A 226,554-nucleotide genomic window follows, 5' to 3' on the forward strand; every position below is an offset into this window, starting at 1 on the left:
CGCGGGACTTGGAGCCGTCCTTGAGGCCGATGCGCACATCGACGCCCGAATCGCGCAGGCTCAGCGAGTGCGCGTGGCCCTGGCTGCCGTAACCGATCACAGCGACCTTGCGGCCCTGGATGATCGACAGGTCGGCGTCATCGTCGTAGAACATCTCGACTGCCACTGGTATTACCTCTCCTCGGTGATCTTTGAAAAGCTCTGAAAAAATTTGGACGGTTCGGGTACTGAAGGTACTAGCGGGCCGCCGTGATCGACTTCGGCCCGCGTCCGACCGCGACAACGCCGGACTGCACGATCTCACGGATCCCGTACGGGTCCAGCATCCGCAGCAACGCGTCGAGCTTGGAGCGGGTGCCGGTCGCCTCGATGGTCAGCGACTCGGTCGAGACGTCGATCACCTTGGCGCGGAACAGGTTCACGGTCTCGAGAACCTGAGTACGGACGTTCGCATCGGCACGGACCTTGATCAGCACCAGCTCGCGGGCGACGGAGGCGTCGCCCTCCTGCTCGACGATCTTGAGCACGTTGACGAGCTTGTTGAGCTGCTTGGTGACCTGCTCGAGCGGGAACTCGTCGACGGTGACGACGATGGTCATCCGCGAGACCTCGGGGAGCTCGGTCGCCCCGACGGCGAGGGACTCGATGTTGAAGCCCCGCCGCGAGAACAGTGCGGCCACGCGGGCCAGCACTCCCGGCTTGTCCTCGACGAGAACGCTGAGGGTGTGGCTCGTGCTCACTTGGTGTCCTCGCTGTCCGTGGCGGCGGCCGACGCGCCGGCCTGCTGCTCGCGTTCCATGGCCTCGTTGATGACGGTCGGCTCGGCGGTCAACTCGTCGTCGTCGAAGAGCGGCCGGATGCCCCGGGCCGCCATGATCTCGTCGTTGCTGGTGCCCGCGGCGACCATCGGCCACACCTGGGCGTCGTCGCTGACGATGAAGTCGATGACCACCGGCTTGTCGTTGATCGACTGCGCCTCGCGGATCGCGGCCTCGACGTCCTCTTCACGCTCGACACGGATGCCGTGGCAGCCCAGGGCCTCCGCCAGCTTGACGAAGTCCGGGATGCGGACCGCACCGTGCGTGCCGAGGTTGGTGTTGGAGTAGCGCTCCTCGTAGAAGAGCGTCTGCCACTGCCGGACCATGCCGAGGTTGCCGTTGTTGACCAGGGCGACCTTGATCGGCACGCCCTCGATCGCGCAGGTGGCCAGCTCCTGGTTGGTCATCTGGAAGCAGCCGTCGCCGTCGATCGCCCACACCTCGGCGTCGGGCCGGCCCATCTTGGCGCCCATCGCGGCGGGCACGGCATAGCCCATGGTGCCCAGGCCGCCGGAGTTCAGCCAGGTGCGCGGCTTCTCGTAGTTCACGAACTGCGCGGCCCACATCTGGTGCTGACCGACGCCTGCGCAGTAGATCGCGTCCGGGCCGGCCAGCCGGCCGACCGCCTCGATCACGAACTCGGGCGAGAGCCTGCCGTCCGACGGGCGGTCGTAGGCCAGCGGGTAGGTCTGCCGCAGGTCGTCGAGGTACGCCCACCACTTCGTCAGGTCCATCGTGGTGCCGGTGGCCTTGTCGGCCCGGATCGCCTCGATGAGCTCGACGATGACCTCCTTGCAGTCACCGACGATCGGCACGTCCGCGTACCGGTTCTTGCCGATCTCGGCCGGGTCGATGTCGGCGTGGATCACCTTGGCGTCGGGCGCGAACGAGTCCAGCTTGCCGGTGACCCGGTCGTCGAAGCGGGCACCGAGGGTGATCAGCAGGTCGCTCTTCTGCAGCGCCGCGACCGCCGAGACCTTGCCGTGCATGCCGGGCATGCCGCAGTGCAGGGGGTGGCTGTCGGGGAAGACGCCGCGGGCCATCAGCGTGGTGACGACGGGGATCCCGGTCAGCTCCGCGAGCTCGAGCAGCTCCTCGGCCGCGTTCGCCTTGAGCACGCCGCCGCCGACGTAGAACACCGGCGACTTGGAGTCGGCGATCAGCCGGGCCGCCTCGCGGACCTGCTTGCCGTGCGGCTTGGACACCGGACGGTAGCCGGGCAGCCGCATCTCCGGCGGCCACGAGAAGGTGGTCTGCGCCTGCAGGATGTCCTTCGGGATGTCGACCAGGACCGCACCCGGGCGCCCGCTGGCCGCCAGGTAGAAGGCCTCCGCCATGATCCGCGGGATGTCGAGGGCGTCGGTGATCAGGAAGTTGTGCTTGGTGATCGGCATGGTGATGCCGGAGATGTCCGCTTCCTGGAAGCCGTCGGTGCCGATCAGGCTGCGCGCGACCTGGCCGGTGATCGCGACGACCGGGACGGAGTCCATCTGCGCGTCCGCGAGCGGGGTCACCAGGTTCGTCGCACCGGGCCCGGAGGTGGCCATGCAGACGCCGACCTTCCCGGTGGCCTGCGCGTAGCCGGTCGCGGCGTGGCCGCCGCCCTGCTCGTGCCGGACCAGGACGTGGCGGACCTTCTTCGAGTCGAAGAGCGGGTCGTAGACAGGCAGCACGGCACCACCGGGAATGCCGAACACCGTGTCGACCTCGAGCTCCTCGAGCGCTCGGACCACCGACTGCGCGCCGGTGACCCGCTCGGGGGCGACCTGGCGGCGGGCGACGGGGTGTGCTGCGGATGCCGCGGGGACGGGCTGACCCGTCGTCCCCGACTTGCGCGGCGAGGGCTGCGGCCGTGCTGTTGGTGCGCTCACTCGTAATCCTCTGGTCTTGACGTTTCCAGCTAGCTCCGGGCAATAAAAAACCCCCGTCAGCATTGAATGCTGTACGAGGGTGGCGCGTCGTGCTGACGAGTTGACGTATCGACTCAGGCGTTGACGCGCCGGCCGATTACTACGAGCAACTCATTCTGCTTCACGCGCTCGAAGGTAGGCGCATCAAGGATAAACAGTCAACCTGGTGAGTTTTCTGTCCCAGAATGTGAGAGCCCTGGCGGCGATGCGAGGATGTAGCTGTGTCATCCTCATCGCAGCCCGTGCCACCGCGTCCATCCTCCCACACCGACGAAACCGTGGAGCAGTCCATCCACATCTCGAGACTGGCGATCCTGCCGCTCCTGATGCTCGCGTTCGGCTTCACCTTCGTCATCTTCGCCAGCCCACTCTGGGTCTCCGTCCTGTGGCTGATCCCGATCGCCGTCGCGGTCTGGACGCTGCGGGTGCGCACCCTGGTCACCGCCGACGGCCTGCAGCTGCGTCGGATGTTCTCCAGCCGGAGCCTCGAGTGGAGCCAGCTCAAGGGCTTCCGCTTCCCCAAGCACGGCTGGGCCCGGGCCGAACTGACCGACGGCAGCGAGGTCTCGCTGCCCGTCGTCACCTTCGGCCGCCTGCCGCAGCTGGCCGCCGCCAGCGGCGGCCGGGTCACCGATCCGTACGCCGCGGCCGACCGCGCCGCCCGGGAGGCCGCGCAGGCCGAGCGCGACGCCCGGGACGCCGAGCAGGCCGAGCAGTCCGACCGCCCCGAGCCGGAGAACGGCCCGGCCTGACCCGCGAGTACGTTGGTCGCGGAGGCTCCACCGAAGACAGTGACGGCCCAAGACAGCGCCCAGATTGTGAAGGACATCCCATGCCCCCGTTGAGGTCACGCACCACCACCATCGGCCGCAATGCTGCCGGAGCCCGATCCCTGTGGCGCGCCACGGGAATGACGGACTCCGACTTCGGCAAGCCGATCGTCGCGATCGCGAACTCCTACACCCAGTTCGTCCCCGGCCACGTGCACCTCAAGGACGTCGGTGACATCGTCGCCGAGGCCGTGTGGGCCGCGGGCGGCGTGCCCCGCGAGTTCCACACCATCGCCGTCGACGACGGCATCGCGATGGGTCACGGCGGCATGCTGTACTCGCTGCCGAGCCGCGAGATCATCGCCGACTCGGTCGAGTACATGGCCAACGCGCACACCGCCGACGCGCTGGTGTGCATCTCCAACTGCGACAAGATCACCCCCGGAATGCTCAATGCCGCGATGCGACTGAACATCCCGACCGTGTTCGTCTCGGGCGGCCCGATGGAGGCAGGCAAGGCGGTGGTCGTCGGCGGCGTCGCGCAGGCCCCCACCGACCTGATCACCGCGATCTCCGCCTCCGCGAACGCGGCGGTCTCCGACGAGGGCCTCGACGAGGTCGAGCGGTCCGCCTGCCCCACCTGCGGCTCCTGCTCCGGCATGTTCACCGCCAACTCGATGAACTGCCTGACCGAGGCGCTCGGCCTGGCACTGCCCGGCAACGGTTCCACCCTGGCCACCCACGAGGCCCGGCGCGCCCTGTTCACCCGCGCAGGCACCGTCGTCGTCGAGGCCGCGCTGCGCTACTACCGCGACGAGGACGACTCGGTGCTGCCGCGCAGCATCGCCACCCCGGCGGCGTTCCGCAACGCGATGGCACTGGACGTCGCGATGGGCGGGTCCACCAACACCATCCTGCACACCCTGGCCGCCGCGCAGGAGGGCGAGGTCGACTTCGACCTCGACACCATCGACGCGATCAGCCGCAAGGTGCCGTGCCTGGCGAAGGTCTCCCCCAACTCCGACTACCACATGGAGGACGTGCACCGGGCCGGCGGAATCCCCGCGCTGCTCGGCGAGCTGCGTCGCGGCGGACTGCTCGAGACCGACGTCTCGACGGTGCACACCAAGAGCTTCGACGAGTGGCTCGACACCTGGGACGTCCGCTCCGGCAAGGCATCCGAGGAGGCGCTCGAGCTCTTCCACGCGGCGCCGGGCGGGGTGCGCACCACCGAGCCGTTCTCCACGGCCAACCGTTGGAGCTCGCTCGACACCGACGCCGCGGGCGGCTGCATCCGCGACCTCGAGCACGCGTACACCGTCGAGGGCGGCCTGGTGGTGCTGCGCGGCAACATCGCCGTCGACGGCGCGATCCTCAAGACCGCGGGCATCGACGAGGACCTGTTCTCCTTCCAGGGCCCGGCCGTGGTGGTCGAGTCGCAGGAGGAGGCCGTCTCGGTGATCCTGCAGAAGAAGATCAAGGCCGGCGACGTCATCGTGGTCCGCTACGAGGGCCCCAAGGGCGGGCCCGGCATGCAGGAGATGCTGCACCCGACCGCCTTCCTCAAGGGCTCCGGCCTCGGCAAGGAGTGCGCGCTGATCACCGACGGCCGCTTCTCCGGCGGCACCTCGGGCCTGTCGATCGGGCACATCTCCCCCGAGGCCGCGGCGGGCGGCGTCATCGGCCTGGTCGAGAACGGCGACCAGGTGCGCATCGACGTCGCCACCCGCACCCTCGAGATCCTCGTCGACGACGCGGTGCTCGCGGAGCGCCGGGCGAAGATGGAGGCCTCCGAGCGGCCGTGGCAGCCGGTGGACCGCCAGCGCACCGTCACCACCGCGCTGCGCGCCTACGCCGCGCTGGCCACCTCGGCGGACAAGGGCGCGGTCCGCTACGTGCCCTGATCACCCCGCCGCACCGACAGCCCCTCGGCCCCGTCACCCACCCGTCCCGTTCGGACGCGGTGGGTGGCGGGGCCGAGTCGTGCGCCCGGGGCGCGGGCCCGCCGCTCAGGCCGCGGCGAACTCCGCGATTCGCGTGCGCGCGAGCGTGACCGCGGCCGTGTCGCTGTCCACCCCGGCCGCGCGGGCGTAGTCGAGGATCTCGAGCACCACCTCTCCGATCCGGTCGACCCGGTCGACGAAGTCGCTCACCCCGTTCACCTCCGCCTCGCACGAGATCAGCCCGCCGGAGTTGGACACGAAGTCGGGCACGTACACCACGCCACGAGCGGCGAGCGCCGCGCTGACCTCCGGTTCGGACAACATGTTGTTCGCCGCGCCCACCACCGCGACCGCGGAGAGCCGGGCCGCGACGGCGTGGTCGACCACCTGCCCGGGTCCCGCCGGGCAGATCACGTCCACCTCCGCGTGCAGGATGCCGGAAAGCGGACTCGGCTGCGCGCCAAAGCTTTCCACCGCCAACTCCACCCGTCTCGGATCCGGGTCGGCGACCAGGACGCTGGCCCCGCGGGCGGTCAGTTGCTCGACGATACCCAGTCCCACGTTGCCCGCGCCCTGCACCGCCACCCGCAGCCCCTCGACGTCGCGGCCCAGGTGCGAGGCCACCGCCGCGATCGAGGCCACGACACCGCGGGCGGTGTACGGCGACGGGTCACGCCCCGCGCTCGAGACCCGCGGCACGTACCGGCCGATCACCTCGAGATCGGCACTGCCCGTGCCCATGTCGGCCCCGGGGATGTACCGGCCGCCGAACATGCCGATGTGCCGGCCGTGTGCCTCGAGCAGCTCCCGGGTCTTGTCGCCGAACGGGTCCGCGTTGACGACACTCTTGCCGCCACCGAGCGGGAGGCCGGCGAGGGCGGCCTTGAAGGTCATCGCGCGCGCCAGCCGCATGGCGTCGGCGGCCGCCAGTTCGTCGTTGGCGTACTTGCGGATCCGAACCCCGCCGAGCGCCGGACCCAGCGTGGTGTCGTGCACCGCGACGATGCTCGCGAATCCGCCCTCCGTCCGCCGGATCGACAGCTGCTCGAAGTCCTGATCGGCCAGCGAATTCACGACGCTCATGACGCTCTCCTGTGATGCTCCGCCCACGACAAGTCCACCCTCGTGGGGTTGGCTCGTTGTGGGGCAATGATTTACGGCACTTGTGGCACGTTCCGGCGGGACCCCGCCGGGAAGAAACTGTAAGCCACGTCACACGGTTGTCAACCCCGCCGTGCCCCACGCCGCACAAGCCCCGATCCGGCTGCGCACGGAGCGCAGCTCGGCCACGGGAAGACTCGCGGAGATGAGCACGCTGCTCAACTTGGCCGCCGGGTATTGCCGCCGCGGACCCCCGGATGATTCCCTTCACCTCGCCACTGAGACCTGGATCACAGTCCACTACGAGCGCCTTCGGTGACACCGCCCATATCCCGGCCCACGAGGCCGCAGGCTGCACAGCAAGGAGTCCACCCATGCCCGGAGCAGGCATCTGGCGCACGAAGTCAGTCGAACAGTCGATAGCGGACACGGACGAGCCCGGCACCCGCCTTCGGCGCGACCTCACCGCCTGGGACCTGACGGTCTTCGGCGTCGCCGTGGTCGTCGGGGCGGGGATCTTCACGCTGACCGCGCGCACCGCGGGCAACCTGGCCGGACCGTCGATCTCGCTGGCCTTCGTGCTGGCCGCCGCGGCGTGCGGGCTGGCCGCGCTGTGCTACGCCGAGTTCGCGTCCGCCGTGCCGGTGGCCGGCAGCGCCTACACCTTCTCCTACGCAACCTTCGGCGAGTTCGTCGCCTGGATCATCGGCTGGGACCTGATCCTCGAGTTCGCTCTGGCCTCGGCGGTGGTCGCGAAGGGCTGGTCCCTGTACCTCGGCAACGTCCTCGGCGCCGCCGGGTCCACGACCGCGCACCTCGGACCGATCGCCTTCGACTGGGGCGCCCTGGTGATCATCGGGGTGATCACGCTCGTCCTCGCCGTGGGCACCAAGGTGTCCTCACGGGTGTCGGCAGTCATCACCGCCGTCAAGATCGTCGTGGTCCTGCTCGTCATCGTGGTCGGCGCGTTCTACGTCAAGAAGGAGAACTACTCGCCGTACGTCCCGCCTGCCGAGGACACCGCCGACACCGCCAGCGGCGTGCACCAGACACTGTTCTCGTTCTTCACCGGCGCCGACGGCAGCACCTACGGCTGGTACGGCCTACTCGCGGCCGCCAGCATGGTGTTCTTCGCGTTCATCGGAATCGACGTCGTGGCCACCACCGCGGAGGAGACCAAGAACCCGCAGAAGGCCCTGCCACGAGGCATTCTCGGTTCCCTCGCCATCGTCACCGTGCTCTACGTCGGCGTCACCCTGGTACTGACCGGGATGGTCAAGTACACCGACCTGCGCACCGGCAGCCCGCTCGTCGGCGACAGCAGCGCGACCCTCGCCACCGCCTTCGAGGCGCACGGCATCACCTGGGCGCAGTGGGTGATCAACTTCGGCGGACTGGCCGGCCTGACCACGGTCGTGATGGTGATGATGCTCGGCCAGACCCGGGTGCTGTTCGCGATGTCGCGGGACGGCCTGATGCCCCGGGGCCTGGCGAGGACGGGCAAGAAGGGCACGCCGGTGCGGATCACCCTCGTCGTCGGCGGCGTCGTCGCCCTGCTGGCCGGTTTCTTCCCGATGGGCACCCTCGAGGAGATGGTGAACATCGGCACCCTGTTCGCCTTCGTCCTGGTCTGCGTCGGGGTGATGGTGCTGCGCCGCACCCGACCGGACCTCCCGCGCGGCTTCCGGGTCCCGCTGATGCCGGTGGTCCCGATCGTCGCGGTGCTGGCGTGCCTGTGGCTGATGCTCAACCTGTCGGTGGAGACCTGGATCCGGTTCGTCGTCTGGATGGCGCTCGGCGTCGCCGTCTACTTCGCCTACGGGTACCGCAAGTCGGTCCTCGGCCGACGCCTGGGCGCCCCGGTCGAGCCGGCACTGTAGTCCGAGCGGGAAAGCCTGCCCGTCTGACCCCGCTCCCCGGCCCCGGCCCCGGCCCCGGTCAGATCAGCGGGTTGGCACCGTCGAGGTAGACCCACACCGCCACCCCGACGCCGATGCCGAGGACCAGCGCCAGCGCGGAACCGGTGCGCGGGCGGGTGGCCCAGCGCCGGGTGCTGTCGAGCGAGATGCGGCCGGGGCCGCAGAGGATCACCGCGACCAGCGCGGCCGCCAGCAGCGTCTCGTACTCGACACCCGCGGGCGCGAAGAACTGCAGGCCGGGCTCGGCGACCTGACGCACGCACCAGGCGTTGATCAGCACCACCAGCACCGAGGCGGCGGCCAGCGGGGTCAGCAGCCCGACGATCAGGAAGGCGCCGCCGGCCACCTCCGCGACGGCGCCGAGGATGGCGAGCGGCCTGGCGTAGTCGAAGCCGGCGTCGACAAGGACGGTCTCGAAGCCGTCCAGGCCGGGCCCGCCCCACCAGCCGAACAACTTCTGCAGGCCGTGCCCGAGCGCGAGCGCACCGACGGCCACCCGCAGCACCAGCAGTCCCAGGTCGAGGGTCCCGCGCGGCGCACTGACCACGGCAGGCGTCGCGGTGTCCGCCGTCGTGACCAGACGCGCGGGCGACGGGGCGACGACCTGGGGCTGCACCTCGATCGGATCCCCGAGTTCGAAGTTGCCCACCCCGTCGAACGAATCCGTGTCGAACTCGCCCGTGTTGGCGAAAGAGGCTGCGCCGTCGTAGGAATCCGCGCCGTCGAAGGAGTCCAGGGTCGGCAGCACCTCGGTGACGCGGGTCGGCGAGGAGAAATCGCGGGCCGGCAGCGCGGGGCCACCGTAGGTGGGGATCTGTTCCGTGGGAAGCAGACCCAGATCGTCGTCCGTCGTCGGGATCCACTCCGTCGGATGGTCGAACGGACTGGAGACGTCGCGGGGATCAGGTGTCACGGTGACAGGGTAGAACGCGCGGACTCGGCTGCGGCGCCGCTGAGGGTCGGCGCGCCGAACCGGCCCGGGATTGACGTACCTTCGGGGCATGGGAGTCTCACTGCGCCGGACGGCGACGCTGGCGCTGGTCGGACTGGCCGTCGCCGGCTGCGCCCGGTTCGACGACACCGCGTCCAGCCCGTTCACCCCGGTGCCGACCTTCGCGCCCGGCGACAACGGCGCCCCCGCCCGGCCGGGACCACCCGCCCCCAGCCCCGCCCCGAGCACCTCCCCCGAGCCCCTCGCGCCGTGCCAGGACGCCGATCCCGCCGTGCTGGCGACCTGCCTCGACACCACCGGTTCGCTGACCATGCTGCCCGGCGGGGAGTCCGCGCTGGTCACCGAACGCCGCACCGGCCGGATCCTGCGCGTCGCCCCCGGCCAGCCCCCGGTCCAGGTGGCGCAGGTCGACGTCGACGGCTCCACCGACGGCGGCCTGCTCGACGTGGCCCTGTCCCCCACCTACGGCGAGGACAACCTGCTCTACGCCTACGTCACCACGGCCTCCGACAACCGAGTGGTGCGGATCGCACCCGGCGACACACCCAAGGACGTGCTGACCGGCATCCCCCGCGGCCAGTCGGGCAACTCCGGCGCCCTCGAGTTCTCGTCCCCGGGCGAGTTGCTGGTGCTCACCGGTGACGCCGGAAACCCCGCGGCGGCAACCGATCCCGGATCGCTCGCAGGCAAGCTGCTCCGGGTCACCGCACTCACCCCGAACCCGGCAGGCGGACAGCCGTTCCCGACGGTGGCGCTCGCCGGCATCGGCACCGCCGGCGACGTCTGCACCAGCCCGCACGGCGACACCGTGTGGGTCACCGACCGGACCACCCTCGAGGACCGGCTGCAGCGGGTCCCCACCGCCGGGGCCGCCGCCGGCGTACCGGTGTGGACCTGGCCGGACCGTCCCGCGGTCGCGGGCTGCACGGCCGCCGGGTCCGCAGTCGCGGTGTCGCTGAGCGGGGGCAAGGCGCTCGCGGTGCTGACCCTCGACGCCGACACCGGCGCGGTGACCGCGGCCCCGGCAATGCTCTCCCAGGACCGGTACGGCCGACTGCGCGGCGCCGCCCAAGGCGCCAACAACCAGATCTGGGTGTCCACCGAGAACAAGACCGACGGCCCGTCCGGACCCACCGACGACCGGGTCGTCCGGATCGACGTCCCGGCGGGCGGCGGCGGCTTCGACTAGCGCGGGTCGAGTGTGACTTCCGGGTGCACCGCCCGAGGGCGCGTGCCGAGAACTGCACGCTCGGCTAGACCACCCGCTCGACCGGCGGGGTCGTCGACATCGGTTTCGGGGCGAGCAGGGACGCCGTCAACGGCAGCACCAGCACGGTGATCGCGCCCGCCGCGACCAGGATCGAGGCGTTGGACTCGGTCATCTGACCGGCGTTGACGGCGACCTCTGTCACCGCGACGATCAGCGGCAGCCCGGTCGCTGCGTACAACGCCACCTGACCCCGCTCGCGCACGGTCGGCGGCGGGTCCTTCTGGTCCGGTCCCCGGTCGAAGCGTTCGGCGAAGAACACCGGCAGCCCGCGCACCAGCAGGATCAGCACCAGGAACGCGAGCAGGATGCCCGGCGCCGCCGCCACGGCCTTGACGTCGATCGCCATGCCCGAGGTGACGAAGAAGATCGGGATGAGCAGGCCGAAGGCCAGTCCGTCCAGCTTCGCCTCCAGCTTCTCGTCCCCCGCAGGCCGCGCGCGGCGCAGGATGAAGCCTGCGGCGAAGGCGCCGAGGATGATGTCGAGGTCGAAGATGGTCGCGACCGCGATCAGGGTGACCAGCAGCAGCATCGTCAGCCGCACGGTCGTCTGCGCCGTGGTCTCGGAGCCGAGCCGGATGATCGAGGCCAGTTTCGAGCCCTCGCGGCGCAGGCCCGCCGGGATGAACGCGACTGCGACCGCAGCCGCCGCGAACGCCGCCAGCACGACCAGCGATGCGCCCGCGCCCCGTGAGCTCAGCAGGATCGCCATCGCGACCACCGGGCCGAGCTCGCCGAAGGCGCCGTGGTTGAGCACGGTTCGGCCCAGGCGGGTGCCGAGCATGCCGCTGTCCTTGAGGATCGGCAGCAGGGTGCCGAGTGCGGTGGAGGTCAGGGCGATGGCCACCGCGATCTCGGCGTCGATCGCACCGGTCAGGCCGAGCAGCCCGACCACCACGAAGGCCAGCACCAGGCAGGACAGCCAGGTGACGAGCGCCCGCCGCCCGCCACGACCGGTCAGCTCGCTGGTGTTGATCTCGTAGCCGGCGAGCAGGAACAGCATGCCGAGACCGAGCTCGCGGAGCAGGTCGATCTCGCTGCCCACGACGGCGAGGTCGAGGACGTGGGGACCGACGACGACGCCCGCGATCAGCAGCAGCACCACCTCGGGCACCAGCTTGCGCGGTACCAGCCCCGCCAGCAGCGGCGCGAGGACCGCGCACAGGGTTATCCAGAACAGTGAGGCGCTGACCGAGGGCATCCGCTGATTCTGCGGTGCGGATCGCCCGTTGCGCGCGAAGGCCCGCGCCGTGTCGGCGCGGGCCTTCGGTCAGATCCCCTGCGGGCTGGGCCTAGGAGCAGGCCGCGATCACCATGTCCTTGACCTGAGCCGGGTCGGCCTGGCCGCGGGTGGCCTTCATCACGTCGCCGACGATCTTGCCTGCCGCGGCGACCTTGCCTGCGCGGATCTTCTCGGCGATGTCCGGGTTCGCGGCGAGCGCGGCGTCGACCGCGGCCTGCAGCGCCGAGTCGTCACGCATCACGGCGAGCTCGCGCGTGGCGACGACCTCGTCCGGCTCACCCTCGCCGGCGAGCACGCCGTCGACGGCCTGCCGGGCCTGCTTGTTCGCCAGGGTGCCGTCGGCGACCAGCGCGATGACCCGGGCCAACTGGGCCGGGGTGATCGGCAGCTCGGCCAGCTCGACGCCTCGGGTGTTCGCCTGCTGCGAGAGGTAGGCGACCCACCAGGACCGGGCCGCGTCCGCGGGGGCGCCTGCCTCGGTGGTGGCGATGACCAGTTCCAGCGCGCCGGAGTTCACCAGGTCGCGCATCTCCTCGTCCGACAGACCCCAGTCCGCCTGGATGCGGGCCCGACGGATCCACGGCAGCTCGGGCAGCGTGCCGCGCAGCTCCTCGACCCACTCCGCGCTCGGGGCGACCGGCTCGAGGTCGGGCTCCGGGAAGTAGCGGTAGTCCTCGGCGGTCTCCTTGCGACGGCCGGCGGAGGTGGTGCCGTCGGCCTCCTGGAAGTGCCGGGTCTCCTGGATGACCTCGCCGCCCGCGCTGAGCACCGCGCCCTGGCGACGCATCTCGTAGTGCACCGCCACCTCGACGGACTTGAGCGAGTTCACGTTCTTGGTCTCGGTGCGGGTGCCGAGCTCGGTGGCGCCGATCGGCATCAGCGAGATGTTGGCGTCGCAGCGCATCGAGCCCTGGTCCATCCGGACGTCGGAGACGTCGAGCGCCTTGAGCAGGTCACGCAGCGCGGTCACGTAGGCGCGGGCCACCTCGGGTGCGCGGGCCCCGGCGCCGGAGATGGTCTTGGTGACGATCTCGACCAGCGGCACGCCGGCGCGGTTGTAGTCGAGCAGCGAGTGGCTGGCGCCGTGGATCCGGCCGGTGGCGCCGCCGACGTGCAGCGACTTCCCGGTGTCCTCCTCCATGTGCGCGCGCTCGATCTCGACCCGCCAGGTGGTGCCGTCGTCGAGGACGACGTCGAGGTAGCCCTCGGTGGCGATCGGCTCGTCGTACTGCGAGATCTGGTAGTTCTTCGGCTGGTCCGGGTAGAAGTAGTTCTTCCGCGCGAAGCGGCCCCACGGGGTGATCGAGCAGTTCAGCGCCAGGCCGATCCGGATCGCGGACTCGACCGCGGCCTCGTTGACGACCGGCATCGAGCCGGGCAGGCCCAGGCACACCGGGCACACCTGGGTGTTCGGCTCGGCACCGAAGGTGGTCGGGCAGCCGCAGAACATCTTGGTCGCGGTGTGCAGTTCGACGTGCACCTCCATGCCCATGACCGGCTCGAATCGAGCGAGCACCTCGTCGTAGTCGAGAAGTTCTGTCGTGGTCGCCAACTGGCCGGCAGCAGTCATGGCGACAAGTTTATGCGTCGCGTCTCGGCAGCAGGAGGTCGGCCAGGTTGTCGATCTGATCGTGCGCGTCCGGCCACCGGTCCGGGGACGTTCCGGCCGGCGGTCGACGGGTCCGCCCCAGGCGCAGCACCACCATGCCGTGGGTCGCGCTCCACAGCTGCATCCCGAGCATCATCGTCTCCGGCGCGGTCGCAGGCAGGCCGAGGTAGCCGCCCACCTCGGCGGTGAACAGCCGCAACGACCGCCGCGCATTCTCGTCCGCCAGCCGCTCCCCGTCGGCCCCGGCGAGGTTGGCGTCGAACAGCACCCGGTAGTGACCGCCGTGGTCGAGCGCGTAGGTGACGTAGGCGTGGCCCATCGCCCGCAACCGGGCGGCGGGGTCGGTGTCGGCGGCCTCCGCGGCGCAGGCCAGCGCCCCGGCGAACTCCTCGAAGTGCAGCTGCTTGACGGCCCGGCGCAGCTCGTCGCGGTCCGCGAAGTGCAGATAGATCGAGGTCGGTGTGACGCCCACCCGCCGCGCGACACCGCGCAGCGAGACCGCGTCGACGTCGCCGGTCTCGCCGAGCATCTCCGCGGCCGCGGCCAGGATGTCGGTTCGCAACGAATCGCCGGCCCCGCGGCGCGAGGGGGTACGCCGGGTCTTCCTCGTCGAGGTCACACCGCCACCATATCCATCGCCGCCTCCGGCCCGGGTTGCGGCTGGACAGCCTTTAGGGCTACGGTTGTCGCTTTACACCCGTTTCCCAAATTGCGTGCCGATGGCCCCAGCGGCCGCACCGGCGATGTGCGCGGATCGGCCCTCAGCCGAAGATGATGCGCATCTCCTGGTAGCGATGCTCGGGGACGGTCTTGTGGTCGACCAGTGCCTCGTCGAACCCGACCTGGACGATCTCGGTGCCGTGCAGCGCCACCATGTGCCCCCACCGTTCCTCGGCCACCAGGTCGGTCGAGGCCATCCCGAGCCGGGTGGCCAGCACCCGGTCGAAGGCAGTCGGCACGCCGCCGCGCTGGATGTGACCGAGCACCGTCGCCCGCGTCTCGATGCCGGTGCGCTCCTGGATCATCGGGGCGAGCAGCTCGGCGATCCCCCCGAGCCGCGGCCGGTCGAACCCGTCGAGCCCCTTGGTCGAGTGGGCGCGGGCCATGCCGGGCAGGGTGAAGCCCTCCGCGACCACGACCATCGGGGACCGGCCGCGGTCCCGGACGCTGGTCACCCACTCGCAGATCTGCTCGATGGACTCGGGATGCTCGGGGATCAGGATGGCGTGCGCGCCGCCGGCCGTTCCCGAGTGCAGCGCGATCCACCCGGCGTTGCGGCCCATCACCTCGAGGACCATGCAGCGCTTGTGCGAGTTCCCGGTGGTGCGCAGCCGGTCGATCGCCTCGGTGGCGATCTCGACGGCGGTGTCGAAGCCGAAGGTGTAGTCGGTCTGGTCGAGGTCGTTGTCGATGGTCTTCGGCACCCCGACGATGCGGATGCCCTCCTCGAACAGGAGCTGGGACGCGGCCGCGGTGCCCTCGCCGCCGATCGCGATCACCGCGTCGACACCGAGTCGGTCGAGGGTCCGGGCGATGTTCGCCGCTCCCCCGTCCGGCCCCTGGAACGGACCGAACCGGCTGGTCCCGAGGATGGTGCCGCCCTCGTGCGAGAGACCGCGGACCCGCGGACGGTCCAGCGGGATCGCGTCGCCCTCGACCAGCCCGCGCCAGCCGTCGAGGAACCCGACGAACTCCTGCCCGTGCACGGTGGCGCCCTTGAGGACGGCCCCGCGGATCACCGCGTTGAGGCCCGGGCAGTCGCCGCCGCTGGTGAGAATGCCGATCGTCGTCATCTTCGGTCCCCGTTCCCCGGGTGCGCGTGGATGTCCCTCCACCGCCATACTGCCCGCGCCGCGGCGCTCGGGCATCCCGGGACGCGTCGTCAACCGGGCGTGACCAGTCCGCTCTCGTACGCCAGCACCACCGCCTGGGCCCGATCCCGCAGGTGCAGCTTGCCGAGCACCTTGCCGACGTGGGTCTTGACGGTCTGCTCGGCCACGAACAGCGACTCGGCGATCTCGCCGTTGGACAGCCCGCGCGCGATCAGCTCGAGGACCTCGCGCTCGCGCGGGGTCAGCGCGGCCAGCTTCGCCGGCTCGGGGCGCGGGGCGGCGCGCCTGCTGGTGACGTCGGCGATCAGCCGCCGGGTGACGGTCGGCGCGAGCAGCGCCTCGCCCGCGGCCACCACCCGGACCGCCCGCACCAGCTCCTCGGCGGGCGCGTCCTTGAGCATGAAGCCGCTCGCCCCCGCCCGCAGCGCCTGGTAGACGTAGTCGTCGATGTCGAAGGTGGTGAGCATCAGCACCCGGACCGGCGGGTCGAGCCGCGCCGACAGGATCCGCTCCGCGGCCTCGAGCCCGTTCATCTCCGGCATCCGCACGTCCATCAGCACCACGTCGGGCCGCAGCCGCAGCACCTCCTCGACGGCGACCTTCCCGTCCGGTGCGTCACCGACGACGGTGAGGTCGGGTTGCGCGGCGAGCAGGGCGCCGAAACCCTGCCGCACCATCGCCTGGTCGTCCGCAATGAACACCGTGATTGCCACCCGGCCAGCCTATGTCGGCAGGACGGGTCCGCCCGACGGAGCCACCACGGGGGCGGTCGGGATCCTCGCCCGGACCGCGAACCCGCCGTCCGCGTCGACTCCCGCGCTGACGATGCCGCCGACGGAGAGGGCCCGCTCCCGCATCCCGGCGATTCCGTGCCCCCCGGTCGAATGCGCCGAGGCACCATCGGAACTCGCGGCCCGGTCGTTGCGCACGTCGAGCACGGCCAGGTCGCCGTCGCACCCCAGGGTGACGCGGACCTCGGCGCCAGGCGCGTGCCGGGCCGCGTTCGACAGCGACTCCTGCAGGATCCGGTAGAGCGCCAGGGAGACGGAGTCCGGCATCCTCGCGGGCAGGCCGCCGTCGTCGACGGTGACGACGATGCCCGCCCGCCTGCTGCCCTCGACCAGCTCGCCGATGCGGTGGACGCCGGGCACCGGCGCGTGCTCGGCGAGTTGGCCGTCGCTGCGCAGCACCCCGAGCATGCCGCGGATCTCGTTGAGCGCCTCGCGCGCGGTGGCGCCGATCGACTCGAACTCCGCGCGCGCCTCCGGCGAGACCCCCTCGATCCGGTACGGCGCGCTCTGCGCCTGCACCACCACCAGCGACATGTGGTGCGCGACCACGTCGTGCAGGTCCCTGGCGATCCGGGCCTTCTCCTCCAGGACGGCCCGGCGGGCCCGTTCGACCTCGTTGGCCTCCTCCTGCCGCGCCAGTTCGCGCCGCGAGAGCACCAGCCAGCGGATCAGCAGCCCGAACACCACCAACCCGGTGAGCCCGACCGCCCAGCCCCGGCCGTCCTGGCCGGGGGCGTGCGCCAGGAACAACAGCACCGTGGACACCCACGCCACGGCCACCACCGGCACCGGCGACCGCATGCTCACCGCCACCAGCAGGGCCGTCAGCACCATCACGTGCACCACCTGCCACGGGAAGCCGTAGTCCGGGACCGGTTCGAACACGATCGGGATCACCAGCGCGGAACCCGCCGAGATTGCCCACCCGAGAGCCGGATTCGCCCGGATCAGCAGGAACGGCAGCGCGGCCAGACCACCGATCACCGGCTGCACGCCCGCCGGCACGTGATGGGTCACCTGCAGCGTCGGCCAGGCGATCGCGAACAGCACGAGGCCGACTGCCGCGACGAGTGCGTCCAGCCACTGGCTCGGGTCGAGCCCGCCCAGCCGAGCCCGGCCCGCCAGCTGCCGCGACGCCTCGGCGTCGCCGCCCTTCCTGTCCTTTTTCTTGCCCACGCCCAGAACCCTAGGAAGCCCGGCCCCGGAAGTCCTCACCCCACGGAGTGAGATCGGCCTGGCTCCGCGGTACGAGACGGGGCCGCCGATCGTCCCGGGGCGGGAGCCTGAGAACCGCGCCACGGGGTGATGTGGCAGCGTACGGCCGATTTCTAGCGTTCTCGGCATGCGGAAAACCACCTGGACAGTGCTGGCGGCGGCGGCCGTCTCGACCCTGATCTCCGGCGTCCCCCTCACCGCCAACGCGGACTCCACCCGCGAGGACTCTGCGGCCGCGCGGGCCGTGCTCGCGGTGACGACGCAGGCACCCGACGCGGCCGTGGCCGCGATCCCGGCCGGCTTCGCGGCGGCGGCAGGCTACCGACCGGTGGCGGTCGGCTCGATGCTGGTGAACCCCAACGGGAACTGCTCCTCCCCGGTCCCGTTGCCCGTCGAGTTCGACGCCGCCTGCCAGGCCCACGACCTGGGCTACGACCTGCTGCGCTACGCGGACGGCGCGGGCGCCCAGCTCGGACCGTGGGCACGCAGAAGCCTTGACGCCCAGCTGGACCGGCGGATGCACGAGTCCTGCGCGACGCGGACCGACGAGACCGCTCGGAGGTCGTGCCTGGTGATGGCCAACGTCGCGACCACCGCGGTGACGTCGAACTCGTGGCGCCAGGGCTACGTGGCGCCGCGTCCGGAGCCGGTCACCGGCTACCTGCTGGCCGCGGGTGGCGGGCTCGCGGTGCTCGGCGGCGTGGTGGCGGCGGGCCGGCGGACCCGGCGACTCGGCGCGGCGGCGGTGACGCCGTGCGCGCCGTCCTCGACCACCGTTCCCGCGGTTGGGATCTCGTCCGGGCGCCGGCGCTGCCGTCCGTGGCGACCAGCCTGTGCGTCGGTGCCGCGGTGGTGCTGTCCCTGGCGCCGTCGTTGCTGCCGCGGTCGGCGACCGTGCAGGCGGTGGCGACCGGGCTGCTGGCCGCGCTGGGGTGGGCGGTGGCCGCGGCCTGGCGCCACCGACCGTGGCGGGGCGCCGGCGACGACGGCCGTGGGCGGCTGCCCGCGGCGGCGGTCGGCACGGCGGCGTCGGCCGCCGCACTGATCGGCGCCGACCGCTGGCAGGGCGCGCTGCGCGCGGCGATGGACCGGCCTGCGATCGGTCCGGGCTACTGGCTCGAGGTGTGCTCCGGGGCGGGCGCGCTGACCCTGGCCACGGCCCTGACGGCGGCCGCCGCGGCGGCGGTGTGCCGGCGGCTCGGTCGGCTGCGCGTCGCCGCGGTGGCGCTGACCCTCACGCTGGCGACGGTGACGTGGCTGGTCCCGGCGGCCGCGGGCGCGCTGGACCGCTCGTTCACGGCGGCCAACGCGGCCGTGGACGACGCTCTGCTGCAACCGGTCTCGACCGCTCTGTCGGGCAGCGCGGACTCGCTCAGCGGGTGGCAAACGCTCGGCGCCAACGGCCGAAAGTTCGTGGCCGGCCGGGCCGCACCGGGCGCGGTACGCGCCTACGTCGGTCTCGACGCGGCCGCCGGACTCGACGCCCGGGTGGCCCTGGCGGTGCGGGAGCTCGAACGCGCCGGGGGCCTGCGCCGAGCCGCCGTGGTGGTCGCGGTGCCGACGGGGTCCGGCTGGATCGACGGCGGCGCCGTCGCCGGTTTCGAGCGGCGCTTCGGCGGCGACGTCGCGACGGTCGGCGTGCAGTACTCGAAGGCCCCGAGCGCGCTGACGTTCCTGTTCGGCAGGCGGGACGCCGAACTGTCGGCGCGGGCACTGTTCGACGCGGTGTCCGCGCGGATCGGGCAGCTGCCGGTCGGCGACCGCCCGAAGCTCTACGTGTACGGCCAGAGCCTCGGGGCGGTGGGCGCGAGCGCGATCTTCCGCGACGGCGACGACCTGCGGGCCCGGTCCTGCGGCGCCCTCTACGCCGGCCCGCCCGCCGGGGCCGTGAACACCGACGGCGCGGTGGTGCTGGCCAACGCGTCGGACCCCGTGGTGTCGTGGTCGCCAGCCCTGCTGGTGCGCCCGCCCGACCTGCCACGGGTGCGGGCGGACGCCCCGGTGCCGCCGTGGCTGCCGGTGGCAGGCTTCGTCGCGACCACCGTCGACCTGCTCACCGCCCTCGACGCCGCCCCCGGACACGGGCACCGGTACGGCGCCGACCAGGGCACCGCACTGCCCGACTGCGCGGCTCCCCCGACCGGTGGGACCCTCACCGCGCCCGCATCGCGAGGTTGAGCAGAGCGCAACGCGACCCGACGCCTGCTGCAATGCCGACGACACACCGGCTCTCCAGACTGTGACCGTTCCCGTACCTGGAGGTTTGCCGTGTCCTACGTTCCACCCGCCGAACTGGCACGCTCGATGGTCGATGCCGGCCAGAGCAAGGTCCTGTTGTCCACCCGCGACACCCTCATCCGGGGCTTCATGGGTGGCGCACTGCTCACCCTCGCCGCCGCCTTCGCCGTCACGGTCACCGTCCAGACGGGCAACGCACTGCTCGGGGCGGTCCTGTTCCCGGTCGGCTTCTGCCTGCTCTACCTGCTCGGGTTCGACCTGCTCACCGGGGTCTTCACGCTGACGCCGATGGCCTACCTCGACAAGCGGCCCGGCGTCACCGTCAGGGCGATCCTGCGCAACTGGGCGCTGGTCTTCGTCGGCAACTTCGCCGGTGCGTTCACCGTGGCGGTGCTGATCACGTTCATCCTGACCTACGGGTACTCCATCCCACCGAACGAGGTGGCGGAGAAGATCATGCACATCGGCGAGGCCCGCACCGTCGGCTACGCCGAGCACGGCGCCGCGGGCATGACGACCCTGTTCCTGCGGGGCGTCCTGTGCAACTGGATGGTCTCGACCGGTGTCGTGGCGGCGATGATGTCGAAGAGCGTGCCGGGCAAGGTGCTGGTGATGTGGATGCCCGTCATGCTGTTCTTCTACATGGGCTTCGAGCACTCCGTGGTCAACATGTTCCTGTTCCCGTCGGGCCTGCTGCTCGGCGCCGACTTCTCCCTCGCCGACTACCTGATCTGGAACGAGATCCCGACGGTCCTCGGCAATCTGGTCGGCGGCGTGGTCTTCGTCGGGCTGGCGATCTACACCACGCACGTGCGCACCCAGCCGAAGCGCGGCGTCACCGAGACCGCGGTCGCCGCGACCGCACCGGCCGCGCAGCGGGAGGTCGAGACGGTCTGAGCCGACCGGCCCTCAAACGAGTTCGACCCCGGTGCGTCACCGACGCGCCGGGGTCGAACCTGCTCGGGTACCGAGCGTCAGGCCCGGACGATCGGCCCGCGGGCCGCCTCGTAGGCCGCGCCCACGCGGTAGAGCCGCTCGTCGGCCATCGCCGGCGCCATGATCTGCAGGCCCACCGGCAGCCCGTCGTCGGCCGACAGTCCGGACGGCACCGACATCGCGCAGTGCCCGGCCAGGTTGGTCGGCAGCGTGCACAGGTCGGAGAGGTACATCGCCAGCGGGTCGTCGACCTTCTCGCCGATCTTCCACGGGGTGAACGGGCTGGTCGGCGAGACCAGCACGTCGACGGACTCGTAGGCCCTGTCGAAGTCGCGGGCGATGAGCGTGCGGACCTTCAGCGCCGAGCCGTAGTAGGCGTCGTAGTAGCCGGAGGACAGCGCGTAGGTGCCGATCATGATGCGGCGCTTGACCTCCTTGCCGAATCCGGCGGCCCGGGTCGCGGCCATCACCTGGTCCGCGCTCATGTTGCCGTCGTCGACCCGCATGCCGTAACGCATCGCGTCGAAGCGGGCCAGGTTCGAGGACACCTCGCTGGGCAGGATCAGGTAGTAGGCGGCGAGCGCGTGCAGGAAATTCGGGCAGGACACCTCCACCACCTCGGCGCCGAGCTCCTGCAGCTGCGCGACCGCGGCGTCGAAGGACGCGATGACGCCGGGCTGGTAGCTCTCGGAGTGCAGTTCCTTGACGATGCCGACCCGCACGCCCGTGAGGTCGCCGGTGGCGCCCTGGCGGGCCGCCTCGACGACCGGCCGGACCGGCGCGTTGACCGAGGTGGAGTCACGGGGGTCGTACCCGGCGATGACCTCGTGCAGCAGCGCCGTGTCGAGGACGGTACGGCCGCAGGGGCCGCCCTGGTCCAGCGAGGACGCGCAGGCGACGAGGCCGAACCGCGAGACCGTGCCGTAGGTCGGCTTGGTGCCGACGGTCGCGGTGACCGCGGCGGGCTGGCGGATCGAGCCGCCGGTGTCGGTGCCGATGGCGAGCGGGGCCTGGTACGAGGCCAGCGCGGCCGCGGAGCCGCCGCCCGAGCCGCCGGGGATCCGGGTGGTGTCCCACGGGTTGAGCGTCGGGCCGTAGGCGGAGTTCTCGGTGGACGAACCCATCGCGAACTCGTCCATGTTGGTCTTGCCCAGGACCGGGATGCCTGCCTCGCGCAGCCGCGTGGTCAGCGTCGCGTCGTACGGCGAGACCCAGCCCTCGAGGATCTTCGACCCGCAGGTGGTCGGCATGTCGGTGGTGGTGAACACGTCCTTGAGCGCCAGCGGCACACCGGCCAGTGCGGACGCGGGCGCGTTCCCGGCCGCCAGCGAGTCGTCGACGGCCTGGGCCGCGGTGAGCGCCTGCTCGCCTGCGACGTGCAGGAAGGCGTTGAGTTCGCCGTCGACGGCGGCGATCCGGTCCAGGTGCGCCTGGGTCACCTCGACCGAGGACACCTCGCGGGCGTGGATCTTCGACGCGAGGACGGAGGCGTCCAACGCGGTGAGGTCGGCGGTCACTGCTCTTCTCCCAGGATCTGCGGCACTGCGAAACGGTCCAGCTCGACGGCCGGGGCGCCCGAGAGCGCCTGCTCCGGGGTCAGGCCGGGCACGATGACGTCCGGTCGCGTCACGTTGGTGATCGGGTTCGGGCTCGCGGTGGGGGGCACATCGTCCGCGGCGACCTCCGCGACGGCCTTGACGTGGCTGAGAATCGAGTCGAGCTGGCCGGCGAACTCGTCGAGTTCGGCGTCGGACAGCGCGAGCCGGGACAGCCGGGCGAGGTGGGCGACCTCGTCACGGGAGATGGCAGGCACCGCGTGGGCCCCTTTCAGGTCGGAGACAACGATCGTCCCCAAGCCTAGAGCGTGCGCCGGATCCGGTCGCGGGCGGCGGCAGTGTTTCCCCCCTGGAACATGTTGGTGTCGCCCCGGTGACCGGTCGGCGGCCAACTGGGACTTCTCGACACCGCCGTCGATTCCGGCCGACGTTGCCCAACATCGACGATCGCAAATGGGGAAGGATGAGCGGCGCGGGGGCATCGACGATCCCGGCGCTGCCCATCCGAAGGAATACCGTGTCCTATCTTCTGCGCGTCCAGTTGCCCGATCGACCCGGCAGCCTGGGCGCGCTGGCCGTGGCGCTGGGATCGGTTGGCGCCGACATCCTCTCGCTGGACGTCGTCGAGCGCGGAACGGACTTCGCCGTGGACGACCTCGTCGTCGACGTACCGCAGGGCGCGCTGCCGGACACCCTGATCACCGCGGCCGAGCGGATCGACGGGGTCCGGGTGGACTCGATCCGCCCCTACAGCGGGATCCTCGACACCCATCGCGAGCTGGAACTGATCGACCAGGTCGCCACCGCCCGCGACGACCGGCTGCAGGTACTGGTCGAGGGCGCCGCGCGGGTCCTGCGGGTGAGCTGGGCGACCGTGGTCGGCACCGGTCCGCACGGGACGTTCCGGGTGGTCGGCAGCATGGGCGCCCCGGAGACCCAGGCAGGCGAGTTGCCGTGGATGCCGCTGGAGAAGCCGACCGTCCTCGACCCCGACGCCGACTGGGTCCCGGCGATCTGGAAGGACATGGACACCACGCTCGCGGCCGCGCCGCTCGGCCACTCCGGGCGCGCGTTGCTGCTCGGCCGCGCCGGCGGCCCGGAGTTCCGGCCGTCGGAGATCGCGCGGATGGGTTACCTCGCCGGCATCGTCGCGACCGTGCTCACCTGACGGCTCGCGGGGTCAGGCGAACTCGCGCACCAGCACGGTCAGCTCCGTGCCCGCCACCGGCTCCCAGTTGCGCTCGGGGGCGGGCACGAACTGGTTGCGGTCGTAGATCCGTCGGGCGTCGACCATGCCCGGCTCGGTGGAGATGACCACGGCGTGCTTGCCCCGGTCGTAGGCGGCGTCGAGCGCGTACCGCACCAGCGCCGAGCCGACGCCCTTGCCCCGGGCGGTGGGCGCGACGGCCAGCATCCGGAACTCGAGCTCGCCCGGACCGGCGACGTCCGCGAACGGGGACTCCGGTTCGGCGACCGTCACCGAGCCGACGACCTCGCCGTTCGCGACCGCGACGACCACCTCGGCGTGCTCGGCGCGCGCGGGCGTGTCCTGCAGCTTCACCACGTAGTCACTGCCCGGGGCGACGAATCCGCCGGCCACGTAGGCGTCCACGGTGAGGGCCGCGACGGCCTCGAAGTCTGCGGGTGCTGCGGGTCGAATCTCGATCATGGGCTCACTATCGCAGCAAGAATCCGCCGCCCCAACTCAATCCGAACGTCCCGAATGACCGATTTGGGCGGCTGTGGTCCGGTCGGGCACCACCGCGGGCCGTCGCCGGGCCCGGCCGGTTCGTCGCGCCGGGTCGGCCGGGCGCCCACCCGCCGACCCGGCATCGACGCCGACCGCCGAGGGCGCGGCGCAGCGGTCGGGATCCACCGAACGGGACCACCCCGGCATCGACGGTCGACAAGTGCCCGCCGCACCGACGGGCCTCCCGGGAATCGCCGGACATGCTGCACGCGAACCGCTTTCGCACTCCGAGCCGTTCGGGCACGCGATCGGACCGGCGCGCACGGGGCGAGCGCGGCCGGGTCCGGTCCCTCCGCGGCGCGGCCACCGCGGCCACCACCGGCCCTCGGGAGCGGCGCGTACCGCTGGAACCCGTGTGGCACACCGCGACACGGCCACCTCGGCCGCCGGAATCCGGGCGACCCTGGCCGGCGCCCGGCCCCCGCATTGTGACCTGAGCCGCCCGGAACGCCTCGGGTGACCTTCGCCACCGCTACCCGCGCCGCGGCCCTCACCTGGCGTTTCGCCACGGGCACCGGCCTCGCGGTCAGTCGCCCGCGACGGCCCCGCCGACCGGCGCCACCGCGTCCGGTCCGCCGTCGAGCAGCGCCCGGAAGCCGTCCTCGTCGAGGATCGGCACGCCCAGCTGCTCGGCCTTGTCGGCCTTGGACCCCGGGGCCTCCCCCACCACCACGAACGCCGTCTTCTTCGACACCGACGCGGCGGCCTTGCCGCCGCGAACCAGGATCGCCTCCTTCGCGCCGTCGCGGGTGAAGCCGACCAGCGAGCCGGTCACCACGATCGACAGGCCCTCGAGGTTCCGCTCGATCGACTCGTCGCGGGTGTCCTCCATGGAGACCCCGGCCGCGCGCCACTTCGCCACGATCTCGCGGTGCCAGTCCACCGCGAACCACTCGACGACGGCCGCGGCGATGGTGCCGCCGACCCCGTCCACCGCCGCGAGTTCCTCCACGGAGGCGTTCTCGATCCGCTCCAGGCTGGCGAACTCCGAGGCCAGCGCGCGGGCCGCGGTGGGTCCGACGTGCCGGATCGACAGCGCCACCAGCACCCGCCACAGCGGCTGCACCTTCGCGGAGTCCAGGTTGGCGAGCAGTCGCTTCCCGTTCGCGGACAGCGCGCCCGCCTTGGTGGTGAACAGCGCCGTCTTCATCAGGTCGTCGGCGGTGAGCGAGAACAGGTCACCCTCGTCGGTGATCACGCCCGCCCTGAGCAGTTCCGTGGCTGCCTCGTAGCCGAGCACCTCGATGTCGAACGCCCCGCGGCCGGAGACGTGGAAGACCCGCTCGCGCAGCTGCGCCGGGCAGGACCGCTGGTTGGGGCAGCGGATGTCGGCGTCACCCTCCTTGGCCGGCGCGAGCGCGGTCCCGCACTCGGGGCAGTGCGTGGGCATCTCGAACTCGCGCTCGTCGCCGGTGCGCAGGTCCACGACCGGGCCGAGCACCTCCGGGATCACCTCGCCTGCCTTGCGGATGACCACCATGTCGCCGATCAGCACGCCCTTGCGCTTGACCTCGGAGCCGTTGTGCAGGGTGGCGAGCGAGACCGTCGACCCGGCGACGGTCACCGGCTCCATGTACGCGAACGGGGTGACGCGGCCGGTGCGGCCGACGCTCACCCGGATGTCGAGCAGCCGGGTGGTGGCCTCCTCCGGCGGGTACTTGTAGGCGATCGCCCAGCGCGGGGCCCGGGAGGTGGACCCGAGCCGGCGGTGCAGCGACATCTCGTCGACCTTGACCACCAGGCCGTCGATCTCGTGTTCCACGTCGTGACGGTGCTCGTCCCAGTACCGGACCTTCTCGACCACCGCGTCCACACCGCGCACCCGGGCGGTGTGGGTGGAGACGGGCAGTCCCCAGGCCGCCAGCGCGGTGTAGGCGTCGTGCTGGCTGGCCGGCTCCCAGCCCTCCACCCGGCCCAGCCCGTGGCAGATCATCCCGAGCTTGCGCCTGGCGGTGACCGCCGGGTTCTTCTGCCGCAGCGAGCCCGCCGAGGAGTTGCGCGGGTTGGCGAACGGCGCCTTGCCCTCGGCCACCAGCGACGCGTTCAGCGCCGCGAAGTCCTCGAGCCGGAAGAACACCTCGCCGCGGACCTCGAGCAGCGTCGGGATCGGGAACTGAGCGGACGGGGTGAGCGTGTGCGGGATCTCGTCGATGGTCCGGGCGTTGAGGGTCACGTCCTCGCCGGTGCGTCCGTCGCCGCGGGTGGCGCCGCGCACCAGCCTGCCGTTCTCGTACACCAGGTTCAGCGCGACGCCGTCGATCTTGACCTCGCAGAGGTAGTGCAGGTCCGGTCCGGTCTCGGCCTCGACCCGGGCGACCCAGGCGCGCAGCTCGTCCTCGTCGAAGACGTTGTCCAGGCTGAGCATTCGCTCCAGGTGGTCGACCGAGGTGAAGTCGGTGGAGAATCCGCCGCCGACCGACTGGGTCGGCGAGTCCGGCGTGCGCAGGTCCGGCCGGCGCTCCTCGAGCGCCTGCAACCGGCCCAGCAGTGCGTCGAACTCCCCGTCGCTGACGACGGGCGAGTCCTTGACGTAGTAACGGAACTGGTGCTCGCGCACCTCCTCCGCGAGGCGCTGCCACTCGTCACGTTCCTCGGCGGTCGCTGCCACGTTCTCGGTCACGCGAGAAAGGCTATCGCAGCCCACCGACAGCTCCGGACCTCTCAGGTGCCCGCGCCGTCCTCTCGGGCGCGCGGGCCGTAGGTGCCCGCGGTGAGCGCGGCGTACGAACGCGCGACGAGTTCGGTGAGCACGCGGAGGTCGATGTCCGCTAGGTCCTTGAGGTAGAGGCAGCCGACGCCGGCGGTGTGCGGGCCGAGACGCTCGACCAGGTCGGGATGCGCCCCGACGCCGTCCGACAGGTAGATCACCGAGGCCGCCTTGCGGGGCGCGAAGCCTGCCGCGGGCGCGTCGCCCTCCCGGCCGCTCGCGTACCGGTAGTGGTAGCTGCCGAAGCCGACGATCGACGGGCCCCACATCGCGGCGCGCTCACCGGTCGCGGTCTCCATCAGCGCGAGCAGGGTGTCGGCGTCCCGCCGGCGCACCCGATGACCGACCCGGTCCAGGAAGGCGCGGACCGCGGGGTCGAGCTCCACCGGTGTCGTGTCCCCGCCCGCCGTGTCCCCGCCCGCCATGTCCCCGTCCCTACCGGTCGAACTCGGCGCCGTCGGCGAACGCCCGGGCCACCTCGGCGGCGCCGCGCAGCGCGGACCGCGCCCAGTCCTCGCCCGCGCCTGCCAGCCCGCACGCGGGGGTGACCAGCACCTGGGTCGCGAGCACCGTGCGCGGGAAGCCGAGCCGGTCCACAAGCCGCACCGCGGGCTCGGCCAGCTCACGCCAGGTCGGCGCCCGGTCGGGCTTGACGGTCGGCACCAGACCGAGCGCCAACGGCAGCCCGTCCTGGAGGATCTCGCCGACGCCGTCGAGGTCCGCGGACCGCAGCAGCGCGACGTCGAGGCCGATCATCGCGGCCCCGCTGCGGCGCAGCAGTGCCAGCGGGGCGCCTGCGGCGCAGCAGTGCACCAGCACCGGCCGGTCGAGCCGGGCGATCAGCGTCTGCAGGACGTCGAGCGCCTCTGGCTCGGGCATCGCACGCGGGGTCTGCAGGATCGAGACCCCGGGCAGCGTCCCGTCCAGCACCGCAGGCAGCCCGGGCTCGTCGAGCTGGACCACCACCGGCGAACCCAGCCGACGGGTGACGTCGCCGACGTGCGCCGCGATGCCCTCCGCCAGCGACTCGGCGAGGTCGCGGACCGCGCCGGCGTCGGTGAGCGCGCGATGGCCGCCGAACAGCTCGAGCTGTGACGCCAAGGTCAACGGGCCGACCACCTGCACCTTCACCGGCTGGTCGGTGCCGCGCAGGCCGGCGACCTCCCAGGCCTCCTCCATCGCGTCGAGGTCACGGGAGAGCAGGTCGCGGGCGCGCCGGGTCACCTTTCCGGGTCGCTGCGCGACCCGGTACCCGGTGGTGGAGGTGTCCAACGGCAGGTCCACCAGCACCGCGGCGGCCCGGCCGATCAGGTCGGCGCCGAGCCCGCGGGCGGGCAGCTCCACCAGGTGCGGCAGCGCGGACAGCTCGCCGACGGCCACGGCCGCGGCCTCGCGCGGATCCTCGCCAGGCCAGGAGCCGACGCCGGTCGCCACACCGACCGGGATCGAGGGCGGTGTCACCTCTGGTCCGAGCCGGTGCCGGCGATGGTGGCGCTGCCGAGCACGATGTCGCCTGCGGGGTCGGGACGGTAGAGCACCACGGCCTGTCCGCGGGCGACGCCGGTCAGCGGCTCCCGCAGCTGCACGTCCAGCCCGCCGTCGACCGCGGTGACCACGGCCTGCGCCAGCCCGCCGTGCGCCCGGACCTGCACCACGCACTCCACGGGTTCGGTCGGGGCGACCCCGGAGGTCCAGATCGCGCGGTCCGCGGCGATCGAGAACACCTGCAGCCGTTCGGCGGATCCGACGCGCACCGTCCCGGACTCGGGCTCGATGGCGGTGACGTACCGGGGCCTGCCGTCGGCGGCGGGACCGTCCACGCCGAGACCCTTGCGCTGGCCGATGGTGAACCCGTGCACGCCGTCGTGGTCGGCGAGTTCCTCGCCGGAGTCGGCGTCGACGACCTTGCCGGGCCGGATGCCGATCTTCGCGCCCAGGAACGCCCGGGTGTCCCCCGACGGGATGAAGCAGATGTCGTGGCTGTCCGGCTTGTCCGCGACCGCGAGCCCGCGGGCGGCGGCCTCGTCACGGATCTGTGGCTTCGGGGTGTCCCCGACCGGGAACATCGCCCGCGACAACTGCTCCGCGGTGAGCACCCCGAGCACGTAGGACTGGTCCTTGTCCGCGTCGACGGCGCGGCGCAGCACGCCGTCCTCGAGCCGCGCGTAGTGCCCGGTGGCGACGGCGTCGAAACCGAGCGCGAAGGCCCGGTCGGCCAGCGCCGTGAACTTGATCTTCTCGTTGCAGCGCAGGCACGGGTTCGGGGTCTCGCCCGCCGCGTAGGACTCGACGAAGTCCTCGATCACGTCTTCCTTGAAGCGGTCCGCGAAGTCCCAGACGTAGAACGGGATGCCGAGCACGTCCGCGGCCCGCCGCGCGTCGCCTGCGTCCTCCTTGGAGCAGCAGCCCCGGGACCCGGTGCGCAGCGCGCCGGGCGCGGTGGACAGCGCCAGGTGCACGCCGACCACGTCGTGCCCGGCCGCCACCGCGCGCGCCGCCGCCACCGCGGAGTCGACTCCGCCACTCATTGCTGCGAGAACCCGCATCAGCGTGCTCCTCCCCTGGCTCCGACGCTGGCCAGGCCTGCGGCCCGGGCGCGCTGCACCACCGCGGGCAGCGCCGCGACCAGCGCGTCGACATCGTTGTCGGTCGAGGTGTGGCCGAGCGAGAACCGCAGCGACCCACGGGCCACCCGGGAATCGACCCCCATGGCGAGCAGCACGTGGCTGGCGCTGGCCACCCCGGCGGTGCACGCCGATCCGGTCGAGCACTCGATGCCGGCCGCGTCGAGCAGCATCAGCAGCGAGTCGCCCTCGCAGCCGGGGAAGGTGAAGTGCGCGTTCCCGGGTAGGCGGTCGGCCGGGTCCGCGCCGTTGAGCACCGCGTCGGGCACCGCCGCGCGCACCCCGTCGATCAGCCGGTCCCGCAGCCGGGTGAGCTCGGCGCGCCGGGTCGCCATGTCGGTGACCGTCGACCGCAGCGCCGCCGCCATCGCCACCGTGCCCGCGGTGTCGAGGGTGCCTGCGCGCAGGTCGCGCTCGTGCCCACCACCGTGCAGCAGCGGCACGCAGGGCACCTGGCGGCCGAGCAGCAGCGCCCCCGCGCCCTGCGGTCCGCCGAACTTGTGCGCCGCGACGCTCAACGCCGACAGGCCGCTGGCCGCGAAGTCCACCGGCGCCTGGGCCGCGAACTGCACCGCGTCGCTGTGCATCGGTACACCGAATTCGGCTGCGATGGAAGCGAGTTCGACGATCGGCAGGATCGACCCGACCTCGTTGTTGGCCCACATCACGGTGACCAGCGCGGTCTCGTCGCCGTGCGCGGCGAGCTCGTCGCGCAGCCACTGCGGGTCGACCCGGCACTGCGAGTCAACCGGCAGCCAGCTCACCTCGGCGCCCTCGTGCTCGACAAGCCACTGCACCGCGTCGAGCACGGCGTGGTGCTCGACGGTGCTGGCGACGATCCGTCGACGACGCGGGTCGCCGTCGCGTCGGGCCCAGTAGATGCCCTTGACCGCCAGGTTGTCACTCTCGGTGCCACCCGAGGTGAACAGCACCTCCGAGGGCCGGGCGCCGAGGTCGGCGGCGATCGACTCGCGGGACTCCTCGACCCGACGGCGCGCCGCCCGGCCGGAACCGTGCAGCGAGGACGCGTTGCCGACGGTCGCGAGCACCGCCGTCATCGCGGCCACGGACTCCGGCAACATCGGGGTGGTCGCGGCGTGATCGAGGTAGACCGGGGTCGCCGGAGAAACCTCGGCGGACTGGCTGGGCGCTGGCGAAATCATGGTTCGACCAGGATAGCCCGTGCGCTGGGCCACACCCGCCGGTGGACAGCTCGCCGCGGACCTCGCGATCGCAGCGTGCCGCCAGCTCCCGGCGGTCGGTGCCCGGTTCCTGCAGCGGCGCCAGGCGGACCTCGACGGTGAGCCTGCGCGCGCCGAGGATCCGCCGCAGCGACCCGAGCAGCGTCTGCTCGCCGACGAAGCAGACCGTGGTGTCCACCTCGCCGGCGCGGTCGCGGTACCGCAGCCCCACCGGCTGCACCAGCGCACCGGCGTCGACCGCGGACTGGAACATCGCCGGACGCAGCGAGCCGGAGGCCCGTCCGCACCAGGTGGTCGCCTCCGGGAAGGCCACCACCCGGGCTCCGCCGCGCAGCCGTTCGGCGGCCTCGTCGACCGCGCCGACGAGCTCGCGCAGCCGGTCCCGCTCGATCGGGATGACCCGCAGCCGCGCCGCCACCCGGCCCAGCAGCGGCCACGCCAGCAGGTCGGCCCGGGCCACGAAGTCGGCAGGCCCCAGCGCGGTGAGCACCAGCACGTCGGTCCACGAGACGTGCGCGGCGACCACCAGCACGCCCCGACCCGGTCCGACGACCGGACCGACGCGGTCGTCGCGCACCCGCATCCGGATGCCGAGCCCGCGCGTCACCGCCCGCGCGTAGCCGCGCTGCAGCCGCTGCCGGGGCCGCTCCGGCGCCGCGGCGGCGGCCACCAGGACCGGCGGCAGCGCGAGCAGCAGCAACGCCAGCACGGCGCATCGGGCGCCTGTCCACACCCACCCGGCCCGCTCGGTGCGCCCCGGCAGGCAACCGTCGCCGCACGGGCTGACCGGCAGCCAGGCGTGACTCACGGGGTGCCCATCCCGACGGCCGCGGCAACGCCGCGCAGCCGGCCCAGGTACCGCTCGTCGGCCTCGGCCATGCCGAGCAGCGCGACGAAGTCAGCGACGCCGAAGTCCGGGTCGTGCGCGGGTTCCCCGCAGATCGACGCGCCCAGGCGCAGGTACCCGCGCAGCAACGGCGGCAGCACCACCCGGGCCGGCGGGGTGAGCGCGTCGAGTCCGGGCACCGGCCGCAGCGGCCGAACCCGCCGGTCGAGCGCGCTGGCGTGGTCGGCCAGCACCCGGTCCCGCACCCCGCGGACGTCCGCGCCAGGGACGGCGTCGGGCCGCGGCCGCATCGGCACCGACACGCAGCCCATCCCCCAGCGGTAGCCGGTGAGCTCGAGGTAGTTGAGGATGCCGGCCCACATCAGGCCGACCACCGAGCCGGAACGGTGGTCCGGGCGCACGCAGGCCCGTCCCATCTCGACCAGCCCGGGGCGCAGCGGCGCGAGCGCGGCGAGGTCGAACTCGGTCTCGGTGTACAGCCCGCCCGCGGCGACGGCCCCGTCCGGCGTCAGCATCCGGTAGCAGCCGACCACCTCGTCGGCGGCCGCGTCCAGCACCAGCAGGTGGTCGCAGTGCTCGTCGAACCGGTCGGCGTCGAGTCCGCCGGACAGGCCGTGGACGGCCGACTCGAAGCCGGGCTCGGCGGCGAACACGTCGTACCGGAGGCGCTGCGCCGCCACCCGGTGCTCGGCGTCCGAGGACAACAGCAGGCGGTACCGGGGGGCGCTCGGGTCGGTGGCGTCGGGATGGGTGAGGACCTGCGTAGTCGTCATGCCGCCAGGTCTAACGAGCCGCGACGGCGACCCGGCGACGGTGCGGTGTCGGGTCGGCGGCGACCCGGTGAAATGTCTGCCCGCTGCGGCCCGGTCAGGGTGTCGTCAGCGACTCGAGGATCTCGCGGGCGCGGGTCACGCCGATCAGGTGGCCGACGCCGGGGTAGATCGTGACGGTCGCGTCCGGGATGCGGCGGCCGAGCGCGTCGGCCCACGCCACCGGGGCCAGCCGGTCCTCGGTGCCGTGGTGGATCACGACCGGGACCGCGACGTCCTCGGGCTCGAAGCCCCAGGGCGCACCGAAGGCGCGGTAGTCGTCGACCTGGCCGGCGGGGTCGTGGGAACCCTCGGCCATGGCCTTGCCGAACCACGCCGTGTGCTCGGCGAGGGCACCCGTCTCGTCTCCCTCGAGCTCCGCCGCGCTCGTCTTCACGAGGTACCTCGGTGCGCGCGAGGCCAGCAGCCGGGTGAACCGGAAGAACGCCTTGGCCAGGCCCACCGAGTCCTCCGACCACCGGAGCAGGCGTTGGTCGAGCGCGCTGAGCTCGGCCCGGCGGCGGGGGTCGTCGACGGGCAGGCAGCCCGCGACCACCGCCACGCGTTCGACGCGGTCGCCGAGCACGTGCGCGGCCGCGAGGGCGCGCTGGCCCCCGGCCGACCACCCCATGGCGCAGACCCGGTCGAGCTCGAGCGCGTCCATCAGATCGGTGAGGTCGGTGCGGACCCAGCCGACGATGTCGTGGCCGGGCAGCCGATCGGTCAGGCCGATCCCCGGGCGGTCCGGGGAGATGATGCGCAGGCCGAGCTCGCGGGCGGCGGCGGCGGCGAGGGCGATGTCGTTGCGGCTCATCAGCCCGCCGTGGCAGTTGACCACCGGCCTGCCGTCGGGATCGCCGAACGTGGCGTAGCCGAGGCGCCGTCCGTTCCGCACGTCGATCACCGTGTCGTCGGGCCCCGCCGCCGCGCTCGCCATGGGTCGACGCTACCGGGTCCGGCCTGCGGCGACCGGGTGAACTGTCCGCCCGCACAACGACGGCGGCCCCGCTCCCTTCGAAGGGAACGGGGCCGCCGTGCGGTGCGAGGTGATCAGCCCTTGTGAGCCTTGACCGCCTCGGTCAGCTGCGGTGCGACGTTGAACAGGTCGCCCACGACGCCGTAGTCCGCGATCTCGAAGATCGGGGCCTCTTCGTCCTTGTTGACCGCGACGATGGTCTTCGAGGTCTGCATGCCGGCCCGGTGCTGGATGGCACCGGAGATGCCGAGCGCGATGTACAGCTGCGGCGAGACCGTCTTGCCGGTCTGGCCGACCTGGAACTGGCCCGGGTAGTAGCCCGAGTCCACCGCGGCACGCGAGGCGCCGACGGCGGCACCGAGCGAGTCGGCGAGCTCCTCGACGACCGAGAACTTGTCGGCGCTGCCGACGCCACGGCCACCGGAGACGACGACCGACGCCTCGGTGAGCTCGGGGCGGTCGCCACCGACGATCGGGTTGCGCGAGGTGACCTTGACGGCGCTCTCGTCCTGCGCGGGCACCTCGACGGCGACCTGCTCGCCTGCGGCGGCCTGCGGCTGGGCCTCGATGGCACCCGGGCGGACCGAGATGACCGGGACCTCGCCGTTGGCCTTCGCGTCGACGGTGAACGCGCCACCGAAGATCGAGTGCACGGCGCTGCCGTCGGCCTTGACGTCGATGACGTCGACGAGCAGACCGGAGCCGATGCGCGCGGCCAGGCGACCGGACACCTCCTTGCCCTCCGTGGTGGCGGCGGTGATGACGGCGGCGGGGCCGACCGACTCGACGAGGGCCGCGAGCACGTCCACCTTGGGCGTGATCAGGTAGCCGTCGACGTCGTCGGACTCGGCGACGTAGATCTTGGCCGCACCGGCCGCGGCGAGCGCGTCGGCGAGCTTGGCCGCGGTGCCGGCGGGGCCGGCGACGACGGCGGCCGGCTCACCCAGCGTGCGGGCGGCGGTGATGAGCTCGAGGCTGACCTTCTTGAGCGCACCCTCGGCGTGCTCGACGAGCACGAGTACTTCTGCCATGGCTTACTTCTCTCCTACGTGTGTGACTGCTGGTCTGAGGGGCGCGGGTCAGATGATCTTCTGGCCGACGAGGTAGGCGGCGATCTTGGTGCCACCGTCGCCCTCGTCTGCGACACGCTCGCCAGCGGAACGCGCGGGCTTCGGGGTGGAGGCGGTGACGGTGGTGCCCGCGTTCGCGACGCCCACGGTCTCCGGGTCGACACCCAGGTCGGCGAGGGTGTAGACGAGAACTTCCTTCTTCTTCGCGGCCATGATGCCCTTGAAGGAGGGGAAGCGCGGCTCGTTGATCTTCTCGGTGACCGAGACGATGGCCGGGAGGCTGGCCTCGAGGCCGAAGATGCCCTCGTCGGTCTCGCGCTCGCCGGTGACGGTGCCGTCGGCGACGACCATCTTGCGCAGCTGGGTCAGCTGCGGGATGCCCAGGTACTCGGCGATGATGGCCGGAACCGCGCCGACGCGACCGTCGGTGGCCTCGTTGCCTGCGATGATCAGGTCCGCCGGCTCCTCGTTCTCGAAGCCGATCTGGCCCAGCGCGGCGGCCAGGGTCCAGCCGGTCTGGATGGCGTCGGAACCGTGCAGCGCCGGGTCGTTGATGTGGACGGCCTTGTCGGCACCCATGGACAGCGCCTTGCGGATGGCGTCGGTCGCGCGATCGGGACCTGCCGACAGCAGGGTCACCTCGCCGCCCTGCGCCTCCTTGATGAGCAGTGCCTCTTCGACGGCGCGCTCGTTGATCTCGTCGAGCACGGCGTCCGCTGCCTCGCGGTCGAGCGTGAAGTCGCCATCGGTGAGCTTGCGCTCGGACCAGGTATCGGGGACCTGCTTGATCAAAACGACGATGTTCGTCATGGGTCTACGTCGACCTCCTGTGCGTGTCTGCCGGGCGCGGGCGGATGCCGCGCCGGCTGAGCTCTCGGTTACTCACCATCTCTCGCGCGATGGTCCGTGCGAGAGATTACCCCACCGCAAGTTACCCGTGGGTAACTTGCGGGAAAATGTCCACTCACCATAACGGCAGGGCGATCACCGGCAGCTGTGATGTGGCCCACCTGGCAACTCGGGGGGCCGGTGGCACTAACCTCGCAGCAGTGAGCGACTCATCTGTGACGGCCCCCGCTGCGAGCGGCGCCCCGGCAACCGACCCCCAGGTCGGCGAAGCGACCCTGCCCCTCACCGGCGAGCGAACCGTCCCGGGCATTCCGGAGGAGAACTACTGGTTCCGTCGGCACGAGGTGGTCTACCGGCAGCTGCTGACGCGCTGCTCCGGCCGCGTCGTGCTCGAGGCCGGATCCGGGGAAGGCTACGGCGCCAACATGATTGCGGATGTCGCCGCGAAGGTCATCGGCCTCGACTACGACACCTCCGCGGTCGAGCACGTGCGCGGCCGGTACCCCCGGATCGACATGCGTCAGGGCAACCTCGCGGACCTGCCGCTGCCCGACGCGTCCGTCGGCACCGTCGTCAACTTCCAGGTGATCGAGCACCTCTGGGACCAGGCGCAGTTCCTGGCCGAGTGCTTCCGGGTGCTCGAGCCGGGCGGCGAACTGATGATCAGCACCCCGAACCGGATCACCTTCTCCCCCGGCCGGGACACCCCGCTCAACCCGTACCACACCCGTGAGCTCAACGCCGCCGAGCTCACCGAGCTGCTCGTCGAGGCCGGCTTCGACGTCGAGCTGATGACCGGCGTGCACCACGGACCGACGCTGAAGGCGCTCGACGCCAAGCACGGCGGCTCGTTCATCGACGCCCAGATCGAACGCGCGCTGGCAGGCGAGCCGTGGCCGGCCGACCTGGTCCGCGACGTCGAGGCGATCACCGTCGACGACTTCGCCATGGTCGAGGCCGACATCGACGCCAGCCTCGACCTCGTCGCGCTCGCCCGCAAGCCCGCGGTGGCCCGGTGACCGACGTCTCCGGCGGACCGGACCAGGGCATGTTCTGCCTGGTCCTGCACTCCCACCTGCCCTGGCTCGCGAACCACGGCCGGTGGCCGGTTGGCGAGGAGTGGCTCTACCAGTCGTGGGCGGCGACCTACCTGCCCGTGACCCGGGTGCTGCGCACCCTCGCCGCCGAGGGCCGCACCGACCTGCTCACGCTCGGCATCACCCCGGTCCTGGCGGCCCAGCTCGACGACCCGCACTGCCTGGCCGGGATGCACCACTGGCTCGGCAACTGGCAGCTGCGCGCCCACGAGGCAGCCGGCATGGACGACCAGCCGCGCCGCGACCTCGGCGCCCGCGAGCACCGCCTCGCCGCGGCGGCACTGACCGAGTTCGAGGAGCGCTGGGCGCACGGCGGTTCGCCGGTGCTGCGCGAGCTGGTCGACGCCGACACCATCGAGCTGCTCGGCGGGCCGCTGGCCCACCCGTTCCAGCCGCTGCTCAACCCGCGACTGCGTCAGTTCGAGCTGAACGAGGGCCTGGCCGACGCCCAGTCACGTTGGGGCACAAGGCCGTCCGGAATCTGGGCGCCGGAGTGCGGGTACACCCCCGGCATGGAGCTCGAGTACGCCGACGCCGGTGTCCGACACTTCATGGTCGACGGCCCCGCGCTGCGCGGCGACACCTCGCTCGGCCGCCCGGTCCGCGACTCCGACGTCGTCGCGTTCGGCCGGGACCTGCAGGTCAGCTACCGGGTGTGGTCGCCGAAGTCCGGGTACCCCGGGCACGCCGCGTACCGCGACTTCCACACCTACGACCACGAGACCGGGCTCAAGCCGTCCCGCGTCACCGGTCGCACCGTCGACTCCAAGGACAAGGCCCCGTACGACCCGGAGCTCGCGGCCGCCGCGATCGACCGGCACGTCGAGGACTTTGTGCAGGCGGTCAAGGAGCGGATCCGCGACGAGAACGCCCGCACCGGGCACCGCTCGCTGGTGGTCGCCGCGTTCGACACCGAGCTGTTCGGGCACTGGTGGTTCGAGGGCCCGCAGTGGCTCGAGAAGGTGCTGCGGGCGCTGCCGGAGGCAGGCGTCGAGGTCGGCACCCTGCGTCAGGCCCGGGAGAAGGGCTACGTGGGCGAGCCGGTCGAGCTGGCCGACTCCTCCTGGGGCAGCGGCAAGGACTGGCGGGTGTGGGCAGGCGACCAGGTCCAGGACCTGGTCACGCTCAACGACGAGGTGGTCCAGACCGCGCTCGACGCCGTCGACAAGGCCCGCGCCGCCGCGCGCAGGCCCGGCGGTCCGGAGCTGCGCGACCGCGTCAACGACCAGATCCTGCGCGAGGCCATCATGGCGGTGCAGAGCGACTGGGCGTTCATGGTGAGCAAGGACTCCGCGGCCGGCTACGCCCGCGACCGCGCCCACCTCCACGCGCACGCCACCCGCGAGATCGCCGAGGCGCAGGCGTCCGGGCACCGGGAGCGGGCCGAGCGCCTGGCCGCCGGCTGGAACCACGCCGACGGGCTCTTCCCCGACCTCGACGCGCGCCGACTGCGCGAGAACTGGACCGGAGGTCCGGCATGAAGGTTCTGATGGTGTCCTGGGAGTACCCGCCGGTGGTCGTCGGCGGGCTCGGGCGGCACGTGCACCACCTGGCCACCGAGCTGGTCCAGGCCGGTCACGAGGTGGTCGTCCTCTCCCGTAGGCCCACCGGGACCGACTCCGCCACCCACCCGACCATCACCCACGTCTCGGAGGGCGTGCTGGTGGTCGCGGTGGCCGAGGACCCGCCGCACTTCGTGTTCGGCGAGGACATGCTCGCCTGGACGCTGGCGATGGGGCACGCGATGGTGCGGGCAGGCGTCGGCCTGGCCAAGCCGGGTCTGGGCGAGGGCTGGTACCCCGACGTCGTGCACGCGCACGACTGGCTGGTCGCGCACCCGGCCATCGCGCTCGCGGAGTTCTTCGACGTGCCGCTGGTCTCGACGCTGCACGCCACCGAGGCCGGCAGGCACAGCGGCTGGATCTCCGGCACCATCAACCGGCAGGTGCACTCGGTGGAGTGGTGGCTCGCCAACGAGTCCGACTCGATCATCACCTGCTCGGCGTCGATGGAGGACGAGGTCACCGAGCTCTACGGTCCACAACTGGCGCCGATCACGGTGATCCGCAACGGGATCGACGTGACCACCTGGAACTACCGCGACCGCGCGCCGCGGTCGGGCCCGGCGCGGCTGCTCTACGTCGGCCGGCTCGAGTACGAGAAGGGCGTGCAGGACATCATCGCCGCGCTGCCCCGGATCCGGCGCAGCCATCCCGGCACCACACTCGCCGTCGCAGGCGAGGGCACCCAGTACGAGTGGCTGCAGGAGCAGGCCCGCACGCACCGGGTGCTCCGGTCGGTGACCTTCCTGGGCAGCCTCGACCACGCCGAGCTGCTCGGCTGGCTGCACGGCGCCGACGCGATCGTGCTGCCGAGCCGCTACGAGCCGTTCGGCATCATCGCGCTCGAGGCGGCCGCGTCGGGCACCCCGCTGGTCGCCTCGCGGGCAGGCGGTCTCGGCGAGGCCGTGGTCGACGGCGTCACCGGAATGTCGTTCCAGCCGGCCGACGTCGAGGGCCTGACGTCCGCGGTCCGCGAGGTGCTCGACGACCCGGCGGCGGCCCAGACCCGTGCGAAGGCCGCCCGGGACCGGCTCACCGCCGACTTCGACTGGCACCAGGTGGCGCAGGACACCGCGCAGGTGTACCTCAGCGCCAAGCGCCGGGTCCGGCACCCGCTCGCCCGCCCGGACATCCCGCTGCGGCCGCTCCCGGGCCGGTAGCCGGCTGCGCCGCCCGTGCGTCCTTCCGGTCCCCCACGGGACCGGAGGGACGCACGGGCGCGGGAGCGACTACGCGTTGGCGGTCTCGGCGGCCGCCTTCTTGCGGGCGATGTCCTCGAGCGCGGCGACGTACTTGGCGCGGTCGGCGGCGCCCGCCTCCCACGCCTCCTTGCGGTTCTTCACGACCTTCGACGGCGCGCCGACGGCGATGCTGTAGTCCGGCACCTCGCCCTTGACCACCGCGTGCGCGCCGAGCACGCAGCCGCGGCCGATCGCGGTGTTGCGCAGCACGGTGACCTTGGCAGCGATCCAGGTGTCCGGACCGATCCGCACCGGGCCCTTGACGATGCCCTGGTCCTTGATCGGGACGTTGACGTCGTCCATCCGGTGGTCGAAGTCGCAGATGTAGCACCAGTCGGCCACCAGGGTGGAGGCGCCGATCTCGATGTCGAGGTAGGTGTTGACGACGTTGTCCTTGCCGAAGACGACCTTGTCGCCGATCCGCAGCGAACCCTCGTGGCAGCGGATCGCGTTGCCGTCGCCGATGTGCACCCACTTGCCGATCTCGAGCCGGGAGAGCCCGGGAGTCGAGTGGATCTCCACGTTCTTGCCGAGGAAGACCATGCCGCGCAGCACCACGTGCGGGTTGGCCAGCTTGAACTTCGCCAGCCGGTAGTAGCGAACGAGGTACCACGGCGTGTAGGCCTTGTTCGCGAGAACCCAGTTCAACGAATCACGGGTCAGGAACCGCGCCTGGTCACTGTCGGTCCGCCGGGATCCTCGCCACCTCGTGCGCAACGGTGCGCCCCACATGCTGGTCATGGCTTGCAGCCTACGGCCCGTCGCGGTGAGCTCCGCCACTACCCGGCGTCACCGGTCCGGACCGTCACCGGACCTCGGTCTCACCCACCCGGCAGGCCCGGCACAGCATCATCGCCGCGGCCGCGGCGCAGAGCCCGGCGACCAGCCCGACGGACACCGACCCCGTCGTCGCGCCGACCAGAACGGCTCCCCCGACGATGAGGGCGACCACGACCACCACCCCGGCACCGCGACACCCGAGCAGGTGATCGACCTCCGTCGCGAGCGGCTCCCCCGACACTGCCGAACTGTCCGTGACACTCATCCGACCCGATCCCTTCAGCCGGCACACCGTTTCCGTCTGGTCTCGGATCAGCTCAGGCTCTCGATCCGGACACTGCGATCCGTCCCGATTCGGGTTTCGTCCATAATCAGGATTCGAATTGCTGATTACGATCAGACCTTCCTGTCCGATTTAATCACGCGCCCATCACAATGACTACAGATCCGACGACACCGACGAACACTCTCCGGGCGCCCAAGGGCGGGTGTCGGCCGTCGGTCACCGGGACCGATAGTCTTCCCTCGAGCGAAATCCACACGAGGAGTGACGAATGCGGCGTGTCCTACGGTCGACGGCGGTCTCCCTGACGGCGGTTGCCGCGCTGGCCCTCGCAGCCTGCGGCGGTGGCGCACCGGTGCAGGACGTCTTCTCGGCGGGCGGTTGGCCCGGCGCCCACGCCGACGCCCGCAGCAGCAACACCTCGCCGGCCGACGGCCCCCGCACCCCGTCGTTCGCCTGGTCGCGGCCGCTCCTCGCACCGACCACCAGCGGCCCGTCCGTCTCCGCGGGCGGGCAGGTCTTCGTCACCACCCGGGCCGAGCACGGCTGCAACCTGTACTCCTTCGAGCTCGACAGCGGCCGCAAGCGGTGGTGCAACCGCCTCGCGCCTGCAGTCGCCGCCGCCACCCCGGTCGTCGACCGCGCCACCAACATCTACGTCGGCGAGGACGGCGCGATGAACTCGTTCACCGAGCTCGGGCAGCTGCGCTGGCGCACGATCGTGAGCGGCACGCCGCTGTCGGCCCAGTTCACCGGCGACGGCAACCTCCTGTTCGTCACCCAGTTCGGCGTGGTGTCCGTGCTGAACCCGCAGAACGGCCGCGAAGTGGTCCCCTCGCACCAGTTGATCCCGGCACCGACCGCGGCCGAGGGGCAGAACCTGCCGCTGCCGCCTGCCGACCTCGGCCTGGACCAGTGCGCCTTCGGTGGCCCCGAGTGCCCGGTGCCTGCCGGACCCGCGATCGACCTCGCCAGCGGTAACTTCTACCTCACGCTGCGCCTGCCCGACCGCGACCGGGCGTCCGTGGTCGCGATGCGGTACGCCGACGGCGCCCTCACCGGCCTGTGGTCCGCGGACGTCCTCGACGGCGGCACCTCGGCGAGCCCCAGCCTCTCCGCCGACGGTACGACGGTCTACGCCGGGGACAACAAGGGCACGCTCTGGGCGCTCGACGCCGCCACCGGTCAGCTCCGGTGGAGCCGGCCGCTCGGCTACCCCGCCGCGGGCACGCCGTCGGTGTCGTCGGACGGGCTGATCATCCCGGCCCCCGGCCAGGGCGGGCACCTGCTGGCGCTGCGCGACCGGGGCGACCACGCCGAGGTGGCGTGGGAACGCAGGGACCTCGCCCCGGTCGGCGGCCCCGCGCAGGCCGGCGGCGCCGTCGGCTACACCGAGGTCCGGGAGGGTCCCGACGCGTCGGCCCCCACCTCGCTGCTGACCTTCGACACCGGTACCGGCGAGACGCTCGACCAGGACACCCTGCCCGGCGGCGGCGGTCCCACGACGGGCACCGCGATCGGGCCCGACGGCGAGGTGCTCACCGCCACCGCGCTCGGCGAGCTGTTCGTCCTGCGCTGACGCCCCGGCTCAGTCGCGGGCGCCGGCCGCACAGACGAACGCGACCGGGCCGCGACCGATCCGGGTCAGCACCACCGACAGCGACACCGAGCCACGGAGCTTGAGCCGCGGCCGCAGCAGCGCGGGGTCCACGTCGAGACCGCGGACCAGGATCTCCACCACGCCGCAGTCGAGCCGCGCCAGCTCCTGCCGCAGCGCCTTCTCGGTGTACTTGAACTGACCGAGGATCCGGAACCCGCGCATCCCGGCGGGCACCGTGTCCCCGGTCAGGTAGGCGATCCGCGGGTCCAGCTGCCACAGGCCGTGCCGGGCCGCGTAGTGCCGGACCAGGCCGGCCCGGACCACCGCGCCGTCCGGGTCGACGATCCAGTCGCCGGGCTCGCGTTCGGGGATGTCGTCGGGTTCGGCGTCGGTGAGCTCCCAGCCGGTGCCGTCCGCGGCCAGCACGGTCGCGCGCCGCCGGACCCCGGGCCCGGCCAGGCCCGGCGACCACAGGCAGGCCTCGCGCACCCCGCCCGCGAGCGAGACGACCTCCACCTCGCCGTCCCAGTCCAGTGCGTCGTAGTCCAGGCCCGGCGCGCACTTGACCGACAGGTCGCGGCCGCGGTACGCGTCGAGCAGGTCCGGCAGCGGCGGCTGCAGCGCGGACGGGTCGTGCCGCCGCTTGCCGCCCGCCCGCCGCGCCGGGTCCGCCAGCACGACGGTGTCGCGGCTGACGGGGACGAGGGCGTCGGCCCGCAGCACCGTCGCGGCGGGCACGTTGCGCGCGGCCATGGCCAGGCGCACCGGGTCGAGGTCGCTGCCGAGGACCTCGCTCGCGACGCCGACCAGCGCGGACAGCTCGGCGCCGACCGAACAGGTCACGTCGTGCACCGCCCGGCCCGCGACCCGGCCGGCCCGACGGCGGGCGACCACCGTCGGGGTGGCCTGCTGCAGGGCGTCGTCGGTGAGCAGCCAGCGCGCGGGTTCGTCGAGCTTGCCCACCGCCCGGCGGCGCAGCAGCGCCGTCTCCACCAGCGAGCCGGAGCGGTCGCCGAAACGCGCACGCACCCGGCCGATGTCGGCCAGGTGCGTGCGCGTGGACAGTTCGAGCTGATCGACCTCCGCGAGGGCGGCGGCACCGTCGGATGACCTCAGGTACGCGACGTCCTCGGTGGTGAAGTCATAGCCCACAGAGAATCTTCGCTCCTACTTCTTAGGTTCCGGCTTCACGCCGGTGATCATCACGTTGTAGAAGAAGTTGCGCGGGACGATGTGCTTGAGCAGCTTCTCGTCGACCCAGCTCAGCGTCTTGAACCCGCCGAACGCGAACTTGGCCCAGGCCCAGCCGAGCTTCTCCGGGGGAACCGCCGCCTCGAAGGTGCGGACCGGCCAGCCGAGCAGCGCCGCGGCGAACTCCTCGGTGATGGCCCGAACCTCGGTGCCGCCTGCCGAGACCGCCATGTTCTCGAGGTCGGTGGGGTCGAAGGTGTGGATGTCGACGACGGCCTCGAGCGCGGCGGCGCGGGAGGACTCGTCGAGCTCCTCCTGCGGACGACGCCAGTCGGCCAGGAACGGCAGCTTGGTGACCGTGGTGGTGGCCTCCCAGGTGGCGCGGCCGAGCCAGCGGGCGTAGAAGTTGCCGACCGTGGAGGGCTCGCCTGCGAAGACGAAACGGCCGCCCGGCTTGAGCACCCGCAGGACCTCGCGCAGCGACTGCTCGACGTCCGGGATGTGGTGCAGCACCGCGTGGCCGACGACGAGGTCGAAGGTGTTGTCGTCGTACGGGATCCGCTCGGCGTCGGCGACGCGACCGTCGACCTCCAGGCCGAGGTTCTCGGCGTTGCGGAGCGCGACCTTGACCATGCCCGGCGAGAGGTCGGTGACCGAGCCGGTCTTGGCGACCCCACCCTGCATCAGGTTGAGCAGGAAGAAGCCGGTGCCGCAACCGAGCTCGAGCGCCCGCTCGTACGGCAGCGGCAGGTCCCCGGCGACGGCGTCGAACCGGCCCTTGGCGTAGTCGATGCAGCGCTCGTCGTACGAGATCGACCACTTGTCGTCGTAGGTCTCCGCTTCCCAGTCGTGGTAGAGCACCTGGGCGAGCTTCGTGTCCTTGCGCGCCGCCTCGACCTCTTCGGCGGTGGCGTGCGGGCGCGGCGCAGGGTCCACCACGTCACCGGAGGCGGACGGGGCGACGGACGTGTCGTCAGTGGGGCTTGCAGTCATGCGTCGATCCTACTCGCTGGTACGTGATGAACAAGTTCTAGTTTTACACGTGAAGATGCGGTATTAGGCGCCCGTGAACTGGGCCTTGCCCGGCCCGTTCTCGACGAAGGAGGCCATGCCGATGGTCCGGTCCGCGGTCGCGAACAGGGCCGCGAACTGCTGCGCCTCGATCTTCAGGCCGGTGTTCAGGTCGGTGTCCAGGCCCTGGTCGATGGACGCCTTCGCGGCGGCCAGCGCCCGGCTCGCGCCGCCGACGAACTTCGACGCCCAGGCGCGGGCGGCGTTGTACACCTCGTCAGGGGCGACCATCTCGTCGATCAGGCCGATCGCGAGGGCCTCCTCCGCGCCGACGAAGCGGCCGGTGAACACCATGTCCTTGGCCTTGCTCGGGCCGATCAGCCGCGCGAGGCGCTGGGTGCCGCCGCCACCGGGGATCACGCCGAGCAGCACCTCGGGGACGCCGAGCTTGGCGTTGTCGCCTGCGATGCGACGGTCCGCACCGAGCACGATCTCGAGTCCGCCGCCGAGCGCGTAGCCGGTGATCGCGGCGACCGTCGGCTTCGGGATCTCGGCGATGCAGCCCAGCGCGGACTGCAGCTCGCCCGCGATCGGCGCCATCTCGGCGAAGGACATCTCCGCCATCTCCTTGATGTCCGCGCCTGCCGCGAAGACCTTCTCGCCGCCGTAGACGATGACCGCCTTGACCTCCGAGTTGACGGTGGCCTCGCGGGCCGCGGCCCGGAGCTCCTCCTGCAACTGACGGTTCAACGCGTTCATCGGGGGACGGGCCAGCCGGATGGTGCCGATGCCGTCAGAAACCTCGAGAGTCACAAACTCAGCCATGTCGCGAAGGCTACCGCTTGCCCCAGGGGTGGGCTCCGGCGGCGTAGTACGGCTCCTGGTTGGGGAACCGGACCCGCAGCTGGCCGTCCTCCTGGTACAGCGTCGGCAGGATCACCGGGATCTCCGGCTCGGCCGCCAGCACGTCGGCCACGGCGGCGAACTCGCCGATCGCGGTCAGCTGCGACCAGGTCGGCGGCAGCAGCATCGTGTGCCCCCGCGTCCAGTCCGCGACCGCCGCGGCCGGCGTCTGCCAGTCCGCCTCGGCGGCCTCGGAGGTGGCGCCGTCGGCGATCTGCCCGGCGGGCGCGGCGGCGACGAAGAACCGGGTGTCGTAGCGGCGGTGCTCGCCGACGGGGGTGACCCAGTTGGCCCAGGGCCGCAACAGGTCCGCGCGCAGCACCAGGTTCTCGCGGGCCAGGAACTCGCTGAACGAGAACTCCCGCGCCTCCAGCTGCTTGCGGGCCTGCGCGTAGCCGGAGGTGTCGGCGACGACGGTGTCCGCGGTCGGGCCGGCCAGCAGCACCCCGCACTCTTCGAAGGTCTCCCGGACCGCGGCGCACACCAGCGCCTTCGCCTTGCCCTCGTCGACACCGAACCGCTCGGCCCACCAGGAGACCGGCTGTCCCGCCCAGGCCACCTCGGCCACGGCGTCCTGCGGGTCGACGCCGCCGCCCGGGAACACCGTCATGCCGCCGGCGAAGGCCATCCCGGCGACCCGGCGCTGCAGGAACACCTCCGGCCCGGCGTCGGAGTCACGGAGCAGGATGACGGTGGACGCGTCCTTGGCCGGCACCTCGGCGGCAAGTGTGAAATCGGTCATGCCAGGCAACCTACGCGCCGGACGAGCCACCCCGGCGGTGGCGTCCCGGTACCCGGGCCCGGCGCGCGAAGTAGCGGCCGTCGACGTGGTCGAGGGCGATCTCCTGGCAGAACGCCTCGGAGAGGTTCGCCGAGGTGATCACGTCCTCGATCAGTCCCTGCGCGACGACGCCGCCCTCCTTGAGCAGCATCGCGTGCGTGAAGCCCGGCGGGATCTCCTCGACGTGGTGGGTGATGAGCACGATCGCCGGGGCGTCCGGATCCAGGGCCAGGTCGGTCAGCCGGGCCACCAGGTCCTCCCGGCCACCGAGGTCCAGCCCGGCGGCCGGCTCGTCGAGCAGCAGCAGTTCCGGGTCGGTCATCAGCGCTCGGGCGATCAGCACCCGCTTGCGCTCCCCCTCGGACAGGGTGCCGTAGGTGCGGTCCACGAGGTGCTCGGCGCCGAGGCTCTCGAGCATCTCGACGGCCCGGTCGGTGTCCATCGCGTCGTACTGCTCGCGCCAGCGCCCGAGCACCGCGTAGCCGGCCGAGACCACCAGGTCGCTGACGATCTCGTCCCCCGGCACCCGGCTGGCGACGGCCGAGGAGGACATGCCGATCCGCGGCTTGAGTTCGCTGATGTCCACCCGGCCGAGCGTCTCGCCCAGCAGGTGCGCCGTCCCGGACGTCGGGTACACCTCGGCGGAGGCGATCCGCATCAGCGAGGTCTTGCCGGCCCCGTTGGGGCCCAGCACAACCCAGCGCTCGTCGAGCTCGACGTTCCAGCTGACGGGCCCCACCAGGGTGTTGCCGCCGCGCCGGATGAGCACGTCCTCGAATTGGATCAACAGGTCGGGATCAGGTTCGGACACGACGCCCATCCTTGCGCACCTGCGCGCGGCGCGTGCGACAGGTCCCCGGCGCGTGTCGCCCCGCATCGAATGAACGGAAGCGTTCACTCGGCGGCGGCAGGGCGGACCGGACGGCCGGCGGGCGTCGCTCGACGGCGGACGACGCGATCCGGGGCGCCCGGACCGGTCGGTCAGACCAGCGCGTCCCAGAACTGCACCTCGAAGCCTGCGACCCGGCCGAACGCGACGCGCTGCGGCGCGGTCGGCGCACCGTCCCCGAGCAGTTCGCCGAGATCGGCCACGTACTCCGCGAACGGAGCCGCCGCCCAGTTGTCGATGAACTCGCGGTAGCGCGAGTCCGCCGCCGCCGCCCGCTCGCGCACCGTGGTCCACGCGTCGAGGTACGCCTTCTCCACCCCGTAGAGCACCGCCGAGGCCACCTCGTAGCCGTCGTGCAGGCTCGCCAGCATGAAGCCCGTGTACGACGCGCAACCCAGGCTCGGGGTGTAGGCGGCCGGGTCCAGGCCGCGCCGGGCCAGCTCCGCCCGGAACAGCGTCAACTCCGGTGTCAGCGCGGCGATCCCGCCCGCCAGCACGTCCCGGGCCGCCTCGTCGGGCGCCAGGGTCAGCACCCCGGCCAGGAACCGCCGGAACTCGACGACGAAGGCGTGGTCCTCGAGCAGCCAGCGTTCGAAGGCCGCCTCGGGCAACGTCCCGTCGGCGGTGGCCAGCACGAACGGGTGCTCCGCCAGAGTCGGCCACACCCGCGCCTGCTCGGCGAGCAGCGCATCGGCCCGACTCACCGGGCGTCCCAGAAGGCCAGCTCGTGACGCATCGCGGTCATGAACGCCTCCTCGGCGACGGCCTCGTCGGGGGCGGCCTCGTCGAGCATGTCGGCGCAGCGCTGCGCGAGCGCGGCGAAGCCCGGGTCGGCGTAGGTGTCCACCCAGCGCCGGTACCGCGGGTCGGCGGGCGGGTTCACCGCGAGCGCCTGACCCAGCTGCGCGTACCCCCACGTGCACGGCAGCAGCGCGGCCAGCCCGCGACCATAGTCGGCGGCGGCGTCGATCAGGAAGTCGGTGTAGGCGATGCACTGCGGACTCTTGACGGCCGAGTCGAACTGCGCACCAAAGGGTTCCGACAGTCCGCGGTGCAGGTCCAGCTCCTCGCGGTAGGTCGCGTGGGCCAGGTCGACCAGGGTGCCCAGATGACCGTCGGGCGCCTGCCAGGCCAGCCGCGTGAACATCCGCGTGTAGTCCAGCAGGTACAGGTAGTCCTGCTCGAGCCACTTGGCGAACTCGGCCGGGTCGAGGTCACCGCGGCCGATGCCGGCCACCGTCGGATGCGCCAACTGTTCGGCCACCAGGGGCCGTCCGAGTTCCTGCAGCCGCTGCGAGAGGCTCATGCCGACACCGCCTTTCGGGGCCGCGCCAGGCCGATCAGGGCGGTCACGCCCGCCGCGACCGCCAGCGAGACCAGCGACGCGGACCAGCCGGCCGCCGGAATGCCCAGCCCCGCCTGCAGATCCGTCCACCACTGGGTCCAGCCGGCGCCGAAGCCGGTGAAATAGGTGGGGGTGACGAGCTGGTACACCACGAACCCGATCACCCAGGGCACCAGCATCTCCCACCGGGCCGGCGACGACGCCGACACGTCCCAGCCCGCGCCGGAGCGCCGGCGCAGCAGGTAGAACGACACCAGGAAGGTACCGGTCAGCGGCACGAACACCGCTCCGATCAGGAACAGGAACGGCTCGTAGCTGTATGCGTCGACGGTCAGCGCCAGCAGGGTCGCGACCACGCCGACCCCGACCACCAGGTAGCGGCGGTCCAGGCTGGGCCGCAGGTTCTGCGCACTGATGGCCGTCGAGTAGATGTTCGCGAAGGCCTCGTCGACCTCGTCGATCAGCAGGATCAGCAGCGCCACCCCGGCCAGCGGCAGCACCAGCAGGCTGCCGATGACGTCGAAGCCGGGCTCGAGCCCGAACGCGACGAAGGCCAGCACGCCGAGGGTGAAGAACGCGACGGTCGCACCGCCGTACCCGACGGCGGCGCCGAGGAACGCCGCCCGCGGCGACTTGGAGTGCCGGGCGTAGTCCGCGGCCAGCGGCACCCAGGAGATCGGCATCGCGATCACCAGGTCCACGCTGGACCAGAACCCGGCGAAGCTGCCGTCCGTGAGTGACGGCAGGTCCTTCATCAGCACGTTCACCAACAGGTAGACCGTGGACGCCAGCGCCGCCCACACCGCGTACCGCGCCAGGATGTGCACCACCTTCAGCGGCCACAGCGCCATCGCGGTGGCCACCACGCCACCGAGCAGGACGAACGGCCAGCGCTGCCAGCCGGTGAGCCGGGCGGCGGCCTCCGCGATCACGAACACCTCGAAGGTGGCCCAACCGACGCACTGCACCAGGTTGACGATCGTCGGCAGGGCCGAGAGCCGGGCGCCCAGCAGCCCGCGCATCATCACCATCGCGGGAGCGCCGACGGTGGCGCCTGCGGCGGCGCACAGGCCGAGCAGCGTCGAACCGATCACCGCGCCGACCACCACGGCCAGCAGGGTCGCCAGCAGCGACTGTCCCTGCAGCACGGCGAAGGTCGCGGCCACCGGCAGCAGCAGCGAAATCCCGAGGTTGCCCCACAGACCGATCTGGGACGCCAGGCCCAGCGTCCGGACGGGGGCCTCGTCGAGGGTGAAGGACGGTTCCGACGGCTGGGCTGGGCCTGCCACCTCGGACGGACGTGACGGTACGACGGACATCGCGCTGCTCCCTACGCCGGAATGACCCGGATCAGGTGAAACGGTCGGAGCAGCCGTGCTCCCTCTCAGCCCTACGTTGCCTGGGCTCCCGTGCTGGACGGGCCAACCATAGGCCGAACGGGCCCGGTGGTCCAAGCCGAACCCAGGTCCGCAGTCCGGCACATCAGCTCGCGCTGATTTCAACCCTTCCCAGTGGGAAGGCGCCCGCGCAGGATGACGCAACGGTCCCGCCGGTCGGGTCGGACCGGCCCGAAACGGAGGAACCCGATGTCCGTGACCACCGCGTCCGCGACGGCACGCGACCGGCCGCCCGCCGCGTCCGTGCCGCTGTACCGGCGTCGCGGCTTCCTGCGGGCACTGGCGCCGCTGACCCTGCTGCTGGCCTGGCAGATCGGCAGCGGTTCCGGCCTGCTCTCGGGGAAGGTCCTGCCCGCGCCCTCGGTGATCGCCGCCGCGGGTCTCGAGGTGTACCGGTCCGGGGCGCTCGCCGACGCCCTCGCGGTCTCGGGCCAGCGGGTGCTCCTCGGCTTCGCGCTGGGCGCGTTGTTGGGCGTGGTGTGCGGCACCGTCGCCGGTCTGGGCTCGTTCGGCGAGTACCTGCTGGACCCGCCGCTGCAGATGCTCCGCACCGTGCCGCTGTTCGGACTGATCCCGCTGTTCATCATCTGGTTCGGCATCGGCGAGGAACCGAAGGTCTACCTCATCGCGCTCGGGGTCGCATTCCCGCTGTACCTCAACACCTATTCGGGAATCCGCCAACTCGACCCGAAGCTGCTCGAACTCGGCCGGGTGCTGCGGCTGACCCGCCTCGAACGCCTGCGACGACTGGTTCTCCCCGGCGCGCTGCCGAACATCCTGGTCGGATTGCGGCAGAGCCTGGGCATCGCGTGGCTCTCGCTGATCGTGGCCGAGCAGATCAACGCCGGTCAGGGCCTGGGCTACCTCGTGAACAACGCCCGCGAGTTCCTTCGGACCGACATCGTCATCTTCGGCCTGCTCGTCTACGGACTGCTCGGGCTGGTCACCGACTCGATCGTGCGCTGGTTCGAGTTGCGGGCACTGCGCTGGCAACCGGCCGCCTCCCGCTGACAAGGAGCACCCGTCATGACTTCCACCCTCACTCTCCCCGCCTCCCCCACCACCCCTGCCGCTCGAATCACCGGTCTGCGCAAGAGTTTCGACGGTCGTGCCGTCCTCGACGGGGTCGACCTCGAGATCCCGCGCGGCGAGATCGTGGCGCTGCTCGGCCGCAGCGGCTCGGGCAAGTCGACCCTGCTGCGGGTGCTCGCCGGACTGTCGGGTGAGCACACCGGGCAGGTGGTCACCGACGGCCGACCCACCGTCGCCTTCCAGGAACCACGACTGGTGCCCTGGCTGGACGTGGCGACCAACGTCGAACTCGGTGTGCCCGACCGCAGGCGCGGGGCCGGCCGACACGCCAAGGCCGTCCGGGCACTCGACGAGGTGGGGCTCGGTCACCGCCGGGACGCCTGGCCGCTCACCCTGTCCGGTGGCGAGGCCCAGCGCGCGGCAATCGCCCGGGCGCTGGTCGCCGAGCCGACGCTGCTGCTGCTCGACGAACCGTTCGGGGCGCTGGACGCGCTGACCCGGCTGTCCATGCACCAGCTGCTGCTGCGCCTGTTCGGCGAGCACGGCTTCGGGGTCCTGCTGGTCACCCACGACGTGACCGAGGCGGTCGCGCTCGCCGACCGGGCGCTGGTACTCGACGGCGGCCGCATCGCGCACGAGGTGTCGATCGACCTGCCCCGCCCCCGCAGGCACGCGACCGCCGCTGCCGCCGAGCACGCCGCCCGACTGCTCGACCTGCTCGGGGTGCACACCTGACCGGTCGGCACCCGCCACCCCTCCCAGACATCGTCCGTCCGCACACCGAAACAGGAAGCACCACAGTGAAACTCCACACATCCCGTCGCGCCGCACGGCTACGAATCGCGGTCCTGGCCACCGTCGCCGCCGCATCCCTCGTCCTGACCGCCTGCAGCGGCGGCGACACCGCCGCGGAGGCCGCCGCGCCGACCGGTCCGGTGGACCTGTCGGCCGTGACGCTGAAGGTCGGCGACCAGAAGGCGATCTCCATCGAGGTCCTGCTGCGCGCCGCCGGTCAGCTCGAGAACCTGCCCTACAAGCTGGAGTTCTCCACATTCACCGCGGGGCTGCCGCTGATCGAGGCGGCCAGCGCAGGCGGCATCGACCTCGCGCAGACCGGCAACACCCCGGTGATCTTCGGGGCCGCCTCGAAGGCGGACATCAAGGTTGTCGGCGCCCTCGAGGCCACCGGCAAGGGCGACGCCATCCTCGTCGGCAAGGATTCGACGATCCAGTCGGTCGCGGACCTGAAGGGCAAGCGGATCGCCACCTTCAAGGGCAGCTCCGCGCACGCAAACCTGTTGCTGCAACTGAAGAAGGCCGACCTGTCGCGCAGCGACGTGGAGACGGTGTTCGTCTCGCCCGCCGACGGGTACACCTCCCTGACCAAGGGCGACGTGGACGCCTGGGCGACCTGGGACCCGTACAGCGCGATCGCCGAGAACGAGTCCGGTGCGCGGGCGATCGCGACCGCCGACCAGGCGGCCAACGGGTACAACTTCTGGGCCGCGGGGTCCGCCGCCCTCGCCGACCCGGGCAAGACCGCGGCGATCGAGGACTTCCTCGGCCGCTACGCGGCCGCGACCGCCTGGTCGCGGGACAACCTCGACGAGTGGTCCACCAGGTACGCCGAACTCACCTCGATCAGTCCCGCCGCCTCGCGCACCACCTGGACCCGGTCGATCAAGCAGCCGATCGCGTTGAGCGAGAAGGTGATCGCCTCCGAGCAGCAGATCGCGGACGCCTTCACCGCGTCCGGGGACATACCGGGCACGGTCGACTTCGCCGGCGCTGTGGACGCGCGGTTCGACTAGCGCGCCCCGGCGCTCACGCGAGCGGTGCGGGCTGCGCGATCACCGTCATCGAACCCGGCGCCACCTCGGTGAACCCGGCGTCGCGGACGGCGACCGCCTGCCCCGCGGCCACCCGGGCGGTCAGCACGGCCCAGCGGTCCGGGTCGGCGTCGCGCACGGAGCAGCGGAACCCGCTGCCCGCCCACTGCGCCGCCTGCGTGAGCGTCATCGCACCGGCAAGCAGCATGGCCGCGTGCCCCACCTGCGCGGCGGTCTTGCCGACCGTCATGTCGAGGGACCGGTTCAGCCACAGCACCGGAAGGCCGGGTTCCGGGTCCCCCGGCGCGTCGTGCTCGAGGTCGGTCCCACCGATCTGCAGCTTCCGGATCCGCGGGTCGAGCTCGCCCACGGGCCCCGGCACGAAGGCCCGGGCCGCGGCGCCGTCGACCTCGACGGTGACGCCGTCGACGTCCTGGGCCGCGAACCACTGGGCGCCCCGGGCCCGCCGGGCCACCTTGCGGATCCGGGCGCCGGTCCACGCCAGGTAGTCCCGTTGCCACGGACCGGGCTCGCCCTCGGGATCGGTCCCGACGCGCGGGTCCAGGCACAGCGCGGCCGTCGCGGCGGCCGCAGCCGCGAGCACCGCGCTGCGGGCAGGCGGATCCGCCTTCGGCAGGTGCAGCACCAGCGGCATCGCCAGCACCTGGGCCGGGTCCGCCGGGTCCGGCCGGTGACCGTACCCGGCGGCGAGCACCGCGTGCCGGGCCGCGAAACCCTCGTCGAGCACCCCGAGTGGCCCCGGCTCCGTCACAGCCGAACCCGACGCACCAGACCGTCCGCGGCGTCGGCCGCCTCGACCTCTTCGCGGGTGACGCCGAGGATGAACAGCACCGCGTCCAGGAAGGGATGCGAGAGGGCCGCGTCGGCGACCTCACGCAGCGCAGGCTTCGCGTTGAACGCGACGCCCAGCCCGGCGGCGTTGAGCATGTCGATGTCGTTGGCGCCGTCGCCGACCGCGACCGTCTGCTCCATCGGCACCCCGGCCTGCGCGGCGAACTTGCGCAGCGCGACGGCCTTCGCGGCGCGGTCCACCACGTCGCCGATGACCCGGCCGGTGAGCTTGCCGTCCACCACCTCGAGGGTGTTGGCCTCGACGAAGTCGAGCTCGAGCTCCTCCGCGAGGCCCGCGATGACCTGCCGGAAACCGCCGGAGACGACGCCGCAGTGGAAGCCGAGCCGACGCAGGGTCCGAATGGTGGTGCGGGCGCCCGGCGTCAGCGCGATGGACGCACCGACCTCGTCGATGACCGACTCGTCCAGACCGGCGAGCACCGCGACCCGCTGGTGCAGCGACTCGGTGAAGTCGATCTCGCCGCGCATCGCCGCCTCGGTGACGGCCCGGACCTCGTCCTCCTTGCCTGCACGGGCGGCCAGCATCTCGATGACCTCGCCCTGCACCAGCGTGGAGTCCACGTCGAAGACGATGAGCCGCTTGGCGCGGCGGGCCAGCCCGGCCCGCTCGACCGCGACGTCGAGGTCCAGTTCCGCGGCGGTCTCCGCGAGCCCGGTACGCAGGGCGGCGTCCGCCTCCGCGGTGGTCGCCGGTGCGGTGACCATCAGCTCCAGCCCGGTGACCGGGTAGTCCGCGACGCCCCGGATCGAGTCGATGTTCGCGCCCTGGCGGGCGAGTTCGCGGGCCAGCTTGCTGAACGAGCGGGCGGTGACCGGGCTGCCGAGCACCACCACCGCGTGGGTGGACGGCGCAGGCCGCGCGGCCCGGTCGCCGCCGACGGCGACGTCGGCGTGCATGCCGACGGTCGCCATTGCGTCCTCGACCGACTCCTGCAGCGCCTCGGGGTCCCGCGGGCAGGACACCAGCACGCCGAGCGTCAGCCGGCCCCTGATGACCACCTGCTCGACGTCGAGCAGGCTCACGTCGTGACGCGAGAGCGCCGCGAGCAGCACCGAGGTGACGCCGGGACGGTCGGGCCCCGTCACCGTGACCAGGACCGTGGTGTCAGAAGCCACCGAGAAATCTCCCTCCATCCCGCGTTCACGGACGCGGGGTTGCGAAACCATTGTGCCAACCACAAGGGTGCAAAACACAAGGGCCCCGCCCGATGCTCGGGCGGGGCCTTGTGGTCGTTCGGTGTTACCTAGTGCGCGTTCTCGAGCTCGGAAGCGTGCTTGCCACCGTGGCCGCCGCCGATGTGCGCCTCGGCGCGCATCCGCTCGACCATGTGCGGGTAGTGCAGCTCGAAGGCCGGGCGCTCGCTGCGGATCCGGGGCAGCTCGGTGAAGTTGTGCCGCGGCGGCGGGCAGGTGGTCGCCCACTCCAGCGAGTTGCCGTAGCCCCACGGGTCGTCGACCGTGACGACCTCGCCGTACCGGTAGCTCTTGAAGACGTTCCAGATGAACGGCAGCGTGGAGGCACCGAGGATGAACGAGCCGATCGTGGAGATGGTGTTCAGCGTGGTGAAGCCGTCGCTGGGCAGGTAGTCCGCGTAGCGACGCGGCATGCCCTCGTTGCCGAGCCAGTGCTGGACCAGGAACGTGGTGTGGAAACCGATGAAGGTGGTCCAGAAGTGCCACTTGCCCAGGCGCTCGTCCATCATCCGGCCCGTCATCTTCGGGAACCAGAAGTAGATGCCGGCGTAGGTGGCGAACACGATGGTGCCGAAGAGCACGTAGTGGAAGTGCGCGACCACGAAGTAGCTGTCGGTGACGTGGAAGTCGATCGGCGGGCTGGCGAGCAGCACGCCGGACAGGCCACCGAAGAGGAAGGTGACGAGGAAGCCGACCGAGAAGAGCATCGGCGTCTCGAAGGTCACCTGGCCCTTCCACATGGTGCCGATCCAGTTGAAGAACTTCACACCGGTCGGGACCGCGATGAGGAACGTCATGAAGGAGAAGAACGGCAGCAGCACGGCGCCGGTGGCGTACATGTGGTGCGCCCACACGGCGATCGACAGGGCGGCGATACCCAGCGTGGCGTACACCAGGCCGCTGTAGCCGAAGAGCGGCTTACGGCTGAAGACCGGGAAGATCTCCGAGACGATGCCGAAGAACGGCAGCGCGATGATGTAGACCTCGGGGTGACCGAAGAACCAGAACAGGTGCTGCCAGAGCAGGACGCCGCCGTTGGCCGGGTCGAAGATGTGTGCACCGAAGTGTCTGTCCACGAACACGCCCAGCAGCGCCGCGGTGAGCAGCGGGAAGGCGAGCAGGATCAGGATGCTGGTCACCAGGATGTTCCAGGTGAAGATCGGCATCCGGAACATGGTCATGCCGGGGGCACGCAGGCAGATCACCGTGGTGATCATGTTGACGCCACCGAGGATGGTGCCGAGGCCACCGATGGCCAGGCCCATGATCCACAGGTCCGCGCCGACACCGGGCGAGTGCGTCGCGTCGGTCAGCGGGCTGTATGCGGTCCAGCCGAAGTCGGCCGCGCCGCCGGGGGTCACGAAACCCGCGGTCGCGATGATCGCGCCGAACAGGTACAGCCAGTAGCTGAACGCGTTCAGTCGCGGGAACGCCACGTCGGGCGCGCCGATCTGCAGCGGCAGGATGTAGTTCGCGAATCCGAACACGATCGGCGTCGCGTACAGCAGCAGCATGATCGTGCCGTGCATGGTGAACAGCTGGTTGAACTGCTCGTTCGACAGGAACTGCATCCCGGGAACCGCGAGCTCGGTCCGCATCAGCAGGGCCATCAGGCCGCCGATGAGGAAGAAGGCGAACGAGGTGACCATGTACATGATCCCGAGGGTCTTCGGGTCAGTGGTGGTCACCATTTTGTAAATGAACGAGCCCTTGGGTCCCAGTCGCGCCGGGTATGGCCGGGCGGCCGTTATCTCGGGGACTGGCTGGGGCGCTACGGCAGTCACTAATCCTCCTGAATGCGCGTCCTACCCCGCTGCGAGGCGAACGTCCTCTGGCTTGCGCTCTGTGAATCGTAGACCGTCCCCCCGCGATCCGCGGAGCCGGTCCTACTCACTGTCGTACTTCGTGTCGCGTACAGCGTCCAGAAGTGCCGTGAACAGGGCGTTTCCGCCCCCGGGGCGGGTCGGGGTTCCACCGACCCGAACCGGCGCCCGTCACCGAACTCGACGGAACCGGCAATTCGTGGACAATCCCGGCGCGCGCCCCGGCGACGCGACGCGACGACCGTCCCCCGCCGCGCCGGCCCGGGCGCCGGAGCTGTCGCCGGGACGGCCTCGACCCGGCCCACGCGATACCGGCTAACGATATTGATAAGGTTTCCCTCACCTAAGTTCGATGGGAGTCCTTGTGAAGTTCAAGTCCAATGCCCTGGTCGCGCTCGTGAGCTGCGCCGCGGTCGCCCTGATCGGCGCCACCGCCGGCTGCTCCAGCGCCACCGACGCCCCCGCGGCGCCTGCCGCGGACGGCGGGTCCACGGGATCCTTCCCCCGCACCGTCACCCACGCACTCGGCGCCGCCGAGATCCCCGCCGCGCCCAAGCGGGTCGTCGCGCTCGACACCAGCTACTCCGACGCGACCCTGCTGCTGGAGACCGAGCTCGTCGGCTACGTCACCTACCGCAGCGCCGGACTGCCCGACTACCTCGGCGAGTCCCGCGGCGAGTTCGCACCGAATGCCGTCGCGGTCGGCGAGCTGACCACCCCGAGCCTCGAGAAGATCGCCGAGCTGCAGCCCGACCTGATCGTCTCCGCGAAGGTCCGGCACGGCGACATCTACGACCAGCTGTCGAAGATCGCCCCGACGGTGATGTCCGAGACCACCGGCCCGACCTGGAAGGACAACATCCGGCTGCTCGGGCAGGCCCTGGGCAAGGAGGACCTGGCGGAGCAGAAGATCGGCGCCTACGAGACCCGCGCGGCCGAGGTGGGCGCGGACATCAACGCGAAGGCGGACAACCCGACGGTCACGGTGGTCCGCTTCGCGGGCGAGCCGACGGCCCGGCTCTACCGCACCACGTCCTTCAGCGGGATCGTCCTCGCCGACGCCGGCATCAACCGCCCGGCCAGCGCCGGACCGGACCCGGCCAAGCCGGCGAGCATCTCCAACGACATCAGCCCCGAACTGATCACCGAGGCCGAGGCCGACCTGATCGTGGTGAGCACGTACCACTCCGGCGACGGGAAGAGCGAGGCCGCCGCCCAGCCGTTCGTGACCAACCCGCTGTGGGCCGGCCTGCGGGGCCAGAAGGTCGACGTCGACGACGCACTGTGGATGTCCGCGGTCAGCGTCCAGGGCGCAGGCGGCATCCTCGACGACCTGGCCACGCACTTCGGCGTCGACGGACGCCGCGACTAGTCTCGACTCGCCCGAGCTTCAGGAGGAAGACCTCACCATGCGCAAGCCCGCACTCATCCGCCGCGCCGTGCCCGCGGCCCTGCTCGCCGCGACCGCCGTCGTGCTCACCGCGTGCGGCGGCGGCGACGCAACCGACGACGCCGCCAGCACCATCGTCCGCAGCACCACCAGCGTGGCCGGGGCGGGCGTGCTCGGCAACGGTCGCAGCACCGAGAACGTCTGCGGGCCGACCGCTCCCGTCGACCCGGCCGGCGTCGAGGGCGCCACCCGCAGGGTCGCCCATGCGGCCGGCGAGTCGGCCGTGCCCGCCGACCCGCAGCGCATCGTCGTCCTCGACACCGACAAGCTCGACACCGTCTGCGCCCTCGGCCTGCAGGACCGCCTCGTCGGCGCCGCGGTGGCCGGCGCGGTCGGCGAGCAGCCGACGTACCTCGGCACCACCATCGCAGGCGTGGAGCCGGTCGGCACCCTCGCGGAGCCGAGCATCGAGAAGATCGCGGCGCTCAAGCCCGACCTGATCCTGGGCTCGAAGTTCCGCACCCCGGAGCTGTACGCCCAGCTCAACGCCGTCGCCCCCACCACGTTCACCGAGAAGGTCGGCACCACGTGGAAGGAGAACCTGGTGCTCGACGGCACCGCGCTCGGCCGCGGGGCCAGCGCCCGGGCGGCGCTCGACGCCTACGAGTCCCGGGCAACCGAGACCGGCAAGGGCCTGGACTCCGCGCAGACCCAGGCGTCGGTGGTCCGGTTCATGCCCGGGTCGGTCCGGATCTACGGCCCGGACAGCTTCTCCGGCCAGGTGCTCGCCGATGCCGGCGTGCAGCGCCCGCCGTTCCAGCGCCTCGAGGGCGCCAAGGACCGGCGGTTCGCGGAGCTCAGCACCGAGGAACTGTCCAAGGCCGACGGCGACATCATCTACGTCAGCTTCTACGGCGACGAGGCCCGGGAACAAGGCACCGACGTCATGGAGGGCGGTCTGTGGGCGGCCCTCGGCGCCGTCAAGGACCACCGCGTGTTTGCGGTGGACGACGAGATCTGGATGACCGGGATCGGCGTCATCGCGGCGGGCGGCATCCTCGACGACCTGAAGGGATCGCTCAATGGGTACACGAACTAGAGCCGTCGCCCTCGTCGGGGCACTGCTCGGCGCGCTCGCCGTGGCACCCACAGCCGCGGCCGCACCGGCCGCGACGGCGCCGCGGATCGAGCTGTTCGCGGCCGACGGCAGCACTCCCCTTGGCGACACCGCCGTCCACGAGGGCGACCGAATCGTGGTGCGCGGCACCGGATTCGACCCGAACGCCAACACCGACGGCCTGCCCGTCCCGGTGCCGCCGGGGGTCCCGCACGGCACCTTCGTCACCTTCGGCGCATTCGCCCCGCAGTGGCGGCCGTCGCAGGACGCGGCGGCGCAGGCCCGCGTCGGCCAGCAGCGCTCGGCCACCGCGTGGGTGATGTCCGAGGACGCACTCAACCGGGTTCCGGACGCGCCCTTCGACTTCCGGCGCACCATCCGTCAGCAGTGGGTGCCGCTGGCAGGCGACGGATCCTTCACGGCCGAGCTGACCGTGACCAAGCCCACGAAGTCCGCCGCCGACGCCGCCTACGGGGTGTACACCTACGCCGCGGCGGACGCCGTCAACGCACGCGAGGAACTGGCCGTCCCGGTCAACTTCGACCCCGCGCCCGGACCCAACGCCCCGGTGCCGCCTGCGCAGGACCTGCTGTGGGGACTCGCGCCCGGCTACACCGACCTGGTGAAGAACGCCACGCAGGGCTCGGTGGTGGGCAGCGACGGCGCCACCGTCCGTGGCGACGGTCGGCTGACCTTCGAACTGGACTCCGCGGACCTCGACCCGGCGACCGGGCTGGGCACCGTCCGGTACCACGGCACGGTGGTCTCCTTCACCCGCTTCCACCTGGCGGAGATCGCACTGGCGAACCCGTGGGTCGAGTTCACCCCCGAGGGCACCTTCCTGACGGCCGAGACCTCGGACGGCAACATGGTCGGTACCGATGCGATGAACCGAATCCGGTTCGCGCAGTTGGAAACCGCGCCGCGGCCCGGCGGCGCCGAGCTCACCGACGTGCCGGCCAGGTTCGCCGTGCCGCTGGCGCCGAGCATCCTGCTGCCGTACTCCGGCCAGCAGGCCGCGCCGGTCACCTTCCGGTACTGACGGGCGAAAAGCCGTTGCCGGTACCCGAATTCGTCGCCGACCTCCGCGCTCACGTCGGACACGCCCCGTTGTGGCTGTCCGGGGTGAGCGCGGTCGTCGTGGACGACGACGGCCGAATCCTGTTGACCCGCCGGGCCGACAACGGCCTCTGGGCGGTGGTCTCGGGGATCCTCGAGCCGGGCGAGGAACCCGGACCGGCGGCGCTGCGGGAGATCCGCGAGGAGACCGGCGTCGAGGCGGAGCTGGTGCGGATCACCAGCGTCGACACCGCCGGCCCGATCACCTACCCGAACGGCGACGTCGCCAGCTACCTCGACGTGTGCTTCCTGGCCCGGGCGCTCTCCGGCGAGGCCCGCGTCGCCGACGAGGAGAACCTCGAGGTCGCCTGGTTCGCGCCGGACGCGTTGCCCGCCGAGCTCACCGAGAGCTCCGGCCCGCGCATCGTCAGGGCCCTGCGCGGCGAGCCCGAGGCCTGGTTCAGCCGGCGTTCTCCCACAGGCCCATGACGTTCCCCTCGGGGTCCCTGAAGTAGGCCGCGAACCCCATCTCGCCGACCGGCTGCTTCTCCCCGACCGTGGCGCCGCCCAGCTCGCCGATCCGGACCAGGGCGTCGTCGATGCTGGGCACCTCGACGGTGATCACCGGCCCCGTCGGATACTCCGGGACGCGCTCGAACATGCCGCCGCCGATGTACCCGGGCTCTGCGGGCATCCCCGACTCCGCGACGGGCCCAGTCGACACGATCGTGTAGCTCATCTCGGGCATCTCGACGGTGTTCCAGCCGAAAACCTGCTGGTAGAACGTCCTCGCGCGGTCCCCGTCGTCGAACGGGACCTCGAAGTGCACAACCTTGCCGCTCATCGTCTCTCCTCACCTTCAAGTGAACATCCGACGGTGCCGACGCTAGCCCGATCCCCCGGACACGTGAAGGGCCCCCGCACGTGTGCGGGGGCCCTTCATCGGAGTTGTGCAGACCGGGAGACTAGAAGTCCCAGTCCTCGTCCTCGGTGTTGACGGCCTTGCCGATCACGTAGCTCGAGCCCGACCCGGAGAAGAAGTCGTGGTTCTCGTCCGCGTTCGGGGACAGCGCCGACAGGATCGCCGGGTTGACGTCGGTCTCGTCCTTGGGGAACAGACCCTCGTAGCCGAGGTTCATCAGCGCCTTGTTGGCGTTGTAGCGCAGGAACTTCTTGACGTCCTCGGTGAGCCCGACCTCGTCGTAGAGGTCCTGGGTGTACTCGACCTCGTTGTCGTAGAGCTCGAAGAGCAGCTCGAAGGTGTAGTTCTTGAGCTCGTCGCGCTCGGCCTGGCTGAGCTGCTCGAGGCCCTTCTGGTACTTGTAGCCGATGTAGTACCCGTGCACGGCCTCGTCACGGATGATCAGCCGGATCAGGTCCGCGGTGTTGGTGAGCTTGGCCCGCGAGGACCAGTACATCGGCAGGTAGAAGCCCGAGTAGAACAGGAACGACTCGAGCAGCGTCGAGGCGACCTTGCGCTTGAGCGCCGACTCTCCGTTGTAGTAGTCGAGGATGATCCGCGCCTTGCGCTGCAGGTTCGGGTTCTCCTCCGACCAGCGGAACGCGTCGTCGATGTCCCGGGTGCTGCACAGCGTCGAGAAGATCGAGCTGTAGCTCTTGGCGTGCACCGACTCCATGAACGCGATGTTGGTGTACACCGCCTCCTCGTGGGGGGTGATCGCGTCCGGGATCAGCGAGACCGCGCCGACGGTGCCCTGGATGGTGTCGAGCAGCGTCAGGCCGGTGAAGACCCGCATGGTCAGCTGCTTCTCGTTCGCGGTCAGTGTGTTCCACGACGGGATGTCGTTGGACACCGGCACCTTCTCCGGCAGCCAGAAGTTGCCGGTCAGACGCTCCCACACCTCCGCATCCTTCTCGTCGGGGACGCGGTTCCAGTTGATCGCCGAAACGCGATCGATCAGCTTGAGATGCGTGCCCCCAGCGGGGGTGTGTGCGGATGTCATGGTGGTCCCTTGCCTGGTCTTGGATGCTCAGTCGAGTCTATTCGGTCGCGCCGGCCTACAGCATGCAGGAAACGCAGCCCTCGACCTCGGTGCCCTCGAGCGCCATCTGTCGCAACCGGATGTAGTACAGCGTCTTGATGCCCTTGCGCCAGGCGTAGATCTGCGCCTTGTTGATGTCGCGGGTGGTGGCGGTGTCCTTGAAGAACAGCGTCAGCGACAGGCCCTGGTCGACGTGCTGGGTGGCCTCGGCGTACGTGTCGATGATCTTCTCGAAGCCGATCTCGTACGCGTCCTGGTAGTACTCCAGGTTGTCGTTGGTCAGGTAGGGCGCCGGGTAGTAGACGCGCCCGATCTTGCCCTCCTTGCGGATCTCGATCCTCGACGCCACCGGGTGGATGGAGCTGGTGGAGTTGTTGATGTAGGAGATCGACCCGGTCGGCGGCACGGCCTGCAGGTTCTGGTTGTAGATGCCGTGTGCCTGCACGGACGCCTTGAGCTCACGCCAGTCGTCCTGCGTCGGGATGTGCACGCCGGAGTCCGCGAACAGCTGCCGGACCTTCTCGGTCTTCGGCTCCCACGCCCGGTCGGTGTACTTGTCGAAGTACTCGCCCGAGGCGTACTTGGACTCGGGGAAGCCCTTGAAGTAGGTGCCCCGCTCCTTCGCGATCTCGTTCGACGCCCGGACCGCGTGGAACACCACCGTGTAGAAGTAGATGTTCGTGAAGTCCAGGCCCTCGTCGGAGCCGTAGTGGATCCGCTCGCGCGCCAGGTAGCCGTGCAGGTTCATCTGCCCGAGGCCGATGGCGTGGGAGTCGTTGTTGCCCTGCTCGATCGACGGCACCGAGTAGATGTGCGTCTGGTCCGAGACCGCGGTCAGCGCGCGGATCGAGGTCTCGATGGTGCGGGCGAAGTCCGGCGAGTCCATCGTCTTGGCGATGTTGAGCGAGCCGAGGTTGCAGGAGATGTCCTTGCCGACGTGGCTGTAGGACAGGTCCTCGTTGAACGTCGACGGCGTCGAGACCTGCAGGATCTCCGAGCACAGGTTCGAGTGGGTGATCTTGCCTGCGATCGGGTTCGCCCGGTTCACCGTGTCCTCGTACATGATGTACGGGTAGCCGGACTCGAACTGCAGCTCGGCGACCGTCTGGAAGAACTCGCGGGCCTTGATCTTCGTCTTGCGGATCCGCTTGTCGTCGACCATCTCGTAGTACTTCTCGGTGACGTCGATGTCCGCGAACGGCACGCCGTAGATGCGCTCCACGTCGTACGGCGAGAAGAGGTACATGTCCTCGTTCTTCTTCGCCAGCTCGAAGGTGATGTCCGGGATCACCACGCCGAGCGAGAGCGTCTTGATCCGGATCTTCTCGTCGGCGTTCTCCCGCTTGGTGTCGAGGAAGCGGTAGATGTCCGGGTGGTGCGCGTGCAGGTACACCGCGCCCGCACCCTGACGCGCACCGAGCTGGTTCGCGTAGGAGAAGGAGTCCTCGAGCAGCTTCATGATCGGGATGACGCCCGACGACTGGTTCTCGATCCGCTTGATCGGGGCGCCGTGCTCACGAACGTTGCTGAGCAGCAACGCAACTCCGCCGCCGCGCTTGGACAGCTGCAGGGCCGAGTTGATGGAGCGACCGATGGACTCCATGTTGTCCTCGATGCGCAGCAGGAAGCAGGACACGGGCTCGCCGCGCTGCTTCTTGCCGGAGTTGAGGAACGTCGGGGTGGCCGGCTGGAAGCGGCCGGCGATGATCTCGTCGACGAGCTCCTCGGCGAGGGTCTCGTTGCCTGCCGCCAGCGTCAGCGCGACCATGCAGACCCGGTCCTCGAACCGCTCCAGGTAACGCTTGCCGTCGAACGTCTTGAGCGTGTACGAGGTGTAGTACTTGAACGCGCCGAGGAAGGTCGGGAAGCGGAACTTCTTGGCGTACGCCCGGTCGATCAGCGACTTCACGAACTCACGGGAGTACTGGTCGAGCACCTCGGGCTCGTAGTAGTTCTCCTTGACCAGGTAGTCCAGCTTCTCGTCCAGGTTGTGGAAGAAGACGGTGTTCTGGTTGACGTGCTGGAGGAAGTACTGGTTGGCGGCCTCGCGGTCCTTGTCGAACTGGATCTCGCCGTCGGGTCCGTACAGGTTCAGCATCGCGTTCAGCGCGTGGTAGTCGAGCTGGTCCGCCGAGGAGTCGGGTCGTGCCGCAGCGCGCTCTACACTCCCAGCCGGGGCTGCGTCTGTGATTGTCGGTGCCACTGTTCACTCTCCATGAATTGTCCAAGACCCTCGCGGACGCGAATGACGTCCTCGGCGGTGCCCATGAGTTCGAAGCGGTACAGGTACGGGACCTGACACTTCCTTGAAATGACGTCTCCGGCGAAGCAGAACGAATCGCCGAAGTTGGTGTTGCCCGCCGCGATGACCCCACGGATCAGCGACCTGTTGTGTTCGTTGTTCAGGAATCGGATGACCTGCTTGGGCACGTAGCTCGTGTCCCGTCCGGTCGCGGTGACCCCGCCACCGTAGGTGGGCAGGATCAGGACGTACGGTTCATCGACCTCGAAGGTGCCGTCGCGGTCGTGCAGGGGAATTCGCGTGGCCGGCACACCCAGCTTCTGCACGAAGCGGTGGGTGTTCTCCGACACGCTGGAGAAGTAGACCAGCGATGTCATGGCCACTCATCTCCGTAGGTTTCTTCAGGCGGCGTTGACCGTGAGCGACTTGATCCGGTCCGGACGGAAGCCCGACCAGTGGTCGTCGCCGGCCACCACCACGGGCGCCTGCAGGTAGCCCAGCGCCATCACGTAGTCGCGGGCCTCGGCGTCCTCGCTGATGTCGATGATCGAGTACTCGATACCGGCCTTGTCGAGCGCCCGGTAGGTCGCATTGCACTGAACGCACGCCGGCTTGGTGTAGACGGTGATGCTCATGTAAGTCCCTCTTTCTGTGGCTTACGGAACTGATGGTCAGTGACGCGAAGATCGGTGTGGATCTCACCTACTGGAACAGTGGTCCGGCCTTGACAAGTGATGGTCGAGCCCTCGGACTTCGGATGCGTCCGGCCTGCTCTCTTGGCGCTCCTGACACTACACCTTGTGTCTGACAAACCATAGAACCCGAGATGTTGTGAACAACAAAGATGAAATTCCCTGGTCGCACGCCCCGGAGAGCGGCCCCACACGGCGTGTCGCCTGGTGTTGCGCGTCACATTATGGGCGGTGTCGCCGGTCACATTCGATTGGTGTGCATGGACTCCTTTCCCGCCCCTAGGGTCGGTGACGTGCACACCGACGACGATCCCCGGTTCGACGCCCAGGTGGCGTCGGCGGAGCAGCTCTCCCCCGGCCTGCGCCGGGTCCGCTTCACCGGGCCCGGGCTCGCCGGCTTCGCCTCCAGCGGCGACCCCGACGAACGCCTGCTCGTCGAGTTCGACGGGCACCGGCGCAGCTACACCGTCCGGCGCTGGGACCCGCTCGCCCGCGCCCTCGACATCGACTTCGCGGTGCACGGCGGCGGCGCGGCCGCGGCCTGGGCCCGCGCCGCGGCGCCGGGCCTGCCGGTGCGCCTGTCCCGGCCCAGGGGTTGGTACCGCCCGCCCGCCGACGCTCGCTGGCAACTGCTGCTGGCCGACCTGAGCGCGCTGCCCGCGGCGGGACGGATCGTCGAGACGCTGCCCGCGGGCACCCGCGCCCACCTGATCGCCGAGGTGCCCACGGCCGCGGACGAGCAGACCTGGGACACCCCGGCGGAGCTGACGGTCGACTGGCTGCACGGCACCGGCAACGGGGCGTCCCCCAGCGCGCTGCCGGACGCGCTGACCGCGCGGGAGCTGCCGAGCGGACCCGGCTACCTCTGGTCGGCCTGCGAGACGAGCGCCTCCCGGTCCATCCGGGCGCACGTGCGCCACTGGCTGGGCTGGTCGGCGGAACGGTTCCACGTCATGGGCTACTGGCAGGCCGACAAGGAACGGTGGCTGGCCCGCTACGCGGAGGTCGAGTCCCGGATCGAGGAGCTGACCGTGCGGGAGCTCTCGTCGGGTCGGAGCCTGGACGAGGTGCGCGACGCCGTCGACGCCGCCCTCGCCGAGGCCGGGCTCTGACTCCGTACTACGTCCGCGGCGCCAGCCGCCCGAACCCGACCACCGCCGAGTCGCTCGCCCAGTCCACGGTGTGCACCCGGATGCGGCCGAGCTCGTTGCCGCCGACCGTGGTCACGGTGTCACCGTCGACCGCGACCACGAAGTTGGTGTGCTGGCCGACCCAGCTGCTGTTGTCGTAGAGCACCACGTCGCCGACGGCCGGGACGTAGCCGCCACCGGCCGCCTCGAAGCGGCCCTGCGACTGGTAGTACTCCTGCAGCGTGTAGACGCCCGGGATGCGCCAGTGCCCGGAGTTCGGGTTGGCCAGCGGCAGGCCGGCCTCGCGCATCACCCAGCTCACGAAGTCCGCGCACCACGGCTCCTCGACGCCCTCGGCGTAGAAGGTGCCCGGCCGCTGGTCCCGGTGTTCGGCCTCGAGCAGCTCGACGATCCGCGCCTGGTCGGCCGAGAGCAGGGAGGTGTCGACGTCGGGGAATGCGGCGGTGTCCCACGGCAGGTACCGACTGGGCACCAGGAACGCGAGTCCCGCGGCGACGACGGCGAGCACGGCGACCGCGGCGGCGATCCACAGCGCCGTGCGGCGGCGACGGGTGGGCGCGGTGGCGCTCGGGGCAATGGTGCTCATGGGAGTCGAATGTAGCGAAACGCCCGCCGGGGGCGGTGGGATCACCGCTCCGGCGGGCGTTCGGCCCACTTCGTTGCTCAGCCGTTGCCGGCGTGCCTGCCGCGGCCGGCACCGTCCGGGCCGCCTGCGAGTGCGGGCTCGACCTCGTCGATCTCCGCGACCAGTTCGGCGTCGACCACGGGGCCGTCGACCACCTGGCCGTCGGTCCCCCGGCCGTCCGCCCCGGCCGCGTTCGCCGCCCGCTCCTGGTCGAGCTGTTCGAGTCCGGTGGTGGTCTTGAGCGCCACCTCCTTCATGAACGCGATCGCGACCAGACCCAGCAGCGCGAGGATGCCGGAGACGAGGAACACCCGGGCGGTGGCGTCCCCGTAGGCCGCCCGGACGATGTCGCCGACGGCGGCAGGCAGTTCCTTCAGGTTCGACAGGCCTGCGCCCGACCCGCCCGCCGGACCGGGATCGATGCCCGCGCCGACGAGGCCCTGGGCGGTCAGCGTCGCCACGTGCGAGGAGAGCACCGCGCCGAGCACCGACACGCCGGCCGCGCCGCCGAGCGAGCGGAAGAACGTGATCGCCGCGGTGGCCGCGCCCAGGTCCGACGGGGCGGCGTTGTTCTGCACCGGCAGCACCAGGTTCTGCATGGCCATGCCCATGCCTGCGCCGAGGACGAACAGGTAGACCCCGATCAACGCCATGTCGGTGGTGTGGTCGGTCGTCGCGAGCAGCAGGAACCCGGCGGCCATGGCGGTGGCGCCGATCAGCAGGAAGCGCTTCCACTTGCCGTACTTGGTGATCAGCTGGCCGGAGACGGTCGAGGACAGCATCGACCCGAACACCATCGGCAGGGTGAGCAGGCCGGCGACGGTCGGCGAGTAGCCGCGGGCGATCTGGAAGTACTGCCCCAGGAACACCGCGCCGCCGAACATGGCGACGCCGACCGCCACGCTGGCGAGCGTGGCCAGCGTCATGGTGCGGTCCCGGAACAGGCGCAGCGGCACGACCGGGTCGCTGGCCTTGGTCTCGGTGAAGATCGCCAGCGCGAGCAGGACGACGCCGAGCGCGACCAGCCCGAACGACATCCCGGACGCCCAGTCGAAGTTCTTGCCCGCCAGGGTGACCCAGATCAGCAGGACGCTGACGCCGCCTGCGATCAGCGTGGCGCCGAGGTAGTCCACCTTCACCTCGCGGCGGACGACGGGCAGGTTCAGGGTTCGCTGGATGACCACCAGCGCGACGACGGCCAGCGGGACGCCGACGTAGAAGGTCCAGCGCCAGCCGAGCCAGCTGGTGTCGACGATGACGCCGCCGATCAGCGGGCCCGCGACCGTGGCGAGGGACATGACCGCCGCCAGCGGGCCCTGGTAGCGGCCGCGCTCGCGGGGGCTGAACATCGCGGCGATGACGATCATCACCAGCGCCTGCAGGCCGCCGAGGCCCAGGCCCTGGATCGCGCGGAACCCGATCAGCATCGGCACCGAGGTGGACAGGCCGGAGAGCACCGAACCGAGGGTGAACACCAGCAACGACAACTGCACCAGCATCTTCTTGCTGACCAGGTCGGCGAACTTGCCCCAGATCGGGGTGGTCGCGGTGGAGGCCAGCAGGGTGGCGGTGACCACCCAGGTGTACTGGTCCTGGGTGCCGTGCAGGTCGGTGATGATGGTCGGCAGGGCATTCGAGACGATCGTCGACGACAGCAGCGCGACGAACATGCCCATCATGAGGCCGATCAGGGCCTCGATGCGCTGACGGTGGGTCATCCGGCCGTCACCGGACGACCCTGCAGTTACGGGCGGAGCGTCCTGGGACGCGGGGCTACTCACGATGCGACTCCTCGGATCGGGGTGGGTGAATGGATGAGCTGGGTCAGCGGCGGGCGGGCGCCGCTGACCTGTGGGCGTCGATCGCGGAGCTGAACCGGTCGAGCCGGTCGGCCAGCTCGCGTGCCTCGTCCTCCGACCAGTCCGCGAGGGCGTCGTGGACCCAGCGCGCCTGCGCGTCGCGATGCCGCTGCAGCGCCTCGTTCCCCGCCGCGGTCAGTGACAGCAACGCCGCCCGGCCGTCGAGGGGGTCCGGGTGCCGCTGGACGTAGCCGAGCGACTCGGCCTGCGCGACCTGCCGGCTCAGCGCCGACTGGGTGACCCGGAGCTCCTCGGCGACCATGCTGGGCCGATGCCCCTCGGTGCGGGCGATGTGGCCGAGCAGCATGGCGAGGGCGGACGGCAGGGCGCCTGCGAATTGTTGTCGGACCGACTCGGCACGGGCGCGCACGACAAGTCCGCGCAGTGTGTCGATCAAGTCCGACGCCGTGTCCTGGCTGACCATGCCCACTCCCTTTAGTTGATAGTTGCAACCTTAACAGCAGTTGGTTGCGTACTGCAACTATCTGGGGTGTGACGTCAGTCGGACGAACCGAGGCGACGCAGCAGCGCCGTCAGGGTGCGGACGTCGTCCGGATCCCACTGCGAGAGCTGCCGGCGCCACTGCGCGACGCCCTCCGCGCGCTCTGCTCCCAGCCGCGCGCGGCCCTCGTCGGTGAGCGCGACCAGCTTCGCCCGCGCGTCGTCGGGGTCCGGTATGCGCTGCGCGAGACCGAGCCGGGTCACCGCGTCGACCTGCCGGCTGAGCGTCGACTTCTCCACCCCGAGATTCGCGATCAGTTCCGAGACCGGCACCGCGTCCTCCCGCCGGATCAACAGCATCAGCAACGGGTAGCAGGACGGGTCCAGCCTGGGATGGACCCTTTGCGCACGCTCGCGGGTACGGATGCTGCCCCGCCGCCACATGTCCACCAGTTCGACCTCGAGGTCGGTGATCGGATCCGATGCCACGCGGGTGTCCCTTCGGGTCGAGGTGCGCGACCATCAAATCAGCAACGGCCCGCGCGCCCGGAGGGGCCTCCGCCGACGACCCCCGCGGGGGCGCGAATGCACGAGGGCCCGGGTCGGTGCGTACTGCACCGACCCGGGCCCTGTGGACGGGTATACGTCAGGCGTCGACGAGATCCTTGGTGGCCGCGACGAGGTGCGCGACGGCCTTGACGACCTCGGCGGTGACCTCCGCGTTCTCGCTCGGGTGCTTGTCACCGAACTTCTCGTGCGAGGCCCCGATGGAGAGGGCGACGTCCTCGACGACCTTGCCGCCCGCGATGCCCACGGCCTTGCTGGCCTCGGCGTGCGCCCACTTCGCACCGTTCGCGCTGGGCGAGACGCTGATCACGGCGACCGGCTTGCCGGCGACCGCACCCGCACCGTAGGGCCGCGAGATCCAGTCGATGGCGTTCTTGAGCACGGCCGGCATGGTGCCGTTGTACTCGGGGGTCACCAGCAGCAGCGCGTCCGCGGCGGCGGCAGCGGCCCGCAGCTCGTCGGCGCCGCCGACGGCTGCGCCCGGCAGGTCCAGGTCCTCGTTGTAGAAGGGCACCGCGCCCAGCCCGTCGAACACCGTCAGCTCGACGCCGGCCGGGGCGTTGGCGACGGCGGTCTCGGCGACCTGCCGGTTGACGGATCCGGCACGCAGGCTGCCGACGAGGACGAGGACGCGGGTGTCAGTCATGTATCGATTCCTTCGGGAGTTCGGGGGTCACCCTCGGTACGGGTTCACGCCTGACAACGCCACGCAAAGCCGCCGATGTTCCGGCGACACACCGGCTGTGGGATAGCCCACACCGGCCCCGAGACACACGGGTTCGCTTCGGGGGCGCAACCCCGAGCGCTGGTTAAGCTCCGCTCATGCAACCCAGCCGCCTCATCGGACTCGCCCTGCTCGCCGCCGCCACCCTGACGGCCTGCTCGACGTCGGCCGAGGCCAGCGACGAGTCCGCGAACTCCGACCTGGTCGGCCGCACCTTCGTCTCCACCAGCGTCGAGGGCACCGCGATCCCCGGCGGCGGCCCGCTGACCGTGACGTTCCCCGAGGCCGACCGGATCGCGCTGCACGCCGGGTGCAACCGGGCGTCGGGCACCGCCGACCTGTCCGGCGGCGTCATCACCACCGGCCCGCTGGCGACGACGATGATGGCCTGCGTCGGCGACGCCGGGATGTCCGACCAGTGGATGACCGGCTTCTTCGCCGCGAGCCCGCAGTGGACCCTCGACGGCGACGCCCTGGAACTGCGCAACGGCGAGGCCACCGTGAGCATGCTCGACAAAAAGGTCGCGCAGCCGGACCGGCCGCTGACCGACACCGTCTGGGTGGTCGACACCCTGATCACCCCCAGCGCCGTCACCACCTCCCGGGCGCTCGAGACCTCGCAGCCGTCACTGCAGATCGGCGCCGACGGCGCCGTCACCGGGTTCACCGGCTGCAACCGGATGACCGGAACCGCCGAGGTCGCAGGCGAGACGGTGACCTTCGGCCCGCTCGGTGTCACCCGGATGGCGTGCACCGAGGAGACCGCCGAGATCGAGCAGGCCGTTCTGGCCGCGCTCTCCGGCGAGACCACCGCGACCGTCGACGCCGACCGCCTGCGGATCATGAACGCCGAGGGCCACGGACTGGGCCTGCGCGCGCAGTAGCGGTCGCGCGGGCGACGGCAGTTCCGGTGCGTCAGTAGTTCTGGCTGAGCCAGTGCGCGAGGACGCGCGCGCTGGCATCCACCTGGGCGGGCCAGTCCATTGCGCTGTCGTCCGCCCGGTCGCTGACGTGCTTGACCAGCCGGCACTGCGCGCCCACCCGCGCGCACGCCGCCGCCACCGCGAAGCCCTCCATGTCGACCAGGTCCGCGCGGGCCGCGAGGGCGTCCCGGACCAGCGGGTCGGAGACGAACGCGTCGCCGGTCGCCAGCACGCAGCCGTCGCCGCCGTCGAGGGAGATCCGGTCCTGCACCGGGTGTCCGAGCGACCGCAGCACCTCGGCGCTGATGTCGTGGTTGAGCACCGTCGAGGGCAGGTACAGCCCGGCGTGCCGGTCGTGCAGCGCACCGGCGGTGCCGATGTTGACCACCAGCGGGAGTGGGCCGGGACCGCGACCGGCCAGCGCGTGGGCGACCGCGACCGCGGAGTTCACCTTGCCGATCCCGGTGACCAGCACCTCGAATCCGCTCGGGACGTGGGCGGCCTCGGCCGCGGTGGCGGAGACGACGAGGATCGGTTGCGTGGTCACGACGGCACTCTATTCGACAGCGCCGCCGCTAGAGTTGCACGCATGGACAACCTCCGTGCGCAGATCCTCAAGGAACTCGGCGTGCAGCCGACGATCAGTCCGGCCGGCGAGGTCCGGGCCCGGGTCGACTTCCTCAAGAACTACCTGCTGTCCACGCCCGCAAAGGGATTCGTACTGGGCATCAGCGGCGGGCAGGACAGCACCCTGTCCGGTCGGCTCGCCCAGCTGGCCGTCACCGAACTCCGGGAGCAGGGCCACGCGGCCGAGTTCGTCGCGGTCCGGCTGCCCTACGGCGTCCAGGCCGACGAGCACGACGCCCAGGTCGCGCTCGGCTTCATCGGGCCGGACCGGTCGGTGACGGTGAACGTCAAGCCGAGTGTCGACGCGGTCGCCGCCGAGAGCGCCGCCGGCATCGCCGAGATCATCGGCGACGGCGGCGAGCTGCGGGACTTCGTGCGGGGCAACATCAAGGCGCGCGAGCGGATGGTGGTGCAGTACGCGATCGCCGGCCAGCTCGGCTACCTGGTGATCGGCACCGACCACGCCGCCGAGGCGGTCACCGGCTTCTACACCAAGTTCGGTGACGGCGGCGTGGACCTGACCCCGCTGACCGGGCTGACCAAGCGGCAGGGCGCGGCACTGCTCGCCCACCTCGGCGCCCCCGAGAGCACCTGGCGCAAGGTCCCCACCGCCGACCTCGAGGACGACCGCCCGGCCCTGCCCGACGAGGAGGCCCTGGGCGTGCGGTACAGCGAGATCGACGACTACCTGGAGGGCCGCGACGTCACCGACGCGGTCGCCGCGAAGCTCGAGTCCATGTACCTGGCCACCCGACACAAGAGGACGATCCCGGTCACACCGCTCGACGACTGGTGGAAGTGACGACGTGACCACCGTCCTGGTCGCGGGCGGGACCGGCACCGCCGGATCGGCGGTGGTCGACGAGCTCCACGCGCGGGGACACCGGGTGCGGGTGCTCAGCCGCCACGCACCGGCCACCGCACGCGACGGGGTCGAGCACGTGCCCGGCGACCTGCTCACCGGCAGCGGTCTGGCATCCGCGCTCGCGGGCGTCGAGGTGCTGGTCAGTGCGGTCAACGGCGTCGACCGCACGAGCCGCCCGGTGTTCACCGACGGCGCCCGAAACCTGCTGCGCGCGGCGGAGTCCGCGGGCGTCCGGCGGGCCGTGCTGCTGTCCATCGTCGGTGTCGACCGGGTCCGGTTCTCCTACTACCGGGCGCTGACCGAGCAGGAGAAGATCTACACGTCGTCTGCGCTGGAGACCACCGTGGTGCGCTCGACGCAGTTCCACCAGCTGCTGCGGTCGATCTTCGCCGCGTCCGCGCGGGTCGGGCTGGTTCCCGCGGTCCGCGGCGCCCGGTTCCAGCCGATCGACCCGACCGACCTGGCACGGGCACTGGCCGACGCGGCGCTGAACGACGGCGCCGGAGCCCGATTCGAGGTCGGCGGCCCCGAGATCGCCACCATGCGTGAGCTGGCGGAGGCCTGGAAGCGGGCCACCGGCAGCCGGGCGGTGGTGCTCGGCCTGCCGGTACCAGGACCGCCCGGCCGATTCCTTCGACGGGGCCTCAACCTCACCCCCGGGAACCGTTACGGCAGTATCACTTTCGCGCAGTTCCTGGCGGACAGGGGCTGATCAGCCGCCGGCGAAGGGCGGCAGCACGTCCACCCGCGACGCCGCCGGACGGCTGAGGTCCCGCGTCAGCTCGTCGTCCTGCAGGAACGCCGCCACCGACAGCACCCGCTCCATTTGTGGACCGTGGCGGTCCGCCAACACCGCGCGCAGCTCGCCCAGGCTGGCGCGCTCGCCCAGCGGCACCGTCTCCTGCGTGCACCCCGCGGCGTCCGCGGCCGCCGCGAAGTACCGCACCGTCACCGAACCGTCAGCCACCGATGGCCCCCATGCTTCGTCGCGGCGGCTCGAAGCCCGCCGAGTCCATGCCGTGCCCGGCCCACTTCTCCCACATCGCGCCGCGCCAGAGGGCGGCCAGTTCCGCGTCGTCGGCACCGGCGCGCAGCCGGGCACGCAGGTCCACCTCCTCGTCGCTGAACAGGCACGAGCGCACCGTGCCCTCCGCGGTCAGCCGGGTCCGGTCGCAGGCGTCGCAGAAGTTCCGCGTCACCGAGGCGATGATGCCGACGGTGCCCGGGCCCTCGTCGACCACCCACTCCTCGGCCGGCGACGCCGGATCCTCCCGACCGACCTCGGTCAGCGTGAACCGCTCGCCGAGCACCTCGAGCAGCCCGGCCGCGTCGACCATCGTCCGCCGGTCCCAGGCGTGGTCCGCGTCCAGCGCCATCTCCTCGATGAAGCGCAGCCGGCAGCCCTCGTCGAGACACCAGCGCAGCAGATCCGCCGCGCCCGCAAGGGTTTCCGGCATCAGCACCGCGTTCACCTTCAACGGGGTCAGCCCGGCCCGGGCGGCCGCCCGGATGCCCGCCAGCACCGACGGCAGCCGGTCCCGCCGGGTGAGTTCGGCGAAGTGCGCGCGGTCGACCGAGTCGAGCGAGACGTTGACCCGGCTCAGCCCGGCCGCGGCCAGCGCCTGGGCGCGGTGCTCGAGCCCGACGGCGTTGGTGGTCATGGTCAGCGGCACCCCGGGCACCGCGGCCGCGCAGCCGGCGACGATCTCCTCGAGGTCACGGCGCATCAGCGGTTCGCCGCCGGTGAAGCGGACCTCCTGCACGCCGAGGTCGGTGACCGCGATGCGGACGAGCCGGACGATCTCCGCGGGGCTGAGCAGCCGCTCGGTCGGGATCTGCGGCAGGCCCTCGGCCGGCATGCAGTAGGTGCAGCGCAGCGAACACTTCTCGGTGATCGACACCCGCAGGTCGCGGGCGACCCGACCGAACCGGTCCACCAGGTCCGGCACCTCGGGGCGCTCGCCTGCGGTCGGGCTCGTGCGGACGCGCGGCAACCCCATCCGCACCGGTCGCTGCGTCGCTGTCATCGGGTCACCCCCTCGTCTGGGCCCCAGTATGCCGCCAGGGTGCGGCGCCCGGCGCCCTGCCTAGGATGTGAAGCCATGCCGGAGGGATCGTCGATGACCCGTAGATCTGTCGAGGACCATGCCCGCGAGGTGGCGGCCCTGCTCGAGCCGGCACTGACGCCGCGGACCGAGGCGGTCGCGGTGACCGCCGCGCTCGGGCGGGTCCTCGCGGCCGACGTGTGGTCCCCCCTCGACCTTCCGCCGTTCCGCAACTCGCAGATGGACGGCTTCGCGGTCGCCGCGGAGACGGTGCGCACGGTGCCCGTCACCCTGCCCGTCAGCACCACCGTCGCGGCCGGCTCCGCGGGCCCGGACCGGCTCGAACCCGGCACCGCGGTGCGGATCATGACCGGCGCCCCGCTGCCCGACGGGGCGGACGCCGTGGTGCCGGTCGAGGACACCTCGCCCGGCGACGGCGCCGACGCCGTGACCGTGCACCGGGGTCGAGTGTCCGGGGAGTTCGTCCGGGACCGCGGTGACGACGTCCACGCCGGGGACCTGCTGCTCGCGGCCGGCGCCCGGCTCACCGCCCGGCACCTGTCGATGTTCGCGGCGGTCGGCATGAGCGAGCTACCGGTGCGCCGTCGACCCCGGGTCGCGGTGCTCACCACCGGCACCGAACTGGTCGCCGCCGGAAACCCGTTGCGGCCCGGGCAGATCTACGAGTCCAACGGCATCGCGCTGGCCGCCAGCTGCGAGTCCAACTCCGCCGAGGTGGTCCTGCTCGACCGCAGCCCCGACGACTCGGACCGGTTCCGAGAGCTGCTGCGGCGGGCCACCGCCGCGGCCGACGTGGTGCTCACCTCGGGCGGGGTGTCGATGGGCGACTTCGAGGTGGTCCGCGAGGTACTGACCCCGCTCGGCGGCTGGTTCGGGCACGTGGGGATGCAGCCCGGCGGTCCGCAGGGCCTGACCGTGGTCGACGGCGTCCCGGTGCTCAGCTTTCCCGGGAACCCGGTGAGCACCCTGGTCTCGTTCGAGGTGTTCGCGCGGCCGCTGCTGCGACGGGCGGCCGGGTTGGCGCCGGTGGCGGCGGACTCCGTCACCCTGCTCGGCCCGCTGACCTCGCCCGCCGGTAGGCGTCAGTTCCTGCGCGGCCGACTCGTCGACGGCGGTGTGAGACTGGAGTCGGGTCCGGGCTCGCACCTGATTGCGGCACTGGCCAGGGCGGATGTCCTGATCGACGTCCCCGAGGACGTCACGACAATGGAAGCGGGAGAGAACGTGCAGGTGTGGCCGCTATGAGTGAACTGACCCATCTCGACGGCGAGGGCCGGGCCCGGATGGTCGACGTGAGTGCCAAGGCCAGCACCGCGCGCATCGCGGTCGCGGGCGGCGAGCTGCAGACCACGGCCGAGGTGATCACCATGGTCCGGGCGGACGGCATGCCCAAGGCGGACGTGCTGGCCACCGCGCGGATCGCCGGCATCGCCGGCGCCAAGCGGACCTCCGAGCTGATCCCGCTGTGCCATCAGATCGCGCTGTCGTCGGTGAAGGTGGAGTTCGCCTTCACCGACACCACCATCGTCATCGAGGCCACCGCGAAGACCGCCGGGCAGACCGGGGTGGAGATGGAGGCGTTGACCGCGGTCGCGGTCGCCGGCCTGACGCTGCACGACATGGTCAAGGCCGTGGACCCGGCCGCGAGCCTGAACGCGGTGCGGCTGCTCACCAAGGACGGCGGCAAGCGCGGGCACTGGGTGCGCGACGCCGCGCCGGCCGAGGAGCAGGCCCTCGCGCCGCGGTCGGCGGTGGTGCTGGTCGCGTCGACCGGCGGTGCGGACGGCACCCGAACCGACACCACGGGACCGGAGTTGGTGAGTTGGCTTGCCGAGCAGGGCTTCTCGGTGCGCGGTCCGCTGGTCTACCCGGACGCGGACATCGCGTCGGGACTGGCCGACGCCCTCACCGGCGGTCCGGCGTTGGTGCTCAGCACCGGCGGTACCGGCGCCTCCCCCACCGACCGGACGCCGGAGGCCACCGCCGCCCTGCTCGACCGGGAGCTCCCGGGCCTCGCGGAGGCCATGCGCCGCAAGGGAACCGAGAAGACCGCGCACGCCAGCCTGAGCCGCGGCCTGGCCGGGCTGGTCGGCCGCACCGTGGTGGTGAACCTGCCGGGCTCCCCCGGTGGTGTGCGCGACGGCATCTCGGTGCTCGAACCGATCCTCGACCACCTGCTCGCGCAGGTCGCCGGCGGCGGTGCGCACGATGCCTGAGTTGCTCGCCGCCGTCTCCGCGGAGCCGATCGACCCGGCCGCGGTGGACGCGGCGGTGGCCGGTCCCGAGCACGGCGCGGTGGTGCTGTTCAGTGGCGTGGTCCGCAATCACGATGGTGGGCAGCAGGTTTCCGCGCTCGAGTACCAGGCCCACCCGGACGCCCGGCGGTTCCTGCGGGCCTGCTGCGAGCGGGTCTCGGCCGAGACGGGCCTGCCGGTCGCGGCCGTGCACCGCGTCGGACCACTGGAGATCGGGGACCTGGCGCTGGTCGCCGCGGCCGCCGCCCCGCACCGGGCCGAGGCCTTCGCCGCGTGCGCACTGCTGGTGGAGCGGATCAAGACCGAGGTGCCGATCTGGAAGCGTCAGCACTTCGCCGACGGGGTCACGGAGTGGGTAGGCCTGTAGTAGTTCGACGCGCGAGCAGGCCCGCTCGCACTCTCGCGGCAGGCGAAATTTCGCGCGAGACCCGATAGAATCACACTCGAAGTGCGGCAAGCCGTGGCGGCCGCGCACGGCTCCCGCCACGCTCTCACCAGCACCGACGCCGGGGTGATGCATCTGTTGCAATCGGGCTCGCCGAATTCGTCCAATTTTGCGGGGCCGTGGTTCGCGACGCAGTCGCCGGTGTCCTGCCCGCCTGTCGAGCTCGCTCACCAGTCGAGTCCTGCCCGCCGACCGGAGTCTCGCGTGCTGATTCCGCCCACCCTGGGCACGTCAGCTCTGCCGAGAGGGGCAGTCATGTCACTGCAGTTCGAGGGCAAGGTCGCGTTTGTCACCGGCGCCGCGCGGGGGCAGGGCCGTTCGCACGCGGTGCGGTTCGCCGAAGAGGGCGCCGACATCATCGCCGTGGACCTCTGCGATCAGATCGACAGCGTGGCCTACCCGCTGGCCACCCGCGAGGACCTCGACGAAACCGTCAACCTCGTCGAGAAGACCGGTCGCCGCATCGTCGCCGAACAGGCAGACGTCCGTGACTTCCAGCGGCTCGAGTCGGTGGTCGAGGTGGGCGTGGCCGAGCTCGGCCGCGTGGACTTCGTTCTCGCCAACGCCGGGATCATGCCGGTCATGGGCAGTCGGAGTCACGACATGTCCGCCTTCGTCGACACCGTCGAGGTCATGCTCAACGGGGTCTACTACACGATCGAGGCGGCCCTACCCGCCCTGCTGGAGCACGGTGACGGCGGCGCCGTCGTGATCACCAGTTCGACGGCCGGCCTCAAATCCGTGAATCAGGCCTTCAGCGTCCGCAGCCACGGAACGGCCGGCTACCACGCCGCAAAGCACGGAGTGATCGGCCTGATGCGGTACTACGCAATGACCCTGGCGGAGAAGAACATCCGGGTCAACACCGTCCACCCGACCGGCGTCGCCACCCCGATGATCCTCAACCGAGAGTTCGGGCAGTACCTTGAGGATCACCCGGGAAGCCTTGCCGCACTGCAGAACCCGCTGCCGGTCAAGCTTCTCGAGCCCGCCGACATCAGCGAGGCGATGGTCTACCTCTGCGGCCGCGGCGGCCGCTACGTCACCGGCGTCACCCTGCCGGTCGACGCCGGGTACACCCTCAAGTAGCACTCGCCACGAACAGGTGACCACGACGCCCGGGGTCGGGTGTGACGCAACCGACCCCGGACCATCCGGGCCCGTCGGCTATGCTGGGTCTCACTTGGCGCCGATCCTTTGGCCGCCATACGTCGTGGAACGCTTCCTCAACGCATGACCGTGGGTTTGACCCACTCGATCCGTTGATTGGTGCCATCCAGCACGAGCTCTTCTTGCGGCGATCGATTTTGCCCACCGGCAATCTCGCCAAACTTGTGCTGACAGATGCGCGGAACGAGCAGTTCCCCCGTGCGGTCACCAGCGCAACCCGATGCCTGAAAGGCCTCGACCCACACATGACGAAATCATTCTCCGAACTCGGCGTGCGCGAGCCCCTCGTGAAGGCGCTTGCCGCCAACGGAATCACCGCGCCGTTCCCGATCCAGGTCGACACCCTCCCCGACACCCTGTCCGGGCGCGACGTGCTCGGCCGCGGCAAGACGGGCAGCGGCAAGACGCTGGCCTTCTCCATCCCGATGGTCGCCCGCCTCGCCGGCGACCTGGCAGGCAAGCGCCGTCCGGGCCACCCGACCGGCCTGATCCTGGCCCCGACCCGCGAGCTGGCCACCCAGATCTCCGCGGCCCTCGAGCCGCTGGCAGGCGCCTACAACCTGAAGGTCACCACGATCTTCGGCGGCGTCTCGCAGCACCGCCAGGTCCAGGCCCTCAAGGCCGGCGTCGACATCGTCGTCGCCTGCCCGGGGCGCCTCGAGGACCTGATGAAGCAGAAGTTCGTCTCCCTCGACGCCGTCGAGATCACCGTCCTCGACGAGGCCGACCACATGGCCGACCTCGGCTTCCTGCCGGTCGTCACCCGGATCCTGTCCGCGACCCCGCAGAACGGCCAGCGACTGCTGTTCTCGGCGACCCTGGACAACGGCGTCGACAAGCTCGTCAAGCGCTTCCTGCACAACGAGGTGCTGCACTCGGTCGACGAGGCGAACTCGCCGGTCGCCGCGATGACGCATCACGTGTTCGACGTCGCCGGCGTCGACGCCAAGAAGGTGCTCGTGCACAAGCTCGCGTCCGGCACCGGCCGCCGAATCCTGTTCATGCGCACCAAGCACCAGGCCCGCAAGCTGGCCCGGCAGCTCACCGAGGCGGGCATCCCGTCGGTGGACCTGCACGGCAACCTCTCGCAGGCCGCCCGCGACCGCAACCTGGCCGCGTTCTCGGCGGGCACGGCCCGCGTGCTGGTGGCCACCGACGTCGCCGCCCGCGGCGTGCACGTCGACGACGTGGAGCTGGTCGTGCACGTGGACCCGCCCGCCGAGCACAAGGCGTACCTGCACCGCTCGGGCCGTACGGCCCGCGCAGGCAGCGCCGGTGACGTGGTCACCGTCGTGCTGCCCGAGCAGCGCAAGGACCTCGCCATCCTGATGCGCAAGGCCGCCATCAAGGTGACCTCGCAGCAGGTGACGGCCGATTCCGATCCGGTCACCGCGCTGGTCGGCGAGATCGCCCCGCACGTGGTGCCGGTCCCCGTGGCTGCACCCCAGCCGGCGGGCAACGGCGGCGGTGCCCGTCGTGGTGGCGGCGGTGGCGGTCAGCGCCGCGGCGGCGGCCAGGCCGGCGGCGGACGCGGCGGTCAGGGCGGCGGCCAGGGCGGTGGACGTGGCGGCGCGCAGGGCGGCGGACGCGGCGGCCAGGGCGCCACTGCAGGTGGCGGCCGGAGCTCCGGCGGACGCGGACGGGGCCAGGGCTCGGCCCAGCCCACCGTGATGTACAGCAGCGAGTCCCCGCGGTCCGGTGGCTCGCAGGGCAGCGGCACCGGCAACGGCCAGCGCCGTCGCGCCACTCGCCCCTAGTTCGACCCCTTAGTTCGACACCACGTAGCGGTGCACGCCAGTCATGGCCTCTGCACCGCTTTCGTGTCCCTGCACCGCGGTGCACGCCTCCAGCCGCCGCTCGACGGCGTCGGTGTCGATGCCCCACCCGATCAGCACCAGCGTCGTCGTCCGCGGCTCCCCGCGCGCCCAGCCGACCCGTTCGAACCGGATGTGCGGGCCGACGGCCTGCAGCAGGTACTTCTGCCGGTGCCCCGCCGCCGCGAAGTGGACGAAACCCTTGACCCGGTACAGGCCCGGCGGGCGGTTCTCCAGGAACGCGATCAGCGCCCGCGGGTCCATCGGCCGCTCACCGACGTAGCTGACGCTGTCGTAGCCGTCGTGCAGGTGCGCGTGGTCGGCGCAGTCGTGGTCGTGGTCGTGGCAGTCGCCGTCCGTTGTCTCCGTGAGCAACTCGTCGAGGCTCAGCTGCCGCGGGCCGTCGTCGGCGCGGACCGCCTCGTCGAAGAGCAGCCGCGGGTCGATCCGGCCGTGCTCGGTGCACAGCACGGGCGCCCGGTCGTTCAGCCCCGCCACCACCGCGACCACGCGGTCGCGTTCGGCGTCGGAGACCCGGTCGATCTTGTTCAGCACCACCAGGTCCGCCATCCGCACGTGCAGGTCGAGCTCCGGGTGCCGGGCGCGGCTGTCCTCGAACTCGGCGGCGTCGACGGTCACGACCAGTCCGCCGTAGCCGATGTGCGGGTTCTCGCTGCCCAGGATCATCCGGACCATGTTCCGCGGCTCGGCGAGCCCGCTGGCCTCCACGACGATCACGTCGATGTTCGAGCGCGGGTGCGCAAGCCGGTCGAGCATCTCGTCCATCTCGCTGACGTCGACGGCGCAGCACAGGCACCCGTTGCTCAGCGAGACCATGGAGTCGACCTGGCCTGCCACCATCATCGAGTCGATGTTCACCGAGCCGAAGTCGTTGACCACCACGCCGATCCGCACGCCGCGGTTGTTGCGGAGCAGGTGGTTGAGCAGGGTGGTCTTGCCTGAGCCGAGGAAGCCTGCGACGAGGATGACCGGTATCAGCCGCCGCTTCGCCACTCGCCGTCCCTCCGTTCGATTGCCGCACCAATCCTAGGCGGGGCGGTTCGGGGGCGGCGGACACGTCCCCCAGTCGATGGCGATACCCTCTGCGGCCGACAGCAGCGCACGCGTGAGCCGGTGTGGGGTGAAGCGGGCGCCCGGACGCCCGAGAATTCCGACGCTGGCGACGACCTCCCCGTTCCCGCCCAGGATCGGTGCGCCCACGCAACACCATCCCTCCATCGTCTGCTCGTACTCCAGCGAGAAGCCGCGATCGCGGACTGCGGCCAGGTCGTCGCGGATCCGCTCCGGACTGGTGACGGTGTACCGGGTGCGTCGCGGGACCGGCACGCGGAGCGCGGCCTCGGCGAGGTCGGACCGGTGGGCCAGCAGGCAGCGGCCCATCGCGGTGGTGACCACGTCCGCGGCGGGCCTGCGGACCAGTGGCCGGCCAGCGACGTCCGCCCGGTTGTGGCCGTACACACGCTCGAGCTCGGCGAGCTCGTCGCCGCACAGCATCGCCAGGGAGACCACCTCACCGGTCCTGGCGAGCAGTTCCTGCAGGTGCGGCATCGCGGCGTCGCGCATGCCGTGGTGCCGGGTCGCGACGGAACCGAGGTCGATCAGTCTCTCGCCCAGTCGGTATCCGCCCGGGTCCCGGCGCAGCACGCCCCTGGCGGCCAGGTCGTTGGCGACACGCATGACCGTGGGCTTGGGAATTCCGGTGGACTCGGTCAGCGCGGCCAGGGACGCCGGACCCTCGAGGTCGGCGACCGCGTCGATGATGGTGAGCAGGCGTCCCGCGAGTGTGTGGTCGTCCATGACCGTGGCCCCAACGTATAGGCAAGAAGACCGAATGGTCCCGACGTGTCACTGAGCGACACGTCGGCCTTCTGCCCGCACGCCGAACGGAGAAGCCTGGAGGGGAAGGCCTTGTTCGATCCAACCACCTTCGAAGGGATGATCGCCATGCCCGTCATCGAACAGTCCGTCGTCATCAACCGCCCGGCGGCCGAGGTGTGGGACTACCTCACCGTCGCGGAGAACTGGCCGTCGTGGGACTCCGCAACCACCGATTGCGCACAGGTCACCGACGGCCAACTCGGGGTGGGCAGCAGGTGGCGCGGGGTGAACCGAACCCTCGGCAGGCGGGTGAACTGGACGGCGGAGTTCACCGACTACGACCCCCCGAACTCGACCGCGGCCAAGTCCGTCGACAGCGATGTCGGTTTCACCACCGCGACGAGGCTCGAGGAGGTCGACGGCGGCACCCGGTTCACGTATCGGATCGACACCGAGACCGGCCTCGGTGGCGTCTTCGGCAAGCTCGCCGACCCGTTCGTCGCCAAGGCCGCCACCCGCACGATGCGGTCGAGCCTGGACAACCTCGCCGACCTGCTCACCGAAGGCAGCTGACGGTCCGTTCGGGCGTCAGCCCTGGCCGGCCCCGGCGTTGAGGATCCCCAGCAGCTTGCCGATCAGCCCGGACAACACGCCCACGTTCTCGGCGGTGACGAAGTCCTGGAGCCCGCCCAGACCCACCACGTCCAGCAGCTTGCCGAGGGTGGCCAGTCCGCCGACCAGGTCGCCGGACTCGGGGGTCGCAGGCTTGGTGGTCGGCGGGGTCGTCGGCTTCGTGGTCGACGGAGTCACAGACTTCGCGGTCGGCGGGGTCGCGGGCTCGGCCGTCGACGGCTCCGTGGCGGCCACCGGGGTGTCCATCAGGTAGTTCACCGCGCCGGTGATGATCGCGATGGCGTGCTTGAGCTGACCGTCCTGGGTGTCGAGCACCGCGGCGTCGTCGGGATTGGAGCCGTTGCCCATCTCCACGAACACCAGCGGCACGGTGGTCAGCGCGGGCCCGGCGATGTCGGCGCGGCTCTGCAGTCCGTCGACGACGCCGGCGTAGTTCGCCGGGGTGAAGCCGTTCTTGACGTAGGCGTCGCGCATCAGCTTCGACGCCTCGAGGCCCGACGTCGACTGGACGGCGTCGACCGTGGAGTCCGGCACCGGAAGCGTCGGCACGATCATGTGGAAGCCATGGTCGGCGGCGTCGGCACCGGCCGCGGTCGAGTCGGCGTGCACGCTGACCGCGAGGTCCGCGCCGGACGCGTTCGCCGCCTTGGCCCGCTCGTCGACGCAGCCGCCCCAGCCGGTGTCGTCGGCCCGGCTCAGGACCACCTTGGCGCCGAGCGTCTCGAGGCTCGACTTCACCAGCTCGGAGACGTTCCAGGTGATGGTGTGCTCGGGCACGCCCCCGAGGCTCGTCATGCCGGTGGTCTGGCAGTCCTTGGTGCCACCGCGGCCGTCGTCGACCTGCCTGGCCAGGTTCTCGCTGTGGCCGGCGCCCTGGTGGCCGGGGTCGAGGAAGACCGTCTTCCCGGTCAGTGGGGTGGGCTGCTCCGCCTCGGGTGCGGCCACGGCCACGGCGGGCACCAGCATCGCGGTGAGTGCGGTCGCGGCCAGCGCGGCGGTCAGGGTCGACTTCTTCATCGGCTGGTAGTCCTCACAACATCAGTAACACCGGTCACATGTGCACCGAGTGAAACAGAGGACTCACCCGCTTCGCGGACAAGATCCCAGTTCGCGCCCGAACCGTTGGGTTTCCGTGACCTTGCCCGACGGGCTCCCGAACCCCGGCGAACTCCGTCGTCCCGCCCGGTCCGACGTCACCGCCGCCCAACGGTGACGTCGACTCTGTCGGCCGTCGGATCGGCGGTGATGTCGAGGACGTCGAAGGTCCCGTTCGGGGTGACGGTGTAGGCCCCGCCGTCGAGGTCCACGTCGTAACCGTTCGGGTAGGCCGCCTTCGGCACGACCATCACGGTGGGCGCCTCGCCGCGGGGTCGGAAGCTCAGGGTCGCACCGGCCGCCGGGTCGGTCGCCAGCGAGATCGGCTCCCCCGCGATCCGTTGCGGATACGCGCCAACCGTCTGCGCCATCGCGGCACCGGGCACGCCGTCCTCGCCGAGGTTGCACCACCCCGAGAGCCCCGTGCACCACGCGAAGGACATCGAGCCCGCCGCGTGCGCATCGATGCCCGCCATCACCTCGCGCACGTAGCGGTCGGCGTTCGGGGTCTTCGGGTTCTGCGGGCCCCACTCCCAGATCAACAGGGGCAACCGGTACCGCTGGGCGTAGCCGACCACCGCATCCCAGTAGTCGGCGACGAACCCACCGGCCGGGTCGTAGTCGCCCCCGGCCTCCATCGCCAGGCTGTAGATGTGCGGCGCGTAGGCGACCTTCTGTGCACTGTCGCGGATTTCGCCGAGGCGGGTGGGCAGCGCGAGGCTCCCCACGCCGGCCCAGAAGGGCTCGACGAGCAGCCAGTGCGTGGCGTCGACGGTGCGGATCCGGTCGGCGATGTCCTGGTAGAGCGAGGTGAGCCGGTCGGCCTCGCCGGCAAAGGGATCGAGCAGGCTCGAGCCCGTGGCCAGCGGGTCGAACCACGGTTCGTTGAAGAGGTCGTATCCGAACAGCGACGGCTCGTCGTGGAACCGACCCGCGAGCAGCTCCCAGAGATCGAGGACGCGGCCGCGAACCTCGGCGTCGTCGTAGACCAGCCCCCAGGCGGCGAGGAACTCGAGGTCGCCGTGCTTGCCGAGGACGGAGGCGCCCACGTCCGTGGAGCCGAGCGTCGCGGAGCCCAGCTCCGCGGAACTCGTTGCGGGCCGGTCTCCCGCGCGCTCGAGCACCCAGCCAGGGAAGTGGTCGTTGAGGACCGGCGTCACCACCAACTCGGCGGCCTCGGCCGCCCGGAAGACCGTCGTGTAGGCGGTGAGGTACGCCTCGTCGTAGTTGCCCTCGGTGGGCTCCGCGCACTCCCAGTTGAACGGCACCCGGATCGCGTTGTAGCCGAGGTCCGCCATCTGCCGGAACTTCTCCGGTGTCTCGGCGAAGGCCTCGGGGCCGCACGACTCGTCGGCGAATTCCCATCCCCGCAACAGCAACGCGCGGCCCTGCGGATCGGTCGGGTAGACGACGCCGTTCTCGCCGGTCACCGTGGGCGGCGGGGCCGCCGAACTCACCGAGGTGCCCACCGAAGGGCCACCGACCGCCACGATCGCCGACACGGCCACGACACTGAGCCACCTCATCAGATTGCGTCCCTACTGTCCTGTGCCCGGAGAACTGCGACTCTCGCGCGGGACAGTACCGAGATTCGCGCCCCTTCTGTGTCATATGTCACAGACACTCCGTGGGGTACACCGAACGGATGACGAGCCGCCCCGAGTTGGGCAAGGGAAACAGAAAAAGAGCGGTTCAGACATTTCTGTCTGAACCGCTCTTCTCGGTGGAGCTAAGGGGACTCGAACCCCTGACCCCCACACTGCCAGTGTGGTGCGCTACCAGCTGCGCCATAGCCCCGTGTTCAGTTGTTCTCCGCGAGCAGCTCGTGCTCTCTGCTTGCCTGGACGAAGTTACACCATGGCTGACTCAGCCAACAAATTGGCTGGTCACAGGCCTGGAAGCCGGATGGGCGCCAAACGGGCGCCCATCCGTGCAACCGTCAGTTGAGCTCGGAAACCCAGTCCCGGTTGCCGAGCGCGTCGACCAGGGTGCCGTTGTGGACCACGGTCGGCGTGCCGCGCGCACCGGCGGCCGCCAGGGCCTCGCTGCCCTTCTGCGCCGCGGCGGCCGCGGCCTCGACGTTGGCTCCGTCGGCGACGCAGGCGACCGCGGCGTCGTTCGCGCCGGCCTCCTTGGCCAGGTCCGCCAGGTCCGCGTTGGAGTGGTCGGACTGACCGTTCTCCGGCGGCTGGTTGGCCGGGTCGAAGAGCGAACCGTGGAACGCCGAGAAGGCGACCGCGTCCCCGGACTGCGCGACGCACATCAACGCGGACGCCGCCCGGGTGGAGTAGTCGCCGCTGGCCGAGAGCCGGTTGAGGAAGTCCAGCGTGTGGTAGCGAACCGCGAGCGCACCCTCGTCGATCTTCTGCGCGACCTCCTGCCCGTTGGTGTTCTCGAGCTGCGCGCAGTACGGGCACATCGGGTCCTCGAAGACGTCGATGCTGGTCTTCGCGTCCGGAAGGCCGACCAGGATCGCGCCGTCCTCGCCGACCGACACCTGGACCGCTGAGTTCGAGACGCCGCCGTAGCCCTCGTTTCGGGGCTTGCTGCGGCTGTTCGTCCACAGCACGCCACCGATCACGACGGCCGCAATCACCACGATCGCGAGCGCACCGAGGATGTACGTCGTCCGACTCGAGGACGGTTGGGGTGAGTACTTGCCGGACTTGGGCTTGTTCGAGCTCACTGATCTGTCCTTCACGTCAGGATTGCAAAAGTGTCTTTTACTCTGTCACTGCAGACTCTGTCACCCGAGGCTGAGTCACCCCTGAGAACGGCGCCCGCGAGCGTGGGCCGAGCGCGAACGGGCTGCGCGGGAACACCGTCAGCCAGGCCGCGAGCGAGAGAAAGCCGACGTCGCGGGCGATCTCGCGGGCGTAGTCCCAGCCGTCGACGTCCGCCGCGCCGCCACCGCCGAAGCAGCCGCAGTCGATGGACAGCCCGCGCGCCCACACCGAGACGATGACGCCGATCAGCACCACCAGCACCGCGGCGGACACCACCGCCGCGACCCGCACCCCGAGGCCGATCAGCAGCAGCAGGCCCAGCGCGATCTCCAGCATCGGCAGGGTGCTGGCCACCGGCTGGATCAGCGACTCGGGCAGCAACTGGTAGGCCCGCACCGCGACCTCGGTCTGCGTCGGGTCGACGAACTTGATGGCGCCCGAGACAAGCCAGACGGCGGCGAGCCCTATCCGGGCGACGAGGCTGACGATACGAATCCACACCGCACTCACGCTACCGACTGCCGTCGCGGAGGCCGCGTAGATTCACGGGCATGAGCGACTCGACGCCGGCGGGCTCCGGTGCGCTGCCTCACGAGTTCGACCACACCCACCCCGACGTCGCGGGGGGCTGGCTCCGCGCCGCGACCTTCGGCGCGATGGACGGACTGGTCACCAACACCTCGCTGATCGCGGGCGTCGGCGGCGCGGGGCTGGAACCGCGCACCATCGTCCTGAGTGGCGTCGCGGGCCTGGTCGCGGGTGCCTTCTCGATGGCGCTCGGCGAGTACACCTCCGTCTCGACCGCCAACGAGCAGATCGACGCGCAGGTGCGGGTGGAGGCACGTGCCCAGGCCCGGCACCCGGAGGCCGAGCAGGCCGAGCTCGTCGAGATGTTCGTCGACATGGGCATGAGCACCCCGACCGCGACGGCCGCCGCGGCCGAGGTGCACAACGACTCCGAGCGCGCCGTGACCATCCACCTCACCCACGAACTCGGCGTCGACCCGACGGAGCAGCCGTCGGCCGCGGTGGCCGCGGTCTCGTCGTTCCTGATGTTCTCGATCGGCGGCGTCATCCCGCTGATCCCCTACCTGCTGGGCTTCGCCTCGCTGACCGCGGGCCTGGCCGCCGGCGCCGCCGGACTGCTGGTGGTCGGCGTGCTGGCCGCCGGGTTCACCTCGCAGCCCCGCGTCCGGGGCGCCCTGCGACTACTTGTCTTCGGGATGACCGCGGTCGGGGCCACCTACGCCGTCGGCACCCTGATCGGCGGCGTCCCCGGCTGACGGCTGCGGGATGCTGCTGGGTGCCACCAGCCAGAACGCGACCGGCAGCAGCATCAGCGAACCCGTCACCGCGAACGCCACCCCGTACGAGAGGTACTGGGCCAGCACCCCGGCGATCAGCGGTCCGGCCACCACCCCGACGTCCGAGGCCATCTGGAAGGTCGCCAGGACCGGACCGCCCCTGGCCTTGGAGCCGATCACGTCTGCGACGGCCGCCTGCTGGGCCGGGTTCATCAGCCCGGAACCCATCCCGGCGACCAGCGACAGGGCCAGGAACACCAGCAGGTTGTCACTGAACCCGAGCACCGCGGTCGCGCTCCCGCTGACCACCAGCCCGGCCAGCACGAAGGGACGCCGTCCGCGCAGGTCCGACGCCCGGCCCGCCGGGATCTGCACCAGCGCGTTGCCGACGGCGTACACGGTGAGCGCGACACCGGCCAGCGCCGTGCCCTCGTCCAGCGCCTCGACCACGAACAGCGGCACCATCGCGACCCGGACACCGAACGACACCCAGCCGTTGGCGAAGTTCGAGACCAGCGCCGCCCGGTAGGTCGCCGACGCCAACGCCTGACGCAGCGTCATGGTGACCGGCGAGCCCGCGGCGTCGGGCGAGGCGAGCGCCGATCCCTTCAGGCTCACGTACACCACCGCCGCCGCGACGAGCAGCGCCACCGCGTAGATGAGGAAGGGCGCACGCAGGCCGAAGCCCGCCAGCGCGCCGCCGACCAGCGGGCCACCGATGGTGCCGAACAGGAACGACGTCGCGTACAGCCCGGACACCCGACCGCGGATGCCGGGCGGGGTGATCCGGATCAGCAGCCCCAGCGCGGACACGGTGAACATCGTCGAGCCGATGCCGCCGACCGCCCGGAACAGCAGCAGCTGCCAGTAGTCGCCGGCGAAGGCGACCGCGCCGGACGACACCGCAACGATCAGCAGCCCGGTCAGGTACGTGGGCCGCTCCCCCAGCCGCTGCACCAGCGCCCCGCTCATCGGCGCGAACAGCAGCCGCATCAGCGCGAACACGCTGATCACCGCGCTCGCCGCGATGTATCCGACGTCGAAGCTCCGCGCGAACTGGGGCAGGGCCGGCGCGACGATGCCGAACCCGAGGGCGATGACGAAGCTCGCCGAGACGAGAACCCAGATCTCGCTCGGCAGCGCCGAGTCAGCCGGGCGCGGCGGGGTGGACTGGGCCGGGCCGGGCGGTTGCGCCCTTCCCGGGCCGGTGGCTGTCGACTTCGGGAAGATGCGCATGATTACCGGTCATCGTAGCCAAGACGGGCCGGTCACCCCGACGCGCCCAGCACCCGCGAAACCAGCTCGCGCGCCTCGCGCTGGACCTGCGCGAGGTGCTCGGCGCCGCGGAACGACTCAGCGTAGATCTTGTACTTGTCCTCGGTGCCGGACGGCCGCGCGGCGAACCAGGCGTCGGCGGTGCACACCTTCAGTCCGCCGAGCGCGGCGCCGTTGCCCGACGCCCGGGTCAGCGTCGCGGTGATCGGGTCACCCGCCAGCTCGGTGGCCGTCACCCGGTCCGGGGTCAGCCCCGCCAGCGCCGCCTTCTGTGCCCGGTCCGCGGGCGCGTCGACCCGCGCGTAGACCGGAGCGCCGTGCCGCTCGGTGAGGTCCCGGTACCGCGCCGACGGGGACGCCCCGGTCACGGCGAGGATCTCCGAGGCCAGCAGCGCGAGCACGATGCCGTCCTTGTCGGTGGTCCAGACCCGGCCGTCGGTGCGCAGGAACGACGCGCCGGCGCTCTCCTCCCCGCCGAACCCCAACTCGCCGCCGAGCAGGCCGGGCACGAACCACTTGAACCCGACCGGCACCTCCACCAGGTCGCGGCCCAGCCCGGCGACGACCCGGTCGATCATCGACGAGCTGACCAGCGTCTTGCCGACCTTCGCGCCCGGCGCCCAGCCGGGCCGGTGCGCGTAGAGGTAGTCGATGGCCACGGCCAGGTAGTGGTTGGGGTTCATCAGCCCGCCGTCGGGGGTGACGATGCCGTGCCGGTCCGAGTCCGCGTCGTTGCCGGTGGCGATGTCGAACCGGTCGCGGGCGCCGATCAGCGAGGCCATCGCGTCCGGGGACGAGCAGTCCATCCGGATCTTGCCGTCGGTGTCCAGCGTCATGAACCGCCAGGTCGCGTCGACCAACGGGTTCACCACGGTCAGGTCGAGGCGGTGCCGCTCCGCGATCTCGCCCCAGTAGTCGACACTCGCCCCGCCCATCGGGTCAGCGCCGATCCGGATGCCCGCGGCGCGGACGGCGTCGAGGTCCACCACCGCGGGCAGGTCGTCGACGTAGGTGCCGAGGTAGTCGTACTGCCGCGCCGCGCCGGACAGCGCCCGCGCCGCCGAGATCCGGCGGACCCCGGCCTGTCCGGCCGCCAGGAGTTCGTTGGCGCGCGCCTCGATGGCGCCGGTCGCGTCGGAGTCGGCGGGCCCGCCGTGCGGCGGGTTGTACTTGAAGCCGCCGTCGCGAGGCGGGTTGTGCGACGGCGTCACCACGATGCCGTCGGCCCGGGCCGCCGCACCGGACGCGTTGTGCCGCAGGATCGCGTGGCTGACCGCCGGGGTCGGGGTGTAGCGACCGGCCGAGTCGACCAGCACCGTGACGTCGTTCGCGGCCAGTACCTCCAACGCCGACGTCCAGGCCGGCTCGGACAGCGCGTGGGTGTCCCGGCCCAGGAACAGCGGCCCGTCGATGCCGTTGGCCGCGCGGTACTCGACGATGGCCTGCGTGGTGGCCAGGATGTGCGCCTCGTTGAACGCGCCGTCCAGGCTGGACCCACGGTGCCCCGACGTCCCGAAAGCCACCCGCTCGTCGGGATTCTCGGGGTCGGGGGTGCGGCTGTAGTAGGCCGTCACCAGCTGGGCGAGGTCCTCGAGGTCCCCCGGCTGCGCGGGCTGACCTGCTCGATCGTGTGCCATGGCGTCCATTCGACCACGCCCACCTGCCGGATGCGCTACTGCGCCAACCGGAACCGGGCCGCCGCGAGCACGTCGTCCAACGCCTCCGCCAGCGCCTCGAGTCGCTCGCCCGGACCCGGCGCGGACAGCACCCTGCGCCGGTCGGCGGCACCGAGCGGCAACCGCGCGGCCAACGCGTAGGTCTGCTCCCCCGCGTCACCGGGCAGGTCCGCGAGCATCGGGAGCACCGGCGCGGGGCGGCCCACCCGCCCGGCGAGTGCACCGAGCACCTCGCCGAGCGAGGTGACCCGGTCGGTGACCGCGTCGAGCACGCCGTCGCCGACCGCGCCCGGCTCGTCCGGCCAGTCCCGCACTCGCGCACGCGGGTACGGGTCGTCGGCGAGCCAGTCCAGGATCCGGATCCGCCCGGCGCCCCGGCATTCCAGCAGCACCCGACCGCCGGCGACCGGGCGTGCGCTGACGATGCGGGCGACGGTCCCGACGTCGGTCCGCTCGTCACCGCCGCCGACCTCGTGGCCGCGCGAGATCAGCACGACGCCGAACCGCATCCGGTCCGGCGACGAGGTGCACTCGTCGACCATCGTCAGGTAACGCGGCTCGAAAACCTGCAGGGACAACGGTTCACCGGGCAGCAGCACCGCACCCAGCGGAAACATCGGGAAGGCATCCACGCCGGACAGCATGCCCCACGCGACCGACCTGCCCGGAGCCCCGGCCCCGCCCCGCCGACTGTGGTTCACTTGTGAGGTTGATCACCCAGCCAACTGGGAGGGTTCACGATGATCGTCCGACACACCCGCCGCGCAGACGGCCCCGCCCGCGCAGTCTCCCGACTCGCCGCAGCCGTATTCGCCGTCCTGGCAGTGACGCTCACCTTCCTGCCGGTCGCGCAGGCGCAGCCGACGGTGCCGCGGCCGGACCCCGACCCGTTCTACGCGGCGCCGGCGGACCTGGGCGCCCGAGCCAACGGCGACGTGCTGCGGTTCCGTCCGGTGGACGTCTCCCGGTACGGCAACGCCGACGGCTGGCAGATCCTCTACCGCTCCACCAACTCGACCGGCGGACCCATCGCGGCCGTCACCACCGTGCTGGTGCCGCGCGGGGGCGTGGACCGGCCGCTGGTGTCCTACCAGGCGATCATCAATGCCCTCGGCACCGACTGCGGGCCGTCGCACACGCTGTTCACCGGCGGGCTCCAGGAGGCCCCGGTGCTGCCGCTGCTGCTGACCCGCGGCTGGGCCGTCGCGCTGCCCGACCATCTCGGGCCCAACAGCGCGTACGGCGCCGCGCGGCTCGGCGGCCAGGTGACGCTCGACGGGATTCGCGCGGCGACGCGGTTGCCACAGGCCGGTCTCGGCCGCAGCCCCGTCGGGCTGGTCGGCTACTCCGGCGGCGGGATGGCGTCGGCATGGGCAGGCGCACTCGCCCCGACCTACGCGCCGGAACTGCCGATCGTCGGCGTCGCCGCGGGTGGGGTCCCGGCGAACCTCAACGAGCTCGCCAACGGCCTGGGGACGGCGCCGCACCCGCTGTTCGGCCTCGCCTTCGCCGCCACCCTCGGCCTGGAGCGGGAGTACCCGAACAGGATTCCGGTCAGTGCCGACCTGAGCCCCGAGGGCATCGCGCTCCGGGACCAGATCGCGAACGACTGCTCACAGGAGATCATCGACGCGGGCGCCAACCGCAGCGCCCTGCAGGTCGCGAAGAATCCGGCGCAGGTCGAGTCGGCAGCGGCCCGGTCGGTGTTCAACGAGAACAGCGTCGAGTTCTACCCCGGCGCCCCGAGCGCCCCGGTGCACCTGTGGCAGGGCGGCGCCGACGTGCTCGCCCCGGCCGAGTCGGTGGCGGCGACCGCGCGCAAGTGGTGCGACGCCGGCACCCGGGTGGACCTGGTCGTGCTGCCCGGCGACCACGGCCCCGCCTCGATCGAGGGGGTGCCGGGCACCCTGGCCTGGCTGGACGGCCGGTTCGCCGGGGTGCCGGCACCGACCAACTGCTGACCGGCCGACTCGGCAGCAGGACCGGATCAGCCTCTGCGCCGGGTCAGTTGGTGGGCCAGGGCGGCAGCGGCGGCTTGACCCACATGATCTTCTCGTCGGCGTGGCCGGGCGTCGCCTGCGGATGGTCCGGGTGCGCGCTCGCCCACCGCGACTTCTCGTCCAGCAGCGCGGCGACCACCTTCCAGGTCTCCCCCGTGCTCGGCGGGTTCACCCCGGCCGCTCGCGCCAGCTTGCGCAGCCGGTCGTCGGGCAGGTCGAGCAGTTCGGCGCCGGTGACGGCGCGGTCCCACACGTAGCGCGCCAGGCCGACGGCCTTGTCCCGCCGCATCCGGTCCGCCAGGTCGGTGTGCGCAAAGTCGACATCGTCGGGCTCCACCAGTGACCACCTCCTTCTGCGACGCCGAGCCTATCGTGACGCGAAACGGCGAAGGCCCCGGACCGTGTGGTCCGGGGCCTTCGCCGTGAAGTGGAGCTGCCGGGAATTGAACCCGGGTCCTCTGTCGGATCGCTAGGGCTTCTCCGTGTGCAGTTCGCTAAGTCTCTACTTGGATCTCTCGGTCTCGCGAACAAGCCGTGATGACGATCCCAGTCGCTGTTTGATGTCCCATTCGACTCCGCGACCGAGCCGAGCAGTAAAGCCCTCTAGCTGATGCCAGGATCCGGGTCGAGGGCAACCCCGGGCTGACAGACACGCAGTCGCTACTTAGGCAGCGAGGGCGTAGTCGCGCTGATTGGAATCGGCGCTTATAGGTTTGCAGCGACGCTTACGGTGGTCTCTTGCCTGCACCGACACGCTTCCCCTAACTCAACGTACAAAGTCGAAACCGTTCAGCCCCGTACGTCCCCGGCACTGTGCCGGGACTACACACTGTAACGCCCCTCGCCGGGAAAATCATCCTCATTTACCGGGCCGGGTCTTTCGGGGTCGCCAAACCACCTGGACGAGCGTCCAAAGTGCACTACTCTTCAGGGAATTCGTCGCCCCGAGCACCGAGGACACGCACACCCATGACACGTCTTGCCGCGGGCCATCCCCGCCGGTTGGTCCAGGCCCTGACTGCCGCGCTCGCGCTGGCCGTCGCGGGCGCCACCATGGCCGGTGCCGCACCGGCTCCCGCACCGGTCGGCCCCGACGACAACCCCGTCTTCGGCCTGGCCAACGGTTGCTACGCGCTGCAGTCCGAGCCGACCGGCCAGTTCGTCCAGCGCACCGCGGACGGCTACCGCGCCGACGCAGGCGAGCTCGGTGCCGCGGCGCCGTTCCGTGCGCACGCCGCTCAGCTCGGACGCTTCATGTTCTACGGCCCCGGCGGCGACATGCTCGCCCACGACGGCGGCAAGAAGGTGGTCGCGACCCGCGACGCGCTGCCGACCACCGACTGGACGCTGACCCACACCGACGGCGGCTACACCGTCACGGCCACGTCCAACGGCAGCCAGCTGGTCGCGGACGGGCCCAACCTGCTCCTCGCCGACCCCGGCGTGAACCCGGCCGGCGGGCGCTTCTCCCTGGTGCCCACCGAAGGCTGTGGCGAGTTCCCCGACTCCGAGGTCAACGCCACCGGCACGCCCCTGGCCGGCACCGGCCCCAACGGCGAGGTGCAGGGCTTCATCGACGCGCACGTCCACATGACCGCGAACCTGTTCATGGGTGGCGACGTGCACTGCGGCAAGCCCTTCGACCCGCAGGGCATCACCGCCGCGCTGAAGGACTGCGCGGACCACGGGACGGACGGGACGCCCGCACTGCTCGAGAACATCATCTCGCAGGGCAGCCCGTTCGAGCAGCACGACACCACCGGCTGGCCGACCTTCGCGGACTGGCCCGCCCAGGACTCGCTGACCCACGAACAGACCTACTACAAGTGGGTCGAGCGGGCCTGGCGCGGCGGCCTGCGGATCTTCACCAACCTGTTGGTGAACAACCGGGTGCTGTGCGACCTGTACCCGCTCAAGTCCAAGTCGTGCAACGACATGGACACCATTCGCCTGCAGGCCACGCAGGTGCACGAGATGCAGGACTACATCGACGCCCAGTACGGCGGCCCCGGCCGGGGCTGGTTCCGGATCGCCAGCTCCCCCGAGCAGGTCCGTCAGATCGCGGCGCAGGGCAAGCTGGCCGTCACCCTCGGCATCGAGACCTCCGAACCGTTCGGCTGCAAGATCGTCAACGACGTCCCGCAGTGCACCGCCGAGGACATCGACCGCGGCCTCGACGAGGTGTACGCGATGGGGGTGCGGCAGATGGTCGTCACCCACAAGTTCGACAACGCATTCGGCGGGGTGCGGTTCGACCCGGCCGTGCAGGGCGTCGCCGTCAACGTCGGCAACTTCCTGAGCACCGGCAAGTTCTGGCAGGCCGAGAAGTGCACCGGGGCGGCGAAGGACAACCCACTGCTCAGCCTCGGCGAGGGCCCCGCGGCGGCCGTCGCCGCACTGCCCCCGGGCGTCACCACGCCGGTCTACCCCGAAGGCCCGGTGTGCAACACCCGCAGCCTGACACCGCTGGGCGAGCACATGATCCGCGGCATGATGAGCCGCGGCATGATCGTCGACATCGACCACATGGGCGTCAAGACGGCCGACGCGACGATGAAGATCCTCGAGGACGCGAAGTACTCGGGTGTGGTGTCGAGCCACAGTTGGTCCGACACGTCGATGTACCCGCGCATCTACGCGCTCGGCGGGTTCGTCGCGCTGTACGCCAGCCAGCTCGACCCCCAGAAGGCCGAGCCGGGTCAGGACCCGAAGGCCGATCGCGAGCCCGGTTTCGTCGAGGCCTGGCGCAAGGCCCGTGAGGCCCGCAGCGACAAGTACTACTTCGGCTTCGGGTACGGCGCGGACACCAACGGCTTCGGGCCGCAGGCCGCCCCGCGCACGACCGCCGAGACCGACCCGCTCCAGTACCCGTACACGACCTTCGACGGCGGCACCGTGATGGACCGTCAGCGCACCGGCGAGCGGGTGTTCGACGTCAACACCGACGGCGTCGCGCAGTACGGGCTGATCCCCGACTGGATCGCGGACATGCGCAACGCGGCGGGTGCGGACGGCGACCAGCTCATCGAGGACATGAGTCGCGGCGCCGAGGCGTACCTGCAGATGTGGGAACGCGTCGCCAAGTAGGCCATTACCTCCTTGGCGACGGGCCGCCGCGCCTAGAATCGGGGCAGCCCGTCGCTGAGGAGTCCTCCATGGCCGACCGCAATCCGGTTCGAGCGGGACAACTGCCGCCCGTCGACAAGCCCGAGCAACTGCGCAACGTCGTGCTCGTCGGCTGCAGCGGGACGGGCAAGACCACCCTCGCCGAGTCGCTGGCCCTGGCGTCCGGCGCGATCGGGCGGGCCGGCCGGGTGGCCGACGGGAACACCGTCTCCGACTACGAGGACGTCGAACACCAGCAGCACCGCTCGGTTCAGTTGGCGGTGCTGCCGCTCGCCTGGAACGGCGTCAAGATCAACCTGCTCGACACCCCCGGTCACCCCGACTTCGACGCGGAGGTGCGGGCCGGGCTGCACGCCGCCGACGCCGCGGTCTTCGTGGTCTCGGCGACCGACCCGGTCACCGCGCCGACCCGGGCGATGTGGCGCGAGTGCGCCGACGAGGGCATCCCACGGGCCATCGTGGTCTCCAAGCTCGACGTCGCCCGCAGCGGGTTCGACGAGATGCTCACCGCATGCCACGACGCCTTCGACCTCGGCCCGGACTCGGTGCGTCCGATGTTCCTGCCCGTCTACCGCGACGGACACCCGTGCGGTTCACTCGATCTGCTCACCGGCCGCACCTACGGCGAACCCGGGCCGCACCCCGACTCCGCGGCCGCCCGGGAGTCCCTGGTGGAGGCCATCTCCGGCCAGGACGACTCCTTGATGGAACGGTTCCTGGCGGGTGAGGAACTCGACGCCGATGCCCTCGCCGACGGGCTGCGCCGCGAGTTCGTCGACTGCGCGCTGCACCCCGCGCTGGCCGTCACCGACAACGGACTCGGGGCCGCCGAACTGCTGGACCTGGTGACCACCGCCTTCCCCGACCCCACCCGTCGGCGCGGCGACGGACCCGCGTGCGACCCCGACGGGCCGCTGTCCGCCCAGGTGCTCCGCATCACCGGCGATGCATACGTCGGCCGGATCAGCCTGGTCCGGGTATTCGGCGGCACGCTGCGTCAGGACACCCACGTGCAGGTGGAAGGCGCCGGGGCGCCGGACAGCGGGACGCCTGCGCAGGAGCGGATCACCACGTTGAGCGGACAGTTCGGCAAGCTGCAGCGGCCGGTGTCCGAGGGCCTGGCCGGCGACCTGGTCTGCGTCCCGAAGCTGACCGTGGCCCGCATCGGCGACACCCTCTGCGACGAGGAGCATCCCGTCGTGCTGCCGACCTGGCCGCTCCCGGACGCGCTGCTGCCGGTCGCCGTCGAGGCGCACACCAAGGCGGACGAGGACAAGCTGTCCCAGGCGCTGGCGCGGCTCACCGTCGAGGACCCGGCGCTGCGGCTGGAACACAACCCCGACACCCATCAGCTGGTCTTGTGGTGCACCGGCGAGGCGCACGCCGAGGTGAGCCTGGACCGGCTGCGCAACCGGCACGGCGTGCACGTCGACACCGTCGACTACCGGGTGGCGCTGCGGGAGACCTTCGCCGGCGCCGCCACCGGGCACGGACGGCTGGTCAAGCAGTCCGGCGGGCACGGCCAGTTCGCCGTCTGCGACCTGGAGGTGGAACCGCTGCCGACGGGCACCGGAGTCGAGTTCGCGGTGCGGGTGGTGGGCGGCGCGGTGCCCAAGCAGTTCGTCTCGTCGGTCGAGAAGGGGGTGCGCGCCCAGCTCGCCGTCGGGGTCGGCACCGGTCACCCGATGGTCGACGTGCGGGTCACCCTGGTCGACGGCAAGGCCCACTCGGTGGACTCGTCGGACTCCGCCTTCCAGACCGCGGCCGGCCTGGCCCTGCGGGACGCGGCCACCCACACCGACGTCCGGCTGCTCGAACCGGTCGCCGCGGTCCGGGTGATCCTGCCCGACGACTACCTCGGCGCGGTCCTGAGCGACCTGTCCACCCGGCGCGGCCGGGTCCTCGGTACCGAGTCGACCGAACCCGGGGTGGCACTGCTGCGCGCGGAGGTACCGGAACTCGAGCTGTCCCGGTACCCGATCGACCTGCGCTCACTGACCCACGGCACCGCCGAGTTCGCCCGCGCCCACCTGCGCTACGAGCTGATGCCTGCGGCGGTGGCGGCGCAGTTCACCGGCACCGGCCACTCGCAGAGCTGAGTCAGCGGCTCATGCCCTTCACCCGACGACCCATCTCACGGGTCACCTCGCGCTCGGCGGTGCGTCGGGCCAGGTCCTGACGCTTGTCGTAGTCCTGCTTGCCCTTGGCCAGGGCCAGTTCGACCTTCACCTTGCCGTCGTTGAAGTACATCGACAGCGGCACCAGCGTCTGGTTGCCCTCGCGGGTCTTGCCCACCAGGTGTTCGATCTCGCGCTTGTGCAGCAACAGCTTCCGGGTCCGCCGAGGCGAATGGTTGGTCCAGGTGCCCTGGGTGTACTCCGGGATGTGCAGTCCCCGCAGCCACACCTCGCCGTCGTCGACGGTGGCGAACGCGTCCACCAGCGACGCCTTGCCCTCACGCAGGCTCTTGACCTCGGTGCCGACCAGCGCGATACCCGCCTCGTAGACGTCGATGATCGTGTAGTTGTGCCGAGCCTTGCGGTTGCTCGCGATGACCTTGCGGCCCTTTTCCTTCACGTCTGGGCCCCTTCAGTCCACTGTGTTCTCAACGTGCCTGTCTCCACCAGGATAGGTCGAACTGGCAAGCGCTTATTCCCGCACGTACAGCCGGAGGGTGACGTAGGCGGTGACCGCGGCCATCCCCACCCCCACCAGCACCAGGAACGGCGAGACCAGCAGCACGTCGCTGTTGGAGATCCGGGCGACGATGTTGGCGTCGTAGACGTCGGTGAGCATGTCGTCGACGAACAGGTTCTTGGCGGTGAACAGCCCGACCACCGCGAGCACGGCGCCGACGAGGGCGGCGGCGACGGCCTCGAGCAGGAACGGCAGCTGGGTGTACCAGCGGGTCGCGCCGACCAGTCGCATGATGCCCACCTCCGCCCGGCGGGTGAAGGCGGCGATCTGAACCATGTTCGCGATCAACAGGATAGCCGCGAGGGCCTGGACGACGGCGATCGCGAACGCGGCGTTGCGGATGCCGCCGAGCACGCTGAACAACCGCTCGACCAGGTCCTTCTGGTTCAGCACGCTCTCCACGCCGGGCCTGCTGGCGAAGGTGTCGTTGACGACCCCGAACCGGTCGGGATCGGACAGCTTGACCTTGAACGAGGCAGGCAGCGCGTCGGGGCTGACCATCGACGCCAGCTCGGGCTGGTCCTTGAACACCCGCTCCTTGGCGTCGGTGACCGCGTCGTCGCGGTTGAGGAACTGCACGGACACCACCGAGTCGGTGTTCTCCAGGTCGGCGCGCAGGTTCTTGCAGATCTCCTGGGTGCAGCCGGGGTCCGAGACGGACACGTCGTCGGTGAGGAAGATCTGCACCTCCACCCGGTCCAGGAAGATCTGCTGGGTCTTGCCTGCCATCTGGACGACCAGCAGGCCGCTGCCGAAGAGGGCGAGCGAGATCGCGGTGGTGAGGATCATCGCCACCGTCATGGTGATGTTGCGACGCAGGCCGGTGAGGACCTCGCCGAAGATGAAGCTGGCACGCATAGGAGTTGACTGTCCTTCGTGTGGTCGGGGTGGGACGGCGCGGAGTCGGCGGGCGGCTAGCGCCCCACCCCGTAGACACCGCGGGCCTCGTCGCGCACCACGCGTCCGAGATCGAGTTCGACCACCCGGCGCCGCATCGAGTCGACGATGTGGTTGTCGTGAGTGGCCATCAGCACCGTGGTTCCGGTGCGGTTGATCCGTTCGAGCAGCAGCATGATGTCGCCGCTGGTGTCCGGGTCCAGGTTTCCGGTCGGCTCGTCCGCGAGCAGGACCAGCGGCCGGTTGACGAAGGCGCGGGCAATCGCGACCCGCTGCTGCTCACCGCCGGAGAGTTCGGTGGGCAGCCGGTCCGCCTTGCCGGACAGACCCACCAGGTCCAGCACCTCGGGCACCGTCCGCTCGATCATCGCGCGCGGCTTGCCGATCACCTCGAGCGCGAACGCGACATTCTGGGTGACCGTCTTCTGCTGCAGCAGCCGGAAGTCCTGGAACACGCAGCCGATGGACTGCCGGAGCTTGGGCACCCTGCGGGCCGCGAGCCGGTTGACGTGGAAGTCACCGACGTGGATGTCGCCCGAGGTGGGCGTGTCCTCCTTGAGCAGCAGGCGCATGAAGGTCGACTTCCCCGAGCCCGACGGGCCGATGACGAAGACGAACTCGCCCTTGTCCACGGAGACGCTCACCTTGTCCAGGGCAGGCCGCGACGAGGTCTTGTAGGACTTGGACACATTCTCCACGCTGATCACGAGGAGCCAGTTTAGCCATGATCACCTTCCGGCGATCCGGGTAACGACGACGTGCAGGCCAGCGTGGTGTCAGGGTGTCGGCGGGGCCGAAGTCGGCGTCACTTCCGTCACCGGCGCCTCACCGATCACGCCGGGTGGCAGGTCCACGCCCGACGGGATGGGCACGCCCGGCGGCAGCACGATCAGCGGCGGCTTCGACGGCGTCGTCGATGCTCCCGCGGGCGGTGACGGCGGCGGGGTGGTGCTCGACGACGGGGTGGTGGTGGTGGGAGTGGTGGAGGCCGACGACCGGCTCGTCGACGGCTGCTGCGACGCCGGTGCGGGCTCGGTGCTGGTCTGCGCCGGCACGGACGGCCCCGATTCAGTCGACGGCGGCGGGTTGTAGTGGTCGTGCAGCATCGCCGCGGCCAGGAAGCCGACGATCATGAGCACGGTCGAGGTCCGGATGTGCCCCCAGAACAGCCGCTCGGGCACCCTCCGGTACCAGGCAACTGCGGGCTGCGTTTCGGCGCGCGCTTCCGTGGTCACGAGGGTTCGCCCGTCTGGTCGGTGGCCAGTTCGGGACCGACGAGGATCCCCTCGCGGCGCAGCCGCTCCGCGACCCGGGCCCGCAGCTCGCGTCCCACCTGGAACTGCTTGCCGGGCAGGGTGCGGGCCACCATCCGGACGTTCACGGTGTCCAGTTCGATGCTCTCGACTCCCATCACCGTCGGCTCGTCGAGCAGCAGCGGCGCGAGGACCGGATCCTCGTGCGCCTCTCGGCCGACGCTGTGCAGCACGTCGTTGACGTGGTTGATGTCCACCGCCGCGGGAATCGGCACGTCGACCACCGCGCGTGCCCAGTCCTTGGAAAGATTGACCACCTTGACGATCTGGCCGTTCGGGATGGTGAGCACCTCGCCGTCGGAGGAGCGCAGCCGGGTCACCCGCAGGGTCACGTCCTCGACCGTGCCGTAGGCGTCGTCACCGGCCCCGGTGATCGCGATCCGGACCACGTCACCGAAGCCGTACTGCCGTTCGGCGATGATGAAGAACCCGGCCAGGATGTCCTGCACCACCCGCTGCGCGCCGAAGCCGAGCGCGGCACCGAGGACGGTGGCGGGCGCGACCAGGCTCGACACCGCGAAGCCGAGGCGTTGCAGCACCTCGATCGTGACCAGCACGTAGACGATGGTGATCAGCACCCAGGTGATCACCTGCGCCAGCGCGTGCCGGTGCTTGGTGGCCTCGGATCGCACCAGGGCGTCGCCCTGGCTGTAGTTCAGGTCGATCCGGTCGGTGATGCGATTGCCGGCCCAGCTGAGGAAGCGCCCCGCGATGAGACCGCCGAGCACGTACATCACGATCTCGAGCCCACTGGTGGTCAGCCAGGCCTCGAAAGGCCTGGCCTCGTCCCGCCACCCGAGTGCGGTGATCAACAACTAGCCCTGCTCCCCGCGCATCCGCCAGCGGATCCCGGACTCGAGGAAGCCGTCGATGTCGCCGTCGAGCACCGCGGACGGGTTGTTGACCTCGTACTCGGTGCGCAGGTCCTTGACCATCTGGTACGGGTGCAGCACGTAGGAGCGCATCTGGTTGCCCCAGGAGCTGCCGCCGTCGCCCTTGAGGGCGTCCATCTCGGCCCGCTCCTCGCGGCGCTTGACCTCGAGCAGCTTGGCCTGCAGCACCCGCATGGCCGAGACCTTGTTCTGCAGCTGCGACTTCTCGTTCTGACAGGTCACCACGATGCCGGTGGGGATGTGCGTCAGCCGCACCGCGGAGTCGGTGGTGTTGACCGACTGGCCGCCCGGGCCCGACGAGCGGTAGACGTCGACGCGCACGTCGTTCTCGTTGACCTCGATGTGGTCGGTGGTCTCGACCACGGGCAGCACCTCGACCTCGGCGAAGGAGGTCTGCCTGCGGCCCTGGTTGTCGAACGGGCTGATCCGCACCAGGCGGTGGGTGCCCATCTCCACGGAGAGGGTGCCGTACGTGTACGGCGCCTTGACCGCGAAGGTCGCGCTCTTGATGCCGGCCTCTTCGGCGTAGGAGACGTCGTAGACCTCGACGCCGTAGCCGTGCTTCTCCGCCCACCGGACGTACATGCGCATGAGCATCTCGGCCCAGTCCGCGGCGTCGATGCCGCCCGCGCCGGAGCGGATGTTGACCAGGGCGTCGCGCTCGTCGTACTCGCCGGAGAGCATGGTCTTGACCTCGATCGCCGCGATGTCCTCGCGCAGGCTGGCGCGCTCGGCGTCGGCCTCGGCAACCGCGTCGCCACCCTCGTCCTCCGCGAGCTCGTAGAGGATCGGCATCTCGTCGAGTCGCTGCCGCAGGCCCTGCACGCGGCGCAGTTCGGCCTGCGCATGCGAGAGCTGGCTGGTCACCTGCTGCGCGTGATCCTGGTTGTTCCACAGGTCGGGGTCGGCCGCCTGATGCTCGAGCTCGTCGATGCGTCGGCTCAGTTCTTCAACGTCCAGCACCCTCTCGACGGTGGTGAGGGTGGTGTCGAGCTCGGCGAGGTCTGCGGAAACGTCGGGATGCACGGTTCCCAAGGCTACCGGTGACCACTGACGGTCGGCGCCCGCGGTTCGAATTCGCCACCGGCAGGTCGAGTACGTTCATCGGGTGACCGATCTCGAACTCGCCCTGAGCATCGCCGACGATGCCGACGCCCTCACCCGCACCCGGTTCGGGGCGCTCGATCTCGAGGTGGACGACAAGCCGGATCTGACCCCGGTTTCCGACGCCGACCTGGCCGTCGAGCGGACCGCGCGGGCGCGGCTGACCGCCGAACGCCCCGACGACGCGGTGCTCGGCGAGGAGTTCGGCGGCGACGCGGTGTTCGAGGGCAGGCAGTGGGTGATCGACCCGATCGACGGCACCAAGAACTTCGTCCGCGGCGTCCCGGTGTGGGCCACGCTGATCGCCCTGCTGCAGGACGGCGTCCCGGTGGTCGGCGTCGTCAGCGCCCCCGCGCTGAACCGGCGGTGGTGGGCGTCGGCCGGCGACGGCGCGTTCGCCAGCTTCGACGGCGGTGCGCCCGCACGGCTCTCGGTGTCCGCGGTCGACCGCCTGGGCGCGGCGAGCCTGAGCTTCTCGAGCCTGAGCGGATGGCGTGACCGCGGCATCCGGGACCAGTTCATCGACCTGACCGACGAGGTGTGGCGGGTCCGCGGGTACGGCGACTTCCTGTCCTACTGCCTGCTCGCCGAGGGCGCACTCGAAGTCGCGGCCGAGCCCGAGGTGTCGCTGTGGGACCTCGCGCCGCTCGACCTGCTGGTCCGCGAGGCCGGTGGACGCTTCACCGCTCTCGACGGCAGCGCAGGCCCGCACGGCGGCAGCGCGGTCGCCAGCAACGGGCTGCTGCACGACGCGGTGCTCGAACGACTTCGCGGCTGACCGCGGGAGTACGCAGTGACGACGACCATTCCCCACCCGCCGCGGCGGGTGCCGTTCGTGGGCGACGTGCTGGGCCTGGACACGGTCACGCCGAACCAGACGACGCTCAAACGGTTCACCGAGCTCGGACCGATCTACCGCCGCTCGATCCTGGGCACCGACCTGACCTTCGTCGGGTCCGCGGAGCTGGCCGCGCAGGTCTACGACGAGGCCCGCTGGGAGAAGTTCGTCGGCCGCCCGCTCGAGCGGCTGCGGCCGGTCGTGGGCGACGCGCTGTTCACTGCCTACAACTGGGAGTCGAACTGGGCGAAGGCCCACGAGGTGCTGCTGCCGGCCTTTGCCAAGGAGGCGATGATCTCCTATCACGGCACGATGACCGAGGTCGTCGACGAGCTGTGCACGAGCCTGGACACCCACGCCGGCGAGTTCGTGCCCGTCGTCGAGCAGATGGGCAAGCTCACCCTCGAGGTCATCGGCCGCTGCGGATTCGGGTACAGCTTCGACTCGTTCGGTGGCGCCGAGCACCCGTTGGTCGGGGCGATGAGCCGCACCCTGACCCACGCGCAGCGGTCCGCCGTCCCGCTGGCGTTCGTCGGGAAGCTGCTGCGCCGCAAGGCGGAGCGGCAGAACGAGCTGGACCAGGAACTGCTGGTCCGGACGGTCGACGGGGTGATCGAGGAGCGGCGGACCACCGGCGAGCGACGGTCCGACCTGCTCGACCGCATGCTGCACCCGGACGGTGACATCGAGCTCGACGCCGAGAACATCCGCAACCAGGTGCTGACCTTCCTGGTGGCCGGCCACGAGACCTCGGTGAACGCCCTCGCGTTCGCACTGCACTTCATCGCGCGCAGTCCCGAGATCGCGGCGCGGATGCGCGCCGAGGCCCGTGCGGTCGTCTCGAGCGGCGAGGTGACCTACGACGATGTCCCGCGTCTGCGTTACACCCGCCAGGTGATCTCCGAGACGCTGCGCCTGTGGCCGACCGCGCCCGGCTTCTTCCGTTCGGCGAAGCGGGACACCACCCTCGGCGGTCACGAGATCTCGGCCGGCGAATGGGTCTTCGTGCTCCTGCTCGCCGTCCAACGCGACGCGGCCTGGGGACCCGACGCGGACGAGTTCAACCCGGATCGGTTCACGCCGGAGAACAGTCGCGGCCGTGCGCCGGAGCTGTTCAAGCCGTTCGGCACCGGAATCCGGTCGTGCATCGGTCGCCAGTTCGCGCTGCACGAGATGACGCTGGCCCTGGCCACCCTGCTCGTGCGCTTCGACGTCGAGCCCGAACCCGGGTACGAGCTCGCGGTGGAGGAGACGTTGACATTGCGTCCGAAGGGGCTGCGGCTCAAGTTCACTCGCGTCGAGGTGTGAAGTCGGCTGGCGGGATTCTTCGTTGATGGCCACCGGAACTGCCGCCGGTCTCGTCGTAACGAGCGCCTCGGGATTCGACGCAGCCTTGGCGACAGTCCGGGTCGCACGACGGGCCCTCGATGTCCTGAGACATCACCCATCCCTTCACCACCTGATGCCGAACCCGGTTGGGGCACAGACTCAGATCCACCCGGAGGGGGGTGACATGAGTCACCTTCGGGCGTAAACTAGTACACATGTTCGATCATGGGGATTCGGGAGGCGACGCCGATACGGCAAGTTGCCCGGATGCCTGCGACTGCTGCCGGACCGCCGAGTACGTCGTCGACTACGACACCGGACCCCAGGCGCTGGATGCACTGCGCGGGTTCGCGACGGCCGAGAACATCGCCGCCGCCCACAAGATCCTCACCCTCGCCGCGTTTGCCCGCCGCGGCATCGAGGACGACATCGACCGCCTCGGCGAGTACGCCGCCGCCGAACGGGGCGGCCGCGGAGCTGAAACCGAAGCCGCCCTCTCACTGGCCATGTCTGCGACCACCATCCGCCGCTACCTCGCCGTCGGAGACCAGCTCGACCACCACCTCCCACTGACTCGGGCGGCGTTCCTCGCGGGGAAACTGGACTACCCGCGGGTGCGGATGATCTGCCAGTGCACCGACCAGATCAGCGACGCCACCCTGACCGCTGTCGAACCGTTGGTGGTCGACGCCGCCCTGCAGGCCGCGCCCGGCCGACTGGCTCGGGAGATCATGCGACTGCTGATCCGCGTCAACCCCGACGAGGCCGAACAGGCACGTAGACGCAGGGAGCGGCATGGCCGCCGGATCTCGGTCACCCCCGACGCCCACGGCATGGCGACCCTGTACGCGACGCTCACCGCCGCCGAGGGCCTGGTCGTGGAAGGACTGATCGAGCAGATCGCCGCGACAGTCTGCCCACGGGATCCGCGGACGCGGGCGAACCTGCTGGTCGACGGATTCGTGGCGTTGATCCACGGCGAACAGCACCTGGCGTGTCGGTGCGACGACCCCGGATGCCGGACGAAACTGCTGCCGGTCCACGTACGTGAGCACGGACACGTCGACGTGCAGGTCCATGTCGACCTGGAGACACTGTTGGGGTTGGTGGACGATCCGGCCTTCCTGTCCGGACACGGCCCGATCGATCCGGAGATGGCGCGGCGGATGGCCGAGGACGCGACATGGCAGGCGATCATCTCCGACGCGAGGGACATCAAGGCAGGCAAGGGCCGGGGCAGCAACGGTTCCGGCGGCGGGATGAGAAGCACCACGTTGATAGTCGGTGGTGACGGCGGGTGCGAGGCCGGGGAACCAGGCCGGACCGCCGAGCCTGTCGATGTAGACATGACTGCGCAACCCAGTGACACGGCAGACGCCGACGCAGACATCGACCCGACTTGCGTCCCGTGCGGGCCGGGCGCCACCGACGCCAAGGGGTCCGGCAGCGCCAGCGACAGCAGTTGCGAGGAAACAACATTCGGCGACAACACCGCCACCGACGAGTACGCACCCGGCGCCCCCACCCGGACCCGCGGCCGCCGCAGACCCGCCGGCGCGACCCCACCCGGCCCTGACGAACCACCGCCGACCTGGCACGAACCACCGCCGCGCACCGATCTCACCCCCGAACGCACCGTCGGCGACATCCTCGACTCGATCGCCGCGAACCCCGACCTGCTCGCCGGTGAATTCAGCGACGGCCACGGCGGATACGAGCACCCACCCGACGGGGCCCTGACCTACCGCCCCTCCGCCGCGGTCCGGCGGGCAGTGTTCGCGAAGTACTCCACCTGCACGTTCCCGGGCTGCACCGTGCCGACCCGCCGGTGCCAGTTCGACCACATCGTCGAGTTCGACCACCCGCACCCCGCGCGCGGCGGCTGGACCGTCGAGACCAACGGTGAACCGGCCTGCACGCTGCACCACCAGGCCAAGACCGACCGGCACTTCCGCGTCATCCGCCTCCCCGGCGACGTGATCGTCTGGATAAGCCGCAACGGCGCCATCGGAGTCACGCTGCCGGACCGCTATGCCCCGGCACCACCGCCGCGTCCGGCATCACGACCGGCGGTGCCCGAGCCCCCACCACCGGACCGGGCGCCCGCCGACCACGAGGCCGGCGCCCCTCCGGACCTGGCGATCTACGAACCGACCTGGTGGGAAATCCACATGCATCCCGGCGACCTGCCCCCGACATTGGACGAGCTGACGACCGTCACCGACCCCGAGCATCTGGCGCACTGCCGACGACTCCGTGCCCATCACGCCGAGCACCTCGGCATCGTCCACGCCCGGTACCTGCTCGCGCCCCCGCCCTTCTAGGCGTCCGCGCCGACTAGAACACAGCGAGCGCGAGCAGCGCGAGTACGGGAAAGATGCCCTGCAGGACCGCCGCCCGCAGGTAGGCCGTACCGGTCGAACCCAGCACGACGGCGGCACCGATGATGCTCACCAGGCAGAACACGACGATCGCGTGCCCGCCGACTCCCCCGATGACCAGACCGACCACGATGCCGATCGCGAGGAAGAGGTTGTAGTAGCCCTGGTTGTAGGCCAGCGGCCGGGTCACCTCGGCGTCCTGCTGGCTGGTCAACCCGAACCGTTTCCACACCTGCGGCCGCGTCCACAGCAGGCTCTCCATCGCGAAGATCGCGACGTGCAGAGCAGCGGCGAGTGCGGCGAAGACCTGCGCGATGACCGGCATGAGGCAACGATCCCACAATCCCCGGCCGACCTCGCGGCGTAGCACACCACCCCTCGCCCGACAAGGTCCCGGGGCAGGACTCCCGCGCCCGAATCCCCGGCCTCCGGACGGAGGTCACGCCCCTCCCGAACCCGAAGACTCGAGTGGACCGATTCACCACCTACCCGAGGAGCACGGTGCGAAACATTTCCAGGCGGGCGTTCCTGACGGGACTGACAGCCGCGCCGATCGCGTTGTCCGTCGGATGCGCTCTCGGACAGTCCGGTACCACCGCGGCACCCGCCTCCCTCTTGGGCCGGTCCGGGCGTCCGCTGCCGATCCCGCCGTTGGCGCCCTCCACCGTGGATGCGGCCGGCACCCGGCACTTCGCCCTCTCCGCGGGCACCGGCAGCTCCGAACTGATCGCCGGGAAGCGCACGGCCACCTGGGGTTACAACGGCTCCGTCCTCGGCCCGACCATCCGGGCCCGTCGCGGCGAGGCCGTCGCGTTCACCGTCGACAACGCGCTGCCCGAACCCACCACGGTGCACTGGCACGGCATGCACCTACCGTCCCGCTTCGACGGCGGCCCGCACCAGACGATCGAGCCCGGGGGCACCTGGGCACCCGCGTGGACCGTGAACCAACCCGGTGCGACGCTCTGGTACCACCCGCACCCGCACGGCTCCACCGAGAAGCACGTCTACCGGGGCCTCGCCGGGCTGTTCCTGATCGACGACGACGTCACCGACTCCGCGGGCCTGCCCAACACCTATGGGGTGGACGACATCCCCCTGATCATCCAGGACCGGCGCCTGACCGCCGACGGCGCGCTCGACGAATCCGATGCCACCGACGTGGGCCTGCTCGGCGACACGATCGTCACCAACGGCATCGCGGGTGCGTACCTGCCGGTGGCCCACGACCGGGTCCGGCTGCGCGTGCTCAACGGGTCTTCGGGCCGGCTCTACAACCTCGGATTCGCCGACGACCGCGAGTTCCACCTGGTCGCCAGCGACGGCGGACTCCTCCCGGAACCGGTACCGGCCAAGCGGATCCAACTCAGCCCCGGCGAACGCGTCGAACTGGTGATCACGATGCGGGCCGGCGTCGACGCGCTGCTGCGGTCGTTCCCGATCACCGACCGCGCCGGGATCGCCCCCGCGGACGCGGCGTCGTTCGGCTTCGACGACGCCTTCGACATCCTCGACCTGCGACCGGTCGCGGCCCTGACGGCCGGCGCCGCGCTGCCCGCCGCACTCGCCACCGTCGCCCGCCTCGACCCCGCCGACGCGGTCGCCGAACGCGACTTCGAGATGCAGTGGTTCATGATCAACGGAACCCGGATGGACATGAACCGCATCGACTTCTCCCCGACCGTCGACACCACCGAGATCTGGACGGTGCGCAACGTCGACAACTGGCCGCACAACTTCCACGTGCACGACGCCCAGTTCCAGATCCTCGACATCGACGGCACCCCGCCGCCGGCGGCGCTGGCCGGCTGGAAGGACACCGTCTACACGCCGCCGGGCAGCCGAATCCGGCTGGCGCTGCGGTTCACCGACTACACGGACCCGACGTTCCCGTACATGTACCACTGCCACCTGGCCATGCACGAGGACCAGGGCATGATGGGCCAGTTCCTGGTCCTGCAGCCCGGCCAGCTGCCGGCCCCGATGCGGATGGACACCGCCGGGGCGACTCCGATGCCGGCGGGTCACCACTGACCGAAATCACCACTGACCGAAGTCGCACGGCCCGACCGGCCGCTCCCGCAGGATCTGCGCCGCCCGCGAGCGCGCGGCGTTGTAGGCGAACCCGGAAGCGTCCCCGCCGACGCCGATCCCCCGCAGCGCACAGGAGCGCACCGGCTCGGGCAGCCGGTCCAGGGCGGGCACCGCGTCCACCGACAGCCCCCGCAGGTATGCCACGTCGATGTTCCCGGTCTCGGTGTACCGCTGCACATTCCGGTCGGCTATGTACCCGTCGGGGTTGATCGCGGCGAAGGCCAGCGTCCCGACCACCGCAGACGCCAGCACTGCCCGCGGCAGCCAGTGACCGGTCATCCGCACCCCGGCCACCAGCAGCGCCACGAACACCACGCCGAGCCACAGCTCCGCCGCCATCACGCCCAGCCGCAGGCGGGTGAACCCGAACGCGCTCTCGTACAGGGCCATCCGGTGCACCGCAGACGCGACCACCAGCAGCGTCAGCACGCACAGCGGGCCCAGCGCCACCCTGGCGAGTCTGCGGTCGCGCCGTGCCGTGGTGTCGATCCGGCGCACCACGACCGCGATGACCAGCAGGGTCAGCACCGTCACCGCGGAGAGCTGCCAGAACCCCTGGCGTGCGTAGTCGGCGTAGGTGAGGCCGTCGGTGCCGAGGACATGGCCGTCGCCACCGAAGAGCACCCGCAACTGCACCGCGACGAAGGCGGCGAACAGCAGGTCGAGCAGGGCCAACGGCACCGCCCACTCCCATCGGGCCAATGGACGCGCGGGAGCAGGGGCGAGCGAGTCGAACCGCGGCGATCGCCGACGCAGGTAGGTGGCCGCCAGCGCCGCGCCCGCCACCAGGACGCCGATCACCAGGTGTGGGAGGGGGTTGCCCAGTCCCACAGCGGGTACCACCCGTTCGAAGAGACGGCCGAACTCCGGGTCTGCGCTGACGAACAGCGCCCCGAAGAGCAGCACCAGGCAGGTGCTGACCGCGGCCACCGCCAGCACCCGGCCCGGCCGCACCGTGGACTCGCGCGCGTGACGTGACCGGCCGCGCCGCACCCAGCCCACCAGCCGGGCCGGCGTGCACCACAACGCCACCGAGGCCAGCGCCAGCCCCGTCCAGGTCCGACCCCCCACCAGCGCGACGGAACCGACCATCCAGCTCGCCACCACGCACACCACGGCAAGCCAGTCCGCACCCCGCACCCCCGCAACGGCGAGCAGCGCGAGCGCGGCGAGCAGGGCCCCCACCTGCGCGGGCGTCGGTCGCGGCACCACCGTGACGAACGCCGTCGCCGCCACCGCCGCGCCGGTCAGCAGGTACGCGATGCTCACCACCGACGGGTCGAGCGCCACCGCGGCGACGGCGCCCGCGCCCAGGGCCGCGGTCACGGTTGCCCGCGGGGCCATCGAGGTGCGGTCCGGGCGCCAGGCGGAGGGGCGCCGACGCGGCCGGGCCGGCGTGGGCACCGGCGTTACGGTCGCGGTTGTCGTCGTTGTCATCGTGGTCTCTCGGATCAGGGCAGGGAGTTGCGGGCAGGAGTCATCGCGGGACGTGTCGTCTGGCGACGCGTCCCGGCGGAATCGAGCGGGGAGGAAGGGGATCCGGCGGTCAGCCGGGCGGGAGGACCACCCGGATGCAGCAGCCGGTCTCGGTGTCGACGACGCCGATCCGGCCGTCGTGCAGCTCGACCGCCCAGCGGGCTATCGCCAGGCCGAGGCCTGTGCCGCCGTCCTGCGCGCCGCCACGGGTGAACCGTTCGAAGACCCGGGAACGGTCGACGTCCGCGATCCCGGGACCGTCGTCGTGCACGTCCAGGATCAGCCCGCCGGCCACGTCACCGGGGCGGGCCCGCACCAGCACCGGGGACTCGGCGGAACCGTGCCGCGCGGCGTTGTCGAGCAGGTTGGCCACAACCTGGTGCAGCCGCGCCGGATCGGCGCTACCGCGCAGTCCCACCGGCTCGACGTCGACCCGGACGGGCGACGGGCGGGTGGGGTCGGCCGCCAGGCGCACCACCTCGTCGAGGAAGGGCCGCACCTCGAACACCCTCCGCTGCAACGGGACCACACCCCCTTCGAGCCGCGAGAGGTCCAGCAGGTCCGTCACCAGCCGACCCAGCCGCTCGGTCTGGGCGAGGGCCGCCCGCATCGTCGCCTCGTCGGGTTCGGCCACCCCGTCAACCACGTTCTCCAGCACCGCCTGCAGCGCCGTGATCGGGGTGCGCAGCTCGTGGGAGACATTGCCCACCAGCTCGCGCCGGTACCGGTCCTCGGCCTCGAGGTCCGCCGCCATCTGGTTGAACGCGACCGCCAACTCGCCGATCTCGTCACGGGAGGTGGCCCGCACCCGGCGCGTGTAGTCGCCGGTCGCCATCGCCCGCGCCGCCGCGGTCATCTCCCGCAGTGGGGACGTCATCCCGTGCGCAAGCACCTGGGTGACCACCAACGCGACGACCAGCGCGCTGAGCAACGCAAACCGGAACTGCCACTGGGAGGTGGCCCAGAACGTCAGGGACGCCAGCACCAACGAGGCGACCACCAGCAGCCCGGTCTTCACCTTGAACGAGCGCAGCGGGTCGAGCGGTCTCGGCAGCCTCATCGCGGCGTCTCCAGTGCGTACCCGACCCCGTGCACGGTACGGATCAGGTCCCCACCGAGCTTGCGGCGCAACGCCTTCACGTGACTGTCGACGGTGCGGCTGTTCGCCGCGTCCCCCCAGCCCCACACCTGTTCGAGCAGCGACTCGCGGTCGATCACCGCGCGTGGCCGGGCGGCCAGGTGGGCGAGCAGGTCGAACTCGGTCCGGGTCAGGTGCACCTCGAGGTCGGCGGCGCGGACCCGCCGCTGGGTCAGGTCCATGGTCACGTCGCCGAACACCAGGACCTGCGACTCGGTGGCGCCCTCGAGCGCGCGGTCGGTCCGGCGCAGCAACGCAGCCACCCGCGCCACCAGCACCCGCATGCTGAACGGCTTGCTCAGGTAGTCGTCGGCGCCGACGCCCAGCCCGATCACCAGGTCGGTCTCGTCGGCTCGGGCGGTGAGCATCAGCACCGGGACCGGGCGGGCCGCCTGAATCCGCCGGCACACCTCGAGGCCGTCGAAGCCGGGCAGCATCACGTCCAGGACCACCAGGTCCGGCCGGTACTCGGCGCAGCGCGCGACCGCCTCGGGACCGTCGGCGGCGGTCTGCACGTGGTGGCCCTCGGCGCGCAGCCGCGCGGCGATCGACTCGGAGATGGTGCGTTCGTCGTCGACGACGAGCACTCTGCGCTGGGTCATGATCTCGACCCTAGGGGGCGGGTGTGGGGATGCCCGTCGGGAAATGTGAAGGTTTCGTGCAGGTTCGAAAAGGCTCAGCCGTGTCGGTGGGCGTAGACCGCGAGCCGCACCCGGTTGTCGCAGCCGGTCTTGCCCATCAGGTTCGCGACGTGCGTCTTGACGGTCGTCACACCGAGGTGCAACCGGTCCGCGATCTCCTGGTTGCTCAGGCCGTCCCCGACCAGTGCCAGCACCTCCCGTTCGCGGTCGGTCAGCGCCGCCGGCGGCGGCTCGGGAACAGCCGGGGCGGCGTCGACCGCCCGGTCGACCAGGCGACGAAGCAACTGGGGCGAGAGCGGGGTGTCCCCGTCCACGGTCCGGCGGATCGCGCCGAGCAGGTCGCCGGGCGCGGTGTCCTTGACCAGGAACCCCGCCGCGCCCGCGGCCAGCGCCGGGTACAGGTGCTCGTCGTCGTCGAAGGTGGTGAGCACCAGGACCTTCGTGCGTGCACCCGAGGCGGCGATCTGCCGGGTCGCCGCCACCCCGTCCAGCCCGGGCATCCTCAGGTCCATCAGGACCACCTCCGGGACAAGTTCCGCCGCCAGCCGGACTGCCTCGACCCCGTTCGACGCCTCCCCGACCACCTCGAGGTCGTCCGTGGACTCGCACAGCATCCGCAGGCCCGCGCGAACCAGTCGCTGGTCGTCGACGATGAGCACTCGGATCATCGGTCACCGTCCTCACTTGTCGGGTGGGTCGGCCCGGGAATCCAGGCCTCGACGTGCCACCCCGTTTCCGTGGCGCCCACGTGCAGGCTGCCACCCACGAGTTCGACGCGTTCGCCCATCCCGACGACACCGTGCCCGGTCGAATCCGCCGCGCCTGCGCCACGACCTGCGCTGTCGACCCGGACCGTGACGCCGCCGAGTTCGCGCGTGACCGTCACCGCCACCGCGCCGTCCGGGTCCGCGTGCTTCATCACGTTGGTCAGCGATTCCTGCACCACTCGCAGCAGGGTGAGCCGCCCGATCGCGTCCAACCCACCGAGGTCGGGGTCGACCTGGGCGACGACGGTGAATCCGGCCCCGCGGGTGCGTTCGATCGCCGCGGCGATCTCGACCGGCACAGCGTCGGACTCCACGAGCGGGATGCTGTCGAGCGACGGGTCCCGCAGCGCGACCTGCAGCCGCCGGATGTCGGCGAGCGCGTCGGAGGCCGTCGAGTGCACGTCGTCGAGCACGTCCTGCACCCGCGGGTCCGCGTCGGCCACCACGTGCCGGGCGACGCCGATCCGCAGCACGATCGACGCCATGTGATGGGCGACCAGGTCGTGCAGTTCCCGAGCCAACGCGCTGCGCTCGGCCGCCCTCGCGTGCAGATCCGCTTCGGCCCTTCGCACTTCGGCCTCCGCGGCCGCCGCCCGGTAGGTCTGCGCGAGGTCACGTTGGGCACGCAGGTAGAGCCCGAGGAGCACCGGCAGGCCCACGTAGGCCGCCGTCTCGACGAATGTCGCGGCCCGCCAGAAGGTCGAGTAGGAGTCGGACCAGAGCCCGAGCAGCACCGCCGCCGTCCAACCGAGCGTCGCCACCACCACCGGCCAGGAGCCGCGGGCCCGCATCGCCACCTCGCCCAACGCGAGCGCGCCCAGGTACGGGACCAGGCCGGCCACGCCCCAGGGGTGGGCCACGAACATGGCGGCGGCCAGCGCCGAGATGACGAGCGAGACCGGCAGCGGCCACCTCTCGCCGACGACGAACGCCGCGGCCGCCGCAGTCGCCAACAGCCAGTACCCCCACGGAACCTGGTAGCGACCCGGATACGTGCTCGCCAGCAGCAGCACCGGCACCAGGACCAGCGGCACGCCGCGCAGCAGCAGACGCAGGTCGCGGCGGGGGCGGGTCGCGGTCACACCGTCCACGGTAGGCGAGCCCGCAACCTCGGCGCGGACCGTGACGGTGGTCACTTACCCGAATCTGCTCGACTTCACTTCTTACTCCAGAGTAAGATAGAGCCCGTCCAAGACCGAACACCGAGAAACCTGGTGATCATGAGCAAGCAAGACAGCGTTGTGAAGTCGAACGGTGCCCCGCGCGCGCCCCGCGACACCTCGGCGGTCGGCCTGAACCCCGTCAAGCGGGACGCCATGGGCGCCGCGATGCGCGTGCTGACCCGGATCACCGGTTCCGAGCTGGCCGAGAAGTACAACCTGCGACAGGTCATCGACCGCGCCACCTACGAGGGCACCAAGACCGGCTTCAAGACGCTCGGCGCGGCCACCCGCACCTTCACCAAGGTCGCAGGCGGCAACCAGCCCAAGCGCCTGCCCGGCGGCGCCAGCAAGACCGCCGGCTACTTCGACCTCACGCCGAACGACGAGCAGCAGATGATCGTCGAGACGGTGCGCGACTTCGCGGGCGAGATCCTCCGCCCGGCCGCGCACGACGCCGACGAGGCCGCCGCGGCACCCGCCGACCTGACCAAGCGGGCCGCTGAACTGGGCATCACCCTGATCAACGTCCCCGAGGAGCTCGACGGCGCGGCCAGCGAGCGCGGCGCCGTCACCAACTCCCTGGTGGCGGAGGCCCTCGCCCATGGCGACATGGGCCTGGCACTGCCGATCCTCGCGCCCAGCGGCGTCGCGGTCGCGCTCACCCAGTGGGGCACCGACAGCCAGCAGAAGACCTACCTGCCTGCCTTCACCGGCGAGCAGGTGCCGAACGCCGCGGTGGTGGTCAACGAGCCGCGCGCACTGTTCGACCCGTTCGCGCTGCAGACCAGGGCCGTCCGCTCCCCCAGCGGATACAAGCTCAACGGCGTCAAGTCGCTCGTCCCCGCCGCCGCGGACTGCGAGCTGTTCATCGTGGCGGCCGAGCTGGACGGCAAGCCCGCCTTCTTCATCGTCGAGTCCGACGCCAAGGGCCTTGTGGTGGAGGCGGACCCGAGCATGGGCCTGCGTGCCGCGGGCCTCGGACGGCTGATCCTCACCGACGTCGCGGTCTCGGAGTCCGCGATCCTCGGCGACGGCGACGCCAAGTCGCGCGCCGAGGACTACGCCAACGCGATCCGGCTGGCCCGCCTGGGCTGGGCCTCGATGGCGGTCGGCACCAGCCAGGCCGTCCTGGACTACGTGATCCCCTACGTCAACGAGCGCGAGGCGTTCGGCGAGCCGATCAGCCACCGCCAGGCCGTGGCCTTCATGGTCGCGAACATCGCCATCGAACTCGACGGCATGCGACTGGTCACCCTCCGCGGCGCGTCCCGTGCCGAGCAGGGCCTGTCCTTCGCCCGCGAGTCCGCGTTGGCCCGAAAGCTGGCGTCCGAGAAGGGCATGCAGATCGGACTGGACGGCGTCCAGCTGCTCGGCGGCCACGGCTTCACCAAGGAGCACCCGGTCGAGCGCTGGTACCGCGACCTCCGTGCCATCGGCGTTGCCGAGGGCATCGTCCTCATCTGACGCTGTTGCACCACTAGGAGACTTTGATGATCAACCTCGAACTTCCCAAGAAGCTCAAAGCCTCTGCGAACCAGGCGCACCAGGTCGCAGCGGAAATCTTCCGGCCCATCTCGCGCAAGTACGACCTGGCCGAGCACGAGTACCCCGTCGAGCTCGACACCATGGCCGCCATGGTCGAGGGCCTCAACGACTCCGGTGGCGACGTCGGCGGCGCCGCAGGCGGCCGGTCCGACGCCAAGCCGACCGAGCTGCTCGGCAACTCCAACGGCGGCAACATGTCCGCGCTGCTGAACGCGCTCGAGACCTCCTGGGGTGACGTCGGCCTGATGCTGTCGATCCCCTACCAGGGACTCGGCAACGCCGCCATCGCCGCGGTGTCCACCGACGAGCAGCTCGAGCGCTTCGGCAAGGTCTGGGCCTCGATGGCCATCACCGAGCCCAGCTTCGGATCCGACTCCGCCGCGGTCACCGCCACCGCCGTCCTCGACGGCGACGAGTGGGTCCTCAACGGCGAGAAGATCTTCGTCACCGCAGGCGAGCGCTCCACCCACATCGTGGTCTGGGCGTCCGTGGACAAGTCCAAGGGCCGCGCGGCGATCAAGTCGTTCGTCGTCCCGCGTGACGCACCGGGCCTGAGCGTGGCCCGCCTCGAGCACAAGCTGGGAATCAAGGCTTCCGACACCGCCGTGCTCCTGCTGCAGGACTGCCGCATCCCCGCGGACAACATCCTGGGCAGCCCGGAGGTCAACGTGGAGAAGGGTTTTGCCGGGGTCATGCAGACCTTCGACAACACCCGGCCGCTGGTCGCCGCCATGGCCGTCGGCGTCGGCCGCGCCGCGCTCGAGGAGCTGCGCACCATCCTGACCGACGCGGGCGTCGAGATCTCCTACGACACCCCCGTCTACAACCAGCACGCCGCGGCCGCGGAGTTCCTGCGGCTCGAGGCCGACTGGGAGGCCTCGTACCTGCTCTCGCTGCGGGCCGCGTGGATGGCCGACAACAAGAAGCCGAACTCGCTCGAGGCCTCGATGTCCAAGGCGAAGGCCGGCCGCACCGGTACCGACGTCACGCTCAAGGCCGTCGAGCTCGCAGGCACCCTCGGCTACTCGCAGCGTCCGTTGCTGGAGAAGTGGGCCCGCGACTCGAAGATTCTCGACATCTTCGAGGGCACGCAGCAGATCCAGCAGCTGATCGTGGCTCGTCGGGTGCTCGGCAAGTCGTCGTCCGAGCTCAAGTAGTCCACCCGATTTCGACCGAAGGGCACCGAGGCGCGGCCGGACCGCAGCCCGGTGCCCTTCGGTCGCTCCAACCGCCCACGATCCGCGCCGCCGTCCCACTAGGCTGTCCTCGATCGATCCCGGCACACCGATGCAGCCGTTTTCCAGGGGGGAAGCACATGCGAGGCGCACTCGAGAAGGTCACCGACAACCTCGGCGCCGCGCGGGTGCTCCTTCGCACCGGCCTGGTGCCGCTCCGTCGGGTCGACCGAGGAATCCGTTCGCTCCGCGCGGTGGCGCAGTACGGCCCCTTCGCCGGCCTGATCCACGCCCACGTCCGCAACGGGCTCGACGCGGTCGCCGTCGTCGACGACCGCGGCCAGCTCACCTACGCGCAGCTCGAGGAGCAGTCGAACGCGCTGGCCCGGGCCTGGGTCGCGGACGGCGTCACGCCGGGGTCGGTGATGGGCGCGATGTGCCGCAACCACCGCGGCCTGCTTCTCGCCATGCTCGCGGCCGCCAAGTCCGGCACCAAGCTGGTGCTGATGAACACCGGGTTCGCAGCGCCCCAACTGGTGGATGTCGCTGCCCGCGAACAGGTTCGGTCGTTCGTCTACGACGAGGAGTTCGCCGACGTCGCGGACGCGCTGCCGACGGACGTGCTGCGTTACCTGTCCTGGGGTGCGGACGCGACCGGCAGCACTCGCAACCTGGACGAACTGCTCCTCGGCCGGTCCACCGACACGGTGCCGCCGCCGCCCGTGCCCGGCAGTTTCGTGCTCCTCACCTCCGGCACCACCGGCACCCCGAAGGGCGCGCCCCGCGAGCACACCTCGGCGCTGTCCGCGGCGCAGTTCCTGGACCGCGTCCCGCTGCGCAGTCGCCAGACGATGATGATGGCCGCGCCCGCCTTCCACGGCACCGGACTGTCCCAGTTCGCCGTCGCACTGGCACTCGGCCAGACCGTCGTCCTGCAGCGCAGGTTCGACCCCGTAGGTGCGCTGGCGCTGCTCGCCAACAACCGGGCCGACGTGCTGGTGGTGGTGCCGACGATGCTGCAGCGAATCCTCGACCTGGGCGCGGACGTGCTCGCGCAGTACGACACCTCCAACCTCAAGGTGATCTTCGCGGCCGGCTCCGCCCTGTCCCCCGACCTCTGTGCCCGGACCACCGACAGCTTCGGCCCCGTCCTGTACAACCTCTACGGCTCAACGGAAGTCGCGGTCGCCACGGTCGCGACGCCTGCGGAACTCGCACTCGCCCCCGGCACCGCGGGCCGCCCACCCGTCACCTGCCACGTCGAGCTCTACGACGACGCCGGACGCCGGATCACCCGGCCCGGCGAGATCGGTCGAATCTTCGTCGCGAGCGGGCTGAGCTTCAACGGCTACACCGACGGCCGCGACAAGGAACGCCTCAACGGGCTGCTCGCCACCGGTGACGTCGGCCACTTCGACGAGCACGGACTGCTGTTCGTCGACGGCCGCGACGACGACATGATCGTCTCCGGCGGCGAGAACGTCTACCCGCTCGAGGTCGAGAACCTGCTCGTCGCACGCCCGGAGGTGTTGGAGGCGGCGGTGATCGGAGTGGAGGACGCCGAGTTCGGACACCGACTCAAGGCGTTCGTGGTGACCGCCGCCGGTGCGCCGCGCGACGAACAGGACCTCAAGGCCCACGTCAAGGCGCACCTCGCCCGGCACAAGGTGCCCCGCGAGATCGTCTTCCTCGAGGAGTTGCCCCGCAATGCCACCGGCAAGCTGCTGCGTCGGGCGCTGATCGAGATGGACTCGCCGTACGCCTGAGCGTCCCCGGAACGACGAAAGCCCGGTCCGAGGACCGGGCTTTCGTACTTTGGTAGCGGGGACAGGATTTGAACCTGCGACCTCTGGGTTATGAGCCCAGCGAGCTACCGAGCTGCTCCACCCCGCGATGCATTTACTACTGTATCCCACTTTTCGGACGTCAATTACCACCCGCCGGGGGCACCTGGTCGACGGCGAGCTCGCCCATCAGCGACCAGTCCTCGGCGTCGATCTTCGTGTTGATGATTCTCGGCGTGCTCACCAGCGCCGGCTTCAGGTCCCGCATCGCATCCCGGAAGTGCCGGCTCTGCACGTGCGCGACGGCCGCGTCGTCGTCACGGAAGGCCTCGACGAGAACGAAGACGTCGGGATTCTCGGTCGAGCGGGACCAGTCGAACCACAGGTTTCCCGGTTCGCTCCGGGTCGCATCGGTGAACGGTCGCGTGAGTTCGAGCCATCCGTCCGAATACTCGGGCCGCACAGTGAAGTTGACGACGATGAAGATCACGACTGCCACCCTCCGCCTTCGGACCGCTGAACGTGTCCGCCGGGAACAAACCTACGCCGCCCACTCGCGGAACCCCGGAAACGACGAAAGCCCGGTCCGAAGACCGGGCTTTCGTATCTAGTAGCGGGGACAGGATTTGAACCTGCGACCTCTGGGTTATGAGCCCAGCGAGCTACCGAGCTGCTCCACCCCGCGATGCACTTACTACTCTACACGAACATCCGAGCGCCCCCGACCACCCGCCGCGACGACCCGCGCGGGCACAAAGAGTCCCGGATAACGACGAAAGCCCGGTCCGAGGACCGGGCTTTCGTATCTAGTAGCGGGGACAGGATTTGAACCTGCGACCTCTGGGTTATGAGCCCAGCGAGCTACCGAGCTGCTCCACCCCGCGATGCATGAACGAAGTTACACGAGGGTGCGAACGGAACACAAATCGCCCGATCGCCCGTCGCGGCACGGCCGAATCGGGGCGCCCCGTGCACACATCGGGGTGACCCAGTGCACAAATCAGCGGTGATCCCAGCCACATAACGGACAGGTCACAAACCGGCATCTAGAGCGCAACACTCCGTAGCGAACTGGGGAAACGGCGGGAATCGCGCCGGGAAGTCCACGGATTGAGCGCCGGATCGGCATTGTGCCCCTCACGAAATTGATGCGTACGGTCGCCAACGGCCCGAGAAACCCGGGCTGAGCCGACCCGCCGCTGCACGACCTGCCCCGCGGATCGGTACCCCAAAACCTTCGGGGGGCAGGGACGCGGCGCCATCTCCACGCCGGGCGATGTTCAAGTCATGACCGCCCAGGCTCGGCCCCGTCGGCAAGCGCGGAGAGGATTTACCCGCATGACCAAGCTCAGCACCCGCGCACTCGGATTTGCCGCCGTCACCGGCGCCCTCGTCGCGGTCCCCTTCGGTCTCGTCACCGGCACCGCCTCCGCAGCCACCCACAACTGGGACGGCGTCGCGCAGTGCGAGAGCGGCGGCAACTGGGGCATCAACACCGGCAACGGCTACTACGGCGGCCTGCAGTTCTCGCAGAGCACCTGGACCGCCAACGGCGGCAGCGGCTCTCCGCACGGCGCATCGAAGGCCGAGCAGATCCGCGTCGCCGAGAACACCCTGCAGAGCCAGGGCGTCGGCGCGTGGCCGCACTGCGGTCAGTACCTGACGACGGCCGCCGCCGAGGAGGCGCCCGCGCCGATCGCCGAGCCGGCGCCGGCCCCCGCCGCGCCCGTCCAGGTCGCTCCGGCCGTCCCGGCCATCCCGGCCGTCCTGGTCGTCCCGGCACTGCCCGCGAACTTCCCGGTGCCCACCGCCGACCAGGTGCAGCGGGCCACCGACACCGCCATCGCCACCGCCCACCAGTACGGCCACGGCGACCAGGTCCGTCAGCTGATCGACGCGAACAGCATCTTCCTGGCCAGCCTCACCCGCTGACCCGGACAATGCAGAAGGGCCCCGTCATCCGATTCGGATGACGGGGCCCTTCGCTGTTCTACGGTGTGCCGCTACCGGGGCAGGCCCTGGTAGGCGTCGACCGCCTTCTGCAGTCGATCCAGCGCCGCGCCGTACGCGGCGAAGTCACCGCTCTGCTGGGTGGCCCGCAGGTTCCCCAGCGCGGCATCGAGTTCCGAGACCACCGCGGCCTCGTTGGGCGCAGGCGCCGGAGCCGGCGCCGGCCCTGTCGGAGGCGGCGTGCCGCCGGTCTGCGGCGGCGGCGCGGTCGCGCTGCCACCCGGCGCCGTTGCGGTACCGGACGTCGCGCCGTCGAAGACCTGGTCGAGGGCCTCGGCCAGGGTCGCCGCGTAACCCACCCGGACCCGGCCGGTCGGACCGGGCTCCTGGAAGCTGGCCAGCACCCGGGTCAGCTGCGGGAAGGTGGCCGCGTTGGCCCCGCTGCGCTCGGTGTACATCGGCTCCACGTACAGGATGCCGCCGTTCCCGATGGGCAGCGCGAGCTGGTTGCCGTACTGGATCTTGTTGGTCTTCTCCAGCAGCGACTTCTCCGTGCCGACCCGGGCATCGGAGATCATCGAGTTCTGCGACTGCGCCGGCCCCTGAGTCTGCTTGTTGATCGGCAGCTGCAGGACGGTGATCTTGCCGTAGTCCTTCGGGTCCGAGTTCACCGCGATGTACGCGGAGAGGAAGTCCCGCCGGAACCCGACCATCGGACTGGTCAGGCGGAACGTGGGCTCCCCGGTCTGCTGGTCACCGACCAGCACGTAGTACGGCGGCTCGTTCTCCTTCGAACCCTCCACCGTCGGCTCGTTGGGCACCGACCAGAAGGCGTTGTTGGTGAAGAACTCTCGCGGATCGTCCACGTGGTACTTCGCGAGCATCTCGCGCTGGACCTTGAACAGGTCCTCCGGGTAGCGGAAGTGGGCGCGCAGTTCGTCGGTGACCTCACTCTGCGGCTCCACCGTGCCCGGGAACACTCCCATCCAGGCCTTCAGGACCGGGTCCTGCTCGTCCACCTGGTACAGCGTGACGGTGCCGTCGTACGCGTCGACCGTCGCCTTCACCGAGTTGCGGATGTAGGAGACCTCCTTCTTGGGGAGCAGTCGGCCGGTGTTCGCGTCCACACTGTCCGCGACCAGTCCCTCGAGGGAGCTGCGCTGCGCGTACGGGTAGTTGTCGAGGGTGGTGTACGCGTCGACGATCCAGACGATCTTCCCGTCGACCGCCGCGGGGTACGCGTCGCCGTCCGTGGTCAGCCACGGCGCCACCTCCCCCACCCGGTCTCTGGGGTCACGGTTGTAGATGATCTTCGAGTCGGAGCCGATGGTGCCGGAGAACAGGATGTTGCGTTCGGCGTACTTCGCCGCGAAGGCGAGCCGGTTGGCCCAGTTCCCGATCGGCACGCCGCCCTTGCCTGCGTAGGTGTACTTCGTCTTCTCCGTGTCGTACTCACGAGGATCGGAACCGGGTGCGCCGCCGACGATGGCGTAGTCCTCGGTGCCCTCGGCGATCACCTCGCCGTAGTAGATCCGGGGCTCGTCGACCTTGATGACCTGGTTCCCCGCCTCCAGCGACGCGATGTCGCTGACCGTGTAGATCGGGTAGCCCGCGTTGTTGGACGTGTCCTGCGTCGGGTCCAGCACCGGGGCGGTGACCCGGTTCGCAGGCGCCGCCACCAGTCCGTCGCCGTGGGTGAAGACGGTGTGCTTGTTGATCCAGTCGGTCTGGTTGCCCTGCAGGTTGTTCGGCGAGAGCTCACGCGCCGCGACCACGTAGTCGGCCATCGCGCCGGAGATGTCGTACCGGTCGATGTCCAGGGTGGGCGGGAAACCGTAGAAGTTCTGCCGCTGCTGCTGCTGGGTGAAGGTGGGCGAGAGCACGTTCGGGTCCAGCAGGCGCGCGTTGGCGATGGTGGTGACGTCGGCACGGACCTCGCGCGGCGCCGCCGTCGCGTCGCCGGAGTAGTCCTCGTAGGCCACCTTGTCGTCGGTGATCCCGTAGGCCTGACGCGTCGCGGCGATGTTCCGCTCGATGTACGGACTCTCCTTGTCCGCGGCGTTCGGCTTGACCGAGAACTGCTCGACCACCAGCGGGTACACCGCGCCGACCAGCACCGAGGACAGCACCAGCAGGCCCAGTGCCATCGCCGGAATCCGCATGTCCCGCATGAAGATCGCCGAGAAGAAGGCGAGCGCACAGATCACCGCGATGGCCAGCAGGATCAGCTTGGCAGGCAGCACCGCATTGATGTCCGTGAAACCGGCGCCGGAGAAGGTCGGCTCCTTGCGTCCGCTGGTCAGCAGCGAGTACCGGTCGAACCAGTACGCGACGGCCTTGAGCAGGACGAAAGTGCCGGCCAGCACCGCCAGCTGGATGCGGGCGGCCTTGGTCAGCGCGCCGTCCCGACCGCTGAGCCGGAGGCCGCCGAAGATGTAGTGGGTCAGGATGTTCGCGACGAACGCGATCAGGATCGCGACGAACAGCCAGTTCAGCACCAGTCGGTAGAACGGCAGGTCGAAGGCGTAGAAGCCGACGTCCAGCCCGAACTGCGGGTCGGTGATGCCGAAGGAACCGCCGTGCACGAACATCTGCGCGGTCACCCAGTTCGACTGGGCGATCAGACCGGACAGCACACCGATCGCGATCGGGATGCCGAGCCCGAACGCCCGAAGCCGGCTCATCACCGTCGTGCGGTACCGCGCGATCGGGTCGTTGGGCCCGGCCACCGGCACGAACACCGGCCGGCTCCGGTAGGCCAGCAGCATCCCGAGGAACGCCGCGGCCCCGATCAGGAGCCCGACGACGAGGAACATCGCCAGGCGGGTGAGCAGCACCGTGGTGAACACCTCACGGAAGCCGACCTCTCCGAACCAGAGCCAACTGGTGTACGTGTTGATCAGACGGGGACCGATCAGCAGCAGCGCCGCCGCAACGAGCGCCAGCACCAACAACACTCGGCTCCGTCGCGACAATGCCGGTAGACCGGTGGGGGGCCGCATGCCCACGTGCCACTCTCCGTATTTCAGGCGACGCGAGGAGCGCCGCGGTTGCGGCGATGACGTGCACCGCCATGGTTTCGCTCCACTCTACGTCGGTTCCGGAACGGACAAGGCGGGCGCAACGCCGCCGGGATGGGAGAATGGACCGGTGAGCAATATCGACGGGCCCTATTACAACGACCAGCCCCACTTCTCCCCCGACGCGCTGTCCCGCTGTGTGCGGGAGGTCGCCGACTTCGTCGACGCGGCCGGCTGGGGCCAACCCCCGACGATGTTCGCCCTCGTCCCGACCGCGGTACTGGTCGCCGCCGAACCCGACCTGCACGACCAGCTCGAGGACGGCGCGGAGCTGACGCCGATCGAGCAGGAGTCGTTCCCGGAGGACGTCGGCGGCGGGTCCCCCGCGCTCGACGAGTTCCTGGCGACCAGCAGCTGGCCCGAGGGCGTCGTCGGGTGCGTGCTGGTGCAGGAGATCGTGGTGCTGCCGCCGACCGCCGAGTCCGACCTGGACCACGCGGTCGCGCCGGTGCTCACCGACGAGCATGCCGCCGACGAGATCGCCCGGGCCACCGCCGACGCCCACCCCGAGCGGCGCACCGCCCGGCTGATCGTCGCGGTCCTGCGCGACGGGCCGTCCGCCTGCGTGCTCGCGCTCAAGCCGGACGACGACGACCCGGACGCCGAGCCGGAGCTGCTGACCCACGAGGACCTCGCGCCGAACCTGGTGCACGCGCTCTACGCGACCTTCGACGCGACCGACGACGACTGAGCCTGGTTGCGGCCGCGGCGTCAGCCCGCGGCCGCGCCCAGTTCGATCAGGAGCACGCCGCCCATGATCAGCGCGATGCCGACCCGCATCGTCCGGGTCAGCGGGTCGCCGAAGATCACCCGTCCGAGCACCGCGGTCAGCGCGACGCCGCAGGCGACCCAGACGCCGTAGACCACCCCGACCGCCATGCCCCGCGCGAGGACGGCCGCGATCAGCGCGAAGGACGCCAGGTAGCCCACCACGACCGGGGCGATCCACCGACGCCGCCGGAACCCGTCGGACGCCTTGAGCGAGAGGGTCGCGGTGACCTCGAGCCCGATCGCGGCCAGCAGCAGCGCCCAGGTCACTGTGGTGCCCCGGTCACTGTGGTGCCCCGGTCACTGTGGTGTCCGCTGTGATCGCGGGACCGATTCCGGCCCGGGCCTCCGCCGCCCGCTGCGAACCCACCTCCACCGTCAGCACGCCCGCGATGACCAGGGCAATCCCGGCCGCCATCAGCAACGTCAGCGGGTCGCCGAACAACCAGGCGGCGAGGACCGCGGTCAGGCTCACGCCGCTGGCGCCCCAGATCCCGTACGCGACGCCCACCGGCATCTGCGTCTTGAGCACCGCCGCCAGGAAGACGAAGGCCGCGCCGTAGCCGAGCACCACCGGCAGGTACCAGCCCGGGTGGTCGACGGCCGCGCGCAGCGACAGCGTCGCGGCCACCTCGGTCACGATCGCGCCGAGCAGCAGGATCCACCTCATCAGCAGGACGGCGCGTCGCCGCCGTTGTTCAGCGATTCCAACGCCTGGACCGCGCCGTCGAGGTTCTCGACCCGGACCAGCCGGAGTCCGTCCGGGGTGTTCACCCGGGCCTCGTCACAGTTGCTCGCAGGCACCAGGAAGGTGGTCGCGCCCGCCTCGCGCGCGGCGATCAGCTTGTACGGAATCCCGCCGATCGGGCCGACGTCACCGTCGGAGTCGATGGTGCCGGTGCCCGCCACGAAGTCGCCGCCGCTGAGTTCGCCGGGGCTGAGCTTGTCGATCACCGCCAGGGTGAACATCAGGCCCGCCGACGGCCCGCCGACCTCGGAGAGGTTGAAGTCGACGGTGAACGGCACCTCGGGGTCCTCGGTTGGGGTGATGCCCAGGTAGCCGGCGCCCTGGCCGCCCGGCCGCTCGCCGAGCGTCACCGGCACGGTCAGGTCCTGGCCGTCGCGCCGGACCCCGATCTGCACCTGGGTGCCCGGCGCCAGCGTGGCCACGGCCCGCTGCACCTCACCGACGGTGCGAACCTGCTGACCGTCGACGGTGAGCAACTGGTCGCCCTGCCGCAACGCGCCGGCGGCCGGTCCGTCCTCCGACACCTCGGCCACCTCGAGCGCGACCGGCAGGTCCAGGTAGTGCAGCGCGGCGAGCTCGGCGGAGCTCTCCGACTGGACCATCTCCTGGTTGTTCTCCTCCTTGACCTCGTCCCGGGTCTTCTCCGGCGGGTACACCTCCTCGCGCGGCACCAGCCCGTGCCGTCCGCTGAGCCAGAAGCCGAAGGCCTCGAAGATGTTGAGCCCGTCCCGGACCGACACGGTGGTCATGTTGAGGTTTCCGGAGGTCGGGTCCACGTCGGTGCCCTCGATCTGGACAACCTGCTTGCCGTCCACCTCGCCGAGGGTGTTGAAGGTGGGTCCGGGACCGAGCGCCGCGAACGGCACCGTCAGCGTCATACCCAACAGCAGCAGCACCAGCACCGGGACCATCGCAGCGACCAGGGTGACCATCCGTCGATTCACCGGGCCCAGCGTAGAGGTCGGGCGGAGGCGGGAGAGTAGAGGAGGCCCGTGGGTCGCGGTGATGTTCGCCCTCGGCGTCATTTCCGGTGTCTCCGCCCGCCGCGGGGCCTTGTACCGTTGAGGCATGAGCAATCTGCCGTTTGGTTTCTCGGGTTCCGACGACGACTCCGACCCCGACAAGGGCCCCGGCCAGGGCGGCCAGGGCGATCCGTTCGGTCTCGGAGCGCAGGGATTCGACCCGGCGGCGCTGGGCCAGATGCTGACCCAGTTCGGCCAGATGCTCAGCGGCATGGGCAGCTCGATGGGCACCGGCGGCTCGGCCGGTCCGGTCAACTACGACGTCGCCAAGAAGCTGGCCGTGCAGCAGCTGGGCACGGTCGATCCGATCCCCGCCGGCACCGGATCCGCGGTCGCCGACGCCGCGCACCTCGCCGAGCTCTGGCTCGACGGGTCGACGACGCTGCCTGCCGGGGCCACCCGGACCGACGCGTGGACGGCCGCCGACTGGCTCGACAACACCCTCGACACCTGGAAGCGGCTGTGCGACCCGGTCGCCGAGCAGATCTCCGGCATGTGGGTCTCGGGTCTGCCCGACGAGGCCCGCGAGATGGCCGGGCCGATGCTGGGCATGCTCGGGCAGATGGGTGGACTGGCCTTCGGTTCGCAGCTGGGCCAGGCCCTCGGCCAGCTCTCCGCCGAGGTGCTCAGCTCCACCGACATCGGCCTGCCGCTGGGACCGACCGGGGTGGGCGCGCTGCTGCCGACCGCGATCGCCAAGTTCAGCGAGGGCCTCGAGCAGCCGGACCGCGAGGTGCTGGTGTTCCTGGCCGCCCGCGAGGCCGCGTACCAGCGGCTGTACGTGCACGTGCCGTGGCTGCGTCAGCGCCTGCTCGCCACCGTCGAGGAGTACGCGCGGGGCATCCGGATGGACTTCTCGGCGATCGAGGAGGCCGCCCAGGGCATCGACCCGAGCGCACTGACCGACCCGTCCAAGATCCAGGAGCTGCTGCAGCAGGGCGCCTTCGAACCGCAGACCACGCCCGAGCAGAAGCAGGCACTCGAGCGCCTCGAGACGATGCTCGCGCTGATCGAGGGCTGGGTGGAGACCGTGGTGTCCGATGCGCTCGGCGACCGGTTGCCCGGCGCCGCGGCGCTCAGCGAGACCCTGCGTCGGCGCCGCGCCACCGGCGGCCCCGCCGAGCAGACCTTCGCCACCCTCGTCGGCCTCGAGCTGCGCCCGCGGAAGGTCCGCGAGGCCGCCCAGTTGTGGCGCCAGCTGACCGAGGCGGCCGGGATGGACGGCCGCGACGGCGTGTGGGCACACCCCGACCTGCTGCCGGATCCGAGCGACCTGGACAACCCCGCGGCCTTCGTCGACTCGGTGGTCGGCGGCGGAACCAGCACGTTCAACGACCCGATCGCGCAGCTCGAGGAGACCGAGGCCCGCGAGCGCGAGCAGGGCCGCGGACCGTCCGCCGACCCGGAGCAGTCCGGCGAGTAGCGCAGTCGCGTACCGGGCCCTGGTGGGGGCCGTTTCGGCCTGTGGATAACCCGCTCCGATGCGGCGGCGGCGGTCCACGGACCTGACAGGGTCGAACCATGACCCCGGTCCCCGCCCGCCGCGCCGGCCCGCAGCTCGATCCGCGGATCCCGGTCCTCGTCCGGCCCAGCGGCGTCCTCCAGCTCGGCTGGGACCCGGAACGGGCGGTCCTGCTCACCGCGCCGGACGGCGTCACGCCGGGGGCACTGGCGGGACTGCTGCGGCTGCTCGACGGCTGGCACTCGCGCCCCGACGTGATCTGGCAGGCACACCTGATCGGCCTCGACGTCGTCGACACAGCCCGCATCCTGGCCGAGCTGGACGCGGCGGACCTGCTCGTGCGACCCGAAGCGACGAGCCAACCGCGGTGGGTGCACGTGCACGGACGCGGCCCGCTCTCCGACGGCCTCGCGGCCGCACTGACCCAGGGCCGCTACCGGCTGACCCGGTCCCGGCCGCTCGAGGGCGACGCCGACCGACCGACCGGACGCGCCGATGCCGTCGTGCTCGCCGACGACCAGGTACCCGACCCGCGTCTCGTCGCCGAACTGGTCGCCGAGCGGGTGCCGCACCTGCTGGTGCGGATGCGGGACGGCCGCGGCGTCGTCGGGCCGCTGGTGCTGCCCGGCCACACCAGTTGCCTGCGGTGTGCGGACCTGGCCAGGAGCGAACGCGACCACGAATGGCCGCACCTGGCCGCCCAACTGCTCGGCGCGGTCGGGCACGCGGACCACGCGACGGTGCTGACCACGGTCGGCCTGGCTCTCGGTGAGCTCGCGACCGTGCTGCGCGGCGACCCGGCCGCCCCGCCGGCCACCCTCGACGCCACCCTGGAGCTGAATCTCGCCCCGCCGACGCTGGTCACGAGGTCGTGGCGGCGGCATCCCCGGTGCGGCTGCGCCGCTGTGGCGCCCGACGGCGGCGGCGGTCTAGGCGAACGAGCGGATCGTCAGACATGATGGAAGGCGTGCCTGACATCCCCCGCCGCAGCTCCGCCCGCACCGCCAAACTGGCAAGCATTCCGATCGGGATCGCGGGCCGGGCTGCCGTCGGGTTCGGACGCAAGCTCGCGGGCGGTGACCGCGAGGAGATCGACGCCAAGCTGGCCTCACAGGCCGCGGAACAGCTGTTCACCGTGCTCGGTGAGCTCAAGGGCGGCGCGATGAAGCTCGGCCAGGCGCTGAGCGTGATGGAGGCCGCGGTCCCCGAGGAGTTCGCCGAGCCGTACCGGGACGCGTTGACCAAGCTGCAGGCCGAGGCGCCGCCGCTGCCGGCCCGCAAGGTGCACCGCGTCCTCGACAGCCAGCTCGGCACCAAGTGGCGCGAGCGGTTCACCAGCTTCGAGGACGTGCCGACCGCATCGGCGAGCATCGGCCAGGTGCACCGGGCGGTGTGGTCCGACGGGCGGGAGGTGGCGGTGAAGGTCCAGTACCCCGGGGCCGACGAGGCACTCAAGGCCGACCTCAAGACGCTGTCCCGGTTGGCCACGATGTTCGGCTCGGTGATGCCCGGCGTGGACGTCAAGCCGGTGCTCGACGAGCTGACCGCGCGCACCGAGGACGAACTGGACTACCGGATCGAGGCGGACAACCAGCGCGCCTTCGCCGCGGAGTTCGACGGCGACCCGAAGTTCGCCATCCCGAAGGTGATCGCGAGCGCGCCCAAGGTGATGGTGACCGAGTGGATGTCCGCGACCCCGCTCTCGGCGATCATCACCACCGGCACCGTCGTCCAGCGCAACAACGCAGGCGCGCTGCTCGCCGAGTTCCACTTCGCCGCGCCCACCCGGGTGGGGCTGCTGCACTGCGACCCGCACCCGGGCAACTTCATGATCCTGCCGGACGGCCGACTCGGCGTGCTCGACTACGGCGCCTGCGCCCCGATGCCCGGCGGGCTGCCCCCGGTGCTCGGCAGGATGGTCCGGCTCGCCCTCGAGCAGCGGTTCGACGAGCTGACGGAGCTGTTGCGCGACAACGGTTTCGTGCTCCCCGGCCGGCAGGTCACCGACCAGGAGATCGCCGACTACCTGCGCCCGTTCACCGACCCGATCCACACCGAGTCGTTCCACTTCACCCGGACCTGGCTGCAGCGCGCCGCCGGCACCGCCACCGACTTCTCCTCCGCGCACTTCCGCACCGCGCGGGCACTGAACATGCCCCCGGAGTACGTGATGATCTTCCGGGTCCTGCTCGGGTCGGTCGGCATCTGCGCACAGCTCGACGCCGAGGCGCCGTACATGGGCATCCTGACCCGGTGGCTCCCCGGTTTCACCGAGGACGATCCGCGGGCCGAGTAGCCCGACCCGCACCCCTACACTGGGCCACCGTGCGGATCGCGACATTCAACATCAACGGCATCCGGGCGGCACAGCGGCGGGGATTCGAGCAGTGGCTGCGCGTACGCAATCCGGACGTGGTGGCGCTGCAGGAGATGCGGGCCCGTGCGGCCGCGATTCCGCCCGGCGTGTTCGGCGGGTACCACCTCGCCTACGACGAGGGCACCCTCGCCGGGCGCAACGGTGTCGCGGTCCTGACCCGGCTCCGGCCGGAGTCGGTGCGGACCTGGTCCGGCACCGCGCTGCTGCGCGCGCCCGGCGAGACCCACACCGACACGGTCGATCTCGCCCCGATGCCGCTGGCCCGGGGTCTGCGCGAGTTCGCGGACCAGGGCCGGTACCTCGAGGTGGACCTCGCCGACGCGCCGATCACGGTCGCGTCGCTGTACCTGCCGAAGGGTGGCCTGCCCGCGCACCTGCAGAAGCCGGGGCGGATGCGGGAGGCACCCGACGACGGCGCCCGCTACGAACGCAAGATGCGCTTCCTCGACGCCTTCGCGCGGCAACTGGCGCGCTCGCGACGCGACGCGCGTGCGCGCGGACGGGACCTGTTGCTGATGGGAGACCTGAACATCGCGCACACCCGCCACGACGTGCGGAACTGGCGGCGCAGCGGTCAGGCCGAGGGCTACCTCCCCGAGGAACGAGCATGGTTCGACTCGATTCTGACGCCCCGCACGCTCGTCGACGTCGTCCGCGCCCGGCATCCCGACACCGACGGCCCGTACAGCTGGTGGTCGTGGCTGGGCGAGTCGTTCGAGGGCGACGTCGGCTGGCGCATCGACTACCACCTCGCCACTCCCCGACTGGCGCGGACGGCCGTCGCCGCCGGCACCGACCGCGAACCGGCAGCGGACCGGCGGATGAGTGACCACGCCCCCGTCGTCGTCGACTACGACCTCTGATCCGCCGCCGACCCGACCGCTCAGGCGCAGACCGCCACCTTCCGGGGACGGCCGCGGGGACGCTTGCGGGCGATGACGACACCCTGGTCGAGGATCTCGCCGCCCCACACCCCCCACGGCTCGGCACGGTCGAGGGCGGCGCTCAGGCACCGGGCTCGGACGGGGCACGCCGCGCACAGCGACTTGGCCTGTTCGAGTTCGGCGGGGGTGTCCGCGAACCAGAGGTCGGGGTTGTCGGCTCGGCACGGCAGCTCGCGTCGCACGAGACCGATCACGGTCGGCTCGCTCGTGGCGGTCCGGGAATCGTCTCGGCAGGTGACGGATGGCACGTCATGCTCCTTAGGCTTCTTCGGTGGTGTCAGGTCGTGGTGCGAACCTGTAGCCGGGCCTGGAGCTTGGTGCTCGAAACAAGAAGGCCACGGTCCGCTGGTGCGTCCGTGGCCGAGAGGAAGGAGTGATTCCTACCGAGTGGTGACTCGGGGTCTACTCCTGGGCACGGACGAGAGGGCTGCTGCGCGATGGCGCACAACGCGATTCGGCATTGCCGACCACGCTGCCGCGGGCAGGTGAGCGGCGGGTGCGATGCGAGTGGTCGCTGCGACGCCTGGCGCGCTGCCGTTCCAATCGATCATTGCCAATCACCTCCCTTTCTCTCGTGCGGACTGTCGTTCCTTCTTCGGTCCTGCAGCGGCGAGCCGAAGCTCGCCGCGTCGGAAACCAGGGTATGCGGTGTCCTACAAACCGCACAACCCATTTTTGACCTGCAGTTTTACTGCAATCCGGTCACGGCGTCAGCTCCGGGTCGCCGGCAGGCCGCTCGCCGCGCACCACCGCGAGGACGTCGGCCCCGAAGCGCTCGAGCTTCGCCGCCCCGATCCCCGGGATCGCCACCAGGCCGCGGTCGTCCTTCGGCTGCTGCTCGGCGATCGCGGTGAGCGTGGCGTCGCTGAACACCACGTAGGCCGGCACCTTCAGCTCCTTCGACTTCTCGGATCGCCATGCCTTGAGCGAGTCGAACAGCGCGGCGTCGAGGTTCGACGGGCAGGTCTCGCAGCGTCCGAGCATCGTCGCCGCGGTGCCGAGCAACGGCTTTCCGCACACCCGGCAGCGCGGCTGCTTCTTCGGCGACGCCGCGGGCGTCGCGATCCGGGACGCAGGCGAGTCGTCCGGGATCAGGCCGTGCAGGAACCTGGAGCGTCGGCGCGACTTCCGGCCGCCCTCGTTCCGGGCCAGCGCCCACGACAGCTGCAGGTGTTCCCGGGCCCGGGTGACCCCGACGTAGAGCAGGCGACGCTCCTCCTCGATCGCCGCCTCGTCGGCGGGGGTCTTGCTGTCCCCCAGCGCGTGCGCGATCGGCAGGGTGCCGTCGGCGAGGCCGACCAGGAACACCGCGTCCCACTCGAGGCCCTTGGCCGCGTGCAGCGACGCCAACGTCACGCCCTGCACCGTCGGTGGGTGCCGGGCCTCGGCCCGGGCGGCGAGGTCGCTGAGCAGCCCGGCCAGGTCCAGTTCCGGCTCGTGGGTCAGCAGGTCGTCGGTGAGCTGGACCAGCGCGCCGAGCGAGGCCCAACGCTCGCGGGCCTGCGCGCCGACGGGTTCGGTGTCGGTCAGCCCGAGCGGCACCAGCACCGCACGCACCAGGGTGAGCAGGCCCGGGCCGTGGTCGGCGCCGTCGGGCAGGTCGTCGCGGGACGCGGCCTGGCGCAGCGCGGAGACCGCCTGCCGCACCTCCTGCCGCATGAAGAAGCCCTCGCCACCGCGCAACTGGTACGGGATGTCGAGTTCGGTCAGGGCCTGCTCGTGCACCTCCGACTGCGCGTTGATCCGGTAGAGCACCGCGATCTCCGCGGCCGGGGTGCCGGCCGCGATCAGCTTGGCGATCGCCTTCGCGACGGCGGCCGCCTCGGCGGGCTCGTCGTCGAACTCGGCGAACGTCGGTTCCGGGCCGGGCGCACGCTGACCGATCAGCTGCAGCCGGGTGCCCGCGATCCGGCCACGGGCCGCGCCGATCACCCGGTTCGCGAGGGAGACCACCTCCGGGGTGGACCGGTAGTCGCGTTCCAGGCGCACCACGGTCGCCTCGGGGAACCGTCGGGAGAAGTCGAGCAGGTAGCGCGGGGTGGCGCCGGTGAACGAGTAGATGGTCTGGTTCGCATCGCCGACGACCGTGAGGTCGTCGCGCTCGCCCAGCCACGCGTCGAGCACCCGCTGCTGCAGCGGCGTCACGTCCTGGTACTCGTCGACCACGAAGCAGCGGTAGCGGTCCCGGAACTCCTCGGCCACCGCGGAGTTCTCCTCGAGCGCGGCGGCGGTGTGCAGCAGCAGGTCGTCGAAGTCGAGCAGCATGCCGTCGCCGCGGACCTTGAGGGCCTCGTAGGCGGCGTACACGTCGGCCACCTTGGCCGGGTCCGCAGGCGGCTCCCGCCGCACCCGGGCCGACGCCGCGGCGTAGTCCTCCGGCGCGATCAGCGAGGCCTTCGACCACTCGATCTCGCCGGCCAGGTCCCGCACGCTCTCGTTGCTGGTCGGCAGGCCGACCCGGTTCGCGGCCTGGGCCACGATGGTGAACTTTCGGTCGAGCAGGTCCCACTGCGTGTCGCCGACCACCTGCGGCCAGAAGTAGCGCAACTGGCGCAGCGCCGCGGCGTGGAAGGTACGCGCCTGCACCTGGCTGGCGCCCTCCCCGATGCCGAGGGTGCGCAGCCGGGCCCGCATCTCGCCGGCCGCGCGGGCGGTGAAGGTGACCGCGAGTACCTGACCGGCGGAGACGTGGCCGCCCGCAACCAGGTGCCCGATGCGTCGGGTGATGGTGCGGGTCTTGCCCGTCCCGGCACCCGCGAGCACGCACACGGGGCCGCGCGGGGCGAGTACCGCGGCCGACTGCTGAGGGTCCAGACCGGTCTCGGTCGCGTCGGCTGACATGACGGCCATTCTGTCAGGGGGTACCGACAACCGGCCCATCGCGTCGGCCGTGGAACAACCCGCGTCGGTCGCGACGTTGTACCCGCCGTGACTGCAACCGATACCGCCACCGCCCTGACCATCTACTCCACCACCTGGTGCGGGTACTGCCGCCGGCTCAAGAAGCAGCTCGACGAGTCCGGCATCAGCTACGTCGAGATCGACATCGAGGACGATCCCGCGTCCGCCGACTTCGTCGGCCAGGTCAACGGCGGCAACCACGTCGTCCCGACCGTGAAGTTCGCGGACGGCAGCACCGCGACCAACCCGTCGCTCGCCGACGTCAAGAAGGCCCTGGGCCTGTAGGGAAGTCCCCACCGACGGCGTGGGCCGGGCCCGTCAGGCCTTGGCCCACGCCTCGAGCATGCCGCGCGCGATCGACACCGATCCCGGCACCAGCAGCCGCGCATCCGAGTCCGACGCCCAGTCGCCTGCGGCCAACGCCGCCCGCACCTCGTCCCGGCCGAACCAGTGCGCCTCCACGATCTCGCCGTCGGCGAAGACCAGCGGCGCCTCCGGGTCACCGACCGCGGAGAACCCGATCATCACCGACCGCGGGAACGGCCAGGGCTGGCTGCCGAGGTACCGCACGTCGCGGACCGTGATCCCGACCTCCTCGGCGATCTCCCGGATCACGCAGGTCTCCAGCGCCTCCCCCGCCTCCACGAACCCGGCCAGCACCGAGAAGCGCCGCTCCGGCCAGTGTGGGCCCCGCGCCAGCAGCACCCGGTCGGCGCCGTCGTGGACCAGGCAGATCACCGCCGGGTCGGTGCGCGGGAACTCCTCGTGGCCGGTGCTCGTGCTGTGTCGTGACCATCCGGAGAGCGTCGGCGTCGTCGGTGCCCCGTCGAGCGCGCTGAAGCCCGCGCTGTCGTGCCAGTTCAGCACCGCCACCGCGGTGGTGAGCAGCCCGGCGCTGGAGTCGCCGAGCCGATGGCCGATCAGCCGCAGGTCGCCGAGTTCACCGGTCAGCGCCGCGACCCGGACGGCCCAGAGGTGCCGACCGTCGCGCCTGCCCAGGAACACCGCGCCCGGCACCGGCTCGGCACCGAGCTCGGCGGCCGGCTCGAGCAGCAGGTCCGTCCCGTCGAGCCGCACCTGACCGCGACGGGTCACCCGCAGCACCGCGGCACCCGCCCAGCCCGCGCGCAGCGCGTCCTCGTCCGCGCGCAGCTCCTCGGCGCGGTCGAGCGCCGAACGGGAGAGCAACGGCAGGTCGGTCATCTCGAAGTCAGCCACGCCCCAACCCTAGGTGCGGCCGCGCGCCGTCCCGTACCGGACGCGCTACTTGGTGACCCGGCGGATGTACAGCAGCCGGTCGCCGGACTCGACCGCGTCGACCTCGGGTTCGCCGACCCGGTACAGCCGGCCGGCACGAACCACGCCGAGCACGATGTCCGCCAGGTGCCGCGGGGACCCGCCGACCTCGTCGCGCTCCACCTCGCGTTCGGCGATCGCGAAGCCGGCCTCCGGGGTGAGCAGGTCCTCGATCATCTCCACGACCGTCGGGGTGGTGCGGGCGATCCCGAGCAGCCGACCGGCGGTCTCGGACGAGATCACCACCGAGTCCGCGCCCGACTGGCGCAGCAGGTGCGCGTTGTCGCTCTCCCGGATGGACGCGACGATCTTGGCCTTCGGTCCGACCTCGCGGGCGGTCAGCGTGACCAGTACCGCCGTGTCGTCGCGGTTGACGGCCACGATGATCGACGCCGCGTGCTGCACCCCCGCCAGCCGGAGCACGTCGGACTTGGTGGCGTTGCCGAGCACGGTCACCAGACCGAGACTCTCGGCGGCGTCGAGGATGGTCTGGTCGGTGTCCACGACCACGATGTCCGACGGCGGGATGTCGTCACCGAGCATCGCCTCCACCGCGGTGCGGCCCTTGGTGCCGTAGCCGACGACGACGGTGTGATTGCGCACGGACTTCCTCCAACGCTGGATCTTGAATGCCTGGCGGGACCGCTCGGTGAGGACCGTGAGCGTGGTGCCGACCAGGATGATGAGGAACATCACGCGCAGCGGCGTGATGAGGATGACGTTGATCAGTCGCGCGCTCGGGGTGATCGGCGTGATGTCGCCGTAGCCGGTCGTCGAGAGCGAGACGGTCGCGTAGTACAGGCAGTCCAGGAACGAGAGCTCGTTCTCCTGGGCGTCCCGGTAGCCGTCCCGGTCGATGTAGATCACCAGCACCGCGAGCATCAGGACGGCGACCGCCATCAGGACCCGGCGGAAGATCGCCCGGGCGGGGCTCATCAGGTGCTCGGGGATCCGCAGGACACCCACCAGCGTGTAGTCCGGCCTGTTGGTCAGCGCCTCCTGATTGGCCAGGCGCGCACGCAGATTACCGGCCATGAGGGGCTTCCTCGTTCGCAGACATCGGCTGGGAGCCTAACCGAGTCCGAGGGACCGGGCGTCGTGGACCGACCGACGAGTCGCCGTGGCGGTCCGGGCGCTGCTCGGGCAGGGTTGACGCCATGGCCCTCACCCCCAGTACCGGACTCGCCGCACTGCTCCTCGGCGCCGGCGCCCTGCACTTCGTCAACCCGAAGCCGTTCGACTCGATCGTGCCGCGGCAGCTGCCCGGCGGCGCGCGGCCGTACACCTACGCCTCGGGCGCCGCGGAACTCGCCATCGGCGCCGCGATCGCGGTGCCGCGCACCCGCAGGCTCGGCGGCACCGCCGCGGCCGCCCTGTTCGTCGCGGTGTTCCCCGCCAACGTGCAGATGGCCGTCGACTGGGTCCGCCGCGACTCGACCCCGTTGCCGCTCAAGGCCGTCGCGGTGGCCCGCCTGCCCCTGCAGCTGCCGCTGATCCTGGCCGCGCTGGCGGTGCGGCGCCGCGCCCGCTGACCGCGCCTCAGCCCCGCGCCGCCGCCGCGCTGGCCCCGGCCGACTCGATCAGGCCGGCCAGTGCCGCGCCGTCCGGAAGCTCCTCCGGGGCGATGGTGCGGCCCGACCTGACGTAGTGGAACGCCGCCCGAACCCGCTGCAACGCCACGGGTTCGCCGCCCCGCGCCACGTTGCGGGCGGACATCAACTCGGCCCAGGCCAACCGGTAGGCGGCGAGCTGCATCGCGACGGCCGGCTCGTCCGACGCCGCCGGTTCGGCCCCGGTCTTCCAGTCGATCACCGTCCAGCCGCCGTCCGCGTCGGCGAAGACCGCATCGATCCGCCCCCGGACCACCGTCCCGGCGAGCGAGGTCTCGAACGGCACCTCCACCTCGACCGGGCTCCGGTCCGCCCACTTCGACCGCAGGAACGCGTCCTGCAGGGCCGTCAGCTCGCCGTCGCCTGCGCCCTCGACGTCCGCCGCGCCGGGCAGCTCGTCCATGTCCAGCAGCCGGCTCGCGCCGAACCGTCGCTCCACCCAGGCGTGGAAGGCGGTTCCCCTGCGGGCCAACGGGTTCGGCGGGTAGGGCAGCGGCCGGCGCAACCGGGCCGCCAACTCGTCGGGCGAGGCGGCCAGGTCCACGAGCTGACTGACCGACAGCTGCGCAGGCAGCATCACCTCCGCGCGGGCGGCCGCCCGGCGGGCCCGCTCGGCGAGCAGCGCGTCGACGTCCGCGGCCCACCCCTCGGGGTCGTCGGCCTCGCGGTCGGGGTCGTCGGTCTCGGCGGGTTCGGGTTCGGGGGCCGCGAGCGCGTCCAGCACCAGCTGGGCACCGGCGAGCACGCCGGCCCGCCGGGCCCCCAACGGGTCCGGCGGCCACTGCGCGGCGCCGGACTCCGCGGTCAGCGGGTTCTCCGACTCGGCCTCGGGCACCGGTGCCCACGACTCGACCGCGCCGATCGGCTCGTCCGTCTCCGCCGCGGCCAGCACCAGTTCGCGGATCTCGGACAGGAAGTCCGACGGCCCCTTCGGCGTGCTGCCCGACTCGGCCCAGTGGTGCCCGGAGACGAACAGCGCGCGCTCGGTCCTGGTGAGCGCGACGTAGAACAGGCGCCGGTCCTCGTCGAGCTTGCGCTGGGCCAGCGCCTTCCGGTGCGCGGTGACCGCGTCCTCGAGATCCTTCCGGTCGTACACGTCCTCCAGGTCCAGGACCGGGATGCCGTCGGCGTCGTCGCCCGGCCGCGCCCGGTCCCCGCGCAGGGACGGCGGCAGTTCGCCGACCGAGCCGAGCCAGCTGCCCGACGCCGTCGAGGACGGGAACACCCCGTCCACCACGTGCGGCACGGCGACCACCTCCCACTCCAGGCCCTTCGCCGAGTGCACGGTGAGCACCTGCACGCGGTCCGGCGCGACCTCCACCTCGCCGGGTGCCAGCCCCTTCTCCACCGTCTCCGCGGCGGCCAGGAAGGCGAGCAGCCCGGTCAGGGTGGCCGACGGGGTCCGGGCGTACCCGGCCACCGCGTCGGCGAAGGCGTCGAGGTGTTCTCGGCCCGCTCCCCCGCTGCCGGACCAGCTCAGCCGGGCCTGCGCCTCGATGCCGATGCCGAGCACCCGCTCGACCTCCGCCACCAGCTCGGTCAGCGGCTGGCCAATGCGTTCCCGCAACGACGCCAGCTCCGCCGCCAGCGCCCCGATCCGGGCATACCCGAGGGTCGAATAGCGTTGGGCGCCACCGGGGTCCGCGATGGCGTCGGCCAGTCCCGCCAGCTCCGCGTGTTCGCCGGGCAACGCAGCCTCGAGCGCCTGGTCCAGGCCTGCCACGTCGGTGACGGCGCCACCGGCGGCCCGGGAACCGCCGATCGCGAGTTCGCGGGCCCGCCGCCACAGCGCCGCCAGGTCGGCCGCCCCGAGCTGCCAGCGGGCCCCCGTCAGCACCCGCATCGCGGCACTGCCTGCCAACGGGTCGGCCACCATCCGGAGCATCGCGATGACGTCGGCGACCTCCGGCGTGTGCAGCAGCCCACCGAGCCCGACCACCTCGACCGGCAGGTCGCGGCGGCGCAGCGCGGCCGCCATCGGTGCGGCGTCGGCGTTGCGCCGGATCAGCACCGCCGCGGTCGGGAGCGGCAGGCCGGCCTCGCGGGCGGCGTCGTACTCCCCCGCGATCCGCTCGGCAATCCAGTCGCGTTCGCGCTCGACGTCCTCGGCGAGGCAGAGCGCGATGTCGCCCGCGACCGCGCCGGGCCGCGGGCGCAACTGCTGCACCGGGACGCCCCGCTCGCGCAGCGGCGCCGACACCGCGTTGGCCAGTTCCAGCGCCTCCGGGGGATTGCGCCAGCTGGTCAGGAGCTCGAGTCGCGGCGCGGGCCGCCCGCCGGGCAACGGGAAGTCCGTGGCGAACCGCGGCAGGTTGGCGGCGGAGGCACCCCGCCAGCCGTAGATGGACTGCATCGGGTCACCGACCGCGGTCAACGCGAGGCCGTCGTCCGCACCGCCGCCGAACAGCGACGACAACAGCACCCGCTGCGCGTGACCGGTGTCCTGGTACTCGTCGAGCAGCACCACCCGGAACCGCTGCCGCTCGGCCCGGCCGACCTCGGCGTGCTCGGCGGCGACCCGTGCGGCCAGGGACATCTGGCTGCCGAAGTCGAGGGCGCCCTCGCGGCGCAGCGTCTCGGCGACCCGCTGCACCAGCGGCAGCAACGCGACCCGCTCGTGCTGGGTCTCGAGCAGCCCGAGCAGCTCCTTCTTCGGGCCGCCCCGCTGCTTCGGCCCGGCGGGCAGGGTGTGGATCAGCTTGTCCAGATCGGTGTGCGCCTCACGCAGGTCCGCCGGCTCCACCAGGTGCTCGGCGAGCTGGCCGGACAGCGCGAGCACCGCCTCGGTCAGTGAGGTGGGGTTGCGATCGGTGTCCAGCTCGCCGTCCCACGAACTGACCACCCGGTGCGCGAGCTGCCACAGCGCGGTCTCCGAGAGCAGCTCGGCCGAGGGCTCCATCGGCAGCAGCAGCCCGTGCTCGGTGAGCAGCCGTCCCGCGTAGGAGTGGTAGGTGCTCACCTCCGGCTCGCCCGCGAGGATCCGGCCGCGCAGCCCGCCGCTGGGGTCGAGCGAGCGCAGCAGGTCCGAACCGGCGAGGCGGGCCAGGCGCTGCCGGATCCGGGCGGTGAGCTGCTGGGCCGCCTTCCGAGTGAAGGTGAGCCCGAGCACCTGCTCCGGGTCGACCAGTCCGTTCGCGACGAGCCACACCACCCGGGCGGCCATCGTCTCGGTCTTGCCCGCGCCCGCCCCCGCCACCACCAGCGTCGGGCCGATCGGCGCGGCGATCACCGCCGCCTGTTCCGCCGTCGGCGGGTGCTGACCGAGGGCGACGGCCAGCTGTTCGGGGCTCACCCGTGCCGCGCCGGTTCGTCGTGTCGTCACTGCTCGGTCACCTGTCGTCCGGTCTCCTGGGCGGGGCAGCTCGAGAACACCGGGCAGTGCCGGCAGCCGTCGTTGGGCCGGGCCCAGAAGTGCGGCCCCTGCGTCGCGGCCGCGGCGCCGTGCACCACGTCCAACCACTGCGCCTGCGAGTGCTCGTCGAGCGGCGGTTGCACACGCTGCGCCGCGCCGTCCTTCTTGTGCGGCGCGGCGACGAACACCAGCCGGCCGCCGCCGGGCTGGGCCGCGGGCTCGCCCTCGACCGCCCCGGCCAGCACGGCGAGCTGGTAGCTCGCAAGCTGGGCGTGCTGCTGCGCGGCCTCCTTCGTCACCGGCGTCCGGGCGGTCTTCACGTCGACGATCACCGGCCGACCCTCGAGGTCCCGTTCGAGCCGGTCGATCCGGCCGCGCAACTGGATCGACGGCTCGCCCTCGGTGCGCGGTTCGATCACGCCGTCGACCTCGACCTCGACGCCCACCTCGGTCAGTTCCGCGCGCGAGAGCCGGAGCCACGCGGAGAAGGAGTCGAGCATCTGCGCGGTCCGGTCCATCTCCCGCCGCGAGTACCACTGCGAGCCGAGGTCGACCGCGTCCCACGCGCTCGCCAGTGCCCGGCGGACCTGCTCGGGCGGCAGGTTGCCCGCCAGCGCCTGCACCAGCGTGTGCACCAGCGTGCCCGCCACGGCGTGCGTCTTCTCGCCGTCGGTGCCGCCGTTCCGCTCGAGCACCCAGCGCAGCGGGCAGGCGTCGAGCTGCTCGATGGTCGACGGCGAGAGCGGCACCGGTCCGTCCTCGACCTCCCACAGCGCCGCCTCCGTGCTCACCCCGCCCACGCCGTACCAGTGCTCGGGGTGCGCACCGCGCACCCCGGCCCGGGCCAGCCGGGCCAGCTGCCGCGCGGCCCGGGCCTGCGACTGCGGGTCCGAGACCGCGAGCTCCGGATCGCATACGGCGCGGCGCAGTTCGGCGACGAGTGCGGGCAGCGCGAGCACCCGGCCCGCGGGCAGCGGCGCCGGCGCGACCGGGTCCGCCGAGTCGCCGTCCACGGCGCCGATCAGTTCGTCGACGAAGCGCGAGGGCACCAGGTCGGTGTCGCCGGACGCGGAGTCGACCGCGGTGACCAGCAGCGTGCGCCGGGCGCGGCTGCACGCCAGCAGGAACAGCCGACGTTCCTCGGCCAGCAGCGGCGCGGTCCGGGACAGCTGCGCCGCCGTCGTCGCCGTCTCGTCACCGACGCCCGCGGTGAGGTCCACCAGCGCCTCGGTGCCGAGCAGGGTTCCGCGTGATCGCAGTCCCGGCCACAGCCCCTCCTGGACGCCGGCCACCACCACCACGTCCCATTCCCGGCCCACCGCCGAGTGCGCGCTGAGCACCGCGACCGACTCCCCCGGCACCGCCGCGGCCGACCGCGGGTCGCTCGGGATCTCTTGTTCGGCAAGGTATTCGACGAAACCGACCAGGCTGGCCCGGGGCAGCCGGTCCACGTAGTTGGCGGCCCGGTCGAACAGTGCCACCACCGCATCGAGGTCGCGGTCGGCCTGCGCTCCGATCGGTCCACCTCGGGCCGATGCCGTCGCCCACCGCTTCTCCAGCCCGGTCGCCCGCCAGCAGGTCCACAGCACGGTCTCCACCCCGCGGCCCTGGCGATGCGCGGCGCGGGCCTGCCCGAGGATGGAGAGCAGCCGACGCAGCGCCGCGAACTCGACGTCGGTGAGCGCGCCGAGCAGTTCGCCGTGTTCGTCCTCGCCGTCGACGATCAGCAGTCGCAGCAGCTCGGCCGAGTCGCGCTCGCCGCCCGCGGCCAGTTCGACTCGTCTCAGGCCGCGGCGCAGCCGGCGCAGGGTCACCGGGTCGGCGCCGCCCACCGGACCCGACACCAACGCCAACGCGTCCTCGCCGCTGAACTCGTCGGCCGCGACGGCCCGCATCGCCAGCAGCAACCCACCGACCGCGTGCTGGCGGGCCAGCGGAAGCTCGGAGGCCGCGGTGGTGACCGGCACCCCCGCCGCCAGCAGCGCCCGGCGCAGCGGAGCCAGTGCCCGCGGCACCGACCGCACGATCACGGCCATCGACGACCACGGCACCTCGTCGTGCAGGTGCGCCCGGCGCAGGGTGTCCGCGATCAGCGCCGACTCCTTGCCCTGGGTGCCGAGCACCTCGACGTGCGCCCGGCCCGGTTCGCCGCCCGGCACCGTCGCCGCACCGCGGTGCGGGGGCAGTCCGGGCAGTCGCCCGGCGATCGAGCCCACCAGTGCACCGATCCGCTCGGCGCTGCGGTGCGCGACGTCGAGCACCACCTGCCGGTCCGACCCGCGCTCGGCGAGGTCCGTCAGGAATCGCGAGTCCGCGCCGCGAAAGCCGAACACCGCCTGGTCCGGGTCTCCGGCCACCACCGTCTCGGCGCCGGTGCCCAGCAACCGGACCAGCTCCGCGGCCTGCGGGTCGAGGTGCTGCGCGTCGTCGACGTAGAGGTGCCGGATGCGCAGGCGTTCCCGCTGCAGCAGGTCCGGGTCCGTGGCGAAGGCGGTGAGCGCGGCGCCGACGAGTTCGGCGGCGTCGAGCGCGGGCGCGGTCGCCTCCGGCGCCTCCACACCGACCGCGCCGCGCAGCAGCATCACCTGCTCGTAGCGGATGGCGAACTGCCCGGCCGCCACCCACTCGGGCCGCGAGTGCGCCCGGCCGAGGTCCACCAGGTCCTCCGGCCCGAGTCCGCGTTCACCCGCCCGCAGCATCAGGTCCCGGAGTTCGACGGCGAAACCCGTCATCGGCAGCGCAGGCCGCAGCCGCTCCGGCCAGTGCTCGGCCCCGTCCGCGACGTCGCCGCGGAGCATCTCGCGCAGCACCGCGTCCTGCTCCGCGCCGGTGATCAGCCGCGGGGGCGGGTTGGCGTGCGCGGCGGCCTGCAGCCGCAGGACCGCGAAGGCATAGGAGTGCACGGTCCGCACCAGCGGCTCCCGGGTGGCCCCGGAGGGCCCGGCGCCGAGCAGGCCTGCGGTGATCGCCTCGCGGACGGCGGTGGCGGCCTTGCGCGAATGCGTCAGCACCAGGACCGACTCGGGGTCGCCGTCGGGGCCGCCGATCCGCGACGCCGCGAGGTCCACCAGGAGCGAGGTCTTCCCGGTGCCCGGCCCGCCGAGAACCTGCCAGGGCCGCCAGCGGTGACCACGGGCGGGCGGGCCCTCGGGCCGCCCGGGGGTGAGCAGGGGTTGGACCTGCGGCCCCCATTCCCGAGTCGGGGGCGCGGTCGACGCACGACGGACCAGCGTCGCCGTCGACCTCTCCACCTTGCCCCTGCTCTTCATGGCAGGCATTCCATCACGGGCCGCCGACAGCCCCGCCGCCCGCTCTTCGGGCGTCGGTGGGATCGGGCAGGATGGCACCCGTGAGCGATCTCGAGATCCACCGGTACGGGCCCGTCGACGGCCCGGTCGTCTTCGGCCTGCACGGCATGACCGGGCACGGGCAACGCTGGCAGCACCTCGCCGAGCGCTACCTCCCGCAGGCCCGGGTGATCGCGCCCGACCTCCGGGGGCACGGCCGCTCCACCTGGGCGCCGCCGTGGGGCCTCGCGGATCAGGTCGAGAGCCTCGTCGCCCTGCTCGAGGCGGAGACCGCCGAGCCGGTGGTGCTGGTCGGGCACTCGTACGGCGGCGCGATCGCCATCCATCTCGCCCGCCGGGTACCGGACCGGGTCCGGGCGCTGGTCCTGCTCGATCCCGCGATCGGGATGAACCCCGCCCGGATGCTCGAGATCGCGGACCTGACGGTGCGCTACCCCGACTACACGGACGCGGCGGAGGCTCGCTCGGAGAAGGTGCACGGAGCCTGGGCGGGCGTCGACACCGAGGTGCTGGACGCGGAGATGGCCGAGCACCTGGTCGAACTCGACGGCGGCCGGGTCGGCTGGCGCTACAGCGTGCCCGCAGTGGTGGCGTCCTGGGGTGAGCTGGCCCGGCCCGCCGTGTTGCCGCCTGCGGACCTGCCGACGGTGCTGGTGCCTGCGCTGCGGGTGCAGCCGCCGTACCTCTCGCCCGGCTACCGCGCGGAACTCGCCGCGCACCTCGGCGACCGGCTGACCGTCGCGGCGATGGACGTCGACCACATGGTGGCCCAGGCCCGGCCCGGCGAGGTCGCCGCCCTGATCGAGAAGCTGCTCTAGCCGTGGCCGCCACCACCGAGGAGCAGATCGAGCGGGTCCGGGCCCTCGTCGCCGCGATCCCGTCCGGCAAGGTGGCGACCTACGGCGACATCGCGGCGGCGGCCGGGCTGTCGAGTGCCCGCACGGTGGGCTGGATCATGCGGACCGATTCCGCCGACCTGCCGTGGCACCGGGTGATCGGCGCGTCCGGGCGGCCTGCCGCACATCTCGCCCACCGGCAGATCTCCCAGCTGGCGCTGGAGGGTGTCCCGGTCGACGACGGCCGGGTGGACCTGCGCGTGGCCCGGCACCGCTTCTGACCGGACTGCCTGGCCACCGAGGTAGGCCGTGCCACCGATCCGCCTGCGGCACGGCACCTACCCGTCAGCAGGCGACGGTGATCGCGTACTCGCCTGCGGCGGACACCGGCACCGAGACCCGCGAACCGCCTGCGACCGAGCGGACCGTTGCCGCTCCGACGTTGGTACCCGAGACCTCGGGCTGCGCGCAGCGGGCGGGAACCCAGATGTCCGCGGAGACCCCGGCCCGGTCCGCGACACCCTCGACCTCGAGCGCGCCGCTGGGTACGTCGGCGCGGATCGCGGTCAGCTCGCCGGGGACCGCGCGCGGGTAGCCGCGGTTCAGGATGGCCCGAATCGGGCTGTCCTCAGGGAAACTCTCGAACTCGCCGAACGTGCCGGGCTCGCAGTCCGGCCGGTTGCCCCGAGTCTGGACGTTGTGCGGGTCACCGCAGGCCTGCTTCCACTGCCACCAGGTGCCGCCGACCAGGTGGGCGTCCTCCTGCGCCGCGTACCGGGCGACCTTGTCCGTGTTGGCCGCGTCGTCACCGAAGTAGCCCCACTCGCCGGAGAAGAACGGGGTGCCGTAGTTCTTCCCCGCCGCCGCGGCGTTGGCGAAGCCCGACTCGATGGTCCCGGCGGCCAGCGGCAGCGACTCGTTGTAGATGTGTGGCGCGAAGACCAGGTTGGGATCGGAGAGGAACGAGGGCCGCGCTGCCGCGTCGATCGAACCCGACGAACCCGACGAACCGGACGAACCGAGGAAGTCGCCGGGACCGGTGGCCGGCCCCGGGACCGGGAAGATGCTGGTGACGACGCCCGGCTCGAAGTAGGCGGTGTGGCTGAAGCCGCCCGGTGCGGCCGACTCGGCGGCGCGGATCGCCGGGATCAGCCGGTCGTAGAGCGTGCCGAGCTTCACGTAGTCGTTGAGGCCGAAGGACAGTCCCGGGTTCGGCTCGTTGAGCAGGTCGTAGCCGACGACGGTCGGGTCGGCGGCGAACCGGCCTGCCACGAACTGCCAGGCCTTGACGAACTCGCCCTGGATGCCGTTGACGTCGTTGTAGAAATTCTCGAACGACCGCTGGACCGCCACCGACACCTCGCGGGAGTCCGCGAGCCTGCAGGTGTCCGCGCCGCCCACCGTGGCGGTGGCCCACGCCGGGGCGCCGTCCCACCCGACCGCGGGCTTCATCGGCGCGGGGCAGGTCACCCCGTCCGGCGTGGCGACCGCCGTGCCCCAGGCGTCCTGGTGCATGTCGAGGATGACGCCGATGTCGTGGGCCTTGGCCCACGCCGTCGCCTGCGCGATGCGGTCGAGGTATGCCGAGTCGAACTGGCCCCGCTCCGGCGAGATCAGCGACCAGCTCATGATCAGCCGGACGACGTTGAAGCCCCGGGACGCGATGCCCGCGAAGTCGTCCTCGGTCAACGGCATCACCGGATCGAGGTCGGGGAACTCCTGGTAGTACTCGCCGAGCCCGTTGACGTTGATGCCGCGCAGCAGCACCGTGCGGCCCTGCTCGTCGACCATGCGCGGCGCCCCGGAGGTGCTGGTCGCCAGTCTGCTCGGGGACTGGCCTGCGGGCTCGGCGGCGACGGTGGCGGCGCCCGCGCTCATCGTTGCCGCGCACAGTAGCGCCGTCAGCGCCGTCGTCACTCGGGTTCTGGACCACATTCCGGGGACACTCGCCTTCTCTTCGACACACCGTTTGACAAGAATTCGCACGACTGTCGGCCATTATTGGTCAAATGTCCAGTTCGCGGCAGGGGTTTACCGAAACCGCAGTGCCAGAACAGCTGTGGCAGGCTCGAAGCCATGACCGGCGAACGCAACATCGACGTCCTGCTCGCCGCCATGGACCCGGTCCGCCGAGAGGGCACCTTCGTCTTCGTGTTCGTCGCGGACCCGAGCGGGACGGACGGCGTGACAGCGGCCGCCACGGTCGCCGAGGAGGGCGGGCTCTCGCTGGTCGTCACCAAGCGCGAGGCCGACATCCGCGGCTGGACCTACGACTTCGAGGCCGGCTGGATCACCCTGCAGGTGCACTCCGCACTCGACGCCGTGGGGTTGACCGCCGCGGTGAGCGGGCGGCTCGCCGACCTGGGCATCAGCTGCAACGTGATCGCCGGGTACCACCACGACCACCTGCTGGTCCCAGTCGGTGACGTGCCTCGTGCGCTCGACGCACTGCGGGCGCTGGCGCGCGAACACGGAGACCCGTCACCGAGGAGGCACGCATGAGAACGCCGACCGTCACCGTCACCGTCTGCGCGGCCCTGATCGCCGTGGCGGTCACCGCCTGCGGAAACGACACCGAGCCACCCCCGCCGGCGCCTGCCGCAGCGCGACCGTCCGAGACACGTGCAACCGAGTCCGTCCCCTCGACAACACAGTCCACCCCAGCGACGGAGGATGCCGGCGACACCGTCAGTGGGCAGGGCCGCTGCCTGGACCCGGACTCGGTGGGAGTGCGTGACGCCGTCGCCGGCCTGGACCAGACGCCCTACGGGTGGGTCGTCGGCGCCGCGTCCGAGGACCCGCTGGGCTCCTGCCCCGACCTGTCGTGGGCGGTGGCGGACGTGCAGGCCGGCACCGCCAGCTCACCGCGGCACGTCCTGTTCTTCCACGACGGCCGCTACCTCGGCACCGCGACCGCCGAGCCGTACGCCTTCACCCACGTCGCGGGCACGACCGGCAGCACCGTCACGGTCGAGTACCGGTGGCTCGCCGACAACGAACCGAACTGCTGCCCCGCCGGCGGGCCGGCCGCGATCGACTACACCTGGGACGGGTCCCGGGTGGTGATGGAGCAGTCGCTGCCGCAGGCGATGCTCGACTCCTACCACCGCTGACACTCCCGACGATCTCGCGGTCGAGCAGACCGCCGGCACACCCGGCTTCCTACACTCGGTCCCATGCCGACGCCGTCCCCAGCCGATGCCCCCATCCAGATCCGATGGATCCGGGACCCGAGCACCGCCAGGCCGGCGCCGCCGGCCACCGCAGCGGAGGCCGTGGCAGTGCTCGAACGGGGCAGCGCAGCCTTCGCCCGGGTGGGCACGGAACCGATCGAGTTGCATGTCGACCGTGAGGCATTCGGCATCGCACCCGAGGACGACGAGGACGACGAGGACGGCATCCTCACCCAGAGCCCCTTCGCCGCCGTGCTGAGTTGCTCGGATGCTCGCGTGCCGATCGAGCTGACCCTCGGGCGAGCGGCCAACGACCTGTTCGTGGTCCGGGTCGCTGGCAACGTCCCCGGATCCGACAGCCGGGGCAGCCTGCACTACGCGGCGCAGCACCTGCCGAGCGTGCAACTGTTCACCGTCATCGGGCACTCGCAGTGCGGGGCCGTGTCGGCGGCCGTCGACGCGATGCTCGAGCCGCACCGGTACCTGCAGATTGCCTCGGACGCGCACCTGCGCGGGATCGTCGACTCCCTGCTCGCGGGCGTTCACTTCGCCGATCGTGCACTGACGCACGTACACGGCAGCCGAGTCCGGGACTCGGCGCACTACCGCACCAGACTGATCACCCTCGCGACCCTCGCCAACACCGCGCTCACCGCGACCGTCCTGCAGCGAGACCTGCGACGCCCGACGGCATTCGGCGTCTACAAGCTCGCCACCCGCAACGTCGGCGTCCGCGGTGCCGACGGCTGGGTGCCCGGGCTCGCGATGGCCCCGGAGGACGACGGCGAGCTCGCCGCCGTGGTGGAGGGCGCCGCTCGGTCCCTGGCCGTGTGATCCACACCGACGTTCCGCCCGGCAACTCGCACGGGGCGTGCGAACATGTACCGATGACCCACGGCCCGCAGAACTTTGGCGCAATCGTCCTCGCGGGAGGCTCCGGCAGTCGGATGGGTGGCGTCGACAAGCCCGCACTCGAAGTCGCGGGCCGGACCCTGCTCGACACGGCCCTCGACGCGGTCTCGGGCGCCGCGACCGTGGTGGTGGTCGGCCCGGATCGCGACCTTCCCGCCACCGTCCGCCAGACCCAGGAGTCGCCGCGCGGGTCCGGCCCGGTCGCCGCACTCGCCGCGGGACTGCCCGAGCTCGGCCCCACCGAGCTGGTCGCGGTGCTGGCCGCGGACCTGCCGTTCCTGACGCCCGCGGCCGTCGGCGCCCTCGCCGCCGCGTTGGCGGCCGACCCGGCCGCGGACGCGGCGTTTGCCGTGGACGAGGGCGGACGGGTGCAGTTCCTGCTGGGGCTGTGGCGCACCGGGGCCCTGACCGCACGACTGGCCGCGCTCGCCGCGGACGGCCTCGCCAACCAGGCGATGAAGACCCTGGTCCCGACCAACCATGCGACGGTACCGATGTCGGACATCTCGGACTGCGACACCGAGGCCGACCTGGCACAGGCCCGGTCCCGGGACACCCCCTCGATGAGCATCGAGGCCGCGCGCGCGGCCGCCCACCACGGGATCGTCGCCCTGCCGACGGTTGCCCACTCCCCCGTCGGGTCCCTCGGCAGCGTGCTGGCACACCCCCTCGTCGCGGCCGCGCCGCTGCCCCGGATGGATGTCTCGGCGATGGACGGCTACGCCGTATCCGGTTCCGGGCCTTGGCAGCTCGACCCGGAGGTCCGCTACGCGGGCTCGACCGACGAACTCGAACTCACACCCGGGCACGCGGTGCGGATCGCCACCGGCGCGCACCTGCCGACCGGCGCGGACACGGTGGTCCGGGACGAGCACGCCACCGTCGACGGCACCACGGTGAGCAGGCGCCCCGACACCCCGACCCGGGACGACGTCCGCCGCCGCGGCGAGGACTGGCAGTCCGGGACCGTACTGGCCCCGGCCGGCGCCGTGATCACCCCGGCACTGGCCTCGGTCGCCCTCAGCGCCGAGGTCGGCCGGCTCGCGGTCCGCGGTCCGGTCCGGGCCCGAATCGTGGTGACCGGAGACGAGATTCGGCGCGACGGACCGCTGCGGCCCGGGCAGACGCGGGACTCCCTCGGTCCACTGATGCCGCAGTTCCTGTCCTGGTGCGGGGCGCACACCGCCACCGAGGCGCACCTGCGCGACACCGCAGGCGGCTTCGACGACCTGCTGGCCCCGCCTACCGGAACCGAACCCGCCGAGAACCTGGTGGTGATCGTGGGCGCGACCGGCGGCGGCGCCGCGGACCACCTGCGTCAGGCGCTGGACCGGCGGGGCGCACGACTGCTGGTCGGCCGGGTCGGCTGCCGGCCCGGCGGCTCGCAGGTCGTCGCGGTGCTGCCCGACGGCCGGGTGCTCCTCGGGCTGCCCGGCAACCCCTACGCCGCAGTCGCGACGCTGCTGCTCGTCGCGCCGACGGTGGTTGCGGCGCTCACCGGCGCTCCGCGGCCGCTGCCGGTCACCGGCGTGATCGCCAACGCCGCCGAGATCGCCTCGGACGTACCGCGAATCGTGCCGGTCACCCGACTTGCGGACGGTCGGTGGCAGGCCGCCACCACGCTGCGTACCGCGCATCTCGCCGGCCTGATCGGGGCCGACGCACTCGCGGTCATCGAACCCGCAACGCCTGACGGAGGGCTTGCGGAGCTGCTGCTCCTGCCGCAGTGAGGTAGCGCGAGACCAGCAGCTGCACCAGGTCCGGGTGCACGCCGAGCGGCTCGGTCACACCGTCGGCCCCGGCGTCGCCAAGCCGGTTGTGAAAGAGGCCGTGCGCCAACAAGTACGAGGCCACGAAGATCCGGCGGTGTCCCTCGCCGCGCAACCGACCCACCACCTCGGGCACTCGTGGCTGCGCCGTCGCGACGTACCCGATCCGCACCGGTCCGCCGACGAGCTCGGCCAGCAGCGCGGCCGAGCGGCGCACGTCGGAGAGCGCCCGGGGATCCGAGGAACCGGCGGCGGCGAGCACCACCGCGTCGCCCGGTCGCCAACCGGTCTCGACGAGCCGCTGGAGCAGCACCGCGGCGAGCACCCGGTCCGGGCCCAGTGCCGCGGTGACCCGCACGTCCGGGTGACCGGAGTCCGCGACCTCGCGCGGCACGTCGGTGTGCACGTGATAGCCGGAGGCCAGGAAGGCCGGCACCACCACCGCCGGGCCGTCGAGTTCGCGCAGCACCTCCGACGGCGACGGCCCGAGCACGTCGACGAACGCGACCCGAGTGGTGCCCACCTGAGCGGACACCGCCTCGGCGAGCGCGGCAACCTGTTCGACGCCGCGGGCGCTGCGGGTGCCGTGCGCCACCAGGACCAGGGCCGGCGCGGTCATCCGAGCGTCGCGTCCCCGGCGGCACCGACACCGACGCCGACGCCCACACCGACTCCGACTCCGACTCCGGCGAAGTCGATCCCGTCCCCGTCACCGCAGTCGACGGGATCGAGCGCCAGCCGGTAGCCGCGCTTGACGATCGTCTGCACCACCGTCGGGGCGCCGATACCGGCCCGCAGCCGTGCGACCGCGGTCTCGACCGCGTGCGTGTCCTCGCCGCCGCCGGGCAGCACGGACAGCAGTTCCTCGCGGGTCACCACCCGCCCGGGGATCCGGGTCAGCGCGCGGATCAGGGCCATCCCGGCGGGCGGCAACGGGCGGACCTCACCGTCGACCACCACGCACCGGCCGTGCACCACCAGGGTGTGCCCGGCGGCCCGCAGCGTCACCGCACGCCGCGGCAGTTCCTCGGCGATGTGCCGGGCCAAGGACCCGAGTCGGGCCCGGCCCGGCGTCGAGGTGGGCACGCCGAGCGCCTCGAGCGGCGCCGCCGTCACCGGTCCGACGCAGACCGCGAGCACCTGCCCGTTGAACGCCTGCAGCACCGAGTTGATCAGGCCGATCTCCTTGGCCCGCATCAACATCGACGCCACCGCCGGCGCGCTGGTGAAGCTCACCGCGTCGAGTCCGCCGGTCGCCGTCAGTTCGATCAGCCGGTCCATCGCGGACTGGTCCTCCGGCGGGGTCCACCGGTACACCGGCACCGGCACGACCTGCGCGCCGGCCACCCGGAGCACCTCGCACAGGTCCGGCAGCGGCTCCCACTCGGTGGCCGCGCCGTGCATCTGCACGGCGATCCGCCGGCCCTCGACGCCGGCCTCCAGCAGGTGGTCGATGACCTCTGCCGAGGACTCCGACGCCGGCGACCATTCCTCCCGCAGGCCCGCGGCACGGATCGCGCCCGTCGCCTTCGGTCCGCGGGCGAGCAGCCGCGCCGAGGCCAGCGCGACGCGCAGGTCGTCCGAGAGCCCCCAGCCCTCGGCCGCCGCCATCCAGCCGCGGAACCCGATGCCGGTGGTGGCGATCGCGATCTCCGGCGGGGAGGAGATCAGGTCCTCGGTGACGCGCTCGAGTTCCGCGTCGTCGACGAGCGGAATGATCCGGATCGCGGGGGCGTGCACGACCGTCGCGCCACGCCGGGTCAGCAGCGTGCTGAACTCCTCGTGGCGTCGGGCGGCGGTCACCCCGACCGTGAACCCGCGCAGCGGGTCGCCGGTGTTCGGGACGACACTCACGCGGCACCGGCCGTGGACACCAGGTCGCCGCCGGCCTGCAACGAGCTGTGCACCTGCACCACGCCTGCCCAGACCCGCACGTCGTAGACGGGCAGCCGCACCGAGGGCTCGTCCAGGCAACGCCCGTCCGCCAGCGAGAACGCCTGCTTGAGCAGCGGCGAAACCACGATCGGCTCGCCTGCCCGGTCACCGACCAGCCCGCGCGACATGACCGCCGCCCGGCCGTAGGGATCGATGTTGCCCACGGCGTGGAGCGTGCCGTCCTCCAGCAGGAACAACGCCACCTGCTCGCCCCCTCGCAGCAGCACGGCCACCCCGAGCCCCGGGATCAGCTGGCTGAGCGGGCAGGCCGAGGTCCACTCGAGCCGCCCGTCGCGCACGCTGTCGCGCCCGGGGCCGGTCACGGTGTGGGTCTTGATGTCGATCTCAGTCATGACGGTCCTCCCTTGTACCGGTCTTATTTCTACGGTTCGGGTGTTTCCGAGGCGTTAAGTTGTCATTCCCTGGCAGTAAGGATCGCGGGCATCCCGATCAGCACCGGAACCTTGCGTACGCCGGACTCGTCGAACGCGACCGTCGGGTCCGCCTCCTCGGGTGCGTTGACGAAGGAGACGAAGCGCGAGAGCTTCTCCGGGTCCTCGAGCACCCCGGCCCATTCGTCCCGGTAGCCGTCGACGTGCTTGGCCATCGCCGCCTCCAGTTCCGCGGCGATGCCGAGGCTGTCCTCGCACACCACCTCCTTGAGGTGGTCGAGACCGCCGTCGAGGGCCTCGACCCACGGCGCGGTGCGCTGGAGACGGTCGGCGGTGCGGATGTAGAACATCAGGTACCGGTCGATGTAGCGGACCAGGGTCTCGTCGTCGAGGCCGCCTGCCAGCAGCTGGGCGTGCTTGGGCGACTGGCCGCCGTTGCCGCCGACGTAGAGGTTCCACCCGTTCTCGGTGGCGATGATGCCGACGTCCTTGCCCCGCGCCTCCGCGCACTCACGGGCGCAGCCCGACACCCCGAACTTCAGCTTGTGCGGCGAACGCAGGCCGCGATAGCGGTTCTCCAGGTTCACCGCCATCCCCACCGAGTCCTGCACTCCGTACCGGCACCAGGTGGACCCGACGCAGCTCTTCACGGTGCGCAGCGACTTGCCGTAGGCCTGGCCGGACTCCATGCCGGCGTCGACCAGTCGCTTCCAGATCGCGGGCAGCTGCTCGACGCGGGCACCGAACAGGTCGATCCGCTGCCCGCCGGTGACCTTGGTGTAGAGCCCGAAGTCGCGGGCCACCTCGCCGATCACGATCAACTGCTCGGGGGTGCACTCGCCGCCGGGCATCCGCGGGACCACCGAGTAGGTGCCGTTCTTCTGGATGTTCGCCAGGAAGTGGTCGTTGGTGTCCTGCAACGAGGCCTGGCTGCGGTGCAGGATGTGGTCCGAGTCGGTCGAGGCGAGGATCGACGCCACCACCGGCTTGCAGATGTCGCAGCCGGAGCCCTTGCCGTACTTGGCGATCAGCGCGGAGAAGGTGCGGGTGCCGGTGGCCTGGACGATCTCGAACAGCTCCGCACGGGACTGCGCGAAGTGCTCGCACAGCGCCTTGCTCATCACCACGCCGGACGACGCCAGCAGCGCCTTGACCGTCGGCAGGCAGCCGCCGCAGGTGGTGCCGGCGTTGGTGCAGGCCTTCACCGCGGCGATGTCGCAGGCGCCGTCGGCGATCGCGCCGCAGATCGCGCCCTTGGTGACGCCGTTGCACGAGCAGACCTCGGCGTCGTCGGGAAGCGAACCGGCGCCGGGCTTCTCGCCGGCCGGGGAGATCAACGAGGCCGGGTCGCCGGGCAGCTCGCGGCCGACCAGCGGCCGCAGCGACGAGTATGCGGACGCGTCACCGACGAGGATGCCGCCGAGCAGCGTCTTGGCGTCGTCGGAGAGCACCAGCTTGGCGTAGGTCCCCTTCGCGGCGTCGCTGAGCACGACCTCGAGGGCGCCGGGCGTCTGCCCGTGCGCGTCACCGAAGCTGGCGACGTCGACGCCCATCAGCTTCAGCTTGGTCGAGAGGTCCGCGCCCGGGAACTCCGCTGCGCCGCCGAGCATCCGGTCGGCGACGATCTCGGCGGTGGTGTAGCCCGGTGCCACCAGCCCGTAGCAGCGTCCCTCGACGGCGGCGCACTCGCCGATCGCGTACACGTCCGGGTCGGAGGTGCGGCAGCCGAGGTCGGTGAGGATGCCGCCGCGTTCGGCGACGTCGAGTCCGGCGTCGCGGGCCAGCTGGTCGCGCGGACGGACCCCGGCGGAGAACACCAGCACGGCCGCGTCCAGCACGGTGCCGTCGGACAGCTCGACCGAGATCCCTTCGGGCCCTTCGGTGATCGAGGAGGTCGACACCGCGGTGTGCACCACCAGGCCGAGCGCGGTGACCAGGCGCTCGAGCACCACGCCGCCACCCTCGTCGACCTGGGCCGGCATCAGTCGCGGGTTGTACTCGACCACGTGCGGGGTCATCCCCATCAGCTTGAGCGCATTGGCGGCCTCGAGCCCCAGCAGCCCGCCGCCGACCACCACGCCGACCGCGCCCTGGCCGGCGCGCTCGGCGCGGGCCCGGATGCCGTCGAGGTCGTCGAGGGTGCGGTAGACGAAGCAGCCGTCCGAGTCGTGACCGGGCACGGGCGGGACGAAGGCGTAGGAGCCGGTGGCCATCACCAGCGCGTCGTAGGCCAGTACCTCGCCGGTCGTGGTGGTGACGGTGCGCGCGGCCTTGTCGATCGACGCCGCGCCCTCGCCGACCCGCAGGTCGACGAGCTCGTCACCCGGGTAGTCGTTGCCGGCGAGCGCGAGTTCCTTAGCGTCCCAGGACCCGACGTAGGACGAGAGCCCCACCCGGTCGTAGGCGGGCAGGGCCTCCTCGCACAGGACCGTGACCCGCCACTGCGCGGTCTCCCGGTCCCGTGCGCGCAGCGCCTCCACGAACCGGTGCCCCACCATGCCGTGCCCGATCACCACTACCGACTTGTTGTTCATGCCGCGCCCTCCTGATCGATCGAAATGCTGTGCTGTGTGCCCGGTGCCCGCCGGGTCCGCGCTGGTCACGCCGGTCCGCTCAGGCCGAGACCGAGGCGCGGTCGTCGGCGGCGGCGTCCGTGGCCCGGCTCGGCCGACGCAGGAACACGGCCCAGGTGACCACCATGCAGACCGCGTAGAAGCCGAGGAAGACCCAGAACGCCATGGTCGCGGACTTGGCCGGGCTGTTGTACGACGCCCGGAGCACCAGGTTGATGCCGACTCCGCCGAGCCCGCCGATGGCACCGGCGAAGCCGATCAGCGCGCCGGACATGGTGCGCGACCACGCGGCCCGGCCGGCCTGGTCCAGACCGGTCAGCGACTGCGCCTTGGCCTCGAAGATCGAGGGGATCATCTTGTACACCGAGCCGTTGCCCAGCCCGGAGAGCAGGAACAGCGCGATGAACCCGAGCACCAGCGCGAGCAGCACCGGACCGCCGGCCGCGCCTGCGGTGGCGTCGTCGACGGTGCCCGCGACGACCAGCACCGTGGCCGCCATCGCCATCGCGCCGAAGGTGTACAGGGTGATCTTGCCGCCGCCGATGCGGTCGGCGAGCGCGCCGCCGAGGGGCCGGGCGATCGAGCCGAGCAGCGGGCCGATGAAGGCGATCTGGGCGGCGTGCAGGGCCGCCTGCGGCGCGGTGTCCCCGCCGGCGAGGAAGTTGATCTGCAGCACCTGGCCGAACGCGAAGGCGAACCCGATGAACGAGCCGAAGGTACCGATGTAGAGGAACGAGATGATCCACGAGTCCCGGAACTTCAGGGCCCGGCCCATGGCACGCAGGTCCGCGGTCTGGCCGCCGAGGTTGTCCATGTACAGCGCGGCGCCGACGGCCGCGACACCGCAGAGCACCAGGTAGACGGCGCACACGATCCACGGGGCGGTGTTGCCGACGGTCGCGATGACGAGCAGGCCGATCAGCTGGATCACCGGGACGCCGATGTTTCCGCCGCCCGCGTTGAGCCCCAGCGCCCAGCCCTTCAGCCGCTGCGGGTAGAAGGCGTTGATGTTGGTCATCGAGGACGCGAAGTTGCCGCCACCGACGCCCGCGAGCGCCGCCACCAGCATGAAGGTGGTGTAGGAGTGGCCCGGGTTGAGCATCAGGTAGAGGGTGGCGAGCAGCGGGACCAGCAACACCAGTGCGCTGAACACCGTCCAGTTGCGGCCGCCGAACCGGGCCGTCGCGACGGTGTACGGGATCCGGATCAACGCGCCGACCAGCGTCGGGACCGCGACCAGGAAGAACTTGCCCGCGGCGTCGATGCCGTAGACGTCGGTGGGCATGAACAGCACCATCACCGACCAGATCGACCAGACGGAGAAGCCGACATGCTCGGCGACCACGGACCAGATCAGGTTTCGACGAGCGATCCGCGAACCGCCGGACTCCCACGCCTCGACATCCTCGGCATCCCAGTTGGGGATGTAATGGCTACGGGTGAGCAGGTTCTCGGCAGTCACTGGGCCTCCTCGATGGCATCGGAGTCCCGACACTACGAGCGCGATGTTGCCCGGGCGCTGCCACGAGTGACCCATCGGTGAACTTGCGCTCACCCGGCGCGCGGGTGGTCAGTGAGCGACGTTCGCGTGGGTGAGCAGCCCGGTCAGTCCGCCTGCGGCCGACCCCAGGAGTCCTCCAGGTACCGCGGCTTGCACGCCACGTACCCCGCCACCAGGATCACCGCGACGGCGGCGAGCAACATCGCGAACGGCCACGTCCACCCGCCGCTGACGTCGCGCAACACCCCGAACAGCAGCGGCCCCAGGCAGGCCACCGCGTAGCCGAGACCCTGGGTGAAGCCGGACAGCGCGGCGGACCCGGCGCCGGTCCGGGTACGCAGGTTGATCAGGGTCAACGACATCGGGAAGGTGCTCGGGCCGAGGCCGACCAGCAGGATCCACAGCACCGGCGCCGCCATCGGCGCGAACAGCAGACCCGAGAAGCCGATCAGGTAGAACACCGCGCAGGCCAGCACCACCGGGTACGGGTTGGGGATCCGCGCGCACAGCGCGGGCGCGCCGAGGGCGGCGATGAAGCCGACCGCGGCGAACAGCCCGACCATGGTGCCGCCGAACCCGGCGCTGGCACCGGCGTCGGCGAGGATCTTCGGCACCCAGGTGAACAGGGAGTAGGTGATCAGCGAGGTCATGCCGAACATGCCCGCCATTCCCCAGGCCACCGGCGAGCGCCACACCTGCCCACGCGGCTCGGCAGGCGGGCCGACGTGCTCCGCACCGGTGCCGACGCCGTCGTTGCCCCGGTGACTGACCACGACGGACACCCAGGGGACGACGGCCGCGAACGCGAGCAGTGACCACACCCCGAGCGAGACCCGCCAGCCCTGCGCCTCCGCGAGCGGCACCGCGACCAGCGCCGGCAGCACGGTGCCGACCTGCACACAGGTGATGTAGATCGCGCTCATCATCGCGACCCGGTCGGAGAAATACCGCTTGACCAGCGGCGGGATCACCACGTTGCCGATGCCCATGCCGCCGAGCGCCAGCGCGGAGAGCGCGAGCAGCGATCCGGTGTCGGAGACGAGTGACCGGGTCGCGATGCCCACGCCGGTCATCAGCACCGAGGCCAGCGCCACCCGTTCCAGGCCGAATCGCAGCGCCAGCCGGGGGGTGAGCAGGCCGGCGAGCGCGAACAGCGCGGTGGGCAGCATGCCGAACACGCCGATCACGGTGGAGCCGAAGCCGATCTCCGCGCTGATCTGGTCGAGCAGCGGGGTCAGCGAGGTGACCGCGGTGCGCAGGGTGAGCGCGGCGAGCACGACGGCGACCAGGACCGTCAACCGCCCGGCGACCAGGCCCCGTCTGGGAATGGTCCCGCCCCGCTGCACTGTCGTCACCGTCATCACACACCTCGCTCGTCCACGTTCCCCGATGCCGGGAGAAATCGTAGGATGACCCTACGACACCGGGCAAGCGATATACACTGCGGCCGATATGCCCTACGTCACCGCGCCCGATCGGAGAGGGACCGTGCAACCCGTTCGACGAACCAGCCTCATCGCCCAGGTCACCGACCAGCTACGCCGCGAGATCGTGGCGGGCACCTGGCCCGTCGGGGCGCGGATCCCGACCGAGCCGGAACTGACCGAGCTGACCGGGACCGGGCGCAACACGGTCCGCGAGGCCGTCCAGGCACTGGTGCACGCGGGGATGCTCGAACGTCGGCAGGGCTCGGGCACCTATGTGATCGGCACCAGCGACCTCGGCGGCACGCTGGCGAAGTACTTCGCGTCGGCCCACGAGCGGGACGTGCTCGAGCTGCGCCAGGCCCTCGACGTCACCGCCGCCGCGCTCGCCGCCCGCCGCCGTGACGACGCCGACGTCGAGAACCTCCAGGCGCTGCTGGAGCAGCGAAACATCATGTGGCGCAACACGGATCCGATGACCCCGACCGAACGCCGGGCCGCCGTCGCCGCCGACGTCGCGCTGCACCGGGCGATCGTGGCGGCCAGCCACAACGAGGTGTACCTCGAGTTCTACGACTCGCTGCTCCCCACCATCGAGCAGACCGTCACCGACCACCCGGTCGACAACACGAACTCCTTCGAGCGCGAGCACGACGAACTGGTCCAGGCCGTGATCGACGGCGAGCCCGAGCGGGCGGCGACCGCCGCACGGCGGTTCCTGACCGAACTGATCACGCTGCGCCGGCCGGCCCCGACGCCCCGCGGCGCAGGCGCCCGCCGGGAATCAACCCACTCCGCATTTAGTTGAAAGTTTTATGAGTACCAGCGACCCCGTCCTGCAGCGGTTCCGCCTCGGCACGCCGTGGCAAGCCGTGGACCCATTCCTGTTCGTCGCCTACCACCTCGACACCTACCCGGAGGGCAACGCCGACCTCGGCCCCGACGCCTCCATCTCCGATCGCCCGCTCGGCCAGGACTTCGGCAGCCCCTCCGGCTGGAACATGTACCACGGGCAGACCGTCCCCGGGTTCCCCCAGCACCCGCACCGCGGCTTCGAGACGGTCACCTACGTCCGCCAGGGCACCGTCGACCACGCCGACTCCCTGGGCGCGACCGCGCGCTACGGCGACGGCGACACCCAGTGGCTGACCACCGGTCGAGGCGTCTCACACTCGGAGATGTTCCCGCTCCTGCACCGGAACCGCCCGAATCCGTTCGAGCTGTTCCAGATCTGGTTGAACCTGCCTGCCGCGTCGAAGACCGCCGACCCGCACTTCTCGATGTTCTGGAACGAGAACACCCCGCGCCACACCCGGACCGACGACGCAGGCCGGGTCGCCGAGGTGACGGTGATCGCCGGGCATCTCGACGGCGTCACCCCGCTCCCGCCCCCGCCCGAGTCGTGGGCGTCCAACGCCGACGCGGACCTGGCGATCTGGCACCTCGACCTCGCCGCAGGCGCGCAGTTCGAGCTGCCCGCGGCGTCCGGAGCCGACACCAACCGGGTGCTGTACCTGTACGAGGGCTCCTCGGTACGGATCGGCGAGACCCACGTCGACAGCGGAACGGGCGTCCTGGTCAACGCCTCCGCGCCGGTCACCCTCACCGCGGGCGACGGCGGCATCAAGATCCTGCTCCTGCAGGGTCGGCCGATCGGCGAACCGGTGGCCCAGCACGGCCCCTTCGTGATGAACGACGCCGCCGGACTGCAGGCGGCCTTCGACGACTACCGCCGAACCCTGTTCGGCGGGTGGCCCTGGCCGTCGGACGATCCCGTCCACCCCGCCGACGCCGGACGGTTCGCCCGGCACCCCGACGGTCGCCTCGACACCCCCTGACGGCGGCGCCCGGAGAGCACGCGACGGCCCCCGCACCGGATCAGGTGCGGGGGCCGTCGCGCTGGTGACGCAGACCCGACCCGGGACTACGCCCAGGTCAGGACCTGCTCGTCGGCCAGCCGCGGCAACCGGTCGAACCAGGGGTCGACGCCCGGATGGCCGATGTTGACGACCAGAACCGACTTGAACCGACCGCCCTCGAAGAACTCGGCGTCGACGCCGGCGTGGTCGAATCCGCCCATCGGGCCCGCGGCCAGGCCCTGGGCACGCACGGCCAGGACGAAGTAGCCGGACTGCAGGGCCGTGTTGAACTCGGCCGTCGCGATCCGGGCGCCGTCGTCCGCGGCGTAGACGTCCTTGAGCTCCGGACGGAACGGCAGCAGCTCGGGGACGTACTCGTGAAACTCGGTGTCCATCGCCAGCACGGCGACCACCGGCGCGGACTGCGCCTTGGCGCGGTTGCCCTCGGCCAGGTGCGGGACCAGCCGGGCCTTGCCCTCCTCGGTGCGCACGAACACCACCCGCAGCGGCTGGGTGTTGGCGGCGGTGGGGGCCCACTTGGCCAGTTCCCAGATGCCGGCGAGCTCCGCGTCCGTGACCGGTTCGGCGGAGAAGGTGCTGGCGGTGCGCGCCTGCGTGAAGAGCAGTTCCCGGCCTGCCTCGGCGAGCGGCGCGGTGGCGTACGGGGTGAGGTCGTCGATCAGCTCGGACATGATGCTTCTTTCTCCGTGGTCGCTATGGAAAAACTAGTTGCTATACAGACGTTAGCACTCGACTAGGATGGCGGCATGGCGAGCAAGGCGGCAGCGACACCACACGAGCCCCGGGTCTGCGACGCGGCCCTGGCGCGGGCGTTCACCTTCCTCGGCAAGCGCTGGAACGGTGTGCTGCTGGGAACCCTGATCAACGGCCCCGCCGGGTTCGCCGAACTCAAGCGGGCGGTGACGGGGATCAGCGACTCGATGCTCTCCGAGCGCCTGACCGAGCTCGCCGACGCCGGTCTCGTTCAGCGCACGGTCGACCCGGGACCACCGGTGGCGGTGGACTACCGGCTCACGCCCGCCGGGCACGCACTGCTGCCCGCGCTCAGCGCACTCACCACCTGGGCGGCGGAGAACCTGCCCGCCTCGAACTAGAGGATCAGCCGGATCAGGTCGCAGGTGCGCACCAGTCCGGGGAACGCCTCCGATGTCGACCGCGGATGCAGCGCATGGACCGCCAGTCGGAACATCAAGGCGCGCAACAGCATCTGCGGCCACTCCGGTAGGTCCTCCCAGCGGCCGATCAGTTCCTCGTCGGCCCCGCCCCAGGACAGGGCGTCGACCACCACGACGCCGGCGGCCCACGCCGACGGCCGCCAGTAGGGGGTGATGTCGGTGATCCCCGGTGCCGCCGCGCCGGCGAACAGCACCGTCCCGAACAGGTCGCCGTGCACCAACTGGTCGGGGCTGCGCACCGGCTTCCGCAGGGTCGCAAGCTGACTGATCAACTCGATGCTGGTGCGCCCGTCCGCCGAGGCCGGCTCGAACTGTCCCTTGACCCCGCGCAGCGGCACCTGTTCCCAGGCCGCCCGGTCCGCCGCGACGAAGACGTCCACGTCCTCCCACGGCGCCACCGGCGGCTGCACCAGGAACCTCGGTCGCTCCAGCGTGGTGGTGGCCGCGTGCAGTCGCATCGACAACGAGACCACCTCGTCGTGCCGCGGCTCCGGCGAGCCGGAGATGAATGTGTCCGCGCGCCAACCCGACACCACGTATCGGCCGTCGGTTGCCCGCACCGGCCGGGCGATTCGGACGCCGTCTGCCGTCAGGGTCTCGCGCACCTTCGCGGACCACGCCGCCCGGGCATGGTCGGCGACCGGTGAGAGCACCACGTCGTCGCACCGCCAGCCGCCGTCCCAGTCGCCGCCGAGCGGGAGCGGGTCCACTTCTCGAAGCCCGAACGTGGACCGGACGTGCGCGGGAGGTTCGACGGAGCTCACGCACTCAACGCTACCGGTGTCGGTGGCAACAGACGGTAAGGACGCGCCCTTACCTCTCGTCCGAGACGGTGTGGGCGTCAGTACACCGGCAGCGAACCGTCCACCTGGGCCGCCCAGGCCATCACCCCGCCCTGCAGATGCGTCGCGTCCGCGAAGCCCGCCTTCTTCAGCGCCGCCAGGGCCTCCGCGGAGCGGATACCGGTCTTGCAGTACAACACGATCGGGCGGTCCTGCGGCAGCTCGGCCAGCGCCTCCCCCGCCAGGATCCGGTCCTTGGGGACCAGCCTCGCGCCCGGCAAGTGCACGATGTCCCATTCGACCGGCTCACGCACGTCGACCAGCGCGAGCTCGCGTCCGGACTCGAGCATCGCCGCCAGCTCCGGCGCCGTGATCGTCGACCCGGCGGCCGCGGCCACCGCGTCGTCGGAGACCACGCCGCAGAACGCCTCGTAGTCGATGAGTCCGGTGATCGGCGCCCGTCCCGGGTCGCGGCGCAGCCCGACGGTGCGGTAGGTCATCTCGAGGGCGTTGTAGAGCATCAGCCGCCCGAGCAGCGTGTCCCCGATTCCGGTGATCAACTTCACCGCCTCGGTCGCCATGATCGACCCGATGGAGGCGCAGAGCACGCCGAGCACCCCGCCCTCCGCGCACGACGGCACCATGCCCGGCGGCGGCGCCTCCGGGTACAGGTCCCGGTAGTTCAGCCCGCGGCCGTCGGGGGCGGCCTCCCAGAACACCGACACCTGACCCTCGAACCGGTAGATCGACCCCCAGACGTACGGCTTGCCTGCCAGCACCGCCGCGTCGTTGACCAGGTAGCGGGTGGCGAAGTTGTCGGTGCCGTCGAGGATCAGGTCGTACTGGGAGAACAACGCGACCGCGTTGTCGGGTTCGAGCCGGAACCGGTGCAACCGGACCAGCACGTGCGGGTTGATCTCGTGGATGGAGTCGCGGGCACTCTCGGCCTTGGGCCGGCCCAGATCGGACTGCCCGTGGATGACCTGGCGCTGCAGGTTGGACTCGTCGACCTCGTCGAACTCCACGATGCCGATCGTGCCGACGCCGGCCGCGGCCAGGTACAGCAGCCCCGGCGACCCGAGCCCGCCCGCGCCGATGAACAGCACCCGCGCATTCTTGAGCCGCTTCTGCCCGAGCATCCCGACGTCGGGGATGATCAGGTGCCGGCTGTACCGCGCGACCTCCTCGCGGCTGAGCTCGGCGGCCGGTTCGACCAGCGGCGGCAGCGGCGCTCTGGACTGGGTGGACGACACGTACGACTCCTCCGTGACTGTGCGGGCACATGGGACCGTGTGCACTCATGCAGGTGCAACACCACACACGATGCCACCCATCCCCCCGTCCCCCCGTACACAGGCACCCGGGGACGCGGCTATACGGTCTAGCGGCACACACCCGATCCGCGAGGAGCCACATGACCGCCGCACCCACCCTGCCCAGCTACACGGCCGAGGTCCCGGTCCGGTGGTCCGACATGGACGTCTTCCAGCACATCAACCACGCCCGCATGGTGACGGTGCTCGAGGAGTCCCGGATCGACTGGCTTCGCAGCGTCGCCCCGGACCTGGCCACGATGCTCCAGCAATCCGTGGTCGCGCACCTCGACGTGCGGTACCGCACCCCGCTCACCCACCACGACAGCCCGCTGTCGGTGACGATGTGGCTCGAGCGGGTACGCACCGTGGACGTGACCATCCGCTACGAGGTCCGGGCGGCCGGCACCGCGGCCGACGAACGGCCCGCCGTCTCGGCCACCACCCAGCTCGCGCTCGGCGACCCGATCACCAAGAGCCTGCGCCGGCTGTCCGCCGACGAACGCGCGCAGCTCGCACCGTGGGTGCGCGAGGCCTGATCGACCCGGCCGGCCGTCACCCCCGCCCGACCGCGCGCGGTCAGACCCGCGGGAACGGCCAGGGGTTGAAGCGGCAGGTCTTGCCGTCCATCGGGACGACGCCCTCCGGGTCCAGCTTCGCGATGTCGTCGTTGGTGGTGCCGAAGGTCTGCTGCATCATCACCGGTGCCAGCCCGCCGTCGGTCTCGCAGGGCTGGTGCTGCTGGTAGCCGATGGCGTGCCCGACCTCGTGGTTGATCTGGTACTGCCGGTACGAGCCGATGTCACCCTGGAAGCCCACGGCGCCACGCACCCAGCGCGGCTCGTTGAGCACCACCCGGTTGATGCCCGGGTTGTAGCAGGACACCTCGAGCTGGATGCCGTACCCGCAGGCCTCCCGGATCGACATCTGCGAGGTCAGCGAGATCCGGAAGTCGGGTTCCCCGCCGTCGATGCGACGGAAGGCGAACCGCTGGTCGTGGGTCCAGCCCTTGGGATTGGACAGGGTCTCGTCGACCATCCGGCCGAAGGACTCGTCGCCACCGAATCCGGCGGTGTCGACACCGTCCTCGACCTCGACCGTGTAGGTGAAGACCTCCTCGGCGCCGTGGCCGACCTGGTCCCGGGTGCCCGGCACCACGTGCCAGGTGCCCGCCCCGGTCACCGTGAACGGTCCACCCTCGGGCAGCGAACCGGACGGGATCGACGCCGCGAAGTTGCCGTCGGCCTTCGGCGGCACCCCGATCACGTCGGTGCCCTCGGTGCTGGTGCTGCGCGCGCCGAACCCCGGGTCGCCGGTTGCCGCCTGCTCGTCGCCGACTCCGCCGCGTACCGCGTCGACCAGCACCAGGACGGTCACCACCAGCAGGATCGGGATGGCGTAGGCCCGCCAGCCGTAGACCGCGACGAACTTGCCGAGCCTGCTCTGCTTGCGCGCCAGCCGCTCGGGGCGTGGGGTCCGCGGCCGTCCGACGTCCCGGCTGGTGGGGTCCCACTGCGCCCGCAGCGGCTGGTGCGAGTCGGCCCGGCCGTCGCGGTACCGCACCCGGTAGCCGTCGTCGTCTGCCGAGCCACCGACGTCTGGGCCCGGCGGGGCATCGCCCCGCAGCCGCGGCCCACCTCGATCAGTCACCGAACCAGAATCTCACAGACCGCCGTGAGCACCGGTCGGCACGCCGAACCCGGCGCGCTCCGGCGTGGTGATCGCGGTCTCCCGACCGGCGCCCGGCACTGGCCTTCGGCCATCGGGCGGCACACCTGGAATACTCGGCGGTACGGCCTGCGCAATTGTGCGGTTGTCCCGGATGACCTCCGGGTATTCTTCGGTAACTTTGTGCACGTTGTGCAGGGAGATGCTCACCACGGCACGAGACCCGCGCGACGGTGACAAAGCAGGATAGGAATCACGATGACAGAACTTGCCGATCGGACGCCGTCGGATCGTTCCGCGACACCCGCGGTCAACGGTCCCAAGCGCAGCACCCGGCTACCCCGGGACGCCCGGCGCCTCCAGTTGCTGCAGGCCGCCAGCGAGATCTTCGTGGCCCGCGGCTACCACGCGGCCGGCATGGACGAAATCGCCGAGTGCGCCGGTGTCAGCAAGCCGGTCCTCTACCAGCACTTCCCCGGCAAGCTCGAGCTCTACCTCGCGGTGCTGCAGAGCTACGTCGACAGCCTGATCTCCGGCGTCCGCCAGGCGCTGCGCTCGACCACCGACAACCGGCAGCGCGTGCGCGCGGCGGTGCAGGCCTTCTTCGACTTCGTCGACAACGACAGCCAGGGCTACCGCCTGGTGTTCGAGTCGGACCTGATGGGCGACCCGCGGGTGCTGGCGAGCGTCGACCAGGCCACCGAGGCCTGCGTCGATGCCGTGTTCGACCTGGTCAGCCACGACTCCGGGCTCGACCCGTACCGGGCCCGGATCCTGGCCGTCGGCCTGGTCGGGACCAGCCAGTTCACCGCGCGCTACTGGCTGCAGGCCAACCGTCCGATCCCCAAGGAGGAGGCGGTGGACACCACCGTCGTGCTCGCCTGGGGCGGACTGTCCCACGTGCCCCTGCACTCCTGAGACGCTGCACTCCGGAGACAGCACCTCCCCACAGCGACACGAGGACGGGGCGCGGATTCATCCGCGCCCCGTCCTCGTGTCCGGAACTGTTCCTGCCCGTGCGGCTAGGCGGTCGGGCCGAACCCGACCTTGCGGATGTCGGACGGGCCGATCTCCACGTACGCCACCTTGCTGGCCTGGATCAGGAACTTGCGTCCCTTGTCGTCGGTGAGCGCGAGTACGCCGGGAGAGTCGCCGCCGAACGCGGCGGCCACCAGCGCCTCGACCTCTTCCGAGGACTGGGCGCTGTTCACGTTGAGCTCACGCTGGCTGTCAGAAACGCCGATCTTGACCTCCACGGCCAACCTCCGAAATCTCGTGCCGTCACTACCGCTGCCCACGTTAGTGCAGCGACCGGACCCGACACCGCGACGCGGCTGTGCCGATAGCGAACAGCGCCGCGGCGACCGGCGTGCTCAGGCCAGTCCGAGGACGGCCATCCGTTCCGCGTGGCGTTCCTGCATCCGGTCGAACAGTGCCGCGATGCCGTTGAGGTCGCCGCTGGCCGTGATCACCAGTTCGGTCAGTTCCTCGCGCTGCGCCATCACGTACTGCGCCTGGGTGATCGCCTCGCCCAGCAGGCGCCGGCCCCACAGCATCAGCCGGTCCTTGTCCTGCTTGCTCGACGCGACCGCCTCGCTCACCTCGCGCACCACGAACTCCGAGTGCCCGGTCTCGGCCAGCACCTCGCGCACCACGTCCGCCACCGAGGGGTCCAGGGAGTCCGCGATCTCGAGGTAGAAGTCGGCGGCGATCCCGTCGCCGACATACGCCTTGACCAGGGCCTCGAGCCAGGTCGACGGGTGCGTCGCGGCGTGGAAGTCGTCGAGCGCGGCGACGAACGGCGCCATCGCCGCGTAGATCTCCTGACCGCGGGCGGTCAGGGTCGCCTCGAGCGTCTCGAAGTGGCGCATCTCGGCGCCGGCCATCCGCGCGAGCGCGACCCGGCCCCGCAGGGTCGGGGACATCCGCGCGTCCTCCGCCAGGCGGTAGAAGGCGGAGATCTCGCCGTACGCGAGAACGGCGAACAGTTCGCCCACTCCCGGGTGATCGGCGGCGATGGTTGGCGTCAACGATTCCGAGGAATTTGCTCCCATGCGCTCAGCGTAGACGTACGCGTCGGGCGCCGACTCCGTCGCTCGGCCGCCCGACGCGCGGGTGACGTTCGCCATGGATGCACCCGCTCCGGCAGTGGCGCAAGTTACCATTGACGCGGGCAGTCGCCCGTCGCCCGCATCCGGGCCGACGATTCTTCTCCGGCAGCCCGCAGATAATGTGCGCGCACCTGATCTCGAGGTCCCTTCCCGCGCCGCGCCGAGGTCCGAAGCGACCTCCCCGCTGGCAAGCAGGAAGCGCGACTCACGGACGAGGGCACCGACATGGCCGACACCCGGCCTGGCCCCCAGCTCGTGCGCGCGTGCCAACGAGGAAGGCCAGACCCCTGAGCAAGATCACTATCGACCACGAAGACGACGCGACCGAAACGACGTTGTCCGCCCAGCTCGACGAGACGCACGTCGCCCCGACCTTCGCCGAACTCGGCGTGCGGGACGAGATCGTCAAGGCCCTCGCCGAGGTCGGCATCGACCGCACCTTCGCCATCCAGGAACTGACGCTGCCGCTCGCGCTGGCCGGCGACGACCTGATCGGCCAGGCCCGCACCGGCATGGGCAAGACCTTCGGCTTCGGCGTGCCGCTGCTGCACCGCGTCGCCACCGGGGACAAGACCGCCGAGCTCGACGGCACCCCGCGTGCGCTGATCATCGTGCCGACCCGCGAGCTGTGCATCCAGGTCACCGAGGACCTGGCCGACGCCAGCAAGTACCTCAAGGCAGGCAATCGCAAGCTCGAGGTGCTCTCCATCTACGGCGGACGCCCGTACGAGACGCAGATCGCCGCGCTGCAGAAGGGCGTCGACGTCGTCGTCGGCACCCCGGGCCGACTGCTCGACCTGGCCAAGCAGGGTCACCTGATCCTGGGCAAGGTCGGCGTCCTGGTCCTCGACGAGGCCGACGAGATGCTCGACCTCGGCTTCCTGCCGGACATCGAGCGCATCCTCGGGATGGTCCCCGACAAGCGCCAGACCATGCTGTTCTCGGCCACCATGCCGGGACCGATCATCACCCTCGCGCGCACCTTCCTGACGCAGCCGACGCACATCCGCGCCGAGGAGCCCGAGTCCTCCGCCGTGCACGACCGCACCACCCAGCACGTCTACCGGGCACACGCCCTGGACAAGGCCGAGATGGTCGCCCGGGTGCTGCAGGCCGAGGGCCGCGGCGCGACGATGATCTTCACCCGCACCAAGCGGACCGCGCAGAAGGTCGCCGACGACCTCGCCGAGCGGGGCTTCTCGGTGGGCGCGGTGCACGGCGACCTCGGCCAGGTCGCGCGCGAGAAGGCCCTCAAGGGCTTCCGCACCGGCAAGGTCGACGTGCTGGTCGCCACCGATGTCGCCGCCCGCGGCATCGACATCGACGACGTCACCCACGTGATCAACTACCAGTGTCCCGAGGACGAGAAGACCTACGTGCACCGCATCGGCCGGACCGGTCGCGCGGGCCGCACCGGCATCGCCATCACGCTCGTCGACTGGGACGACATCCCCCGCTGGCAGCTGATCGACAAGGCCCTCGGTCTCGGCATGCCGGACCCGGTCGAGACCTACTCGAGCTCCGAGCACCTGTACTCGGACCTGGACATCCCGACCGGCGCGAAGGGCACCGTCCGGCGCCCGAAGGCCGAGCGCGTGGTGGCCCCGGACACCGAAGCGGCCGAGACCAGCGAGACCGTCGAGGCAGGCGAGAAGTCCGAGCGCCCGCGCCGCGCGCATCCCCGCAAGCGCACCCGCGGCGGCCGCAGCACCGACGAGACCAATGCTGCCGCAGCGGTTTCCGAGGCTCCGGCCACGGACACCACCGCGCCCTCGGGCGACGGCACCGCCCCCGCGCGTCGCCGTCGCCGTCGTCGCAAGCCGGCCGCGGCCACCACCACCGCCGTCGCCGCCTCGGAGTAACCGACCTCGAGATGCTCGCACCCGAGCGGCGCTCCCGCGTCGACCTGCTGGCCGCCGTCGCGATCGCCCTCGTGGTGCTGCTCACCGCGGGGGTGATCTGGCTACGCAGCGATGCCCGAGGCACCACCTCGGTCACCGCGACGACGCCGGCCACCCCCGCGGAGTCGGCCCTGTCCGTCCCGGAGTCGCTGTCCGAGGCGTGGCGCGCCGGCAGCGGTGCGACCACCGCCCCGATCACGGTGGGCGGGGCGGTCGTCACCGCCGACGAGGGCACTGTCACCGGGCACGATCCCGTGACCGGCGACGAGATCTGGCACTACCGGCGGGACATGCCGCTGTGCGGCGCGATCGGCGCCTGGAACACCGCCGTCGCGGTGTACCGGGACCGGTCGGGCTGCGGCCAGGTCACCCAACTCGACGGCTCCACCGGATCCCGTCAGGCGCAGCGCAACAGCGACGCCGACGACGTGGTCGAGCTGTCCGAGGACGGCACCTACGCGACCTCCCGCGGGTCGACCCGGATGGAGCTGTGGCGCTCGGACCTGGTCCGCACCCTCGAGTACGGCCGGGTCGACGCACCGGTGAACCCGAAGGCGCAGCCGCGCACCGACTGCGCGCTCCGGTCCTCCGGCTCGAGCAGCAGCCGGCTCGCCGTGGTCGAACGGTGCTCCGACGAGCCCGCGGACCGGCTGAGCGTGCAGAACCCGGCGCCCAAGGACAACACCGAACCCGAGGAGTACGGCACCACCGTGCTCCCCGACGCCGGCGACGGCGTCCGGGTGATCGCCGTGTCCGGCGACCGCACCGCGCTGTACCTGCCGCCCGCACCCGGCGGCCAGGCCCGGATCGGCGTGTACGACGGCAGCGGCGTGCTCGAGGACCAGTACCCCGTCAGCGGCGACGTCTCCCCCGCCGCCACCGCGACCAAGGCCGGTTCGCTGTTCCTGTGGTGGACGGGATCGCGCGTGACCGCTTTGCGGACAACAGATTTCACACCCGCGTGGTCCTTCGACGGCGCCCTCGGCCCGGGCACCGTGATGGCAGGCGAGATACTCGTCCCGGTGGCCGACGGGGTGGCCGTGCTCGACCAGACCAGCGGCGCGCAGACCCGGCTGATTCCGGTGCACCGCGACATCGCGGCGCCGGACGCGGGGGCACCGGTCGTCCCGTCCGTGCTCGGCACCATGGTGCTCGAGCAGCGCGGCGACGAGCTGGTCGCGCTGCACTGACGCGCCGGCGCGCCGGGCGGGACTAGTCCGCGGCGTTGAACGTCGTGAGCGCGGCGCCGGTGTCCCAGTGGGCCGCCAGGTTCGCGGCCAGTTCGCGATAGGCCTGCGCGCCCTTGGACTTTCGGCCCGCCAGCACGGTCGCACCGGATGCCGTCGCCTCGGCGAAACGCACCGTCCGCGGGATCGCAGGTGCCAGCACCGGCATGTCGTACCGGTCCGCGACGTCGGAGAGCACGTCCCGGCTGTGGGTGGTGCGTGCGTCGTACAGCGTCGGCAGCGCGCCGAGCAGTTCCAGGCCCGGGTTGGTGATCTCCTTGACCTCCCGGACCGTGCGCAGCAGCTGGCCGACACCGCGGTGGGCCAGGGTCTCGCACTGCATCGGCACCAGGACGGCGTCGGCCGCGGTGAGCCCGTTGAGGGTGAGCACGCCGAGCGAGGGCGGGCAGTCGATCAGCACCGTGTCGAAGTCACCGCCCAGGGACGCCAGGGCGCGCTTGAGCGCGAACTCGCGACCCGGGCGCATCAGCAGGACCGCCTCCGCGCCGGCCAGGTCGATGGTGGCAGGCACCAGCGAGAGCCCCTCGGCCGTCGGCAGGATCACCTCCCGCATCGCCACCTCGCCGGTGAGCACCTCGTGCACCGAGGACTCCAGCCGGTCCGGGTTGTGGCCCAGCGAGAAGGTCAGGCAGCCCTGCGGATCGAGATCGACCACCAGCACCTTGCGGCCCAGCGCGGCCAGCGCGGCCCCCAGCGATGCCACCGTGGTGGTCTTGGCGACGCCACCCTTTTGATTCGCCACAGCGAGCACAGTTGTCACGGCTGTAGATCTTTGCGTACTTCGCGCCGGGCCGTGCGGTGAACCCCCTTTCGAGGCTGGCATCATCGAGCCCATGACCACCTCGGACCCTCGTATCGTCCTGCTCCGACACGGCGAGACCGAGTGGTCCCGGACCGGCCGCCACACCGGCCGCACCGACGTCCCGCTGACCGCCGAGGGCGAGGCCCAGGCCCGGCTCGCGGGCGACCGGGTCGCGGCGCTGGGCCTGCGTGACCCGCTGGTGCTGGCCAGCACCCGGCAGCGGGCCCTGCGGACCGCGGAACTGGCCGGGCTGGCCGCCGAGGTGTGGGACGCGCTGGTCGAGTGGGACTACGGGACCTACGAGGGGCTGACCACGCCGCAGATCCGCGTCGAGGTCCCACGCTGGACCGTGTGGACCCACCCCTGCCCGGGCGGCGAGACGTTCGACGAGGCCGCCCTGCGCGCGGACACCGTGCTGGCGGTCGCGCTCTCGCGGCTCGACGACCGGGACGTGGTGCTGGTCGGGCACGGCCACTTCTCCCGCGTCCTGCTGGCCCGCTGGGCGGGACTGCCGGTCTCGGCCGGCGCCCGCTTCGGCATGTCCGCCGGCGCGGTGTCCGTGCTCGGCTTCGAGCACGACGTGCAGCAGGTCGTCTCGCACAACCTGACCTGAGCCCACCGACCCCGACAGAAAGCAGGCACCAGATGATCCGCCGGGCCACCACCGACGACGTCGCAGCCATCACCGCCCTGATCCACGACCTGGCCGAGTACGAGAAGGCCAGCGACGAGTGCACGGTCACCGAGGCCCAGATCGCGACGGCCCTGTTCGGCGACGCGCCGGCCGCGTTCGCTCACGTGGCCCAGCAGGGCGACGCGGTGGTCGGGCTGGCGCTGTGGTTCCGCAACTTCTCCACCTGGGACGGCGTGCACGGGATCTACCTCGAGGACCTCTACGTGCGCCCCGAGTTCCGGGGCGCCGGGCACGGCAAGGCGCTGCTGACCGCCCTGGCCAGGGAGTGCGTCGAGCGCGGGTACACGCGGCTGAGCTGGTCGGTGCTCAAGTGGAACACGCCGTCGATCGAGTTCTACGACTCGCTCGGCGCGCAGCCGCAGGACGAGTGGACCACCTACCGACTCTCCGGTGCCCCGCTGGCGGAGCTGGGCGGACGCTAGTCGGCGTCCTTCGCGGCGCCCTCGTCGCCGTACGCGTCGGCCATCCAGGCGCTGGTCGGCCCGCTGAGCAGCAGCAGCAGCGCGGGCACCACCACGATGCCCAGCAGCGTGCCGTAGACCGGCTGGTGGGAGCCGGTCAGCAGCGACCACACCACCGGCACCAGCAGCAGCTGGGCCAGCACGGCGAGGGACCGGCCCCAGCGGTGGCCCCGCAGCAGCGCCAGGCCGCCTGCGAGCACGCCGCCGCCGAGGATGCCCGCCCAGGCCGCCGTGCCGTAGCTGCTGGCGATGCTCTGGTCGTGCCCCTGCAGGCCGCGCACGACCAGGATCGCGGCGAGTACCAGCGCGACGACCCCCTCCAGGGTCACCAGCGCACCCGCCCAGCGGACGGTGTTCGGCAGGACGGACGGGACGGACGACGGTTGCTCGGACACGCCGTCAGCCTAGCCGGGCTAGGGTGGCTTCCCGTGCGTGCGCTGCTGATCGTCAACCCCAATGCGACTTCCACCACTCCCGCGGCCCGCGACCTCCTCGCGCACGCGCTGTCGAGCCGGGTCGAGGTGCGGGTGGTGACCACCACGCATCGCGGTCACGCCGCGGAGCTCGCCCGACGGGCCTGTCTCGAGGGCGTCCGGCTGATCATCGTGCACGGCGGCGACGGGACCGTGAACGAGGTGGTCAACGGACTCCTCGGCGCACCCGAACCCGACACCATGAGCGCGGTGACCTTCGGGCCGACCCCGCTGGTCGCCGTCGTACCGGGCGGATCCGCGAATGTGTTCGCCCGTTCCCTCGGCATCGACGCCGACCCGGTCGTCGCGACCAACCAGCTGATCGAGCTGCTCGAACTCCGGGAGCGCCGGCGGGTCGGGCTCGGCCACTGCGACGGCCGCTGGTTCACCTTCAACGCCGGCATGGGATTCGACGCGCAGGTGTGCGAGGCCATCGACGCGAGCCGCGCCAACGGGCACGCGGCCACGCCGGGCCGCTACGTCCGCACCGCGGTCCGCGCCTTCCTCCGGAACCGGCGACTGGCGCCGACGCTCACCGTGCAGGCCCCGGGGCACGAGCCGGTGGACGGCGTGCACTACGCGTTCGTCTCGAACTCGAGCCCGTGGACCTACCTCAACGCGCGGCCGGTCCGGGTGAACCCGAAGACCACCTTCGAGAGCGGACTCGGCGTCTTCGCGATGCGGACGATGAGCCTGACGACCACCCTGCGGCTGATTCGGAAGATGCTGACCCCCGGCGCACAACTGAAGTCCGCCAAGCTCTTTCGCACCGACGACGTGCCCCGCGTGCGCATCCGTTCGACCGTGCCGATCGGCCTGCAGATGGACGGCGACTACATCGGAATGCGCACCGACGTGGAGTTCGTCGCGGTCCCCGACGTGTTGACCGTGGTGGCCCCGGCCCGGGCATGACACCGGCCGACCGTGGACATTATCGAATGGGAATTCTACGCTACTAGTGCATAACCACCTCGGGCGGGGTGGAAAGTAACGCACACCACAGCTTCGGAATTTCGATAGTGAGTTACCCCACGAGGTGCTCAAATTCTATTGACTTCCAGCCTGTTCGTGAAAGCATTCACAAGCAACAGAGTGGAAACAAACGTCCACCGAGCGCATGAACGATGCGATACGAAACGAAGCGGTGCGGCACGCACCCGGTTAAAGGAGCTACAGACATGGACTGGCGCCACAAGGCAATCTGTCGCGATGAGGATCCCGAACTGTTCTTCCCGGTGGGAAACAGTGGTCCGGCCATCGCTCAGATCGCGGACGCCAAGCTGGTGTGCAACCGCTGCCCCGTGACCGCGGACTGCCTGGCCTGGGCCCTCGAGTCCGGCCAGGACGCGGGCGTCTGGGGCGGCATGGGCGAGGACGAGCGTCGCGCCCTGAAGCGTCGCAACGCACGCACCCGCGCACGCACCACGGTCTGACCGACACACGCGCTGTACACGAGTAAGGCCCGGCACCCCAGTGGTGCCGGGCCTTACTCGTCGCGGGAGGCGATCGGGGTGCGGTCGCCTCAGCCGCGGCCGGCCCGCCGACCCAACGGCACCCGCAGCGTCGCGTCCGTGCCGTTGCCCGCGGCGGCCGCCTCCAGACCCACCGATCCGTCGAGTTCCGCGGAGACCAGGGTGCGGACGATCTGCAGACCGAGCCGGTCCGAGCCGTCGAGGCTGAACCCGGGCGGCAACCCCTTGCCGTCGTCGTGGATGACCACGTCCAGCCAGCGGGCCGAGCGCCGCACGATCATCGTCACCGTCCCGGGCACCCCGGGATCGAAGGCGTGCTCGATGGCGTTCTGGACCAGTTCCGTCAGCACCATCACCAGCGGCATCGCCCGCTCCGCCGGGAAGACGCCGAAGCTGCCGTCCCGACGGATCTGCACCGGGCTGCCGACGCCCGCGACGTCCGCCATCACCGGGGACAACCGGTCGACCACCTCGTCGAGGTTGACCTCCTCGTCGACCGACATCGACAGGGTGTCGTGCACCAGCGCGATCGAACTGACCCGCCGGACCGACTCGGTGAGCGCCTGCCGCGCCTCGTCGTTGCCGGTCCGCCGGGCCTGCAGCCGCAACAGCGCCGCCACCGTCTGCAGGTTGTTCTTCACCCGGTGGTGGATCTCCCGGATGGTGGCGTCCTTGCTCAGCAGCGCCCGGTCCCGGCGTTTGACCTCCGTGACGTCGCGGATCAGCACCACGGCACCCGACGGCTGCCCGCCGGGGCGCAGCACCAGGGTGCGGAGCAGCACGGTGGCGCCCCGCGCCTCCACCTCCATCCGCTTGCCTGCCTTGCCCTCGAGCGCGCCCCGAATGTCGTCCGCGATGTACTGGGCGTCGAACGGGTCGGTGATGAGCGTCCGCATCACCGCAGGCAGGTCGCGGCTCTTGAGGCTCGTCGTGGTCAGCCCCATCCGGTGGTACGCGGACAGCGCGTTCGGGCTGGCGTAGATCACCGTCCCGTCGGTGTCGAGCCGGATGAACCCGTCCCCCGCCCGCGGGCTGGAGAGGATCTCACTCTGCTCCTCCGGCACCGGGAAGGTGCCCTCGCTGATCATCTGGCACAGCTCGCCCGCGCAGTCGAGGTAGGCGACCTCGAGCGGGCTGGACTGCCGCTTCTGCGTGGGGTTGGTGTCGCGGCTCAGGACGGCGATGACCTCGCCTGCGCACCGGACCGGGACGGCCTCGCGACGCACCGGGGTGCCCGCCGCGGCGGGGTCGTCGGCGACGCGGACGATCCGCCACTCCTCGAAGGCCTGGCGCACGTGCGGGTGCTCGTCGGCCGAGACGACCGAGCCGACGGCGTCCTCCGCGAAGGCGGTCGGCGCGGTGGTCGGCCGGCACTGCGCCACGCACACCACCTCGCCCACGCCCGCCGCGTCGGGGTCGACCCGATCGGCGGCGACCCAGAGCAGCACGTCGGCGAAGGACAGGTCGGCGAGCAACTGCCAGTCCCCGACCACCCGCTGCAGGTGGTCGACGGCCTCGCCGGGCAGGTCGGTGTGCTCGGCGAGCAGGTCACTGAGTGTGGACATCGCTGCAGGTACGCGCGCCGGTCAGGAGATGACGGCGATCAGGTCGCCCTGCTGGATGACGTCGCCGACGCTCACCCCGAGGGAGGTGACCGTGCCGGGCACCTCCGCGAGCACCGGGATCTCCATCTTCATCGACTCCAGGATCACGAGGGTGTCGCCCTCGTTGACCTCGTCGCCCTCGGCGACAACAACCTGGTAGACGGTGGAAACCATCTCGGCGCGCACATCTTCTGCCATCGAGCACCTCGCTTGTATTGACCCACCAGTGGAAGTACAGCCAACCACACGTGGAAGAATGTCCACGAGCGAGATCTGAGGGAAGGAGACAACCATGGGTAAGCGTGGTCGCAAGAAGCGCAGCCGTAAGGGCAACAAGGCCAACCACGGCAAGCGTCCCAACGCCTGACGCGTCGTAGGTAGCAACACCCGGAAGGGCCGGGACACCACACGGTGTCCCGGCCCTTCCGGCGTTCCGGCCCCCACTGATCACCAGAACCGGCGTCGCCCCGCCGGCCGCGGGCAGTCCTGCGCGTGGCGGCCCCTCGAGCCCATCGGCCGACGGTCCGCACTGTTACCCAAATATGGTTATACACAATACTTTTCAAATTCAGTCACGGGACGGACAGGGCACTGCATACGATCGTCGGCGCGGCGGGGGCATGCAGAGCCCGGCCTTCTGGCGCAATCCTCATGCCACCACCGATTGGAGATCCGTGTCCCGTCCGATCATCCTCACCCGCGCCCTCGCTGCCGCCGCGGCGACGGCCGCCGTCCTGCTTCTCACCGGCTCCGCGGTCGCAGGCGCCGCCGGATCGGCGGACCTGCTCAACGGCTTCGGCTCCACGGTGAACAACCCCGACCTCACCACCACCGCCACCAAGGCCCACGGCAACCTCTCGGTCACCCGCGAGATCGTCGGCAAGAACACCGGGCACGCCGGCGAGACCCTCACCTTCCGCACCACGGTCTCCGCCGTCGACGGCCCCGCGCGCACCGTCACCCGCATCAAGGAGCTCGTCGACAAGCCACACACCGGAACGCTGCTCACAGAGGTCTCGGGAAAGCTCACCTACACCGGCCCGACGGGTGCGCGGGTCACCGACGCCCTGGCTCCGTCCGGCATCGGCACCGTCACCGGGTCGTGGCCGGTCGACGCCGGCACGGGCGCCACCGTCGTCCACGAGACCACCTACACGTGGACCAACCCGAAGGTGGGCCTCGGTCCCACGACGCCCTGCCCCGGACCGTGCGTCGACCTGGAGGCCGTGAACAGTTCGGTGACCGTCGACGCCACCGGCCTGGGCGCCCTCGACTGGAACCCGACGGGGGTGCAGGCCGCCTGCATCCTCGACTGCTCGGGCCTCTGGCCGCTCGCCCCGATCCTCGTACCCTTCGAGGCACTCACCTCGCAGAGCTGATCGCAGACAAGGGCCGCCCGGGAATCCCCGGGCGGCCCTCACCGTCTCTGCCGAACTGGACGTCCAGATCGTCGGTCGCGCTGCAAGCGGAGCGAGACAACCGAAATACTGTTTGACAGAACACTTTTCACGTTTCGCGACACCCGTCGCCCCCGCCCCCTACGATGACTCGCACGCGGCCGGGGGACCGTTCGGTACGTTTCGCGCCTCCGCCGCTGTCCACGGACGACCACTCACCCAGGAGAACCAGTGCCCCCCACCCGCCGACACACCGTCGCCCGCCTCGCCGTCACCGCCGCGGCCACCGCACTACTCGCCACCGGCGTCACCGGTATCGCCGCCGCCCAGTCCGCCGTTACCGGGTCGGCCGCGGACACCACGCGCGCGACCACCACCCACGACAACCTGACCGTCACCCACGAAATCATCGGCAACAGCACCGGATACGTCGGCGACGAGGTTCACTACCGAACCACCGTCTCCGCAACCGACGGCCCGGCACGCCAGGTCACCGGGATCGACGAATCTATCTGGGATCTGGTGGGCTGCACGGGCACCTGGATGACGGCGGAGTCCGGAACCGTGACGTACACAAACGATTCGGGTGAGCGCGTGACCGAGTCGATGCGATATGACGACTGGGGCAACGACTACCCGGCTGTCGGGTCGTGGACCGTCGACCCTGCGGCAGGAACAACCGTCACGTACGACACCGTCCATGAATTCAGGAACGCCAGAGAAGTAGGAGGAGTCAGCATAGGTTGCGAATGGGCGGGTCAAGCAGCCTCCCCGTCGAACATCAAGGCCTCACTGACGGTCCACTCCGACGGCCTCGAGCCCCTCGACTGGCGCCCGACGGGCGTCACCGTGACCTGCGCACTCGGCTGCCTGGCCCCCAGCGACCCCGCAGGCTCGATGGAAGCGTTCTTCGGGAGCTGAACCCACCCGCCCCGGTGAGGGCCGCCCGGCAATCCCCGGGCGGCCCTCGCCGTACGGCGTCGTCTGTCTACTGTCCCGGATCGACCCAGGTGACGATCGTGGTCTGACGCAGCTGAATCCGCAGCCGCTCGCGCAGCCCGTCCGGGGCGTGGTCGCCGCCGCACTTGCGGTTGACCAGTGACTTCACCTTCTCCTCGATGCCGTAGGCGGCCAGGCAGGACCCGCAGTCCTCGATGTGCCGTTGCAGCCGGGCGCGGGTGGCGTGGTCACACTCGTTGTCGAGCATCAGCCACACGTCCGCGATCACCGCGGAGCAGTCCAGCTGCTCGAATTCGTCCTGCTCGCTCACCGGGTCGCCTCCTGCTCCTGGTCTTCGGTCGACGCTGCGGCGCCGCTCCGGTTGAAGCCGCGTTCGCGCGCCACGTCGGCGAGCAGTCCGCGCAGTTGCTTGCGACCGCGATGCAGCCGCGACATCACGGTCCCGATCGGGGTGCCCATGATCTCGGCGATCTCCTTGTAAGGGAAGCCCTCGACGTCGGCGTAGTACACCGCCATCCGGAAGTCCTCCGGCAGCTCCTGCAGCGCGGCCTTGATGTCGTCGTCGGGCAGCAGGTCCAGCGCCTCCACCTCGGCGGACCGCAGCCCGGTCGAGGTGTGCTCGGCCGTCGCGGCGAGCTGCCAGTCGGTGATCTCGTCGGTCGGGTACTGCGCCGGCTGCCGCTGCTTCTTGCGGTAGGAGTTGATGTAGGTGTTGGTCAGGATCCGGTACAGCCAGGCCTTGAGGTTGGTGCCCTCCTTGAACGACCGGAACGCCGTGTAGGCCTTGATGAACGTCTCCTGGACCAGGTCCTCCGCGTCGGCGGGGTTACGGGTCATCCGCAGCGCGGCGCCGTAGAGCTGGTCCAGCATCGGCAGCGCGTCGCGTTCGAAACGCGCGGTCAGCTGCTCGCTCGACTCGTCCACCGGGATCGAGTCCACCGGAAGTGAGCCGTGGCCTGGTTCGGGCCGGTCGTCAGACACGCTGATCCCCTCCATCGAGATAGGGCCCCAGGCTACCGCGCCCCCCTCCCGATCCGTGCCCACCGACCGGCCGGTGTCGACCGACAGACCCGAATCGGCGGACAGACCCGGGGGTCGCACCTCGCACAGCACCGCCACGTGGACTCCTTCGTTCGGTTCGGTCGTGTCGCTCCGAGCGCAGCTCGGTCGTGTCGCTGCCGGGTGCAACGCCTCCTCGGCGGCGGGTGTTCCCGGCGAAACTAGGCTGACCCGCATGGCAGGCTCCGCAACCCCCGCGACCCAGGCTCTGAGCAAGGCAAAGGTCGCCTTCCAGGTACACAGCTACGAGCACGACCCCGGCAGCGCGTCGTACGGCACGGAGGCGGTCGATGCGCTGGCCGGCAGGCTGGGCCTGCAGCCCGGACAGATCTTCAAGACGCTGGTGGTCAAGACCTCCGACAGCAGGCTCGCGGTCGCGGTGCTGCCGGTGCCCGAGAAGCTCTCGCTCAAGGCCGTCGCGGCGGCACTGGGTGCCGGCAAGGCGGTGATGGCGGAGGCGGCCGACGCCCAGCGGTCCACCGGCTACGTACTCGGCGGCATCTCCCCGCTCGGCCAGCGCAAGCCGCTGCCGACGGTCGTCGACGCCTCGGCCACCGGCTGGGACCGGATGCTGTGCAGCGCCGGCCGCCGCGGCCTCGAGATCGACCTGGACCCCGCCGACCTGGTCCGCCTCACCGGCGCCGTGCTCGCGCCGATCGCCGCCGGCTGAGCCGGAATACCGACCGCACCCGACACCGTTGCACTACGCAACGAACACTCCCGTCAACGAAAGTCGGTACCGCCCGTGAATGTCCCCCTGTCCATCCTCGACCTGGCGCACATCGACGAGGGTGAGACCGCAGGCGACAGCTTCCGCCACAGCGTGGAGATGGCGCAGCACGCGGAGCGCTGGGGCTACGACCGGATCTGGTACGCCGAGCACCACAACATGGGCTCGATCGCGTCGTCGGCGACCAGCGTGCTGATCGCGCACATCGCCGCGAACACCGAACGGATCCGGCTCGGCGCCGGCGGCATCATGCTGCCCAACCACGCCCCGCTGACCATCGCCGAGCAGTTCGGCACCCTGGAGTCGCTGCACCCCGGGCGGATCGACCTCGGCCTCGGGCGGGCACCCGGCAGCGATCAGCAGACCATGCGGGCGCTGCGCCGCGACCCCTCCTCCGCCGAGTCGTTCCCGCAGGACGTGCTCGAACTCCAGGGCTACCTGACCGGACCGACCCGGATCCCCGGCATCGAGGCGACGCCGGGCAAGGGCACGAACGTGCCGCTGTACATCCTCGGCTCGTCGCTGTTCGGGGCGAAGCTGGCCGCGGCCCTGGGCCTGCCCTACGCGTTCGCCTCGCACTTCGCCCCCAACGCGCTGCGCGACGCGGTCGCGATCTACCGCCGCGAGTTCCAGCCGTCGGCCCAGCTCGCCGCGCCCCACGTGATCGCAGGCGTCAACGTCATCGCGGCCGAGACCGACGAGCAGGCGCAGTCGCTGTTCCTCGACGCCAAGCGCAAGCGGGTCAGCCTGCTGATCGGCCGTGGCCGGAAGTTCACCACCGACGAGGCCGACATGATCCTGGACGCCCCGGCCGGCCAGCAGGTGCTGCAGATGGCCAAGTACACCGCCGTCGGCACGCCGGACCGGGTCCGTGACTACCTGGACGAGTTCACCGAGCTGGCCGACGCCGACGAACTGATGGTGGTCTCGTCCGCGCCGGACCGGCAGGCCTGGCTGCGTTCGCTGGAGCTGCTCGCCGAGGTCAGCGACCTCACTCCGGCCCCCGTCACAGCAGGCTGATCTGCTCGCCCACCGCCGGCCCCACCGGGTCGGCGGGGGCGATCAGGTCCGGTCCGTCGTTGGCGACGCTGTTCACCCGCTGCGAGACGCGCCGGATCTCGATGCCGGCCACCTCGGCGGCGGACGGCCCCGCCAGCAGCTCCGCGTCCGGCTCCGCATCCGGGTCCAGCCACCGGTCCCACTGCCCGTCGCCCAGTACCAGCGGCATCCGGTCGTGCACGCCGGTCAGCTCCCCCACCGCGTCGGTGGTCAGGATCGTGCAGCTCAGCAGCGGCGACGACGAGCTCGCGGCCCGGTCGTGCCACACCGACCACAGCCCGGCCGCGTAGAGCCTGCTGCCGTCCGTCGGGGTCATGAAGTACGGCACCTTGACCGCCTTGCCCGCGGCCGACGGCTCGAGAACCCACTCGTACCAGCCGTCCATCGGCACCAGGCACCGCGTGCGGGTCAGCGCGGTCCGGAAGGCCGGCTTGCTCGCGGCGGTGTCGGCGCGGGCGTTGATCAGCGGCGCCGAGCGGACCGGCCGACCCTGCTCGTCGGCCTTCGTCCACGACGGCACCAGGCCCCAGCGCATCCGCCGGATCCGCCGTCGCGGGGCGTCGTCCGGGTGCTCGCGCGAGTGCCTGCTCACCACCGCGAGGACCGGATCGGTCGGCGCCACGTTGTAGTTGGCCGCCTCGTGCCGCTCCTCGGGCACCCGGGTGCCCGACCTCGTCTCGTCGATCGCGTCCAGTTCGACCGCCAGCAGTGCCGGGTCGACCGTCGTCGCATACCTGCCGCACATGTGACCATTGTGTCCCCCCGCACCGACACGCGCCCCGATGCGGGAAGATGGTGCACGTGAGCCTGTGGAGAGCGCCCGTCGCGCAGTCGCCCGTGCACGCGTCCGTGACGCTGCCGGGGTCGAAGTCGATCACCAACCGCGCGTTGATCCTGGCGGCGATCGCCGACGGTCCGTCCACCGTCACCGGCGCGCTGCGCAGCCGGGACACCGACCTGATGATCGACGCGCTGCGGGGCCTGGGGGTGTCGATCGACGAGGCAGGCGACGCCACCACGCTGCGGGTGAGCCCCGGTCCGATGCGCGCCGCCACCGTGGACTGCGGCCTGGCTGGCACCGTGATGCGGTTCCTGCCGCCGGTCGCGGCGCTGGCCGACGGCGTGGTCGCCTTCGACGGCGACGAGCAGGCCCGGACCCGGCCGCTGAGCACCATCCTCGACGGCCTGCGCGGCCTCGGCGTCGAGATCGACGGCGACGCACTGCCGTTCACGGTCCGCGGCCACGGCGCCGTGCCCGGCGGCGAGGTCACCATCGACGCGTCGGGCTCGTCCCAGTTCGTCTCCGGGCTGCTGCTCGGCGCCGCCCGGTTCGAGCACGGCGTCACCGTCCGCCACAACGGCGAGTCGGTCCCCTCGATGCCGCACATCGACATGACCGTCGAGATGCTCCGGCAGGCCGGGGTGCGGGTGCAGACGCCCGCCGACGGCGAGGCGAACACCTGGCGGGTGCTGCCCGGGCCCGTCGCCGCCGTCGACTGGGTGGTCGAGCCGGACCTGTCCAACGCCACCCCGTTCCTGGCCGCGGCGGCCGTCACCGGTGGCGCCGTGAGCGTGCCGATGTGGCCGGCCTCGACCACCCAGCCGGGCGACGCGATCCGCGGCATCCTCACCGAGATGGGCGCCGAGGTCTCGCTCCGCGACGGCCTGCTCACCGTCCGGGGACCGCGACGACTGCGCGGCCTCGACGTGGACCTGCACGACATCGGCGAGCTCACCCCGACGGTCGCCGCGCTGGCCGCCCTGGCCGACGGGCCGTCCACCCTGCGCGGCATCGCCCACCTGCGCGGACACGAAACCGACCGTCTGGCAGCACTTTCCGCCGAGATCAACGGTCTCGGCGGCGTGGTCACCGAGACCGACGACGGGCTCCGGATCGAGCCACGGGCGCTGCGCGCCGGCACCTGGCGGTCGTACGCCGACCACCGGATGGCGACCGCGGGGGCGATCCTCGGGTTGGTGGTTCCCGGCGTCGAGGTCGAGGACATCGGCACCACCGCCAAGACCCTGCCCGGGTTCGAGGACCTCTGGGCGACCATGCTGGCACCGATCGGGGCGTCCTCCTGAGTACCCGGCGTTACGACGAGTCCGATGTCCGGGTGCGCCCGGGCAAGGGCACCCGTCCGCGCACCAAGACCCGGCCCGAGCACAAGTCGGCCGAGAGCGCGATGGTGGTCGCGGTGGACCGCGGCCGGTGGGGCTGCGTGCTCGACGGCGACCCGACCCGGCCCGTGGTCGCCATGCGGGCCCGCGAACTGGGCCGCACGCCGATCGTCGTCGGGGACCGGGTGGGCATCGTCGGCGACACCTCCGGGCGCACCGACACCCTGGCCCGGATCGTCCGCGTCGAGGAGCGGGCGACGGTGCTGCGCCGCACCGCCGACGACACCGACCCGTACGAGCGGGTGGTGGTCGCCAACGCCGCCCAGCTGCTGATCGTCGTCGCGCTGGCCGACCCGCCGCCGCGCACCGGATTCGTCGAGCGCGCCCTGGTCGCGGCCTACGTGGGCGGGCTGTCCCCGGTCCTGTGCCTGACCAAGGGCGACCTCGCCGACCACGCGGAGTTCGCGGCCGCATTCGCGGACCTGGACGTGCCGGTGGTGCTCGCGGGCCAGCAGGACCCGCTCGACCAGGTACGCGAGGTGCTGGACGGCCGGCTCACCGCGCTGATCGGCCACTCCGGGGTGGGCAAGTCCACCCTCGTCAATCGCCTTGTCCCCGACGCATTCCGGGCCACCGGGGTGGTGTCCGGGGTGGGCAAGGGCCGACACACCTCCACCCAGTCGGTGGCGCTGCCGCTGCCCGCGCCGGAGGGCGAGCAGGGCAACCGGGGCTGGGTGGTCGACACCCCCGGCATCCGCTCGTTCGGACTCGCACACATCTCCCCGGACGACGTGATGGGCGCCTTCACGGACCTGGCCGCCACCATCGAGGACTGCCCGCGCGGCTGCACCCATCTCGGCCCGCCCGCCGATCCCGAGTGCGCGCTGGACCGACTGGACGGCGCGGCCGCTCGGCGGGTCGGCGCGGTGCGGTTGCTGCTGGTGGCGCTCGGTTCGAACGAATCCTGGTAGCACCGACCCGTAGATCACGGTTCGGGCAAGTTCGGCAGATCGCCGACATCGGTTCGCAACCCTGTGCTTACACTGTACGAGCGCAAATCTGATTCGAATCAGCTCACCGGTCAAGACATCTCGAGATCACCATCTCACCGTCAAGACACAAGGAGTTCAGATGAGTTCAGACATCATTCAGAATGGTTCCACGGCCGGCTCGTCCATCATCGACGACGTCATGAGCATCTTCGGAACGCTCTTCAATTTCGGGTCGTCGGTCATCGGCTCCTAGCCGCACTTCCGCCGTTACGGGTTCGCAACCATCAGGTGTGCGGCTCCGGAAAGCCGCAGCCCCCGCTGTCAAGGCACTCCGGACACCGCAGACCGCCGGTTTCGCAGCCCCAGTCACGAAGGCGCCCCGCCCGGATCACCGGGCGGGGCGCTTTCGTCTCGGTCGACCGAGCACGGTTCAGCGGCGCAGCAACGCCCGCAGGCCGCGGCCCTTCTTCGCCTCCCGGATCGCGGTGCGCAGGCCGCGACTGCGGCCGGTCTGCGGATCCACGGTCAGTACCGCCTCCCGGCCCTCCCACTTGCGCTCCGACGCCGTCTCCGGCGCGTCGTCGGTGGTGCCCACCAGGTACTTGTTGGGCAGCGACAACTTCGCGATGGTCCGCCATGACTTGCCGTACTGCAGCGCGAAATTTCCTGTGGTGTAGGGCAGGTCGTACTTCTCGCAGAGCGCCTGCACCCGCACCGAGATCTCGCGCAGCCGGTTGCTGGGCAGGTCCGGGAACAGGTGGTGCTCGATCTGGTAGCTCAGGTTCCCGGACATGAAGTCCAAGGTCCGGCCGCCGCTGATGTTCGCGCTGCCCAGCATCTGACGCAGGTACCACTGCGCGTGCGTCTCGCTGTCGATGTCGGCCTTGGTGAACTTCTCCGCACCGTCCGGGAAGTGCCCGCAGAAGATGATCGCGTTGGTCCAGACGTTGCGGATCACGTTCGCGGTGAAGTTCGCGGTGAGCGTGCTCTTCCACGCCCTGCCGGTCAGCGCCGGGAACAGCACGTAGTCCTTGAGCGCCTGCTTGCCGATCTTCTCGACCACCTCGGCGCGCTTGACCCGGAACTCGTCCATGTCCACGCGACCCTTGGCGACCTTGCCGAGCTCGAGGTGCTGGGCGGCGATGCCCCACTCGAAGAACAGTGCCAGCAGCGTGTTCAGCGGCACGTTCGCCAGGTTGAACGGCTTCCACCGCTGGTCCCGCGTGACGCGCAGCAGGCCGTATCCCACGTCGTCGTCCATGCCGAGGACGTTGGTGTACTTGTGGTGGATGTAGTTGTGGGTCTGCTTCCAGTGAGCGGACGGGCCGTTGACGTCCCACTCCCAGGTGCTCGAGTGCACCTCGGGGTCGTTCATCCAGTCCCACTGGCCGTGCATGATGTTGTGACCGAGTTCCATGTTCTCGATGATCTTGGCGACGCCGAGCATGCCGGCGCCTGCGAGCCACAGCGGCCGCTTGCGACTGCCGAGCAGCAGTGCCCGGGCGCTGACCTCGAGTCCACGCTGGAACCTGATCGTGTTGCGCAGGTACTTCGCGTCCCGCTCACCGCGCGAGGCCTCGATGTCGCGGCGAATCGCGTCGAGCTCCCAGCCGAGGGCCTCCACGTCCGCCTCGGTGAGGTGCGCGTACTCCTTGACGTCGGCAATTGCCATCGCGTTCTCCCGGCCGGTTGGCGTAACAGTTAACGGCACCTACCCTACCGTAAGTTACGGCCCCGTAGGTTGGTCCGACCGGAGTGTGACGCGGATTACACCGATCTAGGCGCGGCGCTCCCGGAGCTGCCGCAATGCCGTCCGCAACCCCACCCGGCGGCCCGTCTCCGGGTCGGTGCGGAGCCGGTCGAGCGCCGCCCTGGCGTCGTCGAACTTGCGCTCGGACGAGGTCTCCGGGGCGTTGTCGGAGGTGGCCTTGAGGAATCGGTCGGGCAGCGCCAGCTTGTGGATGGTCCGCAGCGCCAGCAGGTACTGCTTGGCGAACGATCCCGTCGTGTACGGCAGGTCGTACTTGTCGCACAGCGCCCGAACCCGCAGCGAGACCTCGCGCAGCCGGTTGCTGGGCAGGTCCGGGAACAGGTGGTGCTCGATCTGGTAGCTCAGGTTCCCGCTCATGAAGGCCATCACCCGGCCGGACTTGAAGTTGGCACTGCCGAGCATCTGACGCAGGTACCACTCGGCCTTGGTCTCGTGGCTGTACTGCTCGACGGTGAACTTCTCGGCGCCGTCCGGGAAGTGCCCACAGAAGATCACCGCGTACGCCCACAGGTTCCGGGCGAAGTTCGCGGTCAGGTTGGCGGTGAGCGTGTGCTTCCACGCCGGCCCCGTCAGCGCCGGGAACAGCACGTAGTCCTTGACCACCTGCTTGGCGGCCTTCCCCCAGAACTCGCGGTTGATCTCGTCGACGTTGGCGCCGCCCCGCTTGCGGTCCTCCTCCAGCGCGATCGACCAGTCGTGCATGGCGATGCCCCACTCGAAGGCACTCGCCAGCACCACGTTCGCGACGGGCTGGAGCAGGTTGATCGGGCGCCACGGCACGTCCCGGGTCATCCGGATGATGCCGAACTGCACGTCGTTGTCCATGCCGACGACGTTGGTGTACGTGTGGTGCGAGTAGTTGTGTGCGCGCTTCCACTGCGAGGAGGACGCGGTCATGTCCCACTCCCAGGTGGTGGAGTGGATCTCCGGGTCGTTCATCCAGTCCCACTGCCCGTGCACCACGTTGTGCCCGAGTTCCATGTTCTCGATGATCTTGGCCAGCGTCAGCATGGTGGTGCCCGCCAGCCAGAACGGCCGCTTGCGGCTGCCGAGCAGCGTGACGCGGCCGCCGAACTCGAGGATCCGCTGCAGCCGGATCACGCCCCGGATGTACCGGGCGTCGGACGCGCCGCGCGACTCCTCGACGTCCCGGCGAATCTCGTCGAGTTCACGACCGAGCGACTCGATGTCCGTCTCGGTGAGGTGTGCGAATTCTTTGATGTCCGTGATGGCCATCGTCAGGACCCTCCGTTGTTGATAGATCGGGTCACCTGAGGGAGGCCACCGCGGAGCGTGCTTTCAACGATAGTCGAATGACGCTCTCACGCGCCGCAGCGCAGGTCAGAGGTCGAGGGTGCAGTCGCCCGCGGCGGAGGAGATGCAGGTCTGGACCCGCTCCCCCTCGCTGTGCTCACGACCCGAGCGCAGGTCCCGGACGTGACCCGACAACAGCGGCGCCACGCAGGTCTGGCAGATGCCCATCCGGCAGCCGAACGGCATCTGCACGCCGAGCTGTTCGCCGGCCTCGAGCACCGTGGTGGCGCCGTCGATCTCGATCGAGCGCCCGGTCTTGGCGAAGGTCACCGTGCCGCCCTGACCCGCGGTGTCGGCACGCGAGATGCTGAACCGCTCGGTGTGCAGGCGGTCCGTGATGCCGGCCTCGGCCCAGACCTTCTCCACCTCGTCGAGCATCGCGGCGGGACCGCACGCCCAGGTCTGGCGCTCGCGCCAGTCCGGGTACATCGAGTCGAGGTCGGAGAGCTGGAAGCGACCGTCGCTGCGGGTGCACTGCAGGTGCGAGACGAAGCTCGGCTGTGCCTCGTGCAGCGCCGCCAGCTCCTCGCCGAACATGACGTCCTCGGCGGTCGGCGCCGAGTGCACGTGCACCACGTCCGGCAGCGTGCCGCGGCGCGCCATCCCGCGCAGCATCGCCATCACCGGGGTGACGCCGCTGCCCGCGGTGAGGAACAGGATCTTCGCCGGCGGCGGCTCGGGCAGCGCGAAGTTGCCCTGCGGCGCAGCCAGCCGGACCACCGTGCCCGACGGGACGCCGTTGATCAGGTGACTGGAGAGCTGACCCTCCGGCATCGCCTTGACCGCGATGGTGATCGCCTTGTTCTCCCAGTTCGGCGGGGAGGTCAGCGAGTACGAGCGCCAGTGGAACCGGCCGTCGACCAACAGGCCGATGCCGACGTACTGACCCGGCTGGTAGTCGAAGTCGAAGCCCCACCCCGGCTTGATTACCAGGGTCGCCGAGTCCGAGGTCTCCTTGCGCACCTCGATCACGCGACCCCGCAGTTCCCGGGCGGACCAGAGCGGGTTCGCGAGGTGCAGGAAGTCGTCGGGAAGCAACGGTGTGGTCACCCGAGTCACCGCCCCGCGCAACATGTTCAACGCAGGCCGGCGCGGCGCGGAAACATCCGCAGCCGGCCCCTCGAGCCACTTCCTCAGACCCATCAAACTTCCATCCACTCGACCAGGTTACGCACCCGTAGGTTACCTGCTGAGAAGGTCCGCTGTCACGCGGACGGTCACAGCAGGTCAAGCAGGAAGGGCAGTTCCTGCGTTGCGTACCAAGCCAGCTCGTGGTCCTCCGCGTCACCGAGCACGAATTCGGCGTCCGCGTCGCCGAGATCCGCGGCATCCACGACCTCGACCGCCCGCTCGATTGCGTCCGTCGCCTGGGCCAGGTCGACGTGCACCGACGCGACCATGTCCATCGTCACCGGACCGGCCAGCCGCACGACGGCGTCGTCCAGGTCCGGCCGCAGCTTCGCGTCCTCGACGTCCGCGGCGATCACGGCGCGGCGGTAGGCCGGCTTCTCGTCGTCCTCGGCGGCGAGCAACCGCAGCGACGCCCGCGCCGCCTCGGTCATCGCGACCTCCGCCAGCTCGTCGTCGTCGCCCGACGCGTAGGCCTCACGCAACGCAGGCGTCACGGCAAAAGCCGTGCGGCTCACCGGATCCAGCTCCTGCTCCGCCACCAACCGTTGCAACATCGCGATCGTCGCGGGAACGTAGACCCTCATCGACTGCACCCCTTACCCACAGGCATCCAACAACTCCTCGAGCGACTCGTACAGCAGTGCCGTCACCACCTCGACGTCGGACATGGCGTCGCGGTCGGCATTCAAACCGTAGTAGACGCGGCCGTCGTACGACGTCAGGCCGACACTGAGCGTCTGGTTCTTGAGCAACGGCGAGACCGGATACATCTCCAGCATCCGGACGCCGTCGAGGTAGAGCGGCGACTGCGGACCGGGGACGTTGGTGATCATCAGGTTGAACATCCGCTGCGACAGGCCGCTCGCCACCCGCAGGCCCACCGCGTGCAGCGTCGCCGGCGCCGTGCCCGACATCCGGACCAGGGTCTGCGCGGTCACCGTCCCCCCGGCCCGACTGTGCGCCTCGGTCGCGTGCGCGATCTGCGAGAGCCGCACCACGGCGTTGGGCTCCCCCACCGGGAGGTCCACCAGCAACGAGGACACCTTGCGTTCCGCGTTGTCCGGGATGTGCTCGCGCTCCGCCGGGTCCGCCTCCATGTCGATCTCCTCCGCGGCGCCGCCGCCGGAGACGTAGGTGGCCATCGGAACCAGCGCCCGCACCGTCGAGTACGCGGTCACCGGTTCGCCGCGGGAGAGCAGCCAGTTGCGCAGCGCCCCGGTGAGCACCGCCAGGATCGCGTCGTTGACCGTGCACCCGAACCGGCGCCGGACCGTGCGGTAGTCCTCGAGCTCGGTCCGCACGGTCGCGAACCGACGGTTCCGCGAGATCGTCGCGTTGAGCGGGGTGGTCGGCGCCGACACCGCGGCGGTCCGCACCACCGCCGCGACGTTGCCCGCGACCTCGGCCGCACCACCGGCCAGGTCGCCGAGCGCCATCCGCAGGGTCGCCGCACCCTCGCTCGGCCGGGCGATCATCTCGACCAGCGCGTCGAGCACCAGTTCCGCCTCGCGGGGCTCCCGGGTGGGCATCCACAACTCGTCGACCACCGGCCGCGGGGTGCTGCTCGGGTCCAGCAGCACCTGGCTGATCTCCGACGCCTTGTCGCCGTCGACCAGCGCGGAGTGCGACTTGGTGAAGATCGCGACCCGGTTGTCGGACAGCCCCTCGACGAGGTACATCTCCCACAGCGGCCGACTCCGGTCCAGCGGCCTCGACGTCAGCCGCGCCACCAGGTCGTGCAGCTGCGCGTCGGAGCCCGGGCGCGGCAGCGCCGAGCGGCGGACGTGGTAGGTGATGTCGAACTCGCGGTCGTCCACCCACACCGGCCGGGCCAGGCCCAGCGCCACCTCACGCACCCGCTGGCGGTACCGCGGCACCAGCGCGAGCCGCTGCTCGACATGGGTGAGCAGGTCCTCGTAGCTGATGCCGGACTCCAGGATGGCCAGCGAGCCGAGATGCATCGGGGTGCTGCTCGCCTCGAGGAAGTAGAACGTGGCGTCCTGCGTGGTCAGCCTCGTGGCCATCAGTTTCCGTCCCCTGGTGTCAGCCCGAAGAGAATCTGCAGCTCCGCCACAGTGCGCTCGGGGTCGGTGTGGTGCACGGCCACCATCCCCGCGGCCACCGCGCCGCGGACGTTGACCGGGAGGTCGTCGACGAACACGCAGTCCGCGGTCGCCAGCCCGAGCCGCTCGGCCGCCAGCCGGTAGATCCGCGGGTCCGGCTTCTCGAGACCGACATCGCCGGAGAGCAGCACCTCGTCGACCAGTCGGCCCGCGCCGAGCTCGCGCAACCAGTCCGCGCCCGGCCCACCGGGATCGTTGCTCAGTACCGCAGTCCGCACCCCGCGCCGACGCACCTGCGCGAGGATCTCGCCCAGTCCCGCCGCATCGGATCCCGGACCGACCAACACCCCACCGCAGTCCACCACCAACCCGTCCATGCGCCCACCCTAGGACCGACGGGCCCGTCGCGCCCGCAGCGGCGTCCGCATTCGGCTGCGAGTCCGGCGGATCCGTGCGATCCTGCTGGCAGCCCGGACTCTCCCCGGACGCGTCGTCCGCGCGCACGACCACACCGCGCGCGCCGCAAACGCACACGAACACCGGGAGAGGACCCCATGACGCACCCGCGCGCGACCGAGCACCACCGCACGACCGAGCACCACCGGACGTACCGATTCCTGACCCGGGCACCGCTGGCCGAGCCGCCGTTGCCGTCCGGCGGACCGCAACCCCGCACCGCCGGACCGCTGCCTGCCCGCGAGTCGCGCGCCGCCCCGCGGGGCCCCTCGCACGCAGGCTGCTCCCCCGCCCGCCGGACGCCCCCACCCGGAACCGACCCGCAGGCCCGGCGCTTCACGGAGGCCGCGCTGCGACTGGTGCTCGAGGTCCTCGACCACCGCCGACAACCGCCCCAGCTGCGGGCGGTGCTGACGCCGGCGATGGTCGACGTCGTCGCGGCGCTGGCCCGCCGCACCCTGACCGGGCCGCGCCCGGGTGCCGCGACGCTGCAGCGGCTGCACCTGCATCCGACCGGTCCCGACGCGGCCGAGGTGTTCGGCACCTACGCGCGCGGCGGCCGGGTCCTCGCCATCGCGGGGCGGGTCGAACGCACGCCGGGTGGCAGCGAGGGGCAGGCCGGCTGGCGGATCACGTCGCTGCAGGTCGGTTGACCGGACCGGCCGGACCGCGACACGGCAAGGCCCCGACAGCGCACGCCGTCGGGGCCTTGACCAACAATCTCGAACCTACTTGCGGCGCTTGGCCTTCGCCTCGCGTCGTTCCTGCCGGCTGCCTGCGGCCGGGGCAGAGTTCCGCACCTCGGCGTTGCCGTCCTCGGCGGGACCGGAGAAGGTCAGCCGGGTCTCCTCGGCCGAGTCGAGACCCTTCGCACGCAGGGCTGCGGGCTGCGGATCCACCGGGGCCTCGCTGTCGGCCCGGGCCGCCGCGGCAGCCGTGGTCCAACCCGACTGCTCGGGTGCCGGTGCGGCCTCGACCTGCAGGTTGAACAGGAAGCCGACCGACTCCTCCTTGAGCCCCTCGAGCATCGCGGTGAACATGTCGAAGCCCTCGCGCTGGTACTCGACGAGCGGGTCGCGCTGGGCCATCGCGCGCAGGCCGATGCCCTCCTTGAGGTAGTCCATCTCGTAGAGGTGCTCGCGCCACTTGCGGTCCAGCACGGACAGCAGCACCCGGCGCTCGAGCTCGCGCATGCCGTTCTCGCCTGCGATCGCGTCGATCTGCTGCTCGCGGTTGGCGTACGCGGCACGGACGTCGGCCAGCAGCGCCGCCCGCAGCTCGTCACGGGTCAGGTCGCCACGCTCGCCGATCTCGGTCTCGCCGGTGAGGTCCCGGTACGAGATCCCGACGGGGTAAAGCGTGCCGAGCGCCGTCCACAGCTGATCGAGGTCCCAGTCCTCGACGTAGCCCTCGGCGGTCGCGCCGTCGACGTAGGCGGTGACCACGTCGGTGATCATGCTCTCGACCTGGCCCTCCATGTCCTGGCCCTCGAGGATCTGACGGCGCTCCTCGTAGATGACGGTGCGCTGCTTGTTCATCACCTCGTCGTACTTCAGGACGTTCTTGCGGATCTCGAAGTTCTGCTGCTCGACCTGCGTCTGGGCACTCTTGATGGCCTTGGAGACCATCTTCGCCTCGATCGGCACGTCGTCGGGCAGGTTGAGTCGGGTCATGATCGACTCCAGCGCGGCACCGTTGAACCGTCGCATCAACTCGTCGCCGAGCGAGAGGTAGAAGCGCGACTCGCCCGGGTCACCCTGGCGGCCGGAACGGCCGCGGAGCTGGTTGTCGATGCGGCGCGACTCGTGCCGCTCGGTGCCGAGGACGTAGAGGCCGCCCGCCGCCTTGACCCGCTCGGCCTCGGCCTTGACCTCACGCTTGACCCGCTCGATGGTCTCGTCCCAGTCGCGCTCGTAGTCCTCCGGCGTCTCGACCGGGTCGAGCCCACGCTTGCGGACCTCGAGGTCCGCGAGGATGTCCGGGTTGCCACCGAGCACCACGTCGGTACCACGGCCGGCCATGTTGGTGGCGACCGTGACGGCACCGGTGCGGCCGGCCTCGGCCACGATGGTGGCCTCCTGCTCGTGGAACTTGGCGTTGAGCACGCTGTGCGCGACGCCCCGCTTGGTGAACTGCTTGGACAGGTACTCCGAGCGCTCGACGCTGGTGGTACCGATCAGGACCGGCTGGCCCTTAGCGTGCCGCTCGGCGACGTCGTCGACGACCGCGGCGAACTTCGCCTCCTCGGTCTTGTAGATCAGGTCGCCCTGGTCGACGCGGACCATCGGCCGGTTCGTCGGGATCGGGATGACGCCCAGCCCGTAGGTCTGGTGCAGCTCGGCGGCCTCGGTCTCGGCCGTACCGGTCATGCCGGAGAGCTTGTCGTAGAGGCGGAAGTAGTTCTGCAGCGTGATCGTGGCGAGGGTCTGGTTCTCGGCCTTGATCTCGACCTTCTCCTTCGCCTCGATCGCCTGGTGCATGCCCTCGTTGTAGCGGCGGCCGACCAGGATGCGTCCGGTGAACTCGTCGACGATGATGACCTCGCCGTCGCGGACGATGTAGTCCTTGTCCTTGTTGTAGAGCTCCTTGGCCTTGATCGCGTTGTTCAGGTAGCTGACCAGCGGCGAGTTCGCGGCCTCGTACAGGTTGTCGATGCCGAGCTGGTCCTCGACCAGCTCGACGCCTGCCTCGTGCACGCCGACGGTGCGCTTCTTGATGTCGACCTCGTAGTGCACGTCACGCTTGAGCAGCGGCGCGATCCGGGCGAACTCGCCGTACCACTTGCTCGACGCGTCGGCGGGGCCCGAGATGATCAGCGGGGTGCGCGCCTCGTCGATGAGGATCGAGTCGACCTCGTCGACGATCGCGAAGTTGTGGCCGCGCTGGACCAGGTCGTCGAGGCTGTGCGTCATGTTGTCGCGCAGGTAGTCGAAGCCGAACTCGTTGTTGGTGCCGTAGGTGATGTCGCAGGCGTACGCGACGCGGCGCTCGGCCGGCGACTGGCCCGACAGGATCACGCTGGTCTCGAAGCCGAGCGAGCGGTGCACCCGGCCCATCCACTCGGAGTCACGCTTGGCCAGGTAGTCGTTGACCGTGACCACGTGCACGCCGTCGCCCGCGATCGCGTTGAGGTACGCCGGCAGCACACAGGTCAGGGTCTTGCCCTCACCGGTCTTCATCTCCGCGACGTTGCCGAGGTGCAGGGCCGCGCCGCCCATGATCTGCACGGTGTAGTGCTTCTGTCCGAGCACCCTCCAGGACGCCTCCCTGGCGACGGCGAAGGCCTCGGGCAGCAGGTCGTCGAGGGTCTCCCCCGACGCGTACCGCGCCTTGAACTCGTCCGTCTTGGCACGGAGTTCGAGGTCGGTCAGGGCCTCCATTTCGGGCGAGAGGCTGGTTACGTGCTCAGCGATGTGCTTGAGCCGCTTGACCATGCGACCTTCACCAACACGGAGCAGTTTCGACAGTGACAGCGACGGCACGGGCTTGAACGTCCTCAATCTCGGCGGGCAGGTCTCGGCCCCGGTGAACGGAGCGACTGACTACACAGTAGTTCTGACTGACTACACAGTAGTTCTGGCGCAGACATTAGTTCCGGCCACACCGCGGTTCTGGGCCGCATCGCAGTCTGGCCACACAGTTGTTCCGGTCACAGAGCAGATCCGGCCGAGGGAGCTATCCCCCAACCGGATCCCATGGTAGGCGCTCTCACGATCTGCGGAGCAGAACGACCGTGACCGCGTGTGTCAGCGGCGCTGTGGTCAGGCGAGCCTGATCAGGCCGTAGTCGAACGCGTGTCTGCGGTAGACGACCGACGGACGGTCCGTTTCCTTGTCGTAGAACAGGAAGAAGTCGTGCCCGACCAGTTCCATCTCGTAGAGGGCGTCGTCGACTGCCATCGGGGCGGCCGAGTGCACCTTGGTCCGCACGATCTGCCCCGGGCCGGCCGGGTAGTCGTCCGATTCGAGCGAGATGTCGGGCGAGATCGCCAGCGCGTCGTCCTTGGCGAGTTCCGCGGTCGCCTCCGCGACCGAGACGGGCGTCTTCTCGCCGTAGTGGACCTTGCGACGGTCCTTCGTTCGACGGAGTCTGCTCTCGAGCTTGGCGGTGACGCTCTCGAAGGCCGCGTAGAAGCTGTCGGCAGAGGCCTCGGCGCGTACCACCGGTCCCTTGCCCCGCGCGGTGATCTCCACTCGCTGGCAGTTCTTGGACTGCCGCCGGTTTCGTTCGTGTTGGAGTTCGACGTCGAAGTGGTAGATCGTCGGGTCGAAGCGTTCGAGTCGGGCCAGCTTCTCCGACACGTAGACCCGGAAGTGATCGGGGACCTCGACGTTGCGGCCCTTCACTACGATTTCGGCGATGGGGCCGTCGGGCTGCCCGGTGGTCTCTGCTGCGTCTTCGATGAAAACAGAGGTTGTCGAAGGGGTCGTCACGCGTACCTCCAAGATACGGCCGAGCCACAAGAGATGACTGTCGGCGGATGAGCCACGCCGGGAGGGGACCGCCCGGCGCCAGGGATTTCGCTTATCACCTCCACCGTTCATCGGTTGTGTTGGCGACGCTAGTACGACTTGGGCGCGAGTGCCAGCATTGGCGTTGCGTTTCACCCCTACGGGTCGCGTGAACCCCCTCACGCGGCGGCAATCACCAGGACCGCCGCGACCCGAACGCCCCGAACGGCGAGCGCCCGGACGGACTCCGCGGCCGTCGCCCCGGTGGTCAGTACGTCGTCGACCAGCACCACGGCGTCCCGGACGCCGGTCGGTTCCAACGACCCCACCCGCACCCGGCCTGCCAGGTTGTCGACCCGGGCGCGGGCCGACAGGCCGACCGAATCACGCACTCCCCGTGCGTAAGTCAACGCCGTCGCCACCCGCACCGGCTCCGGGTGCAGCGCCCTCGCGGCGGCCCGGACGGCGGCGGCCACCGGGTCGCCGCCGCGCACCCGGGCGGCCCGCGGTCGGCTCGGCGCGGGCACAAGGGTGAGTGCGGCAAGTTCACCGGGATCGATCTCGCCGAGCTCGCGCAGGCAGCGCACCGCCCTCGCGAGCGCCGCCCCTAGCGGGACCGCGAGATCGGCCCGGCCACGTTCCTTCGCCGCGATCACCGCCGCCCGGCGGGCCCCGACGTAGGTGCCGACGGCCCACGCCGGCGCACCCGGCTCCACCCGCGGACGCAGGCGCACCGGGCCCGTCGCGAGCGCGTCGCGGCAGCGCGCACACCACTGCGTCCCGACGGCCCCACAGCCGCCGCACTCGCGGGGCAGGAGCAGATCCAGCAAGGCGCGCACACACCGGAGTGTGCGCCCACCCACCGACACCGCTACCCGGGCAGCACCGGGATCGCCTTGACGCCGGCCAGTGCCGGCACCTCCCGCCAGTACCTGTCCCCCGCCGGGTCGTTGTTGTTCAACTGGAACACCGCCCGGGAGTCCGCCACGAACGCCGAGTTGGCCGACGCGTCGACCGAACTCACCGGCGGCGAGAGGTTGCGGCTCGGCAGGGCGTCCATCCGGGACCCGTCCACCGACACCGACACCACCGGGATCTCCGACGCCGCGCGGGCCACCACGATCGTGTCGCCGCTGCTCCAGTCCAGGGACAGTGCGGGACTGCCCAGCCCGGTCGCCACCGGGCGCGGACTGGTCAGCGCGTAGGTGCCGTCCTCACCCTGCACCACCGACACGACGTACACCTTGCCGTCGACGATCACCGCCGCGCGGGCCCCGTCGCTGGACAGGCGCAGCTCGGTCATCGTCTCGCCCAGCGGCGCGAGCGCGCGGGTGTCCACCGGGCTCACGACCGGCTGCCCCGACCCGTCCAGGGTCACCCGCACCACCCGGACCCCGTCGGCCACGGTCCACGCCGTGGGTTCGAAACTCGACCATGTCGGACGGGTCAACGAGCCGGCCTCGAGCGCAGGCGTCCCGGTCCCGTCCGTCGGCCCGATCATCAGGACGTTCCCCTGCTCCGGGGCGGACCTGCCGGTCGCGGCCACCGCCGCGGCCAGCTTGCCGTCCCGGGAGAGGGCGATCGAGCGCAGGACGGAGGCGGACCCGAAGTAGCCGGGCACCGCACTGACGCCGGTGTCGGTGACGGCCACCAGTGAGCCGCCCGCCAGCGCGTGCAGCCCGACCGACGAGTTCGCGGCCACTCGCGGGTCGGTCGTGGACACGTCGGCCGTCGACCAGCCGTCCACGTGACGATCGTCGAGCGGACGGCCGTTGAGCGTCAGCACGTACGGACCCGAGATCTCGGCGGCGGCGAGGGTCCAGACCACCTGCGAGGCGAGCAGGGCGCGGTCCTCCGGACTCAGCTCCTCGGCGCCGAGGAAGTCGATGCGCACGCCGCCGAACCCGACGCCGACGCCGACGTTGCGACCGTCGGCCTTGGTGATCGGGCCCGGCACCGACAGGTTGCCCGCGACGTTGCGCACGGCCCCGGACAGCCCCGGCTTGGGCCCGGCGATCAGCAGGTCGACCAGCCGCCCCGGCATCTCCTCCGCGGTCGCGGATACCCATCGCAGGTCCGGCACCACGGTGTTGCCGGTCGGGTCCAGGAAGTACAGGGCCTCGCGCTTGTAGGTCTTGAGGAACTGCGGGCGATCCATGATCACCCCGGGCGGCAGGTCGTCGATCCGCCACTCGCCGCCGACCCGGGTCATCCGGAACTTGGCCTCGAAGGTGCCCTCGGCCGTCTGGTACTGGCCGCCGTCGTCGAGCTGACCCACGCGGTTCGCCCGGACGGCGTAGCTGGCCTCGTCGCCGGTGCGGGACTCCTGCAGCACGTCCACCTTGTCGACCACGGTGGTGCTGGCGGCATCGTCCCACCGTTCCGCCGCGGCGGGGGTGAGGAACTGGCGCGCGGCCAGGTGCGCATCCGTCGGATCGGTGCTGGCCGCGAAGAAGTCGCGGAGCATCGAGTCCGGTTCCCGGCCGGGTTCCGGCACAGGCACGCTGACGGTCACCGGGTCACGGGTGATGGTGCCGATGGCCATCGGCGACGACGACTCGGGCAGGCTGGCGCAGCCACCGGCCAGCACGGCCGTGGCCAACCCCGCGGCCGCCAGCGCGACCCGTCGGCGACCGCGGTGCCACCGGCCCGTCACGGTCGACGCTCCCGCAGCACCGGCACGCTCGCCGTGTGGTCGGGGTCGAGCGCCTCGGACTTCGGGTCCGCGGCCCCGCCGGTCCCCTCGTCACCGGGGAGCGGGCGACCCTGGACGTGCTTGACGCTCGGCGGCCGCAGCGGCAACGGGCTGCTGGTGATCTTGTGCCCGCGCACCAGCGGCAGGGTGAAGCGGAAGCAGGCCCCCTCGCCCGGCTCCCCCCCAGGCCTCGAGCCGCCCGCCGTGCAGTCGGGCGTCCTCGACGCTGATGGCCAGGCCGAGCCCGGTGCCGCCGGACCGTCGCACCCGCGACGGATCGGACCGCCAGAACCGGTTGAACACCAATTTCTCCTCACCGGGCCGCAGGCCGATGCCCTTGTCTCGGACCACGAAGGCCGCCGCTTCCTCGTCGGCGCGCAGACGGAGCAGCACCGGCTTGCCCTCGCCGTGGTCGATGGCGTTGGCGAGCAGGTTCCGCAGGATCCGCTCGACCCGGCGCGGGTCCGCCGAGGCGACCACGGGCTCGTCCGGCAGGTCGAGGACCAGCTCGGTGCCGGAGTCGCGGGCCAGGTGTCGGATCGTGGACACCGCGGCGCGGGCGCTCATCCTCAGGTCGAGCCGTTCGTCGGCGAGCTCGGCCACACCGGCGTCGTGCCGACTGATCTCGAGCAGGTCGTTGAGCAGCGACTCGAACCGGTCCAGCTCCGCGACCAGCAGCTCAGAGGACCGGCGCATCGCCGGGTCCAGGTCGGCGCTGCCGTCGTGGATCAGCTCGGCGGCCATCCGGACGGTGGTCAGCGGGGTGCGCAGTTCGTGGCTGACGTCGGAGGTGAAGCGCTTCTGCAGGTTGCCGAACTCCTCGAGCTGGGTGATCTGTTTCGAGAGGCTCTCGGCCATGTCGTTGAACGACATGGCCAGGCGAGCCATGTCGTCCTCGCCGCGCACGGGCATCCGTTCGCGCAGCTTGCCGTCGGCGAAGCGCTCGGCGATCCGGGACGCGGACCGGATCGGGAGCACCACCTGCCGCGCCACGATCATCGAGATCGCGGCCAGCAGCACCAGCAGCACCACCCCGCCGACGAGCAGGGTGCTGCGCATCAGCGACAGGCTCTGGTCCTCCCCGGCCAGCGGGAACACCAGGTACAGCTCGAGGGTGGCCACCTCGGAGGAGGTGGGGCTGCCGATGATCAGCGCCGGACCGCGGTACCAGTCCTGGTCCGAGACCGTCGCGAACTGGTAGCTGACCTGTCCGTTCTTGACGAACTCGCGCAGGTTCGGGGAGATCTGGTCCGCCGGGCCGCTGGAGACCTGGGGCCGGGGCGGGTTCGCAGGCACGATGAGCACCGGGCTGAAGGTGCCGGCCGCGCCCGTGGCCGCGCCGGTGTCCGTGCTGCGGTTGGTCAGGGCGGCGGCCGCACCGTCGAGTCGTGCCGCGAGCGAGGCGCTGTCGTCCGAGGCGGCGAGCTCGCTCTGCACGGTGTTGCGGGCCCGGTCCATCTCCTCGGTCGCGGCATTGATCTTCGCCTCGAGGAGCCGGTCGGTGATCTGGCTGGTCAGCACGACACCGAGGATCGTGATCACCACCAGCGAGAGGGTCAGGGTGGACACGACCACCCGCAGCTGCAGCGAGCGTCGCCACAGGTGCGCGAGGGCGTGACTCCACCCACGAAAGCGGCGCAGCAACGGCCCGAATGGTCCGCCGATGCGGCGCCGCGCCCGGGTTCGTCCGATCACGGCGGTCCGGCCTTGTAGCCGACCCCCCTGACCGTGAGCACCACTTCGGGATTCTCCGGGTCAGTCTCGACCTTGGCGCGCAGCCGCTGGACGTGCACGTTGACCAGGCGGGTGTCGGCGGCGTGCCGATATCCCCAGACCTGCTCGAGCAGCACCTCTCGGGTGAACACCTGACGCGGCTTGCGGGCCAGCGCGACCAGCAGGTCGAACTCCAGCGGTGTCAGCGCGATCAGCGCGCCCTCACGGGTCACCTTGTGCGCGGGCACGTCGATGACCACGTCGGCGATGGACAGCAGCTCCGCAGGCTCGTCCTCGGTGCGGCGCAGGCGCGCACGCACCCGGGCCACCAGTTCCTTCGGCTTGAACGGCTTCATCACGTAGTCGTCCGCGCCGGACTCGAGGCCCAGCACCACGTCGACGGTGTCCGTCTTGGCGGTGAGCATGACGATCGGCACCCCGGAGTCGGCGCGCAGCACCCGGCACACGTCGATGCCGTTCATCCCCGGCAGCATCAGGTCCAGCAGCACCAGGTCGGGTCGGATCTCCCGGACCGCGGCGAGCGCCTGGGTGCCGTCACCGACGACGAAGGGCTCGAAGCCCTCGCCGCGCAGCACGATGGTGAGCATCTCGGCCAGGGCCGTGTCGTCGTCGACGACGAGAATGCGTGGCTTCATGTTCCTATCGTGTCATCCCCGGACCCCGGAACGCCCGTGCATACCCCGCGTTCCGGTTCGTGTCGCGGGCTGGTCACATCCACTCTGCCAGATCCAGCGCCAGCGCCGCCGGATCCAGGTCCGCCGCGAGCACCCACCAGGGCGAGACCCACCGCGCGGACGCGAGCTCCCGGTAGACCGCGCCGGTGCGGGTCTGCAGGTCCGAGTCGCGCTCGTAGGCGTCGAGTTCGCGGGTCGCGTCGCTGGCCCCCCGGCTGCGGGCGCGCTCGGCGGCCAAGGCGACGGGGACATCGAGCAGCAGCTGCAGCTCGGGCGGCGTCGCGCCGAACCGGCCGAACTCCAGATCCGTCACCCAGCCGACGAACTCGCCGTCGCCGCCCTCGTGCATCCGGGCCGCGCCGTAGGCGGCGTTCGAGGCCACGTACCGGTCCAGCAGCACCAGGTCGTGGGACTCGAGCAGCTCCCGCAGTCGCGCCGCCGCGTCCCGCCGGTCCAGTGCCCACATCAACGCCATCGCGTGCACCGAGTCCGCCAGGTCGCCGTGGCGGCCGCGCAGCGCCTCCGAACCGAGGTCCGCGTGGACCGACTGCCCGTAGCGGGGGAAGGCGTCCACCGCGACGGTCACGCCGCGGTCCCGCAACTGCGTGACCACCCTGTCCACCAATGTCCGCTTGCCTGCGCCGTCCAGGCCCTCGAGTGCGATCAGCTTTCCCACCCGGGCAGCCTAGCGTCGCAACGACCGGTGGCCGGTCCCGGAGTCCGGGACCGGCCACCGGCCTGCCGTGCGATGGTGAGCAGTTCCTCCCGCCGGGCGTCGGGAACCACTCAGGTGCGGTACGCGATCAGTACCGGTAGTGCTCGGGCTTGTACGGACCCTCGACGTCGACGCCGATGTACTCCGCCTGCTCCTTGGTGAGCTTGGTGATCGAGCCGCCGAGCGCCTCGACGTGGATGCGCGCCACCTTCTCGTCCAGGTGCTTGGGCAGGCGGTAGACCTCGTTGTCGTACTCGTCGGGCTTGGTCCACAGCTCGATCTGCGCGATCGTCTGGTTCGCGAACGAGTTGGACATCACGAACGACGGGTGCCCGGTGGCGTTGCCCAGGTTCAGCAGCCGGCCCTCGGAGAGCACGATGATGCTGTGGCCGTCGGGGAAGGTGAACTCGTCGACCTGCGGCTTGATGTTGATCCGCGTGACGTCGGCCGCGCGCTCGAGGCCGGCCATGTCGATCTCGTTGTCGAAGTGACCGATGTTGCCCAGGATCGACTGGTGCTTCATCTGCTTCATGTGCTCGAAGGTGATGATGTCCTTGTTGCCGGTGGACGTGATCACGATGTCGGCCTGGCCGATGAACTCCTCGACGGTCTTGACGTCGAAGCCGTCCATGAGGGCCTGCAGCGCGTTGATCGGGTCCGCCTCGGTGACCGTGACGCGCGCGCCCTGGCCCTTGAGCGCCTCGGCGCAGCCCTTGCCCACGTCGCCGTAGCCGCAGACCAGCGCGGCCTTGCCGCCGATGAGCACGTCGGTGCCGCGGTTGATGCCGTCGAGCAGCGAGTGGCGGGTGCCGTACTTGTTGTCGAACTTGCTCTTGGTGACCGAGTCGTTGACGTTGATCGCCGGGAAGACGAGCTCGCCCGCGGCGGCGAACTGGTACAGACGCAGCACGCCCGTGGTGGTCTCCTCGGTGACGCCCTTGACGGACTTCGCGACGGCGGTCCACTTGCCTGCGTCCGCGGCCAGCGAGGCGCGCAGCAGCGCCAGGAACACCTTGTGCTCGTCGCTGTCGTTGTCCTCGTCGACGGGCGGAACCACGCCTGCCTTCTCGAACTGCGCGCCGCGCAGCACCAGCATGGTGGCGTCGCCACCGTCGTCGAGGATCATGTTGGCCGGCTCACCGGGCCAGGTGAGCATCTGCTCGGCGGCCCACCAGTACTCCTCGAGAGTCTCGCCCTTCCAGGCGAACACCGGCACGCCCTGGGGCGCCTCCGGGGTGCCGTGCGGGCCGACGACGATGGCCGCGGCGGCGTGGTCCTGGGTGGAGAAGATGTTGCACGACGCCCAGCGGACCTCGGCGCCGAGCGCGACGAGCGTCTCGATCAGCACGGCCGTCTGGATGGTCATGTGCAGCGAGCCGGAGACGCGGGCGCCCTTGAGCGGCAGCACCTCGGCGTACTCACGACGCAGGGTCATCAGTCCGGGCATCTCGTGCTCGGCGAGCCGGATCTCCTTGCGACCGAACTCGGCGAGCGAGAGGTCCGCCACCTTGAAGTCGATTCCGTTGCGGCTGTCCGCCACGAGGTTGTTCTCAGACACGCTGGTCGTCATCTGCCTCTCCTGTTTGGATTTGTCTCGGCCAAGGCTAACGGGTTCGGACCCCATCCGAAGACCGGCCGTCCGCGAACGGGCACCGCAACCGGCGGTGACGCTCGCCACGACGGAAGACGACGCGCTACGCGTGCGCGCCGATGATCGCCTCGATGAACGGCACGAAAGTTCTCGACAGGTCCTGCGCCACGTCCCGGTCCGAGTCCGGCGGCATCGAGATGTAGCTGATCGCCAGGCGGACGATGCCGCGGCTGAGAATTCCGGCCTCGGCGGGCGGGGCCTGGACCCAGCTGCGTTCCAGCGTCTCGGCGAGCCGCGCCGAGGCGTGCTCGAGCAGGGGCGCGCTGTCGGTGGTGATCAACCGGAGCAGGTCCGGCTTCGCCTCCCCCGTCAGCAGGGACTGCACCAGCGGATCGGCGGCGCTCTGCCGGAAGAACGCGGTGAAGGCCTCGACCAGGGCCGCGTGCGGCTGACCCGTGTTGGCGTAGATCGCGTCCTCGACGGCGCCGACGAAGCGGTCCGCGAGCCGCAGGGCGTAGGCCTGCGCGAGCCCCTGCCGGGACTTGAACTCGTTGTAGACGGTCTGCCTGCTGACCTGCGCGCCCGCCGCGACATCGGTCATGGTCACCTCGGACCAGTCCTGCACCGACAGCAGGTCCCGCATCGCGTCGAGGACCGACTCCCGCAGGAGGGTGCGGGTGGCCTGCTGGTACGGGGGTCGGTTCGACGGAGCCATGGTGGCGAGGGTGGCATTCTGTGTGCGCGCCGTCAAACGTGCACGGCGTCACCGTGCACGGCAGCTGCGGCCAGCCCGGCCAGGTCCTGGGTCTCGTCCGCCAGCAGCGCCGGGTCGACGCACGGCCGCTCGGCGATCAGCGTCCGCGCCGCCCGGACGTCCCTCGGCCGGCCGATCGTCACCGCACCGACCAGCCGCCCCGCCCGCCGGGTCAGCACGGTGAAGTCGCGGCCCGCGATGCTGCCGCGGACCACGAGCTCGTCGTCGGACTGCGGCCAGCCCGCCACCTGGAGGCTGAGTCCGTACTGGGTGGACCAGCACCACGGCACCTCCCGCTCGGCCTCGACCGGGGCACCGGCCAGCGCCGCGTGCATCGCCCGCGCGGCGGCGGCCCCCTGCGCCTGCGCGGAGTTCCAGTGCTCGGTCCGGTGCCGGCCACCGAGCACCGGATTGGGACGATTGGCCACGTCGCCCGCGGCGTACACCCCCGGCGCCGAGGTGGCGAAGGACTCGTCCACCACGATGCCGTCGGCGGTCTCGAGCCCGGCACGTTCGGCAAGGTGCGTGTTCGGCGCCATCCCGACGGCCAGCAGCGCCGCGCCCGCGGACCAGGTCCGCCCGTCCTCGGCGCGGGCCAGCACGCCGTCGCCGTCGCCGACCAGCTCGGCGAGCCGCACCGAGGTGTGCAGCTCGACGCCGTGCTCGCGGTGAAGCTGCTCGAAGAGCGCGCTCACCCGCGGCGGCAACACCCGGTGCAGAGGCGTGCGCGCCGCCTCGAGCAGGGTCACCTCGGCACCGAGTCCGCGCGCGGTCGCGGCGACCTCCGAGCCGATCAGGCCCGCGCCGACGACCAGGATCGAGTTCGTGCGGTCGATGGCCTCACGCAACGGTGCGACGTCGCCCATCGCTCGCAGCACCCGCACCGCGGCCCCTCCCGAGTGGTCGACGGTGCGGGCGCGACCGCCCGTCGCGAGCAGCAGGGCGTCGTACCTCAGCTCCTCGCCCGAGTCGAGGCGGACCGTGCGACCTGCCACGTCGACCGAGACCACCACGACACCCGTGCGCACCTCGATCCGTCGATCGGTCCAGTAGCCGGCCGGTCGCAACCTGGACTTCTCCTCGGCCGACGCGTCGAGCAGCAGGTCCTTGGACAGGGCAGGCCGGCGGTACGGGTGCGCGGGGTCGTCGCCGAGCACCGTCACGGTCCCCGCGAAGCCCTCCGCGCGCAGCGTCTCGGCGGCGGCGATACCGGCGATCCCGGTCCCGACGATCACGACCGAGGTCATGACCGAGCGACCTCGACCATGTCGAAGTCGGCCTTCGCGGCGCCGCAGTCCGGGCAGCTCCAGTCGTCCGGGATCTCGTCCCACCGGGTGCCCGGGGCGATGCCGTCGTCGGGCCACCCCAGCTCCTCGTCGTACTCGAATCCACACTGGACACAGCGGTAGAGCTTCATCACGCACTCCTCTCGAAATCGATCTTCTCCCGCACTCCGCAGTCCGGGCAGCACCAGTCGTCGGGCACCGAGTCCCACCGGGTGCCGGCCGGGAAACCCTCGCGCGGAGCACCTTTCGACTCGTCGTAGACGTACTCACACACCGGGCACCGGTAGGCAGCCATGATCACGCCGCCCCGAACCGGGCGTAGATCCGCTCACGCTTGGCCGGCTGCACGTTCACCCGGGTGATGTCGCCGTCGTAGTGGTCGAGGACGCGGTGGTCCATGACCTTGCGCCAGACCGGCGGGAAGTACGCGAGGGTGATCATGCTGGCGTAGCCGCTGGGCAGGTTCGGCGCGCCGTCCATGCTCCGCAGCGTCTGGTAGCGCCGGGTCGGGTTGGCGTGGTGGTCGCTGTGCCGCTGGAGGTGGTACAGGAAGATGTTCGTGCAGATGTGGTCGGAGTTCCAGCTGTGCGCCGGGGCGCAGCGCTCGTAGCGTCCGCTCGCGGTCTTGCCCCGGAGCAGGCCGTAGTGCTCGAGGTAGTTCACGGTCTCGAGCAGCGAGAATCCGTACACCGCCTGGATCAGAAGGAACGGCAGCACCTCCCAGCCGAAGCCGGCCACCAGCGCCGCGTACAGGACCACCGACATCAGCCAGGCGTTGAGGACGTCGTTGTGGATGCTCCACACACTCTTGTCGAGACGCTGCATCCGGGTCTTCTCAAGTTCCCACGAGGATCTCAGGCTGCCCCAGACGCTGCGCGGCAGGAAGGTCCAGAAGGTCTCGCCGAAGCGCGCGCTGGCGGGGTCCTCCGGGGTGGACACCCGGACGTGGTGGCCGCGGTTGTGCTCGATGTAGAAGTGCCCGTAGAACGTCTGGGCCAGGGTGATCTTCGACAGCCAGCGCTCGAGTTCGTCCTTCTTGTGGCCCAGTTCGTGCGCGGTGTTGATGCCGATGCCGCCCATCACACCGATGCTCAGTGCCAGTCCGATCTTCGACGCGAGTGAAAGCCCACCGTCGATGCCGAGCCAGCTCAGGCTGTCCGCGGTCCACAGGTAGCAGGCGAACACCAGGCTCGCGAGCTGGAACGGGATGTAGGCGTAGGTGCAGTACCGGTAGTACTTGTCGTTCTCGAGCCGTTCCATCACCTCTTCCGGCGGGTTCTGGCCGTCCGGGCCGAAGAAGACGTCGAGGACGGGCAGCAGGCCGTAGACCAGAATCGGGCCGATCCACCACCACACCGGCGAGAGGGCGGACCAGCCCAGCTCGTTGAATCCCCAGACCAGTCCGGCCGCGAGGAACACCGCCGTCGGCGGGATCAGCCCCAGCAACCAGAGATGCCGCTTCTTGTCCCGCCACTGCGCGGCGGGGACCTGCGCCTCCGGGTCGACTCGCATTGCCACGACTGCCTCCTCTCGAGGGCCGACCCACATCCGTGAGACAGATCACCTGAGATTTGACAGTACGCCGCATTTTGTCTGCGGTCTATACAAATGTGCGCATTTGTAAATGAAGGTCAGAGCCCCACTCCGCCCGGCCCCTCCGGTCCGCCCAGGTGACCGAGCGCCTTCGCCTCGACACCCGGCTCCGCCCGGGCTCGCCTGCCGACCATCGAGTGGCGGTGTCCGTAGGCGAAGTAGACGACGACGCCGATCGCCATCCAGACGACGAACCGGATCCAGGTCTCCACCGACAGGTTGAGCATCAGCCACAGGCACGCCAGCACCGCGAGGATCGGCACCAGTGGGACCAGCGGGACCTTGAACCCGCGCGGCAGGTCCGGCCGGGTGCGACGCAGGACGATCACGCCGAGGCAGACCAGCACGAAGGCGAACAGCGTGCCGATGTTCACCATCTCCTCGAGGGTGCCCATCGGGAAGAATCCGGCCAGCAGCGCGGAGACGACACCGACGATGACGGTGATCCGCACCGGGGTGCCCTTGCTGCCGGTGTGCGCCAGCTGGCGCGGCATCAGCCCGTCCCGGGACATCGCGAACAGCACCCGGGTCTGGCCCAGCAGCATCACCATCACCACGGTGGTCAGGCCGGCCAGGGCACCGAGGTTGATCACCCACTGCGCCCAGGTGATGCCGTGGTACTCGAAGGCCGTCGCCAGCGTGGAGTTCTCGCCCGCGAGGTCGGTGTACTTGACCATGCCGGTGAGCACCAGCGTCACCGCGACGTACAGGACGGTGACGATCAGGAGGGAGGCGATGATGCCCCGCGGCAGTGCCTTCTGCGGGTTCTTGGTCTCCTCCGCCGTGGTGGCCACCACGTCGAATCCGATGAACGCGAAGAACACCAGGCTGGCGGCGGCGAGCAGGCCGTACCAGCCGTAGGTGCTGCCGCCCGCGCCGGTGAGGAACGAGAACAGCGACTGGTGGATGCCCTCGCCGGTGCTGCCCGGCTGCGACGGCGGGATGTACGGCGAGTAGTTGTCCTTGTTGATGTAGAAGGCGCCGACGACGATCACCAGCAGCACCACCCCGACCTTGATGCCGGTGATCACCGCGGACACCCGCGAGGACAGCTTGGTGCCGGTCACCAGGATGACGGTCAGGACCGAGATCAGCAGGATCGAGCCCCAGTCCATGTCCACCGGCCCGAGCGAGACCACCGTCGACCCCTCGGCGCCGAGCACGTTGCCCAGGTACAGCGACCAGCCCTTGGCCACCACCGAGGCCGCGAGCGCGAACTCGAGGATCAGGTCCCAGCCGATGATCCAGGCGACGAACTCGCCGAAGGTGGCGTAGGAGAAGGTGTAGGCGCTGCCGGCCACCGGCACGGTGGAGGCGAACTCGGCGTAGCAGAGCGCGGCCAGGCCGCACGCGATCGCCGCCAGCACGAAGGCCAGCGACACCGATGGCCCGGCGACGTTGCCCGCCGTCCGCGCGGTGAGCGTGAAGATGCCCGCGCCGACGACGACGGCGACACCGAACACCGTCAGGTCCCAGGCAGTGAGGTCCTTGCGGAGTTTGCTGTCCGGCTCGTCCGTGTCCGCGATCGACTGCTCGACCGACTTGGTACGGAAGATCCCGGACTGTCGCCCAGACTCCGGCTTGTCGTGCACTGCCATCTTTGCCTCCTCGAGAGGGATCCAGCTGAGCCTATGACCACGGGGCCCGCTCGAACAGGATTGTGTGGACGACTCGCGTCAGGCGGGAACGTCCGAGCCCGGCTGCACGGGAGCCTCGCGGTACAGGTCGGGCTCGAGGTAGATCACCCGGGCCGCGGGCACCGCGGCCCGGACGCGGGCCTCCGCCGCGTCGATCGCGGCGGCGATCGCCTCGATGTCGGATCCCGGTGCCACCGCGACCTTGGCGGCCACCAGCAGCTCCTCCGGGCCCAGGTACTGGGTCTTGCAGTGGATGACGCGGTCGATCTCCACCCCGTCGACCAGGGCGGCAAGGATCCGTTCCTCGTCGTCCTCGGTGGCGCCCTCGCCGATCAGCAGGCTCTTCATCTCGATGATGAGGATGACCGCGATCACGCCGAGCAGCACTCCGATGCAGAGCGTGCCGATGCCGTCGAAGACGGGGTTGCCGGTGACCATCGACAGGCCGACGCCACCGAGGGCCAGGACCAGGCCGACGAGCGCGCCGGTGTCCTCGAGCAGCACCACCGGAAGCTCGGGGCTGCGCGAGGTCCGGATGAAGTGCCACCAGCCGGCCTGCCCCTTGAGCGGGCGCGACTCCTTGACCGCGGTGAGGAAGCTGAAGGTCTCCAGCCCGATCGCGATCAGCAGGATCACCACGGCGACCATGGGCGAGGACAGGTCCTCGGGATGCTGAATCTTGTGGATGCCCTCGTACAGCGCGAACATCGAGCCGAGGGTGAACAGGACCAGCGCCACCACGAACGAGTAGAAGTAGCGGTTGCGCCCGTACCCGAACGGGTGCAGCTTGGTGGCCGCGCGGTTGGCCCGGCTCTGCCCCAGCAGGAGCAGACCCTGGTTCGAGGTGTCCGCGACCGAGTGGACCGACTCGGCCAGCATCGACGAGGACCCGGTGATCAGGAACCCGGCGAACTTCGCGACCGCGATTCCGGCGTTCGCGACCAGGGCCGCGACGATCGCCTTCTTGCCTCCATTAGCTGACACGGCAGTTTTCTCCTCCCCGGAGCCGACTGTTCGGCCCGAGCCTCGATCGACGGGTGCGGACGGTTCGACGGGCCGACCCTCAGCCGACCGAGGCGCAGAACAACTGCGCGTCCGCGGTGACCGCCGAGGCCGTCACCGAGGGATCCGACGCCGAGATCCACGCCGCGTCGCCCTGGCCGAGCACGAGGGTGTCATCGCCACCGCGAATTGTGACAGACCCGGACGTGCAGAGCATGATTCGGGGACCCGACACGTCGAACTCGACGGCGGCCGGGTTCGGACCGTCCGTCGACAGGTCCGCGCGGGTCAGCGCGAATTCCGGTGCCGGGGTGTCGTAGACGTGCACCCCGCCGCCCGGAGCAGGCGACGGCAGCCGGAAGGCCCCGGTCAACGGCTCGAAGTCCAACACCCGCAACAGTTCCGGGACGTCGACGTGCTTGGGGGTGAGCCCACCGCGCAACACGTTGTCCGAGTTCGCCATCATCTCGACCGCCAGCCCGTGCAGGTAGGCGTGCAGGTTTCCGGCGTCCAGGAACAGCCCCTCGCCGGGCTGCAGGGTCACCCGGTTGAGCAGGATCGACGCCAGGACCCCGGCATCACCGGGGTACGCCTCGCCCAGCTCGAGGACGGTCCGCACCTCGCTGCCGAACTCTCGTGGCGTCGCGCCCGCACCGGCCAGGTACTGCACGCAGCCCTCGAGAATCCGCGGCAGGAGCGCGGCGAGAGCTGGCTGGGGCAGCGTGATCCAGGTGGTGAACAGCGCGCGCAGACCGGCCGAGTCCGGCTGCCCGGCAAGCAGTTCGATGTGGCCGTCCAGTTCCGGCACCGCCAGGGCACGGAGCAGCTCCACCGTTCGGTGCGGATCCCGGAATCCGGCCAGCGCCTCGAAGGTGGTCAGCGCGACCACGAGTTCCGGCTTGTGGCTGTCGTCGCGGTAGTTGCGCTCCGCCGACGTCAACGGGATCCCGGCGGCCTCCTCCCGCTCGAAGCCCTCCTTCGCCTGCTGCGCGCTCGGATGCGCCTGCAGCGACAGCGGTTCCTCCGCGGCGAGCAGCTTGAGCAGGAACGGCAGCCGGTCCCCGAACCCGGTGCGGGCCCGGGACCCGAGTTGGCCTGCAGGATCGGCGGCGATGACGTCGCCGAGCGACACCGCGCCGTCGTCGGTCACCAGGTGCGCAGGATTCGCCGGGTGGGCGCCCAGCCAGAGTTCCGCTTCGGGATGGTTCGAGGGCACCGGCCGGCCGCACAGTGCGGCGATCGCCGTGCGGGAGCCCCAGGCATAGGTGCGCAGTGCACCGTCGAGCAGGTGCACTAGTCTCCGCCGATCAACCGCAGGTACGCGGCCGCCATCTCGAGTCGGACCGAGAGCACCGCCAACTGCTCCACCTCGGTTCCGCTGCTCGGCCCACGCCCCGCACTCTCGGACCCACCCATGTCACGATCCCCCCTGTCGCTCGCGCCCTCCTCCGCCGCCGCGAGCACCAGTTCGGCATCCGGCAGCGCGGCGATCCGCCTGTTCGCGACGGTCCGCTGCGCGGCCGTGGCCAGCACGAAAACCCGGACCGGCGGCGACGGCGGCGGTCCGTCCAACTGCTCGTCGTGGAAGATCGGGTCGTAGTCCGCGGACCGGGCGGGCTCGGCCACGGCGAACCGCGCCCGCGCCGCCAGCACGTCCGCGAGGTCGGCCGCGCCCGCGACCACACCCGCGACCCGCAACATCATCTCGGCGCCGTGCCGGGACAGGGCGGTGGTCGCCGGGCCGTCGCCGGCCAGGACCACCCGCCGGGCGCGCATCCGCACCGCCAGTTGCTTCGCCACGTTGTGGAACACCTCGTGTTCGGGGTGTCCGCGCAGCGCCTCGGCGTCCAGCGTGTCGGCGAGCGCACCCAGGTCGGGCAGCAACTCGCCTGCCCGCACCGAGTCGAGCACGCTCAGCACCGCCAGTCCGGCCGCGAGGTAGCGCGGGAAACCGTGGTGGTCCGGGACGCGGATCCGCGGCGGCAGCGACATCGCCCGCCCGGCGCCTGCGGCCCGCAGCGGCCCCTCGTCGGGTGCCGCCAACACCACCTCTGCGCCCCGTCGCAGGGCCCCGTCTGCGGCCTCGAGCAGGCGCGGGTCACCGGCGTCGTCGCCGGCGACCACCACCACGTCGAGGGGCCCGACCCACGGCGGTACCGCGGTCAGGTGCAGCAATGGCAGCCCGATCCGCGGCCCCAGCGCCGCAACCAGCACCGACGCGGCGGCATCGGCGCGCCCCGGACCGGTCACCAGCACCACGCTGCGCGGTCGCAGACCGGTCAACCGGTCCAGCGCGCCCTCGGCGACGGCCGCGGCCGTCGCCCTGACCTGGGCCCCGCCCAGTGCCGCGGCACGCATGACGCCGTCGAGATCTGCGGCGGCGACGCTCGCCGCGTCGTCGAGGTCGAGAAGGGGTGAGGGAGCTGTCATCGCACCGCTCCTTTCTCCCACTGCCCGCCGGCAGTTGTCCGCACGTGTCGTTCCCGGCGCAGCTAGGCGCGCACCACTGCCAGTATCTCAGCTACCAACGAATCGACGTCCTCCGCCGTGCGAGCCTCCACATTCAGCCGCAGCAGCGGCTCGGTGTTCGACGCACGCAGGTTGAACCAGGAACCGTCGCCGAGGTCGACGGTCACCCCGTCCATCCGGTCGACGGACTTGGCCGAATCCTCGAACGCCGCCAGCACGGCCTCGGTGCGGTCCGCGGCGTCGGCGACGGTCGAGTTGATCTCACCCGAGGCCGCGTACCGCTCGTATCCCGCCATCATCTCCGAGAGCGGGCGATCCTGACCTGCGAGTGCGGCCAGCACGTGCAGTGCGGCCAGCATCCCCGAGTCCGCACCCCAGAAGTCACGGAAGTAGTAGTGCGCGGAGTGCTCGCCGCCGAACACCGCGCCGGTCTCGGCCATCTGCTGCTTGATGAACGAGTGCCCCACCCGGGTGCGCACCGCGGTCCCACCGAGTTCGGCGACGAGCTCCGGCACGGCCCGCGAGGTGATCAGGTTGTAGATGACGGTGGCGCCCGGCTCCTTCGCCAGTTCGCGCTCGGCGACCAGCGCGGTGACCGCGGACGGCGAGACCGGGTTGCCCAGCTCGTCGACGACGAAGCAGCGGTCCGCGTCGCCGTCGAAGGCCAACCCGATGTCGGCACCGGTGGCGCGCACGTGGGCCTGCAGGTCCACCAGGTTCTTGGGGTCGAGCGGGTTCGCCTCGTGGTTCGGGAAGGTGCCGTCCAGCTCGAAGAACAACGGCTGAACCGCCACCGGCAGCGCGCCGAGTACGGCGGGCACGGTGTGCCCGCCCATCCCGTTGCCCGCGTCGACGGCCACCGTCAGCGGCCGCATGGCCGACAGGTCGACCAGTCCGCGCAGGAAGGACGCGTACTCCTCGAGCACGTCCTGCTCGGTCACCGAACCGGCGGCACCGTCGTGGGTCGGCACCCCGGCGATGACCTCACCGGCCACCACGTCCAAGCCGGTGTCCTGACCGACGGGCTTGGCGCCCGCGCGACAGAGCTTGATTCCGTTGTACTGGGCGGGATTGTGACTCGCGGTGAACATCGCGCCGGGGCAGTCGAGCAGACCGGACGCGAAGTACAGCTGATCGGTCGAGGCCAGACCGATCAGGACCACGTCGAGTCCCTGCGCGGTCACCCCGTCGGCGAAGGCCCGGGACAGTTCCGGCGACGAGGCGCGCATGTCGTACCCGACTACCACCCGGGTCGCGGAGTCGGACCCGTCGCGGACCAGTCGGGCGAATGCCCCGGCGACGTCGCGCACGAAGTCGGCGTCGATCTGTTCACCAACCACCCCCCGCACGTCGTATGCCTTGATCACGGCATGGACGGATTCGGCGGAACGTGCCACTGCAATTCTCCTGCGTTTCGGGGACTGTCATCTCGCGCGCTTCTCTCGGAGAAGAGCCGTCTCTCACGAGTCAGCCTAGTGCCCCGGACCGACTGTCCGAATCGGCACTGGTGAGCTCGGCTAACTGTTGGGATCGGGCAGCACCCGCAGGTGCCCGCGACGGCCGGTGCGTGGCGCGGCGGCGACCGGGACCGCTCGCTCGGCAGCACCGGACTCGACGTGCACACGTTCACCCCGACCCGCCTCACGCACGGCCTCGGCCAGCGCGGTCAGGTCGTCCTCGTCCGGACTGGTGGCGAATCCGCCCTCGTAGCGCACCATTTCCCAGCCCTTGGGCGCGGTGATCCGGGAGGCGTGTGGGTCACACAGGTCCCAGGAGTGCGGCTCCGCAATCGTGGCGAGCGGACCGACCACCGCGGTCGAGTCGGAGTAGACGTACGTCAGCGTCGCAACGGCGGGGTGCTTGCAACCCGGCCGGCAGCATCGACGTAGTGGTATCACGAGTGTGAGGGTAGCCCGCCCGTCCACCAACTCCTACTCGGACACACCGGGTGGCCGCCACTGTCGATGGGATCGTCCCGCGTCGAAGTCGGTAGGATTGACATCCATGCACAGAGCGCGGCACGGTCGACCACTGAGTTCTCGATCGGCGGCACGCCGGGGGCGCGGAATCCGCGGCCCGGTCCTGCCTGCGGGTGTCCCCGCGTGGCGCAGTCGAGCCGAAAGGTTCGACCTGCTGGTCCTCGAGGCCTTCGCACCGATCGACCGTCGTTGGCACGATCGCATCGCCAAGCTCGACATCGCCGTCGACGAAGTGCCCAAAATTCGTGCGCTCGATCCCAATTCGGTGACCTGGCCGCCGGAGGTGGTGGCCGAGGGGCCGGTTCCGCTGTCGCGCCTGGTCCCGGCGGGGGTCGATCGACACGGCGCGACCACCCGGGCACGACTGGTGCTCTTCCGTCGCCCACTGGAACTTCGGGCCAAACGCCAAGAAGACCTCGTTGATCTTCTCAACGAGGTCTTGGTGCGCCAGGTGGCGACCTACCTCGGTATCGATCCCGAGGTGGTCGACCCTGACCTCACCGGCGAACCGGACGACTGACAGCGAAAGCCGCAGTCACGGTTGGTAACTCCACCGAACAAATTTCGGACTAGACGACAACCCCACGCTTGAGGCGCCGGCGCTCGCGCTCGGACAGGCCGCCCCAGATGCCGAAGCGCTCGTCCTTGGCCAGCGCGTACTCGAGGCACTCCCCGCGCACCTCGCAGCCGAGGCAGATCCGCTTGGCCTCCCGGGTGGAGCCGCCCTTCTCAGGGAAGAACGCCTCCGGGTCGGTCTGCGCACACAGTGCACGCTCCTGCCACTGCTCCTCGATGGTTTCGAACATGTCATCGAAACCGGTTGTCACCAAACTCAATACCGGCCGGGCACCTTCGGTGACATCTCGCTCGTCACCGGCAGTCTCCGGCACATCACCCCCCGTGGCGATGCTCTGCGGTTCCCCTTCAATGGCGCTTTGGAGAGATCGTGATTCCGCGAACTGGATGGACATCAAGCCTCCTCACCTCTTGACTCGCTGATGTAAATTTGTATCTTGACTCGCTGATGTTGATTTGTAACAAGCCGGGACCCCCCGACTGATTTAACAGGCAATCAAATTCCCGCTCACCACAATGGATCTCGGTTGATGAGCAGGAAATGACTCACGTGTGATTAGACACGCCCAGCAACTCAGGGTCAAGCCGTCAGCTAATTTTCCCTTATCCTCGCCGACCGGCGAATCCTGTCGCGGACAGCCTCATCCGGACCTCGGCGTGCCGAGGTGTGCGCGCGACCGCGCAGCGGCACCACTCCCCAGCACCGACGCCGGCCGCATAGGCTCGTAGGCGTGAGAGTCACTGTATTGGTAGGCGGGGTCGGCGGGGCGCGTTTTCTGCAGGGAGTTCGTAGCCTGCTCGCGCAAACGGAGGACACGACCGAGAACGAGATCACCGCAATCGTCAACGTCGGCGACGACGTGTGGATGCACGGGCTGCGGATTTGCCCAGACCTGGACACCTGCATGTACACCCTCGGGGGTGGAATCGACCCGGAGCGCGGCTGGGGCCACGTCGGCGAAACCTGGCACGCCAAGGAGGAACTCGCCGCGTACGGCGCCAAACCGGACTGGTTCGGCCTGGGCGACCGGGACATCGCCACGCACCTGATCCGCTCCCAGATGCTGCGTGCGGACTACCCGCTCTCCGCGGTGACCGAGGCCCTGTGCAACCGCTGGCAGCCCGGCGTGACCCTGCTGCCCGTGACCGACGACCGCAGCGAAACGCACGTAGTGATTACCGATTCGGAATCTGGCGAACAGCGAGCAATTCACTTCCAAGAATGGTGGGTTCGATATCGGGCACAGGTACCGACACACAGTTTCGCGCACATCGGCGCGGACAAGGCGACGCCGGCACCCGGCGTACTCGAGGCCCTGAAGAACTCCGACGCAATCCTGCTGGCGCCGTCCAATCCGGTGGTCAGCATCGGCGCGATTCTCGCCGTTCCCGGGATCCGCGGCGCGCTGCGGACCGGGACCGCGAAGGTCATCGGCGTGTCCCCCGTGATCGACGGAAAACCGTTGCGCGGCATGGCCGACGAGTGCCTGGAGGTGATCGGCGTCGAGACCTCTGCCGAGGCGATCGGGCGTCACTACGGGGCCCGGTCGAGCACCGGAATCCTGGACGGCTGGCTGATCCACGAGACCGACACCGCGGAGGTGCCCGGTGTCGCGGTCGAGGCGGTCCCACTGCTGATGTCCGATCCGGAGACCACCGCGGAGATGGCGCGCGCGGCGCTGCGACTGGCCGGGGTGACGGTGTGACCGACCAGGACGTGAACGACCACGGCGCACGCGCGGCCGTCGAGATCCTGCCCGTCCTCGGGCTGCCCGAGTTCCGGCCCGGCGACGACCTGGCCCGCGCCCTCGCCGAGGCCGCGCCGTGGCTCGCCGACGGCGACGTGCTGGTGGTCACCAGCAAGATCGCATCGAAGGTGGAGGGCCGAATTGTGCCCTCCCCCACCGATCCTGACGAACGCGACGCGGCCCGGCGAGTCCTGGTCGACCAGGAGGCCGTACGCGTGGTGGCCCGCAAGGGCCGCACCCTGATCACCGAGAACAAGCTCGGTATCGTCCAGGCCGCGTCGGGCATCGACGGATCCAACGTGCACCCGACCGAACTCGCACTGCTGCCGGTCGACCCGGACGCGAGCGCCCGTCGGCTCCGGTCCAGGATCGCCGAACTGCTCGGTGTGACGGTTGCCGTGGTCATCACCGACACCATGGGCCGGGCCTGGCGAATGGGCCAGACCGACGCGGCGATCGGGGCCGCCGGGCTGCCGGTGCTGCACGGCTACGCCGGGTCGGTGGATGCCCAGGGCAACGAACTGTTCGTCACCTCGGTGGCGATCGCGGACGAGCTCGCGGCCGCGGGAGACCTGGTCAAGGGCAAGGTCGGCGGGGTGCCCGTCGCCGTCGTCCGCGGCATGACGCTGACCGACGACGGCTCGGGCGCCACCGACCTGGTGCGCCGCGGCGAGGAGGACCTGTTCTGGCTCGGCACCAACGAGGCCCTGGCCCAGGGCCGCGGCGAGGCACTGCTGATGCGCCGGTCGGTCCGCGAGTTCTCCGCCGATCCCGTTGACCCACAAGCGATCCGCGATGCCGTCACGGAGGCACTGACGGCGCCCGCGCCACACCACACCCGGCCGGTGCGGTTCGTGTGGCTGCGCACGCCGGAGGTCCGACTGCGGCTGCTCGAGACGCTCGCGAACCGCTGGCGCGAGGACCTCGCCGCCGACGGCCTGAGCCCGGACCGGATCGACCGACGAGTGGCCCGCGGCGACATCCTCTTCCGGGCGCCCGAGGTTGTCATCCCGTTCTGCGTGCCGGACGGTGCGCACGACTACCCGGACGAGCGGCGCACCCGGGCGGAGTCGACGATGTTCACCGTCGCCGTCGGCGCCGCCGTGCAGGGCCTGCTGGTGTCGCTGGCGACCAGGGACATCGGCAGCTGCTGGATCGGTTCGACGATCTTCGCGGCCGACGTCGTGCGGGCCGAGCTGGACCTGCCGGACGACTGGCAGCCGCTCGGCGCGATCGCCGTCGGGCATCCCACCGAGCCGCTGTCCCCACGCACCCCCCGCGCCGCGGGTGACGCCCTGATGGAGGTCTAGATGTCCGCACGATCTCTGCATGCATCCGCGGTGGCGGCGCTGGAGCTCTGGCGCGGCGATTCCGATGACGCGGAATCCTTGCGGCACACCATGCTTGCGTTCCTCGGCTCGGCACCCGACGGCTGCCTGCGCTCCCACGCAGCCGGGCACATCACCGCCTCGTCCCTGGTGTTGGACGAGAGCGGCACCCACGTACTGCTCACACTGCACCCGCGGGTGGGCCGGTGGATCCAGCTCGGTGGGCACTGCGAGCCCAGCGACGAGACCGTCGTCGGCGCGGCGCTGCGGGAGGCCCGGGAGGAGTCGGGCATCGAGGGACTGCGGATCGACCCGCGACTGCTCTCCGCGCACACGCACCCGATCACGTGCTCGCTGGGAGTGCCGACCCGCCACCTGGACCTGCGGTTCCTGGTGCGGGCGCCGGACGGTGCGCCGATCGCGATCAGCGACGAGTCGCAGGACCTGCGCTGGTTCCCGGTCGACGACCTGCCCGACGGGGCCGAGAAGACGACGATCGACCACCTGGTCCGGCTGGCAGCGACGCTCGGGGCGCCGTCCGCCGGCCCACCGGACTGACCGCCCCGGAACACGAAATGGCCGGTCCCGCTGGACAACCCAGCGGGACCGGCCCGTCTCGTCAGCTCTGCGGGTTGGTCAGGACGCGCCGTTGCGGCCGGCCGCGACGGCCTGCGTCACCAGCTGCTCCATCTCGGTGAGGGCCCGCGCGCAGTCGTTGCGGGTGTAGCCGAGCAGTTCGACGTCGGCCGCGGCCGGCTCGTACGCGAGGACGCCGCCGCGGCCCTGCACGATGTAGCTGTCCGGTAGCAACGGATGCTCCTCGTCGCGCTCCTCGATGACCCGGTCGCCGCCTGCGGCGTCGACGATCATCTGGAAGTACTCACGGAAGGTGAGGTTCTGGTCCCCGATCAGGTACGCCTTGCCGGACTCGGCGCGCTGCAGTGCGCCCCAGATCGCCTCGGCCAGCGAGCGGGCCGAAAGGTAGTTGGTGCCGCCGGTCGGGGCGAAGTCCGGGATCTGCGGCTCGTTGCCTGCCGCCCAGGAGAACATCTTGCGGTACCGCTTGGCGGACACGCCGCTGATCGCGCCGAGGATCGACGGCGGGTTCAGGGTCGAGACGGTGAAGTTCTCGTCGGCGAGGGCACGCGCGCCCTCGTCGGCCGCCTTCCGCGCCGCGACGTACGGCATGGTGTCGGCGTACTCGGGCCGCAGGTGGTGGTAGTAGCTGCCGACCTGCACGAAGCGGGACACGCCGGCCTCCTTCGCCAGGGCCGCGAACCGGGGCACCCCGCCGGACTGCGTCTTCTCCCAGAACTCGGCCTCGTCCACGCCCGGGGCCATGTGCCGGACGTCCTGGCCGGCCGCAAAGACGACTGCCTCGAACGGCGCCAGCTGCCCGGCCGTGAAGGTCTGCTCGGTGTAGTCGCCGAGCAGGACCGGCAGGCCCGCCACCGGCGAGTCGTCGGCGAGCGGGTGGCGCGCGGCGACGGTGACGTCGTTGCCCTGCTCACGCAGGTGGAGGGCGGCGTGGGCACCGATCATGCCGGTGCCGCCGACGATCAGGATCTTCATGGAAGGCCTCTTCTTGTAGGTGGTGCGGACTACCCACCCGAACATATGGCGCAGTCGGCCTCCACCGTCCCCCGCTTCTCGGAGAGCGGGAGCCCGATCCGACGCCGGTCCGACCGCGGCTAGCGGATCGGCGCCAACGCCGGCCGCCGGGCACTGACGCCGTCGCCGGAGGACTTGCCGGTCAGCCGCCGACCGAACCAGGGCAGCAGGAAGCCCTTCGTCCAGGCGAGGTCCTCGCGACGCTCCTCCCGACGGCTGATCTCGCGCGCCGGTCCCAGTCCGGGATCGGCCAGCGTGTGCGCGGCGCCGAGCGCGTCGAGCACCTCGACGGCCATCCGCTGGTGGCCGGCGCTGGACATGTGCAGCCGGTCCCAGTCCCACATTCGCAGGTCGTCGTAGCCCTCGAAGTTCCAGAAGTCGACCAGCACCGCACCGTGCTTGCGGGCGACCGCACGCACCAGCTCGTTGTAGATCGCGGTGCGGCCGCGCAGGGTGCGGAACACCGCCGACCAGCCGGCGTCGTAGGCCGTCCACACCGCGACCGTGGCGCCCGCCGCGGTGAGCGCGCCGATCGCCTCGTCGTACCGGGCGACCAGGGCGTCGATGTCGACCGACGGCCGCATCAGGTCGTTGCCGCCTGCGTAGACCGTCACCAGGTCCGGCGCCATCGCCAGTGCCGGCTCGAGCTGGTCGTCGATGATCTGCCCGAGCAGCTTGCCGCGCACCGCGAGGTTGGCGTACGCGAAGTCGTCGGTGACGCCGGACAGCTGCTCGGCCACCCGGTCGGCCCAGCCGTACAGGCCGTTCGGCCGGTCCGGCGCGGGATCACCGAGACCCTCCGTGAACGAGTCTCCGAGCGCGACGTAGCGATGAAAAACCGGTTCCGACGAAGTCACCCCGCCCATGGTGCCAGCCCGCGCACGGTCACACGACCGCAGGTGCGGCCGATGTGAGACCGCACTCAGACGTCGGTGGAGAAGCGGACCCCGCCGTCGGGCAGCGTCACCCCGGGCCACACCCGGGCGCCACGCAGCAACTCGCAGCGGGCCCCGACGTCCGCGCCGTCGCCGATCACCGCGTCGCGGACCAGGGCCCGCGGGCCGATCCGGGCACCGAAACCGACGATGGACCGCTCCACCGTCGCGCCGGCCTCGACGACGGCGCCGTCGAAGAGGATGGCGCCGTCGAGCCGCGCCCCGGCCCCGACCTCCGCGCCGCGGCCGACCACGGTCCCGCCGATCAACACGGCACCGGGTGCCACCCCGGCCCCGGGGTGCACCAGCGCCTCGCCGCGCGTTCCGGTCAGCGCCGGGGACGGCGCGATGCCGCGGACCAGGTCCGCGGAACCGCGGACGAAGTCCTCCGGGGTCCCCATGTCACGCCAGTACGCGGCGTCGACGTGGCCGAACACCCGCCGACCGTCCGCCAGCAGCCCGGGGAACACCTCGCGCTCCACCGACACCGGGCGACCCGCCGGGATCTTCTCGATGATCTCGCGCCGGAACACGTAGCAGCCGGCGTTGATCTGGTCGGTCGGCGGATCCTGCGTCTTCTCCAGGAAGTCGGTGACCCGGCCCTCGTCGTCGGTCGGCACGCAGCCGAACGCGCGCGGATCGCCGACCCGCACCAGGTGCATCGTCACGTCGGCCGCGGTGTCGGCATGCGTCTTCAGCACGGCCCGCAGGTCCGTCCCGCCGAGCACGTCGCCGTTGAAGACGACCACGTTGTCGGCCCGCAGCTTGGGGAGCACGTTGCGGATGCCGCCACCGGTGCCCAGCGGCTCCGTCTCGGTGACGTACTCGAGTTCGAGGCCCAGCTCGGACCCGTCCCCGAAGTGCTCCTCGAAGACCTCCGCCTTGAACGAGGTGCCCAGCACCACGTGGGTGATGCCCGCCGCCCGGATCCGGGCCAGCAGGTGGGTCAGGAACGGCAGTCCCGCCGTCGGCAGCATCGGCTTCGGCGCGGACAGGGTCAGCGGCCGCAGCCGGGTGCCCTTCCCGCCGACCAGCACGACGGCGTCCACCGCGTCGTTCCGCACGATTTCGTTGCCCACGTTGTCCCCCGAGTCAGTCGACATTGCCGGTAGTCCCCTCTTCATTGGCCCGCTTCCGTACCGCCGACGCGACGGCGATCCTCGATCGCACCGCGAGGCCGCCGCGCAGCGCCCACCGCAGCGGCGCCTGCCACCAGTGCGGGTGCCGATCCGCCTGGAATCGGTAGGCACTCTGGTGATGTGCCGGCAGCATCAGTTCCGGGTGCCTGCCGGCGGCGTGTCCCTTGGCATGGGTGACCTCGGCGGACGGCACGAACACGTTGTGCCAGCCGGCCCGGCCGAGTCGGTCACCCAGGTCCACGTCCTCCATGTACATGAAGTAGCGGGAGTCGAAGCCGTTGACCGCGTCGAACGCGTCACGGCGCATCAGCAGGCACGAGCCCGACAGCCAGCCCACCGAACGCTCGGAGACCTGTTCGTTCTCCTGGCGGTAGCGCTGCGTCCACGGGTTCGACGGCCACACCGAGCCGAGCACCGCGTGCCCGGCGCCGGACACCAGGCCCGGCACCTCGCGCGCGGACGGGTAGACGCTGCCGTCCGGCTCGAGCACCAGCGGTCCGAGCGCGCCCGCGCGCGGCCAGCGCTGCGCGGCCTCGAGGAGGGCGTCGATGGAGCCGGCTCCCCATCGGATGTCGGGATTCGCGACGACGACGAACTCGCAGGCGGGGTCCAGTTCGGCGACCGCACGGTTGATGGCGCCGCCGTACCCGATGTTCTCCCCGGTGTGCACGAGCCGGACGTTGTCGTTCGACGCGACGGCGGCCTCGGGCGCACCGTCCGTCGAACCGTTGTCGACCATCACGACCTGCGTCGACAGTCGGGTTGCGTCGGCCAGGCTGTCCAGGAACTCCTGGAGATGCCTACCCGGCGAATAGGTCACCGTCACCACGGCCAGCTGCGAACTCACGCGGGCAACCCTAGTCGCAGGCGGCGGGTACCTCCGCCAGGGCCGCCCCGAGCGCCTCGCGCCACGGCCGCAGCGGCGTCAGCCCGGCCGCGGACCAGGCCGCGGGCGAGAGCACCGAGTAGGCGGGCCGCGGGGCCGGGCGGGGGAAGTCGGCGGTGCCGCAGGGGCGGACCCGGGCCGGGTCCGCGCCGACCGCACCGAAGACCGCGCGGGCCAGGTCGAACCAGCTGGCCTCGCCGGCGTTGGTGGCGTGCAGGACGCCTCCGGGAACGTCGCGGCCTGCCAGCTCGAGCAGCCCCGCCGCCAGGTCACCGGCGAAGGTCGGCGAGCCGACCTGATCGCTGACCACGTCGACGAACTCGCGCTCGCGCTGCAGGCGCAGCATGGTGGCGACGAAGTCGGATCCGACGCCGGTGTAGACCCAGGCCGTGCGCACCACCACCGCGGTCGGGTCCGCGGCCAGCACCGCCCGCTCCCCCGCCAGCTTCGTGCGCCCGTAGGCCGTCCGCGGCCCGGTCGGCGCGTCCGGCTCGTACGGGACGGTCGCGTCCCCGCCGAAGACGTAGTCGGTGGAGACGTGGACCAGTCGTGCACCTGCCCGGGCCGTCGCCTCGGCCAGGGTCCGCGCACCGTCGACGTTCACCCTGGTCGCGGCCGACTCGTCGGTCTCCGCCGCGTCGACCGCGGTGTAGGCGGCGCAGTTGAGCAGCACCGTGCCGGGCCGCACCACCGCCTCGACGGCGGCGCGGTCGGTGATGTCCAGCTCACCGGAGCCGAACCCGACAATGTCGCAGCCGAGCGCTTCGCCACGACGGAGCAGCGCAGTGCCGAGCTGGCCACCGGCCCCGGTCACAAGGATCTTCGTCACAGTAGGAAAGTCTGGCACGCCGGTCCGAGGTGACGGGGATGGGCCGGTTTCGTCAGTAGCCTGGGACTGCCCGGCGGACCCGTCGCGGGCAGCACGCGGGACACAGTCGTAGAGATACGGGTCGTGAAGATACGGAGGGGCCTCGTGCCGGACAGCAGGGCCTCGGACAGCGGCGCCTCGGAACGCAGGACCGCGGATCGCCGCACGTCGGACGGCAGGTCTCCGAGCAGCGCGCCACCGCGCGGCGGTCGACTGACCGACCGGCCGGCTCAGTTGGCCGTGGCCGTGCTCTCCGTGCTCGCGCTGGTGGTCACCGGGTTCGCCTGGCGCAGCGTCGACGCGCTCGAGGCGAATCTCGCCACCGCCCGGCTCGGGCTCGGCGGCGCCAAGGACGGCGCCCTGGACATCCTGATGGTCGGCACCGACAGCCGCACCGATGCGCACGGCAACCCGCTCTCGCAGGGCGAACTCGCCTCGCTGCGGGCGGGCAGCGCCGAAGCCGACAACACCGACACCATCGTGCTGATCCGGGTACCCGTCGACGGGAGCTCCGCGACCGCGCTGTCCATTCCGCGCGACTCCTACGTGGACGTGCCGGGCATCGGCAATTCCAAGGTCAACGCCGCGTTCGGCGCGACCAAGGCCATCGAACTCGACCGCCTGAAGGCGGAGGGCGAATCCGACGCCGAGGCCGAGGCGCAGGCCACCCAGTCCGGCCGCGAGGCCCTGATCGAGTCGGTCGCGAACCTGACCGGGGTGACCGTGGACCACTACGCCGAGGTGGGGCTGCTGGGGTTCGTGCTGCTCACCGACGCCGTCGGCGGCGTCGACGTCTGCCTGAACAACCCGGTGGACGAGGCAATGTCCGGGGCGAAGTTCGCGGCAGGCGAGCAGACCCTCAGCGGCGCCGATGCGCTCTCCTTCGTCCGGCAGCGGCACGACCTGCCCCGCGGCGACCTCGACCGGATCGTCCGCCAACAGGTGTTCATGGCGTCCCTGGTGCACCAGGTGCTGTCCGCGAAGACCCTGAGCAACCCCGGCAAGCTCGGCCAGCTCAGCGCCGCCGTGCAGCGATCTGTGGTGATCGACGACGACTGGGACATCCTCGGTTTCGCCCGGCAACTCCAGGGACTCGCGGGCGGCGACGTGAAGTTCGAGACCATCCCCGTCGTCGACATCAACGCGATGACCGACTACGGCGAGTCCATCGTGCAGGTCGACCCCCAGGCGGTCCGGAAGTACGCGGCCTCGTTGGCAGGCAAGTCCGACGACTCGGACACCGAGTCGACGCCGGCGGTGGACCCGTCGAGCGTCACCGTGGATGTCTCGAACGACAGCGGCATCGGGGGCATGGCGTCGCGGGTCGCGGAGGCACTGACCGCCAAGGGCTTCCGGGAGGGCAACGTCGGCAACAACACCGGCACGTCGGTCAGCACCAGCCGGGTGCTGGCGGCCGACTCCGACTCGGCAGGCGCGAAGGCCGTGGCGGCCGCGCTGGGTGACCTGCAGGTGGTCGGCGACTCGTCGCTGCCTGCGGATACGATGCGCGTCGTGCTCGCAACCGACTACGCGGGTCCGGGCTCGGCCTCGGCCTCGACGTCCGCGACCGCCTCCTCCGGGCGGACCTCCGACGTTGTCGACCGGGGCACCAGCACCCCCGTCCCACCCGGGCCGGCCGTCGATGCCGGCCGCAAGGGTCCACAGTGCGTGAACTGACCAGCGCGTGAACCTACAGAGAGCTACCGACGTGAGCGAAACCAATCTGACTGCCGCCCTGCTGGATCCGATCCTGCGGACGGACCCGGCCGGTCCGCGCGTCACCTACTACGACGACGCGAGCGGCGAGCGGGTCGAGCTGTCGGCGCTGACCCTCGCGAACTGGGCGGCCAAGACCGCGAACCTGATCCGCGACGAGTTCGGCCTGCTGCCCGGGGCCCGGGTCAGCGTGCTGCTGCCCGCGCACTGGCAGAGCGTGGCCGTGCTGCTCGGCTGCTGGTGGGTGGGTGTCGAGGTCGTCCTCGCCCCCGCCGACGACGCGGAACTGGCCCTGGTGACCGCCGACCGCCTCGACGAGGTCGCCGACCTGCCGGAGGTCGCCGTGCTGTCCCTCGACGCGTTCGGCCGGCCCGCCGAGAACCTGCCGATCGGCGTGACCGACTACGCGACGTCCGTCCGCGTGCACGGAGACCAGTTCCGGCCCGACGCCACGTCCGCCGACACTCCGGCCCTGGACGGACTGACCGTCGCCCAGGTGTTGGCGGCCGCCCGGCACTCCGCGGCCGCGCGGGAACTGACCGCCGCCGACCGGGTGCTCTCGACCTCCCGCTGGTCGACGACCGGCGAGCTCACCGACGACCTGTTGGCCGTGCTGGCCGCAGGCGCCTCGCTGGTGCAGGTCGCCAACGAGGATGCCGCACGGGCCGAGCGTCGCGCCGCGACCGAGAAGGTGACCCGGGTGGGCTAGCTCAGCCCGCCGAGACTGCCCAGCCCGCCGAGGGGGCTGCCCCCGCCGCCGCCGGGTCCGCCGGGGCCGCCCATCCCGCCTGTCAGCAGGTCGCCGATCAACCCGATCATGGCCAGTAGTACGTCGTCACTGATCGATCCCATGGTGCCCTCAACTCCTTGCGTTACCGGAAACGGTCACACCGCACCGCCATGACGGTGCGGTGTCCTCCGCGCCGCGCCCCGATCGCCGCACTGCTCCCATTGAACGCCTCACCCGGGGTCCTTGGCCAGGGCTGTCCGGCATCTGGCACTGGGTGCACGACGCGCCACGCCGAGACCCGGCGCGGCTCGTCGCGGTGGTTCAGGCCGCCAGGGCCTGCACCGGCGACACCCGTGCCGCGGACCGGGCAGGCAGCACCGCCGCGGCCACCCCCGCGACCCCGCCGACCAGGACGATCACCACCAGTGTCAGCCAGACCGAGGACGGCAGCAGGACGTCCTCGACACCGAACACCGAGGCCGTGCCCGCCAGACCCAGCACCAGACCCAGCAGGACCCCGAGCGCCGAGGCGACCACCGCCACCAGCACGGCCTCGTACACCAGCAGCGTCCGCAGGCCGGCCCGGCTGACCCCGACCGCCCGCAACAGCCCGGACTCGCGCCGACGTTCGAGCACCGAGAGCGCCATCGTGTTGCCGACGCCGATCAGCGCGATCACGATCGCCACCGACAGCAGTCCCACGACGATGAGCAGCAGCGTGTCGAGCACCGAGGTGAGTGCGGCGCGCATGGCCACCGCGCCGCCGACCTCCGCGGTCGGGTCGAGTTGCCCTGCCGCGTCGGCGATCTCGGACTGCGCCGCGTTGACCTGCTCGTCGGTCAGGCCGTCGGCGAGCCGGATCCACAGCGACTCGGTGACCGCCGCCGGGGTCATGGCGAGCACCTCCGACCGGCCGACCAGTGCCGGCTGTCCGTCCGGTCCGGCGATCACCGTCAACGTCCGGGTGACCCCGTCGTGGTCGAGGACGAGCGACTGCCCCACCGCGGTGCCGAGGGCGTCGATCTGCTCCGGCGAGAGCGAGACCTGCCCGGGCTGCGGCAGCGCGAGCGGAATCCGCAGCGCCGCGCGGGTGGCGTCCGGGTCCACGCCGGACAGCGTCACCCGTCGGCCGTCCGGGTCCGTCGCCTCGGCCCGCAGCAACGGCGCCACGGCCGTCACCCGCTCGAGGGTGCCGACCCGGCGCTCGAGGTCGGCGGGAATGCCCTGCGGCGCGGCGCTGACGACGGTCACGTCGACGGGAAACTGCTCGTCGAGTGCCTTCGGCGCACTGGCCCCGACCGCCGCGATGCCGACGACCATGGTCGCGGTGACGGTCACGCCGACCAGCAGCGCGGTCGCGGTTGCGGTGGTGCGGCGCGGGTTGCGCAGCGCGTTCCCCACCGCCAGCTCGCCCAGCGGTCCGGCCAACCGGGCCGGGGCCCGCCCGAGCGCGGCCACCGCCGCGGGAACGATGCTGCGGCCCAACAGGACCACGCCGAGGAAGAGGAGGATCCCACCGCCGCACGCGACGGAAACCTGTTCGGTGTGGACGCCCGCGGCCAGGACGCCTGCGCCCCCGAGCAACCCGGCGACGCCGCCGACGGTGCGCGCCGACGAGGACGAGGCCGGTTCGGGTCTCGCCTCGACGGGGGCCAGCGCGGCGAGCGGGGCCACCCGCGTCGCCGCCCGCGCGGGCGCCATGGCCGCCAGGTAGGTCACCACCAGCCCGACCGCCAGGCCGGCACCCACCGCGGTCGGC

At 71.1% G+C, this 226,554-nt stretch carries 214 protein-coding genes, 4 tRNA genes, 1 other RNA gene, 2 pseudogenes and 1 riboswitch (2 of these 222 only partly in view); of the genes and pseudogenes, 79 read left to right on the plus strand and 142 right to left on the minus strand.

Annotated features, from left to right (window positions below):
• From ilvC to ACFO6S_RS01275, 3 genes are all read right to left on the minus strand, one after another.
• Positions 1 to 154 carry the 5' portion of a ketol-acid reductoisomerase gene (ilvC, locus tag ACFO6S_RS01265; protein ID WP_378414045.1) on the minus strand. The gene continues 848 nt to the left of window position 1, outside the view, so only the first 154 of its 1,002 coding nucleotides appear in the window; it begins with the start codon at positions 152 to 154; its stop codon lies off the left edge, out of view.
• Between the two features lie 82 nt (positions 155 to 236).
• The gene (gene ilvN / locus ACFO6S_RS01270) at positions 237 to 740 is read right to left on the minus strand and encodes an acetolactate synthase small subunit (protein WP_378413375.1); all 504 of its coding nucleotides are present in this window, start codon (positions 738 to 740) and stop codon (positions 237 to 239) included.
• Positions 737 to 2,689, minus strand: a complete 1,953-nt coding sequence (locus ACFO6S_RS01275; RefSeq protein WP_378413377.1) for an acetolactate synthase large subunit — start codon at positions 2,687 to 2,689, stop codon at positions 737 to 739. Before ACFO6S_RS01275 ends, ilvN begins: the two co-directional genes overlap by 4 nt.
• 317 nt (positions 2,690 to 3,006) lie before the next feature.
• Here ACFO6S_RS01275 and ACFO6S_RS01280 point away from each other — a divergent pair, with 317 nt between their 5' ends.
• Together ACFO6S_RS01280 and ilvD are read left to right on the plus strand one after the other, a co-directional pair.
• Positions 3,007 to 3,480: a PH domain-containing protein gene (locus ACFO6S_RS01280; protein ID WP_378413379.1), complete on the plus strand. Its 474-nt coding sequence runs from the start codon at positions 3,007 to 3,009 to the stop codon at positions 3,478 to 3,480.
• An 80-nt stretch (positions 3,481 to 3,560) separates the two neighbouring features.
• Complete coding sequence (gene ilvD, locus ACFO6S_RS01285; protein WP_378413380.1) at positions 3,561 to 5,402, plus strand: dihydroxy-acid dehydratase; 1,842 nt, start codon at positions 3,561 to 3,563, stop codon at positions 5,400 to 5,402.
• 105 nt (positions 5,403 to 5,507) lie between these two features.
• Here the strand turns inward: ilvD and ACFO6S_RS01290 are convergent, their stop codons facing one another.
• Positions 5,508 to 6,524: a Glu/Leu/Phe/Val family dehydrogenase gene (locus ACFO6S_RS01290; RefSeq protein ID WP_378413382.1), complete on the minus strand. Its 1,017-nt coding sequence runs from the start codon at positions 6,522 to 6,524 to the stop codon at positions 5,508 to 5,510.
• A gap of 392 nt (positions 6,525 to 6,916) precedes the next feature.
• On the opposite strand from ACFO6S_RS01290, the gene ACFO6S_RS01295 reads away from it, so the two are divergent.
• The gene (locus tag ACFO6S_RS01295) at positions 6,917 to 8,422 is read left to right on the plus strand and encodes an amino acid permease (RefSeq protein WP_378413383.1); all 1,506 of its coding nucleotides are present in this window, start codon (positions 6,917 to 6,919) and stop codon (positions 8,420 to 8,422) included.
• A 58-nt stretch (positions 8,423 to 8,480) separates the two neighbouring features.
• On the opposite strand, the gene ACFO6S_RS01300 is transcribed toward ACFO6S_RS01295, so the two are convergent.
• Complete coding sequence (locus ACFO6S_RS01300; protein ID WP_378413385.1) at positions 8,481 to 9,374, minus strand: DoxX family protein; 894 nt, start codon at positions 9,372 to 9,374, stop codon at positions 8,481 to 8,483.
• An 88-nt stretch (positions 9,375 to 9,462) separates the two neighbouring features.
• On the opposite strand from ACFO6S_RS01300, the gene ACFO6S_RS01305 reads away from it, so the two are divergent.
• Positions 9,463 to 10,602: a PQQ-dependent sugar dehydrogenase gene (locus tag ACFO6S_RS01305; protein ID WP_378413386.1), complete on the plus strand. Its 1,140-nt coding sequence runs from the start codon at positions 9,463 to 9,465 to the stop codon at positions 10,600 to 10,602.
• A 64-nt stretch (positions 10,603 to 10,666) separates the two neighbouring features.
• On the opposite strand, the gene ACFO6S_RS01310 is transcribed toward ACFO6S_RS01305, so the two are convergent.
• The 6 genes from ACFO6S_RS01310 to ACFO6S_RS01335 all read right to left on the minus strand — a co-directional run bounded on the left by ACFO6S_RS01310 (position 10,667) and on the right by ACFO6S_RS01335 (position 17,280).
• The gene (locus ACFO6S_RS01310; RefSeq protein ID WP_378413387.1) at positions 10,667 to 11,881 is read right to left on the minus strand and encodes a cation:proton antiporter; all 1,215 of its coding nucleotides are present in this window, start codon (positions 11,879 to 11,881) and stop codon (positions 10,667 to 10,669) included.
• Between the two features lie 91 nt (positions 11,882 to 11,972).
• The gene (gatB, locus tag ACFO6S_RS01315) at positions 11,973 to 13,493 is read right to left on the minus strand and encodes an Asp-tRNA(Asn)/Glu-tRNA(Gln) amidotransferase subunit GatB (RefSeq protein WP_378413389.1); all 1,521 of its coding nucleotides are present in this window, start codon (positions 13,491 to 13,493) and stop codon (positions 11,973 to 11,975) included.
• A 10-nt stretch (positions 13,494 to 13,503) separates the two neighbouring features.
• Positions 13,504 to 14,151, minus strand: coding sequence for a TetR/AcrR family transcriptional regulator (locus ACFO6S_RS01320; protein WP_378413391.1), 648 nt, complete (start codon positions 14,149 to 14,151; stop codon positions 13,504 to 13,506).
• A 142-nt stretch (positions 14,152 to 14,293) separates the two neighbouring features.
• Positions 14,294 to 15,325 (minus strand): 6-phosphofructokinase, encoded by a 1,032-nt coding sequence (locus tag ACFO6S_RS01325; RefSeq protein WP_378413393.1) that lies wholly within the window; start codon positions 15,323 to 15,325, stop codon positions 14,294 to 14,296.
• A gap of 89 nt (positions 15,326 to 15,414) precedes the next feature.
• Entirely contained in the window at positions 15,415 to 16,077 is a 663-nt protein-coding gene (locus ACFO6S_RS01330) for a response regulator (protein WP_378413395.1), read from the minus strand.
• A 9-nt stretch (positions 16,078 to 16,086) separates the two neighbouring features.
• Complete coding sequence (locus ACFO6S_RS01335; RefSeq protein ID WP_378414047.1) at positions 16,087 to 17,280, minus strand: sensor histidine kinase; 1,194 nt, start codon at positions 17,278 to 17,280, stop codon at positions 16,087 to 16,089.
• Positions 17,281 to 18,189: 909 nt separating this feature from the next.
• Here ACFO6S_RS01335 and ACFO6S_RS01340 point away from each other — a divergent pair.
• Together ACFO6S_RS01340 and ACFO6S_RS01345 are read left to right on the plus strand one after the other, a co-directional pair.
• Entirely contained in the window at positions 18,190 to 19,548 is a 1,359-nt protein-coding gene (locus tag ACFO6S_RS01340) for an alpha/beta-hydrolase family protein (protein WP_378413397.1), read from the plus strand.
• 90 nt (positions 19,549 to 19,638) lie between these two features.
• Entirely contained in the window at positions 19,639 to 20,505 is an 867-nt protein-coding gene (locus tag ACFO6S_RS01345; RefSeq protein ID WP_378413399.1) for a formate/nitrite transporter family protein, read from the plus strand.
• Positions 20,506 to 20,582: 77 nt separating this feature from the next.
• Here the strand turns inward: ACFO6S_RS01345 and gatA are convergent, their stop codons facing one another.
• Entirely contained in the window at positions 20,583 to 22,061 is a 1,479-nt protein-coding gene (gene gatA / locus ACFO6S_RS01350; RefSeq protein ID WP_378413401.1) for an Asp-tRNA(Asn)/Glu-tRNA(Gln) amidotransferase subunit GatA, read from the minus strand.
• The gene (gene gatC / locus ACFO6S_RS01355; protein WP_378413403.1) at positions 22,058 to 22,357 is read right to left on the minus strand and encodes an Asp-tRNA(Asn)/Glu-tRNA(Gln) amidotransferase subunit GatC; all 300 of its coding nucleotides are present in this window, start codon (positions 22,355 to 22,357) and stop codon (positions 22,058 to 22,060) included. The genes gatA and gatC overlap by 4 nt, the downstream gene beginning before the upstream one ends.
• Before the next feature lie 260 nt (positions 22,358 to 22,617).
• Between gatC and ACFO6S_RS01360 the strand changes: the two genes are divergently transcribed.
• Positions 22,618 to 23,268, plus strand: a complete 651-nt coding sequence (locus tag ACFO6S_RS01360; RefSeq protein WP_378413405.1) for an ACT domain-containing protein — start codon at positions 22,618 to 22,620, stop codon at positions 23,266 to 23,268.
• 12 nt (positions 23,269 to 23,280) lie between these two features.
• Here ACFO6S_RS01360 and ACFO6S_RS01365 read toward each other — a convergent pair whose 3' ends face one another.
• From ACFO6S_RS01365 to ACFO6S_RS01415, 11 genes and pseudogenes are all read right to left on the minus strand, one after another.
• Positions 23,281 to 23,769 (minus strand): GNAT family N-acetyltransferase, encoded by a 489-nt coding sequence (locus ACFO6S_RS01365; protein ID WP_378413406.1) that lies wholly within the window; start codon positions 23,767 to 23,769, stop codon positions 23,281 to 23,283.
• A 607-nt stretch (positions 23,770 to 24,376) separates the two neighbouring features.
• Positions 24,377 to 26,470: an NAD-dependent DNA ligase LigA gene (gene ligA, locus ACFO6S_RS01370; protein ID WP_378413409.1), complete on the minus strand. Its 2,094-nt coding sequence runs from the start codon at positions 26,468 to 26,470 to the stop codon at positions 24,377 to 24,379.
• Positions 26,471 to 26,511: 41 nt separating this feature from the next.
• The gene (locus ACFO6S_RS01375) at positions 26,512 to 26,982 is read right to left on the minus strand and encodes a DUF1801 domain-containing protein (RefSeq protein ID WP_378413410.1); all 471 of its coding nucleotides are present in this window, start codon (positions 26,980 to 26,982) and stop codon (positions 26,512 to 26,514) included.
• A gap of 10 nt (positions 26,983 to 26,992) precedes the next feature.
• Positions 26,993 to 28,018, minus strand: a complete 1,026-nt coding sequence (locus ACFO6S_RS01380) for a methionine synthase (RefSeq protein WP_378413411.1) — start codon at positions 28,016 to 28,018, stop codon at positions 26,993 to 26,995.
• Positions 28,015 to 29,103: a tRNA 2-thiouridine(34) synthase MnmA gene (gene mnmA, locus ACFO6S_RS01385; protein WP_378413412.1), complete on the minus strand. Its 1,089-nt coding sequence runs from the start codon at positions 29,101 to 29,103 to the stop codon at positions 28,015 to 28,017. The genes ACFO6S_RS01380 and mnmA overlap by 4 nt, the downstream gene beginning before the upstream one ends.
• A complete protein-coding gene (locus ACFO6S_RS01390; protein ID WP_378413414.1) occupies positions 29,103 to 30,344 on the minus strand; it encodes a cysteine desulfurase family protein in 1,242 nt (413 codons plus the stop codon). Before ACFO6S_RS01390 ends, mnmA begins: the two co-directional genes overlap by 1 nt.
• Positions 30,345 to 30,597: 253 nt before the next feature.
• Positions 30,598 to 30,966 (minus strand): annotated as a pseudogene (locus ACFO6S_RS01395) (lysophospholipid acyltransferase family protein); the annotation flags it as partial.
• A 221-nt stretch (positions 30,967 to 31,187) separates the two neighbouring features.
• Positions 31,188 to 32,003 carry a GNAT family N-acetyltransferase gene (locus ACFO6S_RS01400; protein ID WP_378413416.1) on the minus strand — a complete coding sequence of 272 codons (816 nt, stop codon included), beginning with the start codon at positions 32,001 to 32,003 and terminating at the stop codon, positions 31,188 to 31,190.
• A 94-nt stretch (positions 32,004 to 32,097) separates the two neighbouring features.
• Positions 32,098 to 32,976 (minus strand): alpha/beta fold hydrolase, encoded by an 879-nt coding sequence (locus ACFO6S_RS01405; protein WP_378413417.1) that lies wholly within the window; start codon positions 32,974 to 32,976, stop codon positions 32,098 to 32,100.
• Positions 32,977 to 33,089: 113 nt separating this feature from the next.
• Complete coding sequence (locus ACFO6S_RS01410) at positions 33,090 to 34,046, minus strand: electron transfer flavoprotein subunit alpha/FixB family protein (RefSeq protein ID WP_378413419.1); 957 nt, start codon at positions 34,044 to 34,046, stop codon at positions 33,090 to 33,092.
• A gap of 48 nt (positions 34,047 to 34,094) precedes the next feature.
• Complete coding sequence (locus ACFO6S_RS01415) at positions 34,095 to 34,895, minus strand: electron transfer flavoprotein subunit beta/FixA family protein (RefSeq protein WP_378413420.1); 801 nt, start codon at positions 34,893 to 34,895, stop codon at positions 34,095 to 34,097.
• A gap of 239 nt (positions 34,896 to 35,134) precedes the next feature.
• Between ACFO6S_RS01415 and ACFO6S_RS01420 the strand changes: the two genes are divergently transcribed.
• Genes ACFO6S_RS01420 through ACFO6S_RS01430 form a run of 3 tightly spaced genes read left to right on the plus strand, consistent with a single transcriptional unit; the run spans position 35,135 to position 38,753 of the window.
• Entirely contained in the window at positions 35,135 to 35,953 is an 819-nt protein-coding gene (locus tag ACFO6S_RS01420) for a class I SAM-dependent methyltransferase (RefSeq protein WP_378413422.1), read from the plus strand.
• Positions 35,954 to 35,982: 29 nt separating this feature from the next.
• Positions 35,983 to 37,512 carry a 1,4-alpha-glucan branching protein domain-containing protein gene (locus tag ACFO6S_RS01425; protein WP_378414049.1) on the plus strand — a complete coding sequence of 510 codons (1,530 nt, stop codon included), beginning with the start codon at positions 35,983 to 35,985 and terminating at the stop codon, positions 37,510 to 37,512.
• Positions 37,509 to 38,753, plus strand: coding sequence for a glycosyltransferase family 4 protein (locus ACFO6S_RS01430; RefSeq protein WP_378413424.1), 1,245 nt, complete (start codon positions 37,509 to 37,511; stop codon positions 38,751 to 38,753). Before ACFO6S_RS01425 ends, ACFO6S_RS01430 begins: the two co-directional genes overlap by 4 nt.
• Before the next feature lie 69 nt (positions 38,754 to 38,822).
• Here the strand turns inward: ACFO6S_RS01430 and ACFO6S_RS01435 are convergent, their stop codons facing one another.
• Together ACFO6S_RS01435 and ACFO6S_RS01440 are read right to left on the minus strand one after the other, a co-directional pair.
• Complete coding sequence (locus tag ACFO6S_RS01435; protein WP_378413426.1) at positions 38,823 to 39,575, minus strand: acyltransferase; 753 nt, start codon at positions 39,573 to 39,575, stop codon at positions 38,823 to 38,825.
• A 64-nt stretch (positions 39,576 to 39,639) separates the two neighbouring features.
• Entirely contained in the window at positions 39,640 to 39,879 is a 240-nt protein-coding gene (locus ACFO6S_RS01440; RefSeq protein WP_378413428.1) for a hypothetical protein, read from the minus strand.
• Between the two features lie 289 nt (positions 39,880 to 40,168).
• Between ACFO6S_RS01440 and ACFO6S_RS01445 the strand changes: the two genes are divergently transcribed.
• Complete coding sequence (locus tag ACFO6S_RS01445; protein ID WP_378413430.1) at positions 40,169 to 41,476, plus strand: outer membrane protein assembly factor BamB family protein; 1,308 nt, start codon at positions 40,169 to 40,171, stop codon at positions 41,474 to 41,476.
• Positions 41,477 to 41,485: 9 nt separating this feature from the next.
• Here the strand turns inward: ACFO6S_RS01445 and ACFO6S_RS01450 are convergent, their stop codons facing one another.
• The 8 genes from ACFO6S_RS01450 to ACFO6S_RS01485 all read right to left on the minus strand — a co-directional run bounded on the left by ACFO6S_RS01450 (position 41,486) and on the right by ACFO6S_RS01485 (position 48,936).
• The gene (locus ACFO6S_RS01450; protein WP_378413432.1) at positions 41,486 to 42,649 is read right to left on the minus strand and encodes a THUMP-like domain-containing protein; all 1,164 of its coding nucleotides are present in this window, start codon (positions 42,647 to 42,649) and stop codon (positions 41,486 to 41,488) included.
• Positions 42,650 to 42,664: 15 nt separating this feature from the next.
• A complete protein-coding gene (locus ACFO6S_RS01455; protein WP_378413434.1) occupies positions 42,665 to 43,681 on the minus strand; it encodes a class I SAM-dependent methyltransferase in 1,017 nt (338 codons plus the stop codon).
• A 63-nt stretch (positions 43,682 to 43,744) separates the two neighbouring features.
• On the minus strand, positions 43,745 to 44,524 hold the full coding sequence (locus ACFO6S_RS01460; RefSeq protein ID WP_378413436.1) for an enoyl-CoA hydratase/isomerase family protein: 780 nt from the start codon (positions 44,522 to 44,524) through the stop codon (positions 43,745 to 43,747).
• Between the two features lie 10 nt (positions 44,525 to 44,534).
• Entirely contained in the window at positions 44,535 to 45,344 is an 810-nt protein-coding gene (locus ACFO6S_RS01465) for an NUDIX hydrolase (protein WP_378413437.1), read from the minus strand.
• A 10-nt stretch (positions 45,345 to 45,354) separates the two neighbouring features.
• Positions 45,355 to 46,203: an ABC transporter ATP-binding protein gene (locus tag ACFO6S_RS01470; RefSeq protein ID WP_378413438.1), complete on the minus strand. Its 849-nt coding sequence runs from the start codon at positions 46,201 to 46,203 to the stop codon at positions 45,355 to 45,357.
• Between the two features lie 161 nt (positions 46,204 to 46,364).
• A complete protein-coding gene (locus tag ACFO6S_RS01475) occupies positions 46,365 to 46,976 on the minus strand; it encodes a thiaminase II/PqqC family protein (protein ID WP_378413440.1) in 612 nt (203 codons plus the stop codon).
• Positions 46,973 to 47,578: a TenA family protein gene (locus ACFO6S_RS01480; protein ID WP_378413442.1), complete on the minus strand. Its 606-nt coding sequence runs from the start codon at positions 47,576 to 47,578 to the stop codon at positions 46,973 to 46,975. Before ACFO6S_RS01480 ends, ACFO6S_RS01475 begins: the two co-directional genes overlap by 4 nt.
• Complete coding sequence (locus tag ACFO6S_RS01485) at positions 47,575 to 48,936, minus strand: purine-cytosine permease family protein (protein ID WP_378413444.1); 1,362 nt, start codon at positions 48,934 to 48,936, stop codon at positions 47,575 to 47,577. Before ACFO6S_RS01485 ends, ACFO6S_RS01480 begins: the two co-directional genes overlap by 4 nt.
• Positions 48,928 to 49,038: riboswitch (TPP riboswitch) on the minus strand. Its footprint overlaps the gene before it by 9 nt.
• A gap of 165 nt (positions 49,039 to 49,203) precedes the next feature.
• Between ACFO6S_RS01485 and ACFO6S_RS01490 the strand changes: the two genes are divergently transcribed.
• From ACFO6S_RS01490 to ACFO6S_RS01500, 3 genes are all read left to right on the plus strand, one after another.
• A complete protein-coding gene (locus ACFO6S_RS01490) occupies positions 49,204 to 50,025 on the plus strand; it encodes an ABC transporter permease subunit (protein ID WP_378413445.1) in 822 nt (273 codons plus the stop codon).
• A 15-nt stretch (positions 50,026 to 50,040) separates the two neighbouring features.
• Positions 50,041 to 50,781: an ABC transporter ATP-binding protein gene (locus tag ACFO6S_RS01495; protein ID WP_378413447.1), complete on the plus strand. Its 741-nt coding sequence runs from the start codon at positions 50,041 to 50,043 to the stop codon at positions 50,779 to 50,781.
• Positions 50,782 to 50,885: 104 nt separating this feature from the next.
• A complete protein-coding gene (locus ACFO6S_RS01500; RefSeq protein ID WP_378414050.1) occupies positions 50,886 to 51,857 on the plus strand; it encodes an ABC transporter substrate-binding protein in 972 nt (323 codons plus the stop codon).
• A gap of 13 nt (positions 51,858 to 51,870) precedes the next feature.
• Here the strand turns inward: ACFO6S_RS01500 and ACFO6S_RS01505 are convergent, their stop codons facing one another.
• The 3 genes from ACFO6S_RS01505 to ctaD form a co-directional block, all read right to left on the minus strand.
• A complete protein-coding gene (locus ACFO6S_RS01505) occupies positions 51,871 to 52,647 on the minus strand; it encodes an aminoacyl-tRNA hydrolase (protein ID WP_378413449.1) in 777 nt (258 codons plus the stop codon).
• Positions 52,644 to 53,882 carry a phosphoserine phosphatase SerB gene (serB, locus tag ACFO6S_RS01510; protein WP_378414052.1) on the minus strand — a complete coding sequence of 413 codons (1,239 nt, stop codon included), beginning with the start codon at positions 53,880 to 53,882 and terminating at the stop codon, positions 52,644 to 52,646. Before serB ends, ACFO6S_RS01505 begins: the two co-directional genes overlap by 4 nt.
• Positions 53,883 to 53,992: 110 nt before the next feature.
• Positions 53,993 to 55,726, minus strand: coding sequence for an aa3-type cytochrome oxidase subunit I (ctaD, locus tag ACFO6S_RS01515; RefSeq protein ID WP_378413451.1), 1,734 nt, complete (start codon positions 55,724 to 55,726; stop codon positions 53,993 to 53,995).
• Between the two features lie 391 nt (positions 55,727 to 56,117).
• On the opposite strand from ctaD, the gene ACFO6S_RS01520 reads away from it, so the two are divergent.
• Genes ACFO6S_RS01520 through ACFO6S_RS01535 form a run of 4 tightly spaced genes read left to right on the plus strand, consistent with a single transcriptional unit; the run spans position 56,118 to position 59,820 of the window.
• Positions 56,118 to 57,137: an ABC transporter substrate-binding protein gene (locus tag ACFO6S_RS01520; RefSeq protein ID WP_378413453.1), complete on the plus strand. Its 1,020-nt coding sequence runs from the start codon at positions 56,118 to 56,120 to the stop codon at positions 57,135 to 57,137.
• 37 nt (positions 57,138 to 57,174) lie between these two features.
• Positions 57,175 to 58,254: an ABC transporter substrate-binding protein gene (locus ACFO6S_RS01525; protein ID WP_378413455.1), complete on the plus strand. Its 1,080-nt coding sequence runs from the start codon at positions 57,175 to 57,177 to the stop codon at positions 58,252 to 58,254.
• A complete protein-coding gene (locus tag ACFO6S_RS01530) occupies positions 58,238 to 59,314 on the plus strand; it encodes an HtaA domain-containing protein (protein WP_378413457.1) in 1,077 nt (358 codons plus the stop codon). Before ACFO6S_RS01525 ends, ACFO6S_RS01530 begins: the two co-directional genes overlap by 17 nt.
• Before the next feature lie 14 nt (positions 59,315 to 59,328).
• Positions 59,329 to 59,820 (plus strand): NUDIX hydrolase, encoded by a 492-nt coding sequence (locus tag ACFO6S_RS01535; RefSeq protein ID WP_378413459.1) that lies wholly within the window; start codon positions 59,329 to 59,331, stop codon positions 59,818 to 59,820.
• On the opposite strand, the gene ACFO6S_RS01540 is transcribed toward ACFO6S_RS01535, so the two are convergent.
• The 5 genes from ACFO6S_RS01540 to ACFO6S_RS01560 form a co-directional block, all read right to left on the minus strand.
• On the minus strand, positions 59,792 to 60,175 hold the full coding sequence (locus ACFO6S_RS01540) for a VOC family protein (protein WP_378413461.1): 384 nt from the start codon (positions 60,173 to 60,175) through the stop codon (positions 59,792 to 59,794). The genes ACFO6S_RS01535 and ACFO6S_RS01540 overlap by 29 nt on opposite strands.
• A 121-nt stretch (positions 60,176 to 60,296) precedes the next feature.
• Complete coding sequence (gene nrdF / locus ACFO6S_RS01545) at positions 60,297 to 61,295, minus strand: class 1b ribonucleoside-diphosphate reductase subunit beta (RefSeq protein WP_378413463.1); 999 nt, start codon at positions 61,293 to 61,295, stop codon at positions 60,297 to 60,299.
• 55 nt (positions 61,296 to 61,350) lie between these two features.
• A complete protein-coding gene (nrdE, locus tag ACFO6S_RS01550) occupies positions 61,351 to 63,537 on the minus strand; it encodes a class 1b ribonucleoside-diphosphate reductase subunit alpha (RefSeq protein WP_378413466.1) in 2,187 nt (728 codons plus the stop codon).
• Complete coding sequence (gene nrdI / locus ACFO6S_RS01555) at positions 63,495 to 63,953, minus strand: class Ib ribonucleoside-diphosphate reductase assembly flavoprotein NrdI (protein ID WP_378413468.1); 459 nt, start codon at positions 63,951 to 63,953, stop codon at positions 63,495 to 63,497. The genes nrdE and nrdI overlap by 43 nt, the downstream gene beginning before the upstream one ends.
• Positions 63,954 to 63,977: 24 nt before the next feature.
• On the minus strand, positions 63,978 to 64,211 hold the full coding sequence (locus tag ACFO6S_RS01560; RefSeq protein ID WP_072845079.1) for a redoxin NrdH: 234 nt from the start codon (positions 64,209 to 64,211) through the stop codon (positions 63,978 to 63,980).
• Between the two features lie 350 nt (positions 64,212 to 64,561).
• On the opposite strand from ACFO6S_RS01560, the gene ACFO6S_RS01565 reads away from it, so the two are divergent.
• On the plus strand, positions 64,562 to 65,380 hold the full coding sequence (locus ACFO6S_RS01565) for a siderophore-interacting protein (RefSeq protein WP_378413471.1): 819 nt from the start codon (positions 64,562 to 64,564) through the stop codon (positions 65,378 to 65,380).
• Positions 65,381 to 65,387: 7 nt separating this feature from the next.
• On the opposite strand, the gene ACFO6S_RS01570 is transcribed toward ACFO6S_RS01565, so the two are convergent.
• The 5 genes from ACFO6S_RS01570 to ACFO6S_RS01590 form a co-directional block, all read right to left on the minus strand.
• On the minus strand, positions 65,388 to 66,005 hold the full coding sequence (locus ACFO6S_RS01570) for a CHAP domain-containing protein (RefSeq protein WP_378413473.1): 618 nt from the start codon (positions 66,003 to 66,005) through the stop codon (positions 65,388 to 65,390).
• 77 nt (positions 66,006 to 66,082) lie between these two features.
• On the minus strand, positions 66,083 to 67,762 hold the full coding sequence (locus tag ACFO6S_RS01575; protein WP_378413474.1) for an MDR family MFS transporter: 1,680 nt from the start codon (positions 67,760 to 67,762) through the stop codon (positions 66,083 to 66,085).
• A gap of 106 nt (positions 67,763 to 67,868) precedes the next feature.
• Positions 67,869 to 68,327, minus strand: a complete 459-nt coding sequence (locus ACFO6S_RS01580) for a MarR family winged helix-turn-helix transcriptional regulator (protein ID WP_378413476.1) — start codon at positions 68,325 to 68,327, stop codon at positions 67,869 to 67,871.
• Between the two features lie 74 nt (positions 68,328 to 68,401).
• The gene (locus ACFO6S_RS01585) at positions 68,402 to 68,833 is read right to left on the minus strand and encodes a MarR family winged helix-turn-helix transcriptional regulator (protein ID WP_378413477.1); all 432 of its coding nucleotides are present in this window, start codon (positions 68,831 to 68,833) and stop codon (positions 68,402 to 68,404) included.
• A 157-nt stretch (positions 68,834 to 68,990) separates the two neighbouring features.
• Positions 68,991 to 69,557 (minus strand): NAD(P)H-dependent oxidoreductase, encoded by a 567-nt coding sequence (locus tag ACFO6S_RS01590; protein ID WP_378413479.1) that lies wholly within the window; start codon positions 69,555 to 69,557, stop codon positions 68,991 to 68,993.
• 176 nt (positions 69,558 to 69,733) lie between these two features.
• On the opposite strand from ACFO6S_RS01590, the gene ACFO6S_RS01595 reads away from it, so the two are divergent.
• Positions 69,734 to 70,519, plus strand: a complete 786-nt coding sequence (locus ACFO6S_RS01595; protein WP_378413481.1) for an META domain-containing protein — start codon at positions 69,734 to 69,736, stop codon at positions 70,517 to 70,519.
• 31 nt (positions 70,520 to 70,550) lie between these two features.
• Here ACFO6S_RS01595 and ACFO6S_RS01600 read toward each other — a convergent pair whose 3' ends face one another.
• The gene (locus tag ACFO6S_RS01600) at positions 70,551 to 71,105 is read right to left on the minus strand and encodes a nucleosidase (RefSeq protein ID WP_378413483.1); all 555 of its coding nucleotides are present in this window, start codon (positions 71,103 to 71,105) and stop codon (positions 70,551 to 70,553) included.
• Positions 71,106 to 71,147: 42 nt separating this feature from the next.
• Here ACFO6S_RS01600 and nadE point away from each other — a divergent pair, with 42 nt between their 5' ends.
• Both nadE and ACFO6S_RS01610 read left to right on the plus strand, forming a co-directional pair.
• Positions 71,148 to 71,987, plus strand: a complete 840-nt coding sequence (nadE, locus tag ACFO6S_RS01605; RefSeq protein WP_378413484.1) for an ammonia-dependent NAD(+) synthetase — start codon at positions 71,148 to 71,150, stop codon at positions 71,985 to 71,987.
• A gap of 4 nt (positions 71,988 to 71,991) precedes the next feature.
• A complete protein-coding gene (locus ACFO6S_RS01610; RefSeq protein ID WP_378413486.1) occupies positions 71,992 to 72,762 on the plus strand; it encodes an SDR family oxidoreductase in 771 nt (256 codons plus the stop codon).
• Here ACFO6S_RS01610 and ACFO6S_RS01615 read toward each other — a convergent pair whose 3' ends face one another.
• Complete coding sequence (locus ACFO6S_RS01615) at positions 72,763 to 73,017, minus strand: MoaD/ThiS family protein (protein ID WP_378413487.1); 255 nt, start codon at positions 73,015 to 73,017, stop codon at positions 72,763 to 72,765.
• Positions 73,010 to 74,077, minus strand: a complete 1,068-nt coding sequence (moaA, locus tag ACFO6S_RS01620) for a GTP 3',8-cyclase MoaA (RefSeq protein ID WP_378413489.1) — start codon at positions 74,075 to 74,077, stop codon at positions 73,010 to 73,012. Before moaA ends, ACFO6S_RS01615 begins: the two co-directional genes overlap by 8 nt.
• A 93-nt stretch (positions 74,078 to 74,170) precedes the next feature.
• On the opposite strand from moaA, the gene ACFO6S_RS01625 reads away from it, so the two are divergent.
• From ACFO6S_RS01625 to ACFO6S_RS01640, 4 genes are all read left to right on the plus strand, one after another.
• The gene (locus ACFO6S_RS01625) at positions 74,171 to 75,361 is read left to right on the plus strand and encodes a molybdopterin molybdotransferase MoeA (RefSeq protein WP_378413491.1); all 1,191 of its coding nucleotides are present in this window, start codon (positions 74,171 to 74,173) and stop codon (positions 75,359 to 75,361) included.
• Complete coding sequence (moaCB, locus tag ACFO6S_RS01630; RefSeq protein WP_378413493.1) at positions 75,358 to 76,332, plus strand: bifunctional molybdenum cofactor biosynthesis protein MoaC/MoaB; 975 nt, start codon at positions 75,358 to 75,360, stop codon at positions 76,330 to 76,332. The genes ACFO6S_RS01625 and moaCB overlap by 4 nt, the downstream gene beginning before the upstream one ends.
• The gene (locus ACFO6S_RS01635; protein WP_378413495.1) at positions 76,325 to 76,738 is read left to right on the plus strand and encodes a molybdenum cofactor biosynthesis protein MoaE; all 414 of its coding nucleotides are present in this window, start codon (positions 76,325 to 76,327) and stop codon (positions 76,736 to 76,738) included. Before moaCB ends, ACFO6S_RS01635 begins: the two co-directional genes overlap by 8 nt.
• A 333-nt stretch (positions 76,739 to 77,071) precedes the next feature.
• Entirely contained in the window at positions 77,072 to 77,905 is an 834-nt protein-coding gene (locus ACFO6S_RS01640; RefSeq protein ID WP_378413497.1) for a mycofactocin-coupled SDR family oxidoreductase, read from the plus strand.
• A gap of 137 nt (positions 77,906 to 78,042) precedes the next feature.
• On the opposite strand, the gene ACFO6S_RS01645 is transcribed toward ACFO6S_RS01640, so the two are convergent.
• On the minus strand, positions 78,043 to 78,231 hold the full coding sequence (locus tag ACFO6S_RS01645; RefSeq protein WP_378413499.1) for a hypothetical protein: 189 nt from the start codon (positions 78,229 to 78,231) through the stop codon (positions 78,043 to 78,045).
• Here ACFO6S_RS01645 and ACFO6S_RS01650 point away from each other — a divergent pair, their 5' ends adjacent.
• Positions 78,232 to 79,743 carry a DEAD/DEAH box helicase gene (locus ACFO6S_RS01650; RefSeq protein ID WP_378413501.1) on the plus strand — a complete coding sequence of 504 codons (1,512 nt, stop codon included), beginning with the start codon at positions 78,232 to 78,234 and terminating at the stop codon, positions 79,741 to 79,743.
• Positions 79,744 to 79,752: 9 nt separating this feature from the next.
• Here the strand turns inward: ACFO6S_RS01650 and ACFO6S_RS01655 are convergent, their stop codons facing one another.
• Positions 79,753 to 80,814 carry a CobW family GTP-binding protein gene (locus ACFO6S_RS01655; RefSeq protein WP_378413502.1) on the minus strand — a complete coding sequence of 354 codons (1,062 nt, stop codon included), beginning with the start codon at positions 80,812 to 80,814 and terminating at the stop codon, positions 79,753 to 79,755.
• A 33-nt stretch (positions 80,815 to 80,847) separates the two neighbouring features.
• Complete coding sequence (locus ACFO6S_RS01660; protein WP_378413504.1) at positions 80,848 to 81,618, minus strand: IclR family transcriptional regulator; 771 nt, start codon at positions 81,616 to 81,618, stop codon at positions 80,848 to 80,850.
• A gap of 138 nt (positions 81,619 to 81,756) precedes the next feature.
• On the opposite strand from ACFO6S_RS01660, the gene ACFO6S_RS01665 reads away from it, so the two are divergent.
• Complete coding sequence (locus ACFO6S_RS01665) at positions 81,757 to 82,212, plus strand: SRPBCC family protein (RefSeq protein ID WP_378413506.1); 456 nt, start codon at positions 81,757 to 81,759, stop codon at positions 82,210 to 82,212.
• A 15-nt stretch (positions 82,213 to 82,227) separates the two neighbouring features.
• On the opposite strand, the gene ACFO6S_RS01670 is transcribed toward ACFO6S_RS01665, so the two are convergent.
• From ACFO6S_RS01670 to ACFO6S_RS01690, 5 genes are all read right to left on the minus strand, one after another.
• Positions 82,228 to 83,289 (minus strand): N-acetylmuramoyl-L-alanine amidase, encoded by a 1,062-nt coding sequence (locus ACFO6S_RS01670; protein WP_378413507.1) that lies wholly within the window; start codon positions 83,287 to 83,289, stop codon positions 82,228 to 82,230.
• A 176-nt stretch (positions 83,290 to 83,465) separates the two neighbouring features.
• Positions 83,466 to 84,893, minus strand: a complete 1,428-nt coding sequence (locus ACFO6S_RS01675; RefSeq protein ID WP_378413508.1) for a cellulase family glycosylhydrolase — start codon at positions 84,891 to 84,893, stop codon at positions 83,466 to 83,468.
• 198 nt (positions 84,894 to 85,091) lie between these two features.
• Positions 85,092 to 85,164: transfer RNA gene (locus ACFO6S_RS01680), tRNA-Ala, on the minus strand.
• A gap of 142 nt (positions 85,165 to 85,306) precedes the next feature.
• Positions 85,307 to 86,053: a DsbA family protein gene (locus tag ACFO6S_RS01685; protein ID WP_378413510.1), complete on the minus strand. Its 747-nt coding sequence runs from the start codon at positions 86,051 to 86,053 to the stop codon at positions 85,307 to 85,309.
• A gap of 37 nt (positions 86,054 to 86,090) precedes the next feature.
• Positions 86,091 to 86,594, minus strand: coding sequence for a MauE/DoxX family redox-associated membrane protein (locus tag ACFO6S_RS01690; RefSeq protein WP_378413512.1), 504 nt, complete (start codon positions 86,592 to 86,594; stop codon positions 86,091 to 86,093).
• Between the two features lie 50 nt (positions 86,595 to 86,644).
• Between ACFO6S_RS01690 and ACFO6S_RS01695 the strand changes: the two genes are divergently transcribed.
• Positions 86,645 to 87,376: a VIT1/CCC1 transporter family protein gene (locus tag ACFO6S_RS01695; RefSeq protein ID WP_378413513.1), complete on the plus strand. Its 732-nt coding sequence runs from the start codon at positions 86,645 to 86,647 to the stop codon at positions 87,374 to 87,376.
• Here the strand turns inward: ACFO6S_RS01695 and ACFO6S_RS01700 are convergent.
• The 3 genes from ACFO6S_RS01700 to ACFO6S_RS01710 are packed head-to-tail and all read right to left on the minus strand — an operon-like array spanning position 87,302 to position 90,980.
• Positions 87,302 to 88,633 carry an MFS transporter gene (locus tag ACFO6S_RS01700; RefSeq protein WP_378413515.1) on the minus strand — a complete coding sequence of 444 codons (1,332 nt, stop codon included), beginning with the start codon at positions 88,631 to 88,633 and terminating at the stop codon, positions 87,302 to 87,304. The genes ACFO6S_RS01695 and ACFO6S_RS01700 overlap by 75 nt on opposite strands.
• 32 nt (positions 88,634 to 88,665) lie before the next feature.
• The gene (gene pgm / locus ACFO6S_RS01705) at positions 88,666 to 90,309 is read right to left on the minus strand and encodes a phosphoglucomutase (alpha-D-glucose-1,6-bisphosphate-dependent) (protein WP_378413516.1); all 1,644 of its coding nucleotides are present in this window, start codon (positions 90,307 to 90,309) and stop codon (positions 88,666 to 88,668) included.
• A gap of 35 nt (positions 90,310 to 90,344) precedes the next feature.
• Positions 90,345 to 90,980, minus strand: a complete 636-nt coding sequence (locus tag ACFO6S_RS01710) for an LON peptidase substrate-binding domain-containing protein (protein WP_378413518.1) — start codon at positions 90,978 to 90,980, stop codon at positions 90,345 to 90,347.
• Between the two features lie 108 nt (positions 90,981 to 91,088).
• Between ACFO6S_RS01710 and ACFO6S_RS01715 the strand changes: the two genes are divergently transcribed.
• Complete coding sequence (locus ACFO6S_RS01715) at positions 91,089 to 92,309, plus strand: lipase family protein (RefSeq protein ID WP_378413520.1); 1,221 nt, start codon at positions 91,089 to 91,091, stop codon at positions 92,307 to 92,309.
• 43 nt (positions 92,310 to 92,352) lie between these two features.
• Here the strand turns inward: ACFO6S_RS01715 and ACFO6S_RS01720 are convergent, their stop codons facing one another.
• Positions 92,353 to 92,685 carry a hypothetical protein gene (locus ACFO6S_RS01720; protein WP_378413521.1) on the minus strand — a complete coding sequence of 111 codons (333 nt, stop codon included), beginning with the start codon at positions 92,683 to 92,685 and terminating at the stop codon, positions 92,353 to 92,355.
• Between the two features lie 88 nt (positions 92,686 to 92,773).
• Positions 92,774 to 93,145: a transfer-messenger RNA gene (ssrA, locus tag ACFO6S_RS01725) on the minus strand.
• A 172-nt stretch (positions 93,146 to 93,317) separates the two neighbouring features.
• On the opposite strand from ssrA, the gene ACFO6S_RS01730 reads away from it, so the two are divergent.
• Positions 93,318 to 95,435: a peptidase gene (locus ACFO6S_RS01730; protein ID WP_378413523.1), complete on the plus strand. Its 2,118-nt coding sequence runs from the start codon at positions 93,318 to 93,320 to the stop codon at positions 95,433 to 95,435.
• A gap of 68 nt (positions 95,436 to 95,503) precedes the next feature.
• Positions 95,504 to 97,573 (plus strand): elongation factor G-like protein EF-G2, encoded by a 2,070-nt coding sequence (locus ACFO6S_RS01735; protein ID WP_378413526.1) that lies wholly within the window; start codon positions 95,504 to 95,506, stop codon positions 97,571 to 97,573.
• Between the two features lies 1 nt (position 97,574).
• Here ACFO6S_RS01735 and smpB read toward each other — a convergent pair whose 3' ends face one another.
• The 3 genes from smpB to ftsE form a co-directional block, all read right to left on the minus strand.
• Positions 97,575 to 98,051 carry an SsrA-binding protein SmpB gene (gene smpB, locus ACFO6S_RS01740; protein WP_378413528.1) on the minus strand — a complete coding sequence of 159 codons (477 nt, stop codon included), beginning with the start codon at positions 98,049 to 98,051 and terminating at the stop codon, positions 97,575 to 97,577.
• A gap of 72 nt (positions 98,052 to 98,123) precedes the next feature.
• Positions 98,124 to 99,029 (minus strand): permease-like cell division protein FtsX, encoded by a 906-nt coding sequence (gene ftsX, locus ACFO6S_RS01745; RefSeq protein ID WP_378413531.1) that lies wholly within the window; start codon positions 99,027 to 99,029, stop codon positions 98,124 to 98,126.
• Positions 99,030 to 99,085: 56 nt separating this feature from the next.
• Entirely contained in the window at positions 99,086 to 99,775 is a 690-nt protein-coding gene (gene ftsE, locus ACFO6S_RS01750; RefSeq protein ID WP_378413533.1) for a cell division ATP-binding protein FtsE, read from the minus strand.
• A gap of 157 nt (positions 99,776 to 99,932) precedes the next feature.
• Here ftsE and ACFO6S_RS01755 point away from each other — a divergent pair, with 157 nt between their 5' ends.
• Positions 99,933 to 100,160 (plus strand): hypothetical protein, encoded by a 228-nt coding sequence (locus ACFO6S_RS01755; RefSeq protein ID WP_378413535.1) that lies wholly within the window; start codon positions 99,933 to 99,935, stop codon positions 100,158 to 100,160.
• Between the two features lie 139 nt (positions 100,161 to 100,299).
• On the opposite strand, the gene ACFO6S_RS01760 is transcribed toward ACFO6S_RS01755, so the two are convergent.
• Both ACFO6S_RS01760 and prfB read right to left on the minus strand, forming a co-directional pair.
• On the minus strand, positions 100,300 to 101,115 hold the full coding sequence (locus ACFO6S_RS01760) for a mechanosensitive ion channel family protein (protein ID WP_378414054.1): 816 nt from the start codon (positions 101,113 to 101,115) through the stop codon (positions 100,300 to 100,302).
• A gap of 81 nt (positions 101,116 to 101,196) precedes the next feature.
• Positions 101,197 to 102,300 carry a peptide chain release factor 2 gene (prfB, locus tag ACFO6S_RS01765; RefSeq protein WP_378413537.1) on the minus strand — a complete coding sequence of 368 codons (1,104 nt, stop codon included), beginning with the start codon at positions 102,298 to 102,300 and terminating at the stop codon, positions 101,197 to 101,199.
• An 82-nt stretch (positions 102,301 to 102,382) separates the two neighbouring features.
• Between prfB and hisN the strand changes: the two genes are divergently transcribed.
• The 3 genes from hisN (at position 102,383) to ACFO6S_RS01780 (ending at position 106,869) form a co-directional block, all read left to right on the plus strand.
• Positions 102,383 to 103,156 carry a histidinol-phosphatase gene (gene hisN, locus ACFO6S_RS01770; protein WP_378413538.1) on the plus strand — a complete coding sequence of 258 codons (774 nt, stop codon included), beginning with the start codon at positions 102,383 to 102,385 and terminating at the stop codon, positions 103,154 to 103,156.
• A 15-nt stretch (positions 103,157 to 103,171) separates the two neighbouring features.
• Positions 103,172 to 104,524, plus strand: a complete 1,353-nt coding sequence (locus tag ACFO6S_RS01775) for a cytochrome P450 (RefSeq protein ID WP_378413540.1) — start codon at positions 103,172 to 103,174, stop codon at positions 104,522 to 104,524.
• Positions 104,525 to 104,760: 236 nt separating this feature from the next.
• Positions 104,761 to 106,869, plus strand: coding sequence for an HNH endonuclease (locus ACFO6S_RS01780; RefSeq protein WP_378413543.1), 2,109 nt, complete (start codon positions 104,761 to 104,763; stop codon positions 106,867 to 106,869).
• A gap of 13 nt (positions 106,870 to 106,882) precedes the next feature.
• Here the strand turns inward: ACFO6S_RS01780 and ACFO6S_RS01785 are convergent, their stop codons facing one another.
• Positions 106,883 to 107,251: a DUF1304 domain-containing protein gene (locus tag ACFO6S_RS01785; protein ID WP_378413545.1), complete on the minus strand. Its 369-nt coding sequence runs from the start codon at positions 107,249 to 107,251 to the stop codon at positions 106,883 to 106,885.
• 176 nt (positions 107,252 to 107,427) lie between these two features.
• Here ACFO6S_RS01785 and ACFO6S_RS01790 point away from each other — a divergent pair, with 176 nt between their 5' ends.
• Positions 107,428 to 108,960, plus strand: a complete 1,533-nt coding sequence (locus ACFO6S_RS01790; protein ID WP_378413546.1) for a multicopper oxidase family protein — start codon at positions 107,428 to 107,430, stop codon at positions 108,958 to 108,960.
• A 6-nt stretch (positions 108,961 to 108,966) separates the two neighbouring features.
• Here ACFO6S_RS01790 and ACFO6S_RS01795 read toward each other — a convergent pair whose 3' ends face one another.
• From ACFO6S_RS01795 to ACFO6S_RS01815, 5 genes are all read right to left on the minus strand, one after another.
• The gene (locus ACFO6S_RS01795) at positions 108,967 to 110,424 is read right to left on the minus strand and encodes a DUF4153 domain-containing protein (RefSeq protein ID WP_378413548.1); all 1,458 of its coding nucleotides are present in this window, start codon (positions 110,422 to 110,424) and stop codon (positions 108,967 to 108,969) included.
• Between the two features lie 142 nt (positions 110,425 to 110,566).
• On the minus strand, positions 110,567 to 111,556 hold the full coding sequence (locus tag ACFO6S_RS01800) for a HAMP domain-containing sensor histidine kinase (protein ID WP_378413550.1): 990 nt from the start codon (positions 111,554 to 111,556) through the stop codon (positions 110,567 to 110,569).
• Positions 111,553 to 112,236 (minus strand): response regulator, encoded by a 684-nt coding sequence (locus tag ACFO6S_RS01805; protein ID WP_378413552.1) that lies wholly within the window; start codon positions 112,234 to 112,236, stop codon positions 111,553 to 111,555. The genes ACFO6S_RS01800 and ACFO6S_RS01805 overlap by 4 nt, the downstream gene beginning before the upstream one ends.
• 74 nt (positions 112,237 to 112,310) lie before the next feature.
• Positions 112,311 to 112,943: a response regulator transcription factor gene (locus tag ACFO6S_RS01810; protein WP_378413554.1), complete on the minus strand. Its 633-nt coding sequence runs from the start codon at positions 112,941 to 112,943 to the stop codon at positions 112,311 to 112,313.
• Complete coding sequence (locus ACFO6S_RS01815) at positions 112,940 to 114,124, minus strand: sensor histidine kinase (protein WP_378413555.1); 1,185 nt, start codon at positions 114,122 to 114,124, stop codon at positions 112,940 to 112,942. Before ACFO6S_RS01815 ends, ACFO6S_RS01810 begins: the two co-directional genes overlap by 4 nt.
• A gap of 132 nt (positions 114,125 to 114,256) precedes the next feature.
• Between ACFO6S_RS01815 and ACFO6S_RS01820 the strand changes: the two genes are divergently transcribed.
• The 3 genes from ACFO6S_RS01820 (at position 114,257) to ACFO6S_RS01830 (ending at position 118,691) form a co-directional block, all read left to right on the plus strand.
• A complete protein-coding gene (locus tag ACFO6S_RS01820) occupies positions 114,257 to 115,669 on the plus strand; it encodes an acyl-CoA dehydrogenase family protein (protein ID WP_378413557.1) in 1,413 nt (470 codons plus the stop codon).
• Positions 115,670 to 115,695: 26 nt separating this feature from the next.
• Positions 115,696 to 116,907 (plus strand): acyl-CoA dehydrogenase family protein, encoded by a 1,212-nt coding sequence (locus ACFO6S_RS01825; protein WP_378413558.1) that lies wholly within the window; start codon positions 115,696 to 115,698, stop codon positions 116,905 to 116,907.
• A gap of 158 nt (positions 116,908 to 117,065) precedes the next feature.
• A complete protein-coding gene (locus tag ACFO6S_RS01830; RefSeq protein ID WP_378413559.1) occupies positions 117,066 to 118,691 on the plus strand; it encodes an acyl-CoA synthetase in 1,626 nt (541 codons plus the stop codon).
• A gap of 50 nt (positions 118,692 to 118,741) precedes the next feature.
• Here the strand turns inward: ACFO6S_RS01830 and ACFO6S_RS01835 are convergent.
• The 4 genes from ACFO6S_RS01835 to ACFO6S_RS01850 form a co-directional block, all read right to left on the minus strand.
• Positions 118,742 to 118,818: transfer RNA gene (locus ACFO6S_RS01835), tRNA-Met, on the minus strand.
• Between the two features lie 33 nt (positions 118,819 to 118,851).
• Positions 118,852 to 119,199, minus strand: a complete 348-nt coding sequence (locus ACFO6S_RS01840) for a putative quinol monooxygenase (protein ID WP_378414056.1) — start codon at positions 119,197 to 119,199, stop codon at positions 118,852 to 118,854.
• Between the two features lie 121 nt (positions 119,200 to 119,320).
• Positions 119,321 to 119,394 (minus strand) — tRNA-Met (locus ACFO6S_RS01845).
• A 125-nt stretch (positions 119,395 to 119,519) separates the two neighbouring features.
• Positions 119,520 to 119,593 (minus strand) — tRNA-Met (locus ACFO6S_RS01850).
• A gap of 454 nt (positions 119,594 to 120,047) precedes the next feature.
• Between ACFO6S_RS01850 and ACFO6S_RS01855 the strand changes: the two genes are divergently transcribed.
• Positions 120,048 to 120,641: a transglycosylase family protein gene (locus ACFO6S_RS01855; RefSeq protein WP_378413560.1), complete on the plus strand. Its 594-nt coding sequence runs from the start codon at positions 120,048 to 120,050 to the stop codon at positions 120,639 to 120,641.
• Between the two features lie 71 nt (positions 120,642 to 120,712).
• Here ACFO6S_RS01855 and ACFO6S_RS01860 read toward each other — a convergent pair whose 3' ends face one another.
• Positions 120,713 to 123,667: a UPF0182 family protein gene (locus ACFO6S_RS01860; protein ID WP_378413562.1), complete on the minus strand. Its 2,955-nt coding sequence runs from the start codon at positions 123,665 to 123,667 to the stop codon at positions 120,713 to 120,715.
• Positions 123,668 to 123,809: 142 nt separating this feature from the next.
• Between ACFO6S_RS01860 and ACFO6S_RS01865 the strand changes: the two genes are divergently transcribed.
• Positions 123,810 to 124,430, plus strand: a complete 621-nt coding sequence (locus ACFO6S_RS01865) for a PPA1309 family protein (RefSeq protein ID WP_378413564.1) — start codon at positions 123,810 to 123,812, stop codon at positions 124,428 to 124,430.
• A 20-nt stretch (positions 124,431 to 124,450) separates the two neighbouring features.
• Here ACFO6S_RS01865 and ACFO6S_RS01870 read toward each other — a convergent pair whose 3' ends face one another.
• From ACFO6S_RS01870 to ACFO6S_RS01880, 3 genes are read right to left on the minus strand one after another with little or no spacing between them, the layout of a single operon-like run.
• Positions 124,451 to 124,777, minus strand: coding sequence for a DMT family transporter (locus ACFO6S_RS01870; RefSeq protein ID WP_378413565.1), 327 nt, complete (start codon positions 124,775 to 124,777; stop codon positions 124,451 to 124,453).
• A gap of 13 nt (positions 124,778 to 124,790) precedes the next feature.
• The gene (locus ACFO6S_RS01875; RefSeq protein ID WP_378414057.1) at positions 124,791 to 125,180 is read right to left on the minus strand and encodes a DMT family transporter; all 390 of its coding nucleotides are present in this window, start codon (positions 125,178 to 125,180) and stop codon (positions 124,791 to 124,793) included.
• A complete protein-coding gene (locus ACFO6S_RS01880; protein WP_378413567.1) occupies positions 125,177 to 126,199 on the minus strand; it encodes a YlbL family protein in 1,023 nt (340 codons plus the stop codon). The genes ACFO6S_RS01875 and ACFO6S_RS01880 overlap by 4 nt, the downstream gene beginning before the upstream one ends.
• A 124-nt stretch (positions 126,200 to 126,323) precedes the next feature.
• On the opposite strand from ACFO6S_RS01880, the gene ACFO6S_RS01885 reads away from it, so the two are divergent.
• The 4 genes from ACFO6S_RS01885 to ACFO6S_RS01900 all read left to right on the plus strand — a co-directional run bounded on the left by ACFO6S_RS01885 (position 126,324) and on the right by ACFO6S_RS01900 (position 130,979).
• On the plus strand, positions 126,324 to 127,700 hold the full coding sequence (locus tag ACFO6S_RS01885) for a zinc-dependent metalloprotease (protein ID WP_378413569.1): 1,377 nt from the start codon (positions 126,324 to 126,326) through the stop codon (positions 127,698 to 127,700).
• 98 nt (positions 127,701 to 127,798) lie between these two features.
• On the plus strand, positions 127,799 to 128,698 hold the full coding sequence (locus ACFO6S_RS01890; RefSeq protein ID WP_378413571.1) for a hypothetical protein: 900 nt from the start codon (positions 127,799 to 127,801) through the stop codon (positions 128,696 to 128,698).
• Positions 128,695 to 130,035, plus strand: coding sequence for an ABC1 kinase family protein (locus ACFO6S_RS01895; protein WP_378413572.1), 1,341 nt, complete (start codon positions 128,695 to 128,697; stop codon positions 130,033 to 130,035). The genes ACFO6S_RS01890 and ACFO6S_RS01895 overlap by 4 nt, the downstream gene beginning before the upstream one ends.
• Positions 130,036 to 130,064: 29 nt before the next feature.
• Positions 130,065 to 130,979 carry an exodeoxyribonuclease III gene (locus ACFO6S_RS01900; RefSeq protein ID WP_378413573.1) on the plus strand — a complete coding sequence of 305 codons (915 nt, stop codon included), beginning with the start codon at positions 130,065 to 130,067 and terminating at the stop codon, positions 130,977 to 130,979.
• A 20-nt stretch (positions 130,980 to 130,999) separates the two neighbouring features.
• Here ACFO6S_RS01900 and ACFO6S_RS01905 read toward each other — a convergent pair whose 3' ends face one another.
• Positions 131,000 to 131,254 carry a WhiB family transcriptional regulator gene (locus tag ACFO6S_RS01905; RefSeq protein ID WP_378414059.1) on the minus strand — a complete coding sequence of 85 codons (255 nt, stop codon included), beginning with the start codon at positions 131,252 to 131,254 and terminating at the stop codon, positions 131,000 to 131,002.
• Between the two features lie 508 nt (positions 131,255 to 131,762).
• Positions 131,763 to 133,901 carry an ATP-dependent DNA helicase UvrD2 gene (locus tag ACFO6S_RS01910; protein WP_378413575.1) on the minus strand — a complete coding sequence of 713 codons (2,139 nt, stop codon included), beginning with the start codon at positions 133,899 to 133,901 and terminating at the stop codon, positions 131,763 to 131,765.
• A gap of 87 nt (positions 133,902 to 133,988) precedes the next feature.
• Here ACFO6S_RS01910 and ACFO6S_RS01915 point away from each other — a divergent pair, with 87 nt between their 5' ends.
• Positions 133,989 to 134,246 carry a mycoredoxin gene (locus ACFO6S_RS01915; RefSeq protein ID WP_378413577.1) on the plus strand — a complete coding sequence of 86 codons (258 nt, stop codon included), beginning with the start codon at positions 133,989 to 133,991 and terminating at the stop codon, positions 134,244 to 134,246.
• Between the two features lie 33 nt (positions 134,247 to 134,279).
• Here the strand turns inward: ACFO6S_RS01915 and nudC are convergent, their stop codons facing one another.
• Together nudC and ACFO6S_RS01925 are read right to left on the minus strand one after the other, a co-directional pair.
• Positions 134,280 to 135,164, minus strand: coding sequence for an NAD(+) diphosphatase (gene nudC / locus ACFO6S_RS01920; RefSeq protein ID WP_378414061.1), 885 nt, complete (start codon positions 135,162 to 135,164; stop codon positions 134,280 to 134,282).
• Between the two features lie 60 nt (positions 135,165 to 135,224).
• Positions 135,225 to 136,292 carry a potassium channel family protein gene (locus tag ACFO6S_RS01925; RefSeq protein WP_378413579.1) on the minus strand — a complete coding sequence of 356 codons (1,068 nt, stop codon included), beginning with the start codon at positions 136,290 to 136,292 and terminating at the stop codon, positions 135,225 to 135,227.
• Between the two features lie 122 nt (positions 136,293 to 136,414).
• Here ACFO6S_RS01925 and ACFO6S_RS01930 point away from each other — a divergent pair, with 122 nt between their 5' ends.
• Complete coding sequence (locus ACFO6S_RS01930; RefSeq protein WP_378413581.1) at positions 136,415 to 136,789, plus strand: DoxX family protein; 375 nt, start codon at positions 136,415 to 136,417, stop codon at positions 136,787 to 136,789.
• A gap of 7 nt (positions 136,790 to 136,796) precedes the next feature.
• Here ACFO6S_RS01930 and ACFO6S_RS01935 read toward each other — a convergent pair whose 3' ends face one another.
• Together ACFO6S_RS01935 and ACFO6S_RS01940 are read right to left on the minus strand one after the other, a co-directional pair.
• Positions 136,797 to 140,189, minus strand: a complete 3,393-nt coding sequence (locus ACFO6S_RS01935) for an ATP-dependent helicase (protein ID WP_378413583.1) — start codon at positions 140,187 to 140,189, stop codon at positions 136,797 to 136,799.
• Positions 140,186 to 143,497, minus strand: coding sequence for an ATP-dependent helicase (locus ACFO6S_RS01940; protein WP_378413585.1), 3,312 nt, complete (start codon positions 143,495 to 143,497; stop codon positions 140,186 to 140,188). The genes ACFO6S_RS01935 and ACFO6S_RS01940 overlap by 4 nt, the downstream gene beginning before the upstream one ends.
• Before the next feature lie 62 nt (positions 143,498 to 143,559).
• Between ACFO6S_RS01940 and ACFO6S_RS01945 the strand changes: the two genes are divergently transcribed.
• Positions 143,560 to 144,345 carry an alpha/beta fold hydrolase gene (locus ACFO6S_RS01945; RefSeq protein WP_378413587.1) on the plus strand — a complete coding sequence of 262 codons (786 nt, stop codon included), beginning with the start codon at positions 143,560 to 143,562 and terminating at the stop codon, positions 144,343 to 144,345.
• Between the two features lie 2 nt (positions 144,346 to 144,347).
• The gene (locus ACFO6S_RS01950) at positions 144,348 to 144,644 is read left to right on the plus strand and encodes an MGMT family protein (RefSeq protein ID WP_378413588.1); all 297 of its coding nucleotides are present in this window, start codon (positions 144,348 to 144,350) and stop codon (positions 144,642 to 144,644) included.
• A 64-nt stretch (positions 144,645 to 144,708) separates the two neighbouring features.
• On the opposite strand, the gene ACFO6S_RS01955 is transcribed toward ACFO6S_RS01950, so the two are convergent.
• Positions 144,709 to 146,241, minus strand: a complete 1,533-nt coding sequence (locus ACFO6S_RS01955; protein WP_378413590.1) for a glycoside hydrolase family 5 protein — start codon at positions 146,239 to 146,241, stop codon at positions 144,709 to 144,711.
• A 198-nt stretch (positions 146,242 to 146,439) separates the two neighbouring features.
• Between ACFO6S_RS01955 and ACFO6S_RS01960 the strand changes: the two genes are divergently transcribed.
• From ACFO6S_RS01960 to ACFO6S_RS01975, 4 genes are all read left to right on the plus strand, one after another.
• Positions 146,440 to 146,865, plus strand: coding sequence for an ACT domain-containing protein (locus ACFO6S_RS01960; RefSeq protein WP_378413592.1), 426 nt, complete (start codon positions 146,440 to 146,442; stop codon positions 146,863 to 146,865).
• Positions 146,862 to 147,476: an LppP/LprE family lipoprotein gene (locus ACFO6S_RS01965; protein ID WP_378413594.1), complete on the plus strand. Its 615-nt coding sequence runs from the start codon at positions 146,862 to 146,864 to the stop codon at positions 147,474 to 147,476. The genes ACFO6S_RS01960 and ACFO6S_RS01965 overlap by 4 nt, the downstream gene beginning before the upstream one ends.
• Positions 147,477 to 147,539: 63 nt before the next feature.
• Positions 147,540 to 148,370: a carbonic anhydrase gene (locus tag ACFO6S_RS01970; protein WP_378413596.1), complete on the plus strand. Its 831-nt coding sequence runs from the start codon at positions 147,540 to 147,542 to the stop codon at positions 148,368 to 148,370.
• 53 nt (positions 148,371 to 148,423) lie between these two features.
• Positions 148,424 to 150,178 carry an NTP transferase domain-containing protein gene (locus tag ACFO6S_RS01975; RefSeq protein ID WP_378413598.1) on the plus strand — a complete coding sequence of 585 codons (1,755 nt, stop codon included), beginning with the start codon at positions 148,424 to 148,426 and terminating at the stop codon, positions 150,176 to 150,178.
• On the opposite strand, the gene ACFO6S_RS01980 is transcribed toward ACFO6S_RS01975, so the two are convergent.
• From ACFO6S_RS01980 to ACFO6S_RS02005, 6 genes are all read right to left on the minus strand, one after another.
• A complete protein-coding gene (locus ACFO6S_RS01980; RefSeq protein WP_378413600.1) occupies positions 150,120 to 150,836 on the minus strand; it encodes a sirohydrochlorin chelatase in 717 nt (238 codons plus the stop codon). The two genes, ACFO6S_RS01975 and ACFO6S_RS01980, sit on opposite strands and share 59 nt — an antisense overlap.
• The gene (locus tag ACFO6S_RS01985) at positions 150,833 to 152,071 is read right to left on the minus strand and encodes a uroporphyrinogen-III synthase (protein WP_378413602.1); all 1,239 of its coding nucleotides are present in this window, start codon (positions 152,069 to 152,071) and stop codon (positions 150,833 to 150,835) included. Before ACFO6S_RS01985 ends, ACFO6S_RS01980 begins: the two co-directional genes overlap by 4 nt.
• Positions 152,068 to 152,505 carry a nitrite reductase small subunit NirD gene (gene nirD, locus ACFO6S_RS01990; RefSeq protein ID WP_378413603.1) on the minus strand — a complete coding sequence of 146 codons (438 nt, stop codon included), beginning with the start codon at positions 152,503 to 152,505 and terminating at the stop codon, positions 152,068 to 152,070. Before nirD ends, ACFO6S_RS01985 begins: the two co-directional genes overlap by 4 nt.
• 62 nt (positions 152,506 to 152,567) lie before the next feature.
• Complete coding sequence (gene nirB, locus ACFO6S_RS01995; protein ID WP_378413605.1) at positions 152,568 to 155,078, minus strand: nitrite reductase large subunit NirB; 2,511 nt, start codon at positions 155,076 to 155,078, stop codon at positions 152,568 to 152,570.
• 79 nt (positions 155,079 to 155,157) lie between these two features.
• Positions 155,158 to 156,579 carry an MFS transporter gene (locus ACFO6S_RS02000; protein ID WP_378413607.1) on the minus strand — a complete coding sequence of 474 codons (1,422 nt, stop codon included), beginning with the start codon at positions 156,577 to 156,579 and terminating at the stop codon, positions 155,158 to 155,160.
• 143 nt (positions 156,580 to 156,722) lie between these two features.
• Entirely contained in the window at positions 156,723 to 157,979 is a 1,257-nt protein-coding gene (locus ACFO6S_RS02005; RefSeq protein ID WP_378413608.1) for an MFS transporter, read from the minus strand.
• 127 nt (positions 157,980 to 158,106) lie between these two features.
• On the opposite strand from ACFO6S_RS02005, the gene ACFO6S_RS02010 reads away from it, so the two are divergent.
• Both ACFO6S_RS02010 and ACFO6S_RS02015 read left to right on the plus strand, forming a co-directional pair.
• Entirely contained in the window at positions 158,107 to 158,850 is a 744-nt protein-coding gene (locus ACFO6S_RS02010) for a FadR/GntR family transcriptional regulator (RefSeq protein WP_378413610.1), read from the plus strand.
• Between the two features lie 7 nt (positions 158,851 to 158,857).
• A complete protein-coding gene (locus ACFO6S_RS02015) occupies positions 158,858 to 159,880 on the plus strand; it encodes a pirin family protein (protein WP_378413612.1) in 1,023 nt (340 codons plus the stop codon).
• An 86-nt stretch (positions 159,881 to 159,966) separates the two neighbouring features.
• Here ACFO6S_RS02015 and ACFO6S_RS02020 read toward each other — a convergent pair whose 3' ends face one another.
• The gene (locus ACFO6S_RS02020) at positions 159,967 to 160,593 is read right to left on the minus strand and encodes a malonic semialdehyde reductase (protein WP_378413614.1); all 627 of its coding nucleotides are present in this window, start codon (positions 160,591 to 160,593) and stop codon (positions 159,967 to 159,969) included.
• A 75-nt stretch (positions 160,594 to 160,668) separates the two neighbouring features.
• Here ACFO6S_RS02020 and ACFO6S_RS02025 point away from each other — a divergent pair, with 75 nt between their 5' ends.
• Positions 160,669 to 161,016 carry a winged helix-turn-helix transcriptional regulator gene (locus ACFO6S_RS02025; protein WP_378413615.1) on the plus strand — a complete coding sequence of 116 codons (348 nt, stop codon included), beginning with the start codon at positions 160,669 to 160,671 and terminating at the stop codon, positions 161,014 to 161,016.
• Here the strand turns inward: ACFO6S_RS02025 and ACFO6S_RS02030 are convergent.
• Positions 161,013 to 161,861 carry a TIGR02569 family protein gene (locus ACFO6S_RS02030; protein WP_378413616.1) on the minus strand — a complete coding sequence of 283 codons (849 nt, stop codon included), beginning with the start codon at positions 161,859 to 161,861 and terminating at the stop codon, positions 161,013 to 161,015. The two genes, ACFO6S_RS02025 and ACFO6S_RS02030, sit on opposite strands and share 4 nt — an antisense overlap.
• A 77-nt stretch (positions 161,862 to 161,938) precedes the next feature.
• Positions 161,939 to 163,132 (minus strand): adenylyltransferase/sulfurtransferase MoeZ, encoded by a 1,194-nt coding sequence (moeZ, locus tag ACFO6S_RS02035; RefSeq protein ID WP_378413618.1) that lies wholly within the window; start codon positions 163,130 to 163,132, stop codon positions 161,939 to 161,941.
• A 161-nt stretch (positions 163,133 to 163,293) separates the two neighbouring features.
• Here moeZ and ACFO6S_RS02040 point away from each other — a divergent pair, with 161 nt between their 5' ends.
• Complete coding sequence (locus ACFO6S_RS02040; RefSeq protein ID WP_378413620.1) at positions 163,294 to 163,731, plus strand: acyl-CoA thioesterase; 438 nt, start codon at positions 163,294 to 163,296, stop codon at positions 163,729 to 163,731.
• A 40-nt stretch (positions 163,732 to 163,771) separates the two neighbouring features.
• Here the strand turns inward: ACFO6S_RS02040 and ACFO6S_RS02045 are convergent, their stop codons facing one another.
• Both ACFO6S_RS02045 and ACFO6S_RS02050 read right to left on the minus strand, forming a co-directional pair.
• Complete coding sequence (locus ACFO6S_RS02045; protein ID WP_378413621.1) at positions 163,772 to 164,842, minus strand: DUF3152 domain-containing protein; 1,071 nt, start codon at positions 164,840 to 164,842, stop codon at positions 163,772 to 163,774.
• Positions 164,843 to 164,854: 12 nt separating this feature from the next.
• On the minus strand, positions 164,855 to 165,070 hold the full coding sequence (locus ACFO6S_RS02050; RefSeq protein ID WP_378413623.1) for a hypothetical protein: 216 nt from the start codon (positions 165,068 to 165,070) through the stop codon (positions 164,855 to 164,857).
• Between the two features lie 48 nt (positions 165,071 to 165,118).
• On the opposite strand from ACFO6S_RS02050, the gene ACFO6S_RS02055 reads away from it, so the two are divergent.
• Complete coding sequence (locus tag ACFO6S_RS02055) at positions 165,119 to 165,778, plus strand: TetR/AcrR family transcriptional regulator (protein WP_378413625.1); 660 nt, start codon at positions 165,119 to 165,121, stop codon at positions 165,776 to 165,778.
• A 104-nt stretch (positions 165,779 to 165,882) separates the two neighbouring features.
• Here ACFO6S_RS02055 and ACFO6S_RS02060 read toward each other — a convergent pair whose 3' ends face one another.
• Both ACFO6S_RS02060 and ACFO6S_RS02065 read right to left on the minus strand, forming a co-directional pair.
• Positions 165,883 to 166,116, minus strand: coding sequence for a DUF3107 domain-containing protein (locus ACFO6S_RS02060; RefSeq protein WP_378413627.1), 234 nt, complete (start codon positions 166,114 to 166,116; stop codon positions 165,883 to 165,885).
• A 117-nt stretch (positions 166,117 to 166,233) separates the two neighbouring features.
• A complete protein-coding gene (locus ACFO6S_RS02065) occupies positions 166,234 to 166,914 on the minus strand; it encodes a ferritin-like fold-containing protein (RefSeq protein ID WP_378413629.1) in 681 nt (226 codons plus the stop codon).
• A gap of 320 nt (positions 166,915 to 167,234) precedes the next feature.
• Between ACFO6S_RS02065 and ACFO6S_RS02070 the strand changes: the two genes are divergently transcribed.
• Together ACFO6S_RS02070 and ACFO6S_RS02075 are read left to right on the plus strand one after the other, a co-directional pair.
• On the plus strand, positions 167,235 to 168,833 hold the full coding sequence (locus ACFO6S_RS02070) for a DEAD/DEAH box helicase (RefSeq protein ID WP_378413630.1): 1,599 nt from the start codon (positions 167,235 to 167,237) through the stop codon (positions 168,831 to 168,833).
• Positions 168,834 to 168,844: 11 nt separating this feature from the next.
• Entirely contained in the window at positions 168,845 to 170,062 is a 1,218-nt protein-coding gene (locus ACFO6S_RS02075) for an Rv3212 family protein (RefSeq protein WP_378413632.1), read from the plus strand.
• Between the two features lie 22 nt (positions 170,063 to 170,084).
• On the opposite strand, the gene ACFO6S_RS02080 is transcribed toward ACFO6S_RS02075, so the two are convergent.
• Positions 170,085 to 170,879: a ParA family protein gene (locus ACFO6S_RS02080; RefSeq protein ID WP_378413634.1), complete on the minus strand. Its 795-nt coding sequence runs from the start codon at positions 170,877 to 170,879 to the stop codon at positions 170,085 to 170,087.
• Between the two features lie 73 nt (positions 170,880 to 170,952).
• Here ACFO6S_RS02080 and ACFO6S_RS02085 point away from each other — a divergent pair, with 73 nt between their 5' ends.
• Together ACFO6S_RS02085 and ACFO6S_RS02090 are read left to right on the plus strand one after the other, a co-directional pair.
• Positions 170,953 to 171,534 carry an acid phosphatase gene (locus ACFO6S_RS02085; protein ID WP_378413636.1) on the plus strand — a complete coding sequence of 194 codons (582 nt, stop codon included), beginning with the start codon at positions 170,953 to 170,955 and terminating at the stop codon, positions 171,532 to 171,534.
• Positions 171,535 to 171,566: 32 nt separating this feature from the next.
• Positions 171,567 to 172,037: a GNAT family N-acetyltransferase gene (locus ACFO6S_RS02090; RefSeq protein ID WP_378413638.1), complete on the plus strand. Its 471-nt coding sequence runs from the start codon at positions 171,567 to 171,569 to the stop codon at positions 172,035 to 172,037.
• On the opposite strand, the gene ACFO6S_RS02095 is transcribed toward ACFO6S_RS02090, so the two are convergent.
• Entirely contained in the window at positions 172,034 to 172,471 is a 438-nt protein-coding gene (locus tag ACFO6S_RS02095; RefSeq protein WP_378413640.1) for a hypothetical protein, read from the minus strand. The two genes, ACFO6S_RS02090 and ACFO6S_RS02095, sit on opposite strands and share 4 nt — an antisense overlap.
• Before the next feature lie 33 nt (positions 172,472 to 172,504).
• Here ACFO6S_RS02095 and ACFO6S_RS02100 point away from each other — a divergent pair, with 33 nt between their 5' ends.
• Together ACFO6S_RS02100 and ACFO6S_RS02105 are read left to right on the plus strand one after the other, a co-directional pair.
• The gene (locus ACFO6S_RS02100; RefSeq protein ID WP_378413642.1) at positions 172,505 to 173,461 is read left to right on the plus strand and encodes a diacylglycerol/lipid kinase family protein; all 957 of its coding nucleotides are present in this window, start codon (positions 172,505 to 172,507) and stop codon (positions 173,459 to 173,461) included.
• A 266-nt stretch (positions 173,462 to 173,727) separates the two neighbouring features.
• On the plus strand, positions 173,728 to 173,982 hold the full coding sequence (locus ACFO6S_RS02105; RefSeq protein ID WP_378413644.1) for a WhiB family transcriptional regulator: 255 nt from the start codon (positions 173,728 to 173,730) through the stop codon (positions 173,980 to 173,982).
• 89 nt (positions 173,983 to 174,071) lie between these two features.
• On the opposite strand, the gene ACFO6S_RS02110 is transcribed toward ACFO6S_RS02105, so the two are convergent.
• The gene (locus ACFO6S_RS02110; protein ID WP_378413646.1) at positions 174,072 to 175,586 is read right to left on the minus strand and encodes a sensor histidine kinase; all 1,515 of its coding nucleotides are present in this window, start codon (positions 175,584 to 175,586) and stop codon (positions 174,072 to 174,074) included.
• Positions 175,587 to 175,607: 21 nt separating this feature from the next.
• Positions 175,608 to 175,823 (minus strand): biotin/lipoyl-binding carrier protein, encoded by a 216-nt coding sequence (locus tag ACFO6S_RS02115; RefSeq protein WP_378413648.1) that lies wholly within the window; start codon positions 175,821 to 175,823, stop codon positions 175,608 to 175,610.
• A 94-nt stretch (positions 175,824 to 175,917) separates the two neighbouring features.
• Here ACFO6S_RS02115 and ACFO6S_RS02120 point away from each other — a divergent pair, with 94 nt between their 5' ends.
• The 3 genes from ACFO6S_RS02120 to ACFO6S_RS02130 all read left to right on the plus strand — a co-directional run bounded on the left by ACFO6S_RS02120 (position 175,918) and on the right by ACFO6S_RS02130 (position 177,943).
• Positions 175,918 to 175,992 carry a 50S ribosomal protein bL37 gene (locus tag ACFO6S_RS02120; RefSeq protein WP_095413260.1) on the plus strand — a complete coding sequence of 25 codons (75 nt, stop codon included), beginning with the start codon at positions 175,918 to 175,920 and terminating at the stop codon, positions 175,990 to 175,992.
• A gap of 307 nt (positions 175,993 to 176,299) precedes the next feature.
• Positions 176,300 to 177,004, plus strand: a complete 705-nt coding sequence (locus ACFO6S_RS02125) for a hypothetical protein (protein ID WP_378413650.1) — start codon at positions 176,300 to 176,302, stop codon at positions 177,002 to 177,004.
• Positions 177,005 to 177,253: 249 nt separating this feature from the next.
• Positions 177,254 to 177,943: a hypothetical protein gene (locus ACFO6S_RS02130; protein ID WP_378413652.1), complete on the plus strand. Its 690-nt coding sequence runs from the start codon at positions 177,254 to 177,256 to the stop codon at positions 177,941 to 177,943.
• Positions 177,944 to 178,010: 67 nt separating this feature from the next.
• Here the strand turns inward: ACFO6S_RS02130 and rsrA are convergent, their stop codons facing one another.
• On the minus strand, positions 178,011 to 178,292 hold the full coding sequence (rsrA, locus tag ACFO6S_RS02135) for a mycothiol system anti-sigma-R factor (RefSeq protein ID WP_378413654.1): 282 nt from the start codon (positions 178,290 to 178,292) through the stop codon (positions 178,011 to 178,013).
• On the minus strand, positions 178,289 to 178,978 hold the full coding sequence (locus tag ACFO6S_RS02140) for a sigma-70 family RNA polymerase sigma factor (RefSeq protein ID WP_378413657.1): 690 nt from the start codon (positions 178,976 to 178,978) through the stop codon (positions 178,289 to 178,291). The genes rsrA and ACFO6S_RS02140 overlap by 4 nt, the downstream gene beginning before the upstream one ends.
• A 238-nt stretch (positions 178,979 to 179,216) precedes the next feature.
• Here ACFO6S_RS02140 and ybaK point away from each other — a divergent pair, with 238 nt between their 5' ends.
• Together ybaK and ACFO6S_RS02150 are read left to right on the plus strand one after the other, a co-directional pair.
• Positions 179,217 to 179,711, plus strand: a complete 495-nt coding sequence (gene ybaK / locus ACFO6S_RS02145) for a Cys-tRNA(Pro) deacylase (RefSeq protein ID WP_378413659.1) — start codon at positions 179,217 to 179,219, stop codon at positions 179,709 to 179,711.
• 75 nt (positions 179,712 to 179,786) lie between these two features.
• Complete coding sequence (locus ACFO6S_RS02150) at positions 179,787 to 180,791, plus strand: LLM class flavin-dependent oxidoreductase (RefSeq protein ID WP_378413661.1); 1,005 nt, start codon at positions 179,787 to 179,789, stop codon at positions 180,789 to 180,791.
• On the opposite strand, the gene ACFO6S_RS02155 is transcribed toward ACFO6S_RS02150, so the two are convergent.
• Positions 180,778 to 181,575 carry an SOS response-associated peptidase gene (locus ACFO6S_RS02155; protein ID WP_378413663.1) on the minus strand — a complete coding sequence of 266 codons (798 nt, stop codon included), beginning with the start codon at positions 181,573 to 181,575 and terminating at the stop codon, positions 180,778 to 180,780. The genes ACFO6S_RS02150 and ACFO6S_RS02155 overlap by 14 nt on opposite strands.
• A gap of 47 nt (positions 181,576 to 181,622) precedes the next feature.
• Between ACFO6S_RS02155 and aroA the strand changes: the two genes are divergently transcribed.
• Both aroA and rsgA read left to right on the plus strand, forming a co-directional pair.
• Complete coding sequence (gene aroA, locus ACFO6S_RS02160) at positions 181,623 to 182,915, plus strand: 3-phosphoshikimate 1-carboxyvinyltransferase (RefSeq protein ID WP_378413665.1); 1,293 nt, start codon at positions 181,623 to 181,625, stop codon at positions 182,913 to 182,915.
• Positions 182,876 to 183,922 (plus strand): ribosome small subunit-dependent GTPase A, encoded by a 1,047-nt coding sequence (gene rsgA / locus ACFO6S_RS02165; RefSeq protein ID WP_378414064.1) that lies wholly within the window; start codon positions 182,876 to 182,878, stop codon positions 183,920 to 183,922. Before aroA ends, rsgA begins: the two co-directional genes overlap by 40 nt.
• A 451-nt stretch (positions 183,923 to 184,373) precedes the next feature.
• Here rsgA and ACFO6S_RS02170 read toward each other — a convergent pair whose 3' ends face one another.
• The 6 genes from ACFO6S_RS02170 to ACFO6S_RS02195 form a co-directional block, all read right to left on the minus strand.
• Entirely contained in the window at positions 184,374 to 185,615 is a 1,242-nt protein-coding gene (locus ACFO6S_RS02170) for a fatty acid desaturase family protein (RefSeq protein WP_378413667.1), read from the minus strand.
• Between the two features lie 105 nt (positions 185,616 to 185,720).
• Positions 185,721 to 186,950 carry a fatty acid desaturase family protein gene (locus tag ACFO6S_RS02175; protein ID WP_378413669.1) on the minus strand — a complete coding sequence of 410 codons (1,230 nt, stop codon included), beginning with the start codon at positions 186,948 to 186,950 and terminating at the stop codon, positions 185,721 to 185,723.
• Between the two features lie 105 nt (positions 186,951 to 187,055).
• On the minus strand, positions 187,056 to 188,171 hold the full coding sequence (locus tag ACFO6S_RS02180; RefSeq protein ID WP_378413671.1) for a ferredoxin reductase: 1,116 nt from the start codon (positions 188,169 to 188,171) through the stop codon (positions 187,056 to 187,058).
• Positions 188,172 to 188,245: 74 nt separating this feature from the next.
• Positions 188,246 to 188,743, minus strand: a complete 498-nt coding sequence (locus tag ACFO6S_RS02185) for a DUF6912 family protein (RefSeq protein WP_378413673.1) — start codon at positions 188,741 to 188,743, stop codon at positions 188,246 to 188,248.
• A 12-nt stretch (positions 188,744 to 188,755) separates the two neighbouring features.
• Positions 188,756 to 190,183 carry a WS/DGAT/MGAT family O-acyltransferase gene (locus tag ACFO6S_RS02190; protein WP_378413675.1) on the minus strand — a complete coding sequence of 476 codons (1,428 nt, stop codon included), beginning with the start codon at positions 190,181 to 190,183 and terminating at the stop codon, positions 188,756 to 188,758.
• Positions 190,183 to 190,599 carry an HAD-IA family hydrolase gene (locus tag ACFO6S_RS02195; protein WP_378413678.1) on the minus strand — a complete coding sequence of 139 codons (417 nt, stop codon included), beginning with the start codon at positions 190,597 to 190,599 and terminating at the stop codon, positions 190,183 to 190,185. The genes ACFO6S_RS02190 and ACFO6S_RS02195 overlap by 1 nt, the downstream gene beginning before the upstream one ends.
• A gap of 177 nt (positions 190,600 to 190,776) precedes the next feature.
• Here ACFO6S_RS02195 and ACFO6S_RS02200 point away from each other — a divergent pair, with 177 nt between their 5' ends.
• Entirely contained in the window at positions 190,777 to 191,331 is a 555-nt protein-coding gene (locus ACFO6S_RS02200) for an Rv3235 family protein (RefSeq protein ID WP_378413680.1), read from the plus strand.
• A 75-nt stretch (positions 191,332 to 191,406) separates the two neighbouring features.
• Here ACFO6S_RS02200 and secA read toward each other — a convergent pair whose 3' ends face one another.
• From secA to ACFO6S_RS02295, 19 genes and pseudogenes are all read right to left on the minus strand, one after another.
• Positions 191,407 to 194,160, minus strand: a complete 2,754-nt coding sequence (gene secA, locus ACFO6S_RS02205) for a preprotein translocase subunit SecA (protein ID WP_378413682.1) — start codon at positions 194,158 to 194,160, stop codon at positions 191,407 to 191,409.
• A gap of 279 nt (positions 194,161 to 194,439) precedes the next feature.
• Complete coding sequence (gene hpf / locus ACFO6S_RS02210; protein WP_378413684.1) at positions 194,440 to 195,111, minus strand: ribosome hibernation-promoting factor, HPF/YfiA family; 672 nt, start codon at positions 195,109 to 195,111, stop codon at positions 194,440 to 194,442.
• A gap of 197 nt (positions 195,112 to 195,308) precedes the next feature.
• Positions 195,309 to 195,968, minus strand: coding sequence for a ComF family protein (locus tag ACFO6S_RS02215; protein WP_378413686.1), 660 nt, complete (start codon positions 195,966 to 195,968; stop codon positions 195,309 to 195,311).
• Between the two features lie 32 nt (positions 195,969 to 196,000).
• Positions 196,001 to 197,785, minus strand: a complete 1,785-nt coding sequence (lpqB, locus tag ACFO6S_RS02220) for an MtrAB system accessory lipoprotein LpqB (RefSeq protein ID WP_378413688.1) — start codon at positions 197,783 to 197,785, stop codon at positions 196,001 to 196,003.
• Positions 197,782 to 199,519: pseudogene (gene mtrB, locus ACFO6S_RS02225) on the minus strand (MtrAB system histidine kinase MtrB). Before mtrB ends, lpqB begins: the two are co-directional and overlap by 4 nt.
• Entirely contained in the window at positions 199,516 to 200,193 is a 678-nt protein-coding gene (gene mtrA, locus ACFO6S_RS02230; RefSeq protein WP_378413690.1) for an MtrAB system response regulator MtrA, read from the minus strand. Before mtrA ends, mtrB begins: the two are co-directional and overlap by 4 nt.
• 73 nt (positions 200,194 to 200,266) lie before the next feature.
• Positions 200,267 to 200,908 carry a dTMP kinase gene (locus ACFO6S_RS02235; protein ID WP_378413692.1) on the minus strand — a complete coding sequence of 214 codons (642 nt, stop codon included), beginning with the start codon at positions 200,906 to 200,908 and terminating at the stop codon, positions 200,267 to 200,269.
• 127 nt (positions 200,909 to 201,035) lie between these two features.
• On the minus strand, positions 201,036 to 202,517 hold the full coding sequence (gene ahcY, locus ACFO6S_RS02240; RefSeq protein WP_378413694.1) for an adenosylhomocysteinase: 1,482 nt from the start codon (positions 202,515 to 202,517) through the stop codon (positions 201,036 to 201,038).
• Positions 202,518 to 202,641: 124 nt separating this feature from the next.
• Complete coding sequence (locus ACFO6S_RS02245; protein WP_378413696.1) at positions 202,642 to 203,253, minus strand: TetR/AcrR family transcriptional regulator; 612 nt, start codon at positions 203,251 to 203,253, stop codon at positions 202,642 to 202,644.
• A 32-nt stretch (positions 203,254 to 203,285) separates the two neighbouring features.
• Positions 203,286 to 204,539, minus strand: a complete 1,254-nt coding sequence (locus tag ACFO6S_RS02250; RefSeq protein WP_378413698.1) for an NAD(P)/FAD-dependent oxidoreductase — start codon at positions 204,537 to 204,539, stop codon at positions 203,286 to 203,288.
• Positions 204,536 to 204,709 (minus strand): rubredoxin, encoded by a 174-nt coding sequence (locus ACFO6S_RS02255; RefSeq protein WP_378413700.1) that lies wholly within the window; start codon positions 204,707 to 204,709, stop codon positions 204,536 to 204,538. Before ACFO6S_RS02255 ends, ACFO6S_RS02250 begins: the two co-directional genes overlap by 4 nt.
• Positions 204,709 to 204,873, minus strand: coding sequence for a rubredoxin (locus tag ACFO6S_RS02260; protein WP_378413702.1), 165 nt, complete (start codon positions 204,871 to 204,873; stop codon positions 204,709 to 204,711). The genes ACFO6S_RS02255 and ACFO6S_RS02260 overlap by 1 nt, the downstream gene beginning before the upstream one ends.
• A gap of 2 nt (positions 204,874 to 204,875) precedes the next feature.
• A complete protein-coding gene (locus ACFO6S_RS02265; protein ID WP_465269186.1) occupies positions 204,876 to 206,090 on the minus strand; it encodes an alkane 1-monooxygenase in 1,215 nt (404 codons plus the stop codon).
• 119 nt (positions 206,091 to 206,209) lie between these two features.
• Entirely contained in the window at positions 206,210 to 207,769 is a 1,560-nt protein-coding gene (locus ACFO6S_RS02270; RefSeq protein ID WP_378413704.1) for an amino acid permease, read from the minus strand.
• A gap of 78 nt (positions 207,770 to 207,847) precedes the next feature.
• Positions 207,848 to 208,792 carry a cation diffusion facilitator family transporter gene (locus tag ACFO6S_RS02275; RefSeq protein ID WP_378413706.1) on the minus strand — a complete coding sequence of 315 codons (945 nt, stop codon included), beginning with the start codon at positions 208,790 to 208,792 and terminating at the stop codon, positions 207,848 to 207,850.
• Between the two features lie 79 nt (positions 208,793 to 208,871).
• Positions 208,872 to 210,104 carry a mannose-6-phosphate isomerase, class I gene (gene manA / locus ACFO6S_RS02280; protein WP_378413708.1) on the minus strand — a complete coding sequence of 411 codons (1,233 nt, stop codon included), beginning with the start codon at positions 210,102 to 210,104 and terminating at the stop codon, positions 208,872 to 208,874.
• Positions 210,104 to 211,240, minus strand: coding sequence for a tobH protein (locus ACFO6S_RS02285; RefSeq protein ID WP_378413710.1), 1,137 nt, complete (start codon positions 211,238 to 211,240; stop codon positions 210,104 to 210,106). The genes manA and ACFO6S_RS02285 overlap by 1 nt, the downstream gene beginning before the upstream one ends.
• 62 nt (positions 211,241 to 211,302) lie before the next feature.
• Entirely contained in the window at positions 211,303 to 212,676 is a 1,374-nt protein-coding gene (locus ACFO6S_RS02290) for a phosphomannomutase/phosphoglucomutase (RefSeq protein WP_378413712.1), read from the minus strand.
• A gap of 120 nt (positions 212,677 to 212,796) precedes the next feature.
• The gene (locus ACFO6S_RS02295) at positions 212,797 to 213,177 is read right to left on the minus strand and encodes a DUF3499 domain-containing protein (RefSeq protein ID WP_378413714.1); all 381 of its coding nucleotides are present in this window, start codon (positions 213,175 to 213,177) and stop codon (positions 212,797 to 212,799) included.
• 106 nt (positions 213,178 to 213,283) lie between these two features.
• Between ACFO6S_RS02295 and ACFO6S_RS02300 the strand changes: the two genes are divergently transcribed.
• Positions 213,284 to 213,778, plus strand: a complete 495-nt coding sequence (locus ACFO6S_RS02300) for a metallopeptidase family protein (protein WP_378414067.1) — start codon at positions 213,284 to 213,286, stop codon at positions 213,776 to 213,778.
• A 49-nt stretch (positions 213,779 to 213,827) separates the two neighbouring features.
• Here the strand turns inward: ACFO6S_RS02300 and ACFO6S_RS02305 are convergent, their stop codons facing one another.
• Positions 213,828 to 214,064 carry a WhiB family transcriptional regulator gene (locus ACFO6S_RS02305; RefSeq protein WP_378414069.1) on the minus strand — a complete coding sequence of 79 codons (237 nt, stop codon included), beginning with the start codon at positions 214,062 to 214,064 and terminating at the stop codon, positions 213,828 to 213,830.
• A gap of 501 nt (positions 214,065 to 214,565) precedes the next feature.
• Between ACFO6S_RS02305 and cofD the strand changes: the two genes are divergently transcribed.
• From cofD to ACFO6S_RS02320, 3 genes are read left to right on the plus strand one after another with little or no spacing between them, the layout of a single operon-like run.
• Complete coding sequence (gene cofD / locus ACFO6S_RS02310; protein ID WP_378413716.1) at positions 214,566 to 215,540, plus strand: 2-phospho-L-lactate transferase; 975 nt, start codon at positions 214,566 to 214,568, stop codon at positions 215,538 to 215,540.
• On the plus strand, positions 215,537 to 216,892 hold the full coding sequence (locus ACFO6S_RS02315; RefSeq protein WP_378413718.1) for a coenzyme F420-0:L-glutamate ligase: 1,356 nt from the start codon (positions 215,537 to 215,539) through the stop codon (positions 216,890 to 216,892). Before cofD ends, ACFO6S_RS02315 begins: the two co-directional genes overlap by 4 nt.
• The gene (locus tag ACFO6S_RS02320; protein ID WP_378413720.1) at positions 216,893 to 217,468 is read left to right on the plus strand and encodes an NUDIX hydrolase; all 576 of its coding nucleotides are present in this window, start codon (positions 216,893 to 216,895) and stop codon (positions 217,466 to 217,468) included.
• A gap of 78 nt (positions 217,469 to 217,546) precedes the next feature.
• Here the strand turns inward: ACFO6S_RS02320 and ACFO6S_RS02325 are convergent, their stop codons facing one another.
• From ACFO6S_RS02325 to rfbD, 5 genes are all read right to left on the minus strand, one after another.
• Positions 217,547 to 218,482, minus strand: coding sequence for an NAD-dependent epimerase/dehydratase family protein (locus tag ACFO6S_RS02325; protein WP_378413722.1), 936 nt, complete (start codon positions 218,480 to 218,482; stop codon positions 217,547 to 217,549).
• Between the two features lie 119 nt (positions 218,483 to 218,601).
• Positions 218,602 to 219,378 (minus strand): SGNH/GDSL hydrolase family protein, encoded by a 777-nt coding sequence (locus ACFO6S_RS02330; protein WP_378413724.1) that lies wholly within the window; start codon positions 219,376 to 219,378, stop codon positions 218,602 to 218,604.
• 65 nt (positions 219,379 to 219,443) lie between these two features.
• Positions 219,444 to 220,559 (minus strand): mannose-1-phosphate guanylyltransferase, encoded by a 1,116-nt coding sequence (gene manB, locus ACFO6S_RS02335; protein WP_378413726.1) that lies wholly within the window; start codon positions 220,557 to 220,559, stop codon positions 219,444 to 219,446.
• Positions 220,549 to 221,442 (minus strand): glycosyltransferase family 2 protein, encoded by an 894-nt coding sequence (locus ACFO6S_RS02340; protein ID WP_378413728.1) that lies wholly within the window; start codon positions 221,440 to 221,442, stop codon positions 220,549 to 220,551. The genes manB and ACFO6S_RS02340 overlap by 11 nt, the downstream gene beginning before the upstream one ends.
• A 10-nt stretch (positions 221,443 to 221,452) precedes the next feature.
• Entirely contained in the window at positions 221,453 to 222,310 is an 858-nt protein-coding gene (rfbD, locus tag ACFO6S_RS02345) for a dTDP-4-dehydrorhamnose reductase (protein ID WP_378413729.1), read from the minus strand.
• 252 nt (positions 222,311 to 222,562) lie between these two features.
• On the opposite strand from rfbD, the gene ACFO6S_RS02350 reads away from it, so the two are divergent.
• Both ACFO6S_RS02350 and ACFO6S_RS02355 read left to right on the plus strand, forming a co-directional pair.
• Positions 222,563 to 224,026, plus strand: coding sequence for an LCP family protein (locus tag ACFO6S_RS02350; protein WP_465269187.1), 1,464 nt, complete (start codon positions 222,563 to 222,565; stop codon positions 224,024 to 224,026).
• Positions 224,027 to 224,057: 31 nt separating this feature from the next.
• Positions 224,058 to 224,774, plus strand: coding sequence for a TIGR03089 family protein (locus ACFO6S_RS02355; RefSeq protein WP_378413730.1), 717 nt, complete (start codon positions 224,058 to 224,060; stop codon positions 224,772 to 224,774).
• Here ACFO6S_RS02355 and ACFO6S_RS02360 read toward each other — a convergent pair.
• Together ACFO6S_RS02360 and ACFO6S_RS02365 are read right to left on the minus strand one after the other, a co-directional pair.
• Positions 224,771 to 224,917, minus strand: coding sequence for a hypothetical protein (locus tag ACFO6S_RS02360; protein ID WP_378413732.1), 147 nt, complete (start codon positions 224,915 to 224,917; stop codon positions 224,771 to 224,773). The two genes, ACFO6S_RS02355 and ACFO6S_RS02360, sit on opposite strands and share 4 nt — an antisense overlap.
• A gap of 199 nt (positions 224,918 to 225,116) precedes the next feature.
• Positions 225,117 to 226,554, minus strand: partial view of an FtsX-like permease family protein gene (locus ACFO6S_RS02365; protein WP_378413734.1) — the 3' portion only. The gene runs 1,031 nt beyond the window's last position; 1,438 of the gene's 2,469 nt are visible here — the last part of the coding sequence; its start codon lies off the right edge, out of view — the gene reads right to left on this strand; the stop codon is at positions 225,117 to 225,119.

This window comes from Rhodococcus kronopolitis, from assembly GCF_042654025.1.
Taxonomy (GTDB): domain Bacteria; phylum Actinomycetota; class Actinomycetes; order Mycobacteriales; family Mycobacteriaceae; genus Rhodococcus_G; species Rhodococcus_G kronopolitis.

Bases quoted from the DNA above. Each gene is read 5' to 3' on its own strand.
- ilvD (WP_378413380.1), top strand. From the start codon at position 3,561: ATGCCCCCGTTGAGGTCACGCACCACCACCATCGGCCGCAATGCTGCC.
- ACFO6S_RS01290 (WP_378413382.1), bottom strand. From the start codon at position 6,524: ATGAGCGTCGTGAATTCGCTGGCCGATCAGGACTTCGAGCAGCTGTCG.
- ACFO6S_RS01295 (WP_378413383.1), top strand. From the start codon at position 6,917: ATGCCCGGAGCAGGCATCTGGCGCACGAAGTCAGTCGAACAGTCGATA.
- ACFO6S_RS01305 (WP_378413386.1), top strand. From the start codon at position 9,463: ATGGGAGTCTCACTGCGCCGGACGGCGACGCTGGCGCTGGTCGGACTG.
- ACFO6S_RS01310 (WP_378413387.1), bottom strand. From the start codon at position 11,881: ATGCCCTCGGTCAGCGCCTCACTGTTCTGGATAACCCTGTGCGCGGTC.
- gatB (WP_378413389.1), bottom strand. From the start codon at position 13,493: ATGACTGCTGCCGGCCAGTTGGCGACCACGACAGAACTTCTCGACTAC.
- ACFO6S_RS01325 (WP_378413393.1), bottom strand. From the start codon at position 15,325: ATGACGACGATCGGCATTCTCACCAGCGGCGGCGACTGCCCGGGCCTC.
- ACFO6S_RS01365 (WP_378413406.1), bottom strand. From the start codon at position 23,769: ATGATCGAGATTCGACCCGCAGCACCCGCAGACTTCGAGGCCGTCGCG.
- ACFO6S_RS01375 (WP_378413410.1), bottom strand. From the start codon at position 26,982: ATGGCGGGCGGGGACACGGCGGGCGGGGACACGACACCGGTGGAGCTC.
- mnmA (WP_378413412.1), bottom strand. From the start codon at position 29,103: ATGCGGGTTCTCGCAGCAATGAGTGGCGGAGTCGACTCCGCGGTGGCG.
- ACFO6S_RS01390 (WP_378413414.1), bottom strand. From the start codon at position 30,344: ATGATTTCGCCAGCGCCCAGCCAGTCCGCCGAGGTTTCTCCGGCGACC.
- ACFO6S_RS01400 (WP_378413416.1), bottom strand. From the start codon at position 32,003: ATGACGACTACGCAGGTCCTCACCCATCCCGACGCCACCGACCCGAGC.
- ACFO6S_RS01405 (WP_378413417.1), bottom strand. From the start codon at position 32,976: ATGGCGAGCGCGGCGGCGGGGCCCGACGACACGGTGATCGACGTGCGG.
- ACFO6S_RS01410 (WP_378413419.1), bottom strand. From the start codon at position 34,046: ATGGCAGAAGTACTCGTGCTCGTCGAGCACGCCGAGGGTGCGCTCAAG.
- ACFO6S_RS01415 (WP_378413420.1), bottom strand. From the start codon at position 34,895: ATGACGAACATCGTCGTTTTGATCAAGCAGGTCCCCGATACCTGGTCC.
- ACFO6S_RS01425 (WP_378414049.1), top strand. From the start codon at position 35,983: ATGTTCTGCCTGGTCCTGCACTCCCACCTGCCCTGGCTCGCGAACCAC.
- ACFO6S_RS01430 (WP_378413424.1), top strand. From the start codon at position 37,509: ATGAAGGTTCTGATGGTGTCCTGGGAGTACCCGCCGGTGGTCGTCGGC.
- ACFO6S_RS01435 (WP_378413426.1), bottom strand. From the start codon at position 39,575: ATGACCAGCATGTGGGGCGCACCGTTGCGCACGAGGTGGCGAGGATCC.
- ACFO6S_RS01440 (WP_378413428.1), bottom strand. From the start codon at position 39,879: ATGAGTGTCACGGACAGTTCGGCAGTGTCGGGGGAGCCGCTCGCGACG.
- ACFO6S_RS01445 (WP_378413430.1), top strand. From the start codon at position 40,169: ATGCGGCGTGTCCTACGGTCGACGGCGGTCTCCCTGACGGCGGTTGCC.
- ACFO6S_RS01455 (WP_378413434.1), bottom strand. From the start codon at position 43,681: ATGACTGCAAGCCCCACTGACGACACGTCCGTCGCCCCGTCCGCCTCC.
- ACFO6S_RS01460 (WP_378413436.1), bottom strand. From the start codon at position 44,524: ATGGCTGAGTTTGTGACTCTCGAGGTTTCTGACGGCATCGGCACCATC.
- ACFO6S_RS01465 (WP_378413437.1), bottom strand. From the start codon at position 45,344: ATGACCGATTTCACACTTGCCGCCGAGGTGCCGGCCAAGGACGCGTCC.
- ACFO6S_RS01470 (WP_378413438.1), bottom strand. From the start codon at position 46,203: ATGGGCGTCGTGTCCGAACCTGATCCCGACCTGTTGATCCAATTCGAG.
- ACFO6S_RS01480 (WP_378413442.1), bottom strand. From the start codon at position 47,578: ATGAGCCTCTCGCAGCGGCTGCAGGAACTCGGACGGCCCCTGGTGGCC.
- ACFO6S_RS01485 (WP_378413444.1), bottom strand. From the start codon at position 48,936: ATGTCCGTCGTACCGTCACGTCCGTCCGAGGTGGCAGGCCCAGCCCAG.
- ACFO6S_RS01490 (WP_378413445.1), top strand. From the start codon at position 49,204: ATGTCCGTGACCACCGCGTCCGCGACGGCACGCGACCGGCCGCCCGCC.
- ACFO6S_RS01495 (WP_378413447.1), top strand. From the start codon at position 50,041: ATGACTTCCACCCTCACTCTCCCCGCCTCCCCCACCACCCCTGCCGCT.
- serB (WP_378414052.1), bottom strand. From the start codon at position 53,882: ATGGAGGGAGATTTCTCGGTGGCTTCTGACACCACGGTCCTGGTCACG.
- ACFO6S_RS01520 (WP_378413453.1), top strand. From the start codon at position 56,118: ATGGGAGTCCTTGTGAAGTTCAAGTCCAATGCCCTGGTCGCGCTCGTG.
- ACFO6S_RS01525 (WP_378413455.1), top strand. From the start codon at position 57,175: ATGCGCAAGCCCGCACTCATCCGCCGCGCCGTGCCCGCGGCCCTGCTC.
- ACFO6S_RS01530 (WP_378413457.1), top strand. From the start codon at position 58,238: ATGGGTACACGAACTAGAGCCGTCGCCCTCGTCGGGGCACTGCTCGGC.
- ACFO6S_RS01540 (WP_378413461.1), bottom strand. From the start codon at position 60,175: ATGAGCGGCAAGGTTGTGCACTTCGAGGTCCCGTTCGACGACGGGGAC.
- nrdF (WP_378413463.1), bottom strand. From the start codon at position 61,295: ATGACATCCGCACACACCCCCGCTGGGGGCACGCATCTCAAGCTGATC.
- nrdI (WP_378413468.1), bottom strand. From the start codon at position 63,953: ATGACATCGCTGGTCTACTTCTCCAGCGTGTCGGAGAACACCCACCGC.
- ACFO6S_RS01560 (WP_072845079.1), bottom strand. From the start codon at position 64,211: ATGAGCATCACCGTCTACACCAAGCCGGCGTGCGTTCAGTGCAATGCG.
- ACFO6S_RS01570 (WP_378413473.1), bottom strand. From the start codon at position 66,005: ATGAGCACCATTGCCCCGAGCGCCACCGCGCCCACCCGTCGCCGCCGC.
- ACFO6S_RS01575 (WP_378413474.1), bottom strand. From the start codon at position 67,762: ATGACCCACCGTCAGCGCATCGAGGCCCTGATCGGCCTCATGATGGGC.
- ACFO6S_RS01580 (WP_378413476.1), bottom strand. From the start codon at position 68,327: ATGGTCAGCCAGGACACGGCGTCGGACTTGATCGACACACTGCGCGGA.
- ACFO6S_RS01590 (WP_378413479.1), bottom strand. From the start codon at position 69,557: ATGACTGACACCCGCGTCCTCGTCCTCGTCGGCAGCCTGCGTGCCGGA.
- ACFO6S_RS01595 (WP_378413481.1), top strand. From the start codon at position 69,734: ATGCAACCCAGCCGCCTCATCGGACTCGCCCTGCTCGCCGCCGCCACC.
- nadE (WP_378413484.1), top strand. From the start codon at position 71,148: ATGGACAACCTCCGTGCGCAGATCCTCAAGGAACTCGGCGTGCAGCCG.
- moaA (WP_378413489.1), bottom strand. From the start codon at position 74,077: ATGACAGCGACGCAGCGACCGGTGCGGATGGGGTTGCCGCGCGTCCGC.
- ACFO6S_RS01625 (WP_378413491.1), top strand. From the start codon at position 74,171: ATGACCCGTAGATCTGTCGAGGACCATGCCCGCGAGGTGGCGGCCCTG.
- moaCB (WP_378413493.1), top strand. From the start codon at position 75,358: ATGAGTGAACTGACCCATCTCGACGGCGAGGGCCGGGCCCGGATGGTC.
- ACFO6S_RS01635 (WP_378413495.1), top strand. From the start codon at position 76,325: ATGCCTGAGTTGCTCGCCGCCGTCTCCGCGGAGCCGATCGACCCGGCC.
- ACFO6S_RS01640 (WP_378413497.1), top strand. From the start codon at position 77,072: ATGTCACTGCAGTTCGAGGGCAAGGTCGCGTTTGTCACCGGCGCCGCG.
- ACFO6S_RS01650 (WP_378413501.1), top strand. From the start codon at position 78,232: ATGACGAAATCATTCTCCGAACTCGGCGTGCGCGAGCCCCTCGTGAAG.
- ACFO6S_RS01660 (WP_378413504.1), bottom strand. From the start codon at position 81,618: ATGGACGACCACACACTCGCGGGACGCCTGCTCACCATCATCGACGCG.
- ACFO6S_RS01665 (WP_378413506.1), top strand. From the start codon at position 81,757: ATGATCGCCATGCCCGTCATCGAACAGTCCGTCGTCATCAACCGCCCG.
- ACFO6S_RS01670 (WP_378413507.1), bottom strand. From the start codon at position 83,289: ATGAAGAAGTCGACCCTGACCGCCGCGCTGGCCGCGACCGCACTCACC.
- ACFO6S_RS01675 (WP_378413508.1), bottom strand. From the start codon at position 84,893: ATGAGGTGGCTCAGTGTCGTGGCCGTGTCGGCGATCGTGGCGGTCGGT.
- ACFO6S_RS01695 (WP_378413513.1), top strand. From the start codon at position 86,645: ATGAGCGACTCGACGCCGGCGGGCTCCGGTGCGCTGCCTCACGAGTTC.
- ACFO6S_RS01700 (WP_378413515.1), bottom strand. From the start codon at position 88,633: ATGCGCATCTTCCCGAAGTCGACAGCCACCGGCCCGGGAAGGGCGCAA.
- pgm (WP_378413516.1), bottom strand. From the start codon at position 90,309: ATGGCACACGATCGAGCAGGTCAGCCCGCGCAGCCGGGGGACCTCGAG.
- ACFO6S_RS01715 (WP_378413520.1), top strand. From the start codon at position 91,089: ATGATCGTCCGACACACCCGCCGCGCAGACGGCCCCGCCCGCGCAGTC.
- ACFO6S_RS01730 (WP_378413523.1), top strand. From the start codon at position 93,318: ATGACACGTCTTGCCGCGGGCCATCCCCGCCGGTTGGTCCAGGCCCTG.
- ACFO6S_RS01735 (WP_378413526.1), top strand. From the start codon at position 95,504: ATGGCCGACCGCAATCCGGTTCGAGCGGGACAACTGCCGCCCGTCGAC.
- ftsX (WP_378413531.1), bottom strand. From the start codon at position 99,029: ATGCGTGCCAGCTTCATCTTCGGCGAGGTCCTCACCGGCCTGCGTCGC.
- ACFO6S_RS01755 (WP_378413535.1), top strand. From the start codon at position 99,933: ATGGGCACGCCCGGCGGCAGCACGATCAGCGGCGGCTTCGACGGCGTC.
- ACFO6S_RS01760 (WP_378414054.1), bottom strand. From the start codon at position 101,115: ATGTACGTGCTCGGCGGTCTCATCGCGGGGCGCTTCCTCAGCTGGGCC.
- ACFO6S_RS01780 (WP_378413543.1), top strand. From the start codon at position 104,761: ATGTTCGATCATGGGGATTCGGGAGGCGACGCCGATACGGCAAGTTGC.
- ACFO6S_RS01785 (WP_378413545.1), bottom strand. From the start codon at position 107,251: ATGCCGGTCATCGCGCAGGTCTTCGCCGCACTCGCCGCTGCTCTGCAC.
- ACFO6S_RS01800 (WP_378413550.1), bottom strand. From the start codon at position 111,556: ATGAGGCTGCCGAGACCGCTCGACCCGCTGCGCTCGTTCAAGGTGAAG.
- ACFO6S_RS01805 (WP_378413552.1), bottom strand. From the start codon at position 112,236: ATGACCCAGCGCAGAGTGCTCGTCGTCGACGACGAACGCACCATCTCC.
- ACFO6S_RS01810 (WP_378413554.1), bottom strand. From the start codon at position 112,943: ATGATCCGAGTGCTCATCGTCGACGACCAGCGACTGGTTCGCGCGGGC.
- ACFO6S_RS01825 (WP_378413558.1), top strand. From the start codon at position 115,696: ATGATCAACCTCGAACTTCCCAAGAAGCTCAAAGCCTCTGCGAACCAG.
- ACFO6S_RS01830 (WP_378413559.1), top strand. From the start codon at position 117,066: ATGCGAGGCGCACTCGAGAAGGTCACCGACAACCTCGGCGCCGCGCGG.
- ACFO6S_RS01855 (WP_378413560.1), top strand. From the start codon at position 120,048: ATGACCAAGCTCAGCACCCGCGCACTCGGATTTGCCGCCGTCACCGGC.
- ACFO6S_RS01885 (WP_378413569.1), top strand. From the start codon at position 126,324: ATGAGCAATCTGCCGTTTGGTTTCTCGGGTTCCGACGACGACTCCGAC.
- ACFO6S_RS01890 (WP_378413571.1), top strand. From the start codon at position 127,799: ATGACCCCGGTCCCCGCCCGCCGCGCCGGCCCGCAGCTCGATCCGCGG.
- ACFO6S_RS01895 (WP_378413572.1), top strand. From the start codon at position 128,695: ATGATGGAAGGCGTGCCTGACATCCCCCGCCGCAGCTCCGCCCGCACC.
- ACFO6S_RS01910 (WP_378413575.1), bottom strand. From the start codon at position 133,901: ATGTCAGCCGACGCGACCGAGACCGGTCTGGACCCTCAGCAGTCGGCC.
- nudC (WP_378414061.1), bottom strand. From the start codon at position 135,164: ATGACCGACCTGCCGTTGCTCTCCCGTTCGGCGCTCGACCGCGCCGAG.
- ACFO6S_RS01925 (WP_378413579.1), bottom strand. From the start codon at position 136,292: ATGGCCGGTAATCTGCGTGCGCGCCTGGCCAATCAGGAGGCGCTGACC.
- ACFO6S_RS01930 (WP_378413581.1), top strand. From the start codon at position 136,415: ATGGCCCTCACCCCCAGTACCGGACTCGCCGCACTGCTCCTCGGCGCC.
- ACFO6S_RS01940 (WP_378413585.1), bottom strand. From the start codon at position 143,497: ATGCCTGCCATGAAGAGCAGGGGCAAGGTGGAGAGGTCGACGGCGACG.
- ACFO6S_RS01945 (WP_378413587.1), top strand. From the start codon at position 143,560: ATGGCACCCGTGAGCGATCTCGAGATCCACCGGTACGGGCCCGTCGAC.
- ACFO6S_RS01955 (WP_378413590.1), bottom strand. From the start codon at position 146,241: ATGAGCGCGGGCGCCGCCACCGTCGCCGCCGAGCCCGCAGGCCAGTCC.
- ACFO6S_RS01960 (WP_378413592.1), top strand. From the start codon at position 146,440: ATGACCGGCGAACGCAACATCGACGTCCTGCTCGCCGCCATGGACCCG.
- ACFO6S_RS01965 (WP_378413594.1), top strand. From the start codon at position 146,862: ATGAGAACGCCGACCGTCACCGTCACCGTCTGCGCGGCCCTGATCGCC.
- ACFO6S_RS01970 (WP_378413596.1), top strand. From the start codon at position 147,540: ATGCCGACGCCGTCCCCAGCCGATGCCCCCATCCAGATCCGATGGATC.
- ACFO6S_RS01975 (WP_378413598.1), top strand. From the start codon at position 148,424: ATGACCCACGGCCCGCAGAACTTTGGCGCAATCGTCCTCGCGGGAGGC.
- ACFO6S_RS01980 (WP_378413600.1), bottom strand. From the start codon at position 150,836: ATGACCGCGCCGGCCCTGGTCCTGGTGGCGCACGGCACCCGCAGCGCC.
- nirD (WP_378413603.1), bottom strand. From the start codon at position 152,505: ATGACTGAGATCGACATCAAGACCCACACCGTGACCGGCCCCGGGCGC.
- nirB (WP_378413605.1), bottom strand. From the start codon at position 155,078: ATGAACAACAAGTCGGTAGTGGTGATCGGGCACGGCATGGTGGGGCAC.
- ACFO6S_RS02005 (WP_378413608.1), bottom strand. From the start codon at position 157,979: ATGACGGTGACGACAGTGCAGCGGGGCGGGACCATTCCCAGACGGGGC.
- ACFO6S_RS02015 (WP_378413612.1), top strand. From the start codon at position 158,858: ATGAGTACCAGCGACCCCGTCCTGCAGCGGTTCCGCCTCGGCACGCCG.
- ACFO6S_RS02020 (WP_378413614.1), bottom strand. From the start codon at position 160,593: ATGTCCGAGCTGATCGACGACCTCACCCCGTACGCCACCGCGCCGCTC.
- ACFO6S_RS02025 (WP_378413615.1), top strand. From the start codon at position 160,669: ATGGCGAGCAAGGCGGCAGCGACACCACACGAGCCCCGGGTCTGCGAC.
- ACFO6S_RS02040 (WP_378413620.1), top strand. From the start codon at position 163,294: ATGACCGCCGCACCCACCCTGCCCAGCTACACGGCCGAGGTCCCGGTC.
- ACFO6S_RS02055 (WP_378413625.1), top strand. From the start codon at position 165,119: ATGACAGAACTTGCCGATCGGACGCCGTCGGATCGTTCCGCGACACCC.
- ACFO6S_RS02065 (WP_378413629.1), bottom strand. From the start codon at position 166,914: ATGGGAGCAAATTCCTCGGAATCGTTGACGCCAACCATCGCCGCCGAT.
- ACFO6S_RS02075 (WP_378413632.1), top strand. From the start codon at position 168,845: ATGCTCGCACCCGAGCGGCGCTCCCGCGTCGACCTGCTGGCCGCCGTC.
- ACFO6S_RS02085 (WP_378413636.1), top strand. From the start codon at position 170,953: ATGACCACCTCGGACCCTCGTATCGTCCTGCTCCGACACGGCGAGACC.
- ACFO6S_RS02090 (WP_378413638.1), top strand. From the start codon at position 171,567: ATGATCCGCCGGGCCACCACCGACGACGTCGCAGCCATCACCGCCCTG.
- ACFO6S_RS02105 (WP_378413644.1), top strand. From the start codon at position 173,728: ATGGACTGGCGCCACAAGGCAATCTGTCGCGATGAGGATCCCGAACTG.
- ACFO6S_RS02110 (WP_378413646.1), bottom strand. From the start codon at position 175,586: ATGTCCACACTCAGTGACCTGCTCGCCGAGCACACCGACCTGCCCGGC.
- ACFO6S_RS02115 (WP_378413648.1), bottom strand. From the start codon at position 175,823: ATGGCAGAAGATGTGCGCGCCGAGATGGTTTCCACCGTCTACCAGGTT.
- ACFO6S_RS02140 (WP_378413657.1), bottom strand. From the start codon at position 178,978: ATGGAGGGGATCAGCGTGTCTGACGACCGGCCCGAACCAGGCCACGGC.
- ybaK (WP_378413659.1), top strand. From the start codon at position 179,217: ATGGCAGGCTCCGCAACCCCCGCGACCCAGGCTCTGAGCAAGGCAAAG.
- ACFO6S_RS02155 (WP_378413663.1), bottom strand. From the start codon at position 181,575: ATGTGCGGCAGGTATGCGACGACGGTCGACCCGGCACTGCTGGCGGTC.
- aroA (WP_378413665.1), top strand. From the start codon at position 181,623: ATGGTGCACGTGAGCCTGTGGAGAGCGCCCGTCGCGCAGTCGCCCGTG.
- ACFO6S_RS02170 (WP_378413667.1), bottom strand. From the start codon at position 185,615: ATGGCAATTGCCGACGTCAAGGAGTACGCGCACCTCACCGAGGCGGAC.
- ACFO6S_RS02175 (WP_378413669.1), bottom strand. From the start codon at position 186,950: ATGGCCATCACGGACATCAAAGAATTCGCACACCTCACCGAGACGGAC.
- ACFO6S_RS02180 (WP_378413671.1), bottom strand. From the start codon at position 188,171: ATGGGTCTGAGGAAGTGGCTCGAGGGGCCGGCTGCGGATGTTTCCGCG.
- ACFO6S_RS02185 (WP_378413673.1), bottom strand. From the start codon at position 188,743: ATGAGGGTCTACGTTCCCGCGACGATCGCGATGTTGCAACGGTTGGTG.
- ACFO6S_RS02190 (WP_378413675.1), bottom strand. From the start codon at position 190,183: ATGGCCACGAGGCTGACCACGCAGGACGCCACGTTCTACTTCCTCGAG.
- ACFO6S_RS02195 (WP_378413678.1), bottom strand. From the start codon at position 190,599: ATGGACGGGTTGGTGGTGGACTGCGGTGGGGTGTTGGTCGGTCCGGGA.
- ACFO6S_RS02200 (WP_378413680.1), top strand. From the start codon at position 190,777: ATGACGCACCCGCGCGCGACCGAGCACCACCGCACGACCGAGCACCAC.
- mtrA (WP_378413690.1), bottom strand. From the start codon at position 200,193: ATGAAGCCACGCATTCTCGTCGTCGACGACGACACGGCCCTGGCCGAG.
- ahcY (WP_378413694.1), bottom strand. From the start codon at position 202,517: ATGACGACCAGCGTGTCTGAGAACAACCTCGTGGCGGACAGCCGCAAC.
- ACFO6S_RS02245 (WP_378413696.1), bottom strand. From the start codon at position 203,253: ATGGCTCCGTCGAACCGACCCCCGTACCAGCAGGCCACCCGCACCCTC.
- ACFO6S_RS02250 (WP_378413698.1), bottom strand. From the start codon at position 204,539: ATGACCTCGGTCGTGATCGTCGGGACCGGGATCGCCGGTATCGCCGCC.
- ACFO6S_RS02255 (WP_378413700.1), bottom strand. From the start codon at position 204,709: ATGAAGCTCTACCGCTGTGTCCAGTGTGGATTCGAGTACGACGAGGAG.
- ACFO6S_RS02260 (WP_378413702.1), bottom strand. From the start codon at position 204,873: ATGGCTGCCTACCGGTGCCCGGTGTGTGAGTACGTCTACGACGAGTCG.
- ACFO6S_RS02265 (WP_465269186.1), bottom strand. From the start codon at position 206,090: ATGCGAGTCGACCCGGAGGCGCAGGTCCCCGCCGCGCAGTGGCGGGAC.
- ACFO6S_RS02270 (WP_378413704.1), bottom strand. From the start codon at position 207,769: ATGGCAGTGCACGACAAGCCGGAGTCTGGGCGACAGTCCGGGATCTTC.
- ACFO6S_RS02285 (WP_378413710.1), bottom strand. From the start codon at position 211,240: ATGACAGCTCCCTCACCCCTTCTCGACCTCGACGACGCGGCGAGCGTC.
- ACFO6S_RS02300 (WP_378414067.1), top strand. From the start codon at position 213,284: ATGCACAGAGCGCGGCACGGTCGACCACTGAGTTCTCGATCGGCGGCA.
- ACFO6S_RS02305 (WP_378414069.1), bottom strand. From the start codon at position 214,064: ATGTTCGAAACCATCGAGGAGCAGTGGCAGGAGCGTGCACTGTGTGCG.
- ACFO6S_RS02320 (WP_378413720.1), top strand. From the start codon at position 216,893: ATGTCCGCACGATCTCTGCATGCATCCGCGGTGGCGGCGCTGGAGCTC.
- ACFO6S_RS02325 (WP_378413722.1), bottom strand. From the start codon at position 218,482: ATGAAGATCCTGATCGTCGGCGGCACCGGCATGATCGGTGCCCACGCC.
- manB (WP_378413726.1), bottom strand. From the start codon at position 220,559: ATGTCGACTGACTCGGGGGACAACGTGGGCAACGAAATCGTGCGGAAC.
- ACFO6S_RS02360 (WP_378413732.1), bottom strand. From the start codon at position 224,917: ATGGGATCGATCAGTGACGACGTACTACTGGCCATGATCGGGTTGATC.